The organism is Kurthia sp. YJT4 (genome assembly GCF_030219945.1).
Taxonomy (GTDB): Bacteria; Bacillota; Bacilli; order Bacillales_A; family Planococcaceae; genus Kurthia; species Kurthia gibsonii.
On record NZ_CP126689.1, the window covers coordinates 443,529 to 674,214 of the forward strand.

The window sequence follows — 230,686 nt, forward strand, 5'->3', positions numbered from 1 at the left end:
TTAAGTTCAGTGATTTCTTTCTTCAGTAAATCTGAAGCTTTAGTAAGATCAGCTGTTAAATTATTTTTTATTTGCGCATTTGTGATTTTTTCAACAAGTGTCTTCGCTTCATTAATTGTTGCTTCAGTTACTTCATTTTTAAGAGTCGCTTTCGAATCGTCAGTGAATAAAGCATCAACTTGATTTTTTACAGTGAAATCTGCATCTTTTATATCACTCTCAACAAATTTCGCTTCCACCTTATTATCAATAACTTGGAATAAGATTTTATAAGCTTTTGTTGAAGTTGATTTATCGTTTACAGTAATTAAATAAGCATTATTTTTATTGCCATCTAACTTGTCAAAGATTTCTTTTGAAAAGTTATTAGCATTTACAGTGAACACAGTATAACCATGTTTTTGACTTGGTACAATGTTTAAAGAAGGATCTTTCTCGTTTAGTGTCACTGGTTTAGCAGCGTTAATTCTTTCTAAAGTAAGACGAATGCCTTCGTTCATTTGAGCAGTAGTTAATGTTTTTGCTTCTTTTAGAGTATTACCAATAGCGTTTCTATCAAAAGCAGTGACTTTTTCAATTTCACTTTCCTTAACTAATGCGATACCTGCCATTTGGAATGTGAAACCAGCTTCGTCGATTGTGTTAAAGTTGCCTTTCACAGCAAGAGAACCGTCAGTTTGAAGACCTTTATTAGCATCGTATTTATCAGTAATAGCTTTTAATTTATCTTTAGCTAAAGTGATTGCATCTTTTAAAGCTTGAAAACCTTTTGCATCTGTAGGGAGTGCATTCACTAAAGCTTCTGCAGATTGAATTGTTTCTTGAGTTGTTGATGTAGCAATTTCTTTTTCTGGACTACTATCAGTAAATAATTCATGCACAGTATTTGTTGCAGTAGTGATTGCAGCGTCAAGTAACCTTTGAGCTTCTTTAACATGCTTTGTTAAAGTATCTTTTCCTTTAGCATCCTTAGGAAGGGCGTCAACTAAAGCTTTAGCATCATTAATCTTCTTTTGAGTAACTCCCTCAGCAAGTTTCATGTAATCGCGTTCTACTTTAGTAGGTTCTTCAACTGTAGGTGTAGTTTCGCCAGTTGAATTATTACCCTTAGTTGTAAGTGTATTTGTATTTGGTTCACTAATACTAGTGCCGCTTTCTTCAGAGCCAGTGCCGCCGCCAGTGTTACCGCTGTCAGTGTTACTGCCTTCTTCAGTGTCAGTAACATCGCCACCATTACCATCAGTTGGAGGTGTAGTCTCTTTTATAGCGAATAACTCATCAACAGCAGTTGTTGCAGTAGTGATCGCATCGTCAAGTAACTTTTGAGCTTTTTGAACCTTAGCAAGTAAGTCTGCTTTTGTAGTAGATTCTCCAGTATCTTTAGGAAGTGCATCAACTAAAGCTTTAGCATCAGTAATTTGTTTTTGAGTCACATCTTTAGCAAGCGCATTGTCCTCTTTATTTAATAAAGACTCAACAGCATTCTTTGCCACCTTAGTAATTAGTTCCTTGTAAGTGCTTAAAAGCGGATCATCTTCTTCAGAAGAAGATTCAACAATAGCTGTCACAGCAGCAACAGCAACAACAGTTGCTTGTTGAACTTGAGTTGCTTGTTCTTCTGTTAATGTTTCATTTTCAACTGCTTTAATAGCAGCGAATAGTTTTTCAGTAGCTGCTGCTAATTTAGCACGTGCAGCAGTAATTTTTTTGTCAAGTATTGATTCGGTGTTATCACGTGTCACTAGTTTCCCAGAAGCTGCTGCTTTTTGTGCTAATAATTCATCCAACTCTGCTTGTGCCGTTGCAACGTCTGCTTGAGCATCTTTAACAGCTTTTACTTTAGTTTCTGTTTCTTGCGCAGTTGAGCCACCGTTGTTGTTACCGCCACCGCCAGTTGAACCGCCACCGCCGCCAGTGCTACCACCGCCAGTGCTACCACCACCAGTGTTACCGCCGCCAGTACTTCCACCGCCAGTGTTAGAGCCACCGCCGTTATTGTTACCGCCGCCAGTTGAACCACCAGGTAGTTTGCTTAGGACATTTTCAAGTTGTACGGTGTCATAGCCAGCTGCTTTTAGAGAAGCCACAACCGTTGTAGCAGTTGCAACTGCTGTTTTGATGTGCGCTAGTAAGGCATCATCTGTTGTTGAAGCGATTACAGAGGCTGCTGCAACGAATGTGTTCACTGCGTTTGTTACATTTGTACTTGCTGTTTTTAAGTTCTCTGTTGCCAGTGTTAAGTTTGACGCAAGTGCTGATTTGAATTCTGTTAATTCAGCGCCTTCTAATTTAGATACGTCTACATCTTTATATTTCGCTAAGAATGCATCAATGTCAGCTGCATTTTTTGTTTGTAAATTAGCTTGTGTTGAAACACCTGCTTTTTTCGCTAAAGCATCCAATGCGTCTTTTTGTTCTTTTGCTTTTTTGAATGCATCGTTCGCTTTTTGAACTTCAGCTTCTGCTTTTTTGAAGTTCGCTACATTTGTTTGATCTTCATCTTTTTTCCCGTCTTTATAGAAGATCCCGTCTTTTTCACCTGTGAATGGTTTACCTGCTTCATATAAAATTCCGTCGAATTCGCCTGTCGCTAATTTACCTTTCACATAGTAATGACCTTCGTGTGAACCAGTGCCGAGCACACCGTTTTTGTAGTAAGTTTTGCCAGAAAGACCTGTGAATAACTTACCTTTTACATATTTTTTATTTTTGTAATTACCTGTACCGAGTACACCTGCTTTGTAGTAAGTTTTGCCAGAAAGACCTGTGAATAGCTTACCTTTTGCATATTTTTTGCCTTTGTAAGTACCAGTGCCAAGAGATCCTGCTTTGTAGTAATGGTTTTTATAAATACCCGTACCAAGAGCACCATTTTTGTAATATTTCGACTTGTAAAGGCCTGTCGCTTTCTTACCTTTTTTGTAATACGCTTTATTTAAAACACCCGTAAATACTTTACCATCTTTATAGATTACGCCTTTGTATGACACATAACCTTTGATGACTTTACCATTTGATTTTTTTACGAGTTTACCTTTTTTAATCTTTACATTTTTCACTTTTTGAACTTTCGTTGCAGCGTCTGCAGTTGTCGCGAACCCTGAAAGTGAAGAAACGATTAGTGCTGAACTAAGTGCAGCTGTTGCAAGTGGTTTGAGCTTGTACTTTACCAAATAAAACGCCTCCTAATGATTTTTTATGACAATTATATTACAGTAAATTAGTTCTATTTGACCTGTAAAAATAATCGCTTACTGAATACTTTACCTTATATTTTAGTAAAAAAGAAACATTTTTTCGACTTTTTATTATAAAATGGTCTTTTTTGAAAAAAGATAATATAAAAAAAGATATATAGTATATTTCGTTATAAAAGTTATTAAATAAATCAATTAAATATTAAAAATAACATTTTTATAACATGGGCATTTTCAGGGGAAGGAAAAAAATGCATGAAAAAACGCCCAATCTGAATCGATTGAGCGTTCAATTTATTTCTTGTGTACACATTCGCCTTGAACGAATACTTGTTGAATATGTTCAGGTCGTGTTAAGTAGAGAATCTTTTGGAAGATGTCTTCGAGTGGTTCTGTCGCATCGAAAATTGGCAGTGACGTTGTATCAATCACCTGTGCGTCAAAACAGTAGCCTTCTTCTAGGCGTCCAATCGGCAGGCTTAATGATTCGCCGCCACCAGCTGTCGCGAGGTAGAACGCTTCATTCACTGTAATGCGGCTATCTTGTCGTCCGCGTACATGCGGCGCAAGGTCAGGGTTCACACCGTCCTCTAGCATACGTGAAGCCATAACAGCTTGACGAATATTATCATATAAGCTCGGTGAGAAGCCACCTGACACATCTGTTCCAAGACCAATCTCCACATTCTTTTCATGAAGATGTGCAATAGGTAGAACAGAATTCGCAAAGTACGCATTTGAAATCGGACAGTGTGCAATCGCCGTCCCTGTCTCAGCAAATAGGTCTGCATCTGCATCCTCTAAAAAGTTACTATGTGCCATAACCGACTTGTCGCGCAGTAGACCGAAGTCGTGCAGCGCGGATGCATCATTTTTTTGGAAACGATCTTTTACAAAACCATGCGCCCAGTCACTCTCGCTACAGTGCGATTGTACATGTGTGTCGTATTTTTTTGCGAGTTCACCAAGTCCTTGAAGTGCCTCATCTGTACAGCTCGGAATAAAGCGAGGTGTCACAACAGGGTACACGCCTTGTTTGACTGATTTCGCTAATTCTTTCACCGCGACAATGAATTCCTCCGTATCTTGTAGTGCCTCAGCAGTGGAAGCGTCACGATAAAAATCAGGATTTTCCTGTGCATCATCCATGACCACTTTCCCAACCAATCCACGTTGACCACGCTTCGCACAAATTTCCGCTAATTTATAGCTCGCCTCTTTATGAATTGACGCAAAATAGAGAACGGTCGTTGTCCCATTCGCTAAAAGCGTATCGACAAGATGTGTATACACCTTTTCTGCAAAATCAACATCTGAAAACTTCGCTTCAAGCGGGAATGTATATGTATTCAACCAATCATAAAGCGGCAAATCGAGTGCTGTACCCGACTGTGCCCACTGCGGTGCATGCACATGCAAATCAATAAAGCCAGGAAGTAAAAATTGTCCTTCTGGTAATGTCGTAACAGGTGTACTTGCGTCTACTAGATGCGCGTCTTCAGGACGTAATACCTTCGCAATCATTCCTTGTTCATCAATGCAAAACAGATGATCTTTTAGTACCGCTACCTCCTTCAGTGAACGACTTGTAAATGCAGTCCCACGTACAATATGCGTATAATTCATTATAAAAACTCCTTAATGTTCGTAAATTAATAGATTTATTATATATTTTATTAGATAAGATGTCTATAGAATGTGAAAGACGGATGAAAAGAGGAGTGAGGTTGTGGGGGTGGTTTTGGGCCATTCGAGTGGTGATTCGGGCCATTCATCCGATCAAACGGTCCATTCGAGGACGAAAACGGTCCACTCGCCTCAAAGCCTAAATTGCTCGCTTTTCGCACCCTCTTCAAGTCATTAGAGTGATAGAAGGGAACTTGAATTGACTAGGTTTGGGTGAATTCGAACATTCGGTTGGCGAAACGGGACATTCGGAGAAGGAGTTGGGTCACTCGCTGTTTGATTCGGGCCATTCATCCGATCAAACGGTCCATTCGAGGACGAAAACGGGTCACTCGCCCTAGAACCTCTCTAAATCAAACACTTTTTGACAATTTTTAACGATTTCAATATACTAATAGGGGTATGTAACTTAGAGAAAAAGAAGGTGCTGCTTTGAATAGTCAACAATACATAGAACACCCTGAAAAAGTAGAGAAGTTATATAAACGGACACTTTGGATTGTCGTATGTTCACAAATTTTCGGTGGGGCAGGTCTTGCGGCGGGAATTACAGTCGGTGCATTGCTCGCGCAAGATTTACTACAGACGAACGCTTTTGCTGGTCTACCATCTGCTTTATTCACACTTGGTTCGGCGCTCGCAGCATTATGGGTGGGGCGTTTTTCAAATCGCTTCGGTCGTCGCATGGGGCTATCAACAGGCTTCACTGTCGGCGGACTTGGGGCAGTCGGCGTTGTCATTGCGGCGGTTTTTGCAAATGTTTGGCTCTTATTCGTCTCTTTATTCATTTACGGTGCAGGAACAGCGACGAATTTACAAGCGCGTTATGCGGGAACAGATTTAGCAACACCTAAGCAGCGAGGAACAGCAGTCAGTATCGCGATGGTATCGACAACGCTCGGTGCAGTAGCAGGACCAAACCTTGTTGAAGTGATGGGGGATTTTGCGACATCTATCGGTATTCCACCGCTCGCGGGTCCATTCATCTTATCGGCAGCAGCATTTTTAACAGCGGGGATTATCCTATTTATCTTTTTACGTCCAGATCCATTTGTTATTGCGCTCCATTTAAATAAGAACAAACAAAAAACACAGACGATGGATGCGACTGAGCGAACAGAGAATAATCGGAAAGGGATTCGAACGGGCGCAGCGATTATGGTCATTAGCCAAATTATCATGGTAGCCATCATGACGATGACGCCGGTTCATATGGGACATCATGGACATAGTTTGCGTGCGATTGGTCTCGTGATTGGTTTTCATGTAGGCTCGATGTATTTACCATCTCTTTTTACAGGAGTACTAGTCGATAAAATCGGGCGTCCAGCAATGGCTGTAGCATCTGGTATCACGCTATTAGCAGCAGGCATCATCGCCGCCACGACTTCAGGTGATTCCATCGTCATCTTAATTATTGCACTATCATTACTCGGTATTGGTTGGAACTTTGGTCTAATCAGTGGTACAGCGCTTATTGTTGATTCAACAGAACCGATGACGCGCGCGAAAGTACAGGGATCAGTCGATGTTTTAATCGCCTTATCTGGTGCAGCAGGAGGTATGTTGTCTGGAATGGTTGTTGCAGGTACAAGTTATACTGTCCTAGCATTAAGTGGTGGATTATTAGCATTACTACTCATCCCCATCGTTATCTCTACGCGTACTTTAAAAGCATAGATGATTTTAGACTGAACTCATTTTGATGGGTTCGGTTTTTTGAGTTTGAATTGACTAGTCTGGTGTGAATTCGAACATTTGGTTGGCAAAATGGGTCACTCGCTATTCGTTTTGGGCCATTCATCCGATCAAACGGGACATTCGTCTCAAAGCCTAAATTGCTCGCTTTTCGCACCTTCTTCAAGGCATTAGAGTAATAAAAAGGGACTTGAGTTGACTATGCTGGTGTGAAAACGAACATTCGGTTGGCAAAATGGGTCACTCGGAGAAGGAGTTGGGTCACTCGCTACTCGTTTTGGGCCATTCGCCCGATCAAACGGGCCATTCGAGGACGAAAACGGTTCATTCGCCCAAAAGCCTAAATTGCTCGCTTTTCGCACCTTCTTCAAGGCATTAGAGTAATAAAAGGGGACTTGAGTTGACTATGCTGGTGTGAATTCGAACATTCGGTTGGCAAAATGGGTCACTCGGAGAAGGAGTTGGGTCACTCGCTACTCGTTTTGGGCCATTCATCCGATCAAATGGGCCATTCGAGGGCGAAAACGGTTCATTCATCCAAAGAAACAGGTCATCTGCTAATTGAACATTTAGAGAAAGTTGTCTACCCATAGGATTCCATATATTTGATATAATAAATGAAAAAGGAGTGTGTAGATAATGGCGAGGTATCCTCAAAATACGTTTGTAGATTTAATTGAGCGCGATGTCATTCGGATTGATGGAGAACGGCATCTGCTTCGTTATGTTTTGACATTAGATAATATGGAGAGTGAGTCGGAAAAGACGGTGACTGTTATACACTTACATCCGATGGGAGCGGAGCAGCAATATTCCGATGCGATGACGAATCAGATGGTACGATTTTTAAGTAAAGAGGACTTTCAAAGTATATCGTTTGTGACGCTTTTTCCCTATCATGTGCCGACTGCTACGCAGCTACGAGAATTAATTGTTGATCCGAGATTGGAAGAAGTAATGGAGAAAAATCGACGCTTTATTCATGAGCGATTGATGAATAGCGATGTATTTGTACTTGCGTGGGGGGATCGTCCATATTACATCCCGAATCGCCAATTTGATGAGGCTTTTCAATATGTGATGCATCTCATTCAAATGTGGCAAAAAGAAAAGAATGTTTATGTTTTTCGCTATAGCCATGCACCTTCATTTACGAAAAACGGACAGCCCGATACACCGCAAAAAAAAGTAATTGAAGGTATATTACCTATTCATACATAAAAAAATCTATTAGTTTAATTGAGGTCTAATATCGAGAATTTTTACGCGATGTTCAAATCCGTTCTGTACAAAAATGAAACGCTCATTTATTTTTCGTTTTAAAATCGCCTGTGCAAGTTCTGTCGTATAGGAAAGATGATTCTTCTGTAAATCACCTTCACCATATCCGACGATTGTATATTGATATAATTCTTCTTCGTTAAATTGAAGTGTGACAATCGTGCCCACGTGGACTTCATTAGGTAGTCGCTTTTGATAGGCAGGAGAATCTTCGATGATTTTAGCTCGCTGTATGACTTCTTCAATTTGTTGAAGCGTTTTTTGAATTTCTTTATATTTTAAAAACTCCTCTGTTAAATTATCTGAACTATGATCCATTTGAATCGCTTGATTTAACAAATCATATTGCTCTTTTTTAGAAAATTGTAGGGTTTCATATTTTACTTGAAGTTGTTCAAATGTTTTTTTAGAAAACCAATACGTATCCATTTCGCCACATCCTTATTCGCTTTGTTACACTCATCATATAAAATAGCATGTGCATTTTTTTACACACTTGAAAGGAATTTAGAAAAATGTTACCAACTAAAAATAAATTATTTCTGACATACTATGTATTAAAGCAGTATTCTAATAAAGAAAATCCTATGAATGCAACGGAAGTAGCTAAAAAAGTGCAGGAAGTATTCGAACTTGAAAAAGCACCAAATCGACGTACAATTTACGATCATTTCGAGGATTTAGAGTTAATTTCAGAAGTATATGAACAGACTGTCTCTTTTCGTTTAGTACGAACGCCGAATCGAAAAGTGTATATAGAATCAACGATTTCATCTGGTGAGGCGCATTTACTGAGTGATGCCGTTGCGACTTCACGCTTTATCGATTTAGAGCAGAGTCGAAGTTTAATTCAAAAGCTTGGAGTCGTTGTCGGACAGAATTTGAAGAACTTTTTTGAACCGCGTCTTCATTTTAAAGCAACAGATAAAAAAGAGTATAATGAACAATTATTTCAAAATATCGACGTCTTAACAGAAGCGATTAAAAAAGGAAAAAAAGTGACGTTACAATATTTAAAATATGACGTGAATAAACAGCTTGTACCAAGTCGACCAGACGAAAATAATGGCTATAAAAAAATTCGTCCATACTATCTAATCTGGCAAATTAATAAATATTATCTCATGTACTATTATGATGATAGTACATCGCCGCGTTTCATGCGCGTGGATAAAATGCGTGATGTGACGATGATTGATGAAGCAGTTGGTGAGTTGAAAGATATTCCGAATTTATCAGACTACACGCGAAACCAAGCATATATGTTTGGTGGAATGCCTGAGTATATTCGATTCCGCTGCAAGATGTATAGCATCGGTCAAGTAATCGACTTCTTCGGTGAAGATGTCACAATCAAACCAATTGATGAAGAATATTTCCAAGTCGAAGTGTACACGTCATGCGAGAGTATTAAGTTTTGGCTCATGCAATATATTTCTTCAATCGATCAAATCGAACCATTAAAGTTAGCTGTGGAAATCGAAGAAATGTTAGAAGATGGGCTACGCCGCAACCGTGTAAAACAGAAAGAAACTTTTCTATAAAATAGAAGTCTATATAGAGGAATAACAAAATACATTGGAGCAATCTCTATATGAAAAAATATGCATTACCTTTTAGGTGCATTAAGTTTTTTAACTTTCAATTTAATCGGATCACGAGTAGCGACTGATGGACCATTACAAGAGCCGTTCTTTTTGATTCCAATCGGTTTCATGTATTTATTCATCGGCATTATTTGGACAGCATTGCGCTTCATTATGAGTAAAAATCAAAAAGTAAATATATAAATTTAAAATGAGACTTCGTATAAAAGGCGAGGTCTCATTTTTGATTAGTCTGGTTGAAAGGGACAAATGGTCGCGCGAAAGGGAATTCCAGTCGTTGAAAGGGACAAAACCACGTGCGAAAGGGAATCTCAGCAATTGAAAGGGACAAATGGTCGCGCGAAAGGGAATTCTCGCTGTTGAAAGGGACAAACTCACACGCGAAAGGGAATCTCAGCAATTGAAAGGGACAAACTCACGCGCGAAAGGGAATCCCGGAAATTGAAAGGGACAAACTCACGCGCGAAAGGGAATCCCGGAAATTGAAAGGGACAAATGGTCGTGCGAAAGGGAATCTCAGCAATTGAAAGGGACAAATGGTCGCGCGAAAGGGAATTCCGGTCGTTGAAAGGGACAAATCTGCGCGCGAAAGGGAATCTCAGCAATTGAAAGGGACAAACTCACGCGCGAAAGGGAATTCTCGCTGTTGAAAGGGAAACGGCGCCCTCGAATGTACCAACTTCCAATCTCACCTGTCATCTTGGAAAACTTTTACTTAACCGAAACTTAACTACAATGAAGTTTCGGTTAAGTTGGGTTGCTGTTCTTGGAAATCTTTCTTCAAGCGATAGGCAAATTCTTTCATCAACTGTGTTTCATGGCGGTTCGATTTTGTCACAATTCCGAATGAATGCGTTGTTGGAATCTCAGTTAAAAAGTCGATTTTCACAGAAGACATATCTTGCATGAATCGCTGTGAATGATTAAAGGTTAAGTCGAGTCCGATCGTGTATGCTTTATTTTCTTCCACATATTGTTGAACGATATGCGGATTGTTCACACTAATAACGATATCGTTTCGTCCGAAGACGCGTTTCATCTCATTCATCGTCGCAATCACGATTTTATCGTCGAATAGAATGACAGGCTGTTCACCAAGTTCTTCCGTCACAACCTTGCCTCCTTGAATGACAGGGGAATCTTTATGTGCGACAATGAACACCTCACAGTCTTGAATCTTCGTGAAGGCGAGGTCAGGGTATTTTTCTAAGTCTTCATGGTTGTAAACAGCGAGTGCAATATCGACTTTTTCGCTTTTCAATTCTTCCAACATCGTCTGTGAGTTTTGTTCACGAATTTGAATGTTGATGTCGGGATAGATGGATTTCATCTGCTGCGCTGTCGCAAAAAGTTGGAAGAACGGTCCTGGAATGGATGCGACCTTTAATGTGCCCGTCAATTTATTTTGTAACACTTCAGCAGATTCATATAAATCGTCGAGTGCGAATAAGATTTTTTTTGCCTGCGCCACAATAATGCGCCCTTCTTTTGTGATCGTCGAACCTGTACGATTGCGCTGAAATAATGTAAGTCCAAGTTCCGCTTCAATCTTGTTCAAACCTTGACTGAGTGCAGACAAGGTAATATGTAGATGTTCGGCTGCGTCCTTTAACGTTCCGAATTTTTCTACGGTTACAATGTATTTTAATTGTTCAAATGTCATTGAAAACCACCCCTTAGTTTAAGAATACTGAATTAATGTTAATTATAATGAAATTTACATTAACTAAAAAGTTATTTACAATAAATTGAGAGAAAACGTTTTCCATTTTCAAAAAAGGAGTGTTTCCACATGAAAAATAATCGATATCGCATTGCGAATCGAGAAGCATTAATGGGGATTGGGCTTGTGATCGTCAACTTCGCCATCTGGTACGGTTTTGCGTATGGGCTTGGTAGTGGCGATCCAGAAAAATATACATATGTTCTCGGTTTCCCAGCATGGTTCTTCTATAGTTGTATCGCAGGAACTGTGTTTATGATTATCCTAATTTATTTTGTAATCAAGTTCTTCTTTAAAGAGGTTGATTTTGAGGAGGAAGAAGAATAATGCAGTGGTCGGTCATTCTGCCATTAGCCATTTTTGTTGTCATTATTTTTGGAATTGGTTTTTGGTCAAATAAATTCGTTACAAAATCAGATTCGTTCCTATCTGAATATTTCTTAGGTGGACGTGAAATGGGTGGGTTCCTACTAGCCATGACGATGATGGCGACATACGGAAGTGCTTCATCTTTCATTAGTGGTCCAGGAGTTGCCTATAATACAGGGCTTGGTTGGGTTTTGCTTGCACTTGCACAGCTGCCAGCAGGTTATTTTGTTTTAATGATTTTAGGGAAAAAATTTGCGATTGTTACACGCAAATTCAAATCAATTACACTCATCGACTTTTTACGTGCACGCTACAACAGTAACGCCGTCGTTATTTTATCAGCAATCAGCATTATTATTTTCTTATTCGCTTCGATGGTCGCACAGTGGGTAGGGGGCGCACGTCTAATTGAGTCGCTAACTGGTATGAAATATACAACAGCGCTATTCATTTTCGCAGTTGTCGTGTTAGTCTATGTGGTCATCGGTGGTTTCCGAGCAGTTGCATTAACGGATGCATTACAAGGAACGATCATGGTCATTGGTACAATCATTCTATTAGTCGGCGTAGTCATCGCAGGCGGCGGGATTGACAATATTATGAGTGATTTAGTAAAAGAAAATGCGGAACTCGTATCGCCATTCGGTGTCGGTCATGCCTACTCACCAGCCTACGTGTCGTCCTTCTGGATACTTGTCGGTGTCGGTGTTATTGGTCTACCGCAAATCGCTGTACGTGCGATGAGTTATAAAAATTCACGCGGTATGCATCGTGCCATCTTAATTGGTACAATTGGAATCGCAACCATCATGTTCGGCATGCACTTAGTTGGGATTTTCGGTCGCGCTGTTTTACCAGGAATCGAGCTAGGCGATAAAGTGATGCCAGCTTTAACGATGAATGTCTTACCGCCATTCGTCGCAGGAATTGTACTTGCTGCACCGATGGCAGCGATTATGTCGACGGTCAATGCACTACTCATGATGGTGAGTTCGACAATCGTAAAAGATATTTACTTGCATTACATTAAGCCCGATTCAAGTGATGAACATGTGAAAAAGACGAGTTTCATCATTACAGCAGTTGTAGGGATTTTAGTCGTGATTATGTCACTAAATCCACCAGAAATTATTGTGTGGTTAAATCTATTCGCATTCGGTGGACTTGAAGCCGTATTCGTATGGCCAATCGTTCTCGGTCTCTATTGGAAGAAGGCGAATAAGTTTGGTGCGATGGCTTCCATGCTTGTCGGAGTAGTCCTCTACATCGCCATTACCCAATTCTCACCAAATATCTTTGGTGTACACAGTATTACATTCCCAATTGTATGTGGTCTGATTACATTCGTGATTGTTAGCCTACTTACACATCACAAAATCAAAGAAGCCCCACAATATATTTAATAGTTGAAGCAGTATGCGATTTTGCATGCTGCTTTTTTGTGCGAGTGCCCCGTTTTCGCCCTTGAATGTTCCGAATCAGGGGGCGAATGTACCGTTTCCGTCCTCGAATGTCCCGTTTGGACGGGCGAGTGACCCGAACTAGACAGCGAGTGCCCCATTTTCGCCCTCGAGTGACCCGTTTCGCCGGTCGAATGCCCCGTTTTCGCCCTTGAATGTCCCGTTTCGCCGGTCGAATGTTCGAATTCACACAAGCCTAGTCAATTGAAGTCCCCTTTTATTACTCAAAAGCCTTGAAGAAAGTACGGAGAGGGAGCAATTTAGTCTTTTTGCGCGAGTGCCCCATTTTCGCCCTTGAATGACCCGTTTCGCCGGTCGAATGCCCCGAACCGACGAGCGAGTGCCCCAACAGCTTCATCGAATGTCCCGTTTGGACGGGCGAGTGACCCAATTTCGCCCTCGAATGTCCCGTTTGGACGAGCGAATGCCCCGAACTAGACAGCGAGTGCCCCATTTTCGCCCTCGAGTGACCCGTTTCGCCGGTCGAATGCCCCGTTTTCGCCCTTGAATGTCCCGTTTCGCCGGTCGAATGTTCGAATTCACACAAGCCTAGTCAATTGAAGTCCCCTTTTATTACTCAAAAGCCTTGAAGAAAGTACGGAGAGGGAGCAATTTAGTCTTTTTGCGCGAGTGCCCCATTTTCGCCCTTGAATGACCCGTTTCGCCGGTCGAATGCCCCGAACCGACGAGCGAGTGCCCCAACAGCTTCATCGAATGTCCCGTTTGGACGGGCGAGTGACCCAATTTCGCCCTCGAATGTCCCGTTTGGACGAGCGAATGCCCCGAACTAGACAGCGAGTGCCCCATTTTCGCCCTCGAGTGACCCGTTTCGCCGGTCGAATGCCCCGTTTTCGCCCTTGAATGTCCCGTTTCGCCGGTCGAATGTTCGAATTCACACAAGCCTAGTCAATTGAAGTCCCCTTTTATTACTCAAAAGCCTTGAAGAAAGTACGGAGAGGGAGCAATTTAGTCTTTTTGCGCGAGTGACCCGTTTCCGTCCTCGAATGTCCCAAACCGAGTAGCGAATGTCCCAAACCGAGTAGCGAATGTCCCAAACCCCCCCAATCCACGCCCATCTCAAAAAAATAAATTTTTCCAAAAAACAGAATGATGTACAAAAAAATGCACACCTTATTTATTATACTCAGGATAATAAATGAAATGGAGTGAGGGAAATGGTAATGGATATTAATCAAATGTTAGAAAAAAATTTTACAGAGTGGATGTATGAGGAGACGCCGGATCATCTTTTGACAGTATTGGATTTGAAGAAACAAGTTGGTATGGTGAGAAAGAAAAATAGAGTGAAGCCACTGCATACAAGTGTACGAAAAAGAAAAATTAATACATTAGTAAAGAGTAATAAACTTCTTTTTACATTTTATCAAAATAAAGAAAAAGTAAAATTATTTGATTGGTTAGATGTACCAGAGCACCAAATGGAAGACATTACAGAACAACAGATTTTAGAAGCTTTTGAAGCAAGCGGGGGAAAAAATCATCGACAATTAGCACTGCAATATTACTTCTGTCAGTTTCATGAAGCAGCCTATCTGACATACGAAAATCGACCGGAAGAAGTGGTTGAAGTGATTGAAACGAAAAAAGAAGAAGTAGCAAAGCCAGTCGAAGAAAATCGACAAATGAAACAATGGAAAAAAGAAAAACAAAAATATCTTAAACAAATGCAGCAGTTGAAAAGCGAGCAGCATACATTAAAACAAAATTATCGTGAGTTGAAGACAGAACATGATGCACTGAAAAAAGAAAAATTTGAACTGGGAAAAGCACATCAGACATTGCAAGAAGCTTTTGACCAATTGACGCTGCAACATCAGCAACAAAGTGATGCACGCTATGAACGCGTTATGGCAGAAAAAGAGGAGCTTATGAAGCAGATTGAAAAACTTCAAATTGAACAGATGACGCCGCCGATAGTAATTGAAGTACCAACACCAGAACCTGAACCAACACCAATACCTGTTATGCATGAAGAAATTGATGTTCAAAGTATTCGTGAAAAAATGCGAGAAAACCAAGCAGGACAGGGAGAAGGGTGGTCTGTTTTAGATCCGGACAAACCTAGCAGTGTTGCGACGATGCAACAGAAAGTTGTAAAGTCGGTAGTCGAAACGAAGCAAAAAGAAGTCGCGATTTTAGGTAATCCACGTAGTAAGCTATTGAGTCGTTATGCATTAACATATCATTTTTATGAACAGCATGAAGCGAATGAATTTTTAAAACAAATTCCTTTCGTTGATGCAGCATTTGTATATGAAGAACGTTGTGACGTGATGCAGTTAACAGATATGTTGAACCAACCGAATGTGAAAGTGATTCAAAATTTCCAACAATTAAAACAATCTTTGGAGGCATTATAAGATGAGAGACGCACAAGTATATGTATTAGGAAAAATTAATGATTATAATATTTTTATTAATCAAATGAATATATTGCAATTAGAAGTAAAAGGGTTGTCTGGGAAGTCGATTGAGCAGCAAATTTTCACATACGGTACTGATTTAGAGGAAGTCGGACTATTTGATGCCCCTTTTGAAGTAGATGGCATGCGAATTCAAGAAGCGAAAGACTTTTTAGAAGGGAGCGTTGTGATTTTTAAATTAGAAGAAGCAGCGAAAGGTTATTATAAAGCGGTTAATTTAACATTGCGTCCTCAAAAAGAACAAATTCTTGCGACATCTTATACAGCAATTCCTGTATTTAGTGAAACACTGCATGGCTCTTTAGAAGATTTGATTGAAAAATTACAAAATCGTAAAATGGTTGGTCAACATGCTCATACGTCAAATGATGCGGCTGAGACACCAAGTCATATTTTATTTAAAAAATCTGATGGCTCGATTTATGCGATGGGACCAATTCAAAACCAGCGACATGCGCATGGCGGGAAAATGTATGAATTGGCAGGTGATTTACATGTAAGTCGATTAACAGCGGTGCAACTAGCCGACTATTACTTAATTGATGATGTCGCATTTATTTCTGCTGAAAAAGATCAACAGTTAGTCGCGCATTTATGTCAACAGGCACCTGTACAAGAAGCAGATCAGGAAGCACAGTTTATGGATATTTTTTATCATCAGTTGAAAAGCGAAAATATGCACTACCGTAAAGAGGATTTACATCATTTCCATACGGCGATGAAAGCTGGTGGATTAATCGTATTAGGCGGTATGAGCGGTACAGGAAAGTCACAGTTAGTAAATGCTTATACACGCACGCTCGGTCTATCAAAAGATCAAATGCGTATGATTCCGGTATCTCCTTCTTGGTTAGATGAAACAGATGTACTTGGATATGTTGATACAGTACAACAGCGTTATATGCCAGCGATGACAGGCATTGCCAAAACATTAGTAGAGGCGACGCATCATCCTGAAAAAACATATGTGATTTGTTTAGATGAGATGAATTTAGCAAAAATTGAACATTATTTCTCACAATTTTTATCTGTTTTAGAACTTGAAGTGGGTGATCCACATCGCGTTATTCAACTTTACTCAGAAGCATTTACAGTGAATAATGCACATGAATTCCCTGCACAAGTGCCGATTGGTCATAATATTGTATTCGTTGGAACGGTTAATTTTGATGAAAGTACGCACCGATTAAGCGACAAAGTGTTAGATCGTGCGAATTTGATTGAGCTAGATGTAGAGCCTTTTACAAAATTAATGGAGAAGGTTGAAGTAGATAATGTGGCTAAACCGACAGCTTATACATTGCAAAAATTGCAGCCTTCTGTAGATGATATGCAATTGAGTGAACAGGAATTAACGTTTTTATGGGAACTATCGCAACTGATGGGCGAGGCGATGAATACGGTATTATTCGGTCCGAGAACAGTGAAGCAGATGAATCAATATATGCGAAATGCTTATTTTGATGCGACATTTACACGAGAGGATGCACTTGATATGCAAATTGTATCACGTGTTTTACCAAAGTTACGTGGACCTAAGCCATTATTTGAAGCTTGTTTTTCACAAACTGAGAAACCTTCAAAATTCATGCAATTACTTGAAAATTATCGACACCTATCACATTTTGAACGAACAAAACAAAAGATGAAACAGAAAGAGAAGGAGCTGCTTCACTATGGATACGCCCTTTAAGTTATATTTTGAAGAGAATCAGCGCCGTATCGAAATCCCTTGTTATACGAGTATGGAACAATGCGTGACTGAAGCACCAATCCAACTCCTTGAAAATCGTAGACTCACCTGTATTTTTTCTGGTGAGGGGACGGTGCAATTTGATTGTTTAGAGGATACTTTTACATCAGGTGTCCATGTGTTGTATCAATATGAACGTAATCTAGCTTATCCTTTTTTACCAGGGGAGCAACTAGGTTGTGTGAAGATAGCGAGTGCGACGTATTATTTTCGCTTTATAATTCAACCACGTGTATCTGTCGCAGAACATGAACAGATGATGCAAGAAATTGAGGCTTTCTTAAAAGGTTATTCTACACAGCACACACAAGCTTTTACACATGCACTGCCAGAACAGTTTTTTCATATTTTGTATCAGATTCAGCAACATCCAATTCAGCAAATGGCACATATTTATGAATTGGAGGAGGTGGGGAGAGGAGGGCGCATCAATCAGCGAAGTCAGCTTTATGCGACGCGTCACCCTCAAGAACAGCGCCAACTCGTACAAAAAAAGAAGATGAATTGGAATTTACCAGCTAATCAAATGCTGAAGATTCAATTGCAAAATAGTTTAGCCATTGTGTCACCATATGAAGCAACACGTATTCGTCAATTTTTACAACAAGATTGGATGCAAACGGTAGACGTACCAAGCCATTATATTCATTCAAATGATGGAATGTACAATCCTCATTATCGTGAGATCAGTCAAATCTTACAAAATCGAATAAATCAACCGATTGTTCGAGGAACCGTCCAAAAATCTAAAAGTGGCGCTGAAATTTACGAAGTATGGGGTTATTTAAAAGTAATCGAATACTTGAAAGAACTAGGCTATACAAGTCGAAATGCAAAACTTACGCTAAAGAATAATTCAAAAGGAGACGTAACTTTTGACCATGATACTCAAAATTATGTCGAACTTGTAAAAGAAGATACAGTGCTTCGTGTATTCTGGGAAGATGCATTGCTACGAGATGCGCGCAAAGTTTCACCAATGCAACCTCTTTACACATGGCACAATCATACACCGGATTGTCGCATTGATTTTTGGCATAAAGGCATCTATAAAGGTACGCATATTATGGACTTTAAATATCGCCATCTTGAAAAAAGATGGACAGAACAAGTAGCATATAGTGATCCGGTAGATTCAATGTTTAAGCAATTATCGGCTTATGCATTAGCACGTTCAAACAGTCAGCAACTAAACAATGTAGCAGAACCCTTACTCGATGTAGCACCAGTCAAACAAGTATGGGCGGTAACACCTTATACAACAACTCATCAAGAAACTATCGAAGGTTACCCGCTTCAATTGCATACACTACAACCCGGTAGTCAAAATGAATCATTTAAATGCATGCTCGAATCCATCGTACAAACGATGTGAAACGAGCATGTTTTTTATGTTTGTGTGGAGTGAGTGCGTGAGTGACCCGTTTCACGAGTTGAGTGCCCCAATTTCGCCCTCGAATGTCCCGTTTCGACGAGTGAATGCCCCGAATCGAGCAGCGAGTGTCCCAACAGCTTCAGCGAATGTCCCGTTTCGCCGGTCGAATGACCCGAATCGATGGGCGAGTGCCCCAACAGCTTCCTCGAATGACCCGTTTGGACGGTCGAATGTTCGAATTCACACAAGCCTAGTCAATTCAAGTCCCCTTTTATTACTCAAAAGCCTTGAAGAAAGTACGGAGAGGGAGCAATTTAGGTTTTGTGGGCGAGTGCCCCAATTTCGCCCTCGAATGTCCCGTTTGGACGTGGGAATGTCCCGAATCAGGGAGCGAGTGCCCCGAACACTTTAGCGAATGACCCGTTTTGCGGACCGAATGTTCGAATTCACACTGACATAGTCAACTGAAGTCCCTCTGAATTACTCAAAATCCTTGAAGAAAGTGCGGAGAGGGAGCAATTTAGGTTTTGTGGGCGAGTGCCCCATTTTCGCCCTTGAATGTCCCGTTTGGACGGGTGAGTGTCCCGAATCAGATAGCGAGTGCCCTAATTTCATCACCGCTGAAAGGGAATCGCTGCCGTTGAAAAGGAATCACCGCTCTCCGAAAGGAGCATATTTCACGTTTTACCATGCTAAAACGTTATCAAACTAACAAGTGAACTACTTTTCTCAAATAGCGTTTTGCTCGAAAAATATATGGTATGATGATGAAAAAAATAGAAGGAGTGTTGGAAATGGCGATCCTTGGGACATTTTTATTGATGTCTTTTTTACTCATAATTTTGCCGGGACCAGACTCTAGTTTGGTCATTCAAAATTCGATTATGTATGGACAAAAAGCAGGTTTTAAGACCGTTATGGGATCAGTTTCGGGTTTACTTATTCATACAAGTGCTGCAGTTCTTGGATTATCGGCTCTACTAATGCAGTCGGCAACATTATTTACTATATTAAAATACATAGGTGCAGCTTATTTAATTTATATCGGTTTTAGTGCTCTACGCACATTAAAAAATCCGCCGACAGAGGAAGAAATCGTCGTAAAAGGGAAAGAAAAATCCTTTTTCTTACAAGGCTTCATTACATGTGCATCTAACCCGAAAGTAGCTGTATTCTTTTTAACGTTCTTGCCACAATTTGTGCAGCCAAATTATAACCATATGTTACAGTTTGCAGTGATGGGAATCATCTATGCGATGATGACGATTATTTGGTTTTTATTATATGTTTATTTAATTGATGTGTTTTCGAAATGGCTCAAAAGACCAACTGTACAAAAGTCAATTCAAGGCTGTACAGGCATCGTCTTATTACTATTTGGTCTTCGCTTAGCATTAGAAAAAACAAATTAAGTCCTCAAATAACTATTGAGGTCTTTTTTTATGGGTATAGGAAAGAGATGTAGTAAAAAAGTAAGTAGTGTTTTGGCGAATATTGTATAATTCATTTTATAAAGGGGGAATGCTCTATATGAAGAAAGTGGCGTTGAATGTGGGAGAATATCAAGGGGTTACGTATTATTCAGATAATGAAGAAGAACGATATCTTTTAAAAGCTATTCGTGATCCAGAAGTGGATAAGTCTGTTACAGTTATTATGTTAAATCCAACAACTACAGAAGAAGCATTAGCAGATCCTGTTGTACAAAAAGTTATCCACTATTTTCCTAATAAAGTAGGTGAAGTGAATATTGTTAATTTATTCCCTTTTCGAGAAAATCATATTCATCAACTAGATGAACACATGAAGGGGCAGAATATGCGCGATTTTAGTATTATTAAACAAAATTTGCATATGATTAAATTAGCAATTAAAGACGCCGATGAAATTATTTTAGCCTGGGGGAGCTTACCAGATGGTTTTTCTGAGGCACACTATCATACATGTATTCGTGATATTGTTCATCTAATTCGTGTGTTTCATAAGACGAATCACTGTTATGTTTTTGAGATTGAAGGACAGAAATCTTTACTGACATGGGACAACCATCCGCATCATCCAAGAGAAGGAAAAATTAAAGGTTTACAACATGTGTCTGAACTTTGGATAGAAGATGGTTGCTTAGTACTTCGTTTTCAATAGAATAGCTGTTTTTCGTGGTGAAAAATGTTAAAATGAATACATTAATTTAAGGAGGGGATCGTGTGACTATGTATAAAAATATTATTATCGCAATGGATGGCTCCGAAAATGCAAAGAAAGCACTAGATCGTGCAGTAGTAGTTGCCAAAATGAATAAAGCAAAACTGTATATCGTGAATATAATTGATACACGTACATGGGCGAACATTGAAGCGCATAATGCAGAGAAGCTTCAACAAGAGGCAGAGGTATTCTCAAAAAGTTTAATGGATAGTTATAATGAAGCAGAACTAGCAGACATTGAAGATGTAAATATTATTGTGGAAGCAGGTTCTCCAAGAACAATGATTACACATGAGATTTCTCGTCGTGTAAACGCAGATTTAATTATTTGTGGAGCATCTGGACTTAGCAAGACAGCTCGTTTTCTTTTAGGAAGCGTTTCAGAAAATATTGTTCGCACAGCAGAATGTGACGTATTAGTTATACGTCATCAGTGAAGAAAGAGGCCATTAATCAGCCTCTTTTTTTTGAACCTTAACGCTCATTTTATTCCATAAATTAGTTGTTTTAATATGAATTAAGTACTATAATATGGAAAAAGATCTATTCCGAAGGGGTGTTTAGATGAAGAAAACGTGGTTTATTGGTTTTGAATCGTATGATGTAATATTTCAAAAAGATTTGTATAAAAGAGAACTTGATTTATCGAATATACTATGTAGATTAGGTAATTTATTAGAAGTTTCATACATGAGTGAAAATTATACAGAGGAATATCAATTATATACGTATGAAAAAGAACAAGAATGTTTTCTAAAACTCTATACACAATTTAAACAAGGAATTATTCACATTGAGCAGAAGATTATAGATGAAAAGGAGAGACGAAAAAATTTTTTGATTCAACATCAAGTCCAAGAATGGATTACAATGTTACCAGATGCATTCGACATGCATAAACAGCTATCTACATTTGAACATGGCGAATGGAAGATGTGGCTAGGTTTTTGTCTAAAGCAACATCAAATTACACCTTTAAAAGCACATACATATCAAAAATTAGTTGAATTAGCCTGTCTTTTTTATGCATGGTATTTTCTTAATCATGTAATAGATTGGGAGCGATTTGATATAGATCCAATTTATCGTGCAAATCAACAATATTATTTAAAAAAACATTATGATGAAGCTACTTTTAATAAATTAGAACACCTGATGATTTTTCAAAAAATATATTTACTTTTTTAAAAGAAAACAATCTAAATTGGTTCGCTGTAAAGAAAAATGAAAGAACCTATTTAGATCGTTTTTTATGTTTTATTTCTTTTGTAATGTATAAGACACTTCGTCGCTAATAGTTCCATCCTCTTGAATTCGATAGAGTTCATATGTATTAGCATTTGTTTCAACAATTGTATAAGTCGGTTTGTCATTTAACAGAAGTTGTCCTTCTTTAATGGTGTATTCACTAATCGTTTCATGTTGTCCATCTTTTAATGTAAGAAGATTAGCATCTTCATTGAAGTCCATTTCAATTGAGTGGTCATCAGTTCTTGCTGTATACTTTCCATTTAAAGAAATAGAACCACAAGCAGCAAGTAGGGTTGTTAGGACAAAAATAGCCCCTAAATTTGAAAGTTTTCTCATCGATTCAAACCTTTCATACTAGCATTCTATACTATCATAGCATAGGAATAGCTATTACTAAGTAAATTTTTTGTCAAAATCGTTACATGAAAAGAGCGGAGGGATTGAATGAAAAAGAAATTTTTAACTAGCTTTACAACGGTATTCTTGGGGGTTGGGTTCATCATAACACCTACAGCACAGGCGGCTGAGCCACTTACAGAGGTCAAAAATATTGTCAAACAAGTCTACTATCCTGGTGTATCAGACAAAACGCTACAACAAGCAAAAACAATTAAACAATTAATGAGTAAACTCGATCCATACTCAGAATATTTAACATCTGCGCAAATGAAACAATTCATCAATAGTATCGAAATGAATTATGTCGGAGTAGGCGTTACAGTGCTAGCCCATACAAAAGGATTAAAAATTACAGAAGTCGTTGCTAATTCGCCAGCTAAAAAACAGGGGCTTCAAAAAGGGCATATTATCACAAAGGTAAATAACAAAAATTTAAAAGGAATGAAGTATGAACAAGCTATTGCCTTATTAACAGGTAAGGTGAACACGAATGTGACGATAACAGTTTTGAACCCAAAAACGAATCACACGAAGTCGTACACAATGAAACGCCAAAAACTAAATGTACCAAATGTTGAAACGAAGCGACTGGCAGGAGGTGTTGGTTACATTCGCCTCAATAGTTTTGCATCGAATAGTGCGCGTGACTTACAAAACCATATGGCGAAATTAAAAGATGTGAATAGCTGGATTCTCGATTTACGTGGTAATCCTGGAGGCGATGTAGAAGCAGCTGAAAAAGTAATTGGTATGTTTAAAAAGGCAAAGTGCGCATACTATATTAAATTCGCAAAGGACAAAACCTATTACTATCAGCCACCTGTTAAACAAAAAAAGCAATTTAATGGTTCTGTAGCGGTTCTTGTAAATCAGCATTCAGCAAGTGCTTCAGAAATGACGGCTGCAGCAGTAAAGGGACAAAAATTAGGGACAGTTTACGGACAAAAAACCTATGGAAAAGGCGTGCAACAAGGCTTATTTCCACTTAAAAATAATAAAGGCTATTTAAAATTAACAATGGCAGAATTTTTCGGCCCAACAACTGGAACAGGATTTACAAAGATTCATCGCGTGGGTGTTACACCAAATGTTAAAACAGTAGTTGGAGCAGAAGTACAGACGAGTCATAAAGCATTACTTCAAAAGGCTCTCGCGAAAAATAGTGTAAAAACGAATAGCTATGTCATGTCTTACAACAAGCAAACGATGACTGTTAAACCGTCTAAAACACTGTCATGGTCGAAATTGAAAAACGCCAAAGTCTATGTCATGCAAATTGGTGACACGACACAAAAAGTAACCATCAAAAAAGCCTCTCAACAACTTGTTATTCAACCGAAAACGACATTGAAAAAAGGCTCAACATATTATGTGAAAATAAAGCCAACAACAGGTAAATCGACGTACACCTATATGCGTGTGGGAAGTTAAGATGCTTCAATAAGCATCAGTGATGAAGTAATCGTCGCAATGACACGATTACGCTGATACACTTCGGATTCCACGTAGGCAATCGTCTTGCCTAACTTCTTAACGACTGTACGAATTTCTGCTTCGCCAACTGTTCCAGGGCGATGATAGGTTGATTGAATGGATATACTTGTGAAGGCGATATCGGGTTTTACGACACTGAGTAAAGCATAAGCCATACCAATATCGGCAGCTGCAGTAATAAAGCCGCCAAGCACTGTACCATTGCCGTTCAGTTGTTCAGGTGTAATGTGCCAATGACAGATTGACTGTCCTTCATTCGCTTCTTTAAATGTGACGTTCAGTAAACTTTCAGAAGGTGATGCTTTGATTCCTTGTTCTAATAAAAAGTCGAGTCGATTCATCTTTAAAACCTCCAATTTTTGTATAATTATATAGTAAAAGGAGAAATCTCGCTCAGATTTCTCCTTTTTTCATGGTATTTATTTTTCGATAATACCTTTGAATGTAGCTGTACAAAGTGCTACCAATTCACCAGCTGGATTGTGAATACGTCCTTCTACAATAACTGTTGAACGTGTTTTTTCAATGACATGACCTGTAATTTTTTGAACACCTTCGTCTCCTTGTCGAATAAAGCGCGTTTCCATCTGAATCGTTAGGACGTTATCAAAACCAACAGACATCGTTGCCATTCCCATTACATTATCGAGTGCCATCATGATAATACCACCATGTAATGTTCCGCTTGTATTTTCAATTTCTTTTTTAAATGGTAAATGAATCTCAGCGTAACCGTTTTCAGCTTTGACGAATTGAAAACCAACTTTATGCCAAAGATCAAGTGCTTCAAAACGTTGTTGAATTGAAAGTTTCGTTGTCAAAAGAATTCCTCCTGAATAGATAAGCTTACTATTAATCATAGTAAACAATGCATAAAATTGCTATATAAAAATGATTTTTTCCATTAAATTGGGATAAAAAGTGTTTTGACAAAATTTCGACAATTATTGAAAACGGAACCATACATATTATTTCGGAAAGTATATATTTCATGATATGATAGTGTTAAACATATTATAGGAGGTTTTTTTCAATTGAAAAAAATAATTGCAGCACTTTTTGTAGCGACATTAACATTCGCTGCGGTAGGACCAGTTCTATCATCAACTCAACCATTAACAGCAGATGCGCGTGGCTATAAATCAGGCAAAAGCGGCTTTAATGTCAGCAAAAGTCCATCAAATAACAACACAAACTCAAACGTACAAAATAAATCAAATACAACAAACAACAAAACAACAAACCAATCAGCAGCGCAAAAAAGTAACAAAGGCGGCCTAATGAAAGGCTTAATGCTTGGTGGTTTAGCAGGTTTACTATTCGGTGGTTTATTATCAGGTATGGGTGCTATGGGGAATATTTTAGGATTATTAGTAAACGTAATCGCGATTTTAGTTGTGATTATGTTAATCGCTAAAATCGTATCAATGTTCCGTAACAACAAACGTGATAAAGAAGAAGAGGATCGTAAAGCATGGAAATCGTAATCCCAGAACAAGACGTAATTAACTCAATTTGTTTATATCATGCACGCGAGAAAAATATCATTCCTGAAGATGTTGAAGTAGAGTTAATGTATGACGACGAATTAGGTTTTGAGGCAGAAGCATTCTCAAATGGCATGTCAACACTGTATAAAGAAGGTAATATGATTTCAGCGCTTCGTGTTTGGGTAGAAGATTACTTAAACATGAATCCATTCTCAACAAGTATTCGACTTGAACTGGATGACGAGCAAGGAATCATTGCATACGCAGCAGAATAGACAGTAAAGAACCTCAGATTTTAAAATCTGAGGTTCTTTTTTATACGGGAATAAGATCTTTTTTTAATTTACTTAACATTTTTTTAACTTTTGCAACTTGTTTACGTGAACTGAATTCTTCTAATACGCTAATGGCAGCCTCGCGATTCCCATTTGCTATATAAGCTTCTGCTAATAGAATCGCAAATTTATATTCTTTAGGGAATTTATCGTAAGCCTCTTTTGAAAATTTAATTGCTTCATTGAATCTTTTAAGAGCTACTAAAGCTTTACTGATTGATACATAAGGACGGTCGAAATCAGGCATCATCTCTTTTGCATGTTGCGCAAAATCAAGTGCCCATTTGGCATGATTTTTTTGTAAGCAATAATCAGAAACGACCCAATAGTACTCAGACGATTTTTTACGCAATGCGCCACGTTCGATTTCTTTTAACGGTTTCTTTTGTAAAAAGTTCATAACAAGTGGCTTTAATTGTTTCGTTTGTGCTAAAAAACGAGGTACGCGATGTCCAGCATACGGAATCTTTAAAATACGTGCTTTTGGATAAGACGGCAAAATTTCATGTTGGATATATGGTTCATCTACTAAATTTTGCGGATCATATACAATCGTAATATTTGGGTTATGTGAAACAGGATGTGGAGAAATATGTTTAAAAGGCTCTTTTACAACGATGGTACGCGCACCATAATCTGGATTTGCGGAGTTTCTAGGAGCCATCGCTAAAATACGAATATCTGATATAAGGGAACCAAAGTATAATGCAGCATAGCCACCTAAACTCGTTCCATAAGCAAATTTATCTTCATATGTAGAGAAAACAGGTGAAGTAGAGTCGATATAATCTTCTCGAGATAAATCTTGGTGAAAGTTACGCACGTGGTCGCGGCGTAAGGCAACTAAGTCCATGTCATTCTTTTTAATTAAGTTAAATGAGAACGGTATATCATGCCATGTTTTATCAATCGTATCAAATGTTGCGACAACACGTTCATTAGGTATTTGGTGTTTGTATAGTTCGATACGTGATTTACCATTATTAAAAATAATATATTTTCGGTAGGAGTCTTTAAATAACTTACTATATTCTTCAGGATTCTCATTTCTTATCGTTTCAACGAGTTGTTTTGATTCTTCCTTTTGTCCAAGTAATTGTAAACAAACGGAATAATCATATAGTGATGTGGTAGTTACTTCTTGATCATGTAACAAGGGGAATAATTGTGAAGCCCATTTCCAATCAAAGATTTGCATAGCTTTTTTCGTAACAAAACGAAGATAAGGGCTATTTTTTTTGTTCTGCTCAATTCCAAGCATGGCAATTTTTTTAGCTAATTCCTTTTCTTCTATATTTAACAAGTAATTGATACAGCTTTCATAGAAAAAACGAGACGCAGCTTTTTTACCAATCATTTTTTTTATCATTTTACGAAGTACAAAAGTCTTTTCATTTTTAGCCTTTAATAAGGAACGAATTTCATGGTTACACGGATAATGTTGTAAACCTTCCTTTAAAAGGCGTGAATAATTTTTTCCTTTTATTTGTTTAGCCAATTCTATGTATTGATGTGCAGATGGTTTTACAGGGTCTTGCTGAATCATGCTACATAATTCTGCTTGTAATGCTTTTGAATCCATGAAGGATTCACTCCTTTCAAAATACAGTCAATACAATTAAAACATAATTACCAGTAACATTTTTACATAATAGTGAATTGTAATAAATTTTAAAGAACCTGTAACCGATAGGTAATATTAAGCGTTTTTGTTAAAAGAATGTAATGGCATTTTTAATAAAATTCTGAAACAAAGTATTTATTTGTAATTAAATGGATAAATAGTGAAATCATTAAAAAACAACAGTTTGATTCATAAGTGAAAAAATACAACTTCAAGTCGAAGTTTGTCGAATATTGCCTAGTTTGTTAGTCCTTATTTGATTATTTTGTAAATAAAGCGCTTTATTTATCATAAATTTTAATAAAATATACCAATTATTAGATTCCAAAGTACTTGTTATAGGTAATAATTATGTCGAATGTTATTTTTTTGATAAAAAGTAGAAAAGTATCGTAATTTTATGATTATTTTTTAGAAAATAGTAAAATAAATTATAAAAAACAAATAAAATAGTATTTTAATGATATTTATCATTAAAATAATAGGTAAAATAAATTATTATTCTATATTTTAGTAATAAATTTAGAAAAAGGCTAAAAAAATAAGAAATGATATGATATAGTAGTCAATAAGTGATACATGAAGGACTTATGTAGGATATTGTTTAGTATTATTCTCATGCACTCGAGTGTATTACGAATAAATAACATTTGTAACTAAAAAGGAGATTTTCAATTATGGGTAACTTTAAATTAATTAAAACTGCAGCAGCCCTAGCATTAGGTGCTTCAGTTGTAACATCAGCAGTAGCAACTACGGATGCATCTGCAGCAAGCAAATACAAAATCAAGTCTGGTAAATTAGTCTACGCTAAATCAGGTAAAGTAGTTAAAGGTTATGTAACTTACAAATCAACTGTTTACAAAAACGGTAAAAAACTTACTGGTTTAAAAGGCAAAACTTACTACAAAGCTGGTAAAAAAGCGACTGGTACTTACAAAGGCGCTTACTACGTAAAAGGCGTTAAAAAAGTAACGACTGGTACTTATAACAAAGCTTACTACGTAAAAGGTGTTAAAAAAGTAACTACTGGGATCTATAACAAAAAATACTACAAATACGGTAAAGTAGCGACTGGTACTTACAAAGGCGCTTACTACGTAAAAGGCGTTAAAAAAGTAACGACTGGTACTTATAACAAAGCTTACTACGTAAACGGTGTTAAAAAAGTATCTACAGGACTTCTTGATGATAAATTATACGTAAATGGTAAATTAAACCAAGGTTACAAATTATACAACGAAAACCTTTACAAAGATGCAGTATTAAACACTGAATTAGCACTATTCGAAGGTAAATTATACGATGGCGCTAAACAAAACGATAAATTAGTAATCTTTGATGGTAAATTATACGATGGCGTTAAAGTAAACGAAGGCATCAAAAAATTCGAAGATAAATGGTACAACGATGCAGAACTTGCTAACGGTACATTCACTATCGAAGGTAAAGAAGTAGCAATCGAAAAAGGTATCGAAGTAGGCGCTAAAGTTGCTTCAGTTGAAGCAGTAAACGGTACAACATTTGTTGTAAAATTCAACAAAGCAGTAGATAAAAAATCTGCAGAAGCAGCAACAGTAAAAGTTGGCGCAACTAGCTTAACAGCTGGTAAATTATCTGAAGATGGTCGTACATTAACTTTCACAACAGTAGCAGCAATCGTAGCTGAAGATGCAACAGTTGAAGTACCTGCAATCGTAACAAAAGCAGACGAGAAAGTATCTACACCTAAATATGTAACAGTATTAAACTACAAAGATACAGTAGCACCAGTAATTGCTTCAGCATCATCAGCAATCGCTACAATCGATGCAACAACTACTAATAAAGTAACTGTTAAATTCTCAGAAGCAGTACAAACTGCAGGCATCGCTTACGTAAATGACGAAGCAGCAACAGTATCACAAGGTACTAACAAAGATGAGTTAATCTTAACTTTCACAAAAGCATTAAAAGCTGGTGAAGCAGTAGACGTTAAATTAACAAATGTAAAAGATATTGCTGGTAACACAATCGATCCAAACCCAGCTACAGTAACAACTCAAGTTGTAGCAGCAGATGCAGTAGCACCAGTCGTTACAAACGTAACAACAAAAGGTTTAACTGTAACAGTTGCATACGATAAAGAAGTAACTGCTGGTGATGTTAGCAAAACATATGTATCAGCAAATGGTACAAAAGTAGCTTCATTAACTTACTCTTCAATTTCTGAAGATAAAAAATCTGTAACATATACAGTAACTTTCACTGATGTAGCAGCTCAAGCAGCATACGAGAAAGATCACACATTCACAGGTGTGTTATATGCACAAGAAGGTTTAGTTTTAGATAACGCTAAAAACAAATCTGCAGCATTCACACAATCAGTGAAATTCGAAGCAGATACAACTGCACCAACACTTGTTTCTTCTGAATTCAAAGAAGGTAAATTAGTACTTTCATATGATGAAGAAGTAGTATTAGGCGCTGACGCGAAAGTAACTTACTTCGAGAAAAACGCATCAACTGGTTACATTGGTTCTACACAAGACATTACATTAAATACTACACAAAAAACTGGTAACACAGTAATCGATGGTAAAACAGTAACAGTAACAGTACCAGCTTTAGGTGCAGAGAAAACATACGAGTTTAATGCAGCAAAAGGTACATTCAAAGATGCATCAAACAACGAAGTAGCAGCATTCACAAAAACAATTACAACTCCGAAAGAAGAAGTAGTTGAAGCAGAAGATAAAGTAGCACCAGAAATTACTGATGCAGAAGGTGCTGTATCAGTAAAAGCAGAAAATAAAGGCGATTATGTTTTAACTTACACAGTAACAGATGCATTAAATAACTTAGACTTCGCAAGTATTTTAGATGTAGCGAACTACACATTTGCAGGTAAAGCATTACCAGCAGGTACAAAAATTACAACTGATGCAACTGGCGCAGCTAAAACAGCTAACGTAACAGTGACATTACCAAAATCAGCATTTGCTAAAGATGCTACAGGTGTATTCACAATTACAGGTATCAAAGATATTAAAGGTAACGCTGTAAAAGAAATCGTAACAACTGCAGAAGTAACATTTAAAGATGCGGTAGCTCCTGAATTAACAGCAGCTAAAATCAATGCAGACGGTACAATTACAATGACATTATCTGAAGAATTAAAAACAGCTTTAGTTGAGGATGATGTTAAAGTAACAGCTACTAAAGGCGGTACTCCAACAGTAATCGCAGGAACGGTAGCTGCAGGTAAAGGTGCAGACGCAGGTAAATATGTATTTACTGCAACTAATACATCAACTACAGGTGCAGAAGCAGCAATGATCTTAGCAGCAGATTCAGTAGTAGTTGAAACAGCAGCTGAAACTACAGGCGCAGATGCAGCAACTAACAAAGTTGTTGGCGGCACAAAAATTACTGCAACAAAATAATTAAAACGCAAGTTAATAACCCAAACTTTATGTGTTCACACATAACAACAGTAGGAATCGCCACGTGCGATTCCTACTTTTTGGTTATTGGAAAAAATGGCTTCAGAGCATGGGAGGAGCGAGTGACTCATTTTCGCCCTCGAATGGCCCGTTTGATCGGGTGAATGTCCCGAATTGAGTATCGAGTGACCCGAATCGAACAACGAATGACCCAACAACCAAATCGAATATCCCGTTTCGCCACCCGAATGTTCGAATTCACACTAATCTAGTCAATTCAAGTCCCTAACACCCAACTCAAATAAAAAACCAGAACAGTTCGGTCACTGTTCTGGTTCCAATTTACTTTCTTTTTTCACGTTGTATGGCGAGTAAAAATTGTGGGATTTTCAACATACGTTTAGCACGAGTTGGTTGTGTAATCAGGCGATAAAACCACTCTAAATTAAGGCGTATAAAGAGTTCTGGTGCACGATTGACTTGTCCTGATAGAACATCAAAGCTACCGCCTACACCCATCATAATGGCGTGTTGGAAGCGTTGAGCATGCTCTGCAATCCATTCTTCTTGTTTTGGTGCACCAAGCGCAACAAAAATGTGAGTTGGCTTTAATTCAGCAATTTTTTCAGCTACTTGAACGCCGTCACCATCGCCGCCATAACCGTCAGAAACACCGACAATTTTGGCATTTGGAAAACGTTTTTTTGCTTCATCAGCTGCTTTTTGAGCAATCCCTGGTTTGCCACCGTAAAAATAAAAACGGTGTTTTTCAGCATCTGCCAGCGATAAAAATTCAAGTAATAATTCGTAACCGGCAATGCGCTCTTGGAGAGGTGTGCCTAACATTTTTGAGCCAATAACAACGCCAATACCATCAGCTACAACATGATCGCTTGCACGTAAATAGCCTTCATATGTAGGATTTTCTTTAGCTAACATGATAATTTCTGGGTTGGCTGTGACAATTTGAATGGGACGTTTTTGTTTTTCTAACAAAATCATCATTTTTTTTGAAAATTGTGCTTTTGTTGTATTCGTAATGGGTATATTTAAAATGTTTACTTTATTCACGAGTTGTTCATTCCTTCGAGTTTAGTCCATTTCATTATATAAGAAAATGTAAAGAAAAGAATGTAAAAACCGATAAAATAATTAGGAATAATATGGATTTTAAGGAATGATTATTAAATTCACACTATAGACATAGTCCGTGTTAAAAATTTCATTACATTGTCACATTAATTTTCTAAAAAGAATGTGATATGATATGCTTTGTGAAAACAGCCATATATCGATGAAACTTTTTAATATGCTCATCCGTTAATATGGTAGACAATATAATAAGATTGGAAGTGGATGTTATGAGTGAAAACAGACGTTTTAAACCGAAGAAGGCTGCGTTTAAGCGTTTAGTAGTAGCTTTCATCCTCATTGCAGTTGTTGCAGCTGGCATCTATGCTTTAGTAACTAAGACAGATGACCAGGCGAAAGACAACAACATTCGTGTTCAAAATGAAGAAAAAGAAGCGAAAAAAGAGCCAAAAGATGAGGGCGAAAAAGATGCAAAAGGTACGGTAACGAAAGAAACCTCGAATGAAGAAACTTCTTCAAAAAACACAACAAACCAAGATGAAACACCAATCAACATGCCGACCTATAATAAAGATGCGATTATTGCTAATGCAAAAACGCAAATTTATACAGTTTATACTGATCTACAACAAGGTTCTGGCTTCTTAATTAATAATAAAGGTGACATTTTAACAAATGCGCACGTAGCAAAAGACGCAGGGTTTGTTGTGGTGAAAAATGAATTGGGTCAAGAATTCCAAGGGAAAGTCATTGGTATTTCTGATAAAACAGATGTTGCATTAATTCGAGTACCTGATTTAGAAGGAAAAAATCCACTTGTACTTGATACAGCTACTGCAAAAGTGGGGACGAAAGTTGTTGCAATTGGTAGTCCAAAAGATCAATACGGTACTACTACAGAAGGTGTTATCCAAAGTATCGGTGCTGAATTCGTGGACGATTATACATACAAAAACTTGTATGAGATTACGGCACGCTTAAATAAAGGTTCAAGTGGTGGGCCACTAATTAATGCTGAGACAGGTAATGTCATCGGTATTAACTCTATTATTTTAGAAGATCACCCGGAGATTGGTTATGCAATTCCTCTAGCCTCTGTGATGGGACTAGTGAATAAGTGGTCAGCGCAAGATATTAAAATTGATTTCAATGAAGATACAGAGTTTGATAATAACCATGCAGATGAAGCTTACTTTGATGAGAACTTCTTAAAAGAAAGTATGGAAAGTTATTATGTATTATTAATTCAATCTATTAAAAATGGAGAGCACAAATACTATGATACGTTCATCGGAAACCGTCCAGCAATGAAAGAAGCCGACGCGATGGTATCACGTTATACAAAAGATAAGCAGTTTAAATCACTTGATTACAATGTAACAGGTGTCACAATTAACAAAGATTATGCAACAGTAACAATGAATACTGTAGCGAAGTATGTAGATCCAAAAACGAAAAAGACACATACGATTACAGAAAATGTGGCGTATACAATTATTATCAATGATATTGGAGAGTATGAGATTTCAAGTATTATTGTAAACAGTTCTGTAGATACAGGTAAACAAGTAGAAGAAAAACCTGTAGAAAAACCGACAACTCCTGTTGAAAAACCAGAAGTAGATGAGCCAGAAACAGAAGAACCTCCAACTACAGATGGTAAAGATGATACAAAAACAGATACTGAAAAAGAAGATGTGCCAGCAGATACATCTAGCGTAGATAGTCCGGTAGATAGTACAACAGAAGAATAGTGAAACAGATTGGGGTATAAATGTAAAAACTACTATCCCACATAAGCATAAGAAAAACTGGAATCGCGCTGTGTCGTGGTTCCAGTTTTTCGTTGCAAACACTAAAAAGGAAAGTAGATTGTTTGTCTCTATACAAAAAAAGAGTAGCTTTACATGAGCTACTCTTTTATCACGAATTTAAATGGACAACTTAAAGTAATTTAAGAATTAGAAACGGCCGTAACCTACTACATAACGATCCCAATAACCAGAAAGAGATTGGTACTGAACACGGTTACCAGCAGCGTGTAATAATTGACCATTACCAGCATACATTGCTACGTGTGTAATACGGCTGCTACCTACAGAGAAGAATACTAAATCGCCAGCTTGTAATTGGCTGCGAGATACCTTCTTAGAAGCTGCGTATTGAGCGCCACTTGTACGTGGGATAGATTTGCCAACTTTATTTTTATAAACATAGCTAGTGAATCCAGAACAGTCGAAACCGCGTGGTGTTGTACCACCCCATACATATGGAGTACCTAAAAACTGAGAACCATAAGAAATTAATGCTGAACCGTTGTTAGATGCTTTTTTTACTTTTTTAGATGAAAGATACTTTGCATTCATCCAACCAGATTTACCAGTATATGTACCATAAACCCAAGTTGTACCGTTTACAACTTTTTTAGATGATAATTTAACTTTGTTACCGTTTTTAAGTGTTTTTACAACTTTAGAGTTTACTGTAGCATTAGAGCGCATATTTAGTGATCCGTCACCTGAGTAAACATATTTTGTAGCTGAGTATTGAACTGCTTTAGAAGTAGCAGCAGAAGCATCCGTAGTTGCTCCAAATAAAGATGATAGTGCGATTGCGCCCGTGGCGATTGTTGAGATAACTAATTTCTTAAACATGTGAGTCCTCCAATAAATTCGTTTTTTATGTAATCGTTTTGTTTAAATTCGTAAGTAAAAATTAACTACACTAACTTTATAAAAAATCAACACATCAAACAAGGTTAATTCAGTTACAGTTATATTACAGTTATATTACAAAAACTTAGTTTAAAGATATTAATATTCAGATAATATAAGTTTTATAGGGTGGTTTTCATGTTTTTTTGAGAATTTATGCTTTTTTTTATTATATGTATATAGAAATAGACAAAATACTACTGACGTATATTACACTATGTAATATATGTCGAAGAAAAACAGCCTAATACGAAAAAAGAGAAACCGCTTTTTAGCGATTCCTCAGCTTTTATTATAAGCGACCATAACCTGCAAAATGTTCTTTCCAATAACTTTGATAAATACTAGAAATTTCTACGCCGTTATCACCAGAATGAATGAATTGACCGTTACTCATATAGATGCCTAAATGCGTAATACCTGCTGCGTACGTATTTTTAAAGTACACGATATCTCCAACCTTTGGAGAACTTACTTTAGTGGACATATTATAATATCCTGCTGCACTGGTACGTACAATTTGTTTACCAGATTGGTTGAATGTGTAATAAATAAAACCAGAACAGTCGAAGCCTCTTGGAGTTGTTCCACCCCAAGCATATGGTGTTCCAATAAAACTTTTAGCAATGTTGATGAGGCCATTTTTGTTCGTTGGGTTGCTAACTGGTTTTGTATTACTATTCGAACCAGACCCCGTACTTGGTTTTGTTACAGTTACTTTGCCTTTGACTTTAAGTTTTTGTCCAACATAAATGATATTAGTTTTCAGATTATTCAGTTGACGGATATTTTCAACTGTTGTGTTATATTGTGCTGCAATCTTCGCAAGATAATCTCCATTTTTCACAATATATACAGATGTATTTGTAGAAGATGAAGGTTTCGAGTTCGATACAGGCTTTTTATTAGGTGTTGTAGTTGATGGTTTTGAAATAGTTGTTACTTTGCCTTTGACTTTAAGTTTTTGTCCAACGTAGATGATATTAGTCTTTAGATTATTCAGTTGACGAATTGAATCGACTGTTGTGTTATATTTCATGGCAATGGCGTATAAGTAATCTCCATTTTTCACAGTATAGACGCTACTAGAAGTACTTGATGTATTCAATTTTTTATTCGTAGTTGAACTTGATTTTTTTGGCGTTGTTACTTTTGATGAAGATGAAACTTTTAATTTTTGATTAACAAAGATTAAGTCAGACTTTAGATTATTTAGCTGTTTTAACTTTGCTACCGTTGTATTATGCTTCATTGCAATGACATATAAACTGTCTCCACTTTTAACTGTATAAGTTTTTGAACTGGCTTCTGCATCAGTGTGACCTGCGACCATAACGGCAGCTCCTACCGCTACAGTTGCATAGAGTGACTTTTTCATTCTAATTTCACGCTCCTTCGAATCAATACCATCTTTAGTCAATTACCTTTTAATAAAATTAACTAAACAAGTTTTTTATGTAATAAAGTATTAAAACATTCAAATGTTTGGTTCAATAGCCTTATATTTGTATTTATTCTAACATAGTCTAAAAGTATTGAGAATGCTATTTTTTTTAGGATAAATGAATTTTTCAAAAATATTTTAACTCAAATCAAGTTTGATAGTATGCATATTTGATAGTGAAGATGAAAATTAATAATTATAATAAAAATATATCAAGAATGAGGTCTTTTGAACCTACTTTTGAAATATTTGTCACGTACAGTATTTCACATAAAAGTCACATAAAATGGATGGGGAAATACTAGATGACTGTAGAGTTTCTTCTATATTAAATGTTATTAAGGTTATAAAGAGTAGGGCGAATTCAATGATTGATTTGGACACGCGCTTTGGTGGTTGGACCACTCGAAGTTCGATTCGGGACATTCACCCTTCTAAACGGGACATTCGAGAGCGAAAGTGGGTCACTCGCTCAAACGACTTTAATTGCTCCCTCTTCGTACTTTCTTCAAGGCTTTTGAGTAATCTAAAAGGACTTGAGTTGCCTATACATGTGTGAATTCGACCATTCGGTTGGCAAAACGGGACATTCGCTGAAGTGTTTGGGCCACTCAAAGTTCGATTCGGGACATTCACCCGTCTAAACGGGTCATTCGAGAGCGAAAGTGGGTCACTCGCCTAGACACTCGCTTCATTCACTCAAAATCATTCCACATAAAAATACCCTCTCAGAAATTTTCCGAGAGGGTATTTTCTTATTTATACAAGTGCGTGTTGCGCTACACCTTTCTTTTGTAGTTCATCAATTGAGTACACGCGTCCAAGTTCATCTTTATAAACGATATGTTCTTTTGAGAATTTAGTTGGTGAGTCAATACCTGCAGCAGCAGCAACACGGTATAAACCTTCACGTAAGTTTAGAATGTAGTTCGATACGCGATATTTTTTCTCGTCTACAATTAAACCATTTTGTAGTTTCGGATTTGTTGTTGCTACACCAGCTGGACACTCATTTGTATGACATTTTTGAGCCATGATACAACCTACTGAAATCATAAAGCCACGCGCAATGTTAATTAAATCAGCACCTAATGCTAGAATAATAGCTGCTTTATCAGCTGTAATGACTTTACCTGATGCGATAATTTTAACGCGATCGCGGACGCCATAACGTACAAGTGCATCTTGTAATAATGGTAAAGCTGTATGAAGTGGTAAACCAACGCTATCAGCTAGTTCTTGATATGTTGCACCTGTACCACCTTCACCACCATCAATTGTGATGAAGTCAGGACTTTGACCAGATTCAGCCATATAACGTGCTAACGAATCGGCATCTTCAGGACTACCTAGAACAATTTTAATACCAACTGGAAGACCACCAGCTTCACGAATATCATCAACAAAGTTGAATAGTGTAGGGAAGTCATCAAATTGACGGAAACGGTTTGGTGAGTTGATTGTTTTACCAACTTCTACACCACGAATTTCAGCAATCTCAGGTGTTACTTTTTCACCTTCAACGTGACCACCACGTGTTTTTGCGCCTTGTGCTAATTTTAATTCAAATGCTTTTACTTGTGGAATTGCAGCTTTTTCTTTCACTTTTTCAATGTTAAATTCGCCTTCAGGAGTACGGAAACCGAATAAACCTGAACCAATTTGAACGATTAAATCTGCGCCACCTTTTAAATGGTGGGGTGATACGCCACCTTCGCCTGTGTTCATCCAAGAACCAGGAACTTGACCGATACCAGTTGATAATGCGGTGATCGCATTTCGACCTAATGCACCGTAACTCATTGCTGATTGGCCGAACATTCCTTTTACATGGAATGGTTCGCGGCAGTTTGGACCTAACACAACTGCGTTTTCATCTGTTAATAACCAAGGTTTCGCATCTACAGGAACAGTATGTTCTTTACGAGAGAATAACTCGTCATGATCGATTACATATTTTTGCGTTTTAACAGGATTACTTTGATCTGCTTGCATCTCTTCAACTTGTTTTGTAAATGTGGCGTTACGAATATAAAAACCTGCTTCTTCAAAGTTACGTTTTGAACCGAAGCCAATTACACTACCTAAGTATTTCCCAGGTAATACGATGTGTAAGAATTCTTCACGAGAAAATGGTTTCCCTTTATTGTCATCATCGAAAAGGTACTGACGAAGCTCAGGTCCGATTTTTTCAGTTAAGTAACGTACACGTCCTAATACAGGGAAGTTACGTAAGATAGAGTGTTGTTTTTGTTTGCGGTCTAATAAATAGAAAGCGATTGCAAAAATGATTGGAATAAAAATTACCAAGCCAATAATAACTAATAATACAGTTGTCAACAGATTTTGCGAATCCATTGTGTCACGTCCTTTTCATGTTTTGATTATGTCTATTTTGTGAATGTATATCAATAATGGATTAAATATATCACAATTCGAGATAGATACAACCCCTTTTTCATAAAAACTATATAAAAAGAAAAGTCAGTTTATTTAAGTCTTTAATGTTTAAAGAAAAAGAGCGGAAAGTAGATTTCACGCTCTTTTCATTTATAGATTATTTTTTCTTCATTATAAGAGAAATAATATAACCGATAATGGCACCAATTAATGCTGGAATGAACCAACCAAGACCATATTCAGCTAGTGGAATTGCATTTACAAAGTCAGTGTATGCTTTAAATGTAATACCAGCAGCGCCTAAACCATCATATATACTGATGAAAGCAGTGAAGATCATCGCTGTAATATAGACAGGGCGTGCATCATTAAACCATTTTGAAGCAAGAACTAATAGCATTAAAACGATTGCTAATGGGTAAATCGCGAATAGAACGGGCAATGAAATTTTGATTAGTGATGCTAATCCAAAGTTTGCAATACCTGTACTGAAAACAGCAAATATAATCACCCATGTATTATAGCTAAATTGTGGGAAGATTTTATAGAAAAACTCAGATGAAGCTGTCATCAAGCCAATTGAAGTTGTTAAACAAGCTAAAATGATAACGATTGTTAATAGTACATTCCCGAATGAACCATATAATTCATAAGCCGACTTTGTAATAATCTCTGTACCTGAACCGATGAAACCGATTGTTTGAACAGAAGAAGAACCGATGAAACCAAGTGATACATATACAAGTGCTAAACCAATTGCCGCAACAAAAGCAGCGAAGATTGTGATTTTTACAACAGCAGGACGATGTGTAATATTCTTACCCTTTAATGCTTGAACAATAACAATACCGAAAATTAAAGCGGCTAAAAAGTCCATTGTTAAGTAACCTTGTTTAAAGCCTTCACCGAAAGGACTTGATACATAACCTTCAACAGCTTTACCAGGACCAGCCATTGGTGTAACGATTGCTTTAATAGCTAATGTCGCAATAACGATTAATAAAGCAGGTGTTAATACACGTCCAACCGAGTCAATTAATTTACTTGGCTTCAATGCAAAGAACATTGTAACAGTAAAGAAAACAATTGTGAAAATTAGTAATGGCCAATAAGCATTTGCTGTTGCTTCTGATAAATATGGTTTTACACCTAATTCGTAAGAAACTGTACCTGTACGCGGCATCGCGAAGAATGGGCCAATTGCTAAATAGACAATCGCTGTAAAGATGATACCGAATTTTGGACTGATACGGCTTGCCATATCTTGCAGCTCACCGCCTGATTTTGCAACCGTGATTACACCAAGTAATGGAAGACCTACACCTGTTACTAGAAAGGCAATCATCGCGATGACAAAGTGGTCACCCGATTTTTGACCTAATTCTGGTGGGAAGATGATATTACCCGCACCTAAGAATAGTGCGAATAACATGAAACCTACTGAGATTTTTCCCCATAGGGACAATGTTTGATTTTGCATATACAGAACTCCTTTTCCGAAAAAAACTTAAATAATTTATAATTACGAAATATTTGTTTTTATCTGAAAATTCAAATTACAGATGGAAAACTAACTTCAATATACTAACATGAAAATGACCTAAAAGAAATGAAAATTTTATCTTACAAACATATTTTATGTTTTAAAGAAGTAATTGTGTATGTTAAATAGAAAAAAGAAGCATTTTAAAGGCTTGTAACGTTGATGTAAAAGGTATGTTAAGGTCTTGTAATTCTCCACTTAATTCCAAATACCTATGGTAATGTAGTGAATATGGAGGTGTGCGAGATGCACGTGTGGAAAAAACTACCCATTTATAAAAAATATTTATTTGCAGTAAGTGTAACAATTCTTTTATTCGCGATTATGACGATTCTGTTAGTTGGTCAAATTATCGAAAATCGAAAATGGTCCAATGAGTTAAATGAATTATCAACAGAAGTGAATCATTTAGAAAGTCTCTCAAAAGGATATGCGACATTGTACATCGCCATCAATCATTATGTGGGTGATCCGTTACCAGGTTTTGAAGAAGATTATCAGAAAGCAAAAGAAAAAGTGCAGCAAAAAATCAAAAATGTACAGTCCATAAGACAAGAGGAGATGCAATCGGTGTTACAGACAATGGATGATTTATACGAAAATCGTTTAAAAAAATCCGTTGAGAAAAAAGATAACATTGCAAAAAGAAGACAATTAAATTCAGTGTATTATACATATAATCAGTTTGATGAAAAAATTATGAAGGAAACAGAAGCTTTATCGAAAGAACGTGTTTACATTGTAAAGCAAATGCAAACTTCCCAACAAAGTACGCTTGTATTATTAATCGGATCCTTTCTGATTGCAATTTGCGTATCATTCCTTCTTTTATTTATAACAAACCGACAAATTAAATTGCAATTAAAAAGTTTGTCAAATTCTGCTAAAAATGTAGCAGAAGGTAATTTACGTATTGCAGATGTACCTGTTGAAACACAGGATGAACTAGGTGATGTAACAGCGGCTATGAATCATATGAAAGAACAATTGAAGGATACACTTCGAATGATTCAATTCGGTGCTGTAGAAATTTCGCAACATACAAGAGAGTTAAAAGACACAACGCGAGCGTCTTATGATGGTTCTGAAAAGATGGAACTTCGTTTAAGTGAGGTACTTGCGGAATCGCAAGAACAGCAAGCGACTTCGGAGGCAATTATTCATTTTGTTACGCATTTTTCAGAGAGTTTAGAAGATATGATTGGACGTTTAGATGAATTGACGACAAGTGCGGTTACAACTGTGAAACATGCAAAAGTAAGTAATGATTCGATGCAACATTCTGTTCAGACGATGTTAAAGTTACAACATTTAGTCGGTGAGGCAGATGAAGAACGTCGCGTGTTAGAAGATAGAATGACAGATATCGTGCGTGTATCAAATAGTGTAAAAGAGATCTCACGTCAAACACATCTACTGGCATTAAATGCAGAGATTGAAGCAGCACGTGCTGGTGAAAGTGGGAAAGGTTTTGCTGTAGTGGCAACTGAAGTACGCAATTTAGCAGAGCAAGTGAATGTAGCAGCGCAACATATTCAAAATGTATCACAAGAAATTCATGCGCAAGGTGCACGCATGGCAGAAACATTCGAAAAAAGTTTAGAGTGTTCGCATGATACATTAGAAGCTGTAGAAAAAACATCTAATAATATGAAACAAATTATGGAAGGACTTGAGACATCACAATATCATTTCACTGCAATAGAAGAAAATGTTCAAACAATTGAGAGAGAAAAAGAACAGGCAGTCGAATTAATTGAGCAATTAGGTGATACGTTAAAACGTAGTACGCATCAAATTGAAGAAACAAATCAGCTCGTACAAGAGAATAAGCAACAACATTCAACCGTTCTATATGAAGTGGGACAAGTTTATGAAAAGGTACAGGAGATGCAAAAATCAACTGAACGTTTTTCAATATAAGGTTTCATTTTTAAAAAAAGTAGGTATTGAAAGGAAATAAGGGAATTTATGAGTGCTTCTAAGTAGTTTTTAGGCTTTATATAAAATGATGCGAAGAAGCACTTCTTTTATTGCAACCTCTTCAAAAATGTAAGCGTCTTATTAAATAGGACATACTATAGTTAGAAATAAATAGTAGACACTATTCTCTTTTTAAAATTTCATGCTATAATACAGTGTATTTAGAATTACATTAAAATGAACTGTTGGTATAGAACAGTTTTTCATTATATAAGGAGGAAGAGTATGAGCTACCTCGCGTTGATTGCAGCTTTTGTTGCATCTGTATTACTAACTCCACTCGTTAAAAAGCTTGCATATCGCGTTGGTGCCGTCGATCGACCAAACTATCGTAAAGTGCATGCTAAAATTATGCCACGATTGGGTGGTCTTGCAATATTCCTCGCGTTTTTAATAGGTGTATTAATTTATCGACCTGAAAATGATGCGATGATTGCAATCTTAATTGCAAGTTTCATTATCATTTTAACGGGTGTTTTAGATGATATGCTCGAGATTTCAGCGAAGTCAAAATTCTTAGGTCAGACGATTGCAGCAGCAATTGTCATTTTCTTTGGAGATATTCAACTCGCATCAATTAACTTGCCATTCGGTGGCGAATTAGATTTTGGTTATTTAAGTATTCCGTTAACATTAATTTGGATTGTTGGGATTACGAATGCGATTAACTTAATTGATGGGCTAGATGGTCTAGCAGCTGGTGTGTCAACGATTGCATTATTAACACTCGCTGCCATGGCATTCATAATGAATGATGTATTCGTTCTTATGATGGCGCTAATTTTAGCAGCTAGTTCATTCGGATTCTTATTTTATAATTTCCATCCAGCGAAGATTTTCATGGGGGACACAGGTGCATTATTCCTTGGTTTTATCATTTCTGTATTAGCCTTACTTGGATTTAAAAATGTTACATTCGTTTCATTAATTATTCCTATTATTATGTTAGGCGTACCGATTTCTGATACATTCTTTGCTATTGTGCGTCGTTTATTAAATAAACAACCGCCTTTCCAACCGGATAAATCACATTTACATCATCGATTATTAAGCATTGGTTTTACACATCGTCAAACGGTCTTAATTATCTATGGAATTGCTGCGATGTTCGGTTTAGCTGCAATCATCTTCTCAATGGCTAAATTATGGGGAGCCATTTTACTCGGTATTATTTTATTACTTGTAATTGAATTATTTGTAGAAGTAATTGGACTGGCAGGAGCGAAATATCGCCCGCTACTCAATCTCGTTAAAAAAAAATAAAAAAATGAGTAAACAAAGGTTTTCAGCAGAATAATTCTGTTGAAAGCCTTTTTTGGTGGCTTAAATTGACTCGACTAGTGTGAAAACGAGCATTCGTGTGGCGAAACGGGTCACTGGTAGAGGGAGTTGGGTCACTCGTCATTTGATTCGGGACATTCGAGGGAGAAAACGGATCACTCGCTATTGGATTCGGGACACTCGAGGGCGAAAACGGGACACTCGCCCGACCTTTAAAACCCATAAAAAAGCGTGTGTACAAAATGTACACACGCCAATCATTTCATTTAGTTGTTATCACTATAAGAGTTTGAGCTATAGTCTTGTCCACCATTACTATTCCCACTATAGTTTGAATAACTACCATCTGATGGATTTTCACTCTGTTCTTTCGTTCCGGCTACGCCGTTATCCGTAGTGGTAGATTCATCATCAGTCGCATTCGTTGTTGTTGAATTGCTTGCATTCCCACCTTTATTACTATGAGAATCTAAACTTTGATCAGGTGTTAAACCAAGTTGTTTTTGAAGTTGTTGACGTACATTTAATACGCTTTCGTCATTCAATTTAAAATAGTAAACACCAGTTGACATATCATTTGTTCCTTCTAATTTAAGTGATGTAATTTTAGGCATCCCATCTTTTAAATAAGAGAAGAATGACTTCATCTCATCGAATTTCATATTCGTTGTCATATTGTCACCAATTGCTGTTAGTAAAGCATCATATTTTGTGAAAGATGAAACAGAAGTTGCTTTTTTCGCAATTGCTTCTAAAATCATTTGTTGACGTTCACCACGCTTAAAATCATCGTCATAGTGACGTGTACGTGCTAAAGCAAGTGCTTCACGACCATTTAATGTTTGAACACCTGGTTGTAAATGAACTGTACGTTTATCATTTTCATCTAACTCGTCTAATTTGTAAGGTACATCGACTTCAATACCATCTAGTGCATCAACGATTTGAATAAATGCATCAAAATTCAATTCAAAATAATAATCGACAGGAATATTTAATAAATTCTCGACAGAATCAATCGTTGAAAGGATACCTGTTGAATCTGTATGCGCATGTGTAATTTTATCTTGGTATTTAAACGCAGGAATATACACATAAGAATCACGAGGAATGCTCAATAGTTTTACGCTATGATCCTTATTGTTGAGTGTAGCGAGCATCAATGAGTCTGAGCGTGAATGGGTATTTCCTTGCCCACGTTTTTCACTATCATCTACACCTGCAAATAGAATTGAAATATTATCTTCAAGCGGTTTTACTTGTTCTGTTCGTAATTCAGATTTCACGCGACCGTTATTATCATAAGCTTTATCTGCCGCTTTTTTACCTACATAATATAAATAGGCAAGGTAAGAGCCTGCAACGAGTAAGGCAATCAATAAAATAATTAAGGTTACTTTTAAAATACCGCCACTCTTTTTTTGTTTCTTTTTGACGTGACTTTTGTAAACCTGTCTTTTTCTTGGCATAAAAGTTCTCCTTTAAAAATAGTCTTCATCGTACTCATGTCTTCTAGGTTGTAAGACGCTATTGTTTTTTAAATGGTTGCTTGCCAAATAAAATCAGACAATGATTTTTATTATACTATGTTTTTGCTGAAAATTAAAATTCTAAAAAGCGCTCTTCTATAACGGAGATAGTACATTGTCCACTTGTTAAATTTGTCATCCATTCTCTAAATGTATCTTCTTGAAAACGATCAACGAATACAAAGAAATCGACGCCTTCCATATAGACAATATCATCTAATATATAATCAGATTGTCTAATTTCATTTTCGATTTTACCTAGTAATGTGTAATCAACTGATACCTTCATTTTTTTGTGTAATTTTCGTTCGACAATTTGAGCTGCTTCTAATCCTTGTGAAGTCGCTTTACCATATGCACGAACTAATCCACCAGCACCTAATTTTATACCACCATAGTATCTAGTCACTACAACAACACAATCTTTTAATCCTTGTTTTTTTAAAACATCGAGCATTGGAACACCGGCTGTACCACTCGGCTCACCATCATCGTTTGCTTTTTGAATTTGATCATGTTCACCAATTAAGTAAGCAGAACAGTTGTGTGTAGCACTACTATGCTCTTTTTTTATGTGTTGAATGAACGATAAAGCTTCTTCTTCTGTCTCAACTCTGGTACAATGTGCTATAAATCTTGACTTCGAAATGATAAGTTCTTTAGTCCCTAAAGACTTAAGTGTTCTATAATTTTCTCGCATTTTGTTTCCTCCTTGTTAAAAAAATAGTAGACCCCTTTAAAATTTCACTGATTTGAAAAATATTTTATATATAGTTTTGACACAAAAATGTTATAATTGAATAGACAGTGCGAATTATTATAAATATAATTAACTAATTCAACCTAAAGACTAAGAATTGTAATGTAGCATGATTTATAAGGAGTATGGATATGGCACAAGACAAATTCGATATAAAGTCACTTGATTTAGTATTTAATCGAATGGTAAAAACGATTGATGAATCAAAACACGATATTTTCACAATTAGCGAACAAAGCCGTCGCTCATTTGAAGAAATGAAACTCGAGCTAGATGATATTCGTCATAAAATAAAGAATATCATAGAAGAGAACGATTTATTAGAAGAAAGATCAAAACATGCGCGTCAATATTTAGCAGAAGTATCAAGAAACTTTAATTCCTATACGGAAGAACAAGTACGAGTTGCATATGAGGAAGCTAACAAGATTCAAATTCGTCATTCAGTGGTACAAGCTGAAGAAAAGACGTTACGTGAACGTCGAGATGACTTGGAACGACGTATGCGTAGTCTTCTTGACACAATTGAAAAAGCAGATCATCTAGTAAATCAAGTGAATGTTGTGTTAAATTACTTAACGTATGATTTAAAACACGTAGGTCCGGCTTTGGAAAATGCTAAGTTGAAAGAAAGCTTTTCCATTAAGATTATTGAAGCAACAGAAGAAGAACGTAAGCGAATTTCACGTGAAATTCATGATGGTCCCGCTCAAATGCTTGCAAATGTACTTTTACGAACAGATTTGATCAACCGTACATATGATGAAAAAGGTGTAGAAAAAGCGCTAGAAGAGATTCTCTCGTTAAAAGGAATGGTTCGCGATGCATTACACGAAGTAAGACGAATTATTTACGACTTACGCCCAATGGCATTAGATGATTTAGGCATCGTGCCAACACTAAAAAAATATTTGCACTCAGTAGAAGAATATAATCCAAGCACTAAAGTTCATTTTTCTTCAATTGGTGAGGCGATTCGTTTAAAAACCAATTATGAAGTGGCTGTATTCCGTCTTGTACAAGAATGTGTAAATAATGCAATGAAGCATGGTCAGGCTACAGAAATTTTAGTTACGTTTATTTGGAAAAAAGATCATGTTGTCATGTCAATTAAAGATAATGGCACAGGATTCAATCCAGAAGAAAGTAAAGAAGGTTCATTTGGAATTATCGGTATGCGTGAGCGTGTAGAGTTATTAAGTGGTAAAATGGAATTAAACTCCGCACCACAACAAGGAACCGTTGTATTAGTAACGATTCCACTTGACAAAAAGAAGTAAATATAAATATATGATTTCGTTTCTATAGGAGGAACAGTAACATGACAAAAATAGTTATTATAGACGATCACCAACTATTCCGTGAGGGAGTAAAAAGAATACTTGATTTCGAAAGTACTTTTGATGTGATTGCAGAAGGTGACGATGGTGTCGATGCACTTCGTTTATACGAAGAATATTCACCAGATGTCATTCTAATGGATATTAACATGCCTCAAATGAACGGTATTGAAGCAACAGAGCAACTAATTGCGAAATATCCAGAAGCAAAAGTAATTATGCTGTCTATTCATGATGATGAATCATACGTATCACACGCATTAAAATCAGGTGCATTGGGTTATATGTTAAAAGAAATGGATGCCGATGAGATTGTTGGTGCGATTAAAATCGTAGCTAAGGGTGGTTCATATCTACATCCAAAAGTAACACGTAACTTAGTAGCAGAATACCGTCGTTTAAGTGAACGTGAAAATAAAGGTAACTTCCATCAAACAGAAATTCGTCGTCCATTCCACTTACTAACAAAACGTGAGTGTGAAGTACTACAATTATTAACAGATGGTCAAAGTAACCGTGCAATCGGAGAATCATTATACATCTCTGAAAAAACAGTTAAAAACCACGTATCAAGTATCTTACAAAAAATGAACGTAAATGACCGTACACAAGCTGTTGTAACAGCAATCAAAAATGGTTGGGTAGAAGTGCGTTAATTATTAGATGAAAACTCGAAGCAGTGATTTGCTGTTTCGAGTTTTTTTATTTGCAGTTTAAAGGGCAACTTTTTTGACAAGAAATCGTTCTATAAAGTACATTAATCGGAGTGAAAAATATAAGATTGTGTATAAGTTCCATGCTACAATAACCTGGGGGGGTAGGAAATGTCATTTAAGCATATTACATTAGCGATATTTTGTGTCTTATTGCTCTCTGCATGCAGTAGCGAATCTTCAAAGCAGACAGAGTCGTCTTCAACAGCAGTAGATACAACACAAGAAAATCGTAATGAAGATATGACAGTTTCACAAAACGATCAAACGTCTGAAGAACAACAGTCACCTGTTGTTTCACATAAAGAACAAGCTAGTCAAAAACAAGAGCCTGTAAAAGAAAAAACAGAAACACCTGAAAATACATCACCAACACAAGAAGAAGTAAAGCAACCTGTTCAGCAAAAAGAACCTTCTAAAAAAGATGACACTGAAGGGCATGATGAAAATGTTGAACCTGTAGGATATTCGGTTGTAGAAGGTGATGTAGACGAAGCAGAAGATATTCCGAAGCAAGACCAGATGAATATCTTAGCAGCTTTTAATGAATATATTGATGCATTTAACGATCAAGATTTAAACCGTTATAAACGGGTGTTAGCACGAAATCCTGAAGGCTTTGACCTTCAAGAAGACTTAATGAATACAAACAATATTTTCGAAAACTTTGATATGAAGCGTACAGCATCAAATATTACAATTACCGATTACACTGGGAATCGTGCAAATGTGTATGCAGATATTTTAGTCGAAGTCACACAGAATGATAGTGAAGTAAGAGATGAAGGTAAGCAACTAACACAATTTGTAAAAGAGAGTTCAGGTTGGAAAATCACTTCATTACAAGCAATTGGAAGTGCAGCAAACCAAGGGCAATAATGGACTTTGGGACCATTTATTTCAATGATGGTCTCTTTTTTTTATTTCCATTTACGTCATAAATCTTATAAAATAGATTGAGTAGGAGAGTGAACGGAACTATGACAACAGCAATCGTAACAGATAGCACGGCCTATCTGACGAAGGAAGAACAAGAAGCATACAACATTCATATGGTGCCACTGAGTGTCATCATTGATGATACAAGTTATGAAGAAGAAGTAACGATTACGATGAGCGAGTTTTATGATCGTGTACGTAATGAAAAGAAATTACCAAAAACAACGCAACCACCAATCGGGAAATTTGTTGCTAAATTTGAAGAGCTTGCAAAAGACTATGATGAAGTCGTAACGATTCATCTATCAAGCGGGATTAGTGGTACATATCAAGGCGCGTTACAAGCAGGTGAAATGGTTGAAGGAATCGATGTTTACGGTTTTGATAGCGAAATCGCTTGTGCTGTGCAAGGATTCTTTGTTATTCATGCAGCAAAATTAGCGGCAGAAGGTAAAAATGCGAAAGAAATTATTGCTGAATTAGAGAAAATGCGTGCTTCTATGCAAGCATACTTCATTGTAGATGATTTAGCGCATTTGCAGCGCGGTGGTCGTTTATCAGCAGGAGCTGCTTTAATCGGCGGTTTACTACAAATTAAACCCGTATTACATTTTGAAAATAAAGTCATTGTGCCATTTGAAAAAATTCGTACGCGTAAAAAAGCCGTGAAACGTGCAGAAACGATGCTAGATGAAGCCATTCAAAAACATGGAGCTTTAGATGTAGCGATTATTCACGGGAATTGTGAAGAAGAGGCAACAGCGTGGATGCATGATTTAGCTGCACGTTATCCAGATTCTTCATTTAAGATGAGTTATTTCGGTCCTGTAATTGGGACCCATTTAGGTGAAGGGTCGATTGGTATCGGTTGGTTCAAAAAATAATGAATGGGTAAAAAATCACTTCATTTTTCCAAAATAATGGGTAAACGAGGGCATAAATATGGCTTTCCAAATATATTTGTCGAATGATACTATAGTATTCGACAATCATCCGTGTTAAGATTAACTTACTAAACAATATTCTACATGAAGCACCTAGACAACTCGTTCTAGGTGTTTTTTTAGTGCCATAAGGAGGCTAGCTATGCGTAAATTACGTCGCTGCCTACATACAAAAACCCCCCTTAAAACCCCTCTTTACGATTTGAAAATACAACAATTTTTACAAGGAAGAATTTGGATTGAAGAAGAACTACCTTTTTTACAAGATATAATTCGCTACCATAATACGCAACGATGGATCATCAAAACCCCTGGAATTCAACAAAAACAGTGTATGCGTTGTCATAGTAAAAGACTACACGAATTTTGGTGTAAACAGTGTAAAGGGCATTGCGCGTATTGTTTAAACTGCTTAAAAATGGGCAGAGTAAGTAATTGTACAAATTTAATAAGATGGTGTGGTCCAACTTATAAAAATTATATAGCTGAACTATGCATGACGTGGACTGGAACGCTAACAGATTCGCAACAACGAGTTGTGAAAGAATGTACAGTCCATGAAAAAGACCATTTAATTCACGCTGTCACAGGCGCGGGCAAAACAGAGATGCTTTTCCCGATTATAGAAGATGCACTAAAGAAGGGGAAGCGAGTTTGCATCGCGACACCTAGAACGGATGTCGTATTGGAACTTATGCCGCGAATACAACAAGCTTTTTTAACTATTCCTGTACAGGCTTTCTACGGTGGAAGTGGCTTTTCACTCATGTATAGTCCGTTAATCATCGCAACAACACATCAACTTTTACGCTTTCAACAAGCTTTTGATTTAATTTTAGTCGATGAAGCAGATGCGTTCCCTTACACCTATGATGAAGCGTTGCAATTCGCTGTCAAAAAGGCATTAAAGGATACGGGAAGAACGATTTTAGTAACGGCGACACCTACTAAAAATGAACGACAAAAATATGAAAAACAGCAAACCTATTCTTTTTTATCGCGACGTTTTCATGGTTTTGATTTACCTGTACCACGTTTTGTTGCTTTATTCTCGTATAAAAAGTCTTTTCGTAAGAACCACATTCCAAAACGATTGAGCGATTGGGTGGAGTCGTGTATTACTAAACAGCAACCATTCCTACTATTTTTTCCTACAATCGAATTAATGGAGAGAGCAGCACCACTCTTTCAACAACTACATGAGAATCTGCATGCTGTTCATGCGAGTGATGATCATCGAAAAGAACGTGTACAAGCGCTAAGAGATGGTAATGTACCAGGGCTTTTAACGACGACGATTTTAGAGAGAGGTATTACGATTGCGAATTTACAAGTAGCAGTGCTAGGAGCAGATGAGACTATTTTTAATGCGAGTGCGCTTATTCAAATTAGCGGTCGTGCAGGGCGGTCGAAAGAGTATCCTACAGGGGATGTCTGTTTTTTTCACGCAGGTATCACGCGACAGATGGATTTAGCTCGAAACGAAATCATCCGTTTGAATCGTGAGGAGGTAATTAAACAGTTAGAATAAATCTATAAATATCTATAAAAAACTATTTATTTTTCATACATTTCATGGTGTAATAGAATTATCCACTAATTCAAAGGAGAATGTAATGTATGAAAAAATACAGTATTGGTCAATTCGCTAAAGAAATCGGAGTAACAGTTCAGACTTTAAGAAATTGGGATAAGACAAATAAATTAAAACCTCAATATACTGCACCTTCTGGACACCGTTATTACTCTCAACAACAACTTGAATATTTTCTTGGTTTACATTCTCCTGAATCAGAATCGAGAATAACTATCGGCTACTGTCGAGTATCTTCTCATAAGCAAAAGGATGATTTGCAGAGACAAGTGGAAAACATGGAATCATACTTACTGTCTCAAGGTAATCCATTTAAGATTGTGAAAGATATAGGTAGTGGTATAAACTACAACAAAAAAGGGTTAAATGATGTTATTGATTTAGTCCTAAATTACAAAGTAGATCGAGTTGTAGTTTTATACAAAGATAGGTTATTACAATTCGGATTTGAACTCTTGGAAAATTTATTTGCTAAATACGGAACAAAGATTGAGGTTATCGACAATACTCCAAAGACAGATGATCAAGAGTTGGTCGAAGATTTAATTCAAATTGTTACTGTATTTAGTTGCAAATTACAAGGGAGACGGGCGAATAAGGCTAAGAAATTAATTAAGGAGTTGAAAGAGAATGATACTAGCAAAGAAGATACGAATTAAACCAACTAAAGAACAAGAAATTCAATTATGGAAATCTACTGGTGTGGCAAGATGGGTATACAATTGGACATTAGCTAGACAACAAGAAAATTATCAACGAGGGTTGAAATTCTTATCTGACAATGTTTTAAGAAAAGAAATCACACAAATAAAAAAACAAGAGGACTTCCAATGGTTGAGTGAAGTATCAAATAATGTGGCTAAACAAGCTGTTAAAGATGCTTGTGATGCGTATAAGAGATTCTTTAAAGGTTTGGCGAAACGTCCAAGATTCAAATCTAAAAAGAAATCTAAACCTTCTTTCTATAATGATAATGTGAAACTTAAAGTAAAAAAGAACACGGTGTTAATTGAGAAAGTAGGATGGGTTGCAACTTCTGAGCAAGTCCCAATGGGGGTGAAATATACTAATCCTAGAGTATCTTTTGACGGAAAGTATTGGTATATCTCTGTTGGAGTAGAGCAAGAACAAGTAAAACAAGAATTAACGAATGAAGTAATTGGCGTAGATTTAGGAGTTAAAGAATTAGCAATTTGCTCGAATGAAATGGTGTTCAAAAACATTAACAAAACAAAAGAAGTGAGAAAGATTGAGAAACGTTTACGTAGGTTACAGCGAAGCGTTTCTCGAAAATATGAGATGAATAAGGAGGGAAACTGATTTGTCAAAACATGTAACATTATAAAAATCGAAAAGCAAATACGAAATCTACACAGACGGTTAGCTAACATTAGAAACAACCACATTCATCAAGCAACAAATACAATAGTGAAAACCAAACCTTGTAAAGTTGTGATGGAAGATTTGAATGTAGTTGGAATGATGAAAAATCGTCATTTAGCTAAAGCAGTAGCCAAACAAAAGATGTATGAATTTCTCCGTCAAATGAAATACAAATGTGAAAAATACGGAATTGAATTTATACAAGTTGGACGTTTCTTCCCATCTTCTAAAACATGTTCGTGCTGTGGACAAATTAAATCAGATTTAAAATTATCTGATAGAGTTTACAAGTGTGACTGCGGATTAGAGATAGACAGAGATATGAATGCTGCGTTAAATTTAGCTAAATTTGGAGAATTAGTAGCTTAGTCACTTACAAGACACTACTAATGTGTAGGGTTCGTTGTACCCGAATTAACGCCTGTGGAGTATCATATCAAATGTGAGTAGCTTCGGTAAAAGCAGATACAAAGAAACAGGAAATAAACATTGCTTATAGATTTTTATAGGTTTTTGGCAACGGTGCGTGTATAATGCATTGTTTATTTTGTGATCAAATCATCCAGCAACCAAGTTCTTTCACGCAATTTTTGTTTGGAATACCTTCTGTGTACTGTTGCAAAAGGTGTGAAGAACAAATTGAATATACATCCGAGTCTCATGCTATCTATTTCTATAATTCATTTATGCAAGATGTTCTGCACCAATTTAAATTTTTAAAAGATATTCGTGTAGCGGACTTTTTTGCTAAGGCTTTAAAAAATAAAGTAAGGGGTATGGAATATGACTTAATTATTCCGATTCCGATGCATGTTGAGATGGAAAAAAAGCGAACCTTTTCACCCGTAGAAGTCGTCTTACAACAAGCGAAATTACCTTTTCAATCGGTTTTAGAAAAAACGACGATGTCACAACAGAGTAAAAAAACATATGAACAGCGTATTAATAGCTCCTCTTTTTTCAAAAGTTTACCTCAAGTAGATGTATCACAGCAAAAAATCCTATTAATTGATGATTTAATCACAACTGGAACGACGATTAAGCATGCTAAAACGATTTTACTCGAATTAGGGGCAAAATCCGTTGAAGAAGTCATTTTCATCTCAGGGAAGAAGTGAATTATGATAAACTACATGAAGAAATGGTCGACATTAATAGTAGATTGAAAATGTGGAGGTAATGGAGTATGGGTGAAATCAGAAATTGTCCAAGATGTGGAGAATTTTTTAATTATAATGGTGTACGCGATATTTGCGGGAAGTGTGCAATGGCTGAAGAAGAACAATATGAAATCGTATATCGTTTTTTAAGAAGACGTGAAAATCGTGCAGCAACAGTAGAACGCATTGTGGAAGTAACAGGCGTAGAAGAATACTTGCTACACAAATGGGTACGTAAAGGACGTTTACAGCCAGCATTGTTCCCGAATTTAGGTTATCCGTGTGACCAATGTGGACATTTAACGACGACTGGAAAGTTGTGTAGTTCATGCCAAGATGAATTAAAAGGTGAGTTACGTAAGTTTGAAGCAGGGCAAGAATTTAGAGAAGCTGTGAAGAAAGCAGAAAAAGGAACATATTTATCTGATAAAAGATAAAAGAAATCGTAAAAAAATAGTTTAAGAGATGTTTAGAAAACGATATAAGGGTATATTGAACTAATGAGTTATTTCTTGAATAGTCATAGTTACTCTATTATGCATTTATTACTAAAACAATGATGTTTACTGCCGAAATAAGGAGTACATCAACAATAAATGAAGGAGGTCGAATGAAAATGAAGATAAATAATTACGGCGTGAATCCAATCAATCCATACAAGAATCAGCAGTTGAAAACAGAAGCAACAAAAAACGCAAGTATGAAATTTGCGGATCAAATCGAAATTTCTTCTCAAGCAAAGGACCTTCAGGGGATAAAAGATTATTCAACTGAACGAGCTGATAAAGTTCAACGAATCAAACAGCAAATTGAAGCTGGTACGTATCAAGTAGATGCGAATCGATTAGCGAACGATGTAGCGACATTCTATCGCCTATAAGAAGGAGTTTTAGAACGATGTCAACTGAGCAAATTATTTCGATTATGGATAAATTGAACATGATGCATCGTAGTTTATTAAAATTGGCGTATCATAAGACCGAAATTTTAAAAACATCGAATGTAGAAGAATTAAGCGAAACGATGAAAAATGAGCAGTCACATATCGCAGCAATTAGTCAATTAGAGGAACAACGTCAAAAATTAGTTGTACAATTCTTTCAAGCGAATCAAATTGACTACAAAGAACCGACAATTAACGAGTTATTAAAATATGTAACAGGTGAAGAAGCAGCACAATTAGATACGAAGCGAAAAGAATTGCTTTTAACAATTGATACATTGCAAAAGCAAAATGACTTAAACCAAAAAATGTTGTTTCAGTCACTTCAATTCGTGAATCTTACATTAGACTTACTTCGCCCACAACCAGATCAGATTAATTATCAATCGAAAGCTGGTGGACGTTCTGCTATAAAAACAGGACAATTCGATTCACAAGCATAAAGAAATCATACAAATCGTATGGTTTCTTTTTTTGCTTTTTAAAAGCTAAAATACTCAAAAGACATGTATTTTAGATGAAATACTTTAAAAAATACGATTCTTGTCGATGAAAAGAACAGAATGAATATGCGTGATTTTTATTAAAAGGAGCGATTCGATGGGTTCAACATTTATGGGACTTGAGACAAGTAAACGTGGTTTAAGTGCTCAACAGTCTGGTTTATATACAACAGGTCATAATATTTCAAATGCCAACACAATCGGTTATTCGCGTCAAACAGTGAATTTAAAACCAACGAACGGATTCCCTGGTGCAGGGATGAATGCACCACAAATTCCAGGGTACTTGGGTACGGGAGCAACAGCAGGTTCTATCCAACGTGTACGCGATCAATTTGTGGACAATCAATTCCGCCAAGAGACGACAAAATTAGGTTATTGGGGCTCTCGTACAGAGGCAATTGGTCAATTAGAAGGTATTTTAAATGAGCCAAAAGCTTATGGTATTGATACAGCCTTCAATGATTTTTTCAAAGCATTACAAGATTTAAGTACATCACCTGAAAATAGTGCGGCGCGTCAAGTGGCAATCGAAAAAGCGAAAACACTTGCGGAAAGTTTTAACTATACGAATAAGCAATTAACAGAAGTACAAGAGAATTTAAAAAATCAAATTAACGTTGAAACGAAAAACGTCAATTCGATTTTAAAGCAGATTGCCCAATTGAATGAGCAAATTAGTACGGTTGAAATAAATGGGAGTTTACCGAATGATTTATATGATGAACGTGATATTTTAGTAGATCAATTATCGCAATACCTCCCAATCAAAATCGAAAAAGTTGGTAGTGGCGGTAATGCAAAAGACATTGCGGAAGGTTCTTATAAAATTACAATGGATGTCGGTGGCACAACGATTTCTTTAGTTGATAAAAACAAAGCAGCTGTTTTAACACCACAGACGGTTGATCCGACTACAGGAGCTGTAAGCGATTTTGATGCTTCCACAGACTTTACGGCATTCCATCAATTTAAAGTAAAAGACGCTACAGGTGCAGACCAAGTAATGGATGTTAATAGCATGGTTCAAGGAACAGGTATCTTAAAAAGTTTAACAGAGAGCTATGGCTATGTGACAAAAGATGCGGCAGGTAACTTTTCACAACCAACAGGTGTGATTCAAGATAAAATTGCTGAATTGGATAAATTAGCAGATGAGTTTGCAAAAGCATTTAATGAAGTTCATAAAAAAGGTCATACATCTGTTAAAGTTCCTGAATTAGATGTAAATGGTAATCCAGTAAAAGATGCAAATGGTGACTTTAACATGGATTATGCAACAGGTATCGAATTCTTTAAGGGACAAGGTGCAGCTGGTATGAAAGTATCAGATGAAATTTTAAAAGACTTTAACCGCTTTACAGTATCGGATACAGAAGGAGAAGTCGGGAATGGTAAAATTGCCATTGCGCTGTCTAATTTAAAAACACAATCATTATTAGGCTTAAATAATGCCTCAGCTCAAACATTCTATCAAGGAATGATTGGTGATGTTGGTGTATTAGGTGAGCAAGCAACACGTATTTTTAAAAATTCGTCTACATTACAACTAAGTATTTCTAATAATCGTGCGTCTGTAAGTTCGGTATCACTCGATGAAGAAATGACGAACATGATTATGTACCAACAAGCTTATAATGCTTCAGCACGTATGTTGACAGTAATGGATGAAACATTAGAAAAGATTATTAACGGCATGGGTCGTGTCGGTCTATAAATGAAGGAGGTTTTATGAATGCGTATTACACAAACAATGCTTTCAAATAATATGTTACGTAATTTAAGTAATAGTTATTTGAAAATGGGGAAATTACAAGAGCAGCTATCTTCTGGTTCTAAATTAACAAAGCCTTCAGATGATCCAGTAGCAGCTGTAAAAGGTATGAGTTATCGTACGACTTTAGCGAAGAATGAACAATATACACGAAACATGAACGAAGTGAACAGTTGGTTGGATACAACAGACTCAACACTTTCAGAAGTAAATAAAGCACTTCAACGCGTGAAAGATCTTGTGACGCAAGCAGCGAACGATACGAATACACCAGAAGACCGCGAAGCCATGCAAAAGGAAGTCGACCAATTACGCATGCAAATTCGTGATTTAGCGAATACACAACAAGGTAATAAATATTTATTTGCGGGTACTGCAACAGATCAGCCACTCTTTGCAGATTCATCTGCAAATGCTGGTGCAAATGATTCTTTACCTACTTTAGGTGGAAATGATAAGTCCGTTGATATTGAAATCTATGAAGGTATCACATTCCAAATTAATGAAAATGCACGTGGTTTATTTGAAGATATCGACAAAATGATGCAACAAGTACAACAAGATCTGACAAGAACAGGTTCAGATTTAAGTAATCTGATTGGTACGGTTTCAGCGCAAACAGATAAAGTACTTGAAATGCAAGCAGGTGTCGGTGCAAAACAAAATCGTATTGATGTTATGACAGACCGTTTAAGTTCTCAAAAAATCAATGTGACGAAACAAATCTCAAATAATGAAGACGTGGAATATGAGGATGCGATTACACAGTTGATTACAGAAGAATCAATTCATCGTGCAGCGTTATCAGTGGGTGCAAAGATTATTCAACCAACATTAGTTGATTTCTTATAAAAATATGAAAAGCGTTCAGCGAATGGTATCGTTTGAGCGCTTTTTTCGTAAGGAGGTTTTAATGTGAAACTCGATCAAATTAAATTGAATATACAAGATGCAAAAGTAGACTTAAATATTACAGAACCAAAGCAACATATTGAACAACCAAGAGCGCAACAACATATTGAACAACCTGCCGCAACATTAGAAATTCATCATACAGACGCTAAACTACTTGTCGATTCTTCACAGGCTTATCGCGATTTAGGTTTAATCTCGAATGCAGAATCAATCCAAAACTTTGCTGCAAAAGGTCAGTCAGCTGTTATGGAAGGTATGGCAAGACGTGCTTCAGAGGGCGATGCCATGATGGAGATACGAAAAGATAATGGACGAGCGACATTATCAAATATTGCGAAGCAGCATGATACATTTGAACAGCAGCGACTAGGGATTACATGGAAGCCATCTATTGGTTCCGTCAAAATTAAATACCAAGAAGGTAGTCTTGATATTCGCATTCAAGCGCAAAAACCAAAAATTGATGTACAATTAGGAAAAGTCGTACATGATTACCAACCTGGTGATGTAACAGGTACACTTGTTCAACGCGAAAAAGTCGAAACTACAGTAATTAAAGGAGAATAGTCTGTGAAAATTCAAACAAAATTTTTAGGTGAAGTTCAAATCGAATCAGCTTCAATTATTCAATTTCCACAAGGTATTCCAGCTTTTGAAGAAGAAAAAGAGTTTGTTGTGATTCCGTTAGGTGCTCAATCACCTTTTGTGACATTGCAGTCGGTTCAAACACCATCTGTTGGCTTCATGGCGGCCTATCCATACCATTTTAAACCAAATTATGCTTTTGATTTAGAACAAGAAGATTTACAACAACTGCAAATTGAGAAATCAGAAGATGTACTGGTATATGCCATTTTGACGTTAAAAGATACGTTAGAAAACTCAACAATGAATTTATTAGCTCCAGTCGCTATTAATGTAAAGAAACAAATTGGTAAACAAGTTGTTCTACACGAAAATGCCGAACACCCACTTCGTTATCCTTTAAAACCACTGGAAGGAAGTGTGCGCTAATGCTGGTACTTTCACGTAAAATTGGTGAATCGATTATGATTGGAGAAGGTATTGAGGTAAAAGTCATTAGCATTGACGGTGATCAAGTGAAGCTAGGAATTGAAGCACCCCGTCATATTAAAGTACATCGTCATGAAATATTTAAAGCGATTCAAGAGGAAAATAAGGCTGCGCTTGATGTAACAGAGCAGCTAATCAATCAATTGAAAAATTTTTAAAAGAAATGCTAAACATTTTAAAACCCACTTCGATATATACAGTGTAAGGTAGAAATACCGAACAACTCCACAGGGACGTGGAAGAAAACTATACAATTCAAGGAGGAATCTCACAATGAGAATTCAACACAATATCGCAGCTTTAAACACACACCGTAACTTAGGTGCTAACCAAGCTTCAGCAGGCAAAAACTTAGAAAAATTATCTTCAGGTTTCAAAATCAACCGTGCTGGTGATGACGCAGCTGGTCTTGCAATTTCAGAAAAAATGCGCGGCCAAATCTCTGGTTTAGACATGGCTTCTAAAAATGCTAGCGATTCAATCTCTTTAATTCAAACAGCTGAGGGTGCTCTTAACGAAACACACTCAATCTTACAACGTATGCGTGAATTAGCAGTACAATCTTCAAATGATACAAACGTATCAGAAGATCGTGAATCATTACAAAAAGAAATTGATCAGCTAAAAGCAGAAGTAACACGTATCTCAACAGATACAGAGTTCAATACACAAAAGCTTTTAAATGGTGATTTCGCAGATAAAACATTCCATATCGGTGCGAATGGCGGTCAAAATATCCAACTATCAGTTATTGATACAAGTGCATCTGCGTTAGGGATTTCTGGTAAAGCAGATGTAAAAGCACCTGGTACTATTACGGTAGATGGTAAAGATGCAACTTATAAAGAGAAAATCGAAGCACAAAAAGATGCAAAATTTACTACAACAGATAGTGGTACAACTTGGAAAGATGCTGATGGCAATACTGTAACAGATACACGTATTACTACTATTTTAGCTGGCGCAACTCCAAATGATGTAACAACATATGAAGCAGTAACAAACAAAGCAGGTGCAAATTCAACAGGTAGTGTAACATATACTACAGCAGATGATATTTATATGGATACAGATGGTAAGTTTTATAAAGGTACAAATAACAAAGGTACGTTAATTGATGATACAAATGATGTTGCGGCATTAAAAGCACAGTCTGGTTTTAAAGCTAAGATTGATGCTGCAACAACAACAAGTACTGTAAATGTTGATCTTAAAGAACAAGCAGCTGGTTACTATAATGCAACTGACAAATTACAAGTAGCTTCACTAACAGATGTTACAAAAGGTAAAACAGCAGGTGATAAAGTTGAAGTAGGCGGATTTGATATTACATCACAAAAAGGTGCGAACGATGCTATCAAAACAATTGATACAGCAATTAAAACTGTTTCAAGTCAACGTTCATCATTAGGTGCTGCGCAAAACCGTTTAGAGCACACAATTAACAACTTAGGTGCGTCTACAGAAAACTTAACAGCAGCAGAATCACGTATTCGTGATACAGATATGGCAGCTGAAATGATGGCGTTCACAAAGAACAACATCTTATCACAAGCAGCACAATCAATGCTTGCACAAGCAAACCAACAACCACAAGGCGTTCTTCAATTATTACAATAAGATTGAAGCACTCTTTCAACAATCGATTTGTTCTATTCGTATCTTAATGGGTAGGATGCAAACAATCGTTAAGCAGGAATCGTTTTACAGCGATTCCTGTTTTTTATGCTTATTTTTATAGGAGGTAGTTTATGAAGGATTTTTCAAACAAGATTTATACAGAAGGGCTTATTATTCCACTGATGGAAATTAGCTTGAAATTTTTAGAGAAAATCTCGATTTTTTATGTTATTCGTTTATTATTTGGTGAAAAACAACAAAATCCCCCTAAAGAAGAAATACCAGAATCCAAATCAGTAGACACCACATCACAGGAAACAAAGAAATTTGTTCAAACCGCGTTATTTGTTGATATTTGGATTCTTTTCAATTGTATCCTTTCCTTTAGTTTTATCTTTATCGCACTTTCTTCCATCTCAAATAGTTGGAAATACGTCTTCTTTATTTATGGAACATTACGCGTATTTGAAATTTTTATTTACCAATTGAATGTCATTTTCGTGCATCCCTATCAAGATCGTGAACAAGTCTATCAACTCACAAGTTACCGTCGCATGACAGTCTTACTTATTCATAATTTTTTTGAGATTCTTTTTTGGTTTGCGGGATCGTATTTATTTTTTCAATTACTGCAAGAACAAACACCTACTTTTGCGCTCACGCAAAGTTTTTTACAAATGATTACATATAATATTTTACTCGATGAAAATAAGACGACACTTCTTTCCGTTTGTTTACTACAAATTCAAGCTATCATCGGTGTTTTTATGACCATTCTCTCTCTTGCGCGTTTCGCCTCTTTACTGCCGAAACCAGAATCAAAAAATCATCGAGAGAAGTAGTCATACCACTTAAAAGAAACTAGATTCTCTATTAAAAAAAGTAGAATTTTGACGATATCTATAGATAAGAAGTAAAATCGTAAAGGGGAAACGAATATGAAAATTGATCATCTTTCAACGCAACATTCTTTTGATCGTCAAACATCAAAAACAATCACGTCACTTGAGCAAAATTCTTCAACAGTTTCACCCAGTCCTTCAACTGTTTCAGAAATGACAGATGCCAATGGACAACCAACAAAAGAGGCGTTCCAAGTCGCTGTCAATAAATTAAATGAGTTCATGGAATATACAAATAAAAGCTCGAAATTTGTTTTTCATGAAGGATTGGGTAAATATTATGTCGAAGTGGTCGATGCTAAAACAGAAGAAGTCATCAAAGAAATTCCACCAAAAGAATTACTCGATGCCTATTACGAAATGCAAAAAATGATTGGAAATATCGTTGATCAAACAATTTAGATTAAAGGAGATGAGTGTATGGTGAATAATATGAATAATACAAGTAACACATCAACATCCTCTTACTCGTATTTACAATATAAAAACAAAGTAACAGGTCTTGCATCTGGTATGGATATTGATTCATTAATGGAAAAATTAATGAAAGCTGAAAGTGCTCAAATGGAGAAACTTCAGCAACAAAAGCAAAAGTATGAGTGGAAGCGCGACGCATATCGCGAAGTAAACACATCATTATCCGCTTTTGAAAAAGGTATTTTTGATAACTATGGCTTATCGAAAAACTGGGCTGCCAAAAACGTAACAAGTACGTCTACAGCCATTTCAGCAACAGCGAATAGTAATGCGGCAGGTAATTTAACAATCACAGAAGCAACCGTCGCAACAGCAGGACAGAAAGTATCATCAGGTGCTACATTGGCAGATCTTGGTTTCTCAGCAACTAATGGCACATTCACATACAAAATAGATGGTCAGGAAAAGTCAATTGCCTATTCAAAAACAGATACGTTTGATAGCTTAGCAAAGAAGCTGAACGCAACAGGTGACTTTGAAGTAACTGTTACAAATGGCAGTAACGGTGCATCAATTAATACAAAGCTAGTAAAAAATATTGAAGCAACTGGGAATAACTTGGTATTCCTAAACAAATTAGGATTGACAGATGGTAAAACTACTACAGGTCCTGGTAATCCATCAGTTTCAGGAAAGCTTGCCTTTACAGAATCTACTACAATGAGTGAACTAGGTTTAACAGATGGTGGTGAATTCACCATTAAAGCAATCAATGACCAAGGCAAATACACAGAAAAAACGATTAAATATAGTGCGACAGATAAAATAAGCGATGTCATGTCGCGTATTAATGGTTCGGGTGTAGGTGTTACAGCACTTGCGGCGAACGGTAAACTTTCGCTGTCTGCCAACTCTACAGGTACAGGTGCAGAAGGTTCGATTAAAATTAGTGCAGATGGTAATAAATTATTCGAAAAGCTTGGTTTAGCAGATGCGACAGGTAAAGTAGCAGAAGGTACAAATGGTTCGATGGTTGTGAACGGTGTCAAAATGGAGAGTACATCGAATAAATATAATGTGTCAGGTTATACCGTAAATGTAACGAATAATATTGCGGCAACGGATGCACCAGCAAAAATATCTTCTACAACGGAAACGAAAACGATTGTCGATAAAGTAAAAGAATTTATCACAACGTATAATGGTTTAATTGAAGACTTAAATAAACGCGTTTCGCAAAAGAAAAATCTTTCATACCAACCCTTAACAGATGCACAAAAAGCAGAGTTAAAAGATGACGAAATTAAAAAGTGGGAAGATAAGGCAAAAGAAGGCTTACTAAAAAGTGATGCCACACTGAACAAAGTTCTTTCGGACATGCGTTCAACACTATCAAATTACGGTAGTGGGTCGGAAGATATGTTGGCTAAAATTGGTATTACAACGTCTAAAACATGGACAGATAATGGTAAATTAGAACTTGATGAAGATAAACTAACAAAAGCTTTGGAAGAAGATCCAAATATTGTTTCTCGTATCTTTGTTGGTGATAAAGAAAATAATCGTGAAGGTATTATCGCAAGTCTTCGTACAACTGCACAAAATGCAGTGAAAGATATTGAAAAAACTGCAGGTAAGGCATCTTCAGCAGAGGATTCTTATACTTTAGGTAAAAATTTAAAAGACGTTAATACGAAAATTGACGATTGGAAAGATCGTCTAAAAGGTATTGAAGAACGTTATTGGAAGCAGTTTGCAGCGATGGAAGCAGCGATTCAAAAAGCAAATTCACAGTCGTCTATTTTCATGCAATAATAGTTTTAGGATAATTCGATTTTAAAAAAGGAGTTGTTTGATTTGTCAGTACAAACTGCATATAATGCATATAAACAAAATAGTGTTACAACCGCGTCCCCGGGTGAACTGACATTAATGCTTTACAACGGTTGTCTTAAATTTTTAAATCAAAGTAAAAAAGCAATTGAAGCAAAACAATATGAAGCAAAGAATACCTATATTCAAAAAGCGCAGGCAATTATTGCCGAATTAATGGCCACATTGAATATGGATTTAGAGGTTTCTAAAAATATGATGCCTCTTTATGAGTATATGTACACGAGATTATCAGAAGCCAATATGAAGATGGATATTGAGATGATTACAGAGGTGGAAGGTTTAGTAACAGAGTTTCGTGATACATGGAAACAAGTCATTCAATTGAACCGTAAACAACAGCAATTCGTATCCGGAGATTCTATATAATGGACTTGATTCAACAACTACTTCTTCTCTCTGAAAAGTTATATCAAACTTTAGAGTTCGTAGAGGAAGATAAAGATGGAAAACGTGATCAGCAAATTGAGCTAATTAATAAATTGCTTGATGCGCGTGGACAAACCATCACAAAGTTAGAAGAATTAGGTGAACGACCATTACAAGGGCATGAAAAAGAAGCTTACTTACGTGACCTACATCATGGTATTATCGAACGTCTTCATAACTATAAAGGACGTATTCGCGAAGACATGCAACAACTTCAAGTTTCTATGAAATCAGAAACACGTTACGTTAATCCTTATAGTCATCTTCAAAATTTAGATGGCACATATTTTGATAAAAGAGAATAAAATAAAACAACGCTGTGATGTTTGACATCACAGCGTTGTTTTTATAATACAAGAATATGAATGGCTTGACTAATTTTTGAATAATCTGTAAGAGATATCAGCTCTAAAGATTTAGGGATATAATGTTTATTATGCATACCTGCTTTTGAAAATGCTTGAATCGTCGTAACTAAATCATGTTCATTCATTTGTAATTTATTCACATTTCCTATAATTAGTAAGCGTATCAATACAAATTGAACAGTTAGATAGCTGAAAAACGCTAATACATCTTGTGATTTTTTTTCATGGTAAGACGAAAAGATAAGGTTTACTAAATAGTTCTCTAATACGATTTGAATAGCTTCATTATCATTATAAATCGGACGATATTTTTTTATAAAATCTTCAAATGTTTGTGTATTCTCAAAGATATCTGTTTTTTGTAAATCTTTTTCTTCAAAAGCCAGCCCTGCTACTAAACGAAAACGTTCAGAATGTGCTACAAAACTTTTTAAAAAATATGTTGCTAATTGCTGGTGTTTTACATAATTCGGTTTGAATTCTTTAAACATCTCTGGTAATTCTAGATCAGACGCTAATGGTAAGTAAGTTGCCGCCAACTTTTCGGCTTGTTTATAGCGCGCTTTTAAAGGAAGACTCTCTAACTTTTTCATATATAAACCAATCAATAAAAGACGTAGCTCAATTGGATGCGTTCGATTTTGTAGCACTTGAATCATAAACATACGATTCACCCAGAAGTAGTCACGTACTTCATCCTGTTGCTCAATATAGTCGAATGAAAAAGAAGGGATAATTGCTTCATCTTCAATAAAGTCAATACCATCCTTATTTAATAAGATGAGTCGCGCTGCTTCTGGACAAGAAGTATCTAAACTCTTCTCAATTGTCTGGTTAATTTGGATGTTTTGTCTTGGATAAATCGTACAAGTATGACAAAGCGCTTTTTCACCCAATGTTTTTTGAATTGTACATAAATTTTCTTCATCAAGCATCGTACACTTTCCATCAGCATCTAATTTAAATTTTCCATATTGTAAGTCATTTTGGCTCTGACGATTCCGTTGAGTATTCTTTTTTAATTCCTCTCTTATAGTAGGATTTTTTTCATTTTTATATTTTTGATACGATTTTTTATCAATATCAATTCTCCATCCAGCACAACATGTATCCTCACATTTACTACCAATACATGCGAATTGATCATAGTAGCTTGGTTTTAATTCAGTTTTTTGCATAGTTAAAACGCCTCCTCATTCTCTTATAATATCGGTATGACTTTTAAAATGTTGCTTTTATTACAAAAGTTACAAAAATCTTTTTTCCTCAATAATGTATTCCTACGGACGATATAAAAATTATAGATTGATTCAATAATTATATAGTATGAACAACTTAGTTTAACAAAATACTTATAGGGAGGGTCCTTCATGAAAAAGCAATTAATCGCATTTGGTTTAGCTTCCATGCTGACAGTACCGACATGGCTTGCAGCAGCACAACCAATGGATGTAAGTGCCAAGAAAAAAGTGACCGTATCGAAAAAAACAAAAGCTGTCATCTCAAAAATTAAAGCACTCAACTCAAAAAAATCAAATTATGTTAAAAATACATTAGCTGCTCAAACAGCTTATAAAAAGTTATCGAAAACAGAGCGCAAAAAAGTTTCCAACTATAAAACACTTCAAAAGCATATGAAAGCTGTTCAACCAATGGTGAATCAAGTGAATTCGCTAAAAAAACAAGCAGCTAAACTATCTTCTAAAAACTATAAAACACAAGCCGCAAAAGTTTCGATTCAATATGGAAAATTAAAAAAAGCCGCAAAGGAATATGTTCCAAAATCAACCGTTAATAAGATTACATATTACGATAATCTGAACTCTGCAAATGTGAATATGCGCAAGTTAATGAAATCTGCTGCAGCAACAGGTATTTATTCATTAGGTGCTAAAAAAAGTAGCGATATTTTGAGTTTCATTGTAGCATATGAAAAATTAAGTGATAATCAAAAGCGTATTTTAGGTGGTTCTCAAGAAGAAATAGAATACTTATTACAGTTAAAGCCAATTGTTCAATTAGCTATTAATTATGATGCGCAGTACGAAAAATTAGACCAAACAAATAGTAGCTATTTAAAACAAGCATACGATTTGCATGGGAAGTATAAAACAGATTGTGAACAAAAAGTTGAAACATCACAAGGTACTCGTCAAGTAAGTCATTTTGTGAAGAAGAATAATGAATTGATAAATTTAAAAGATACAATTTTAACTGAAGTAAAATTAAAAGAGGATTTTGAAAAAGCAGTTAATGCTTTACCAGGTAAAACACCTTCAGTTAATGACTTACCAGATAAAACACCTTCAGTTAATGACTTACCAGGTAAAACACCTTCAGTTGGGACCAAACGTCTTGAATTAGTTGAAACAGCTGTCGGTTTTTATAAAAATATAACATCAACAACTCATAAGGGGGAAAAGCTAAAAGGTAAGCCAATTGATATCGTTGATAAAAAAGTACTTGCTGAGTATAAAAAGTATGAAACGATTCCATCCGTTGTTAAAGGTTTCGATGATGCGCCACCTTATGACTCTGACAATACCTTTGATCAAGCAAAGTTAGCCGCAGCAGGATTCGATCCACAATCAATTACTAATATTAGTAAACAAGGTCGCATTCCTTATGAGAAAAATATTACAACACTAGACACTGCTATTAAAAATTATACTAAGTTAGGCGCAGACCAAAAAGAGATTGTAGATGAGGCAGTGGGTACTACTAAAAAAAACTATGTAAATGACAGCGCGGCAATAAAAAAAGGTCAGGCAATGACAAAAGGTTTCAATGATGGTATTGCGAAAAATGATTTAGCTGCCATTATGAAACAATTCGACTTATATAAAAAAGCAGCACAAGAAAATGACCGTAGTATTCGATATGTTTCTGCTTCGGATTTATTAAGTGTTGCACCAGTTACGTATAAAACACAGTTAGACAATGTGGGGGAATTTGAAAAAGAAGCTGGAAAATATGCGACAAAAGCAGATATTCAAAAGTTAGTGACGCTTTATCAAACAATTGAAAAGGATAAGCCTTCAGGTCTGAAAATGATTGATGCAAAAGTAGCGAAAGATTATACGTTAGCAAAATCAGTTTTAGAGATTGATACATTGATGGCAAAATCAAAGCCAAGCTACACAACAGCTAAATTGAATAATATTTTAGCTGCTACAAAACTATATAGTAAATTGGATGCATCGAAAAAATTAATTGTGGACGGTCTAGGACACAATGTAGAGGGTTTTGTAGAGGATGAAGCAGCAATTAAACAAGCAATGGCTGTTGATAAAAAGTATCTGGCATTAAAGCCATCTCAAAAGTCTTATACAAAGGATGCAAAATCAGTCTTTAACAGTTATTTAGATGCGAATGATACGGTGAAAAAGTATATTTTAAATAGCACAAAGATTTCAAACTTGGTTTCTACTTTAAAAGAGCCACAAGATAAAGTCGATTTATTCGAAGAAAAGGTAAACACTGTATACGAAGAAGTATATTCAAATGATTTAGTCAATAAAACGACAATTGCGAAAATTAAAGATGAAATGAATAGGTATGAAAATACAATTAAGCCATATGCTAAATATAATAATTTGGTTGATAGCGATGTAATGAAGAAATATAAAAAACTAACACCGATTGTCGATGTCTACAATCAAATCTTCAACTTAAAACCAACACCGACAACAGAATTACAACGTGAAAATATTTTAACAGCTAAAAAAGCATTTAATAAGTTGGACACTTTTGGTAAGAAAGTTATTCAAATTGAAGATAAAGTACAGTCTAAACTACGTTTATTAGATGACGAAAAACAAATTCAAGAAGCTAAGAAGATTGATGGTATGTATAAATTATTAAATGTGAATGACACAAAATATGAAAGTAAGTTATATAATGTGTACAAAGAATATGTAAAAGCAACAGATGATGTAAAAAATTATGTTATTAACAAAGGGATTATTACTGCGGTTCCTGCAAAATACGATAAAGCAATCAAAGCAGCCATTGTATTTGAAGAAAGTGTACAATCAATTAATCGTACAAGTAAAATTATTAATGTACATCAGTTAAAGGCAATTTATGATCAGAATAAAAAAGTAGCGCCAGAATTTGTTCAATTTGTTGATCCAGCAATTGTGAAAAAATATGACGAATATATTCAATTATTATTCATTCAAGATGTTGCTCAAAATTTATATGAGTATCAACGTATTAACGGTAACTGGATAAAATATGACGCATGGTTCTATGCTTTTAGTCAAAGGGCAGATAATTTAAAAGATGTTCTCAATATGCGTAAAGCATTACTATACTTTAAAGATTTTAATCCAGTTCAAATGTCGATTTTAAATAACTCACCGAACTATACAAGCTATGAAGGTCTAGCAGAAGATCCGAATGGTAATAACATTCCGATTTACGATAATGACAAACAAATTATTGGTTATAAACCAGAACTTGATTATAAAGATAAGTTTGAACCAGATGAGGTAATCTATAATCCGATTGATTGGTTGAACTATACGCAAGTTCAAAATTTATTAGATGCGATGAAGTATGAAGAGCGCTATAAAGCATTAAATAATAGCGGTAAAAACAATGCACGCGATGCGATAAAATTAGTACGTGATTTTGAAAAAGAATCTTTAGGCGTACGCGGGTATTTCTTATATCGCCCAGAATTAGAACAATTAGAAAATACGTTTGCAATTCCTGTAGCATACGCAGATGCATTCGAAGCAGCAGTAAAAGCATATGATCCAAATACAGGCAATGTAACGGGTTTAGAACCGATGCGCTTAGCATATAATAAACTTGATTCAACTGCTTTAAGTATCGTGAGTGCATCATTATTAAAACAATATAAAGATTACATGCTGTTGAAAGATTTATATAGTCAGTATCAGGAAATTAATCTAACAGCTAACAAAATGAGTCGTATTGAAAATATGGAATTGTTTTTAACAGCCTATACAAAATTACCAGCAGGTTCTAAAAAAATTGTACGCAATTCGATTGCAGACCCGACTTTCTTCAATCTTCTATTAACGGATGAAAAAGATATACGTGCTGCACATGCGGTTGATAAAAAGTATGAAAAATTAGATACACAAGGCGACTCATATGAAGTAGAAGCTCTAAAATTATACAAAGAGTATGCAAAGTTAACAACGAATGCTCAAAATAATTACTCAGTATATGGTCAAATACTAGTTGATTTACATGCGAAATATGGTGATTCATTGAGCTTCGGAAAGAAAGAAGATAATGCAAAAGCGACAGCAGATGAATTCACACGTTTAGTAACAGCTTTAAATGCAGATTCGACATATGCAGATGTAGTTAAAGCAGCTAAATTTTATGATTTCTTATCTGTACCACAGCAATATACAGGCAGCAGTAAAAAAGTTATTGGACTGACATTTGTTGATAAACCAATTGTGACCAAATATAAATTGTATGAAGGACTTATCACAATTAAAGAACAACTTGATAAAGTAAAAGTCTATCCAAAAGCAGAAGCAGCAAAATATACAGTAACGGAAAAAGAAGCAATTAAAACAGCGACTGCAGCGTATAAAAAGTTAGCGAAAGATCCGAAAAATATTTTAGAGCAAGATGCAGAATTTGGTTTAGATCCAAACCCAAACCCAAACCCTGAAAATGAGAAGCGCTATTTATTGCTAATTGAAGAAGATATTAAAGTAGCTGAGGCGGCAGATGCGAACTTCTTGAAAATTAAAAAGGGTGATAAGTCGTTTGTGAAGAATGTGGTTATTGCAATGAAATCGTATAATGTATTAACAAATTTACAAAAGCAATTCTTTACACAAACAAAACTGTATACGACTTATAAAAAGTATGATAAAGCAGATACGATTAAAGGCGCAGTCGATACAATTCCAGAAGCGATTAAAGTGATTGTAGATTTTGAAATAGCAATTCAGGAAACACAAGAATTGCATGATGAAATCAATCAAACACCACCACCACACACTGTGCCGCAAGAGAAATACACAGCAATTCGAGATAAAATGGTTAAAGCGAATGAGGCATATAACTTCATTAACCGAGATTTCAATATTGAAGGACAGGTCATTCGCCCACTTTCATTAGCAGACAAAGTAGCTGTACAGCGTTATAAATACTTTATGGCTGTTTATAAAGTACAAGAATATTTGGATAATCTAAAAAAATAAGTGTAATTTTTAAAACACCTCATATGTTGAAGTATGGGGTGTTTTTTTATAGGCTACAAAAGTGTTTCGTTTATTAAAAAAACAGGAATTATTCAAAAAATCGACAAAAACATCGTTTATCCTATAACAATGGTCGTATTATATATAATCTATGTGGTATAAAAGTATTTTATATTTGGTATAATTAAAATAATATTAAAAAGATAGGAAGGTAGTAAAAATGGAATACAAACGTTCTGAATCTTTCAGGCATATTTTAATTAAGCCTGTCGATGTTCAATATAGTTGTAATGTGGACCAGCAAGTAGCCTTAACACGTACGGGTAAAATATTAGATATTAGTCCGAGTGGTATGAACTTGTTAGTGACAAAACAGCTAACAGATGAAGAGAAAGAATATCCACTCTTGCTATCTTTTTGTTTATATAAACAAACGATTGAATCGCAAGGAGCGATTAGGTGGGAGAGATTTCATCCAGAAGGTTATCAATATGGCATTGAGATGGTAGAAAGTACACAGTTAGAGAATATAATTGTTTCTGAGTTGAAACAACGTCGTCGACAAGAAGTATTAGATGCTAAAAAAGGCACTTTCTAAAATTTCTTTTATATTTCTATAATTTTTTCGTCGTTTAAAGAAGGAGTTACAGGGTAAATGTAGAATATAGTAGATATAGGTTCATGAAGGAGGAGTTAATATGCTAACATTTAACATTCGTGGTGAAAACATTGAAGTTACTCCAGCAATTCGAGAGTATGCTGAAAATAAGGTCCGAAAACTTGAAAAATACTTCAATGAGGAAATTGATGCTACAGCTCACATCAACCTAAAAGTTTATCAAGATCGTAGCTCTAAAGTGGAAGTTACAATTCCAATGAAGAAATTAATGCTTCGTGCTGAAGATCGAAATGATGATATGTATGTAGCGATTGACCAAGTAGTTGCAAAACTAGAGCGTCAAATTCGTAAGCATAAAACAAAAGTGAATCGTAAATTCCGTGAGCGTGAAGGCGTAGGCACTTATTTTGCACAAATTCAGCTTGAGCCAGAGAGAGTAGCGGATGATGCAGAAGAAAGTTTAGAAATCGTACGTACAAAACAATTCGATTTAAAACCAATGGATGATGAGGAAGCCATTCTTCAAATGAATTTGTTAGGTCATGACTTCTATATCTTCACAGATGCAGAAACAAACGAAACAAACATTGTTTATAAACGTAAAGACGGCAAGTACGGTTTAATTGAAACAAACCAATAATTTATTTTAGAATAGAAGGAGAACTAGTTCAGCTAGTTCTCTTTTTTGGTGTAAAAAATATGAAGAATGCTATCATATCGCACCTTTTTAATGATATAATCAAAAAGTCGTGTGAAAGTAAAAATTTAGGCTATTTCTAAGTCGAATGAAATAATTGACTCAAAAAAATAAACCGAGTAACTCGTACGAGAGAAATAAATATATCGTTCGTTTGCACTAAGAACTTTAAAAATGATAAAATGAAATATAAGACTATATAGGATGTGAAATGAAATGCTTGGCATATTTAATAAAGTTTTTGATCCGAATAAACGTGAACTGAAAAAAATCGAGAAGATTGCAGACGCGGTTGATTCGTATTCAAAAGAGATGGAAGCATTAACGGATGAACAATTACAACAAAAGACAACGGAATTTCGTGAGCGCTTAAATAATGGTGAAACACTTGATCAAATTCAACCAGAAGCTTTTGCGGTTGTACGTGAAGCTGCGAAGCGTGTACTTGGAATGTTCCCTTACCGCGTACAGGTAATGGGTGGTGCTGCATTACATGGTGGTAACATTGCAGAAATGAAAACAGGTGAAGGTAAAACATTAACAGGTACATTACCTGTTTATTTGAATGCCCTAACTGGTAAAGGTGTACACGTCGTAACAGTCAACGAATATTTATCAAGTCGTGACGCTGAGATTAACCGTCCTCTTTATGAATTTTTAGGTTTAACGGTAGGTTTAAACTTAAACAGTTTATCAAAAGAAGAAAAACGTGCTGCTTATGCATGTGACATCACATATAGTACAAATAACGAACTTGGGTTTGACTACTTACGTGATAATATGGTGCTTTATAAAGAAGAACGCGTACAACGTCCATTACACTTTGCTGTAATTGATGAGGTCGATTCCATCTTAATTGATGAAGCGAGAACACCATTAATTATCTCAGGTCAAGCAAACCAATCAGCTGCACTATACAAACAATCAAATGCGTTTGTACGTATGCTGAAAAAAGATGAAGATTATAACTATGATATTGAATCAAAAGGTGTAACGCTAACAGAACAAGGGATTGAAAAAGCTGAGCGTGCTTTCAATATTGAAAACCTATTTGATTTAACACATGTTGGCTTAAACCATGCAATTAACCAATCGTTACGTGCACATGTTGCGATGCACTTAGACGTTGACTATGTAGTACAAGACGGCGAAGTGATGATCGTTGATGGCTTTACAGGTCGTATTATGAACGGTCGTCGTTATTCTGAAGGGCTTCACCAAGCAATCGAAGCAAAAGAGGGCGTTGAGATTCAAAATGAATCGATGACGATGGCGACAATTACATTCCAAAACTACTTCCGTATGTATCAAAAGTTATCAGGTATGACAGGTACAGCAAAAACTGAGGAAGAGGAATTCCGTAACATTTATAACATGGATGTTATTGTGATTCCAACGAACCGTCCAATCGCACGTGAAGACCATGCAGATTTAATCTATGCAACAATGCAAGGGAAGTTTAATGCAGTTGCACAAGATATCGCAGAACGTCATAAAAAAGGTCAACCTGTATTGATTGGTACAGTAGCGATCGAAACATCTGAATTATTATCACAACTTTTAACAAAATTAAAAATCCCACATAAGATTTTAAATGCGAAAAACCATGAATTTGAAGCAGAGATTATTGCAGAAGCAGGTCATAAAGGTTCTGTAACAATCGCGACAAACATGGCTGGTCGTGGTACGGATATTAAATTAGGTGAGGGCGTTCTTGAATTAGGCGGTCTTGCTGTAATCGGTACAGAACGTCATGAATCACGTCGTATTGATAACCAGTTACGTGGTCGTGCTGGTCGTCAAGGTGACCCGGGTGTAACACAATTCTATCTATCATTAGAAGATGAATTGATGAAGCGTTTTGGTTCAGACAGTATGAAAGCGATGATGACACGTTTAGGTATGGATGATACGCAACCAATCCAATCGAAAATGGTATCGAGAGCTGTAGAATCAGCGCAAAAACGTGTAGAAGGTAATAACTTTGATGCACGTAAACGTCTTCTACAATATGATGATGTATTACGTAAACAACGTGAAATCATCTACAAAGAGCGTTATGAAGTGCTAGAAACAGATAATATGCGTGAATTAGTTGAGTCAATGATTGATGAAGAATTAACAGCTGCTGTAGCAACATATACACAAGGTGATACACCTTCTGAATGGAATTTACAAGGTTTAGAAGCGTATGTTGGTAGCACACTATTACCAGAAGGTGAAGTGCGTGTTGCAGACTTTGAGCATAAAGAGCCTGAAGCAATCATTGAGATGCTACGCGAAAAAATTAAAGCTGCATACGATGAAAAAGAGGCTGAGTTATCTGAAGAACGTATGCGTGAGTTCGAAAAAGTTATCTTACTTCGTGCAATCGATTCAAAATGGATTGACCATATTGATGCAATGGATCAATTACGTCAAGGTATTCATTTACGTGCCTATGCACAAATCGATCCATTACGTGAGTACGAGCAAGAAGGTTTCCGTATGTTTGAAGAAATGGTTGCAGCAATTCGTTCTGAAGTTGCCCGTTTTGCAATGAAAGCGGAAATTCGTTCGAACTTAGAACGTGAAGAAGTAGCAAAAGGACAAGCTGTGAACCCGAAAGAAGAAGGTTCAAAACCGAAGAAAAAACGTCCAATCCGTAAAGAAAAAGAAATCGGTCGTAATGACTTATGTCCTTGCGGCAGCGGTAAAAAATATAAAAACTGCCACGGTGCGACTGAATAAATCAGAAAAAGAGGGGTTGGCCTATTCTGTGGCTAACCTCTTTTCTGTTATAAATATCAAAATTATTTGGAGGAATATGTATGATTGAATTATCAGAAGTACGAAATGCATTAGATGACACAGCGAAGAAAATAAATGATTTTAGGGGGTCTCTTTGACTTAGAGAACAAAGAGGCACGTATTCAAGAGACAGATGAAATGATGCTTGACCCGAATTTTTGGAATGACCAAAATGCAGCGCAAGAAATTATTGCGGAATCAAAGGGTTTAAAAGAAATCGTCAATGAATTTCATCGTCTTGTAGAGGAACAAGAAAATCTTGAAATGACGTTAGAGCTTTTAAAAGAAGAGCCAGACGATGATTTGCATGAAGGTTTGGAAGAAGAACTCGCAACATTTAAAAAGAGCGTAGCCGATTATGAACTGCAATTATTATTAAGTGGTCCATATGATACGAATAATGCCATTTTAGAATTACATCCAGGTGCTGGCGGTACGGAATCACAAGATTGGGGCGAAATGCTGCTACGTATGTATACACGTTGGGCAGAAAAACATGGCTTCAAAGTGAAAACACTTGATTATCTACCGGGCGATGAAGCAGGGATTAAATCCGTTACATTATCAATCCAAGGACATAATGCATATGGTTATTTAAAAGCCGAAAAAGGTGTGCATCGTTTAGTGCGAATCTCACCATTCGACTCAGCTGGTCGTCGTCATACTTCTTTCGTATCATGTGACGTGATTCCAGAATTCAATAATGAAATTGCGGTTGAAGTACGTCAAGAAGACTTAAAAGTAGACACATACCGCGCAACAGGTGCTGGTGGTCAGCATATTAACACGACAGACTCAGCAATTCGTATTACGCATTTACCAACGGGAATTGTCGTAACATGTCAGGCTGAACGTTCACAGATTAAAAACCGTGAAAAAGCGATGAATATGCTTCAAGCAAAATTGTATCAATTAAAAGTTGAAGAACAACAGGCAGAAGTAGATGAAATTCGTGGTGAGCAAAAGGAAATTGGTTGGAGTAGCCAAATTCGTTCATATGTATTCCACCCGTATTCAATGGTAAAAGATCACCGTACAAATGCTGAGACAGGCAATGTACAAGCAGTAATGGACGGCGATTTAGATTTATTCATCAATGCATATTTACGTTCGTTAATTTAATAAATGAGAGATAAAGAATCCTGATGTCTATCGGCGATTCTTTATTTTTTAATCTAATCGTTTTAAGTTATTGGAATCGATGAATACCACATGATTTTCAGAAATCGGTTCAGGCATTAAATCTTTTAATAAACGATAATTTCTTTTTAAAAACATCGCACGTGTAAGTTGTGTTTGTAATGTAGCGGTTGAGACATTTGTTTTAAAGAATGGACGGATTTGATTATCTAAATGAACAACGCAGTCCACTTTAGAATTTACATCGCAATTTAAAATAGCATGATGTGCGAGCCACATGGTGTAGGGACGATCAGGAGAAAGGGTAGGAATTAAAATATAAGGTTGTTCAGTTGTTCCAAGTACGATAGGAAGTTTATTTGTAGCTTTAGTAATCGTACGTGAAAAACGCAATGCTTCATCTAATGATGTCCCAAAAAGAAAGCAACATTTTCGAATGACGCGTTTAATAGAAGATTGAATGAGATATTCACGTTGTTTTTCAAGTACATATGTAAATCGTTGTTGATTGTTTTTAGAAATGACTGGTTCAAGAACTTGGATTGCATCATTAAATCGAAAATCTTCTAAAAGAATAACAGGTTAAGTAGTTCAGTTTTGGAGTACAAAAAGTGAAAATGTAAACCTAAATGAGTATCAAATTGCAACTGAATTTGATACTCGTTTTTTATTGTTAAATCAACGTTTGTTGTTAATTTACACCACAAAATGTAAGTTAAAATGTATATAAAAATGCGAACGTGAAATAATTATTGTAGGAATGCAAATTGGTGTGTTAAAATGGTTACAATTTACTAAGCAAAAAGGGGTGCATTTTCCTATGCAATTTCTTGAGCCAAAAAATAAGAACGCTAAGTCTGTGGATTGGGAAATATCAGAGCAAGTAAGGGTGATAGTTAAGCAATACGCTGAATATGCAGAGCGTACTGAAAGCGAAGCAGTGGATGAATTCTTATTGAACATTTTAGACGATAAGAAGTTTATTGAATGGATTGCCAACAAGCGAAGTAATAAGCGGATTGTTGAAAAAATGGGTATCAAAGATAGAGTGGGTTGATAGACAATGACCAAGCTTAAAAGATTAGCCACGAAGGAAGATGAAATTGTAGATGTTAAAATTCCGATTTCAAACGAAGAATTAAAAGATAGGGCTAAACAATATGATTTATTAACTCCAAAACGATTTGCAACAAGGTATAACAAAATGTTGTTCTTGCCAACGTCTTTTAAATGGAACGGTTCTGAATATCCCATTCAATATAATTACTGCATCAATCCGTTTTGTTGTAATTTTGGGAAAGAACAGCACAAATTCAAAGATGTAAAAGGGAAACCAAGTCGATATAAAATGACTGGTAGTTCCAAAGATAAAGGTCATAAAGGTATGTACTGCAATGACAATCCTATTGGCAGAGGTGTATCGCAAAACTGTACAGTAACCCCTTTATCTAATTGGTCTGTTGTTGAAGAAATTAAACGCCTTATAGAAATCAATAGCATCCAAGATGTTGAGCCAGATTATCAATTTCATAAAGAAGGCTGCTCGGAAGAAGAATCAACCCCATTCAATGAGCCGAAGCAATTTTACAAAAGGGGGAAAAGTAGGGGCAAATCTCAACGCTATCAATGTAAGGCGTGTAAGAAGTTCACTAATGTTCTACCAAAAAGAGAAGAAACCACTACTTATCACCAACAAAAGAACACCATTCTTCCAATGTTCGCTAAGATGGTTGTTGGAAGGGTTTCAGTCAGTCGTACTTGTGATATTTTAGGAATTGGAGTTGGAACCTACTATCATAAGCTGGAGTGGCTGTATAGGCGTTGTTTGGAGTTTTTAGAACGATATGAGACACAACCCCTTCAAACAAAGAAATTTAACGAGATGTGGCTTAATACGGACAAGATGCACTACTACCTAAATAACGTCCGTAAGAAAGGACAAGGTTCAAAGAAATATACGGGGTTTGAAGACCTTAATATGCAAACGTATATAGTTGTATCTGCTGAGGTCTTATCAAGATATGTGTTCCGTTCTGATGTTGCCTATGATTGGAATATTTCAATGGATGAATTAAATGAAGATACAAGAAAATTCAAAGAAGACCATCTCAATACTTTTAGTCGTAAAAATGATAGGTTAGATTGGTCTTATTATCCACAAGAACCATCCGCTAACGATAGCGAAAATAGGAATGCTTATCTTCACGAATTAGGGAAAATTACTAATAGGAGTAGATTTGTCGATGGTTTAAATGTTGATGCTCCTTATACTACAACTGCTCACTATTGGTTAATTAAACAAATGGTTAATGCCGACGAATGGCGAATGATTAGTGATGATGACTTCTCTATTAGAAACGCCTTTTATAGAGTATTCACGAAAGAATTAAGGTTGAGCGATGCACATCATTTTATTTGCCAAGTTAACAAGACGAAAAGCAGAAAACAATGCTTAAAAGAATTCGGACAAGCAAAAGCAGAACTGCTCGATTGGGGAGATATCAGAGGATTCAAAACAAAGTTTCTACGGACTTTGGCATCTCATTATCTAACTGAATTACTAACAAGTCATCAATTCCACGAAGAGGCTATTAGTAAAGATGGAGAAAGATATCGCAAATATGCCGATAACCCTATCAAACATCCATTAGCCACTAAGGATAAAGGATTTTATTCAGTTGATTGTAGAACGGATTTATCTGCTCTGGAACCAAACGAAATCGCAAAGATGCTATTAAATGTTAATGACCATTCGACCAATAGCTTTATTCAACAGATAAGACGTTATATATCATCTCTTGAAAGACCATTAACAACAGCTCGTGGTGATAAGAAGAGCTATATTTACGCTAACTTCAATCCGAAGTATGCTCAATTTGCGATTACAATTCTAAGAACTTACTACAACTTTTGTCGCCCTTTTAAATCAGCGGATAAAAAGGTTTTGACACCTGCTCAAAGATTAGGGATTACAGATAAACAATTTGATTGGAAAGATATAATTTATTTCAAATGACAAAAAGAGCTTGGAGTAATCCCAAGCTCTTGTGCTTTATCTTTACTGTTCTTCTTCAATTAACGCACCCGTTAACTCAATAAGTTTTTTCTTTCATATACATGAAAATAGTAGTTATACGGATTTTTATCATTCTTTATCCCTTTTTGGGCAAATACCTCATTCCATTCCTCATAATTCACTTCTGGAAAAAAAGTATCTCCTTCGAATTCATGATGTATTTTTGTGATGTACATTTTCTCAACATAAGGGAAAAACAAATTATAAATCTGTTCTCCTCCGAAAATAAAAATTTCTTCTTCGTTTTTACATAACTCAAAAACATCTTCTATTGAATGAACAATTTCACAACCATTAAAGGTAAACCCCTTATCTCTCGTCAGAATAATATTTCTTCTGTCAGGTAAGGCTCTTCCGATTGATTCAAGGTTCTTCCTACCTAATATTATCGGATGTCCCTTTGTAGTATTTTTAACATATTCCCAGTCCTTGGGAATCCTCCAAGGAATGTCATTCTCTTTGCCAATCACTCTATTCTTATCCATCGCAGCAATCAAAGAAACTTTCATTTATAACACAGCCTTTTTAACTAATTTACCATCTAATTTCTTATTTCTATCAAAAAACCTTTTCTCATTATCCTGCCCGTTAGTTGAATAAGCAATTTTTTCTATAAGTTATATTATCATAATACCACAAAATCACAAATTTTCATTCAATTATCATTTTCAATTGCATTTTATAAATCATTTTGTATGTAATTTGGTATGTAAGTTAAAATGAAAAAAGTAGTCCATTTTGAAGTACATTTTGTCATTTTGTACTCCAAAACTGAACTACTTAATAACAGGTAGACGATCTTTTATCATATTTGACACTCCTTTTTCTTTTGTTTAACAAAAACCAATTAATGGAATTTATTAAAATGATTATATGTGATTTTGTAGCCATAAGCAATGGTATTTAGACAAAAGTGGCGTTTTTAGAAAACGGGCTATTTCTATAAAGTCAGATAATTTTGAAATAAATAGTTTCTTTTAGTTGCTTTCTTGAATCTTTTTCGCATATAATAGCAAAAAGGTATTCGAGGTGATGAAGATGGAATATCGTTACTCACAGCAGAACTCTCCAAACAATGAACAGCCACTTAGTCAAGGGTTACAAGGGCAAGACTTATTGAACGATTTGTACATGGATATGTTTTTACAACATCTTTTAGCAGACCAACAAATTCGCTTACTTCGTGAAGCAATTGATGTCGCGTTAGACGAAAGAGATAAAGAAGCCTTTAAACGATTTACAAAAGAATTAATTCAATTACAAGACACTTTGATTGATGAAGAATAAATGATGACATAGGATTTCTATTAGGGGTAACTTAATAGAAATCTTATTTTTGTTCCAATTAAGAAACGTATGTTCGTAAAAGGGTTTGAGATATGTTAAAATAGAAGAATGAGAAAATGAGGAGGCAGCCGCATGTCACATGATTTTGATTTACAAGCGCCCTATCAACCAGGTGGTGACCAGCCACAAGCGATTGCAGAATTAGTAGAGGGTGTTAAAGCAGGGAAAAAACATCAAACATTACTTGGTGCAACAGGTACAGGTAAAACGTTTACGATTTCAAATGTGATTCAAGAAGTGAAAAAACCAACGCTTGTTATTGCACATAATAAAACATTAGCAGGACAATTATATAGTGAATTTAAAGAGTTTTTCCCAAATAACGCGGTTGAATATTTTGTTAGTTACTACGACTATTATCAACCAGAAGCCTATGTACCACAGACGGATACATTCATTGAAAAAGATGCGAGTATTAATGATGAAATTGATAAATTACGTCACTCTGCTACTTCGGCTCTTTTTGAAAGACAAGATGTAATTATCATCGCTTCTGTATCATGTATTTATGGTTTAGGTAATCCGGAAGAATACGAAGAGATGGTCGTATCGCTTCGTACAGGCATGGAGATTGAGCGCAATCAATTACTGCGTAAATTAGTAGATATTCAATATGATCGCAATGATTTAAACTTCATTCGCGGTACTTTTCGTGTGCGCGGCGATGTAGTCGAAATTTTCCCAGCATCGCGTGATGAGCATTGTCTTCGTGTTGAATTTTTCGGTGACGAAATTGACCGTATTCGAGAGGTGGATGCATTAACAGGTGAAGTATTAGGTGACCGTGAACATGTTGCGATCTTCCCAGCATCCCACTTCGTTACACGAGAAGAAAAAATGAAAGTAGCGATTGAAAATATCGAAGCAGAATTAAAAGAACGCTTAGAAGTGCTTCGTGAAGAAGGAAAGTTACTTGAAGCGCAGCGCTTAGAACAGCGTACTAATTATGATTTAGAGATGATGCGTGAGATGGGCTTTACATCAGGAATCGAAAACTATTCACGTCATTTAACGCTTCGTGAAGCAGGTGCAACACCTTATACGTTGCTCGACTATTTACCAGAAGATTTCTTACTTGTAGTAGATGAGAGTCACGTAACATTGCCGCAAATTCGCGGGATGTATAATGGTGACCAAGCGCGTAAAGGGGTGTTAGTAGATCATGGTTTCCGTTTGCCATCAGCACTTGATAACCGTCCACTAACATTTGAGGAGTTTGAAAAACATATTCATAATGCGATTTTCGTTTCAGCAACGCCAGGACCATATGAATTAGAACATACACCTGAAATGGTAGAACAAATTATTCGTCCAACAGGATTGGTTGACCCAGTCATTGAAGTGCGTCCAATTGAAGGGCAAATTGATGACTTAATTGACGAGATTCAAGCGCGTATCGCGAAAAATGAGCGTGTATTAATTACGACACTTACGAAGAAAATGTCCGAAGATTTAACAGATTATTTAAAAGAGATGGGCATTAAAGTAAACTATCTACACTCTGAAATTAAAACGTTGGAGCGAATCGAGATTATTCGTGAATTGCGTATGGGTGTATTTGATGTTCTTGTCGGAATTAACTTATTACGAGAAGGTTTGGATATCCCAGAAGTCTCGCTTGTTGCGATTTTAGATGCTGACAAAGAAGGATTCTTACGTTCAGAACGTTCACTTGTTCAAACAATTGGACGTGCGGCACGTAATGCGAACGGGCATGTCATCATGTACGCAGACCATATGACCGATTCGATGCAAAAAGCCATCGATGAAACGGAACGTCGTCGTACCATTCAGCTTGCCTATAACGAAAAACATGGCATTGTACCACAAACGATTCGTAAAGAAATTCGCGATGTGATTCGTGCAACAACAGCGGCGGAAGAGCCAGAAGCGTATATTTCAAAGGTGACAGAAGGTAAGAAATTAACGAAGAACGAACGTATATCACTCATTGAATTACTAGAAGTCGAAATGAAAGAAGCGGCGAAAGCACTCGACTTTGAACGTGCAGCAGAACTACGTGATACGATTTTAGAACTGAAAGCAGAAGGGTGAGACCATTTTGAAGAATACTGAAATTATTGTACAGGGCGCACGCGCAAATAATTTAAAAAATATCGATGTGGCAATTCCGCGCGACCAACTCGTTGTCATGACAGGGTTATCAGGTTCAGGTAAATCTTCACTCGCATTCGATACAATCTATGCAGAAGGGCAGCGACGTTATGTCGAGTCTCTTTCTGCTTATGCACGTCAGTTTTTAGGACAAATGGATAAACCTGATGTGGATTTAATTGAAGGTTTATCACCAGCCATCTCTATCGACCAAAAAACAACAAGTAAAAACCCACGTTCCACTGTCGCGACTGTGACAGAGATTTACGACTACATGCGTCTTTTATATGCACGCGTGGGTAAGCCAATCTGTCCAAATCATGGCATTGAGATTGCATCACAAACCATTGAGCAAATGGTCGATCGTTTAAAGCAATATCCTGAACGTACAAAGATGCAAATTCTATCTCCAATCGTTTCTGGACGAAAAGGTACACATGTCAAATTACTAGAAGACTTGAAAAAACAAGGTTATGTGCGTGTGCGTATTGACGGTGAAATTCGTGATTTAGATGATGATTTAACATTAGAAAAGAACAAAAAACATTCAATCGAGGCAGTGATTGACCGCGTCGTATTAAAAGAAGGTGTGGAAGCACGTCTAAGTGATTCTCTCGAAACAGCATTACGCCTTGCTGAAGGTCGTGCAATGGTCGATGTAATGGAATATGAAGAGCTTTTATTCAGTGAACATTTCGCATGTCCAATCTGTGGCTTCTCAGTCGACGAATTAGAACCACGTATGTTCTCGTTTAATAACCCGTTCGGTGCTTGTCCAACATGTGATGGTTTAGGAACAAAGTTAGAAGTCGATGTAGATGCGGTTATTCCAAATCGCGATTTAACATTGAATGAAGGCGCAATTGAGCCGTGGATTCCAACAAGTTCACAGTATTATCCAACACTATTAAAAACAGTTTGTGATCATTTCAATATTGATATGGATACACCAATGAAAGACTTACCAAAAGAGCAATTAGATATCATTTTAAAAGGTTCAGGAGACGAAAAAATCTTCTTTAGTTATACAAATGAATTTGGAAAAACGCGTGAACAGGAGATTGAATTTGAAGGTGTATTACGCAATGTAGAACGCCGTTTTAAAGATACTTCGTCAGACTATGTACGCGATCAAATGGAAAAATACATGGCACAGTCGAACTGTCCATCATGTAAAGGCTATCGTTTAAAACCCGAATCACTTGCAGTAAAAGTCGATCATAAACATATTGGTGAGATTACGACATTTTCAATAAAAGAAGCACTTGCCTTCTTCCAAGAAATACAATTGAGTGAAAAAGATATGAAAATTGCGAAGCTCGTTCTTCGAGAAATTTCAGAACGTCTCTCTTTCTTAGATAATGTAGGGTTGGATTACTTAACGCTAAATCGTGCTTCTGGTTCACTTTCAGGCGGTGAAGCACAGCGTATTCGTCTAGCAACACAAATCGGTTCACGCTTAACAGGTGTCCTTTATATTCTAGATGAGCCATCTATTGGTTTACATCAACGTGATAATGATCGCTTAATTGAAACATTACAAAGTATGCGTGATTTAGGAAATACATTAATCGTTGTAGAGCATGATGAAGATACAATGCTTGCGGCAGATTATTTAATTGATGTTGGTCCGGGAGCAGGTGTTCATGGTGGCGAAATTATCGCTGCTGGTACGCCAAAAGAAGTTATGGAAAACGAAAAATCATTAACGGGTCAATATTTAAGCGGCAAAAAATATATCCCTGTACCTGTAGAACGACGTCAAAACGATGGACGCATGATTACGATTCAAAAAGCTTCAGAAAATAATTTAAAAAATGTTTCAGTTGATATTCCACTCGGCGTCTTCACAGCGGTTACAGGTGTATCGGGTTCGGGTAAGAGTACATTGATTAATGAAATTTTGTATAAAGCATTAGCACAAAAAATTAATCGAGCAAAAGCAAAGCCAGGTGCAGTGAAAGCAGTTGAAGGAATGGAACAAATCGAGAAAATTATCGACATCGACCAATCACCAATTGGACGAACACCACGTTCTAATCCAGCGACGTATACGGGCGTATTTGATGATATTCGTGATGTTTATGCAGCGACGAACGAAGCGAAAGTACGTGGTTATAAAAAAGGGCGCTTCAGTTTTAACGTAAAAGGCGGACGCTGTGAAGCTTGTCGTGGTGATGGGATTATTAAAATCGAGATGCACTTCTTACCAGACGTATATGTACCATGCGAAGTATGTCATGGTAAACGTTATAACCGTGAAACGTTAGAAGTGAAGTATAAAGACCGCTCGATTTCAGACGTGTTGGAGATGACAGTTGAAGATGGTCTGGAATTCTTCCAAAACATTCCGAAAATCGCACGTAAACTTCAAACACTTGTCGATGTAGGTCTAGGCTATGTGAAGATGGGGCAACCTGCAACAACTCTTTCTGGCGGTGAAGCGCAGCGTGTGAAGTTGGCTTCAGAGCTACACAAGCGCTCAACAGGTAAATCAATTTATATTTTAGATGAACCAACAACTGGACTGCATGTCGATGATATCGCACGCCTTTTAAAAGTTTTACAGCGTTTAGTAGACGGTGGTAATACAGTACTCGTTATTGAACATAATTTAGATGTTATCAAGACGGTGGATCATATTATTGATTTAGGTCCAGAAGGTGGCGACCGAGGTGGTCAAATTATTGCGACAGGTACACCGGAAGAAGTAGCGAGGGTGAAGGGTTCCTATACAGGGAAGTACCTACTGCCTATCTTAGAGCGTGACCGTAAACGCTTGGAAAAAGATTTACAAGAAGCAACCGGAAAATGAAACCTTCTGTCTGGTTCAAACGTATTAGTAAGTATTAAAGCACAAGGAGGCCACAACAATGCAAGATGAACGTAAGCGAATTTTACAGTTAGTTGAAAACGGCACCATTAGCGCACAAGAGGCAATTACATTACTAGAGAAGTTGGATCAAAAAGGTGTAAAGTCAGAAGACGCACCAAAAAAAGAAGAAGTTAAACAATCAACACATGAACAAGAGCAACTAAAAGAAGAACAAACCTATAAACATACACAGGAAGATGAAAAATCGAAAAAAGAAGATGAGTTTATTAATGATATAAAGCGTGATTTTAATGAATTCGGTACAAAATTCATGGACTTTATTGGTGCAGCAGTCAATAAAGTACGCGATATTGACTTCTCTTCGATGACATCAGGAAACAACAAATTTAGTTGGATTGAACCGATTGAAAATACATTATTTGATAACATCAGTGTGGATATGCCAAACGGTCAATTAACCATTCGTGATTCTGTAGATGGTTCGGCTTATTTAGAAGTATCAGCTACACCATTATTCCGAGTGGGCGCTCAAAAAGATTTATCAAATGAAGAAATTAAAAAGCAGTTTAACTGTGGAAACGATGCAGGAACATTACGCATTCATAACACAGCGAAAATGCTGAAAACAGATGTCATCATGTACGTACCGAAAGGCGATTATCGTCGTATTCGTGCTAATCTATTCAATGGTGGTTTTACATTACACAGCATTAATGCGGATCAAGTCAATGTAGAAACGAAAAATGGTTCGATTCATATTTCGGATGTCACATTTGATTCAGTAGATGTTGAATCAGCGAATGGAAGCATTGATATTCGCGATGTTGCAGGACGTGAAGTTGAAGCAGAGACGATGAATGGACGTGTATATATTGACGGTTCATTACGTTCGATTGAAGCGAAATCATTAAACGGACACGTTGTGGTTACATCGAAATCACAACAAACAGAACGCATTAAAGCCAATACAGCAGCAGGGACAATCGAGCTATATGTTCCTGAAAGCGTATCTTTAATCGGTGAATTATCTTCTACATTTGGTAAGATGGATGTTGTTTTGGGAGATGTTGAATTCTTACGTGAAGATAATCAAATGTTCAATAAGTCTGTTCGTTTCCGTAAAGTTGTACCTGACGCACATCAATTAACAATTGATGGCGAAACACAAACAGGCTCTGTCATTGTTCGTTATACTGTATAAATAGATGATGCTGAAACAAAGTGTTGTTTCGGATATACGAAAAAGCTAGGACATAACTGTAAAACACTTTCTCATATGAGCATAAAAACTGGAATCGCGCCGTGGTGCGGTTCCAGTTTTTCATTGTGAACGCTAAAAAATAGAAGAGAAGTGTTTTGTGCTAACCTATTATATATATTGAATCGATTTATGATAAAAAAATAAAAAGTGTCTGTTCTTTGAAAAAAAGAGTGCAAAAAACGTATAAAATCTATTTTTTTGTAACTTATTCCCTGTTATTTTAGTAAAATAGATACTATTAGTTATGTGAAAAAAAGCCTGCTTTTCTGTAGAATGGATGAAATTCGACGAAGTGTTACAAGCGAGGAGCAAATTGAAATGGAACTGTAATGGAGAAATGATTTTTAGATGATATACTATTGAAGTGCAGTTGAGTTCTTAGATACCTATGTGCTCAAATTCAGTAGTCACAAAGAGAAACGAACTACAATTTATAATAATAGGTGGTACGAACATGATCGAAATGAAAAATGTTGTAAAGAAGTACCCGAATAGTGTAGTAGCTGTTAAGGGACTGAACATACAAATTAAGCAAGGTGAGTTTGTTTATATTGTTGGACCGAGTGGTGCTGGTAAGTCGACATTCATCAAAATGATGTATAGAGAAGAAAAAGCAACTTCAGGTGAAATCAAAGTAAACGGAACAGACCTTACAACTTTAAAAGATAGAGAAATTCCGTTTTTGCGTCGTAATATGGGTGTTGTTTTCCAAGATTTTAAATTATTACCTCGTAAAAATGTATATGAAAATATTGCATTTGCTTTAGAAGTAATTGAAAAAGATCCAGAAGAAATAAAAAAACGTGTAATGGATGTTTTAAAATTAGTTGGTTTAACGAAAAAAGTAAAAATGTTCCCGGATGAATTATCAGGTGGTGAACAACAACGTGTGGCAATAGCACGTTCTATCGTTAATTCACCTAAAGTCGTGATTGCAGATGAGCCGACAGGTAACTTAGATCCTGAAACATCATGGGAAATTATGCGTTTATTTGATGAGATTAATGCTAGAGGAACAACGATTATTATGGCTACACATAACAAAGATATTGTAAATACAATGCGTAAACGAGTAATCGCCATTGAAAACGGACAAATTGTTCGAGATGAACGTGGGGGTGACTACGGTTATGAGTTTTAATACAATGAAGCGTCATTTTAAAGAGAGTTTCATCTCGATGGCACGAAATCGTTGGATGAGTTTTGCATCAATTAGTGCTGTAACAGTAACACTACTATTAGTTGGTGTATTTTTAACAATCATGATGAACTTGAATAAGATGTCTACAGATATTAAGAATGATGTTGAAATTAAAGTATTAATTGATTTAAGTGCAAACGAAACATCAGAAGCAGAATTACAGCAACAGGTAGAAAAAATGCCAGGTGTAGAATCTGTAAAGTATTCGTCGAAGAAACAAGAGCTTGATAAATTAGTCAAAGATTTTGGTAATGATGTTTCACTATTTAAACAAGAAAATCCACTTCATAATGTACTGTATGTGAAGGCAGATGATCCTGAACAAACAGAAAAAGTCGCAAAAGAGATTGAGAAAAATCCAGCTGTCGACACAGTGAAGTATGGTAAAGATAAAATTGAAAAATTATTTAATGTATTAAATATTAGTCAAAAAGTAGGCATTGTATTAATTATTGCGTTGTTATTAACAGCGACATTCTTAATTTCTAATACAATTAAAATTACGATTACAGCACGTCGTCGCGAAATCGAAATTATGAAATTGGTTGGAGCAACGAATTCATTTGTTCGTGTGCCATTTATTTTAGAAGGTATGTGGTTAGGAGCAATCGGTTCAATTCTGCCAATTATCGGTGTCACAACGCTTTATAGCATTGTGCATAGTTCGCTTGCGCCAAAACTTGAAAGCAGTGTTGTTCAAATTTTAGATGTCATGCCGTTCATTTTGGAAGTTGATATCATTCTACTTGTCATGGGTGTATTAATCGGTGTAGTCGGCAGTTTTATGTCTGTTCGAAAGTTTTTAAAAGTATAGGAGGATTTTGTTGTGTTACAAAAAAATAAAGTAATCGCAGCAGCACTTGCAACGACGCTCTTAGTACCTACTATGAGCGCGAGTGCTGAATCTGTTAGTGATTTGAAAAAAGAGAAAAATGCGTTGGATCAAAAGAAAAGTAAAATCAGCAAAGAACTTCAAGCTAAAAAAGAAAAAATTGCAAAAGCCCAAGCTGAAATTGAGAAGTCTGCAAAAGAAGTTTCGAAAATCACAGTGAAAATTCAAGAGACAGATAATAAAATCGAAGGTGTAGAGCAAAAGATTGCACAGACAAAGTACGAGATTGAAAAATTACAAAAATCAATTGAAGCACTTCAAAAGAAAATTGATGAGCGTAATGAAATCTTAAAAGAGCGTGCACGCGCAATGCAAGAAACAGGTGGACAAGTTGGCTATATCGATGTTCTTTTAGGTTCTAATAGCTTTTCTGATTTTATCGACCGCGTCTCAGCAGTGAATGAAATTGTCAATGCGGATGAACGCATTGTAGAAGAACAAAAAGCTGACCAAGCAAAAGTAGAAGAACAACAAAATCAAGTGAAAGAAAAACTTGCTGAACAAGAAGATCGTAAAAAAGAATTAGAAGACTTAAAAGCAAGCTTGAAAAAACAACAAGATAAGAAAAAAGCAGCTTTAACACAGATGGAACGCAAACAAGCAAAACTGAATAAAGAGCGTAAAGGATTAGAAAATCATTATTCAGAAGTTGCAAGTGTCAGCTCGAAAGTACAAAAGAAAATCGAAGCAGAGCAGCGTAAAGCAGCTGAAAAAGCACGTAAAATGGCTGAGGCAGCAGCAGCGAAAAAAGCTAGTGCAGCGATTTCAACAACATCCAATTCAATTTCAAGTGGCTCTTCATCAAGTGCAAGTGTAGGATCTGTACCAACAGCTTCATCGGGTACTTGGATGAAACCAGCACAAGGTCGATTCACTTCAGGTTTTGCAGGACGTGACATTGGTGCAGGAGCAGAATATCACTATGGTATTGATATTGCGAATAGTGAAGGGACACCAATTGTAGCAGCAGCAGACGGTGTTGTATTCCGAGCAAGTCCACTATCTACATATGGTAATGTCGTGATGATTACACATAATATTAATGGTCAAACATACACATCACTTTATGCACATATGAGTCGTTTTGGTACATCAGTTGGTAAAACAGTTAAAAAAGGTGAAGTTATTGGTTACATTGGGTCAACAGGACGTTCAACAGGACCTCATGTTCACTTTGAAATTCATATTGGTTCTTGGGTGAATCAAGCAACGGGTGCTGTAAACCCACTGCAATATATTTCACTATAATTCAATTCAAGAGGAGAGAATTGAATTGAAGCTGAGTCTGAAGAGAGAGAAAATCACTTCAGACTCGGCTTTTTTAGTTGTATTTCATATAAGAATATTATACCGTAACGGGTATAGGAGGATGTCTATGCAAAATAATATGTGGTACACCATATTCAATCTATCATTACCTGCAACATCGCTCGCCGTTTTAGGCTCAATGAGTATAACGATTCTTTTTCTCTTTATTTTAAAACGTAGAAAATGGATTGATTCATTTTTAAATTATTTCGTTCTTTTTATATTAGTTTGGAAATTTAGTTATGTTTTAACGAATTGGCAAGAAGTTATGAATTACCCACTTTCGATGCTTTATTTTGATGGTGGAACATTTGGTATTGCGTTGGCAGCGATCATTTTATTCATCTATAGTGTTTTACGGGTGAAAAGCGAAAAAGATACGATTCAACAACAGAGTTTCTATTGGCTTAGTATGTATAGTAGCTCGCAGTTTTTATACGCACTTTTAAATGATGGAGTGTTATGGCTAACGATTTTGATGGTTTTCTTTAACTTGGTTATTCTTATTTTAATCTTGTGGCAACGTTCTTTTGAAAAAATGGATCGTTTTGCGTTACGTATGACACTTATTTATTTATTGTTTACACTATTAGTTGAACCACTCGGTTTTCAACAACCTAAACTATGGATGATCTTAACATTTATTGTCTATACAGCATGGTATCAGTTTAAAATGAAAAGGAGCGAACTTTCGTGAAGTGGCAAAGAATTGCAAGTTTTGTTTTAGTAATTGCGCTAATTGGCATTGCGGTTACAACAATTATTCAAAAAAATACAGAACCAAAAGAACAAAAAAAAACAGTCGTTGAGGGGAAAAAACCAGAAGATATTCCTGGTATTGCAATCGGGCAAAAAGCACCTGATTTTACGCTTCGAACATTAGAAGGTGAAGAAGTTTCGTTATCGGATTTTAAAGGGAAGAAAGTTATGATTAATTTCTGGGCGACATGGTGTCCACCTTGTAAAGCTGAAACGCCCCACATGGTTACATACTATAATGAACATGCGAAAGATGAGAATTTTGTCATTTTATCTGTCAATGCGATGAGTACTGAACGTAAGAGTACGGATGTTGAGAAGTTTATTGACAAATATAATATGACGTATCCTGTTGTGATTGACCCACGCGGTGAAATTATTAAAAAATACGATGTATTAAACTTCCCTACATCATTCTTTGTGAATACAAAGGGAGTTATTCAACAAAAATTAAATTTAGTGAATGAACAGCAGCTTGCTGATGTTGTAAAGTCATTAGATTAATTCAATACCTTTTAAGGCTTTAGCAAACTGTTGCTGAAGTCTTATTTTATGTTAGCTCTTGTTTTACTTTGTATGAAAAGGGTAAAAATAGTCGATATGTAATAGAATATGCTACTCATTAAAACAGCCTTTTGGTACAATTATGATAAGCTACCATTTCTTAATATAATGGGGTATAAATAAATCTTTTAGAGGTGGGAACAACTGTGTTTTGGGACATTATCGTCGAATTATTAAAAGGCGTTTTACGTCTATTTATGAACCCCTTACTTTATATAACCATCATCTTCACCGTTTTATTAGGTTATCGTCGTGTCATTCGTGAACGTCAATCTTTTAAAATTCGTATTCATTGGGGACTATCTGAAACGATTCGTTTATTACGTGAAGGCTGGCTTGCGGCTTTCTGTGTATCCCTATTTAGTTTATTAGTTGGGATTGTCTTACCGATGGAATATATCATGCTAGTAACCGTGTTATCGATTCTTTTCGTCGTGAGCTTTTATTATCAACTAGCATCTGTCGTATATCCATTCGGAATTGCATTCTTAGTTCTATGGGTAACATTTACACAAAACTGGGGCTTCACATTATTTGGTTTTACAATTAATGCAAGTGATTTTAAGTTAAGTATGCTCTCAAGTATCCCTTTATTAATAGGGATTCTACTAATTGCTGAAGGTATGCTTGTGCAAAAGTACGGGGCAGACTTGGCTTCACCACGATTACAACGAACTGCTCGCGGCTTAAAGGCCGTTACATTCCTTTCAAAAAGATTGTGGATTCTTCCAGTTTTCCTTGTCATTCCAGGAGATACAATCACAAGCTTTGTGTCCTACTGGCCTGTCTTTTCATTAGGCGGTGAAACATATGGGTTTATTCTATTTCCCATCGTCATTGGTTTTCAACAGCGTGCACGTAAGATGTTACCGATGTACTTCTATCCACAAATGGGGCGTACCATCGTTTTACTAGGAGCTTTAGTGTTCGTTGAAGGGGTTATCTCTTATTTCTATCCAATTTTAGGATTAGCAAGTGTTCTTGTAGCAATCATTGGGCGTATCCTCATTTCAGTTATTTACGGGTTAAGTGAACGAAAAGGTAAGTTTGCAGTGACACCACAAAATGAAGGAGTTGTCATTGCTGCCATTTTACCGAATTCACCTGCTGAGGCGATGGGGTTACAAATTGGTGAAACGATTCGTAAAGTGAACGGGGAATCTGTGCATTCAGAAGAAGAGTTATATCGTGCACTTCAACAAAACGCAGCGCAATGTAAAATTGAAGTATTAGATACAGACGGAGAAGTTCGACTACGTCAACATATCGTGTTCCATCACGATCATTTCCGTATTGGTTTACTACTCGTACAGTAAACGTATGAGGTGAAGCGCTAATTTATGCGTTTCACCTCATTTTATTAACAATAGCTTGTCAGAAACTTTCTACTTAGTTACATCGTATACTAAGTAATGAGTTGTATGTTTTAGAGGGGGTAACAACTGTGCCAGATTGGTTGAGCATTGATCAATTTCAGCAATTAGCTGAACAACATCGCGTTATTGGAACATTCGGTGCAATTTTATTACCATTTATAGAAGCATTTTTACCATTTTTGCCACTAGCTGCATTCGTTGTTGCAAATGCTACTGCTTATGGCTTGTGGTTAGGCTTTTTATTTTCATGGGGAGGAGCTGTACTTGGCTCTTACTGCGTCTTTTTATTAATTCGTAAATTTGGTCACAGTCAATATTTTCGTTTTGTTACGGACCGAACAGGTGTAAAAAAATTAATTCAGTGGGTAGAAATTCAAGGATTCATGCCACTATTCATTTTACTTTGTTTTCCATTTACACCTTCTGCCATCGTCAATGTGGTAGCAGGACTTTCAAACTTGAAGAAAAAAAGTTATCTTATTACCATTATGTGTGCAAAATTCATTATGATTTTAGTTATTAGTTGGATTGGGGCTGACTTACAATCGCTAATTACAAAACCTTGGAAATCAGTCGTCGTTGTTCTTATCATTGTGCTAATGTGGGTTGGTGGAAAGTATGTAGAGAAACGAAATAATCGTAAAATGGAAGAGCATTTACGTTCACTTCAAAAAGATGATCATGAAAAATTATAAATATTATGAGGGCGAAATGATGAAATTCGTCCTCTTTTTTATTTCAAAATAAAAAAAAGGCGAATCTATGTTTTCATTGTGGATTTTTTGTACAATAAAGGAAGAAGAAAAGGAGGGAAATGAAATGGCTTTAACGATTGTACATGGTCGTGCAGGAAGTGGGAAAACCACGTATCTACAACAAGAGATTATTCGACAGTTGAAAGAAAATCCGACAGGTAATCCACTCTTTTTACTTGTGCCTGACCAAATGTCTTTCTCATCTGAACATCAATTAACAACAGCAGGTGGAATCAAAGGAATGATTCGTGCGCAAGCTACAACATTTAAACGACTTGCATGGCGCGTATTATCAGAAGTGGGTGGAATTAGCCGACAAGAAGTGAATGGCTTTGGTTATCGTATGTTGGTACGAAATGTATTGCAAACACTGCAACCAGATTTAAAACTATTTAAAAAATCTGCGAGTAAACGAGGATTCACTGAAGAAATTGAAGCAGTTTTAAAAGAATTTAGTCATTATCATATAGATCATGCGACTTTACTAGGATTGCAGCAGCAACTAGCTGAACAAGTAAATGCGCCTGTAACCTTACAAGATAAAATGCATGATTTACGACTTATTATGCAGGCAATTGATGAGCAATTAGGAGAGGCGTATATTGATTCGGAAGGGTATGTTCCACTATTAATTGAAGCGGTCGATCAAAGCCAACTCATTCAGCAATCGCATATTTATATTGATGGTTTTGAAACATTTACAAAGAGAGAATATGAACTTGTATTAAAGTTAATAGTTCATGCTAAAGATGTAACGATTGCCTTACCTTATGACTCAGAGTGGGATACACAAGATCCTCAAGCTTTATTCCACCGCCCAGCGTTGCTCGCTCAAAAATTACGTGATGATGCATCTTCATTAGGTGTTGTCATAAATCCAGCCATCTATTTACAAGAAGCGAAACGATTCCGATCGAATGTGCTTCGTTATATTGAGAAAAATCTACATCACTATCCATTAGAACAGATGACTGAACAGGCAGATCGTGGGCTTGAAGTATATGCGGCGACGACTAGAAAAGCTGAAATTCATGCTGTGGCACGTCATATTCGTGATTTTATTCAACAAGATGAAACACATCGTTATCGTGATGTAGCCATCTTATATCGACAAGCTGATGTATATGATCCGTTAATCGAAACAATTTTTAAAGAGTATGATTTACCGGTATTCCTCAGCCGAAAGAAACCGATGCTTCATCATCCATTAATCGAGTTAAGTCGCTCTGTTTTAGAAGTAATTGAAAAAGGGTGGATGTATGAACCTGTCTTTCGTGCAGTGAAAACCGATTTATTCTTCCCAGTTGGTGCAAATAAATCAATTTGGCGCGAGCGTGCAGATCGTATGGAGAACTACGTCATCGCAAATGGCATCTATCGTGAACGTTGGTTTGACGATGCACGTTGGATTTATAAAAAATATCGCGGCCTTGAATTTTATCAAAAAACACAAACAGATGAAGAACGAGCGATACAAGCAGAAATTGAAGCAGTGCGTCAGTTGTTATTAGAACCGATGAAACGTTTAAGTGATGCACTTACAAAAGCAAAAGTAGGACAAGATTACGCAGCAGCATTATTCAACTTCATGGAAGAGTTGCATGTATATACGAAGCTACAGACGCTTCAAACAGATGAACTAGAACATGGTAAATTATTTGAAGCAGCTGAGCATGAACAAGCTTGGAATGGCTTCATTCAATTACTCGACCAGTTTGTGACGATGTTTGGAGATCAAGAGATGACACTTGAAGAAGTCATTCCTTTATTAGATGAAGGCTTTGATACGTTAGAGTTTGCGCGTATTCCGCCTTCTGTTGATCAAGTAACTGTTGTTAATGCAGATTTAGCACGTCTTTCGAATATTAAAGTAGCCTATGTTGTCGGTATGAATGACGGTGTCTATCCAACACGTATTGATTTCGAAGGAATGATTGCAGATTCTGAGCGTGAATGGTTTACAAGACTGGGCGCTGAGATTGCACCTACTTCTAAAGAGCGTTTATTAGAAGAAGATTTAATCATTTATCGTACACTAACTGCTGCTTCTGAAAAGCTTGTGGTGAGTTATGCAATGAGTGATGAAGAAGGAAAATCATTACTTCCTTCTTTATATATAAAACGTCTGCAAGATTTAACAGGTGTCTCAGAAGAAATCATCTTTATGACACCAGATGAAGCACTGACATCTGAAGATGACTGGGCGTATATCTCACATCCAAGAACTGCACTTGCTTATTTAATGGCGCAGATTCGTCGAAGTGAGCATGATGGTGTTCCATTATCACCTGAATGGCAAGCATTACAGAGTTATTATGAACAAGATCCAACATGGCAAACGATTTATGAACGTCTTATGTATGCGACACATACACATAATAAAACGGAACCGTTGGAACAGCAGATTACAGAGGAGCTATATGGTCGTACGATTACATCTAGTGTATCGCGCGTTGAAAAATATTTTAAATGTCCCTTCTCTCATTTCGCCACATACGGTCTCCGTTTAGAAGAACGTGCGGAATATCGTTTAGAACCACCAACAATCGGTGACTTATTCCACGCGGCACTCAAATGGATTTCAGACGAAACAGCGAAAGAACATATTCAATGGCGTGAACTCTCCATCGAGCAGTGTAAACAACTCGCACGTGACGCGGTTCAAGTCGTCGTGCCACTACTCTACCATCAAATTTTACTAAGTACAGCACGCTATCAATACATCTTACGTAAACTCACAATGATTGTAGAACGCACGATGATTTCGATGCGTCACCATGCAAAAAATGCAGGATTCAAACCAATCGCTGTAGAGGCTGCTTTTGGACCGGGTGAAGCGATTCCGCCAATGGTTATCGAATTAACAAATCAGCATGAAATGAAGCTGCGCGGACGAATCGACCGCATTGACGCCACAAAAGTAGGGGACGAATCTTACCTACGTATTATTGATTACAAGTCTTCATCTCAGCGTCTCGACTTGAATGATGTCTATCATGGTTTATCGCTTCAAATGTTGACGTATTTAGATGTTGCAGTCGAAAATTCTACGCATTGGTTAGATGAAAAAGCAGAGCCAGGTGGCGTATTATACGTGCATATGCACAACCCGATGCTCAAGCAAGAGGCAGTACTGAATGAAGTTGAAACAGAAGCTGAAATGCTGAAGAAGTTTAAAATGAGTGGCTTACTACTGGAATCAGAAGATGTCATTTTGGAAATGGATGAAACATTAGAAGATGTCGGCGGACGCTCACAAATCGTTCCTGCCTATTTGAAAAAAGATGGTTCTGTTTCAAAAGGAATGTCCTCTGTTATTCAGCGTGAAGAATTAGAAGATTTACGCACATTCGTCCGTAAGAAACACCAAGAAGCAGGCGAAGGAATTTTAGCAGGCGACACAAAAATTAGCCCTTATCGCTTAAAACAAAAAACAGCATGTGACTACTGCCCGCAAAAAGCAGTTTGTCAGTTTGATACAACAGATACACAACAACAATATCGCACATTACGCGCTGAATCAGACGATACCGTGATTGAAAAAATTCGAAAGGAGTCGACAACGTATGATTCCAACTAAACCAGAGGGTGTTACGTGGACAGATGCTCAGTGGAAAGCCATTTGGGCAAAAGGTCAAGATACGCTTGTATCCGCAGCAGCAGGTTCAGGAAAAACAGCTGTCTTAATTAATCGTATGATTGAAAAAGTATTGGATACAACGAACCCAATCGACGTCGATCAATTACTCGTTGTAACCTTTACGAATGCTTCTGCCGCTGAAATGCGTCAGCGTATGTCGAAAGCTTTGGAAGAGGCGATTGATGAAGACCCATCATCTCAACATTTACGCCGCCAACTTTCTTTAATGAATAAGGCACAAATTTCGACACTTCATTCGTTCTGTTTAAATATTATTCGTCAATATAACTATCTCCTCGATATCGATCCAGGTTTCCGTATTGCGAATGATACAGAAGCTGCACTACTACGTGACGATACCATGGCAGAAGTATTAGAAGAAGCCTATGCAAAAGAAGATAAGCAAGAAATATATCGTCTTGTCGATGCTTTTACATCTGACCGCGATGATCAGGCGATGGAATTATTAATTGCGCAGTTATACGAGATGTCTCGCGTTAATCCGCAACCGTTTAACTGGCTCGACCGTTTACCAGAACAATATGATGTGACAGGAATTCAACACATTGATGACTTACCGATTGCTGCAATTATTAAGCAATCACTGTTATTACAAGTGGAAGCGGCGATTCAATTAGTGCAAGAAGTCCGTCAATTAGCGATTCAGCCGAATGGTCCAGATGCTTTTGGTAGTACGGCTGAAAAAGATTTAGAACAATTAATGATAGCACGCGCGCTTGTAACAGAAGGTACATGGTCAGAGATGCAAGCTTACTTCTCGCAATTCAAGTGGGGACGACTTGCTTCACAAAAGAAAGATACATGCGATGAAGGTATGAAAGAGCGTGCAAAAGCGAAACGTGAACAAGCTAAAAAAATCATCAACGATTCTGTAATGGTTTACTTCACACGTCCACCTGAAAAGCTACTAGAAGAAATGAGTGCGATGAAGCCACTCATTGAGACATTAGTTGATTTAACGAAGCAATTTAGTACACGCTATGCGGCTGTTAAAGCAGATAAGGGTTTGATTGACTTCTCAGATTTAGAGCATTTCGCATTGGCGATTTTAACGGATGGTGATTTACAACCTTCTGAAGTTGCGTTAGATTATCGTGCTCGTTTTGAAGAAGTCTTAGTCGATGAATATCAAGATACAAACCGACTGCAAGAGACCATCTTACAATTAGTTAAACGTGGCGAAGCAGCAGACGGTAATCTGTTCATGGTTGGGGACGTAAAACAGTCAATTGTGCGCCCATAAGGGTATTGTATATTTCACCATTTGGCGGTGAATAAACTACAGAAACGGTTTATATATCAGCCGACTTATCTTGGCGGGAAACCAAAAAGAGAGTGTAGCATGTCGGTACAAGTCATAAGTTAGCCTAAACGGAAAGGCTACGACTGAATGGCGAGATATAAAAGATTCATATAAGGAAGAAGGCTAAACTGCTTGAAGAATAGTCCGAGTGGGGTCATGTCTAACCGTCTAGGAAACCGTTTGAAACCTAGAATCTATTCTGTTCAGTGTACTAAATGGATGCAACTGAACATGGACGAACGCTATAAATTGAGGCTGAAATCTAGTTTCTGATTGATGAAAGAATAGACACACTTCAAGATTGAAGAAAAGGATGAACGTTCCTTCCGACAATGAATCGAGCCTGTATACAATATACTAAATGGGGATTACCTAAGTTGGAATGCCATTAGGCTATGTACAAAGGTACTGAATATCCAATATGGTAACGGAGCTCCCGTAGTAGTCCGAGATAGGGAAAACCTATTACACGGCGAAGGGGAGCAGCTTATAACGTATAAAACAATAAAGAAAGGAGCGAAATGCTCTATGCAAAGTTCAGAAATTGTCTTATACAATCTATCGAAACAAGCAATGAAGGACGGTTTTGAATTTGACCGTCTATACAGACATTTATACAACGAAGATTTTTATATAAAAGCCTATACAAAGATATACAAAAACAAAGGTAGTGCAACAAAAGGTATCGACGAAGAAACGGCAGATGGATTTGGTGAAGAAAAAATTCATGGGATTATAGAATCTTTAAAAGATGAAAGTTATCAACCCAAACCTGTACGTCGTATTCATATCCCAAAGAAAAATGGTGATACAAGACCACTTGGTATCCCTACATTTACAGACCGTTTAGTACAAGAAGTATGTCGTATGATTATAGAAGCAATTTATGAGCCGAAATTTTCAAATCATTCTCATGGTTTTAGACCGAAAAGAAGTTGTCATACAGCGTTAGTCGAAATAAAGAAAACCTTTACGGGCGTCAATTGGTTCATTGAAGGAGATATTAAAGGATTTTTCGATAACATCAATCATCAAGTACTAATCAATATTTTGCGAAAACATATTAAGGACGAGAAATTTATTCGTCTCATGTGGAAATTCTTAAAAGCAGGATTCGTGGAAGATTGGCGATTCCAAAAGACTTATAGCGGGACACCACAGGGCGGTATCATTAGTCCATTACTCGCAAATATTTATTTAAATGAATTTGATGAATATGTTGAAAATAAATTAAAACCTTCATTTGATTTAGGTGAGCCAAAAATAGGACGTAAACGAAATACGGAATATCGAAAATATGATATGCGTAATCAGCGTTTGCATAAAAAAATTAATACGACAGAAGACGAAAATTTACGACAACAGATGATTGAAGAATATAAGGCGAATAAGAAAATATTGCTTAATTTACCGTACTATGAACCAAATACCGATACGTATAAAGCAATGGAATACGTGCGTTATGCAGATGATTTTATAGTCGGTGTAAATGGTAGTAAAGAGGATTGTGAACGTTTAAAACAAGCAATGAAAGAGTTTTTGAAAGACCGTTTGCAATTAGAACTATCGGAAGAAAAAACACTCATTACACATAGTACAAAATTTGCAAGATTTTTAAGCTACGATATCTCAATTAGCCATGATTTAAGTGTGGCAAAGGATAAAAACGGTGTGAAAAAACGTAAATATAGAGGATATGTACAACTACGTATTCCAAAAGGGACGATTGAAAAAGTAATTGTCAAAAATAAAATGGTTAAAGATATTGATGCCAAGCAATGGGATATGTTGCATCGGCCAAGACTTGTCGGTTTATCTGATTTAGAAATCATCGAAACATATAATGCGGAATTACGAGGGATTTATAATTATTATGCTTTAGCTGAAAATGTAAATCGAAAAATGTGGCAACTGCGTTATGTAATGGAATATAGCTGTCTGAAAACACTTGCGAATAAATATAAATCCACAGTATCAAAAATGAAGGTTAAGTTTAAGCAAGGTAAGTACTGGGGCGTAAAGTATGAAACAAAGCAAGGTGAGAGAATAGCTTACTTTTATAAAGATGGTTTTGAAAAAAAGAAAGAAATCTTTCAATCAGAAATGGACCAACTACCAAATTTGTATGTATATCAAGGCAGAAATGATTTAGAAAAACGACTAAGTGCAAAACAATGCGAATTATGTGGAGATAACCACCCAGATACGAAGTTCGAAATTCATCATGTGAATAAAATTAAGAACTTAAAAGGTAAAGAATACTGGGAATGGACAATGCTCGCCAAGCAACGTAAAACACTAGTTGTATGTATAAAATGTCATAAAGAAATTCATAAACAACGATAGGTTTGTTATAAGTGGAGAGCCGTATACTCTGAGAGGAGTACGTACGGTTCGGGGAGGGGTTCTCTGGAAACCTACTACGGCAATGTAGCAAGGCGCTGGGTTCCTACTCTACTATCGATTCCGACTCGCTGAACCAACGCTATTTTTAAATAAGTATCTACAATATCAAGACGAACCGACGGATACAGGTATGAAAATTGATTTGAATGCGAACTTCCGAAGCCGGCATGAAGTGTTAGATGGTACGAACTATATCTTCAAGCAAATCATGGGTGAAAAGGTTGGCGAGATTGATTATGACGAAGCTGCGAGTTTAAAACCTGCAGCTCCTTATCCAGCACAAGATACGCCGATTACGGTCGCTGTACTGCATGCGACAGAAGAGGAAGAAGTGGATGAAGAGATTGAGGAATTACGTACTTCACAACGAGAAGCACGCTATATCATCTCGCAAATTCAACAATTAATGAATCGTGAACAGTTAGTTTATGATGCCTTCAAAAAAGACGAGCATGGTAATCCTGTCAGTCGTCCAATTGAATATAGTGACATAGTTATTTTAATGCGTTCAATGACATGGTCTGCCGATTTTGTGGAGGAATTTAAGTTAGCAGGAATACCGTTATATGCTGAATTATCACGTGGTTACTTCGATGCAATTGAAGTGATGGTCATGATGAATACTTTAAGAGTAATTGATAATCCATACCAAGATATTCCGCTAGCTTCTGTATTACGTGCGCCTTTTATCGGTCTAACTGAAAATGAACTAGCTGAAATCCGTCTAGCAGACCGTAAAGCGTCGTTTTATGATGCACTGAAGTCTTTTGTTGGGCAAGGGCAGGCGATGCGTACAGAGGCAGCAGAGAAGCTACAGCGCTTCTTATTATTACTTGAAGATTGGCGTAATTTAGCACGTCGAGGTTCGTTAGCGGACTTAATTTGGAAAGTATATCTTGATACGAATTATTATGAGATGGTTGGTGCGATGGCGAATGGTAAACAACGTCAAGCGAATCTTCGTGCCTTACATGATCGAGCAATTGCTTATGAAAAAACGGCATTTCGTGGGTTATTTCGTTTCCTTCGTTTTATCGACCGTATGCGCTTGAGAGGCGATGATTTAGGAACAGCGAAAGCGATTGGACAATCCGAAAATGTCGTACGTATTATGACCATTCACTCGTCAAAAGGTTTAGAGTTCCCATATGTATTCGCTGCAGGAATGGGACGACCATTCAACCGTATGGACTTCAATCAATCCTATCTATTTGACCCTGTGTTTGGATTAGCGGTTAAAATGATTGACCCTGAAAAAAGAATTGAATATACATCACTACCTTATTTAGCGATGAAAGAGAAAAAAATGCTAGAAATGAAAGCAGAGGAAATGCGTGTCCTATATGTAGCGATGACGCGTGCAAAAGAAAAACTCTATTTAGTAGGTTCAGTAAAAGAGTGGGCGAGTGCGCAAGAGAAGTGGCAAGATGCGCAGCTATTAGCACTTGGTGACCCACTCCCAGAACATCAGCGTGCAAAAGCGAGTAATTATTTTGATTGGATTGGTCCAGCGATTGCAAGGCATCCTGATTATTTAGCCGATGTCGAAGAAATGGAACGTACAGCATCACCCGACCATTCACGATTTAAAATAGAGATTGTCGATTGTCAGGATATGACGGTTGCAGTAGAAGAACATGAAGTATTGCCAAAACCTGTAACGGAAGAAAATCAATTTTTCTCTACGCTTATTCATCAACGTCTGGACTATCGCTATCCATTTGAAACATCGACGCGTAAAAAATCGAAAACATCTGTTTCAGAAATGAAGCGATTGAAGTTGTTAGAAGATCAGGCAGAACCAGAGATGATTTTTGAACCAGTGAAAGAGAAGGTGGAAGTGACGCAAGGTCCACGACTAAAATTCATGCAAGAACAGACGAATATGAGTGGAACTGAAAAAGGAACTGCTGTCCATGCAGTGATGGAACATGTACCACAACAAGGTTTTGAAACAGTAGAAGAAATTGAAGTCTTTTTGCAGACACTTGTAAAACGCCAGCTCTTAACAAAGGAAGAAGCACAAGTTGTTGAACCACAAGACCTGCTGACGTTCTTTGCGAGTCCAACTGGACAGGAGTTTAAGTCAGCGCCTATTTTAAAAAGGGAATTACCATTCACACGTGCGATTGTTGATGAAGACGGAGATGCACAGATTGTACAAGGGATTATTGACTGCTTATATCAAACGACTTCTGGTGAATGGGTACTGCTCGATTACAAGACGGACCGACTCACAGCGACAATGCAAACAACAGAAGGGTTAGAAGCTGAATTACGTCGACGCTATTCGATTCAGTTACACACATATAAGCAAGCTGTTGAAGAAATTTTAGATATTCAAATTACGCGTGCGATGATTTATGCATTCGCTGCACATCATGGGTTTGACGTATAGGAGGAGATAGAAGTTGATGCAACTTGCACCAACGAAACAGCGTATTGGCACATTAGATTTATTAAGAGGACTTAGCTTATTTGGGATTTTACTCGTCAATTTATTGGCGTTTAATTTCCCTGTAAACTATGTATCACTACGTGAGTTTTTAGAACATCCAACTGATTTACAGATAGAAAAATACTTAACGATTTTTGTACAAGGAAGTTTTTACCCTTTATTTGCAGGTTTATTCGGGTATGGTTTACAGATGCAAATGAACAAATCAAAGGAACTTGGTGAATCATTCATTGGTTATGGTTCTAAGCGGCTAAGCTTCCTATTATTGATTGGTTTATTACACGCTTTTTTCATCTGGTATGGTGATATTTTGACAACCTATGCTGTACTTGGTTTTGGTTTATTATTTTTATTAAAGTTAAGACCGATTTTCCAACTACTTATTGCGACTATTTTATTCGGTATTTGCAGTTTGACAGTAACCGTTCTATTTTATATTTCAAGTCAATTTATTACAGACCCATCTGAATACACAGATGTAGCAGGTGTGGCACAGTCGATTGAGGCTTATCGTTATGGTGGAGTTATCGAAATCTTTTTCCAACGTCTAAATGATTTATCTTTACAATATTCAATTATGATGTGGATTTCAGCATTCTTTACAATCCTCCCATTCATGCTTGTTGGTGCTGCCGCAAGCCAGTGGCGTTTAATTGAACGAGCAGGAGAACTTAAGAAGCTTTGGTTCGTCTTATGTATTATAGGGCTATCACTCGGACTCTATTTAAAAAATCTCATTTACCATGAACCTACTTCAATTTTTTATGAAGGTATTGGTCAAGTGATCGGGGCGCCGATTTTAACGGTAGGCTATGTATCATTAATTGTACTTCTTGGACTCATTCCGTGGGTGCAAATCATTACAAAACCGATTCAAGCAGCAGGTCGTATGTCATTAACAACTTACTTAATGCAATCTGTTATCCAAAGTATTTTATTTTATGGCTTTGGTTTTGGTTTGTATGGCAAGTTAAGTCTGTTACACTTATTCTATATTGCACTCGCAATTTATGCGATTCAGCTCGTTTTTTCAATGATTTGGTTCAAGTACTTTAAACAAGGTCCTGTAGAAGCGCTTTGGAAAAGTGTCACGTATGGAAAGAGATTTGAAAAATAGAGGAAATTTAATAGAAAATAAGGTATTATTGTAAAAAAAGAAGGAGTGCCACTATTCATGAAAATTTTATCATTTCGTTACAACAATGAAATCGGATTTGGTCCGAAAGTAAAAAGAGAAGAAGCAGTTTGGGATGTACTAGCAATTCAAAAATCGTTAAATGTCTTACCTTCGTTTTCTGAAACAATTGTTGAAGGTATGACTTATGGTTTTGAATTTGTAGAGCAAATGCGAAAATTAGTAGAGGCGGCTGAACAATCTCCAAATCCAGCTATTTTCAAACATGCATTTACAAACATCGAATGGCTTGCACCAATTCCACGTACGACAAAGAATATTATTTGCGTAGGGAAAAACTATGATGAGCATGCAAAAGAGATGGGCGCTGATCATGCACCAGAAGATTTAGTTGTATTCACAAAAGCACCAACAGCTATTGCTGCCGATGAGCAAACAATTTCTGTTCATGCAGATGTAACAGATTCACTTGATTACGAAGGTGAATTAGCAGTTGTAATCGGAAAAAAAGGGAAGAACATTCCAGCAGTTTTAGCATTTGACTACGTATTTGGTTATACGATTGCAAATGATATTACAGCACGTGATTTACAAGAACGTCATAAACAATTCTTCTTAGCAAAAAGTCTAGATGAGTCTTGCCCAATGGGACCTTATTTAGTAACGAAAGATGAAATTCCAAATCCACAAAATCTAACAGTAGTTACAAAAGTCAACGATGAAGTACGTCAAAATGGTACAACACGTGACATGATGCATACTGTTGAAGATTTGATTGTAAAAATCTCAAGCATGGTAACATTGGAACCAGGTGATGTGATTTTAACAGGTACGCCAGCAGGAGTTGGTAAAGGTATGACTCCACCAACGTATTTAAAAGCAGGCGATACAGTAAAAGTATCAATCGAAGGAATCGGTACATTAGTAAACCGTTTCGAATAAGATATTATTCAATCTCGACATGCCTCGGCTGTCGAGATTTTTTTGTTATTTGGTCGGGTGACCCATTTTCGCCCTCGAGTGACCCGATTGGACGAGCGAATGTCCCGAATCGAGGAACGAGTGGCCCGAACACTTCCATCAATGCCCCGTTTCGACAAGCGAATGTTCGAATTCACACTAGCGTAGTCAATTCAAGTCCTCTTCTATTACTCAAAAGCCTTGAAGAAAGTGCGGAGAGGGAGCAACTTAGGTTGTTTGGTCGAGTGACCCATTTTCGCCCTCGAGTGACCCGATTGGACGAGCGAATGCCCCGAACCAAGTAATGAGAGGCCCGAACACTTCCACCAATGGCCCGTTTCGCTGCCCGAATGTCCTAACCTAAGCAATAAGAATTCCTTTTTTACTCAGTTAACTTTTAGCTGAATAAGGGAACAGTAGAAGTAGCATTTGTGCATCTATGCTATTTAGAACGATGTTTTTGTATCTTCTTCCTATATTCGTTTTCTGTGGGTATTTTTGTTTGTATAGTCTGCATCTCTTTGGTAACATGAAAAAGAAATATGACAATTATACGAGGTGAAAAACATGCTTGAATTTTTAGGTTCACAAACTCATTTGCATATTACGACATGGGTTGTAGCACTAATTTTATTCTTTGTTGCAGTTAGTATGCAAAAAGGTTCAAAAGGGCGCAAAATTACACATATGATTTTACGTCTATTCTATATTTTGATTATCGCAACAGGTGTTGCTTTATTCATTACAGCGCTTGATTACGGTCAGGGTATGTTGTACGGATTTAAACTATTATTCGGTTTAGGTGTAATCGCCTTTATGGAATTAGTATTAGTTCGCAGCAATAAAGGTAAATCGACTGGTGGTATGTGGGCAGGTTTTATTATCTGCTTAATCGTTGTACTTGTACTAGGCTTCAAATTGCCAATGGGCTTCCAGTTCTTCTAAAAAACCATCTATAAAAAGTAGTACAGACCGAATTTATGGTTTGTACTACTTTTTTTCGTTAAAGGGGGTAAAGGATAAGAGTGAATAGACTATGAAAGGTGGCAAAGGATAGATGAAAAAAATAAGTTCTTTCATCTTGTCGTTATGTTTACTCTTTTTAATTTCGCCTACCTTTTTTGTAAAAGCTAAGCAGGACATGCACGATGAGAGTATTTATGACATTATTGTTGATCGTTTTGTGGATGGAAATCCAGCAAATAATGGACCGACAAACTTAAAAGAGCCTTTTATGGGTGGCGATTTTGAAGGAGTTCGAACGAAGGCAAGTTATTTTAAAAAATTGCGTTTTTCATATATTTCACTCGGAAGCCTAGCAAAAGCAGAAGACTATCGCGGAAAAAAGGTAGTGGATTATGGTCAACTACAGCCTTACTTTGGGACAGAAGCAGATTATCAAAAGATGCGTGAAGCCTTAAATAAAGAGCAAATCAAAGTGATTGCTGATTTTCCGATTAATGGTGTGAGTGAAAAGAATGTATTGATTCCAAAAGGTGAAAAAGCGAATTGGGCGAAGCCCGCGACTGAAAAGGGAACGGTTAATTGGAATTTAGAAAATAAACAAGTGAAAAAAGCTTTGATGAAAGCTGCAGCAGATTATGCTTATCATAATCAAGTGGATGGTATTCGACTTACAGGGATACAAGGTGTAGATCCAACTTTTTTAAATGATTTAATGCTGATTTTAAAAGCAAGTAATCCTGACTTAGTCGTCCTATCTGATGATGACTCAGATGCGAATTTTGATGTGGATTATGATGTAGGAAAGATGAAGGCTTTTCAGGAAGTCTTTAAAAAACCGAATGCAACTGCTACATCGGTTGTGAAAAATATTCGAGAAGATCGTGAAGTTAATCCACGTCTACTCATGATTGATGATGTGAATAATACACGTTTTTCAGAACATACCAAAATATCGAAAGGTGAATCGAGTCCACAGTTGAAATTGGCGCTAACGACCTTATTTACTTTACCAGGGACGCCCATTATGATGTATGGTACTGAAAATGAAATGAGTGGAAAAAATCCACCTGATACACTTGGTATGATGGAATTTAAAGAAAATAATGAGCTAACAGATTACATCAGAAAGCTTCAAAAAATTCGTTCAGATAATCCAGCCTTGCGAAATGGTTCATTCAAATTATTAAATCATCAAGATGGTTTTGTCGCTTACGAACGATATGATGATAAAAAGAAATGGCTCGTAGTTGTTAATAATACAGATCAGACACAGCAAATGAACCTTTCTGAAAAGGCGATTGGGAAGAATCGAGAATTGGTAAGTTTATTAGATGGAGAAAGAGTCTATGCGAGTCCTAATCAAAAGTATCGTGTCGCATTAGATCGTGAACAGGCAGAAATTTTTGAAATCCAGCCAAGAAAAAGTGTGGATTTTCCGTATCTATCACTGGCGGTTGTAGGGACACTATTTGTATTGCTTATGATTAAGATTGTGATTGGTGTTGTGCGAAAAAAGAAGGGGGAAGGAATATAGTGTACCTCTTTAAAAAAGGTTGAGATCTAATGTGTTTATAACACATAGGTCTCAACCGATTTTTGATTTATAGAGCTTCAGGATATAATTCGTTTAAGAAAAAGACAGCGATTGTTCCAGGGCCTGCATGACATGCGATAGTCGAACCAATCACATGTAACTCAACAGCGACAGGGTGGAAGCGTTCGATAATCATTTCCTTCATTTCCTGTGCAGCTGCTAGGTCGTCACCATGACTAATTGCAATGACTTGTTTAGATAGTGTTTCACCACGTTCTTCCATTACGTCTAAAATACGCTTAAACACTTTTTTACGACCACGCATTTTCTCGATTGGAATTAGTTTTCCATCTTCTACGTGAAGGAGTGGTTTAATGCTTAATAATCCACCGATGAAAGCACTTGTTTTAGAAACACGTCCGCCTTTAGCAAGAAAATCTAAGTCTTCTACAGTAAATAAATGTTCCATATGTTCTGCTTGGAATCGTGTACGTGCTACAACATCTTCAAATGAGTATGCGTGATCGCGTACACGAACCGCTTCTTTTACGACCATACCATAACCAAGTGATGCACATTTTGAATCAATAATTTCGAGTTTTAAATCAGGATAGTTTTCAAGCACCTGTTCACGCATCATGCGAGCAGTGTTGTATGTACCTGAAAGTTCAGAAGAGAATGCGATATATAAACCTTCCTCGCCTGATTTTGCAAGTTCTTCAAAAGCATGCAAAAATACTTCAGGTGATACTTGAGAGGTTTTTGGCGATTTGCCATTTCGAATTTCGTCATATACTTTTTGTACATCAATGCCAATGACATCGTCGAATTCTTTGCCATCTAGTTCAACACGTAGTGGAAATAGATGTACATTATTATCTACATAAAAAGATTGTGGTAAATCACATGCGCTATCTGCAAATAGTTTCATGTGCTTACACCTCCTATAATTCATTTAGAGTTTTAGACGTTCACGTAAAATACGCGCGATTCCGTCTTCGTTGTTACTGTCCGTAATCTCATTTGCAATATTTTTTACATCGCCAATCGCATTGCCCATTGCCACGCCAAGACCGGCATATTCAAGCATCTCTAAATCATTATCCTCATCACCAAATGCAATAATACGTTCTTTTGGAATTTGTAAATGCTTTGAAACGACCTCTAAACCAATGGCTTTATGAATACCGCTGCGCACGATTTCGATTACATGGTACGGGTCTCCCCAACGACGATGGTCGATTACTTCTGCTTTTGTATGTTCTAAAAATTCACGAATGATCGCAACTTCTTGGTCACTCGCATGAAGTAATAAACTTGTTGGATCATCTTTTAGATGCTCTTTAATTTTGCCATATGTCATACGTGGATTACCCATTCCTAAAATCGCAAGAAGTGGGTCGTCTTGCTGTTCAACATAAACATCATCCATCACTTCCGCAATGACATTGGCAAGACGGTATTCGTGAAGAGATTCCACAATATCCGTTGCAGTATGTAATTGAATCGGATTATGTTGTGTTTTAAACTGTGTGTGATGAGGTTGATGAATGTATGCACCGTTGAAATTAACGATTGGTGTATGTAGTCCTAGTTCTTCATAAATATGTTTGCTGGCGCGAAAAGGTCGTCCAGTTGCAATCATTACTTGATGTCCTACTGACTTTGCTTGCAAGATTGTTTCTTTTGTTGTAGGTGATATCACTTTTTCATCCGTTAATAATGTGCCGTCTAAATCAAGCACAATTAAATGAGGCTTCATGAATCGCAAAACTCCTCTCTATCCCGTAATTTTACCCTTATACACCGTATTCCGTCAAAACTTCCTTTCGAAAAGAGTGAATAAGTCATAATAAAAAAGAAAATACCAACGGCTAAAGCAAAAATCGCTTGGAACCCCATACAATAACCACTCAAATTGTCTAATGCTTTATAAAATGACCTTTTCCCAATTTTGTTCATTTTTATTCGTCACATAAAATAATTTCTGTTACGATAAGGATAAGAATGTAAAGGAGTGAACAGGAAATGGAGATTAAAAAAGAACAATGGGGTAATATCCCACTACTACACATCTATGATGAAACGATGGATGCATCAACACCAACCATTCTATTTTTACATGGTTTTGAAAGTGCAAAAGAGCATAATCTACACTATGCCTATAACTATGTGAATAAAGGAATGCGTGTCATCATGCCAGACGCCATGTTACATGGTGATCGTGATGAACATCTCGATCCTGTTCAATTAAGCTTACGATTTTGGGAGATTGTCTTAACGAATATCGAGGAAGTTGAGACGATTTATCACGCGTTACAAGAAAAAGGGATTATTCAAGAAGGTACAAAAATTGGTCTAAGTGGAACATCGATGGGAGCGATTACGACATTAGGGTGTCTAACTGTCTATCCATGGATTGATGTAGCAGCAGTGATGATGGGTACACCAAACTATGTTGATTTAGCAAAAGCACAAATCGAACAAGTGGAAGCGATGGGATTACCATTACCGCTTTCTGAAGAAGAATTGGCACATTTATACCGCACGCTAGCTTACTTCGAAATTAGTAGCCATCCTGAAAAATTAGCAGGACGACCTGTATTCTTCTGGCATGGTAAAAAAGATCAAATGGTTCCATATGCACCAGCACACGCTTTTTATGAAGCAATGAAAGAACAGTATGCAGATGCTCCTGAGAAGTGGCAACATATGACATCAAAAAGTTCAGGTCATAAAGTAAATCGTAAAGGTATGCTTGCAAACGTGGATTGGTTTGCAGAGTATTTGGCATAAGCCTTAAATTTTGTTATGATGAACTTAACACTATGTAGAAAGGGGTAAACTTTCATGGCAATCGATCAAGATATGAAAGACAGTATCCTAGGCGCACTTGAAAACGTTATTGACCCAGAATTAGGGATTGATATCGTTAATTTAGGTCTTGTTTATGACGTAGATATGAATGATGAAGGTGTCGCAATGGTTACAATGACATTAACATCAATGGGCTGCCCAATGGGACCAATGATTATCGACCAAATTCGTACAGCACTATTTGAATTACCAGAAGTAAAAGATGTAGACGTAAATATTGTTTGGAATCCACCATGGTCAAAAGATAATATGACACGCTATGCAAAAATGGCTCTAGGCGTACGTTAATAATAGAATGGCCTTTCACATTCGATACTTGAATCGTAAAGGTCATTTTTTTGTGAATAAATAAAGATAGGAGAATTAAATTTTTTTAAAATGGATAAACAATTGATTCAAATTGAACGTAAATTCCGACCCGAAATTGAGGGTTTACGTGTTGTTGCAGCACTTCTAGTCGCCACATACCATATTTGGTTTAACCGCGTTTCAGGTGGCGTAGATGTATTCTTCGTAGTCTCTGGATTTTTAATTACAACCTCTATTATTTCAACCATTAATCGTACAGGGACGTTTAAGTTCCTACCCTATATCTCTAAGCTATTGAAACGTTTATTGCCATCCGTATTTTTTATATTGGCAGTCGTTCTTTTACTTAGCTTCTTTTTATTACCGCAAACAATTCTAGATAAAACGATTAAAGAAATTATTGCTTCCATGTTCTATTTTGAAAACTGGCAATTAGCATTTTCAAATACGGATTATCTCGATTCACAACAAATGAAAACTCCTGTAGAACACTTTTGGGCGATGTCAATTCAAGGTCAATTTTACATAATTTGGTTTATGCTATTTGCATTTATTTTATGGGCGATTAAAAAATATCAAATCACGAATACCCGAAAATTAATTAATTTTATTTTAGGTAGTGTATTCATCGTATCACTTATTTATTCAATTTATTTAACTTCAGTGAATCAACCATTTGCTTATTTCATTACATTTACACGTGTATGGGAATTCTCGTTAGGTGGATTACTCTGTGTAAATCTAGCATACATTCGCATCAATAAAGTAGTCGCCATGATATTAGGATGGCTAGGCTTAATTGGCCTAATCTTAACAGGTATGTTATTTGATGTATCACAAATGTTTCCAGGATATATTGCACTATGGCCAATGGCTTGTGCGGTCTTTATTATTGTATCTGGAACAGTAACAACTCGTTTTGGTGTGCGTCGTATTTTAGCCTCACCTGTCATGATTAAATTAGGTGGTTTGTCATTCGGTGTTTACCTATGGCACTGGGTTATTCTTTCGTTCTATCACTATAATATTAGCCGAGAGAATCCGAACTTTTTAGAAGGTATGACAATTATTATTGCTTCATTCATCTTATCTTATTTAATGACGCGCTTCATTGAAAAACCGATTCGCGAATCTTCTACGACGCGTCGTGCATTCCGTAGAATCTCATGGATTGGAACGGTGAACCTCATTTTAATTGCTGTTTTAGTGAGTACAAATCTTTTTGCGCAAAATCAACAAGCTAAAAATAAAACTGTTGAAAATTATCCTGGAGCAGTAGCAGCTCTTGGAAAAGTTGAAGTACCAGATGTACCTGCCTATCCAACTTTAGCCAATGTATTTAATGATTTACCACAATCGCATATAGATGGTAGTAATCAAACTCAAAAAAAAGCGGATGTAAAAGTCGGTGTCTATGGTAAAAAAGAAGGGTACACAGCTACCATCGCAGTTGTCGGAAGTTCACATTCCGAACAATGGCTAGGTGGCGTATTAAAAGCAGTTGAAGGAACGGATTATCGTGTGCTCAATATTACACGTTCCGCTACTCGTTTTTCTACAGGTTATGATGAAGATGATATCAAGTCTAAGTGGGTGGAAAATACATTAGCCTATATTAAAGAACAGGATATCGATTTAGTAGTAGGGCATGCGACAGCTTCGAATACAGATAAAGAACGTATTCAAGAACATCTTTTAAATCCACTGCGTGAATTAAAGGAAGCGGGTGTTCAAGTTTTAGCATTACGTGATAATCCACGCTATAAATTCAATGTTGTAGAGTCTCTTGATCAAGATGGTGAACAAAAAACGATTGAGAAAATGAATCGTGAACAAAATCAATTAGACGGAGCAGCTTGGACTAAACTAGAACAAAGCCAAGAATTTCATACATTAGATTTAACACAGTATTTCAAAATAGGTGATGAATTCAGACCGATTATTGGAAATGTGGTCGTCTATCGTGATTACGATCATATTACAAATACGTATGCCGAATCTTTTGCACCGATTTTTGAAAAACAATTTAATGATATCTTAAAAAAATAAAATAGTTAGAATCTCATTGTGTGTATTACATGATGAGATTCTTTTTTTTATAAAAAATTTTCTTTGACACATTCTTGATACATTCGAGCGGCATACTCTTATTTGTAAGACAGACAAGCTTATCACATTCAAATAGGAGGAGTACAACATGAATTTTTTAAAACGAGCCTTTCATAGTATGAAAGTTAAAAAAGGAAGAACAGCATTATTAACGATTGTCTTTTCAGCAATCTTAATCTTTATTTTAGCAGGCTTAACGATACAGAGTGCCTCATTAAAGGCAATAGAGAATGCAAAGAAAAGCATGGGAGCAACGGTTACGGTGTCAGCGAATATGCAAAAAGCGATGGAGGAAATGCGTTCATCAGAAAAAGAAGGAGAGAAACCAGACCCAAGTGGATTTAAGTTAACGCCTATTGATGAAAAAACGATGAACAAGTTGAATGCATTAGATGGTATTGCAACGTCCAATGTGACAAGTTCAACTTCTGCTAACGCAAAATCCTTTGAAGCGATTACGTCAGACGATACCTCAACGGATGAAACCGATACGCAAACAGAAGGTCGAGGTGGCCCAGGCGGTGGTATGGGTGGCATGGCATCTGCAGGGGATTTAAGTATTGCAGGTACGAATACGACAGATACAGTTTCTTCATTTACAAGTGGTACATCGAAAATTGTAGAAGGTGTAGGAATTACAGAAGCAGATGAAAATACAAACCACGCAGTCATTGAGAAGAATCTTGCAGAAGCGAATGATTTAAAAGTCGGTGACAAAATTAAAGTAGAAGATACAGATGAAAAATCACATACATTAGAAGTTGTCGGGATTTATGAATCAACAGAAACAGCAGATGCACGTGCATTGCAAATCGCATCACTTAATCCGTATAACAAAATTTATACATCTTACACATTTGCGAATACATTAAAAGGTTCTGACTATAAAAATACAGCCGATTCAATCGTCTATACATTAGAAAATCCAGAACAAGTGGATGCATTTGTAAAAGCAGCTAAAAAAGCTGGTGTTGATACAGATACGTACACATTACAGACGAACGATCAAGTGTACCAACAAATGATTGAACCGCTTAAAAATGTAGAGAGTTTCGCACAGAAAATTGTGTTATTAGTATCGATTGCAGGAACGATTATTTTAGCGTTAATTGTTATTTTAACGATTCGTGAACGTAAATATGAAATTGGTGTTCTGTTATCGCTTGGTGAGAGTCGTGTGAAAATCATTGCGCAGTTCTTTTCAGAGATGTTAATTGTCTTAATTATGGCGATGGTGATTGCTGGTGTGAGCGGACAGTTTGTCGGAAATATGGTCGGACAACAACTGTTAGATCAACAAACAACAACACAAACTGCAACAACACAAGATGCAGGACAACAACGAGGCCCTGGTGGTCAAGGAGGTCCAGAACAAGGAGATGCTAATGGTGGTCCACGCGGTGGCGGTGGATTTGGTGGATTCGGAGCAAACAGTGTGGCAGAAGCTGAACAAATTAAAGAACTAGACATCACATTATCATTGCAAGAACTTGTAGAGCTTGGTGGTTTCGGTCTTGCGATTAGTTTCTTATCCGTTATTCTCGCATCTATTGGTATCATGCGCATGCAACCGAAAAAAATCTTAATTTCATAAGGAGGTAACAAACAGTTAGAATAAATATATAAATATCTATAAAAAACTATTGGTTTTTCATACATTTCATAATATAATAGAATTATCCACTAATTCAAAGGAGAATGTAATGTATGAAAAAATACAGTATTGGTCAATTCGCAAAAGAAATCGGAGTAACAGTTCAGACTTTAAGAAACTGGGATAAGACAAATAAATTAAATCCCCAATATACTGCACCTTCTGGACACCGTTATTACTCTCAACAACAACTTGAATATTTTCTTGGTTTACATTCTCCTGAATCAGAATCGAGAATAACTATCGGCTACTGTCGAGTATCTTCTCATAAGCAAAAGGATGATTTGCAGAGACAAGTGGAAAACATGGAATCATACTTACTGTCTCAAGGTAATCCATTTAAGATTGTGAAAGATATAGGTAGTGGTATAAATTACAACAAAAAAGGGTTAAATGATGTTATTGATTTAGTCCTAAATTACAAAGTAGATCGAGTTGTAGTTTTATACAAAGATAGGTTATTACGATTCGGATTTGAACTCTTGGAAAATTTATTTGCTAAATACGGAACAAAGATTGAGGTTATCGACAATACTCCAAAGACAGATGATCAAGAGTTGGTCGAAGATTTAATTCAGATTGTTACTGTATTTAGTTGCAAATTACAAGGGAGACGGGCGAATAAGGCTAAGAAATTAATTAAGGAGTTGAAAGAGAATGATACTAACAAAGAAGATACGAATTAAACCAACTAAAGAACAAGAAATTCAATTATGGAAATCTACTGGTGTGGCAAGATGGGTATACAATTGGACATTAGCTAGACAACAAGAAAATTATCAACGAGGGTTGAAATTCTTATCTGACAATGTTTTAAGAAAAGAAATCACACAAATTAAAAAGCAAGAGGACTTCCAATGGTTGAGTGAAGTATCAAATAATGTGGCTAAACAAGCTGTTAAAGATGCTTGTAATGCGTATAAGAGATTCTTTAAAGGTTTGGCGAAACGTCCAAGATTCAAATCTAAAAAGAAATCTAAACCTTCTTTCTATAATGATAATGTGAAACTTAAAGTAAAAAAGAACACGGTGTTAATTGAGAAAGTAGGATGGGTTGCAACTTCTGAGCAAGTCCCAATGGGGGTGAAATATACTAATCCTAGAGTATCTTTTGACGGAAAGTATTGGTATATCTCTGTTGGAGTAGAGCAAGAACAAGTAAAACAAGAATTAACGAATGAAGTAATTGGCGTAGATTTAGGAGTTAAAGAATTAGCAATTTGCTCGAATGAAATGGTGTTCAAAAACATTAACAAAACAAAAGAAGTGAGAAAGATTGAGAAACGTTTACGTAGGTTACAGCGAAGTGTTTCTCGAAAATACGAGATGAATAAGGAGGGAAACCAATTTGTCAAAACATGTAACGTTATAAAAATCGAAAAGCAAATACGAAATCTACACAGACGGTTAGCTAACATTAGAAACAACCACATTCATCAAGCAACAAATACAATAGTGAAAACCAAACCTTGTAAAGTTGTGATGGAAGATTTGAATGTAGTTGGAATGATGAAAAATCGTCATTTAGCTAAAGTAGTAGCCAAACAAAAGATGTATGAATTTCTCCGTCAAATGAAATACAAATGTGAAAAATACGGAATTGAATTTATACAAGTTGGACGTTTCTTCCCATCTTCTAAAACATGTTCGTGCTGTGGACAAATTAAATCAGATTTAAAATTATCTGATAGAGTTTACAAGTGTGACTGCGGATTAGAGATAGACAGAGATATGAATGCTGCGTTAAATTTAGCTAAATTTGGAGAATTAGTAGCTTAGTCACTTACAAGACACTACTAATGTGTAGGGTTCGTTGTACCCGAATTAACGCCTGTGGAGTATCATATCAAATGTGAGTAGCTTCGGCAAAAGCAGATACAAAGAAACAGGAAATAAACATTGCTTATAGATTTTTATAGGTTTTTGGCAACGGAATAGTAGATGTTACAAGTAGAAAATTTAAATTATTGGTATCAATCGAAGTCAGAACCACTTTATGAAGACTTAAATCTGACATTTGATGAAGGAAAATTATACGGTATTTTAGGATCGAGTGGCTCGGGTAAAACGACTTTTTTATCGCTAATTGCAGGACTGGATACACCAAAATCAGGTGATATTTATTACGAAGGGAAGTCATTAAAAAAGATTGGGTTAACATGTTATCGTAATGCATGTGTATCGATTGTCTTTCAGTCGTATAATCTACTACCTTATTTATCGGCACTGGATAATATAACAGCAGCACTTGAAATTACGCATTCAAAAAAAGCGAATCGTAAAGAATATGCACTCGAGATGTTGCAAAAAGTAGGAATTGACACTGAAATGGCGAAGAAGAATGTCCAACATTTATCAGGTGGACAGCAACAGCGTGTTGCGATTGTGCGCGCCATGTGTTGTGATGCGCGACTTGTTGTAGCAGATGAACCGACAGGTAATTTAGACGAACAAAACTCACTCGAAATCATTCGCCTGTTTAAACAACTAGCACATGAACAAAATAAATGTGTCATTGTCATTACACATGAAAAAGAGATTGCAGAACAATGTGATACGGTTCTAGAGTTAAAATCTAAGAAAATGCATGTGATTAAAAGTAGTTAATTTATGAAACATATAATTAGAATATAGCTAATCGAAATATAGTAAATAAAGAAGACCATGCAAAAAAAAGCAGTGGTCTTCTTTTCATGTCTAATTAATACGACATAAAAATTCGACACACTGCTCACATTCACAAAACTGCTGTAAATAATCTAAACGATGGATTGTAAGGTAGCCATTTTCTTCTGATATGACTTTTTCTTTTTTGAATTCTTGTAATAAGCGGTTTACAACTTCACGACTTGTTGCACAAAGACTTGCTAGTTCACTATGTGTAAATTTTTCGCTAATTTGAATCGATTTGTCTGTTTTCTTTTCGCCATATGAATTCGCTAAACGAATGAGTGTAGAGGAGAGTGCGCCTTTTTTTCCATATAGCAGTAAATCGCGTAATTTAGTTTGTTCACGCATTCTTTGGATTTGAATCCATGTGAGACATTCTCGTAGTGCTGCAAGGTTTTCGGATAATTCATGTTCTAATTGTTCTTTCGAAATTGCAAAAACGGTACAACAGTCTAAAACTTTTGCTGAAAGTGGGTATGTAATAAGTGGGGTGAATAAAATACTTTCACCAATACAATCATTTTTCGTCGCAATGCAAAGTGTTAATTCTTTACCACCAACGCTCTCTTTTGTAATGGCAATACGACCTTTTTCCACAAAATAAAGATGTGTTGCCGCTTCACCTGTAGTACAAATATGTTGATGACGAACGAAATGATGTTTTGTACCATGTGCTTTAAAAATCTGCTGGACGATTTGGGGGACTGCATCAAACAAGATTAAAACACCTCCATAATTAACTGGTTTTTATTTTAACATAAATAGTAAATGGTACAAAAAATATGAAAGTCAAAAAAGGTCAAACATATTACTTGAGTTTTTGAAATAAAGTCGATATAATAAAATTAATCAATAGTCAAAGATGGTCAAACAGGAGGGAAAAATAATGCAAATGAATCAAATGAACCAAGAAGAAGAAAATCCGCTAGAGAAGTACGGACGTAATCTAGTAGAGGCTGTTAAAGAAGGTAAGATGGACCCTGTTATTGGACGTGACCAAGAAATTCGTGATGTCATTCGTATTTTATCTCGAAAAACAAAAAATAATCCCGTTCTAATCGGTGAACCAGGTGTAGGTAAAACAGCGATTGTTGAAGGTCTAGCACAACGTATTGTAAAAAAAGACGTACCTGAAGGTTTAAAAGATAAACAAATATATGAACTGGATATGAGCGCATTAATTGCAGGCGCAAGTTATCGCGGACAGTTTGAAGAACGTCTACAAGGTGTTTTAAAACAAGTACGTGAAGCAGAAGGAAATATTATCTTATTCATCGACGAAATTCATACCATTGTCGGTGCAGGTAAAACAGAAGGTTCGATGGATGCAGGGAATATGTTAAAACCAATGTTAGCACGCGGTGAACTACATTGTATCGGTGCGACAACATTAGATGAATATCGTACAAATATCGAAAAAGACCCTGCACTTGAACGACGCTTCCAACAAGTGCTTGTACGCGAACCATCTGTAGAGGATACAATTTCCATTCTACGTGGTTTACGTGAACGTTTTGAATTACACCATGGTGTACGTATCCATGACCGTGCGATTGTGGCCGCGGCAGAATTATCAAACCGCTATATTACAGATCGTTTCCTACCAGATAAAGCGATTGACTTAGTCGATGAGGCGTGTGCGATGATTCGTACAGAAATCGACTCGATGCCATCTGAATTAGATGAGGTTACACGTCGACAAATGCAGTTGGAAATTGAAGAACAAGCATTGATGAAAGAAGACGACAATGCGAGTAAAAAACGTTTAGAGGCACTACGTGAAGAATTACAAGAATTAAAAGATTCATCACAATCGATGCGTGAACAATGGGAACGTGAAAAAAATGCGCTTCAAATTGTGCAAGAAAAACGTGAAAAACTCGACCAATATCGCCATGAATTAGAAGAAGCAGAGAATCAATATGATTTGAATAAAGCAGCGATTCTACGACATGGTAAAATTCCAGAGCTTGAAAAAGAGTTAGCGAATTTAGAAGAGGAAGTAGAAAGTACAGATAAGTTATTACGTGAAGATGTAACAGCGGAAGAAATTGCGAGTATTGTATCTCGCTGGACAGGTATTCCTGTAACGAAAATGTTAGAGGGAGAGCGTGAAAAATTACTTCGTTTAAAAGATACACTACATGAGCGTGTAGTCGGACAAGATGATGCAGTTCGTCTTGTTTCAGAAGCTGTATGGCGCGCACGTGCAGGTATCCAAGATCCGAATAAACCAATCGGTTCGTTCCTATTCTTAGGACCAACTGGTGTAGGTAAAACAGAACTTGCGAAAGCACTCGCAGCACAACTATTCGACTCAGAAGACCATTTTGTACGTATTGATATGTCGGAATATATGGAAAAACATAGTGTATCTCGACTTGTGGGTGCACCTCCAGGTTATATCGGTTATGAAGAAGGCGGTCAATTAACAGAGGCTGTTCGTCGTAATCCGTATTCGGTCATTCTATTAGATGAAATTGAAAAAGCACATCCAGATGTCGCAAACATTCTCCTTCAAATTTTAGATGATGGTCGTATTACAGATAGTCAAGGACGTATGGTGAACTTTACGAATACAGTTGTCATTATGACATCGAATATCGGTTCACACTATCTACTTGATTTACACAATACGGAAGGACATGCGGTGGAAGATTTAGTGATGGCAGAGTTGAAAAATCATTTCAAACCAGAACTATTAAACCGTCTAGATGATATCATCATGTTTCACGCATTAACAGATGAACACTTCTACGAAATTACACGTAAGTATGTGAACCATCTCGTACAACGTGTAGCAGAACAAGAGATTAAATTAGTAGTTGGCGATGATGTTATTCATTGGATTGCGAAAGAAGGAGCAGATCCTGCATTCGGCGCAAGACCACTTCGTCGCTTCATCCAACGCCATGTAGAAACACCAGTCGCAAAAGAATTATTAAAAGGTGAAAAAGTACCTGGCGACACACTAACAGTTTATGTAGAAGATAATGAGATTAAAGTGAAATAAGATTTATTTTAGGAAGAGGAATCACATTTGATGTGGTTCCTTTTTATTTGCCCTATTTTTGATGAATGTAAGTAAAAAATAAAATTTTACTAATAAAATAAGCATTTCTTTAAATAACCCTTTTATCTATTTGTATTTTATGTTAATCTTTTACATGTTACATTTTTAACAAAAATATATTATTTGTATTAAAAATATTGCGGGTAAGTAAATGAGCGTTTTACGTACACGGTTAAATTTAAGAGGACAAGTTCATAATGTTCGAAAACCAATTGCTAAGTTATTTGGTAACTCTAAATATAAATATTAAAAGGAGGTATATGGATGAAATATATTAGACTGACATTAATTAATATTGTAGCGATTGGCATATTACATCTAGGTGGTTTTTTGTTCAGTATTTTAACTGATGGTGTATATGAAGGTATAGCTTACTTATTAGTACTCATTACACCAATCACTTTGTTTATTGGAAACTATTTATTAAAAGAAAAGTTACAGCCAGAGTCACAAAGCAATTTGATTTTTATTTTAATTGGAAGTATAGGAAGCCTGTTTTTACATTTTCTTTTTAGTAATGTCCAGTTTGAAAATGGCTTACCTTATGATTCATCAAGAGATAATATGTCAACGGCGCTTGTATTATTTTTATATAAGGCGGTATTTGTTCAATGTTTCATAGGAGCTGTCCTTTATGAGTGGCGACTTTATAAAAAGAAAAACAGTAATACATAGAATGAATGATACGAATTTACTTGGTTCATTGACATACACAACAAAAGCGCAACAAACATTTAACGAAAGATAGAAATGTGAGAGAAGAGAATGAATAAAAAAATCGCTGTTTTTCTTATAATAGAATTATTTTTAATTGCTTGTTTAGTATTATCAATATTTACTGAGATGCATTTTTTAATATTGCTGATTTTTATATTATCACCAGCTACTTTAATAATAATGCTACTTGTTTCAGATCATAAAAGAGGGAATAAAGGCTCAAGAATTACTTTTTTCGTTATTGTATTTTCCTTTTATCTTCAAATGAATTTATTAGCAATAATTGATGATAGTTATACTTGGAGAGGTCTATTCAGGTTACCTGAATATGAAGAGCTTGATGAAGTTTTATTTCCGTTAATTATTTTAGTAGGAGTGAGTCTATTAGTGGCATTTATCGCTATCTATGAGCTAATTGCTATGTACGAGAGAAATAATAAAAAACGAAGTGTTAATGAGATGGATGAAAAATAAATAGGTTCAAATAGAAATAATTAAAAGAGAATCAATTATGTAAATAACTCTGCACCCTATGCTCATGATTTTTATTATGTATAAGTGTTTTAATTGATGCATTATCGTCATCTGAGTTAAAGGAAAATAGAAAAAATGAGATTTAATAAAAGGGTGAGTTATTTGAAAGATGTTTTTGATTCTCCAAAATATAAAAGATAAAAATATGAGGGTAATTAAATGAAGATGAAAAAATATTTGTTTGTATTAATAGAAATTATTTTATTAATCTGTTTAGCTTTATTCACGACAAGAAAAATGTACGATGCAGCATTTATCATTTTGATATTTTCACCAATAATTTTAATGAGTATTTTAATTTTAGGGAAATTGTTAAAAAGTAAGGGAAAGCCATAATATCTGATATTTAGTATCATAATACATACTTACATTGGACTAAATTTGTTTAGTATTTTTGATTCGCAACTTGATTGGAGAGGGCCTTTCAGATTCCCCAAAGCTCTAACTAATGATCAAGGTGTCTTTGAATTGATTGTTATTTTAACTGGAGTTAGTTTACTAATTTCTGTTTTAATAAGTGGAGCGATTTTATATAGTCAAAAGAAAAAATCTAATAAATAGGTTAGAGACTTCTTTTTTGAAACATACATTAATGAGATGGATGAAAAATAAATAAACCTAAATTTGAAAAGACCTCATTTCATCTGTAAATGTGGTCTTTTCAATTCATTACGAACCACCGTGGTGACGTATTAATTAAGGAACATCAACTAAATTCCGCAAAAAATTTTCAAGGAACATCGACTAAATGCTGCACGTCCTGTGCAAACGTCGATGGATCTCACATCCTGTGAGGCCTACATCTAGGTGATAATGATGGACTGTTATCATAGAATGGTTATACGTACGGTAATTAAGCAGAATAAAGAGGTGAGAAAATGGATTTAATCGTACCGGAAAGTGATTACTTCGAAAATAAAAAAGAGTGGATGCGTGCTTTTGAGGTGTTACAACAGCTCGTTAAGGAACATCCAAATGAACCGAAATATCTTTGTAAATTAGCATTTCTTTGTTGGTATCATACTTCTGAATCGGACGGGGATCGAGAAAATTTGAATGAGAGTTTATTAGACAGTACTTTACTGGCGTGTTTTGTAGAAGGAAAAAAGAAATTTAGTGAAGATGTTAATTTCCTCGTTGTATTTGGACAAATGATGCACCTTACCCCGTATCTTTTTGAACATGAGAATTTTGATTATTTCGCTATTGAAAAGCTGGCGTTGGATTATATTGAGAAAGCATTTATGATGGCTCCTAATAGCCTTTTTATAAAAAAATTATTTATAGAGACTCGATATATCCCAGAAAATATTTCATCTAATAGACTTTTAAATCGTTTTAAAAAATTATTGAATATAGAGACAGAGACAGAATATAATAAGTTAAAAGAAGAAGTAGCGCATGACATCTCGAATTTTGGTTTTTCAGGGCTGATGTTAGAGTTTTTCAAGGATATGAATCCCCCAAATAGTTTGTGAATGATTAATTATAGAAAAAGATATTTAGCCCATCACTGAATAAAATTTTAGACTTTGCCGTATCAGTGGCATTTCTTTAAAAAGAATACTCATGATAATGCTTTTTCTGTAGTTAATTAAATAATTTATTTGGTTCACTGACGTACACAACAAAAGTACAACTTCTTGCTATAAAGAAAGAGGCATAGTCATTAATGAATTTTAAACAAATATTTTATTTTTTTGTCGGAATGTTAATTCTATTATTAGCAGGTGATATAACTTATAATACGGAGCATATTATTCCGATTTTCATAGTAATGGTATCAGTTTTTTATTTACTATATACGGAGATTTTTAAGAATAAATTTTCAATAAAGAGCATGTTAATAGGTATAATGATTGCATGGTTCATATATCATTTTGTAAATATTTAGTTTTTACAAAGTGCATCTTTAAAATAATACAGGATGTCGCACCTCAAAAGTAAAACTGAATTTTGAGGTGTTTTTTTATACCAAAATATACGGCGAAGTTTATATTATATATACCAAATAATGACTTATGATATATAATAGGGTGAGAACAAAAGTTCGTAATTTTATTATAGAGAGAAGTGAGGATAAATGAATGTATATGTAGATGATTTACGAGATTGTCCTGAAGGGTTCACAATTGCTAGAACCTTTGAAGAAGCGGTGACTTTATTGGAACAGCATGAGGTGGATATTTTGTCATTGGATCATGATTTAGGTGAGGATGCAGAGGGGAATCTACTGCCGACAGGGTATGATTTGGTCAAGTACTTTTGTGAACATGGTTTACGAGCAAATAAAATTTATTTGCATACAGATAATCCGGTAGGACGAGAAAATATGTATGAAACGTTGAAGGGGGCAAAGCGTAGAGGTTTTATTGATCAAGATATTGAAATTTATCATTATTCCATCACATCCAACCGTTATAGTGGTCCAACTGAATAAATAAAAAAAAAGACATGTACGTAGGTACGTGTCTCTTTTTGGTTTATTGTCTGTGTGAATCGATATCTTGTGCTTCACCTTTTGGAAGGATTGCGCCCACGATTACGACGAATACTGCAAATACAACTGAGAAGATTAAACCTTGCTTCACTTGTTCCATTTCGAATGGTGTGTTACCGATAGCAGAAGTTACATAATTTAAAAGTGTAAATAATACAGCACTCCAGAATAATAAAACGATGTATTTCATTGATTTTCACCTCTGATTTTACATTTGTACTCTATTAATAATAGCATAATGAAGAAGTAAATTGAAATACTCTTTTCATTCGCACAGTAGATTTTGTCAAAGTTTTGTCAATAGTGTTGAAAACTGAAAACGGTTCGATTATAATTAGTACCAGGTATTAATAATTGGTATTTGAAAAGGGGCGCTATAGATGGCAGCTGGTTTAATTGGTATTGGACGTTATGTACCAGAAAATATCGTGACAAATGCAGATTTAGAGAAAATTATGGATACATCAGATGAATGGATTCGCACACGTACGGGAATTGAAGAACGTCGTATTGCGGGAGACGATGAAAATACATCTGATTTAGCTTTTAAAGCAGCGGAAGCAGCAATTAAAGACGCAGGAATTACAGCGGATCAAATCGGTTTAATTCTTGTGAATACAGTAACACCTGATCAACCATTCCCAACAGTCGCATGTATGATTCAAGAACGTTTAGGTGCAACGAAGGCAGCGGCGATGGATCAATCGGCAGCTTGTGCAGGTTATATGTATGGATTAGTAACAGCAAAGCACTTCGTTGAAGCAGGTACATATGATTATGTATTAGTTGTAGGTGCAGAAAAGCTATCAAAAATTACAGATTGGACAGATCGTAACACAGCTGTATTATTCGGTGATGGTGCTTGTGCAGCTGTAGTTGGAAAGGTATCAGAAGGTCGTGGTATATTAGCTTATGAACTAGGAGCAGATGGTTCTGGTGGTAAATTCTTATATCAAGATGAACATGACCACATCGCAATGAATGGTCGCGAAGTATTCAAATTTGCGGTACGTCAAATGGGCGAATCTGCGATGAATGTAATCGAAAAAGCAGGTTACCAAAAAGAAGACGTTGATTTCTTAATTCCACACCAAGCAAATATTCGTATCATTGATGCAGCACGTAAACGTTTAGACTTACCAGAAGACAAAGTAGCAGCAGTGATTAGTAAATACGGTAATACTTCTGCCGCTTCAATCGGTAATGCGATGGTTGAATGTGTAGAAAATGGTAAAATCAAAGATGATGATTTAATCGTATTAGTTGGTTTCGGTGGCGGTCTAACATGGGGCGCAATCGCATTACGATACGGTAAATAAAATTTAACGAGCTAGAAAGAAGGGGTTTTAGACATGACGAAAAAAAGAGTAGTAGTGACAGGTATTGGTGCAGTTACACCTTTAGCAAATGATGCACATGCAACATGGGAAGCCATCAAAAAGGGTCAATCAGGTATTGGGCCACTTACACGTATTGATGCAGAAAAATTTCCTGTAAGTGTAGCAGCAGAAGTAAAAGATTTCGATATCGAAGAATACGTAGTGAAAAAAGAAGCGCGTAAGATGGATCGCTTCACACACTATGCACTTGCGGCAGCAACAATGGCTGTAAAAGATGCAGACTTAACAATCGACGATTCAAACGCACCGCGCGTGGGTGTATGGTTAGGTTCAGGTATTGGCGGTATGGAAACATTTGAACAACAATACACAAACTTAATTACAAAAGGTCCACGTCGTGTGAGCCCGTTCTTCGTACCAATGATGATTCCAGATATGGCAGCAGGTCAAGTTTCGATTCACTTAGGTGCAAAAGGTATTAACACATGTACGGTAACAGCTTGTGCTACAGGTACAAACTCAATCGGTGATGCGTTCAAAGTAATCGAACGTGGCGATGCAGATGTGATGATTACAGGTGGAACAGAAGCACCAATCACTGAGTTATCAGTAGCTGGTTTCTGTGCAAATACGGCACTATCATTAAATCCAGATCCAAAAACAGCTTCACGTCCATTCGATAAAGAGCGTGACGGTTTCGTTATGGGTGAAGGTGCAGGGATTGTCGTATTAGAAAGTTTAGAACATGCTTTAGCACGCGGCGCGAAAATCTACGGTGAAGTTGTAGGTTACGGTGCTTCAGGTGATGCATATCATATTACAGCTCCAGCTCCAGGCGGAGAAGGTGCAGCACGTGCGATGACACAAGCGATTGAAGATGCAGGAATTGACCCATCTCAAATTGATTACATTAATGCACATGGTACATCAACTTACTACAATGATATGCTTGAAACAGAAGCAATCAAAAAAGTATTAGGCGACCATGCACAAAAAGTAGCAATCAGCTCAACAAAATCAATGACTGGTCATATGTTAGGTGCAGCTGGTGGCGTAGAAGCTATCTTCTCAGTATTAGCACTGAAAGAAGGAATTGTTCCACCAACAATGAATCTTCAAAACCAAGCTGAAGAGTGTGATCTAAACTACACACCAAATGCAGCGGTAGAGAAAACAATGGAGTACGCATTAAGTAACTCATTCGGCTTTGGTGGACATAACGCAACACTTGTATTCAAAAAATACGAAGCATAATAATACAAAGGCATTACATCTTTTTGATGTAGTGTCTTTTTTTATTCCATTTATTGTTATTTGAAGTTATAATGTAAAGTAAGCTTTACAATCATCGGAGGAAAATATGAAAAATCATGTAAGAGATTTGCGAATGCAGTATGATTTATCGCAAGATGCATTAGCAGAAAAAGTAGGGGTATCACGACAGACGATTATTTCACTTGAAAAAGGAAAATATAATCCATCCATCATATTAGCTTTTAAATTAGCACGTGTGTTTCGATGTCAGATTGAGGATCTTTTTATTTATGAGGAGGAGAATAGTTGAAGAACAAACAGCTGTTATTTTATATATTAGGTGCTGTTTTATTCATTTATGCACTTGTACTGAATCTACCGTCGATTTTAGCCTTTGAATTTCCGAATGCAATTATGGCATTTGGTCTAGTCATTATGGCGTTTTGCCTCGCCTATTTAACACCGCATTTTGTAGAGAAAGATGAACGTGCGCAGAAGATTCGAGAACGCGCAATATATATGAGTTATTTCTGGGGTATGGGCTTCTTATTGGTTCTTTTAATCGTATTCAATCCATTATCTACGTTCGAGTTAGCTGCTTTTCAATTATTATCATTATTCATCGCACTCTATTTATCCATCGTCTTTTTAAATATGGTTTACTACGCAAGAAAATATTAAAACAGGCTACATAAAACATAGCATTCGCAACAAAAAGAAGTACACCTCCTTTCCTTTTTTTGTTGGTGTTCGCAACAAAAAGAAGCACAACCCCTTCCTTCTTTTATTGATGTTCGCAACAAAAAACTGGAACCGCGTCACAGCGCGATTCCAGTTTTTCTTATGCTCATATGAGATGATGGCTTTTATAGCGTATTATTTTTTCTTCTTTACTTTACGACCTAAGCCCATCGCTGCTTCCATACGGTCAATTGTTGCTGAAGCAATCGCATTCGCTTTATCGCGACCTTCATCTAAGATGTGGTCTAATTCAGGTGAATCGATTAATTCTTTGTAGCGCGCTTGAATTGGTGCTAAATGATTGATTACAGCCTCTGCAACACCTGCTTTAAAGTCACCATATCCTTTACCTTCATACTTCGCTACAACTTCATCAACTGTTTTACCTGTAAGTGATGATTCAATAATGAGTAAGTTTGATACGCCTGGTTTGTTTTCAACATCAAAGCGTACAACACCTTCTGAATCCGTCACAGCCGATTTGATTTTCTTCTCGATTTGTTTTGGCTCATCTAAAATACGAATGGTTGCTTTTGCATTCGCATCTGATTTACTCATCTTCTTCGTAGGGTCTTGTAGTGATTTAATGCGCGCACCGTTCTTCGGTAATTGAATATCTGGTACAACGAATGTTTTACCAAAACGTTTATTGAAGCGCTCTGCTAAATCGCGTGTTAATTCGATATGTTGTTTTTGGTCATCACCTACAGGAACAAGGTGTGTATTATATAGAAGAATGTCACCAGCCATTAGCGGTGGATATGTTAAAAGACCAGCTGATACAGATACATTTTCTTTTGATGATTTATCTTTGAATTGTGTCATGCGCTCTAATTCACCAATTGAAGCGATACATTGTAACATCCATCCAGCTTGTGCATGTGCTGGTACTTCAGATTGAATGAATAGAGTTGATTTGTTTGGGTCAATCCCAGCTGCTAAGTAAGTGGCTGCGAGTTTACGGATATTTTCATGTAACTCTTTTGGATCTTGTGGCATTGTAATCGCATGTTGATCAACAATACAGAAGATGCTATCATATTCGTCTTGTACCTCTACGAATTGACGAAATGCACCGATATAGTTTCCGAGTGTGATGACGCCTGTTGGCTGAACGCCTGAAAAGATTCTTTTTTTCATTTTTTCTTCCTCCTTCAAATAAAAAACATCATGCTTCCCTAAAAAAAGGGACGAATGATGTTTTGAATCCGCGGTACCACCCAAGCTTGTCATAAAAATATGACCACTCTACCTCGTAACGTGAGGTAATGCGAGCTAAGTTACTTTTTGTCTGTTCACAAAGCTGGCTCCGAAGTCCATTCGACCAAGTGTATCATCTGTTCTCACCAACCACAGATTCTCTGAATATACAAAACTTGATGTACTACTCTTCATCTTCGCCTACTATTTCATTGTTTTGATTATATGATAAACATTCTGCAAATGCAAGCGTGTCAAGGGGTGAACGTATTTTCGGTTTTTATTTTCAGTCGTTGTATGCTAAATGAGAAAAAATATTTTGAAAACTAGGTTTATGTTTATGAGAATAAGGGAATAAATATATGTAGCGAAAACTAGATATAGATGAAGAAGTGTTAGTAGATACAATATGTACACATTGTAAAACTTTTAAAAAACTATATTCAAACGAATGATTGTATTGTATAATAAGTTTATAATTCTTTATTAGATTTATTCTAATTTAAAAATAACAATCGTTTAGCTCTATACATTTGAAAGGATGTGCTAGATATGATGGTAACATTATTTACATCTCCGAGCTGTACTTCTTGTCGTAAGGCAAAGGCTTGGTTAGAGGAACATGATATTGCATATAAAGAACGTAATATTTTTGCGGAACCACTAACAATCTCTGAAATCAAAGAAATTTTACGTATGACAGAAGATGGGACAGATGAAATCATCTCGACACGTTCTAAAACTTTCCAAAAATTAAAAGTGGATGTAGAAACACTACCTCTACAAAAGTTATATGAATTAATTCAAGATAACCCAGGTTTATTACGTCGTCCGATTATTTTAGATGAAAAGCGTTTGCAAGTAGGTTATAACGAAGATGAAATTCGTCGTTTCTTACCACGTAAAGTACGTGCTTATCAACTTCAAGAAGCACAGCGTATGGTAAATTAGCAAACTAGCGTACAGTGAATACATTGTGCGCTAGTTTTTTTATGTTAAAGTGCGTCGTTTTTAAAAGACGTACTAAAATATAAAAATCAAGTCAAAACGATTGCATTTCATGTGAGACTTTTCTACAATTCATATACAATAGCTAATAGAATCTTTTTCTTTTCTTTTTTTCTGTTGAACACTTACAATAGAAGTAGTAGAGTTAGTTATTCACGTAAGCAATTTGCAGTAAGTCATAACTAACTGAAGGGAGTTGTTTAGTATGGATATAGAACGCATTAATGACAATACTCTAAAACTTGTGATTTCATATAAAGATATAGAAGAACGTGGCTTTACAAAAGATGAAATTTGGTTTAATCGAGATAAAGGCGAAGAACTATTCTGGGTCATGATGGATGAAATTGACGATGATCAATTTGAAGTGAACGGTCCACTCTGGATTCAAGTAGTTGCGAAAGAAGTCGGTCTTGAATTAACAGTGACAGTTGTAAATGCACCACATGAATTATTTAATGAAGGTATGTTAGATGTACAAAACAAGGGAAGTCAGTTTGCAAATATGTTTGAATCCGATCCATTCACAACCAATGCACAAGATTTTGAAACAGATACCTTCCAGTTGTTAGAGGACGCTGTTTTTGAATTAGAGAGCTTTGATGATTTGATTCCGCTAGCAAAATCAATGCCAAGTGGTTTTGATGAAGTGAATGAGTTATATGTATATGAAGGTCGATATTACTTGTACATTGACTTCACACGAGTGGTAGATGTTGAATTACAACAAGATTTCCTAAGTCCGATTTTAGAGTATGCAAAACTTTCAAGTCAGACAATTCACGTACTACGTGAATACGGAAAAGCGGTTATGGAAGGCGATTGTTTCGCCATCACACGCGAACATTTTTAAAAACAAGTAAAATTAGAGAACTTTATCATTTTATATGGTGAAGTTCTTTTTTTGCGTTAGATTTAGTCTGTTATTTTTTAAAAAGCACCCTTTTTTAACAGTTGAGTAAGAGGAATACTTCTTTTATAGTGAGTAAAATCACGATAAGGGGGTCATGTATTGCTGAGTGCATTAACTGAAAAACAAGAGATGGTTTATTTAACGCATGAATTATCCAAAGAGCGCTTGCTTGAAATACGTCAAACACAACATTTTTATTGTCCAGCATGTCATGAACAATTGGTTTTAAAAATTGGACAAGTCATGATTCCGCATTTTGCGCATCGAAAAAATGAACATTGTCAGGTTTTTTCAGAAGGAGAATCAGCACTTCATTTACAGGGGAAGTACGCATTATATCGCTGGTTACAATTTCAACATATTCCGGTATTAGTGGAACCTTATCTAAAAGCGATTCAGCAACGCCCTGATTTATTAATTCAACAACAAGATAAATACATAGCTGTTGAATTTCAATGTAGTGCTTTAACACCCAAACGTCTTACAAAAAGGAATAAAGGTTATCAACAACTAGGAATTGAACCACTCTGGATTGTCAAAGCGAAGCCGTCTTTTTATGAAGGGATTCAGTGTGTTCAATTAGCTCCTTTTTATCAACAGTTCATATTAAACCGACAACTTCTTACATTTGATGTAGAAAGAGAGCAGCTTCAAATGTATGACCATCTGATTCATATTGCAGGTCGTCGCTATCTCACCACAGCGAAAAGAACACCCATTCATCATCAGCCTTTTCCGCTGGAGTTAGTGATTCCGTTTGAACAAGAAAAAATAGCAGAACAGTGGTTGCAAGAACGTGAGCGTTATTTAGTAAATCGCTTACGCTTTAACCGTCGTGGTATTCAAGATTCCTTTTTTAAGTTGTGTTACGAGCATAAAATTATGTTGCAAGCACTACCGAATTGGATTGGTATCCCAAGTAGTGTCCAGTTATCTGTTCATCCTGTTGAATGGCAATTAGCACTGACTTGCTTCATCCGCTCAGGAGTGACACAAGATTTATCATCGCAATTGTATCATCATAATCGTACATGGCGTATTCCTGAACGAGCAATTAGGACGTATATTGACTTCGTTCAACGTGAAAATCCTACCTTATCATGGCAAGATTTAGAAATTAGTTCGATTTCCGAAGAAATTTATCGCCAATATGTTGCATTAAAGTTTGATAATTGAGAAAATGGAAAAGAACAAATAAACCAAGTATAAAGTAGGGGGTTACGCAGATGACAGAAGTGAAAAAAATGCCATTACGTCATGAAGTACCAGAAGAATTAACATGGCGTTTAGAGGATATTTTTGCGACAGTAGAAGATTGGAATACGGAATATGCAGAGGTAGAAAACTTATTAACACAAGCACCTGCATTTCAAGGTACATTAAAAGACGGTGCTGAAGCAATGTTAGCTGTTCTTCAATATCGTGATGAAGTATATACACGTTTAGGTAAGTTAAATGCGTACTCGCATATGCGTGCAGATCAAGATACAACAAATAGTGAATTCCAAGCGCTAGATAGTCGCTGTAGCTCATTAGTAGCGAAAGCAGTAACAGCACTTTCATTCTTAACACCAGAAATTCTTTCATTATCAGAAGAACAAATCGCAGACTACTTAGCAAATAATGAAGCATTACGCTTATATAAACAAGAGTTAGATGAAATTAATGAACAGCGTGCTCATGTCTTACCAGCAGAGCAAGAAGCGATTTTAGCGCAAATGGGTGAAGTGACACAATCATCTTCTAATACATTCGGTATGTTGAATAATGCTGATTTAGAGTTCCCAGTCATTAAAGACGAGAACGGGCATGATGTGCAGTTAACACATGGTAACTATGTACACTTTTTAGAGAGTGCAGATCGTTCTGTACGTGAAGCAGGATTTAAGGCGATGTACGAGACATTCGGTAAATTCAAAAATACATTCGCTTCAACACTTGCAGGGAATGTTAAAGCACATACGGTATCTGCTCGTATTCGTAAATATGATTCAGCTCGCCAAGCAGCTATGTCGAATAATCATATTCCAGAAAAAGTGTATGATCAATTAATCGAGACAGTACACAAAAATATTCATTTAATGCACCGTTATTTAAAATTACGTAAAGAAGTACTTGGCGTCGATGAACTGCACATGTGGGATGTTTATACACCACTTGTAAAAGAGACAAAGATGGACATGCCATACGAAAAAGCAACAGAGCATATGTTAAACAGCTTTGAAGCGATGGGCGATGAAATATGTAGGGATTGTTAAAGAGGCACTTGAGAATCGCTGGGTAGACGTTGTAGAGAACAAAGGGAAGCGCAGTGGAGCTTATTCTTCAGGTTCATATGGAACGAATCCGTATATTTTAATGAACTGGCAAAATAATTTAGATAATCTATATACATTGGTGCATGAATTTGGTCACTCTGTTCATAGTTACTATACACGTAACAACCAACCGGCTGTGTATGGGGATTATTCAATTTTCGTAGCAGAAGTTGCTTCAACGTGTAATGAAGAGTTACTAACAGATTATTTACTGAAAAATGTAGAAGATGAGAAATTAAAAATCTATATTTTAAATCACTGGCTAGATTCGTTCCGCGGTACAATTATTCGTCAAACAATGTTTGCGGAGTTTGAACATTTGATTCATGAAATGGACCGTAATGGTGAACCATTAACAGCAGATGCGCTATCTGAAAAATATCATGAACTGAATAAATTCTACTTCGGTGAGGATATGATTAGTGATGAAGAAATTGCATTAGAGTGGGCACGTATTCCTCACTTCTACTATAATTACTATGTATATCAATATGCGACTGGTAAATCGGCTGCGATTGCATTAAGCACACAAATTTTAAATGAAGGTCAACCAGCAGTTGAGCGTTATACAAACAACTTCTTAAAAGCAGGTTGCTCGGATACACCGATTAATGTATTACGCGCAGCAGGTGTTGATATGGAGTCTGCTGAACCAATTCAATTAGCTTTCAATCAATTTGAACGTAACTTAGAAAAATTAGAAGCATTACTTTTAGAAAAATAATGTATACTCAGTTGGTTTCACGAAGAAGTGGAACCAACTTTTTTTGATATGTATTCAAAAAACAAAGAAGTTTGAATAATACAGTCTTAAAATTACATGAACACAGAAGAAAAAAGTAGAATGAAAGATACTCTAAATAGATCATGATAAATTTTTATCTAAAAGGAAATGAAGTTATGATAAATTTCATAGAAAATAAATATACTTATTTTGGTATTTGTGAAATAAAAAGGAAGTTTATTTTGTCGGATTTTATCGGTTTTTATAAGTGTAATTTTGGTATCGCTTTCAATGTGTCTAAAATGTGAAAATAAAATAAAACCATTGCTATATAGCGATATAAGTGATAAAGTAACTAGTGTGAAATAAATCACAAACAAACATACACCCCTTTGTTTGAACGTGAACATTTCTCCCATCCCCTTTGTGAAAATGAGCGCTCTCGTAGAGTCGCTCATTTTATTTTTTTGTAATTTTTATAGATGACAAAAATTCCCTAACAAAAATTTTATTTATTTATTAATAACAAATACAGATCATAAAATATTTAATCAATCACTTAATTAGATGTTTTATGATCTGTATTATTTTTTTAAGAAAAGTAAAATAGTACAGATATGAGTAGAGTAATACAGTTTTATATAGAAACGAACGATGAATATCAACATGAAAAGAAAAAGTGTCCAAATCTTAACAGTAATCATTTGAAAACGTTTTATAAATATGTATATTCGCTTTTGAATGGTGAAAACTGTTATGAAACACATTAGGTAGAAAGAATATTTATTTAAATCCTATAAAAATAATAGCGAAAATAAAAATTGTTCATAGGAGAGTTCCTTTTTATCAACAGAAGTATTTTGGATAAATAAAAAAGAACTTCGACGTTTTGATACGTCAAAGTTCTTTTTATAATTAATATGCAGTTTTTAAGCGGAATAGCGAATGATGTTTACAATGAATGCGTTCAATCTTTTGTTGGAGTAATCGTTTTTTTAATTCACGATCAGCTGCATTTTCTGAAATGTCATAAAAACTTGCCACTTCTTCAGCCGATAATACGTGGAATTTTTTAAATAATTCTTCTAATGGTGGTGGTGGTGCTTGCACTAGTTCTTCTTCGAGTAATTCTGATAAAATTTGCTCGTAAATTTCATAAGAATAGGTTCCAGAAACTTTTAGTCCTTCATCTTCAATATTGCCATTGAAAAATACAAAGCTTGGTACTTCTTGTACATCCATCTCATGTGTAATACATAAATCACTTTGGAATGAACGCGCTGCTTCTAGCGAGCGGAAGTCTGCTTCAAATTCTTCAACATCTAATGAAACAGCTTTAGCAATTTCCGTTAAGGTATTGCATGAACGAATATTTTTTTCTTCCGTAATCTGATATTCAAAGAGTTTCATTAAAAAACGGTGCCCTACTTTTTTACCTTGCAATTCAGCTGCTTTCACAGCAATTGAAGGTAATACAGGATGTGATAAATCAACAAGTTCTTCATGGCTTGTACAGTTGTTAATACGATGACAAGCAACATTTAATGAAGACAGCTCAGTACTTAAAATAAAACGAATTGAAAAGTAATGGCCATAGTTTACTTGTAATTTACGAATAATCGCATGTAAGTCTCTGCTTTTCGGCTGAAGTAAATCAATAAATACATATAATTCGATTGGCTTACTGTAGGATGCCGGTGGTGAGACAGGGTCCGTCACTAATTGTAAATGAGTCACTCCTCCATTACCTCCTCATCTTCATCAGGTGCATTAATCATATGGTGGGCTGTTAAAACAAGGCGTTTATAATAAACTTCTCTAAATTTACCCTCTAACCCTACTTCGTCCATAGCCTCAGACATACACTCTAACCACGCTTGAGCGCGCGTAGGTGTAATTTTGAATGGCATATGGCGTGCTTTTAACATGGGATGTCCATGTTCTTCTGTATATATATTTGGACCACCTAAATACTGTGTTTGAAATTGTATTTGTTTACGAGTAGTCTCAGTAAAATCATCTGGAAAAATTGGTTTTAATATTGGATTTTGCGCTACTTTAGCATAAAAAATATGTAACATCTTATCTAAAGTCTCTGCTCCAATTTCCTCGTAAGGAATAATCGGTCTTTGAGTCATGAATCATACTCCTTTACTTGAACTATATATCTATCATATCAACTGACTTCGGATTTCTCAAACAAATGGTTTCTGAAATACGAAAAAAGGGAAAAGATTTCATTAGAACTATGTGAAAAAAGAACGAAAAATATATACTTTTTAACTGTCAGCACTCTTTTAAAAGAACACTGAATAGTCTTTTATGACTAATGGTGTAAGATTAATTTGATATTTGTCCCGTAAATAAGACAAAGTATGTAAAAAGAAAAAGAGTGTCTGAAAAAACAACACTTACATAGTATAAAACAAATAGAGAATAAGTAAATATAGGATTTTATAGAAATAAAATAGGAAGGTATGTAGAGAAGTTTATTCGCACAAAAAAAGAGACATTTTATAATGGGCATGTCTCTTTTTGTTTTAATATGTGATTATGCTTGGTAATTATTCATCACTTTTTTTACATAATTCTGTGTCTCGTTAAATGGTGGTATTCCGTTATACTTCATAACGTTCCCAGGTCCTGCATTATATGCGGCAAGCATCATTTTATAATCGCCACCGAATTTATCGAGCATCATACGTAAATATTTTGTACCGCCCATAATGTTTTGTTCAGGGTTATAAACGTCCGTTACACCTACATGAGCTGCGGTTGCAGGCATTAACTGCATCAAACCTGCTGCACCTGCATAACTTTTAACAGTTGGGTTAAAGTCAGACTCTTGCTTGATTACGGCTTTAATCATCTTTTCGGGAATGCCATAAGTTTCAGAAGCTTTCTTGATGATGTCATCATATTTTGTCTTAGGTGAGCTGCTTGATGTTGGTGCGATTGTGTCAGTCTTCGCTGCATTCGTTTGATAAGTATTCACATATTGTTGATACATATTAGCAGGATTCGTTCCGACATTATTTGCTACGCCTGATGTACCACCAAGTAAATTAGATGCAAGTGAAGCGCTCAGTGAGCTAATTAACATCGCTGTCATAGCAGATGCGTTATTTTGACTTAATGAATTTAGCCCGTTTGTTAAACCAAGTGATTGCGTTAAATTAGGTGTCGATAAACCACTCTGTGTTTGACCGCCTAAAGCTTGACTAAATAATGCTTGGAAAGAAGCATCCCCTGTAGCAGGTGAAGAACTTGCATTTGCTTGAGTACCAGATGTCATTTGAGAAAGTGCTTGTAATTGAACCATTTGCTGTAAAGCAGATACATTCATGTGACCTTACTCCTTTTTGTTTTGAATGGCTTGCATAAATCGTGCAAGCTTCTTTTTTGCTGGGCGAATTGGAATGTGAAGTGATTGTAATAGTTCTTGGAATATGAATCGACCACTTACTTCGTCTTGTACTTCATATTCTAACTCGTAGTCTTCTTGGTCGGCATATTGTGAATGATCAAACACCAATAAACCGCCTTTATACTTTATTTCGGCACGATTTGTTGAAAGTGTACCGATTTTTTGTAATTCTTTGCTGTCAATGTGTAGAGATTGTAGTCTATTTTTTACGTCACCTTCAGGGAAATCTTGAGTTCCTTGTAAAATAGCCTCTGCTTCATCTAATGTGAGAGAATCAGTCGTTTCTGTTAGTGCAATACCATTCGTTGGTTCTTTTAATGTTACTTCGTTTTTCGTCGGTGTTTGACGAATGCGAAGTCCGGATTTTAAGTGGCGAAGTGCTTGTTCTTTTGTATCAAAATAATGATTGTGTTGTAAGTGAAAAGCTTCTGGTTTTACATGGAAATGTGCGATTAATTGTTCAAATTCAGATGGTGTAAGTAAATTTTTAAATTCAATTTCTAATTCTTGCGACATAGTGGAATCATCCTTTCAAATCAGTTGTCTACGAAAAATGGAATGTTACTGTAATAATACTACTGTCTTATGATAAAATATACGAGAGATAATCGGAAGGGAAGATGACAGTGAGAAAAACGTATTTAATTCATGAAGGCTCAAATAATGAAGGAGCTATTCAGTTCACATTAACAACTGCACCAGAAGGACAGTGGCAGCCAGCGAATCGCGTCATTACAGATTCAGATGAGATGGCTTTTATTTATGTCATTGATGAAAATGATGCATTTAGTTATTTCGTATTTCAACAATCTTCGTGGGATGCATTAGTCCAAATGATTCAACAAGAACAAGATCCAGCTGTTGTCATTGGAGAAGAAGCAATCACATTAACAGGAATGTTTGAAGAATTGCAAGCATTGTTATTTAATATAGAAGGAAATTCAAATTATGGAGAAGCTTTTGTCACAGCTGTTGAAGAAGCATTCTCAGCAATTTTAGCAGAAGCCTAAGACGTTAAGGGGGTCTTGTCATGGGACAATGGGATCGATTTTTGCAGCCCTATAAACAAGCCGTAGACGAATTAAAAATTAAACTAAAAGGCATTCGTACACAATTTCAAAAGACGAATCAAACGTCACCAATCGAGTTTGTGACAGGACGTGTGAAGCCGCTCGCAAGTATTTACGATAAAACGTTAGAAAAAGGACTTGTTTTTGAGCCATCTACAAAATTAGCACATGAACTACAAGATATCGCAGGTGTTCGCATCATGTGCCAATTTGTCGATGATATTCATACGGTCATTGAGCTACTTCGTCAGCGAAATGATTTAAAGATTATAGAAGAAAAAGATTACATTACTAATGTAAAAGCAAGTGGATATCGTTCTTATCATGTAATTATTGAATATCCTGTTGCAACGATTAAAGGCGAAATGAAAATTTTAGCTGAAATTCAAATTCGTACATTGGCGATGAACTTTTGGGCATCAATTGAGCATTCATTAAATTATAAATATAAAGGTGAGTTTCCTGAAGAAATTATGAAGCGCTTGCAGTTTGCAGCAGAAGCCGCATTTCGTTTAGATGAAGAAATGTCGCTTATTCGAAATGAAATTCATGAAGCACAGCAATATTTTACAGAGTATAAAGAGTTAACGAAGCCGAACGTAGAATCTGATGAGGAGAAAGGGGATCAATCGTCATGATGAGATTCGCTATTCAATCTAGAAACGACCAAACATCAAACGAACTAGCAGAGCGAGCGATTACGCATTTAACTGATTTTGGTTTAGAATTAAATGAAGAAAAGCCGGATATTGTGTTATCAATTGGTGGAGATGGGACATTACTTCATGCATTCCATCGTTACACACATATGTTATCTGAAGTTGCTTTTGTAGGCATTCATACAGGACATTTAGGTTTTTATGCAGATTGGCAACCAGAAGAATTAGAAAAGCTAGTCATTGCGATTTCGAAAAAGGAGTTTCGTGCGATTGAATATCCGCTTCTTGAAGTGACGATTAACTATCAAAATTCAGACGAGAATTTTACATACCTTGCGCTGAATGAATCGACGGTTAAATCACCTGAAGTCACACTTGTGATGGACGTCGAATTAAATGGACGACGTTTCGAACGTTTCCGCGGAGATGGTCTTTGTGTATCAACACCGTCGGGTAGTACAGCGTATAACAAGGCGCTAGGCGGTGCGATTTTGCACCCATCATTAGAAGGTTTCCAAATTACAGAGATGGCTTCGATTAACAATCGTGTATTCCGTACAGTTGGTTCATCGCTTATTTTGCCGGCACATCATACATGTGTTTTAAAGCCCGTTCAGGCGGAAGACTTTATGGTAACGGTAGACCATGTACAATTACTACACAAAAATGTAAAATCAATACAATATCGTGTCGCAGAAGAAAAAGTACGTTTTGCTCGATTTAAAGCATTCCCATTCTGGCAACGTGTACATGATTCATTCATCGATAGCGATTTAAAGGATTAATATGACAGAACAACGATATTCGATTCAATTTCAAGCAACAAAAGAAGAGCTTCTACGCGAGGCTCTTTCTTCTTTTGGAATTTCTAAAAAAGGATTAACAGCGATTAAACATCGCGGTGGACAATTACTTGTCAATAACGAAGAAAAGACAGTGCGACATATGCTATCGGTAGGCGACCTTGTGACGATTTATTTTCCGTTAGAACAGCCGAGTGAACATATTCAACCGAGTTCAAAGTCACTCGATATTGTGTATGAAGATGCAGAAATTATCGTCTTAAATAAGCCAGAGGGACTTGCGACCATCCCTTCTTATTTACATCAGGAGGATAGTGTCGCAAGTCGTTTAGTGCATTATTTTCAGAAGAAGAACATTGCGTCAACGGTACATATTGTAAACCGTTTAGACCGTGATACTTCAGGATTAATGTGTGTTGCAAAGCACAGCTACATTCATTACATTCTATCGGAACGTCAAAAAAAGCATGAGATTCATCGTGAATATGAAGCAATTGTGGAAGGACATGTCGAGCAAGATCAGGCAGAAATTATTGCACCAATTGCTCGAAAAGAGGCGAGCATGGTGGAACGTACAGTTTCAGAGCATGGTCAATACGCACATACGGCTTATACTGTTCTAAAACGATTTACAAAAGAGGGACAGCCGATGACGCACGTTCGATTAAAGCTTTATACAGGACGTACACATCAAATTCGTGTCCATATGGCATCGATCGGTCATCCACTTGTTGGGGATGAATTATATGGTGGAAGCACAGTCTTTTTATCGCGTCAGGCGCTGCATTGTGTCTATGTATCACTTGCGCATCCGATTACGAACGAGCCGATTATATTTGAAGCTGTATTACCAGCTGAAATCGCTCAACTAAAAGGAGAGTAAATGATGAAAAAGAAAATAAGTTTACTAATTGTTAGTTTATGTCTTGTTGGGGGTGCTTTCTTCATCGCACAAAACAAGACAGCTGCTGAACCTGAAAAGAATGGCTATGAACCAGAATCCCAAGGTGACTTGATCTTTTCAATTTTGAAGTAACCAAAGAGAAGCAGAGGAATTTCCTCCGCATCTCTTTTTTTATTGATTTTTAACAGAACCGTAAGCTGTTTTGGCTTCGAATAATAAGTGAATAAAGCTTTCAAAATAAGGTACAAATTGTTCTGTTCGTAGCAATTGTAATACTTCCTCTTTTGTCGCAAAATGTGCTTCTTGCACTTCATCTTCTTGTAGTTGTAATGTGTGAACATCTACAAATGATTCAATAATATAGTAATCATCAAAACCACGTGTGAAGTTCATCGTTAATTGAGGACGCATCTCTGAAAAATCATACATAATACCAAGCTCCTCATACAATTCACGCTCCGCTGCTTGTTGGCTTGTTTCGCCTACAAGTGCTGCGCCACCGCAACTTACATCATACAGATTAGCCCAACTATTTTTAGTTTTGTGTCGTTGTTGAATAAGTAATTCACCACGTTCGTTAAAAATACAGACATGAATGACCATGTGTAAATCTTCCGGTGGAAGTGGGTCACCGCGCCTTACTTGTCGGTGTTGCTTTATACGATCTCGATTATAAATATCAAAAAATTCTTCCATGATGTTCCACCTCTCGTATTCGCACTTCTATTTTGAAATGATTACAATAATGAAAAGGGTATAACATGTAGTATAGAGGTTTCACGGTGATTTTCATAAGAAAAGGAGTTGGCACACATGGGGAATCCATTCCAGTGGGAGCATGACAAAGCCATGCAGTACAACGAAACAATTCGAAAACGTATTTTAAACTATGCATCGATTTTTGAAGTGATGCAAGATATTGTTGTAACCGATTGTCGAGAAGTTCATTCCGTCGCCATTGTTGGTGCTGGTGGAGGACAGGAACTGAGTACACTCATTGATGTTTTACCGAAAGCATGTTATTTCGCAATTGATCCATCAGAAAAAATGCTTGAACTTGCGAAATATCGTCTAATACAAGAAGGGAAAGAAGCAGATATTCAGTACATTGCAAAACCTTTCCATGAAGTAGAGGTGGATGCAGTCGATCTTATCACCTGTCATCTCGTTCTCCACTTTTTACAGACAGACGATGAAAAACGCCAATTGATTCAAGCGATTTCCGCGCGTTTAAAAGTAGGGGGTACACTATTCTTATCGAGTATAAATGGGAAGATTGGTCGTGCAGATTTTGAACAACAACTCGATGTTTGGCGTGTAGGCATGTTACGAAAAGGCGCAGCGGAGAAAGAGTGGGAGAAGTTTCGTGCGTCAATTGGCGAGCAGTTAGTGCCTATTACAGATGAAGAAGTTGTAGCATTACTCCAGCAGTACGGCTTATCACTCCTTTATCATTATGAAAAAACACATGTTATCACTGCTTCTTACTATGTGAAAATTCGATAACCATTTGAGTAAAAAATCTTATTTTATTGTGAACATAAAGTAAAGGTTCTTTTTTTATTGGCTTAACAGTTGAGAAGTAGTAGAGAGCAGTGATAGTATAGATAGTTGTGGATGTTTGAAAAAAAGGTTCACATTTTCTATTTAAAGCACTATTATTAGTAAGTGCTTTAAAAAAGGCACATTTATGAAGATTGGTTCTGATACATTTAGACTTCCTCGAAATCTAAATGAATCTTCATAAACAAATAACAAGAGCCCGAGAGGAGGGGACATGCATGATGGACGAAAAAATGGAAAAAGATGAAGTGCAATACGATGAAGAACATTTACGTGACTTGTTGCAAACAGGTGAGACAGATGCTTTTCGTGAGGAGTATTTAGCGCTGCATCCATATGATCAGGCACAGTTTTATGAGAAGGTGGGCCCAGATATACGACAGATCATCTATCAATACTTGTCCCCGAAAGAGATGTCAACGGTGTTCGAGGCTTTAGAGTTAGATGATGAAAACTACTTACCTTTCATTGATGAGATGGAAAGTACGTATGCAGCTCAGATGATTTCAGAGATGTATACGGATGACGCGGTAGACGTATTAAATGAATTAGGACAAGATCGTGTTAGCCATTTCTTAAAAATAATGGACCAAAAATCAGCGGAAGACATTCGCGATTTATTATACTACGAAGAACATACAGCAGGTTCGATTATGACGACGGAATATGTAAGTATTCCAGCGAATTCAACAGTTCGCTCTGCGATGAATATTTTGCGTAATGCAGCACCAGATGCCGAAACCATCTACTATATTTTCGTTGTGGATGATGCTAATCATTTAGTAGGCGTTATTTCTTTACGAGATTTAATTATTGCAACAGAAGATACACTCATTCACGATATTATGAATGAGCGTGTCGTAAGTGTGAATGTAACGGATGACCAAGAAGATGTTGCACAAGTAATGAAAGACTATAACTTCTTAGCAGTTCCCGTTATTAATTCACAAGGTGAAATGCTTGGAATTATTACAGTCGATGATATTATCGACGTTATCGATGAAGAGGCGAGTGAAGACTACTCAAAACTGGCCGGTGTTTCGGATATGGATACATTCGATACGAATCCATTCCAAGCGGCTAAAAAGCGTTTACCATGGCTTGTAATTTTACTATTATTAGGTATGTTAACAGCGAATTTAATTGATTTATTCACCGTTACATTAGAAAAAGTAGCTTTACTGGCTGCTTTCATTCCACTAATTGGCGGTACTTCAGGTAATAGTGGTACACAAGCATTAGCGGTAGCTGTACGCGGTATTGCGACAGGTGATGTAGAAGAAGAAAGTAAGATGAAGTTATTAGTGCGTGAAGGTTTAACAGGTGTCATTATGGGAATTGTTTGTGGGATTGTAGCCTTTTTAATCGTCTATTTATGGCAAAGTGAAGCGCTACTTGGTTTATTAGTTGCAACAGCGATTGCTTGTTCAATCTTTGTCGCAACAGTAGCAGGTTCGATTATTCCATTATTAATGCATCGTTTAAAAATTGACCCAGCAGTAGCTTCTGGTCCATTCATTACAACATTAAATGATATTACATCCATCTTAATTTATTTAGGTATTGCGACTGTATTTATCGATAGATTAATGTAATCAAAAAAGTGGAGAGTCGCAATAGCTTGCGATTCTTCACTTTTTTATATTAAAGGTTGAAAACACAGAAAATTTAATTCTTCATGTGTTAAAAATATAATAATCGGGTATTAGTTTGTAAGAAGGAGGAGATAGGTATGGGCTATATTCTACCAATTACACCGTATCAGTCTATACAATATGCGAACATTCAAAGGGCTAGTTTGTCAGAACCTTATGGACAAATTATGGCTGTAGAGATAGTTCGAAAGCAAACACGTTCTGAAAAAAGTCGTGAGCGAACTATGGATCGTATTTTTGAAGAGACGGAAAGAGAGACGGAACGTGAACAGGATGTATTACCGTTTCCGCCTATGAAACCTGTGCTTATTAAAAAACCTGAAGAAAAAACAATTGCTGAAATTACAGGGAAGGGATACATTGTGAGTACCTATGCTTAATATAAATGAATATGCGAAAAAATAAGCATGCCGTGGACACTGAAAAGTGTACATGACATGCTTATTTGTTTTATAAACGTTTTTCCATTGCGCGATATGGAATACCACCATCAATAAATTCAGGTGATGTCACATGATAGTCCATTTTCTCATAAAAAGGAACTGCATGTGTCTGTGCGAAGATTTTAATCGTTTGGATATGGACTGACTCTGGAAGTTGTGTGACGTAACCTTCTAATTTTTGCATCATACGTACACCCACTTGTTGTCTTCTGAAAGCAGGTAATACGCAAATGCGGTCGACTTTTGCGATTGATGAATCAATCAGACGGACGCGACCAGCAGCAATCGGTTGTCCTTCGTGGTAGGCAACAATGTGCTGAGATTCATCATCATATTCATCGCGTTCTAAAGGAAGAGGAATTCCCTGTTCCTTTACAAATACTTCTTGTCGAACAAAGAACGCATCTTCCAATTCTTTATCTGTATGAACCAGTGTAACGGTAATGTTTGTTACCATGAATTAGTCCTTTTGTAGACGGAATGTTTCGTACACAGTCCAAGAGCCATTTTCAAGTTGATAAAGTAAGTGAATGCGATCAATTTCTTCAGAGAAATTGATTTGTGTCATACGTAATTGTCCATAAATATCTTCTAATTCATCTGCTGTAATACCTTGTGCTAACGTAATATGAGGTACATATTGATACTGTGCAGGTCCACCGAAGTCTTCAACATGTAGTGCTTTGTTTAAATCATAAAGTGCTTCATCTGCATCTACTTTTAAATAGATGACATTATTAATCGGTTTAAACGTACCCACTTTTGGAACGGATATATGAAATGCCTTTGCATCTTTTGTTACATCAAATAAACGATTCGCTACTTCTTTTAGTCCTGCTTCATCCGTCTCTACTTCCCCGCGAAGCGTAATGTGAGGTGGAATTTGAGCGTAGTGTGAATCGTAACGCATGCGATAACCATTTGCAAAATCTTGAACTTCCTTAGAAGGAAAAGCAACAATACCATATTTCATAATAACTACCTCCATTAACATATTTATATAGTTAGTATAGCAAATGATGAAGGAAAATAGCTGAAATGCGACACACTATTTATGAAAAATTCGCATAATCGCATTTGGAAGGTCTGGTTTCCACGTTTTCCAGGTATGATTTCCTTCTAATTCGACATAATTATAATCAATTTTTCGTTGATGAAGTGCATTTTTTAATGTACGGTTTGGAGTTAAAAAGTCTTTAATCTGTCCATCTTTTGTATGTACTTCATATTCTCCTGTACCAATTGCATGATAAATATGATAATCAATACCTTCTGGAATATTTTGAACATAATGAAGCACTTCATCTGTAATCTGAGGTGAATGTAAAATGGCTTGTTGGAAAACTTCTGGGTAACGAATTAAACCAAGTAATGATACAGTTGCAGCTTGAGAGTCACCCATTAAAATATGTTCATCTGCTACATCGGATACAGCGTAATGTTCTTGTAAATAAGGTATCAATTCATGTGCTAAAAAAGTAAGGTAAGCTTCATGTTTTTTACCGCTTGGCATATATTTTTCACGTCTGTCTTCTACACTTTTATAAGGAATACCCACAACGACATGTTCATCAATATCACCATCTTCAATTTTTTCGTCTAAAATACGCGAAAGACTACCTAGTTGAAAATAATCATTGCCATCTGAAGCAATAGCTACAGGATATGACAACATTGGTGTGAAATCAGCTGGTGTATAAATTAATAACTTTAATTCCTCTTGTAAAGCGTCACTAAAAAATAATTCGGTCGTAATAGAACCCATATCCTAAAAAGCACTCCTTTAATAATTTGTAGGGAAATTGTATCATAGAAGAAGATGACTTTCATCAAGTTCAGATTAACAAGAGAGAAGGTAATAGAAATGAACCGAAAACAACCTGTTTTATCGGCAGACGTATCCATCGCTGCACGTGCAGCACTAGAACGTCGTGGTGTTACACTAATGGATATCGCAGAAATTGTATATGAGATGCAATATACATATAATGAAGGATTAACATTAGAACGCTGTGTAGAGGCAGTAGATAAAGTACTTCGAAAACGTGAAATTCAATATGCATTATTAGTAGGTATTGAATTAGATGAACTAGCTGAGAAAAAGCAATTATCACAACCACTACAACAAATTATTGAAACAGACGAAGGGTTGTTTGGTGTAGATGAAACTATCGCACTTGGCGCTGTTTTAACATATGGTAGTATTGGTGTAACAACGTATGGACATTTGGATAAACATAAAATTGGTGTTATTAAAAAATTAGATACAAAAGCAGGAGAAGGCGTGCATACATTTTTAGATGATTTAGTTGGTGCCATTGCAGCAGCTGCTTCATCTCGTTTAGCGCATCGTATTCGCGATGAAGAAGAAGCCGCTCTTCTTATTATGGAGTAACGTTCGTGTTGTTCATTGTGATTAGTATTATTATTCTACTCATGATTGTTGTGGTGTATATGCGTAAGCTAGCACCACAGCAAGAACAATACATCATTGGTGAAAAAGTAGAAGTCGTTAGCGTGATGGATGGCGATACAATGAAAGTGCGTTATAACGGACAAATAAAAAAAGTGCGTTTTTTATTAATTGATACACCAGAAATGTACCACAAGCGTATTGGAGAGCAGCCTTTTGCAAGAGAAGCACAACAGTTAAGTCGTATACTCATACAAAATGCACAAGTTGTCTCTATTATGTTTGATCGGAATGAAGAGAGAGAAGATCGCTATGGTCGTTTACTTGCATATGTCTATGCGGATGGACAGTCCATACAAGAATTATTACTTCGTTCAGGTTATGCTAGAGTGGGGTATGTTTATACCAAACAAGCACAATATGTCGATGAATTTTATGCCTTTCAAGAAGAAGCAAAACAGGCGAAAAGGGGAATTTGGCGATATGCAGGTTATGTAACAAAGAAGGGATTTCATGCAGAGGCGATTCCGCATTGGCAACCTGGGAAACAGGTAGAATCCGTTCAATTAGTAACAGAACCTAATTTATTAGCACATCAGATTAAAGGAAATATTAATCCGAAGGGCGAAAAGAGATATTATAAGCCAGGCGATCCAAATTATGATCAGGTGAACCCTGAACAATTATTTATGTCTGAAGAAGAGGCGAAGGCGGCAGGGTTTATTCGCGTTTTTCGTCCTTAATCAAGGGAATGGACAAAGGGGTGAAAGAATGACGAAAATTTATATTGCAAGACATGGTGAGACAGATTGGAATCGAGCTGGAAAATTACAAGGTGCAACCGATGTACCTTTAAATGAAGAGGGGCGTAAACAAGCAGTAGCATGCGGTAAGTTTTTTGAAGACATTGCCATTCAAGCAATTTTTACAAGCCCACTACAACGTGCAAGTGAAACAGCGAAAATCATTAATGAACAATTACATCTTCCATTAATCCAAATTGATGCTTTTCGTGAGCGAACATTTGGAGCGGCAGAAGGGATGACTTATGAAGAACGCTCTAAAGTGTACCCGCGAAAAAATTATCCGAATCAAGAAAGTTTTAAAGCGTTTCGAAAAAGATTAGTACGTGGATTACAAGAAATTTATGAAGCTTATCCAGATGAAGATGTCGCATTAATTGCACATGGTGCAGTCATTCATACATTATTTCAAATTGTTCAAAATGCGGATTTCTTTCCACAACATGCGCGTTTATCGAATGGTGGCGTAAGTACGATTTATTCAAAAGGTGGCGAATGGTGGTTAGAAGCTTATAATGATACACATCATTTACCTGAAAATACTATATAGTTATAAAGAGTTCAAATGTTCTTGAAATATAATATTTGAACTCTTTTTTAACGATATAAAGCCAATTTTTAATGTAAATTATGAATATTTTGTAAATTTTAAAATTGATAAAATCATGTACTTAAAAAGAAAAAATGCTATTTTAATAAAAAAAAATCATTTTTGTGAACGCTTTTGTTACAGTAATGTAAATATTCCATTAAGTAATGTAAATTTCAGCGTTTTTTATCTAAAAAATTGTTAATATGATGGAGAAATACAAGCAAGACTAAACACATATATGTTTTCAGGAGGAATTTATGTTTAATCGTAAAAAAGATGATCCGTTTTTCAATATTTTGTTAAAGATTGCTGAGAATGTGCAAGTAGCCATGCACTATGCAAATGATTTCCGAATCAACTCGTTAGAAGATTTAGCAGAAATCAGCGTACAAATGAAAAAATATGAAACAGACGGAGATAAATTAATTCACGAATTAATCGTTATGTTAAATAAATCGTTCATGACACCTATTGAACGTGAAGATATTTTAGCTCTAGCTAATAGTATGGATGATGTGTTAGATGGAATGGAAGAATGTATCGCACACTTTGATATGTTCTCGTTAGTAGACATTGACGATTCAATGAATACATTCATGAGTTATATTATGTTATCATCTGATGAAATCGTAAAAGCAATGCAAAAACTACAAATGAAAAAATTAGTAGATATGCGTGAAAATGCGATTCTAATTAAAGATTACGAAAGCAAATGTGATGATGTACTACGTGTATCAATCAAACAACTATTCTTACACGAACAAGATCCAATTCGAATTATTATGTTCAAAGATATTTACGAACAATTAGAAGATATCGCGGATGATTGCCAAACCGTTGCAAACACGATGGAAACAATCATTATGCGAAATGCATAGGTAGGACGGTAAACTATGGATACAATTGTTATTTTAACCATACTCGTTGTCATCTTTGCATTAGCATTTGATTTTATTAATGGTTTCCATGATACAGCGAATGCGATTGCGACATCTGTCTCGACGCGTGCTTTAAAACCAAAAACAGCTGTATTAATGGCTGCAATTATGAACTTTGTTGGTGCGATTACTTTCGTAGGGGTAGCCAAAGCGATTACCAAAGATATTGTCGATCCATTTACTTTAGGGAATGGTACACTTGTTATTTTAGCAGCGCTTATCTCAGCGATTGCTTGGAACTTAATTACATGGTACTTCGGTATCCCATCAAGTTCTTCACATGCAATTATCGGTTCGATTGCAGGGGCAGCAGTTGCAGCTGGTGGTTGGGCAATTTTAAACTATGAAGGATTTATTAAAATCCTTCAAGCATTAATTCTATCACCATTCATTGCAATTACAGTCGGTTTCCTTGTGATGAGTCTATTTAAAATTTTGTTTAAAAACTTTAATCTGTATAAAACAAATAAAGGCTTCCGTTCTGTTCAAATTGGTACAGCGGCTTTACAAGCATTCACACATGGTACGAATGATGCGCAAAAAGCAATGGGTATTATCACAATGGCTTTAATTGCAGCTGGTTGGCAAACAACAGATGAAGTACAAGGTTGGGTTCGTTTTGCCTGTGCTTTAGCAATGGGTCTAGGTACATCAATTGGTGGTTATAAAATTATTAAAACAGTTGGTGGTAAGATCATGAAAATTCGTCCAGTAAATGGTGTAGCAGCTGACTTATCTTCTGCTTCAATCATCTTTGGTGCGACATTAATTCACTTACCAGTATCAACAACACATGTTATTTCTTCTGCAATCATGGGTGTTGGTGCAGCGCAACGTGTAAAAGGTGTTAAATGGGGTGTAGCACGTAAAATTGTTTTAACGTGGATTATTACGTTACCAATTTCAGCACTATTTGCAGGCGTAGTTTATTTTATATTAGACATGTTCTTCTAAATTTATATGATATGAGGCTAGGAATTTTCCTAAGCCTCTTTTTTATTTTAGACATCTGATTGACACATTCACGTTATAAAGTATGAATTGTACAGGTCATGTACAATGTATAAAGAAAGGGGTTCGTTATGTCCATTTTACTTGATTCGATTCAATCGAATGCATTTTTAAGTCAGTTGTTACAAACGTCATCTACGTCAACTGCTGATTCAACATCGTTTTCTGTTTCAACAGAAGGAACTACAGACTTTGCTGAGTTGTTATTAAAGCAATTAAGTAGCGTGACAACTTCTAATGATTCAAGTGCCCTCCAACAACAACTTGTCCAATTAGAAGAACAACTTGGTCAAACAACACAAACACAAAGTACAACAACAAATGCAACAAAAGAATTGATTCAGTTAATGACAGCTACAGCACAACTTGCGATGATACAGACGCTTGCATCGCAAACAGATTCATCTTCTTCGTCCAAAGAAGATGAGGCAGTTGAAAATACTGCACAGTCTAATCCAGTAGCCACTCAGTCGGCTGCTCTAAACCAAACATCGCTTTTTTAATTCATTTTAGATTTCTCCCAATCTAAATAAAAAAACGAATTGTACATTCAATTGTACAGTTCGTTTTTTCATGTAGACAAAATAAAAAGAGCGGGGGCTCATCAAACTTTCCCCGCTCATCTTGAAGTCTTTTTCCAGCAATCCGTGCTGTTATGAAAAAGACTTTTGTTATTCTACAAGAGAATAACGATAGGTTTGGCACCTAGTAATTCATTATACGTGTTTTTAATAAATTGTCTAGCATTCATTTTGCTAATGGAATAAACCAGATTCTTTTGACTTTTTGAGTAGATGTGCAGTTCCACGATTAACAGGATTTTTGAACAGAGCACCAATGATTAAGAATGCAACTGCAATCCCAATAAGAACAGTCATATCTAATGCGACCTTTGACCAAATAATACCTGCCACAGCTTCACGTACCATTTCAATTGCATAGGTGAAAGGAAGGAAAGGATTAATGATTTGGAAGAATTTTGGTAGTAATACAACTGGATATGTTCCGCCAGCACCTGCTAATTGTAGAACGAGTAATACAATGGAAAGTGCCTTTCCGACATTATTAAATAGTGATACAAGTGTATAAACAATTGTCATGAATACCATACTAATGAATACACAGAACAAGATAAAGAATAATGGTGAAACAGGTTGAACACCGATAATTAAAATTGTACCGCTCGACATAACGAGCGCTTGACAAATACCAATCACCCAGAAAATTAATAATTTACCGAAGTAAATCTCGCTATATTTATAGTTTTCTGGTTTTTTTACATTGACACTTAGGAGGGACATGAGTAAGAGTCCACCTACCCAAAGTGAAAGAACACCGTAGAATGGCGTCATACCAGTTCCATAATTCTTAACAGGGAATACAGCATTTTCTTTTAATTTAATTGGTTCTTCAAAGAAAGATTTTTCTTTATTTGGATTGTTTAATAATAGTTTAATTAATTTATTTATATCCACTTTGTCATCGAACTGACGAAGCTTCCCTGCGAGTTCATCCACTTTCGATTTTAAAAATGGATATTTTCCAAGTGCATCGTTTAAAGCAGTCTGTCCAGTATTAACATAACCACTTGTTTCATCTAAAACAGATTGTGCTTTTGGTAATGATACTTGTAATTCTGTCAACATACTTTGTGCTTGTGTTAATGTTTGCTTTGCATTTGCAAGTTCTTTTTTGATATCCGGAGAAATCGTATTTTGATAAGAACGAATAAATTGATTCATTTCGGAAGTAATACGTTGTGCTAAAGCATCTAATTCTTTTTGAGCAGTTTGAATGTTATTTTTAGCTGTGCTTACATCTGCATCAAGTGTACGAATATTACGTTGTGTACTTTGTAAACTTGCTTTTGTCGCGCGAATGTCCTTAATAGCAGGTGTTAAAGTAGCATTTGCTTCGTTTAACTTGTTCGCTTGGTTGAATCGTTTGATGGTCAAAAGTGCGCTCTCGATTGAAGTTAACCGATTAATGGATTGTGTTGTTTGTTCCATAATTGCATTTTGCTTTTGGACAAGTCCAGATGTATCAATAGACCTTTGTTCAATCGTCTTTCGAATATTACGTATTTCTTGCATGGCGCTTTGTAATGTTTTTAAATCCTGTTCAATACGAGGCTCTAAAGTATCCATCGCTTTTTGAGCAGTTGTTACATATGTCATGGCCGTAGTAACTGTATTTAAGCCCTCAGTTGTTGTTTGTGCAGCCTCAGGTATTTTCGCTTTGGCTTCTTTTAACATTTGATCAGCAGTATTGGCAGTCTTTTTAGCACCTAATAATTCTTTATGAATACCTGGTAAGTCTTTTTCAAGTTGAAAAATGAATTTTTCAAAGTTTTGAATATCAGGTAAGTTTTTTTGAATGTCAATTCCTAATTTGTTATAAAGTTCGAAAATAGTCCCATTAACTGTTCCAACGAATTTGCTACTCATGGTCGTAACAAGCATAGAAGCTCCACGATCTGTAATTTTAGGTGCGATGGAATTAATTTTTTCATTCACATAGTACTCCATTTGAGCTTTTTGAGGAGAGTCATTTGTGATGGTACTTAACTTTTTCGAAAAGTCTTTAGGAACGACGATAACAGCAAATAAATCCCCATTTCTTAATTCGTCCATAGCCTTATCTTTATTTAAAAATTGCCAATCCATTTCTTTATTTTTCTTTAGGTTGGCTACAAGGTCATCCCCTGCTCTGACAGATTGATTCTCAATCTTGCCTCCTTCATCCTCATTGACAATACCTACAGGGATATTCTTAGTATTGCCATAAGGGTCCCAGGATGCAGCAATGTTTAACCATGCATATAGCGATGGAAGAACGATTAAACCGACAATAATAGCGGCTGAAACCCAATTAGTTAGTAAGTGGTGCATATCATTTTTAAAGATTCCCCAAATTTTTTTCATACGAATCCCCCTTTGTAAAAATTTACCCAAATTCGTGAACATTGAAGCAATAACTTATACAATGATATACTAAAACCACATATTTTAGGAAATTAAAGGAGGAAATGAGAATGACCAATGTAACAGCAGAAGAAATCCATCAAATCATTCAAAAGCAAAATACTTATTATAGTTCAGGAGAAACTAGAACGCTGGCTTTTCGAAAACAGCAATTAAAGGCATTAAAAGCGAGTATTTCAAAATACGAAAAAGAAATCAAACAAGCGTTGTATAAGGATTTACGTAAGAGTGAATTTGAAGCTTTTACAACAGAGATTGGCATTATTTATTCGAGTATTAGTCATGCTTTGAAGTATTTAGAAGAATGGATGCATCCAGTTAGTGTTCCAACACCTGTTCAATTTCAGCCAGGTAAAAGTATGATTGTTCATGATCCATATGGTGTTACATTAATTATTGGTCCATTCAACTATCCGTTCCAACTTGTAATGGAACCACTAATTGGTGCAATCATTGGTGGGAATACAGCTGTTGTGAAGCCATCGGAATCAGCAGTAGAGACATGTAAGATTATTCGCACGATTTTAGAAGAAACATTTAGACCAGAATATATCGCGGTTGTAGAAGGGGAAAAAGAGGAGACGAATGCACTGATTCATGCACCGTTTGATTTTATCTTCTTTACAGGAAGTGTAGCTGTTGGGAAAATTGTAGCGAAGGCAGCTGCGAATCGTTTAACACCACATGTTCTTGAACTTGGCGGTAAGAGCCCTGTAATTGTTGATCAAACAGCAAATTTAGAAGTGGCAGCAAAACGTGTCGTATGGGGTAAATTCGTCAATGCAGGTCAGACATGTATCGCACCAGATTATGTTTTTGTTCATGAGTCCGTAAAAGCGCCTTTCATTCGTCAAATTAAAAAAGTATTAAGTAAATTTTATGGTTCAAATCCACAACAAAGTAAAGATTTTGGTCGTATTATTAATACACGTCAGTTTGACCGATTAAATGGTTTATTACAACAACATCGTAGTGACATTTTATTCGGCGGTGAAACAGATCGCGAAGATTTATATATGGCACCAACAATTTTACAAGATATCACATGGGATTCTCCAATTATGCAAGACGAAATTTTCGGCCCGATTTTGCCAATTCTTGTTTATACAGATTTAACACATCTCATACATCAAATTAATCGTCGACCTAAACCATTAGCTGCTTATTTCTTCTCTGAAACTGAAAAAGCGATTCAATATTTCTTAGATGAATTAGCATTTGGTGGTGGCTGTATTAATGAAACCATTATGCACGTTGCATCGTGGCACCTTCCGTTCGGTGGTGTTGGCGAATCAGGTGTTGGGAATTATCATGGTAAGGCTAGTTTTGAAGCATTTACCCATCAAAAATCAGTACTAAAACGTTCATCTAAATTAGCAAATAACTTGTTGTATCCACCATATAAACAAAAAGCAACACTCGTAAAAACTATTTTAAGATAAAAAATCGAGCCTGGGACAGAACAAAATAATATGTTTCAAATACGAATAATCAAATCAATTGAACGCGTAGAAAACGACTCCTGCGAGAATAGCGTGAGCTAAAAACCCCACAGGAATGAAGTGACGAGGAGTTTGAAGCCGTGCCCGAACGCTACGTAATGTAGTGGGGCAGGGTTTGCAACAGGACGTTGCGTTCTTTTCTTACCTACCTCTATTCATTTTTCGAAGCGAAAATTGATCTGAATGAACAAATCCCGTATGATTTTTCGAATCATACGGGATTTGTTATGTTGAAAATACTTTTGTCTCAGGCTCTTTTTTATACTTCGTTTTGTTGTGCGAGCGGTAATGTAATCGTAATGGTCGTTCCGAAATCTGGTTCACTGGTTACATGAATCTTTCCCTTATGTTCTTGAATAATATCATAAGTTACCATCATGCCAATACCATTCCCTTGATCTTTTGTTGTAAAGAAGGGTTCGAACATTTTTTCAACGGTTTCTTTGGACATACCACAACCGCTATCAGAGATGACAAGTTGTACAGATTGTTCTTCAATGATGCTGCTTGAAACGATTATATTCCCATTTGTACCAATAGCCTCTAAAGCATTTTTAAAAATATTAATAAATACTTGACGCAATTTATTTGGATAGCCATGGATAACAGCAGGTTGATCGTTCAAGTGAGATTCTAAATCAATTTCATTGGCATGCATATTTGGTTTAAAGAATAATAGCATAGCTCTTAAAATTTCTTGTACGTCAAAAACTTCTTTTTCAGTATCTGTTTTTTCACGAGCTAAAATTAAGAATTCATTAATGATTAAATCAATTCGCTTAATTTCTTCGTCAATTAAGCCATAAAAGTAGGCATGTGGAGAATCTTTATCTTGTTGCATCATCTGCGTAAAGCCTGAAATAACCGTTAATGGATTTCTGATTTCATGTGCTACAGTTGCAGCCATGCCTTGAGCAAAATCGAGCTTTTCAGATTGTACGAGCAATCTCTCAGCTTCTTTACGATAAGAAATATCACGCGTAATAACAGATGTAGCGATAATTTCACCATCATGGTTGAAAATCGGAGATAATGTCACTTCCGCATCAAATAATGTACCATCTCGACGCATATCAACAGTTTCGAGTAAATCAAAACTTTCACCATTCAGCATGCGTGCCATTCGATCGCGTGATTCTTCAAATTGTCCTGTTGGTACCATTGGCAGTTGTTTACCAATACACTCATTCATATCCCAACCGTATAACTTTTCAAAAGCAGGATTAACTGCAATAACGTCATTATTCAAATCAAATACAGCCATACTATCTTTTGCATTTTCAAAAAATAGTTTTAAATACCCTTCTTTTGATAAGAATTCCTGTTCTATTTGATCGTTTTTTGTTTCGATATTTCGGTAAGAAATACTAAAATAGTACCCTTGAATAAGGCTTGTCGCACATAAAAATGCGAGTATAATCAATAATACAACTAAATTCGTTTGTCCGAATGTTTCCATTAGTGTTGGATATTGTGCATATATCAACCAACCTATTTCAGCTGCAAAGACGACCATAATCGCCGCATTCAAGTAGGCTGATTGATAAATTGAGACAATAAAAAGTCCTAAAACTGGTAGAATACATGAGTAAATATTTTGAGATTCATAAATTGTATGTACGAGTAGAACATTAATTGTCATAACAATAAAGCCGCAAACGACTAAATCGTTCACGCGAAGTTGATAAAGTAAATACGCTGTGGCGCAAAGCATGAGAGAGAGCCAGGGAAAGCTATGAAGCCCCTTAGCAAATCCAGTTGCCATTAGAACCGTATATAGAAAAATACTTGTCATAATAATAAATAACACAATTTTATTCCGTTTACGTAAACTAGAAGTAGTGTGCTTCATATGAAAAAACACCTCGAATCGATTAATACATCTATCATACAGTATTTGACGGTGTCGGAAAATGTCATATTCTGATATTATGGAATAAATATAAGAGGGGGCTTTCTAAATTGAGTATTTTTAATGAGACTGAAACAATTGCTTTACTAGAAAAACTAACGAACACACCGAGCCCTACTGGGTACACGAAAAAAATCATGCAAGTGATGGCGACAATTTTCGACGAAATCGGTGTTCCTTATACACGAACGAATAAAGGCGCATTAATTGTGACACTGAAAGGTGAGAACGATGAACGTCATCGTTTATTAACAGCACATACAGATACACTAGGTGCTATGGTAAAAGAAGTGAAGTCTTCAGGTCGCTTATCTTTATCGATGATTGGCGGATTTAATTGGAATGCAGTAGAAGGTGAGTATTGTACAATTCATACAGCGTCTGGCGAAGAAATTCGTGGAACGATTTTAATGCACGAAACATCTGTACACGTATATCGCGGTGCAAGTAGTTTACCACGCGATGAAAAACATATCGAAGTACGTGTAGATGCTAGAGTGAAAAATGCAGACGATACGCGCACACTTGGAATTGAAGTAGGTGACTTTGTCTCATTCGACAATCGTTTTGAACAAACAGATACAGGCTTCATTAAAACACGTCATTTAGATGATAAAGCGAGTACGACATTATTAATTGAACTGGTAAAGTATGTACATCAAAAACAAATCACATTACCTTATACAACACATATTTATATTTCAAATAATGAAGAAATTGGTTATGGTGGTAATTCAAATATTCCAGAAAAAACAGTCGAGTACATTGCAGTTGATATGGGGGCAATTGGTGACGGGCAACAAACAGATGAATACACAGTATCCATCTGCGCAAAAGACTCGAGTGGCCCTTATCACTATGAATTAACACAACAACTTGTGCGACTTGCAAAAGCAAATCAAATTGATTATAAGCTAGACATTTACCCTTATTATGGATCAGATGCCTCGGCTGCGATTAAAGCAGGGGCAGATGTTCGTCATGCTTTATTCGGTGCAGGTATTGAATCTTCTCATGCCTATGAGCGAACGCATATGGATTCTTTACGTCATACAGCAGATTTACTTTATGCATATGTGATGTCGCCAATGGTAGATGAAGAGGAGGAAGCATAATATGCAAGCAACACAATTATTACAATGTTTACCGATTAAAAAAATTATCGGAACATTACCAGAAAATATTAAAGATATTGCCATCGATTCACGCAATGTACAAGATAAAACCATTTTTATCTGTATTAAAGGTTACACAGTCGATGCACATGATTTTGCACAACAAGCAGTGGATCAAGGTGCAACAATTGTTGTAGTCGATCATGTACTTGATTTAACAGGGGATGTCGCACAAGTCGTTGTAGAAGACACAAGTCGCGCACTTGGTTTACTCGCAGCAAAATTCTTCGATTATCCTTCAAAAGATTTAACGATGTTTGGTGTAACAGGTACAAATGGTAAAACGTCTGTTGCGACAATGATTCAAAATGTTTTACAAGGACTAGGTGTACGTTCAGCACTATCTGGCACAATCGGTTTTAACTTGAATGGTGTTATGTACGATTCAGCGAATACAACAAGTGATGCATTGACAACACAACAAATGATTTTCCGTGCTAAAGCAGAAGGTTGTCGTGGCATGATTATGGAAGTATCTTCACATGGACTTGTATTAGGTCGTTTAGCAGGCGTTGAATTCGACGTTGCAATCTTTACAAATTTAACGCATGATCATCTAGATTTCCACGGTACAATGGAAAACTACGGTAACGCCAAAGGAATGTTATTCTCTCAACTTGGACAAGACCTTGAAAAAGATAAACATGCCGTATTAAATTCAGATGATCCATGGTCTAAAACATATGCTGGGTTAACACCTTATCCAATCTGGACATATGCGATTCATGATGACAACGCTGTATTCCAAGGATTAAATATTAAATACCATGATGAACATACAGAGTTCGATATGAAAACACCAGAAGGTACAAAACACGTCGAATTGAAGTTACTTGGTGAATTCAATGTTTACAATATGTTAGCCGCAACAGCAGCTCTTTATTGTAAAGGTTACGCATTAGATGATATTATTCAACAATTTGAACATATGATGCCGATTAAAGGACGCATGCAAAAAATTGAGACAGGCAAACTACCAATTTCAATTTTTGTCGATTATGCACATACGCCAGATGCAATTGAAAAAGCGATTACAGCAGCTATGCCATACAAAGAGAAAAAATTAATTTTTGTCATCGGTACAGGCGGTAATCGTGATAAATCAAAACGTCCAGACATGGCACGCATGGCTTCAATGGCTGATTACGTTATTTTAACAACGGATGATCCACGCTATGAAGCATATGATTCAATTGTAGGTGATTTAGAAAAAGGTATGACACATGATAACTATGCATGTATTGGTGACCGCGCAGAAGCAGTTCGCCATGCAGTAGAAATTGCGGAACCAGGTGATTTAATTTTATTCGCTGGTAAAGGTCATGAAGATTATCAAATTATTGAAGATACAAAGTATCCACATAGCGATGCAGAAATTGCGCTGATTGCAGCAAAAGAAAAATTCGGTATGTAAGATTCAAAAGAAGTTGTGGTTGAAATAAGCCACAACTTCTTTTTTAACCTAATTGTGCGAAATTCTCCCACTTCTAAAGTGGGAGATGGATAGCACTTGACGACAGTCAACGATAGAAGTACAGTATAATCAGTAGTAAAGGATAGAAAGTAGGAATATCAATGGATTTAGACACTAATAACCATTCAGTATTCAAGTTATCATATCACTTAGTATTGGTTATAAAATATCGTAGAAAAGTAATTGATGATGATATATCCAATAGATTAAAGGAAATATTTGAGTATATTTCACCTAAGTATAATGTAACTTTAGAAGAATGGAATCACGATAAAGACCATGTTCACTTACTATTCAGAGGTACACCAAATACAGAAATATCTAAATTCCTTAATGCTTATAAGTCTGCAAGTAGTAGACTTATAAAAAAGGAATATCCATCTATAAGAAAACAGTTATGGAAAGAATATTTTTGGAGTAGAAGTTATTGCTTACTAACTGCTGGTGGAGCACCTATTGAAGTAGTAAGAAAATATATTGAAAAACAGGGGGTGAGATAATGCTTAAAGCCTATAAGTATAGGATATATCCAACAAGTGAACAAAGATTATATCTTGCTAAAGTCTTTGGTTGTACTAGATTTATCTATAATAAAATGTTAGCAGATAGAATTAAATCTTATGAAGAAAATAAAGATTTAGATAATAAAGCTATGAAATACCCTACACCTGCTCAATACAAGAAAGAATATGAGTGGTTAAAAGAAGTAGATAGTTTAGCTTTAGCTAATGCACAAATGAATTTAGATAAAGCATATAAAAACTTCTTTAGAGATAAGTCCATAGGATTTCCTAAATTCAAGTCTAAAAAAACGAATAGATTTAGTTATACAACTAATAATCAAAAGGGAACTATTCGGATAGATGGGAGATATGTAAAAATACCTAAGTTAAAATCTAAGATAAAAATAGTTTTGCATAGGCAATTCAAAGGATTGATTAAATCTGCAACTATATCTAAAACACCAAGCAATCAATACTATATTTCAATATTAGTAGATACTGAAAATAGTCAACTACCAAAGAATGATAATAAAATAGGCATTGACCTTGGGTTAAAGGAATTTGCTATATGTTCCAATGGCGATAGATATGACAACCCTAAAAATCTTAGAAAATCTGAAAAGAAATTAGCTAAATTACAAAAGGATTTGAGCAGAAAAACTAAAGGAAGTAATAACAGATATAAAGCAAGATTAAAGGTTGCTAAACTACATCAAAAAATAGCCAATCAACGTAAAGACTTTCTACACAAATTATCAACTAAAATTATTAGCGATAACCAAGTAATAGTTTTAGAAGATTTGAGAGTTAAAAATATGCTAAAAAATCATAAATTAGCTAAGGCAATAAGTGAAGTTAGTTGGGCTGAATTTAGGATAATGTTAGAATATAAAGCATCTTGGCAAGGTAGAAAAATAGTTATTGCTCCATCTAACTATGCTAGTAGTCAACTTTGTTCAGAATGTGGTTATAAAAATAGTGATGTAAAAAATCTAGCACTTAGAAAATGGACTTGTCCCGAATGTGGCGCAATCCACGACAGAGATATAAATGCGAGCATAAATCTACTGAAATTAGCCCTATAATTTTGGTAATAACTTGAGGTAGGGACTACCTTATTAGCTTGGGTAAACTTGTACCATTGGGTATATTGACCAAGAAGCTCCCACTTCTATAAGTGGAGAGTAGTTCACTTCGATGTGCTTTTACTTTAGGGGTTTTTCTCATATGATAATTTTGATATAATTGTAAGGTTAGAAACGTAAATAATGAACGAATCATATACAAACTCATAGGTAAGGAACGGTGATACCCGATGTAGACAAACCTTCAACCAACCATTTATGAAAATATATGATAGTAGAAGGAGCAAAATAATGAGCACAACATTAGAACAAGAAATTTTATCACGTCGTACCTTTGCGATTATCTCCCACCCCGATGCTGGTAAAACAACAATTACAGAAAAACTTTTATACTTTGGTGGTGCGATTCGCGATGCCGGTACAGTAAAAGGTAAAAAATCAGGTAAATTCGCAACATCTGACTGGATGGAAATCGAAAAACAACGTGGTATTTCGGTTACATCATCTGTTATGCAATTTGATTATGCAGATTGCCGTATCAACATCTTAGATACACCTGGACACCAAGATTTCTCAGAAGATACGTATCGTACATTAATGGCTGTAGATAGTGCGGTCATGGTTGTCGATGCTGCAAAAGGGATTGAGGAACAAACGAAGAAGTTATTCCAAGTATGTCGTATGCGTGGTATTCCAATCTTCACATTCATTAATAAATTAGACCGTCAAGGTAAAGAACCACTAGAATTAATGGAAGAATTAGAAGAAGTATTAGGCATTCAAACATATGCGATGAATTGGCCAATCGGTATGGGTAAAGAGTTCTTAGGGATTTATGACCGCTACAATAATCGTATTGAACAATTCCGTACGGAAGAAGAAGATCGCTTCATTCCTTTAAATGCAGAAGGTGGAATAGATGTTGAGAACGATATGACAAAAACATCTTACTACACACAAGCTTTAGACGATATTTTACTTTTAGATGAAGCTGGTAATGACTTCTCTGAAGAAGCGATTGCAAAAGGTCAATTAACACCTGTATTCTTCGGTTCAGCTTTAACAAACTTCGGAGTGCAAACATTCCTTGAAACGTACTTAAAGTTTGCGCCAGGTCCACAACCACGTTTGACAGAACAAGAAACAATTGTAGAACCAACAGATGAAGAATTCTCAGGATTCGTATTCAAAATCCAAGCAAATATGAACCCAGCTCACCGCGACCGTATCGCATTCGTTCGTATCGTATCAGGTAAATTTACGCGTGGTATGAACGTAATGATGACACGTACAGCAAAATCATTCAAAGTGACACAGGCGACAACGTTCTTAGCAGACGACCGTGAAACAGCGGATGAAGCTGTAGCGGGTGATATTATCGGTTTATATGATACAGGTAACTACCAAATTGGGGATACAATTGTCGGCGGAAAAAAGAAATTCCAGTTTGAAAAACTACCACAATTCACACCTGAATTATTCGTACGTGTAACGGCGAAAAACGTTATGAAGCAAAAGCACTTCCATAAAGGTATTGAGCAATTAGTACAAGAAGGTGCGATTCAATACTACAAAACATTACACACAGAAGATACAATTCTTGGTGCAGTTGGTCAATTACAATTTGAAGTATTTGAAAATCGTATGAAGAATGAGTATAACGTAGATGTGGTTATGCAACCAATCGGTTCGAAAATTGCCCGTTGGATTGAAAATGAAGAAGACGTAAAAGACTCAATGACAGGTCCACGTAGTATGCTTGTAAATGATCGTTTTGGTAATAAGGTATTCTTATTCGAAAATGAATTTGCAATGCGTTGGTTCAATGATAAATATCCAGAAATTCGTTTATATAGCTTACTATAAGATGAAACAGGCTGGGACAAAACAAGTCACCTCCCTTTTTTAGCGTTCGCAACGAAAAACTGGAATCGCGCTATAGCGCGGTTCCAGTTTTTCTTATGCTCATGTGGGATGTGTTTTTTTGCACTTATGTCCCAACCTGTTTTTTGATTGAATCTCTTTTAAAAAGTAGATTTTTCATATAATATATAAGTTGATGCTTATATAAGGAGGGGTTAGATGAATCAAGACCAACTCATTCAACAGCTAAAGGCAGTAAGCGATGCCAATCGTTTAAAATTACTCGCCGCTTTAAAAAATGGAGAATGTTGTGTTTGTGATTTTGTACCATTACTACAAATTTCACAACCTGCTGTCAGTCAGCAATTGAAAAAACTAAAAGACGCATCTATTATTCAAGAGCGAAAAGAAGGAGCATGGCGCTACTATCGTTTAGTAGATTCATTATCACCTGTCATACAAGCTGTACTAGATGAATTAGAACCTATTACGATTCCATCATCGTGTTCAAAATAGGTAGGAGGAAATTATGTTTGATTTTTGGATTGCTTTACTATTATTTATCGTGACATTATTTTTTGTCATTGTTCAACCACGTAATATAGGGATTGGCTGGTCAGCTTGTGCCGGTGCAGCAATTGCTTTTTTATTAGGCATTGTGAATATGGAGGACTTTAAGTCGGTTGTCGGTATTACGTGGAATGCAACACTTGCATTTATCGGTATTATTATGATTTCAATCATTCTTGACGAAATCGGTGTTTTTGAATGGTCAGCGCGTCATATGGCAAAGCTGGCTCGTGGTCATGGTATTCGCATGTATATCTACATTTGTTTACTTGGTGCAGTTGTTGCCGCATTTTTTGCGAATGACGGAGCAGCTCTTATTTTGACACCAATCGTTTTAGCGATGGTGCGTAATTTGAATTTTAAAGAAAAAATGATTTTCCCGTTTATTATCGCAAGTGGTTTTATTGCAGATATGACGTCATTACCCTTTGTTATTAGTAACTTAGTAAACATTGTTGCCGCAGATTATTTTTCAATTGGTTTTGCAGAATATGCACTTCATATGATTATTCCGAACCTTTTTTCACTACTTGCAACAATCATCATTTTACTATGGTATTTTAAAAAGGCGATTCCGCGTACATATGATGCAACGCAAATTTCAGAACCAAAAGATGCGATTCGTCATCAATCCCTTTTTAAACAATCATGGTGGATGTCACTATTATTATTAATTGGTTACTTCTCGAGTGAATGGACAGGTATTCCTGTGTCATTTATTGTTTTAGCAGTTGCATTCATTATGTTGGTTCAAATGAAGATGTATCGATTCTCAAGTCCAACAAAAGTAATTAAAATGGCTCCTTGGAATATTGTATTCTTTTCGATTGGAATGTATTTAGTCGTGTATGGACTAGGGAGCGCAGGAATGACACATGGCGTTGCAACATGGATTCAGTGGTTAGCAGATCAAGGATTATTCGTCGCAACAATTGGTATGGGATTCTTATCGGCTATTTTATCAGCAATTATGAATAATTTACCAACTGTTATGATTCAGTCATTAGCAATTCAAGAAGTGAATACGACACCTGTTATTCGAGATACACTCATTTATGCGAATGTAATTGGCTCAGACTTAGGCCCAAAAATGACACCAATCGGTTCACTTGCAACATTGGTTTGGCTTCATGTTTTGTCACTTAAAGGGATTCAAATCTCTTGGATTCGTTACATAAAGATTGGGTTTATTTGTACAATCCCAATTCTACTTGTAACATTACTGGGACTGTATATTACAATGAAGTTATTTTAAAAATCATCCTTTTCAAGGGTGGTTTTTTTGTTTTATTTTTAATACATAAAAATGAAAAATATTACCGTATAATTGAAGAAAATAGTGATAAAATACTTAATAAACGAAAAAAAATTTCAAAATGAACTGAAAAAATACACTTTTCAACCGATGTATGTTTCGTAGGGGATTATTAACATATTAATAAAAATAAATAGATATGAACTGGAGGGCACTGCGTGAATTACAGATGGCTATATGCTATTTTTTTAATCTGTTTCATATTCTTAATCGATCCTTCATCTGCCAGTAGTTCTGAAAAAGAAGTACACGATTTAAATTTGAATACATATTTGGCACAACAAAATAAGGCATCTTTGGAAGGTGATTGGAGGTATATAGAAGGTATTCGTACGCCAAATGAGATGGAACAGGCGTATATGGTATTGCCAACTACAAAAATTCCAATTGAATTCAGTCGATTATTTAATCGAGACGATGCTTCTGCAACATTTTCTACATATATCAAGATTCCAAGCCGTTTTGTAGGACAACTAATGGCAATCGAAATTCCTTATGAATATAGTGCATATCGTTTATTCATCGGAAATCAAGAAATCGCTAAAAAAGGTAAAGTAGCAACAGATTTACGTTATCACGAAAGTCAAATTGTACCAGCAATCGGTTATTTCACACCGCAGAGTACAACCATTTTTGTGACAATGCAAGTTTCAAATGATGGTTTAATAAGAGGCGGATTTGTTGAAAATCTTTCGCTAGGAACAGCTAAAGCAATTTCGACAGGTATTACAACAAAAGTATTCATCCATACATTATTAATTGGTTGTATTCTAATTGTTGGGATTTTTATGATTTTCATCGGAGCATATCATGTTTATACACATAGTTTATACATATTTGGGGTGTTTTGCATATCCATCGCATTACGTGCATTATTTGGTGTACCATTCATCTATGCTATTTTATGGCCGAATTTTGATTGGTTATGGGCGATTAAAGCAGAGTATGCATTGACCTGTTTATCTACTTTCTTCTTTGTATGGTTAGTTTATAATATTTCTAATAAATTATTTAATCCGCTTATTTTTTATATGACACAATCCGTTGTTGTAATCGTCTTAATATGTGTATTGTTTTTATCTCCTGTTATTTTCCAAAAAACTTTTTTCTATGCTTTTTTAATTACCATTCCACTTTTCGCATATATGGGATGGATTTTGATTCAATCTACACGTATGAAAAATGATTTAGCGATGAATAACTTAATCGGTATTGTCCTTGTGTGTCTTGCTGTATTAATTGATTTTTTCAATGGATTAGGTGTTTTGCATCTTCCGCCGCTCAGTTTTGCTGCAACAGCTTTTTATGTCATCATTCAAATGTTCTTTTTAAGTAAACAATTTTCGGTTGAAGTCACAGGTCGTTTGCAACTAAACGAGCAACTTCAGCAGTTGAATCATTTGTTAGACGAAAAGATTTATGAACGTACAAAAGAGTTAGAAGAAGCAAATGAACGTTTACGTGAACTAGCAAATCGTGATGGGCTAACGCAAGTGTATAATCGACATTATTTTAATGAATATATGAAAAAAACATTTGCGGAAGTAATTAAAGAACATGCTTCGCTCTCCATGTTAATTTTGGATGTGGATGATTTTAAAAAGTACAATGATTTTTACGGACACATTGAAGGCGATCAATTATTGCAATATCTTGCAAGTGAAATGTCTAAAGTCGTACCCAAAGAAGGCGTCCTAGCACGCTATGGAGGAGAAGAATTCGCCATCGTGCTACCGAACTATTCAAACGAACAAGCTACAGCGATTGCAGAAAAGTTAAAATCTCGTATTGAGCATCAGCATTTACAACATGCTGCGAGTGACTATGGATTTATTACAGTGAGTATTGGGGTCGCAACACATGAATGTAAAACACAATATGCAACTGTGAACGAATTAATTAACGCAGCCGATCAAAATTTATATATCGGTAAAAATACAGGTAAAAATAAAGTAGTCTATTAAAAAAATCCAAATGGATGATGTGTCGGTATTTTACCGATTACTCAAACATTTGGATTTTTTATTAGATTGAAAAGTCTTCAGGCACAAATACTTTTAATTGTTTTGGATGGATGTAGACTGTATCACCTTTTTCAATGGCAAGTTGATTGAAGAATTCTTTTGTAATTTCTGCTTCTAAATAGTCATTCGTATCAGGTCGATGTAATTCAATATGAATTGTCGCACCAATTGGATGAATATGTAGGACAGTTGCTTTTACTGTATTCGGTCTTACTTCTTTTTCAATTGCGACATCATGTGGACGAACATAACCAACTGTTTCTTGTTCGGAATCAAGGTTAGCCCCTGGAACTTTGAATGAGAAGTCGCCATTAATGAGTTCGCCTTTTCGTAATCTTCCTTTAAAGAGGTTCACATTTCCCAGGAAATCATAAACGAACGGTGAAGCAGGATTTTCATATACTTCAACAGGGGAACCGATTTGTTCAATACGACCTTCATTCATAATAACAATCCGATCGGCTACATCAAGTGCTTCCTCTTGGTCATGTGTTACAAAAATAGAGGTAATATGATAGTCATTGTGCAGTTTTCGTAGCCATCTACGCAAATCTTTTCTTACTTTCGCATCGAGTGCGCCAAATGGTTCATCGAGTAGTAACACTTTTGGTTCGACTGCAAGTGCGCGTGCAAGAGCGACACGTTGGCGCTGACCTCCTGACAATTGTGAGGGGTAGCGTTTAGCAAAATGTTCTAATTTAACAAGCGAGAGTAACTCGATTACCTTATCCTCGATTTCTTTTTTAGATGGACGTAGTTTTTTCGGTCTTACTTTTAAACCATATGCGACATTATCAAAAACAGTCATATGGTTAAATAAAGCATAATGTTGGAATACAAAACCGATATTTCGTTCTTTCGCGCTAAGATGTACAACTTCTTTTTGGTCGAATAGAATCGTTCCTTCATCTAACGTTTCAAGCCCAGCGATAATTCGAAGAAGGCTTGTTTTCCCAGAACCAGATGGACCTAATAAAGCGACTAATTCACCAGGTTGAATCGATAGTGAAATTTTTTGTAGTGCATGGTACTGTCCGAAATGTTTATCAATTTCTCTTAACTCAATACTCATTTAGAAACCTCCTTCGTACGCCATTCGATGATATTTTTTGCGATGATTGTTGCGAGTGCGAGTAGCGACATGAGTGATGCCACCGCAAATGCTGCTGTAAATTGGTATTCGTTATATAAAACTTCGATGTGTAGGGGCATCGTATTCGTTAAGCCGCGAATGTGACCAGATACAACGGATACTGCACCAAATTCACCAATGACACGCGCGTTACATAGAATCACACCATATAATAAGCCCCACTTAATTTTCGGAAGTGTAATACGCATAAAGGTTTGAAAACCATTTGCACCAAGTGAATGTGAAGCTTCTTCTTCTGACTGCCCTTGTGCCTGCATAAGTGGAATGAGTTCACGCGCAACAAAAGGAACCGTCACGAACAATGTCGCTAAAATAATGCCAGGTAGTGCGAAAATAATAAAGATATCTCGCTCAAGCAACCATTCACCGAATAATCCTTGTGCGCCGAATAATAAGACGAAAATTAAACCGGCGATCACAGGTGACACAGCAAAGGGTAAATCGATGAGCGTTAAAAGCATATTTTTACCTTTAAAATGATATTTTGAAATAAGCCATGCACTCAGTACACCGAATAATGTATTCAATGGTACAACAATTAATACGACAAGGAATGTCAGTCGAATAGCAGAAAGCGCCTCGCTATTCGTAATGGATGCTAAATAGACATCTACACCTTTTTGAAAAGCTGTCATAAAAATCGTGACAAGCGGTAATAATAAGAAAAGAGATAAAAAAAGTACACTAATCGTAATTAATGAGCGGCGAATCCACTTCGGTTCACTCGTAGGTGAATCTATCTTCACTTTTGGTAAAGTATGTGGTTGTTCGAGTACGTTCTCTGTCATATTATGCACCTACTCTCTTTGTATATTTACGTTGAATGAGCCATTGAATGATATTCATCGTGAGTAAAAAGAAGAATGAACCAATTAGCATAACCGAAGCAATGGCAGTCGCTCCTACATAATCATATTGTTCTAATTTTGTCATGATGAATAATGGTGTAATCTCTGTATTCATCGGCATATTACCAGCGATAAAAACAACCGAACCATATTCACCTAATGCACGCGCAAAAGCCAAAGTAAAGCCTGTCATAATTGCTGGAATAAGTGTAGGGAAGATGACGTGACGAATCGTCTGCATACGATTTGCACCAAGACTAGCTGAAGCTTCTTCTTCCTCAATACGAAAGCTTTCAAGTACAGGCTGAACTGTACGAACAACAAAAGGCAGTCCAATAAACGTAAGAGCAATCATAATACCAAGTGGTGTGAAAGCAATTTTGAAATCGAAAAATTGACCAATCCATCCATTGGGTGCATAAAGAGCTGTTAGCGCAATCCCCGCAACAGCTGTTGGTAATGCGAAAGGTAAATCAACAAGCCCGTCCATTAAAGACTTAAGCGGAAATGTATAGCGAACAAGAACCCATGCAATAATCGTACCGAAAACGACATTGATAAGCGCTGCCACAAGTGATGCACCAATCGTTAACTTATAGGAGGCGACGGCACGCGGATCTGAAATAATCGTCCAAAATTCTCCCCATGTCAATTGAAGCGAATGCAGAAGAATCATCGATAACGGTAATAAAATTAATAAACTAACATAAAAGATTGTGAAGCCGAATGAGAGTTTAAAACCCGGAAGTCGAAAAGCTTTTTGTTTTTTTGCTGTAAGTGAAGCCATTTAATCACCACTTTCTTATTGATAAATTTTGTCGAATAAACCACCGTCTTGGAAATGTGTTTTTTGTGCTTTTTGCCAACCACCAAAGTCTTCAATCGTAACAAGTTGAAGTGGTGGGAATTGTTTTTCATATTGCTTTAAAATTTCTGGGTCACGAGGTCGATAGAAATTTTTTGCTGCAATTTCTTGACCTTCTTTTGTATACAAGAATTTTAAATAAGCAGTTGCGACTTTTTCCGTACCACGCTTTTTCGCATTTTTTGTGACAACTGTAACAGGTGGTTCCGCCAAAATACTAAGAGAAGGAGTAATGATTTCGAATTCATCTGCACCTAACTCTTTTAATGACAAGTAGGCTTCATTTTCCCACGTGATGAGTACATCACCGATGCCACGCTCTACAAAAGTCGTAGTGGACCCGCGTGCTCCTGAATCAAGTACGTCGACATTCCCATACAGTTTTTGCATGAACTCAAATGGTGTTAATTTTGTTTCTTGCTCATGTTTTTCTGCGTATGCATAAGCTGCTAAGTAATTCCAACGCGCCCCACCCGATGTTTTAGGGTTCGGTGTGACAACGGAAACGTCTGGGCGAATTAAATCAGACCAGTCTTGAATTTTTTTTGGATTATCTTTTCGGACTAAGAAGACAATCGTCGATGTGTAAGGAGCCGAATGGTCAGGGAGCGCACTTTGCCAATTTGGTGAAATGAGTTCGCGATGTTTTGTCAGTTCATCAATATCATAAGCAAGTGCAAGCGTGACAACATCTGCTCGAATCCCGTCGATAACTGCCCGTCCTTGTTTACCAGAACCTCCATGCGATTGCTGAATAGTTACAGTTTGTCCTGTTTTTTCTTTCCATTCTTTCGCAAATGCTGTATTGATTCCTTGATATAGTTCGCGTGTTGGATCGTAGGAAACGTTTAACAATTGAATTTCTTTTTCCGAAGCTTTTGAAGAACAACCTGCTAATAAGAGGATTGTAAGAATCAAAAGCAAACTCTTTCTTTTCATGTATAAATCCCTCCTTCAAAAAAAAACTGAAAACTGCACACGAATACCACCGTGTACAGCCTTCAGTTTGTCTGATCAGCTAACTTTGTTAGTTATACGATAAACACATATTCCCTATAAGTCAACTAAGAATTTACAAAAACCTATTTTATTTATCGGAATTACATGATATACTCCAATTAAGAAAAGCTAACCAGAAAACTGGAGGCGATTCAACCTAACTAGCACATAGTAGGTTGAATCGCCTTTTTGTTTACTAGAAAGGAGTGTTCTACATGACACAAGCCGAAATAACACCGCCCCTATTTTCAAAAGATACAGATACAAAAGGGGCATTGGAAGTTTTAGAGTGGGCATACGAAACATATGGTGACAAATTAGTTTATGCATGTAGTTTTGGTATTGAAGGGATTGTCCTCATTCATTTAATTGCACAAGTAAAACCAGATGCAAAAATTGTTTTCCTTGATACAGACCTTCATTTCAAAGAAACATATGAAACGATTGAACGTACAAAAGAACGTTATCCAACATTACAAATTGAATTGAAAAAACCAACACTGACATTGGAACAACAAGCGAATGAGTATGGGGATGAATTATGGAAAACTGCACCAAATCAATGCTGCAATATCCGTAAAATTGAACCATTACAAGAAGTATTACAAGCTTCTGATGCATGGATTTCAGGTTTGCGCCGCGAACAATCTGAAACGCGTGCTAAAACAGAGTTTGTAAATGATGATCCTCGTTTTAAATCAACCAAAATTTGTCCGCTTATTCATTGGACATGGAAAGATGTTTGGCGCTATGTATCCAAATATGATTTACCATACAACATACTGCATGACCAAGGTTATCCATCAATTGGTTGTGAAAAGTGTACAGTTCCAGCCTTTACAATGGATGATTTACGTTCAGGAAGATGGCAGGGCAAAGGAAAAACAGAGTGTGGATTACACGGATAGGGGAGAAAAAATATGACTTTAGTAAATCGTTATAATGAAAAATATCAAACAGCACATACACAACATACAATTGAATTAGATGCCATCGCGTTAAGTGATTTAGAATTAATCGGCATTGGTGGCTATAGCCCAATTGAAGGTTTTTTAAATGAAGAAGACTACCAATCGGTTGTGAAGAATATTCGTTTAGCAGATGGTACAGTATGGAGTATTCCAATTACACTACCAATTTCAGATGAGCAAGCGAAAACATTACAAGTTGGTGATGAGGCGAAACTGGTATATCAAGGTGAAACATATGGCGCGATTGAGATTGCTTCGATTTATGTACCGAATAAAGAAGAAGAAGCGCGTCATGTATATGGAACAGATGATCAAAACCACCCTGGTGTTCGTAAGTTATTTGAACGTCCAGCTGTATATGTAGGAGGACCTGTCGTTTTAACGAAGCGTCAGCAACCTGCTTTTGCAGATTATACGTTTACACCAGCTGAGACACGTGCAATTTTTGCAGAGAAAGGCTGGAAGACAGTCGTTGGATTCCAAACGCGTAATCCTGTCCACCGTGCGCATGAATATATTCAAAAAGCAGCACTTGAAACAATCGACGGTCTGTTTTTAAATCCACTTGTCGGTGAAACAAAATCAGATGATGTTTCCGCTACGATTCGTATGGAGAGTTATGAAGTATTGTTAGAGAAATACTATCCAGCAAATCGTGTACAATTAGGTATTTTCCCAGCTGCGATGCGTTATGCTGGACCACGTGAAGCAATTTTCCATGCGCTTGTACGTAAAAATTATGGTTGTACACATTTCATTGTAGGACGCGATCATGCGGGTGTAGGTGATTATTATGGCACGTATGATGCACAAATTATCTTTGAACAATTTACAAATGATGAATTAGGTATTACACCGCTGAAATTTGAACATAGCTTCTACTGCTCGGCATGTGAAGGAATGGCAACAACAAAAACATGTCCTCATGATGCAAAAGACCATATTATTTTATCAGGAACAAAAGTACGTGAGATGTTGCGCAATGGCATTACACCACCACCGACATTTAGTCGTAAAGAAGTTGTCGAAGTGTTAATTCGTGGTATGAAGCAGGAGGTAGCCGAATGAGCACAAATTTAACATGGCATGAAGCAGCCATTCAAAAAGAAGAACGTCAACAGAAGAACGGATACGAAGGGAAAATTGTATGGTTTACAGGCTTATCAGCTTCAGGTAAATCAACGATTGCCAATGCTTTTTCTCGTCGTTTATTTGATTTGAATCGCCAAGTGTATGTACTTGATGGTGATAATATTCGCCAAGGTTTAAATAGTGATTTAGGTTTTGGTGATGAAGCGCGAAAAGAGAATATTCGTCGTATTGGAGAAGTGGCAAAATTATTTATTGATAGCGGTCAATATGTATTAACTGCATTCATCTCCCCATTTCGAGAAGATCGCCAAACTGTTCGCGACTTAGTAGGTGAAGGCGAGTTTATCGAAGTATATGTCAAGTGTTCAATTGAAGCGTGTGAAGAACGTGACCCGAAAGGACTATATAAGAAGGCACGTAAAAAAGAGATTCCATCATTTACAGGCATCTCATCTCCATACGAAGAACCATTGAATCCTGAGATTGTTCTTAATTCTGAGAAGTATAGTGTAGAGGAATGTGTGGAACAATTGTTAAAAGAGTTAAACATTCGTTAAAAGAAAAATGAGTTTACAGCAAACTTGAAATCCGTTATACTATTCCTATAAACAAACGAATAAGACTTTGACAGTTGTCAAAGGGGAGTAGCTATAGAACGATTTTTGTTCTACACTTGTAGTCGTCAATACATGGTCAAAAGCCATCGGTTACAAGGGCATCTAAATTTGCTAAGTGAGACCTTTGCCTATTTTTTAGGCATGGGTCTTTTTTGTTTGTAGCAAAAGGAGGAACCTATATGGAAATATTATTAGAGTACGGTTGGGTATTACTTGTACTTGTCGGTTTAGAAGGATTACTTGCGGCTGATAACGCGGTTGTTATGGCAGTTATGGTAAAACACTTACCGCTAGCTCAGAGAAAGAAAGCTTTATTCTACGGATTACTTGGAGCATTCGTATTCCGTTTCTTAGCGTTATTCATGATTACATTAATTGTCGACTGGTGGTTCGTACAAGCAGCAGGTGCAGCTTACTTACTATTTATCTCAATTAAGCACATTTATGACTCGAAGAAGAAAAAAGATCCAGAAGATGAAGCGGCTAAGAAGCCGAAAAAACAATCTGGTTTCTGGATGACCGTTGTAAAAGTTGAAGCAGCAGATATCGCGTTCGCAATTGATTCGATGTTAGCAGCAGTTGCTTTAGCTGTTACATTACCAGCTTTAGGTGATTTCACAATTGGTGGAATCAACGGTGGTCAGTTCATCGTCATGTTCCTTGGTGGTGTAATCGGTCTTGTCATCATGCGATTTGCAGCACAATGGTTCGTTAAAATTCTTGAAAAATATCCACAACTTGAAACAGCAGCGTTTGTTATCGTTGGTTGGGTTGGTGTAAAATTAACAGTTATGACACTTGCACATCCAAACGTACAAATTTTAGATGAGCACTTCCCACACTCTACTGCTTGGAAATTAATTTTCTGGACAGTATTAGTCGGAATCGCAGTTGTTGGTTACATTACAGGTGTACGTGGTGCGAAAAAGCAAGACCACACATCGTAATACAGAAATACTGGATAAGAGGTTGGGTGCATTCCTAGCCTCTTTTCTTTTTGATAGGATATAAACGATATATAAAAGGGTATAAGATGTTAAAATACGGAAAAATAGGATAAATAAAAAAGTTTTCTAACCAAATAAAGTGCGTTACAATAGGTAGTTGTAAAATTGATTTAAAATATAGAGGATTATGAATAGAGAGGATCGATGAAAATGGGCACTGCGAAAGACATTAGTAAACGCTCAACACCGTTCCAAGCAATCGTGTCATATTATTTTATTGCTATTGCAATATCATTCGTATTACTTATTTTGCCTGGCGTACATAAAGAAGGCGTACATGTTTCCTTATTAGATAGCTTATTTACAGCGGTGAGTGCTGTAAGTGTAACAGGTCTGACAGTATTCAATATTAGTGAGACTTACACAACGTTTGGAATCGTCATGCTACTCGTCGTACTACAATTAGGCGCAATCGGTATTATGTCGCTTGGTACATTCGTTTGGTTAATTGTCGGTAAGAAAATTGGTCTGCGCGAACGTCAATTAATTATGGTTGACCACAACCAATATAATTTATCAGGCGTTGTTAATTTAATTAAAGAGATTATTAAAAACTTATTTGTCATCGAATTAGTAGGAGCACTTATTTTAACACTGTATTTTTTACAGTATTATGATACTTTTTTAAAAGCGTTATTACACGGGGTCTTTGCTGCTGTATCAGCTACAACAAATGGTGGATTTGATATTACGGGAGAGTCACTAGCACCGTATGCAGATGACTATTTTGTACAAACGATTAATATGATTTTAATTACACTTGGTGCGATTGGTTTCCCTGTACTAATCGAAGTGAAATATTTCTTAATGAATAAAGACCCGAAAAAATTCCGTTTTTCTTTATTCACAAAAATTACAACAACAACGTATGCTATTTTATTTTTAGTCGGTACATTTGTCATTTTAATTGTCGAGGCATTTAATTCATTTAAAGATATGTCATGGCATAAAATGCTGTTCTCAAGTATGTTCCATTCCGTATCCACGCGTTCAGCTGGTTTAACAACGCTCGATGTTGCGCAGTTTACGGATACAACGAATATCTTTTTAAGTTTGATGATGTTCATTGGTGCGTCCCCAAGCTCTGTTGGTGGGGGGATTCGAACAACGACTTTTGCTATCGCTGTACTATTCCTCATTAACTTTGCACGTGGAAAAGACGACATTCAAGTATTTGGGCGTGAGATTTATACAATTGATGTATTTCGCTCCTATGTTGTTATTATTTTAGCGACAACGATGGTGCTTGTATCTACGATGATTTTATTATTAACAGAGAAAAATGCGACATTACTGCAAATCATTTTTGAAATTACATCTGCGTTCGGTACGTGTGGTATGTCTCTAGGCATTACGAGCGACCTCTCTTCACCAGGTAAAGTCATTATTATGATTCTCATGTTCGTTGGACGTGTCGGCTTAATTTCATTCCTATACTCATTAGGTGGTAAGAGTGAAAAACCGAAATATCACTATCCAAAAGAACGCGTTATTATCGGTTAATGAAAAAAGCATAAAAAAGACAATCTACACATTAAACTGTGGATTGTCTTTTTTTGTTACATTGAATGGATAGCATCTTTCACAACTTTAGAAAATAGTGGTGTACCATCTTTTTGGAATGTTGTTACTAAGTAGCCTTTTTCTTTTGTTACATGTGCTTGTTCAAGCGAATCGATTGAAATATTAAATGGCAAAATGAAGGTATGTTTAAACAATTCCTTTTCATTTAAACCGAGTGCAACAAAGGCATCTCCTGCAATTTCAGGTCGTTCTTTTAGTTGCGCATAAATCATTTTTAATTCATCTTTTTCAATCGCTTGTTCCCACCAAGGTTTACGAGGTTGGAATTTTTGTGTTGATAAATAATCATATTGCATAATTTGCTTCACAATCGGTAGTTTCGGCTCATTACGTGATTCTAAGAACTGTAATAAACGTTTAAATAAATCTTCTAACTGATGACCGATTTTCGACCAGCCCTGTTCATCCCAATACGTACCGAATTGTTGGAAGAAGTCGAATGGTGTTTCGAATACATGTGTGACTAAATATTCGAGTGTACGATCCATACGATGATCATTCCAATACTTCTCTAAAATATCCTCGGTCTGTTTGATTCGTAAAATATCATCGAAGTCGAGTACATTATTCGCGAAGATTTCGTATGGAGCCATATCGACATATTCGTAGCCGTATTGTTCAGCCTGTAAACGAAGACCAGTCCCACGAAGTAACTTTAAGAAGCCAAGTTGTAATTCTTCAGGACGCATCGCAAATACATCATTGAATGTTTTACGGAAACTATTGTAATCTTCTTCAGGTAAGCCAGCGATTAAATCTAAATGTTGGTCGATTTTTCCGCCTTCTTTTACCATTGTGACAGTACGCGCTAACTTTTCAAAGTTTTGGCGACGTTTTACTAAATCATTCGTTTCATCATTCGTCGATTGTACACCAATCTCAAAACGGAATAATCCAGCTGGTGCATTTTCGTTTAAGAATTGAATGACTTCAGGGCGCATAATGTCCGCTGTAATCTCAAACTGGAATACAACACCTGGTTGATGTTCATCAATTAAGAACTGGAAAATATCCATTGCATAACTACGACTAATGTTAAATGTACGGTCAACGAATTTAATCGTACGAACGCCTTGGTCCATTAAATAGCGAATATCGTCTTTGATTTTTTCGCGATTAAAATAACGAACGCCTACTTCAATAGAAGAAAGACAAAATTGACAGCTAAAAGGACAGCCACGAGATGTCTCAACATAAGCAATTCGTTTTGGAATTTCTGCGCGGTCTTCTTCAAAGCGGAAAATACTTGGTAGCTCACGTAAATCAATCTTTGGAGGCTGTGCGTGGATTTTCATTTTGCCATCTTGTAAATAACAAATACCCGGTACATCTTCTAATGGAATGTCACCGTTTAGATAATGTAGTAACTGTTTAAAGGAATGTTCACCTTCGCCCATAATAATGAAGTCCACAAGTCCATCTAAGCGATGTAACCAGTCATGAACATCATAGGATACTTCAGGTCCACCTAAAATAATTTTTGTATGTGGACTCACTTTACGCAACATACGGATGACACGTATTGTTTCTTCAATGTTCCAAATGTAACAACTGAAGCCGACAACGTCAGGTTTTTTTTGAAAAATATCAGATACGATATTGAACGATGGATCTTTAATTGTAAATTCAGCAAGAGCAGGATCAAACTCAGGCTGTGCATACGCTTTTAAATAGCGGATTGCGGTGTTAGTATGAATGTACTTTGCATTCAATGTTGCTAATAGAATATTCAATTAGAACTCCCCTTCTAAAAAGAATATGTTAATTGTAACAGTGAAAAGGTCATACAACAAATGAATCTTTTAAGAAATAAATTGTGTGAAAATATCGTATTTTGACAATCAAATCGCTAAACAGATATAATGAATGAAATGAAATGTAAGAAAAGGATGAGAGACGATGGCTTCTGAGGAAATAAAGCAGTCTTTAAAGTTATATATTGTGCTATCGCGCGCACATAAGGCAATTAACGAAGTAACGAATCAATTTTTTCAAGAGAATAAATTAAATCCGACAGAATTCGCAGTGTTAGAGCTGTTATATCATAAAGGACGTCAACCACTCCAAGTGATTGGACAGAAAATTTTACTTGCAAGTGGCTCAATTACATATGTTGTCGACAAGTTAGAGAAGCGTGGCTACATTACACGAACTGCTTGTCCATCCGATCGTCGCATTACATATGCAGACATTACAAGTGAGGGCGAAGTATTCATGGCAGAATTATTCCCACGCCATGAACAGCAGCTACATGAGTTGACGAATGGCTTATCAAGCGAGGAAAAAGAACAAGCGATTCAACTATTGAAAAAATTAGGATTGTCGATTAAAGATTTATCTTATTAATCATAAAAAGCTGATGAGTCATAAGAATAGACTCTCAGCTTTTTATTTTAAATAATGTTTAAAGAAATTAAGTGAGTGGGAATAAAAGGAAAAGGAAGATTACCATTGTTATATGTGCAATGAAAACTATCGGTAAACTTTTCAGCCATTCATATAATCCTCCGAAAATAATACCCGATAAGAATGCCGCAATGGCTCCTATATAAAAACCACAAATGAGTAAAGGTAATCCAAAATGAATTGTTGATATCAGAACAGCCCATTTTTTTGAGACCATCTTTTTTAATTCTTGCTGTAAATATACACGCCAAATCATTTCTTCCCCTAAAACAATGACAATAAGTAATGCAGCATATTGCCAGATGGCAGTAGGAGAATAGATTTCAAGTAGCTCCTTCACATTTTGAAAAGCAACTGGTGAAATGTATGAGAGTATGTTATAAATACTTATTGCAGTAAAATAGCCAATTACACCAATCGGAATCCCAATGAATAGTGAGCGAAGTAAAGATTGTTTGTTCATCAGATTGCCAAAGAAAAAAGCAAAAATAATTCCAATTCCAAGCAAATTAGTATAACTAAACCAAAAAATGGGTGTATACTGAAAAGAAATAATCATAATGATTAATACAATAAGGGCAAAAAGCGAAAGTGTCGTTTTGTCTGCACGTTGTATCATCTAATCACCTCCAAATAAAAAAACCATTCTTCATGTTAAAAAGAACGGCTTTAGTGTATCATGTAGTTCATTAAAGCGGAACACCTGAGTTTACAATTTTGTAGCGTTTATGATTAATTACTGTTTTTTCTTCTAAATCAAGGTGGCGAAAGTTTTCCATAATCGTTAAATCTACTATAACAGAGTTCTCGTTTACTTTTTCAACTCGTCCTCTTAAACCGTCGTGGAATTCGATGATATTGCCGATATCTGCGATTTTCATTATGCAACATTCCCTTCAATTTCTAATTACTTACATTTTGCATGAAAAGGCTCGAAATGTAAAATAATTTACTAAGAAATAAAAAAAATTTAAAAAAGGAAGTTTTTACAATGGAAAATATACCAGAAATGATAAATAAATTAGTTAATGGTGAAATAAAGAAAATAGAAGTCAGTAAAAATGATTTTTATGAATTTAGAGAATTAATCGTAGAAAGAGAAGATTTTAAGCGTTTTCGAGGGATAGCGCAACAAGGTGGAAAAGTCGTCTATGAATATTTAGAAAAAGAAAGAAGTTAAAATGTCGAATGGTGTCGAAAATTTCATTTCCGAAAAGTTGGGAATACTAGTATAATAATGAACGTGGTTACGAGAGGTGGAGTGAAGATAATGTCGGAAGTAGTATTAAAAAAGTTAGAACAAACACGCGAAAAAATGATTCAATGTGGACTGGAAAAAGGTTTTTTGAATGCAGAAACAATTCGTTTAAGTCGAAAACTAGATGATCTACTTAATCTTTATCAGCTCCAACAAGTAGGCACAGAGTACGAAATGAAAATTAAATCAATTGATTATGATATCCATTAATGAAGAAATTTTAAAAATGTGGGTTTAAAATATTCAAAAGGGTGGAACTATATTTAAGAACACAGCAACAATCTCATTTCCCCCTTTCTTTAGCAGATAACTCTATCTGCTATTTTTTTTTGCTTAGATTCGGTATACTAAAGAAATCAAAGGTGAAAGGATGTTCAAATATGACAAAGAAAAATGTAGCTTTTATTGGTACGGGTGTAATGGGCGCAAGTATCGTACATCACTTATTACAAGCAGGTTATGCAGTCCACATCTTTACAAGAACAGCTTCAAAAGCACAAACTTTAATCGAAGAAGGTGCTGTTTGGCATAAAACAGCTGCAGATGCTACAAAAAATGCAGAAGTTGTATTCACGATGGTTGGCGATCCGATTGATGTAGAAGAAGTTTACTTCGGTGATGCAGGAATTTTTAAAACAGCAAAAGAAGGGACACTCGTGATTGACTTAACTACTTCTCAACCAACACTTGCTAAAAAGATTGCAACATTTGCAGCAGAACGTCATATTGACGCACTTGATGCGCCCGTATCTGGTGGAGACGTCGGTGCGAAGAACGGTACATTATCTATTATGGTTGGTGGAAAAAAAGAAGCATTTGAACGTGCGCTCTCAATTTTCGAAGTATTCGGTCAAAATGTCGTCTATCAAGGTTTAGCAGGAGCAGGACAACATACGAAGATGTGTAATCAAATTGCCATTGCGACAAATATGATTGGTGTAGCAGAATCGCTTGTATATGGTAAACGTGCAGGATTAGATTTAGATACAGTGCTTCAATCTATTTCAGCAGGAGCAGCAGGTTCATGGTCTCTAAGTAACTTGGCACCGCGCATGATTAAAGGTGATCTAGAGCCAGGTTTTTATATTAAGCACTTTTTAAAAGATATGCGTATTGCTTTAGAAGAAGCCGAGCAAATGGATTTACAACTACCAGGTTTACAACTAGCGAAGAAAATGTATGATGAATTGGCAGAGCAAGGACTTCAAGAAAAAGGAACACAGGCTATTATCAAATACTACAATCGTAGAAAAACTTCGGAGAAGAAAATGAAAAAAAGTAACTCAACACCATCTCTTATGGGATTTGCAGTGTTATTTATTGTAATCCCTCTCCTATATGTAGGAAGTTTCATCATCTACACGCAATTTAATGAGCAATGGGTTCATGTAGAAACAGCGATGCTCTCCATGTTTTGTTACTATATAGCCTGTTCTGTATGGTGGTTCGTCTATTCATGGCGAAAGAGAAAAAAACTGATGAATAATTAAAGAATACTATATAGGAAGAAAATCAAAAAAATGAACTCCATTTGTTAGGTGTTCATTTTTTTGTAAATAAAATGTGAATATATTGTAAATAATAGACATAAATAAACAAAAATATGAAATAATATGAAATAATATGAAAGAGGAGGCGGAGAGTATCGAAGCAAAACAACGTAAAAGAAGCTCTTCATGGGCGATTTATGCTTCATTACCCATTATTTCATGGGCTCTGTATGACTTTGCAAATACCATTTTTTCATCGAATATTAACACCGTATTTTTCCCTTTTTATATGGATGAAGTGTTAGGAACGAATGAAGAAAAACAGCAACTAGCAAGTACTTTTATCTCATATGCAAACGCAGTAGCGAGTTTATTACTCGTTATTTTTTCACCACTGTTTGGCGTATGGATTGACCAAACGGGCTATAAGAAAAAAGTCATTGTCTGGTTCGCCTCTACATCCATCTTCTTTACATTTATGATGGGGATTTTTGGTGAAATGAACTTACAATCGACGATTGGTGGCGTTCCGCTAAGCCTATTTATTGTCGTCATCTGTTTTGTCATTGCAAAATTCTTTTATAATTCGAGTCTTGTTTTTTATGATGCAATGATGCCCGACTTAGGAAAATCGGAAGATATGCCGCTTATCTCTGGTTTTGGTGTTGCAGTCGGTTATCTTGGCACCATCTTCGGTCTACTCGTGTACTTACTTGTGAATGATGGCAACTATGCACGTGCCTTTATTCCAACAGCTATTTTATACTTATTATTTTCATTACCGCTATTCTTTATTAATCGTGATCAACCGATACCAAAGGAAAATAGAAAAAAAGTTCGTTTTTTAACAGGATATAAAGAAATCATTCAAACATTTAAAGAAATGCGCCAACATCGTACAATCTTTAAATTTATGATTGCATACTTTTTCATTAATGATGCACTTGCTACAACGATTGCAATGATGGCAGTATATGCTGCAGCAGTTTTAGCATTCACATCAGGGCAGTTTATTCTACTTTATTTAGTTTCCACAGTCGCAGCAATTATCGGTTCATTTGCCTTTGGATATATTACAAAAAAATCAGGTGCTAATCGAGCAGTGACGTATGTTGCTCTCTTAATGGTTATTGCATTAATCATCGCAGCCGCCGCAACAGAACAATGGATGTTTTGGATTGCAGGTAGTCTTTTTGGTATCTCTCTCGGTGCGATTTGGGTGACGTCACGAACGTATATTATTGAACTATCACCAAAAGAAAAACAAGGTCAATTTTTCGGCTTATTTGCATTCTCAGGAAAAGTTTCTTCTATTATTGGACCAGCCATCTATGGTTCCATTACCTTTATGCTACGTTCTCAAGGTGCTGTTGCCAGTAGGATTGCTTTATTATCATTAGTGGTTATGACGCTTATTGGTCTAATTATCCATATGAAAAAACTTAAAACTGTCTAATTCAAGTCTATTTGACTATCGTTCGATATGGTACAATGGTTTTAATATTAACGCATATGGAGGACGACAAAGCATGAACTCAAAAGGAATTTTATTAGAAAGTGGTACAAATGAACTGGAAATTGTTGAGTTTGAGGTCGGTTCAAATAAATTTGGAATCAATGTAATTAAAGTAAAAGAGATTATTCAGCCAATACCTGTCACATTCATTCCACATGCACATGAATATGTAGAAGGAATTATTCAATTGCGTGGGGAAGTGCTACCAGTTGTTGATATGAAGCGTGTACTGGGTCTAACGCACTCTGAGCGCAGCAATCAGCATAAATATATCGTCGCTGAATTTAATAAACAGCGTGTAGTATTCCATGTCGACAATGTTTCAATGATTCACCGTATTTCATGGGAACATATCGAGAAGCCATCAGATATGTATCAAAATGGTACCTCACAAGTCATTGGTGTGATCAAACGTGATGATGCAATGCTATTACTACTCGACTTTGAACGAATCATTTTAGAAATTAATCCTGAAACAGGTATTAATGTGAATTCGGTTAAAAAGTTAGGTGAGCGCAATCGCTCAGAAAAACGCATTCTAATTGCTGAAGATTCACCATTACTTCGTAAACTATTAAATGATACGATGCATGAAGCTGGATACGTAAATTTAGAATTCTTTGAAAATGGTAAAGATGCCTATGCATTTTTAGAAGCAACATCTGAAGCAGGAAATATTGAAGATACAATTCAGCTCGTTGTAACAGATATTGAAATGCCTCAAATGGATGGTCATCATTTAACGAAGAAAATCAAAGAAAATGCTAAATTAGCGCATGTACCTGTTATTATTTTCTCAAGTTTAATTACAGACGACTTGAAGCATAAAGGGGAACGAGTAGGTGCGAATGCACAAATTAGTAAACCTGAAATTGCAGAACTAATTCAATTTGTTGATCAATTTGTACTCTAATTAAAGAAAAGCGGACAATTCTTACGAAACATACATCTTAGTAGATGAATAAACGTAGGAACAGTCTGCTTTTTTAATGACCATAAAAGTAACTTGTACGATGCACATGTAAATTATTTTTCTTTTTAGCTGGTATGGTCGGCTTTGGATTTTCTATTTTCATATCCGTAAAAAGAATCAATATACTTTTTGCCTGCTTTAAACTCATACGGCAAGGTGGATTTCGGTATGTACGATCTAAATGTCCTAAATGAGGAAGTTCTTTAAAGTCATCTTTTTCGGGTAAAGTATGGAAGTAGTAATCCCCACATGCAATTAATACAGAAGATTGTTGTTGGCTATTGCGTGGACGTTCCACAAAGTGAAGTCCAATCTTCTTTGCTTGTTTTTGTTCGATTAGTTTTTGAATTGCTTGTTTTTTTAGCATATATAAAAAACGATTATCGGGTGCTGTTTTAGCATGTTTATTAATGGTGAAAATGGCCTGAGCAATTTGCATTGTATTATATTTTTCAACCATATATTGTCACCTTTCTTTCAAATAAAATGAATTCATCATGATATTGGTGGAATATTCTGACCATTCAAATTTATAATAAATATAAGTTATCATACCAACTATTAATCTATAAGTATAGAGGAAACGAAAAAATAAAAGGATGTGCTTCATATGACAAAACGAAAAAGAGCTGTAATTGATATTGGATCGAACACCATTCGCCTTGTTATTTATCAATATTCCAAAATAAGTGGTTTAAAAGAATTAATGAACATCAAATCTGTAGCGCGATTACGAAATGATATTACAGAAGAAGGTTATTTGAATGAACAAGGAATTCAAAAGTTACTGAATTTACTACATTCTTTTAAAGAAATGCTTATAGATTACGGAATTGAACATTATCGCGCGGTTGCTACTGCTTCTTTGCGTCAGTCTAAAAATAATCAAGAAATTATAAAAAAGATGTACGAGGAAACAGGGATACAAATCGAGTTACTATCTGAACGAGATGAAGCGTATTATGGCTATTTTGCAGTTGCCAATACGATTTCTACACCTTCAGCAGTCACGATTGATATAGGTGGGGGTAGTACAGAAATTACGTACTATGAACAAAAAGAATTAAAACATGCGATTAGTTTACCATTCGGTTCGGTTTCGTTAAAAAGACAGTTTATGCAAAGCGATACAATGACGAAAAGAGAACATGATGAAGTGTATCATTTTGCAAAACAACAATTCAAAGAAGTGACATGGTTGAACGATTTAAAAGTACCTGTTGTCGGCATTAGTGGAAGTGCGAGAAGTATGGCGAAAATGGATCAAAGTCGTAAGAACTATCCCCTAACAGGTGTTCACCAATATCGTATGTCGTTAGCTGATTTTAATGAGATTAATGATGAGATTTCATCGTTAACATATAACGAGTTAAAAAAGATGGATGAATTATCGGCAGATCGAGCTGATATTATTGGACCAGTAGCAGAAGTATTCCGTGCGCTTATGCATGTTGTCGATAGTCAAAAATTCCAACTAAGTCGAAAAGGTTTACGAGAAGGAATTGTTATTTCAGACATTTTAAAAGAATATCCTTTAGCATTTGACCGTACAGATGTCTTTCGTTCGAATGCTCGATACTTAGCATCAGAGTTTGGAAAGTCAGAAAATCAAATTTTACATCATGCGCGTATTGCTGAACTTATGTATCGAGAATTATGTCGTCATGAATTGTGGGATTATTCTGAAGAAGAAATTTATATCTTAAATCAAGGTGCGAAAGTTTATATGATTGGTGAATATTTAGAACAAGATGCAGCAAGTCAGCATACCTTCTATTTATTATCAAACCGCTCAATTAATGGACTTAATCATAAAGAACGAGTTCGTTTAGCATTGCTTGCGTCGTATAAAAATAAAGACTCTTTTTATACGTATTTAAAACCGTTTGAAGACTGGTTTACAAAAGAAGAAGTGCAAATGCTCATTCGTTTAGGCGCTTTATTAAAGCTAATTTATGCACTCGATGCCTCTAAAAGAAGCATTGTTACAGATATTGTTATTGAAATTAATGAAGAAACACCTGAGGTATTAGATTTAGAAATTCAAACTAGAGGTTATCCATTAGCAGAAAAATATCAAGGAAATAAGCAAAAAAAGCATTTTGAACGTATCGTCAAAAAAGATGTTGTTTTACATTTTGTGTAGGAGGGATTTTAGATGACAGAAGAACAGTATAAAAAAATTGCTTCACCAGAATATTATAACAATCGTGAATTGAGCTGGCTTGCGTTTAACGAGCGGGTACTACAAGAGGCGGAAGACGAACGTAATCCGTTACTTGAACGTTTACGTTTTATCGCTATTTTTAGTTCAAATCTCGATGAATTTTATATGGTGCGTGTAGCGGGATTACAAGATCAAGTACGCGCAGGTTTTAATAAGCCAGAAAACAAAGCTGGATTGACACCGAAAGAACAGTTAGCAGCAATTGAACAAAAAACAAAAGAGTTAGTCGATCGTCAAATGGAAGTCTATCATCAACTAACAAAAGAACTATTACCAAAAGAGAAAGTTTTTATTCATGAGATGAAAGATTTAGACGAAGAACAGTTGAGCTATGTAAAAGAATACTTTGAAGAAATTATTTTCCCAGTATTAACACCCATTGCAGTAGATGCATATCGACCATTCCCAACTTTACTAAGCAAAACACATAATTTACTTGTTATGTTAGAAGATCAACATGGCGGAAAAGAACAGCAGAAAAAAGTAGCAATTGTTCAGGTGCCTGCAGTGCTGGATCGTTTTATCTGTTTACCAAAACGCAATGGTAAAATGGAGGTTATCTTAATTGAAGAAGTGATTATGCACAATATTGATATTTTATTTAAAGGGTTTAAAGTACAATCTGTGCAATCATTCCGGTTAACACGTAATGCTGATTTGACGATTCACGAAGAAGGTGCACGCGACCTATTGACGGAAATCGAAAAAGAATTAAAAAAGCGTAAGTGGGGAAGTGTTTCTCGTGTTGAAGTGCGCAAAGGAGAAATGCAAGAGAATGTATTACAATTCTTAATACGCGAATTGGATGACTGGGATGCACAAGTTTTTAATATTAAGGGACCTTTAGATTTAACGTATCTATTTTCGTTTTGTAAAGTAGTGGGTGATTTACGAGAAGATTTACAATATGAAAGTTTTATCCCACAACCACCACAGGATGTAAGTTCAGACGATAATATTTTTGAAAAAGCATTAAAGCAAGATTTATTTTTCCATCATCCATACGAATCGTTTTCACCAATCGTTGATTTCGTAACAGAGGCAGCAAAAGACCCAAATGTGTTAGCTATTAAACAAACATTGTATCGTGTAAGTGGCAATTCACCTGTCATCCAAGCATTAAAGTTAGCCGCTGAGAATGGTAAGCAAGTGACTGTATTAGTTGAGTTAAAAGCGCGCTTTGATGAAGAAAATAACGTACTTTGGGCGAAACAATTAGAACAAGCAGGATGTTTAGTTATTTATGGTATGCATAATTTAAAAACACATTCGAAAATAACACTCGTTGTTCGAAAACGTCAAGGACGAATTGAACGTTTTATTCATTTAGGTACAGGTAATTACAATGATGCAACAGCTAAAATCTACACGGATATGGGAATTATTACGACGAAGAAAAAACTTGGTATTGATGCGACAAACTTCTTTAACTATTTAAGTGGTTATACAGAAAAACCACATTATCATCATTTGGTCGTATCACCATTCGATATTCGAGAAGAATTCATTCGTTTGATTGATTTAGAAATTGAATATCATAAAAAACATGGAAATGGACGCATCTACGCAAAGATGAATTCATTAACCGATAAAGATTTAATTATGAAAATGTATGAAGCGTCAATTGCAGGTGTTCAAGTACATCTCATCATTCGTGGTATTTGCTGCTTACAACCAGGAATTAAAGGTGTAAGTGAAAATATTACAGTGATTAGTATTGTAGGACGTTTCTTAGAACATTCTCGTATTTATTGGTTCCATCATAATGGTGAAAATAAAATCTATTTATCTTCAGCAGATATGATGACACGTAATATGATTAAGCGTGTTGAAATTCTGTTCCCAATATTTGATACAGGGATTAAAAAGCGGATTATGCACGTGGTAAAACTCCAATTGCAAGATAATAGTAAGGCACGTGTATTAGAAGCTGATGGACAATATCGTTACAAAAAGATAGATGAAAAAACGGAGATTATTGACAGTCAGTTAATTCAAGAGCGAGATGCTAATAAAGTATTAAGTGATGAAGAATAGAAAAAAAGCGTATGAAAGAAGGAGATTCCTCTTATCATACGCTTTTTCTTTGTGTGAAAAGTATATGATATGTTAAAATAAGTAAAAATGAATGGTTATTCACTTTTAAATCAGAAGGGGGAAAATAATATGTTAGCAGGTCAGGTAATTATTGTTACAGGCGGGTCAAATGGGATGGGGAAATACATGGCGAAGAATTTTGCCGAGCAAGGTGCACATGTAGTGATTACAGGACGTGATCAAGAAAGATTATATGCTGCACAGCGCGAACTACAGCAAACAGCAATGGGAGAAATTGCGGTATTTCAAATGGACGTTCGTGTAGTAGAGCATGTAGATGCAATGGTGAAATATGTTCATGATAAATTTGGTACCATCACACGACTTGTAAATAATGCAGCTGGAAATTTTATTGTACGTGCAGAAGACCTATCTCCAAATGGTTGGAAATCTGTCATTGATATTGTTTTAAATGGAACTTTTTATTGTTCTCAAGCTGTAGGGAAGTATTGGATTGAACATCAAATTAAAGGAGCCATTTTAAATATGGTGGCAACTTACGCTTGGCAAGCAGGAGCTGGTGTTGTCCATTCAGCAGCTGCAAAAGCAGGGGTACTGTCTTTAACACGCACATTAGCAGTTGAATGGGGAAGTGCTTATGGTATTCGTGTGAATGCTATTGCACCTGGTCCGATCGACCGAACAGGAGGAGCAGAGAAATTATGGGAATCGGAAGAAGCAGCTAAACGTACATTACAGTCTGTACCACTTCATCGCTTAGGGCAACCAGAAGAAATTGCAGATTTAGCGGCATTTATTTTATCGGACAAAGCCGCGTATATGAATGGTGAATGTGTGACACTAGATGGTGGACAGTGGTTAAACTCACATCCATTTTAAAAGGTTGATACCGCTTACATCCTTGTCATGTTGAGTATTTTCGAGTTATGCATAGTATTCTCAATTCATTTTATGTTATGATAAAAAGAGGTGAAGTACTCTATTTTTTAAATAGAAAAGGAGTAGAATTCTATGATTTCCACGAACAGCAAAGAATTGCTCGAAATGCCAATTCATGATTTTATTATACCAGCTGAGAAAGTAGCGCACGTTCAAATTGGTAATAATGCAGAGCATGCTTTATTAGTATTAACAAAAACAGGATATTCTTCGATTCCTGTGCTCGACTCAAGCTATCGTTTTCATGGTCTAATTAGTATTCGTATGATCATGGATTCAGTCTTAGGCTTAGAACGAATTGAATATGAAAATTTAGAAGTGTCGAATGTCACAGAGATTATGGATCGAGACATTGCTACATTGAATATTAATGATAATTTTAAGCGAGCTTTAGATTTAGTAATTAATCATGCCTTCTTGTGTGTAATTGATGATGAAGGTACATTTGTTGGGATTATGACACGTCGTGTAATTTTAAAACAGTTAAAAAAATATGTATATCAACCAAAATCATAATCATTTTGGCTGAATTAAAAGGAACTGTCTTAAGAGAACGGATGAGACAGGTCCTTTTATTATTTTGAACTACATACATTTTGAATACGTATATGGAGGTGTTCGCATGACAACATCTGAAGCACAAATTTTAAAGATTTTAGCTGAAGAAGGAAATATGAGAAAAGCAGCAGAACGCCTATTTTTATCGCAACCAGCACTTTCACAACGCTTACAATCAATTGAAAAAGATTGGGGAACGCAGCTTTTTTTACGTTCACAAAAAGGTTTAACACCTACCCCGTCTGGTGAACTTGTTATTCAATATGCGAATGAGATGGCTACTAGACGAGAAGAAGTGTATGAACAACTACAGTCGTTAACACAAAAAGTACATGGAACATTGAAAATTGCATGTGCTTCAATTGTTGGGCACACATGGTTGCCACAAGTATTAAAAGAGTTCGTACAAAAATATCCAGATGCGAAAATTTCGCTCATGACAGGCTGGTCATCTGAAATTGTCAAAGCGCTATATGATGGTGAAGCACATATTGGGATTGTACGTGGGCATTCTGATTGGAAAGGCCGAAAAACACATTTATTTAGAGATACAATGTACTTAGTAGATAAAGAAATTAAATCACTGGATGAGGTATTTGAGACTGAACGACCTTTTATTCAATTCAAAAGTGATTCGAATTATTATCAAGAAATTCAACAATGGTGGCAACGACAATTTTCTTCAAGTCCAAAGCATCAAATCACAGTTGACCAAATCGAAACGTGTAAGCAGATGGCACTGAATGGTATTGGCTATGCGATTTTACCGTCTATTACATTGACAGGCGAAGAAGATGTCAATCGAATCAACCTCGTCAGTGATGATGAAAAATTTGCACTAACACGTGATACATGGTTGATTGGATATGATTCGAGTTTTGAGCTCCGTCAAGTAGCAGCTTTTGTTGAAATTGTGCAACAACATGCAGAATGTTTGTATGATTATTCAAAAAATAAGTGAAATTTTTTGAATAATCGGTTACAATTAGTGCATCTTTTTTTCAATAGGAGGAAATGCACAATGAAAAAGTTAAACGCACAAGAAATTATCGCTTACTTAGCAAATGCCAAAAAAACAACACCAGTTAAAGTTTATGTAAAAGGTACAAATGTGTCTTCATTAGACTTTGGTACAGATAGTAAAGTATTTGGTGAAGGTAATTCCATAGTTGTATTTGGTGACTGGTCACAAATTGAACAAGCAATCAACGCACATGAGGCACAGATTGAAGATTACGTAATCGAGCAAGACCGACGTAACTCAGCTGTGCCTTTATTAGATACAAAAGCGATTAATGCACGTATCGAACCAGGCGCACTTATTCGAGATCAAGTTACAATTGGTGATAACGCAGTAATCATGATGGGTAGTGTTATTAATATTGGTGCGGAAATTGGCGCACGTACGATGATTGATATGAATGTTGTATTGGGTGGTCGTGCAACAGTGGGAGAAGATTGCCATATTGGAGCAGGTGCCGTTTTAGCAGGTGTGATTGAACCCCCAAGTGCTGACCCTGTAGTAGTTGAAAATAATGTAATGATTGGTGCAAATGCAGTTCTTCTAGAAGGAGTACGAGTAGGAGAAGGTGCAGTAATTGCAGCAGGTGCTGTCGTAACAAAAGATGTTGAACCTTATACAGTAGTTGCAGGTATTCCAGCACGTGAAATTAAAAAAATTGATGAAAAAACAAAATCAAAAACAGAAATTATGCAAGATTTAAGAAAAATATAAGAGGTGAATGGTGTGAAGTCTTTTATGGAAGTTCGAAGGGATTTACATAGAATTCCGGAGATTGGTTTTCAAGAGTTTAAGACGCAACAATATTTACTCGATACAATTACATCGTTTATAAAGCCCTATATGCGTATCATAAAATGGCGAACGGGTTTTATTTTAGTTATTGAAGGTATTAATCCTCGTTTGCAATTAGGATGGAGAACAGATTTAGATGGTTTGCCCGTTCAAGAACAAACGGATTTGTCATATGCTTCTGAACATGAGGGATTTATGCATGCCTGTGGACATGATTTCCATATGACGATTGCGCTAGGGCTTGCGAAACGATTTGCGGATGTTCAACCAGAGCATACGATTTTATTGTACTTCCAACCTGCTGAAGAAGGCCCTGGAGGCGCAGAGCCTATGTTAGAGTGGGTGAAGGCAAAACATCCAGAACTACTTCCGGATTATATGTTTGCATGTCACATCGCACCAGAGTATCCTGTTGGAACTGTTGCAACACGACCTGGTATGTTATTTGCAAATACATCTGAACTTTTTATTGATTTAAAAGGACTAGGTGGACACGCAGCATTTCCGCACCATACAAAAGATATGACTGTTGCAGCTGCATCGCTTATTATGCAACTACAGACGATTGTCAGTCGTAATATCAATCCATTAGAAGGTTCTGTTATTACAGTTGGTAAAATGACTTCTGGCACCGTACAAAACGTTATTTCAGATGCTGCACGTTTGGAAGGAACAATCCGTACAGTAACAGCTGAGAGTATGGCGCAAATAAAAAAACGTATTCAAACATTGTGTGAGGCGACTGCTCTTGCATTTGAATGTGATGTGACGGTTGACTATGGTTCAATGTATTATCAAGTGTACAATGATGCACACTGTGCGACATCGCTTCTTCAATATGCAGATTCTGTAGAAGGTATGACAGCGTACGAATGCCCACCAGCGATGACTGGGGAGGACTTTGGTTTCTTTTTAAAAGAGATTCCGGGCGCGATGTTTTGGGCTGGGGCGAATACCCCTTATGGACTACACCATGCGAAAATATCACCCGATGAAAATCTCATCGAACAAAATATTTTATTTGTAGAAGGATTTCTTCGACAATTCCACTTGAAATAAATAAAACACTTGTTCTCTTTTGCTACTTTCTGTATGATAAAACAGATTACGTAAATAAAGGAGTACACAGATGAACCAATTAATTGAATATATCGTATGGGGTGCCATCGCGGTTGGGATTCTTTTATTCCTTTCGATATTGATTCGCTTTATTCAAGAAAGAAAAAGAAGAAAATCCTATGAACGATTAATGCAGACGACACAAATTCGTGATGTCGATGAAATGGACGGATATGTTTTTGAGGACTTTTTAGCACATGTATTTGAAGACTTAGGTTACGAAGCAGTTGCAACGCAGCGCTCTAATGATTTTGGGGCAGATGTCATGTTACAACATGATGAAGGGAAAATTGTGATTCAAGCAAAGCGTTATCAAGATAAAGTTGGTTTAAAAGCAGTACAAGAAATTTATGCAGCACAGGCTTTTTATGAAGCAAATGAAGCATGGGTGATTACGAATAATTATTACACACAGGCCGCAAAGCAATTAGCTACTGCTTGTCATGTGACACTCATGAATCGAGAAGATCTCATTGATTTATTAAAAGAACGTAAAAAAGTTATGAAGTCTTCAAGGCGTGCATCTTGATTTACACAACACAATATAAGTACGAAAAAAGAATCGCGTGATAAGTTACGCGATTCTTTTTTGTTTATGCTTTTGTATCCAAGTCGATATTCGGTTGTTGATGTACAGGTCTTTGAATGGGATTTCGCTTTTGCCATACATAGGTGATCACGAAGCAAATCATGAGAACGGCACCACCTACGATGAATGGAATCGACATATTAATATCGAATAATGTACCTGCAATTGCGGGTCCAATCATATTCCCAAGAGACATATAGGAGTTGTTCATACCAGAAGCAAAACCTTGTTCTTTCCCAGCAGCATAGGAAATGAGTGTATTGACTGCTGGACGAATAAGAATAGCCGCTGTTTGGAAAATTGTTGCAACAACTAGGATAAGGAAGAATCCACTAATGTAAATCATACAAACTGTAAAGATTGATGCGATAACGAGACTGAACAGAATAATGCGCATCTCACCAAAACGTTTGAACAGCTTGTCTAATAATAGTCCCTGAACAATCACACCGATGAAGCCACCAACAGTTAAGACAATGGCAATTTGATTCGGTGTGAAGTCAAATTTATACGTTAAAAATAGTGACATAGAAGATTGGAAGTTTGCGATACCAAATGTGAAGATGAAAACAACTAATAGTAGAACAAAATAAGGTGTAGTGAAAGAAGTTTTCATGTCTTTTAAAATATTACCACTACCTGTACTTTTCGCACCTTTTGCTACGACTGGTTTTGTTGCAGGAAGCAAGAACATCGTTAAAATACCTGCTAAAATAGCTGCAGCACCAGCGAAATAGAATGGGAAGTGTAAATTAATATTGGACAATAAACCACCTAGACCGGGTCCAATTGTAAAACCAAGCGAAATAGCTGCGCCAATTAGTCCCATCGCTTTCCCACGTTGTTTCCCAGTTGTAATGTCTGCTACATATGCCATGATGGGTGGTGTGATGAAGGCAGAACCCACACCTGTTAAAAAGCGGAAGATATAGAGTTCGTAAAGATGGCTCGCGACACCGAATAAAGTCATGAACGTACCATTAATCAGTAGCCCGATTACGATGAGTTTTTTTCGACCAAAACGGTCAGAGAGAGATCCAGCGAGTGGAGAGAAGATGAATTGTGCAAGTGCGATACTGGCGATTAAAAAACCAAGTACAGCGCCTTGTCCTCCAAAGCCTTGTAAATAATGTGGCATGATGGGAATAATTAATCCGATACCACTCATGGAAATAAACATGTTGAACATTAAGAGTGCGAGTGCTAATTTTACTTTCTTTTCCATAAAAGGCTCCTTTGTTGAGTATTTCGTATAGCTAAATAATAACGGCTATAGTATAGAATCGCAATGAAAAAAATCTACTTCTTTTGACTGAAACAACCTTACTTGTAGTATTCCTTTTTATAAGGAGAACAACCATGTTGAAACATCAAAAAAACTGTAGATGAAACGAATTCATCTACAGTCCATTTATTCATTAATTGCCATTTTAAATTTCAGGAATAATTCATTGTATTCCCCGATTTTTTCAAGGCCAAGGTTTTTATAAACATGTAAGTTTTCGCGTGTTTCTTTCGAAGGGTAGTAACGTTCGTCGTTTACTACTTCTTCATCAAGCAGAGAAAGAGCCGCTTTATTTGGTGTTGAGTAACCGACATAATCTGCATTTTGGGCTGCATTTTCAGGTTCTAACATGAAGTTAATGAATTTATGTGCGCCCTCTACGTTTTTAGACGTTTTTGGAATGACCATATTATCAAACCATAAGTTTGAACCTTCGCTTGGCACTGTGTATGTTAAATCTTCGTTCTCATACATCATATCTGCTGCTTGTCCAGACCATGTTAGCGCGACCATCGCATCTTCATTAATCATCAGCTGTGTTACTTCATCACCGATAATTGCTTTGACGTTCGGTCCCATCTTAATTAGCTTGTCTGTTGCAGCATTTAACTCTTTTGAATCTGTTGAGTTCAGTGACTTACCCATACTGTTCAATCCCATACCAAGCACTTCACGCGCACTATCTACTAAGACTACTTTACCTTTTAAAGAAGGATCCCATAAATCATCCCAACGTTCGAATTTATATTTGTCGCCTAATAATTTAGGGTTATAAACAATCCCAACTGTTCCCCAGAAATAAGGAATTGAATATTGGTTTTTTGGATCGAATGGTAAATCTAAAAAGTCTTTATCAATATTTTTTAAATTCGGAATGTCTTTATGATTAACAGGTAATAATAGATTTTTTTCTTTCATTTGTTCGATTGTGTATTCAGATGGAACGGCGATATCGTAGTTTGTTCCGCCTTGTTCAATCTTTGTCATCATCGCTTCATTTGAATCGAATGTTTCATAAACGACGTGAATACCTGTCTCTTTTTCAAACTTTTTAAGTAGGGCAGGGTCGATATATTCGCCCCAGTTATAAACTGTTAAAACTTTTTTGCCTGATACACCAGATGATTGGCTCAGCGAATGTACCGCATAGAATAAGATACCGCAAACAGCGAGTAGGGCAATACTAATGCGTATAAGTGATTTCATTAATTACGCACCCCCGTTTTTTTACGTGTCGTAATAAAGTGATAGCCAAGTACAAGAATAATTGTGACAAAGAATACTAAACCTGAAATCGCATTAACTGTTAGTGATACACCAGCACGTGCCATTGAATAAATCTCAACAGATAATGTACTGAAACCATTACCCGTAACGAAGAACGTAACAGCGAAATCATCTAATGAGTAAGTTAAAGCCATGAAGAAACCAGCAAAAATACCTGGTTTAATAAATGGAATGATGACACGCGTTAAAATATCACGTTGTGAAGCACCTAAATCACGTGCAGCATCAATTAATGAACTGCTCATCTCTTGTAGTTTTGGTAATACCATAATAACAACGATTGGAATACTAAAGGCAATATGACTTAATACTACCGACATAAAGCCGAGTTTCACACCCACAATTGTAAAGAGAATTAAGAATGAAGCACCGATAATAACGTCAGGGCTTACGATTAATACATTATTCATTGATAAGACTGTATTACGTAATTTACGATTACGCATGGATGAAATACCGATTGCACCAAGTGTTCCGATGAATGTCGAAATGAGTGCTGAGAGTAAAGCTACAATGATTGTATTCATTAAAATAATGAGTAGACGATCATCTTCAAAAACCGCTTTATAATGTTCCAATGTGAATGATTTGAAGTTTACCATCGAACCACCACTGTTGAAAGAGTAGAAGATTAGGAAAAAGATGGGTGCGTATAAAACGACCATGACAAGTGCTAAATAGACTTTAGAACCTTTACTTAGTCTTTCCATTTTGTGTCTCTCCCTTCTCTTTAGAACCTGTTAGGAACATGATGATAAACATAACGATGATTAGGAATACAGCAATGGTTGAACCCATTCCCCAGTTTTGCGCAACTAAGAATTGTTGTTCAATCGCTGTACCAAGTGTAATGACTTTGTTACCTGCGATTAAGCGAGTAATCATGAATAGTGATAGCGCTGGGATAAATACAGCTTGAACACCTGCTTTAATACCATTCATTGTTAATGGAATAATGACGCGACGGAATGTTGTAATGCGTGAAGCACCTAAGTCACGTGCAGCATCAATTAATGCAGGATTTAATTTATCCAGTGCATTAAAAATAGGTAAAATCATAAATGGAATAAAGATATAAACAGATACAAAGATGAAACTGAAATTCGTGAATAGAATTTGCTGTTCACCAATACCAATTGCAGCTAAGAAAGCATTAATCGGACCTTTGTTACCAAAAATACCAATGAATGCATATGTTTTTAATAATAAGTTCACCCATGAAGGGATAATAATTAAGATTAACCATAACTGTTTATGTTTTAATTTTGTAATTAAATAAGCAGCAGGGTATGAAACGAGTAATGAGAATAAAGTAATTAAGAACGCATACCAGAACGAACTTAATGTCATCTCAAAATAGACACTCGTAAAGAAGTTTTTATAGTTTTCAAGTGTAAAATGACCATCTAAATCGAGCATTGAGTAGTACAGTACGAGTAAGATTGGTGCGACAACGAATAGTACAACCCATGCATAGTAAGGGATAAGAGAGAAAACTCCGCCCTTATTTTTCATCGTGGTCATCTCCGTATGATTCTAAACGTTTATCGAAATCTTCTTCAGATTCATTTAAACGCATGATGTGAATTGATTCTGGATCGAAATCTAAACCGATTTTTGCACCAACATCGGCTTTTTTCAGTGAATGAACAAGCCATTCATTACCAGCTTCATCAAATGTAGAAAGTTCATAGTGTACGCCGCGGAATAATTGCGAATCGACTGTTACAACAAGTTTTCCTTGTTCGACAGTTGTTAATTCTAAATCTTCCGGACGAATAACCACATCTACTTTTTCATTTGGGTTTAAACCTTGGTCAACACATTCAAATTCTTGACCGTTCATATTAACAACAAAATCGCGTACCATGATGCCAGAAATAATATTTGATTCGCCGATAAAGTCAGCTACAAAGCGATTAATTGGTTCATCATAAATATCAACTGGTGTCCCGCTTTGTTGAATATTTCCTTCATTTAAAACAAAGATTTCATCACTCATCGCAAGTGCTTCCTCTTGGTCATGTGTTACAAAGATGAATGTCTTGCCTAAACGTTGTTGTAATTCGCGTAATTCGTATTGCATCTCAGTACGAAGCTTTAAATCAAGAGCAGATAGTGGTTCATCTAATAAGATAATTTCAGGATCATTAACAATCGCGCGTGCAATCGCAACACGTTGACGTTGACCCCCTGACATCTCTTGAATTTCGCGTTTACCGTACCCTGCAAGGTTGACGAATTTTAATGCTTCTTCAACGCGGCGTGTAATTTCAGCGTTATTTACCTTTTGAATACGTAAACCAAAAGCAACATTCTCAAAAACATTTAAATGTGGAAATAGTGCATAGTCTTGAAAGACCGTATTTACTTGGCGTTCATTAGCAGGCACTTTATTAATGTTCTTTCCATTAAATAAAATTTCACCTTGTGATGGTTCCATAAAACCAGCGATTAAACGTAAAATCGTCGTTTTACCACAACCTGATGGTCCAAGTAAAGTGTAGAATTTTCCTCTTTCAAGTTCAAAGTTGACGCCCTTTAACACCTGTGTACCGTCGCTGTACGACTTTGACACGTTGTTAAACGAGATAATAATATTTTCTGACATGATGTACTAGGCCTCCTAAGCTACAAATAAGATTCTGTTGCGACTAACAGTAGTTGAGTTCTCCCTGCAAATGCATTTAAGATTTGATGTGAGTCAATTGCTTCATAATAAACAGAATCACCTGCAGTAGCAATAAATTCCTCTGTTCCTAATACGATACGGACACGTCCCTCTAATACATAGATAAAGGTTTCAGACGGGGAAGGTTCAAATTGTTTGAACTCCCCTTTTTCCTCGAAGGTTAGGATGACAGGTTCAATTTCTTTTTCATTTGATGTGGGGATTAACCACTGAAGTTTGTATTTTTTTTCTTCGTCTGTATAGACGGTTTGGTCTTCAGTTGTATAAACAACTTTTTGATCATCGGTTTCATCGTCGAAAAATTCTTTTGGTGTAGAACCAAGAACTTCTAATAAATTGAATAAAGTTTCAATGGAAGGGGAGTTGAGATCACGCTCTAATTGTGAAATATAGCCTTTTGTTAAATCGGTACGTTCACCTAGTTCCTCTTGAGTGAGTTCCTTCCTTAAACGTAATCGTTTAATTTTTTTGCCGATTTGCATAAATATTCTCCTCGATCAAGTTTACTTTTGGTAAACTTACAGATTTGAAAGTATTGTTAAAGTAAACTTCAAGTTTACTCAAACGATATCCATTATTACAAAAATACGTTGATATTTCAAGTCATTTTTATAAAAAAGTATCTTCTTTCTATATAAATTAGAAAAGCTAGTCACAACGCTATTTCAAATACAATTAGGTACTGTCAATAATTTTGTGTAAATGACCATTCACCCATTCAAGGTAGCTCATCACCTGTGTATTCAATTGTACTTGTTCGAAGTGTTGATTTGAGTGTGTAGGAAAGGGCTAGCCCTTTCCTACACACTCAAATTTCGCGCTGGCGCGTTCCGGTTTAGTTTGCCGGTTCGTGCAGCTGCTCAAACATCTCTTCTAGCTCCGCACGGGCCTGATTGAAGCCAATGTGGCAGCGTGTGGCGAAACGTTGATTATAGTCCTCGAACTGCGTCACTAAAAAGCGTTCCAACGATTCTTCACTCGGGAACTGTTCCTTGCGCTTCGTGTATTTCTTGATTTGTTTATTAAACGACTCGATTAAATTCGTCGAGTAGATACTTCGCCAAATCGCCTTTGGAAAGCTGTAAAACGTCAGTAAATACGGGTTTTCTCGTACGCCTTGTGCGACCTTTATATACGATTTGCCCCATTTTTCGCAGAACGTCTCGAGCGCTTCTTTCGCTGCTTCGGCGTCCTTTGCTTGGTGAATCGTTTTAAAATCCTCGCATACTTCCTTGCGATCTTCTACGCGTACTTTATGCATGATATTGCGCGCCACATGGACAAGGCACACCTGATATTTTGCCTTTGGAAACACGTTGAACACAGCGTCTGCCATGCCTTTTAAGCCGTCTGATACGAATAACAGCACGTCTTTTACACCACGGTCCGTCAGCTCTTCTAATAGCTCCTGCCAGTTGTAAGCAGATTCCGTTGGGGCAATCGTATAACCAAGCACTTCTTTCGAGCCGTCTTCACGAATGCCGACCGCAATATAGACCGCCTCTTTTGACACCGTATCACGACGCACGGCAATATAGGTCGCGTCTAAATACACGACTACGTAACGATTGTGCAACGGACGGTTATTAAAGGCTTCTACCGTTTCTGAAACAGCCTTTGTCATATTCGAAATCGTTTGAGGCGTATAGTGATGCCCATACATTTTCTCGATTAATTGCGCAATTTCCGCCATCGTAATTCCTTTTTTGAACAGGTGAATCACGGTTTCTTCCAGCGTATCGTTCGAGCGCTTATACGGTGCCACTGTCTGTTGCTTGAACTCACCGTTGCGATCACGCGGGATTTGAAGCGTTAAATCGCCGTACTCCGTGTGAAGTGTACGCGAATAAGACCCATTGCGAGAATTGCCTGAGTTGAACCCGATACGATCGTATTTTTCATAATCCAAAAATTCCGTCAGCTCTGTCGCCAGTAGCGAGTTGATCGCCATTTCCAAGTGCGAACGAAAAACCTCGGTAATATCTTGTTTTTTGACTAGTGCATCGACAATTTCTGTTGTAAACTGATTCATAGGGAAGACCTCTTTTCTAGGATTGGTTGTGGTGACTTAATTCTACCAAGAAAGGGTCTTCCTTTTTACATGGAATTTTCTATTTACACAAAATATTTTATACTCTCTACAATTAGCGTTATGGCTAGCTCTTTTTATTCAAATTCATTTAAATAACTTCCTATTAATATATTTAAAATTCTAAAGCCTTTCTTAAATCCGTTACATAAGACTGTGAGACAGGTAATTGTTTTCCATCTTTCATAACAATTAATAAGTTCGAGGCAAAGTCACGTGTGATTTTTGAGATATTTCGAATATTGATAATGTACGATCGATGAATACGAATAAAATATTCAGGTAGGCGATTCGCTAAATCTTTCATAGTTAATGAAATTTGAAATAGTTCATTTTGCTGGTAACACCAATTTTTCTTATTTAAGCTTTCAAAGAATGAAACGTCTTCGATTGGAATTGGCTGCCATTCGTCTTCATTTCGACCTGTAATAAAGTAAAGTGGTTTTTCTTTCTTTCGACTTGGTAGAACGATGAGAAGCACGCCCTTTTTCTCGTGCACGGTAATAGGATAACCAATGCCATGATAGCTCCCACTTCCATAAGGATTATCAATCGTTTGTTCCACTTTGCGACCGCTTTCATAAACGAGCTGTGCAATACTCGTTGGTGCAATGGATTGTCCGATTGAAATTTGAATATCGACTTGTTGAGGTGCATAATAAACGTAGTTATTTTCTACAGCAATGGCAATTGTTGCCTCTTGCGGGGTCCAATCTTGTAATAAGGATGTGTACTGTACTATAACATCCTCTGCTAAATCCCTGTAAATTGACTCAATCATTCAAATCATCCTCCTAGTTTAACCTTGCTTTATCCAGCTATATCTTGTTCTATCCTAGAAAAACCATCTTTCGTCTGAAAATCAATACAAGTAAATCATGTTGTTATATAGTAGTCTATAACAACGGTAGCTGTTATGCAACAAATGAATTGGAAAAAACAGGGGTGTATTTTCTGATAGCGTCAAATGTTATCGTTTTACTACTACTTAAATAAAGGGAGATGGATGAAATGACACAACAAGAACAAATTAAAGCTTTAGAAGAAAAATGGGCACAAGATGGCCGCTGGTTAGGAATCGAACGTCCTTATTCAGCAGAAGAAGTTTTAAAGTTACGTGGATCAATTGAAATCGAACATACACTTGCTAAACGCGGTGCTGCTCGCCTTTGGAAATCTTTACACGAAGAAGATTTCATTAACGCACTAGGTGCATTAACAGGTAACCAAGCAATGCAACAAGTGAAAGCAGGTTTAAAAGCAATCTATTTAAGTGGTTGGCAAGTAGCGGCAGACGCAAATATCGCTGGACAAATGTACCCAGACCAATCTTTATACCCAGCAAACTCTGTACCGCAAGTAGTAAAACGCATTAATCAAGCACTACAACGTGCTGACCAAATCGACCATGCAGAAGGTCGTAACGACGGTTTCGACTGGTTCGCACCAATCGTAGCTGACGCTGAAGCAGGTTTCGGTGGTCCGTTAAACGTATTCGAATTAATCAAAGGTATGATTGAAGCGGGTGCTGCAGGCGTTCACTTAGAAGACCAATTAGCTTCTGAGAAAAAATGTGGTCACTTAGGTGGTAAAGTATTACTTCCAACTCAAAATGCAATCCGTAACTTAATCGCAGCTCGTTTAGCAGCAGACGTACAAGGTGTTGATACAATCATCATCGCTCGTACAGATGCAGACGCAGCAGATATGGTAACAAGCGATATCGACCCACGTGATGCAGACTTCATCACTGGCGAACGTACACCAGAAGGTTTCTTCCGTACAAAACCAGGTATCGATCAAGCAATCGCTCGTGGTTTAGCTTACGCACCGTATGCTGATCTTGTATGGTGTGAAACATCTAAACCAGACCTAGAGGAAGCGCGTAAATTCGCAGATGCAATTCACGCAAAATTCCCTGGTAAAATGCTTGCTTATAACTGTTCACCATCATTCAACTGGGAAGCGAACCTTGATGAAGAGACAATCGCTCAATACCAAGTTGAATTAGGTAAAATGGGTTACAAATTCCAATTCGTAACATTAGCTGGTTTCCATGCATTAAACCACAGCATGTTCAAATTAGCGCATGACTACCGCGATAACGGTATGGCTGCATACTCTAAATTACAACAAGCTGAGTTCGCTGATGAAACTTTAGGCTACACAGCTACAAAACACCAACGTGAAGTAGGTACAGGTTACTTCGATGAAGTATCACAAGTAATCTCTGGTGGTACATCTTCTACAACAGCTATGAAGGGCTCAACTGAAACAGCTCAATTCATTTAATAAACAACTCAAAAGAGCTATGGGATTTATGACAATAGTAAATCGCTTACAACCATAGCTCTTTTCTAAAATTAATGAAAAACTGGGAGGAAGAGAATATGCAACAGACATCCGCAAACATTCGTGTTTTAGGGCCACAAGACGAAGTAACAAAAGAAATCTTAACACCTGAAGCACTGCAATTTATTGCATCACTTCAAGTGAAATTCAATGACCGTCGTTTAGCCCTATTAGAAGCACGTCAAGAACGTCAACGTGAGTTAGATAACGGTGGCACATTAGATTTCTTAGAAGAAACAAAAGAAATTCGTGAATCGGATTGGACAATTGCACCTTTACCAGCTGATTTACAAGACCGTCGTGTTGAAATTACAGGCCCTGTTGATCGTAAAATGGTCATCAATGCTTTGAATTCAGGCGCAAAAATGTTCATGGCTTGTTTTGAAGATGCTACTTCACCAACATGGGAGAACATGATTCATGGACAAAAGAATATGAAAGATGCTATCGCTAAAACAATCTCATTTGAGAATCCAGCGAATGGTAAAAAATATGCTTTAAAAGAAGAAACAGCTACATTACTTGTACGTCCACGTGGTTTACACATGAACGAAAAGCATGTAGAAGTGGATGGTTCACCAATGTCTGCTAGCTTCTTTGACTTCGGTCTATATTTCTTCCACAATGCAAAAGCTGCATTAGAGCGTGGAACAGGTCCATATTTCTACTTACCAAAGTTAGAAAGTTACTTAGAAGCACGATTATGGAATGATGTATTCAACTATGCAGAAGAAACATTTGATTTACCGCATGGCACAATCAAAGCAACTGTATTAATTGAAACAATTACAGCAGCATTCCAAATGGATGAAATTCTTTATGAACTACGTGACCACTCTGCTGGTTTAAACTGTGGACGTTGGGATTACATCTTTAGTTATATCAAGCGTCTACGCAATAAAGGTGAAGTGATTTTACCAGACCGCGGTCAGGTAACGATGACATCACCATTTATGAGAGCGTATTCAACGCTATGTATTAAAACATGTCATAAGCGTAATGCACCTGCAATGGGTGGTATGGCTGCACAAATTCCAATTAAAAATGATCCAGAAGCTAACGAAGCTGCATTCCAAAAAGTGCGTGAAGATAAGCGTCGTGAAGCAACAGATGGTCATGATGGTACATGGGTAGCGCATCCTGATTTAGTTGCTGTTGCGATGGAACAATTTGATGAGCATATGCCAACACCGAACCAAATCGACCGTAAACGTGACGATGTTCATGTAACAGCGGCTGATTTATTAGAAGTGCCAATTGGAACGATTACAGAAGAAGGTCTGCGCATGAACTGTAGCGTAGGTGTTCAGTACATCGCCTCTTGGTTACGTGGAAACGGTGCTGCACCAATCAACCACCTGATGGAAGATGCAGCAACAGCAGAAATTTCACGTACACAAATTTGGCAATGGATTCGCCATGCAGACGGTAAGCTTGTAACTGGCGAAGATATTACAGCTGAATTATTCAAACAGATCTTAGCTGAGGAACTAGATGTTTTAAAAGAGCAATTTGGCGAAGAACAATATAATGCTGGTAAATTTAATGAAGCAGCAGAAATTTTTACAGACTTAATCTTACAAGATGAGTTTGAAGAGTTCCTAACAACTTCAAGTTATAAAAAAATAGCTTAATTCATACATTAATCTAACACTAAAAAACAGCTGACCCTGAAATGATTCTTATATAGCGTGTTCTTTTAGATTAATGTCACCCTAACAACACGCTATATGTATATAATGATTGCGATGAAAAAACTACGAATTTTTTGAGCTACGCCTCACCAACGTGGTCCATTAACAAACAAACTCCTATAAAGATAAAGAGAGAGACTGCTACAGACATGGCAGTCTCTTTTCGTATGGGCTATTGTATTGTGGTTTTAAAGATTTTTGATAGAATAAGATGAGATAGGTAGTTTCGAGAAATCGGAGGAATAAACATGAAAAAAGAGTTCGTAGTCATTGGACTAGGACGTTTTGGTGGTAGTATCGTAAATGAACTAGTGAACCAGGGCGCAGATGTGATGGCGATTGATAAGTTTGCAGAGCGTGTAAATGAATTCTCAAAAATTGCGACGCAAGCTGTCATGGCAGATACAACAGATGAAACGGTACTAAAACAACTCGGTATTCGAAATTTCGAGCATGTGATTGTGGCAATTGGTGATGACATTCAATCGAGTATTTTAACGACTTTAATGTTAAAAGAAATCGGTGTGCAGAAAATTACGGTAAAAGCACAAAATGACTATCATGAAAAAGTGTTACGAAAAATTGGCGCAGATCATGTTGTGCATCCAGAACGCGATATGGGTATTCGAATCGCCAATAATATGATGTCAAATAACGTTTTAGACTATCTAGAACTATCAGACGAACACTCAATTATGGAGATTAAGGCCAATCGTTTACTCGCTGGACATACGATTATTGGATTAGATATTCGTGTACGCTATGGCATTAACATTGTAGCGATTAAGCGCGACCAAGATATTATTGTGTCACCTGCAGCAGATGAAAAAATCATTGAAGGCGATATTTTAATCGTTATTGGTGCAGATGCGGATATTAGTCGTTTTGAGAAAAAGATGTTGAACTAAAGGAGAAGCTAGGACAAAGCCCTAGTTAAAAGCAAGACAGGCTGGGACATAAGGACAAAAAACACATCTTATATGAGCATAAAAAAACTGGAATCGCGCTGTAGCACGGTTCCGGTTTTTCGTTGCGAACGCTAAAAAAGGAAAATGACATGTTTTGTCCCAGCCTGTTTTTGGTCTGTCTGCGGATATTCTGCTCGTGCTGTTCCCACAGAAGTAACACACGCCCAGCCAAAACAACGTACCAATACGATTCAACACGTACGGATAAGACAGGATTTACACGCCATTTTAAAATATATACATGTGAATACGCATTGGGAAGAACAGAAGAAAATAATTCAAGCGATGCTTTCAGAGGTAAAGATAGGCACCATTTATCGAAAACGAAAAATCGATGTGGAACCAGTTTTTGGATTTTTGAAGGCGAATTTAGGTTTCACTCGATTTTCACTTCGTGGAAAATCGAAGGTCCGAAATGAAATTGGACGTACCTTAATGGCGACCAATCTAAGAAAGTATGCGATGAGAGGGTAAAACACTACATCACGTATGAAAAAAATCACACAAAAAAGGAGATTGTGTAGGCAATCTCCTTTTTGTGTGACTGAAAGCGATTTATGTCCCAGCCTCTTTTCTATTTAGACTTCCATAATGATTGGTAAAACCATTGGACGACGTTTTGTTTTTTCGTATAGGTAAGGTGTTAACACATCAGTAATCTCATTTTTCAAATCTGACCACTGTGTTGTTTTTTCCTTAACTGATTCTTGTAGATGACGATTTAGCATTTGTTGTGCTTCATTAATCATCATACCTGACTCACGCATGTAAACGAAGCCACGTGAAATGATATCTGGACCTGATACGATACGTTGGTTTTCCATATCAACACTTACAACAACAATCACAAGACCTTCTTCTGAAAGAATACGACGATCACGTAATACGATGTTACCAATATCACCGATTCCGTTACCATCGATGTACACATCACCAGAAGGAATGCGACCAGCAACATGTGCCTCATCAGAACTTAATGCAAGAACATCACCGTTCTCCATAATGAAGATATTCTCTTCAGGTACGTCACAATCAACAGCAAGGCTTGCATGCATACGAAGCATACGGTACTCACCGTGGATTGGCATGAAGAATTTAGGCTTCATTAAACGTAACATTAATTTTTGTTCTTGTTGAGAACCGTGACCAGATGTATGAATGTTATTCAATGAACCGTGAATAACATCTGCACCTGCGCGATAAAGTAAGTTGATAATCTTATTCACGCTTGTAGTATTACCTGGAATTGGTGAAGAAGAGAAAATCACTGTATCATCAGGTTGAATTTGAATTTGACGGTGTGTACCATTTGCAATACGAGATAGTGCTGCCATTGGTTCACCTTGAGAACCCGTACATAAAATCATCACTTCATTCGCTGGAAGGCGATTTAAAGTTTGTGCGTCAACAAATGTTTCTTTTGGAGCTGTAATGTAGCCAAGTTCACGACCAATCGTGATGGCATTATCCATACTACGTCCGAATACAGCTACTTTACGACCGAATTTAGCCGCAGCATCTGTTACTTGTTGTAAACGATGAATATTTGATGCAAATGTTGCAAAAATAATACGACCATCTACTTTACGCATGATCTCATCAATGCTTTCGCCGACTTTACGTTCAGACATTGTAAAGTTAGGAACCTCAGCATTTGTACTATCAGATAGTAGGCATAGTACGCCTTCTTTACCGATTTCAGCCATTTTCGTTAGGTTGGCTGGTTCTCCAACAGGTGTGAAATCAAATTTGAAGTCACCTGTATGCACGATATTACCAGGAGGTGTTTTAACGACTACACCTAAAGCATCTGGAATACTGTGAGTTGTTCTAAAGAAACTAACAGATGTTTTTCTGAATTTGATAACATCTTCTTCTTTAATTTCGATTAATTTTGTTGTGCGTAGTAAACCATGTTCGTCTAATTTATTACGTAATAAACCAAGTGCTAGTTTACCACCATAGACAGGAACATTAATTTGGCGTAATAAGTAAGGAATACCGCCAATATGATCTTCATGACCATGCGTAATAAAGAGACCTTTAATTTTATCAACATTTCTAACAAGATAAGTGTAATCAGGGATTACATAGTCGATGCCTAGTAGGTCATCTTCTGGAAACTTAATTCCTGCGTCAATCAGAATGATTTCATCCTGAAATTGAACCGCATACGTATTTTTGCCGATTTCGCCCAGTCCGCCAAGTGCGAAAACAGCTGTTTGGTCATTTTTGACGAATTTCATCTACTTAGAATTGCTCCAAGTGGAAGTTTTCGCTTGCTTGTTCATACTCTAGGTAATTACCCTCAAGCAATTGAATTAATTCGATGTTGTAGCCACGATCAGCTAGCAGTGCACGTACTTCACGTGGATCTGCTGCTTCAAGATATAGGCTTTTAGTATTTTCGCGAACTGGAACTTGAAGCTGGCTTTCTTGATAATAAACTTTGTAGATCATTTTATTTGCTCTCCTTTAACACGTTCAAAATATGTTGCATTTCTTATATATTATCATGACACCAATATAAAATAAAGAAAACCCCGATAAAAATTGCATTTCAGGTTTGGATGTCAAAAGGAAGAGAGATCAGACTCGAAGTACATCAAGTCCCATCTCTCTTCATCACTAAGCTACCGTTTTCTTTTCGAGTAAGCCACGAAGCCTTTTCAACAGTCGTTTTTTAAGACGTTTAAACATGGCGTATCACTCCCTAGTTATAGTATAAGTGATAACGACATGAGAGTAAAGTTATTTAACTTGACATATAATAAGGAAGAAAGAGTGAGAACAACAAAAAAGCTTAGAGTGTGTTAGAATTAAGAACATATAAAAGTATGAGTAGTTAGGGAGGAGTTTAGGAATTGAAGAAAAAGTTATTATTTTTTGATATAGACGGTACACTCTATAACACATCAAAAAAAATTCCTGAAGCAACAAAGAAAGCAATTGAAGAGACAAGAGCAAATGGGCATGAAGTAGCCATCGCAACAGGGCGCTCTCCGTTCTTTTTAAAAGAAGTAAGTGAAGAGCTAGACATTGACAGCTACGTTAGTTTTAATGGTCAATTTGTCGTTTATCAGGGGAAAACAATTTCTAAACGTCCAATCCCAGCAGATGTACTTGAACGACTTGCAACAGAAGCAGAAAAAGATGGGTATCCAGTTGTTTATTTAGACGAGCAACGTATGACATCGACAACAGAATATGATGATCACGTAAAAGCAAGTATGGATTCATTATTCTACCCAATGCCTGAATACGATTTGAATCACTGGAAAGAAGCGGATATTTATCAAGCGCTTCTGTATGTTCCAGAAGAAGAAAAACCACGTTATTTAAAGGCTTTTCCAGAGTTAGCATTTATTCGTTGGCATAAGTATTCAGATGATGTAATCAATCATGATGTGTCTAAAGCATATGGCATTGAACAATTTATTCAACATACTGATTTTACGTTAGCAGATACAATGGTCTTTGGTGATGGGTTAAATGATATTGAAATGCTTGAACTTGTTGCAAAAGAAGGTACGAGTGTTGCAATGGGGAATAGCCCTGAGCGTGTAAAAGAAGCAGCGAGCATTGTAACAGAACATGTAGATGAAGATGGCTTATCAAAAGCAATGCGTCGTCTAGGTCTTTGCAAATAATGAAGAAAAGAGGAATCGCACGATTGAAACGAGCGATTCCTCTTCTTTTATAATTATGCTTCCTCTAAAGGATGTGAGTTAGGTGTCTCATAAAAAGGATTTTCCTTATTGATTCGATCATAGAACATAACACCATTTAGGTGGTCTAGCTCATGTTGGAAAGCAATTGCAGGAAGATTTTTCAAACGCACTTTTTTCTCTACGCCATCTAAGTCTTTATATTTTACAGTAATGCGTTGTGGGCGTGGAACGTATCCAGGTACATCACGATCAACTGATAGACAACCTTCGCCGCCAGGAAGATATGTTTCTTCTACAGAATGACTGACGATTTTCGGATTGACGATGATTTCGCTTAACATCTCACCATTGTCTTTTGGTACATGTAGGGCAAACATGCGAATTGAACGATTTACTTGTGGTGCTGCAATGCCGATTCCTGAACGCAGCTCATACTTTTCAGCCATTTCAGGATCTTGGCTATTGATTAAGAATTCAAGTAATTCTTCACCGAATTCACGTAATTCGTCTGTCAGAGGAAATGGTACTTCCTCTGCTTTCATGCGAAGTGTCTCATGCCCTTCGCGAATAATATCTTTCATTAAAATCATGGTAATCTCCCTTTCCAAACAATATCTATTCATAAGTATATAACAATACGCCAAATCAGCAATAAAAAAAGCCCGACAATCCAATATTCTCCATTGTTTCACTCGTATGTGGGGTGGGAATAATCAAACGTATAGGCTCGTATCTGTGCTACATTAAAACCAGAAAAAACCATCTGTATTATAATACAGGTGTATTAAAATATATAATACAGTACCTAAAAGAAAATAATATGACAAAACAGTGAATTAAGTGATTGACGTATGAAAACGAATTCAGTATACTGAGAACAGATATAGTTGTACTAATGATTTTGGAATTTTAAATAATACAGTTACAAAGGAGATGTAAGAGGATGACTTCAAACAATAACCTTTTTGATCCAGTAAAAAACTTACAAGAAATTGAAGAGAAGTTTGAAATGGTTCAAATTTTAAATGAAAATGGCGAAATCGTAAATGACGCTTTAGATCCTAAATTATCAGATGAAGAGTTAGTTGAATTAATGTCACGTATGGTATTTACACGTATTTTAGACCAACGTTCAATCTCTTTAAATAGACAAGGACGCTTAGGTTTCTATGCACCTACAGCTGGACAAGAGGCATCACAAATTGCATCACACTTTGCACTTGAAAAAGAAGATTATATTCTTCCTGGTTACCGTGATGTGCCACAAATTGTATTACATGGTTTACCTTTATGGAAAGCGTTCCTATGGTCACGCGGCCATTTCGTAGGTGGTCAAATTCCTGAGGACGTAAACGTATTACCACCACAAATTATTATCGGTGCACAATACATTCAAACTGCTGGTGTAGCACTTGGTATGCAAAAACGCGGTAAAAAATCAGTTGCTGTCACATACACTGGTGATGGTGGTTCATCACAAGGTGATTTCTACGAAGGTATTAACTTTGCTGGTGCATTCAAATCACCTGCAATTTTCATCGTACAAAATAACCAATTCGCGATTTCAACACCACGTGCTTTACAAACATCTGCAACAACAATTGCACAAAAAGGTGTAGCAGCTGGTATTCCAAGTATTCAAGTAGATGGTATGGACCCATTAGCAGTATATGTAGCAACACGTGATGCGCGTGAACGTGCAGTAGCTGGAGAAGGCCCATCATTCATCGAAACTGTATGTTACCGTTACGGCCCACATACAATGGCTGGTGATGATCCAACACGTTACCGTTCATCAGAAACAGATAGCGAGTGGGAGAAAAAAGATCCTGTTGTTCGTTTCCGTAAATACCTTGAAGCAAAAGGCATTTGGAGCGAAGAAAAAGAAACTGAAGTAATCGAAAAAGCAAAAGAAGAAATCAAAGCAGCGATTAAACAAGCAGATGGCGTACAAAAACAAAAAGTAACAGATTTAATTTCAATCATGCATAAAGATGAACTTCCATATAACTTAAAAGAGCAATATGAAATCTACAAAGAGAAGGAGTCGAAATAACCGATGGCACAAATGACAATGGTTCAAGCAATTACAGACGCTTTAAGATGTGAGTTAAAAGACAATGAAAACGTGCTCGTTTTTGGTGAGGACGTTGGTGTAAACGGTGGGGTATTCCGTGCCACTGAAGGTCTTCAAAAAGAATTCGGTGTCGATCGCGTATTCGATACACCACTTGCAGAATCAGGAATTGGTGGTTTAGCAATCGGTTTAGCACTTCAAGGTTTCCGACCAGTGCCAGAGATTCAATTCTTCGGCTTTGTATATGAAGTAATGGATTCAATTTCAGGTCAATTAGCACGTATGAGCTACCGTTCAGGCGGCGCATTAAATGCACCTGTAACAATTCGTTCACCATTCGGCGGTGGTGTACACACACCTGAAATGCACTCAGATAGTTTAGAAGGTTTAATGGCTTCACAACCAGGTTTAAAAGTAGTTATTCCTTCAACACCATACGATGCAAAAGGATTATTAATCTCATCTATTCGTGATAATGACCCTGTTATTTTCTTAGAGCATTTAAAATTATACCGCTCATTCCGTGAAGAAGTTCCAGAAGAGTCATACACAATTCCACTTGGAAAAGCGGATGTAAAACGTGAAGGTACAGATTTATCAATCTTTGCATACGGTGCAATGGTTCAAGAATCATTAAAAGCAGCTGAAGCATTAGAAAAAGATGGTTACTCAGTAGAAGTAGTAGACTTACGTACAGTTCAACCACTTGATATTGAAACAATTATTGCATCTGTTGAGAAAACAAATCGTGCAATCGTTGTACAAGAAGCACAAAAACAAGCAGGTATTGCAGCAAATGTTGTAACTGAAATTACAGAACGTGCAATTCTAAGTTTAGAAGCACCTGTATTACGTGTAACAGCACCAGATACAATTTATTCTTATCCGCAAGCAGAAGCAGCTTGGTTACCAAATTATAAAGATGTTATGGCAACAGCGAAAAAAGTTTTAACATTCTAATCATAAAAAAGGAAGGGTGAAGCAACATGGCATTTGAATTCCGATTACCAGATATTGGAGAGGGAATCCACGAAGGTGAAATCGTTCAGTGGTTTGTCAAACCAGGTCAAGAAGTAAAAGAAGACGATATTTTAGCAGAGGTTCAAAACGATAAAGCGGTTGTTGAAATTCCATCTCCTGTGGACGGTACGATTTTAGAAGTTTTAGTAGAAGAAGGTACATTAACAACTGTAGGTACAGTTCTACTGAAAATTGATGCACCTGGATATGAAGATCTTCAATTAAAAGGTCATCATGATGAAGAAGAGGAAGAAGAAGAAACACCAGCAAAAGAAGAGGCTCCAGTAAAAGAAGAAACTGTAGAAAATTCAAAAGCACCAGAGATTGTTGAACCTTCAAATACTTCAAAACGTGTCATTGCTTTACCATCTGTTCGTAAGTTTGCACGTGAACAAGGTGTAGATATCTCTGTAGTAGAGGGAACAGGTAAGAACGGACGCGTAACAAAAGAAGATATTCTAAATCATGGTAAACAACCAGCAGAAACAGCTGTCGCTTCTGAAAATACAGAAGAAACTACTCAAGCACCTGAAGTAGCTTCAACTCCTGTAAACTTAGAAGGTGAATTCCCAGAAACACGTGAAAAAATGTCTGGAATTCGTCGTGCGATTGCAAAAGCAATGGTAAATTCAAAACATACTGCACCACATGTAACATTGATGGATGAAGTAGATGTTACGAATCTTGTTACACATCGTAAAAAGTTCAAAAATATTGCAGCTGAAGAGGGTATTAAGCTAACATATTTACCATACGTGGTAAAAGCTCTAGTAAGTACCCTACGCAAATTCAAAGAATTCAATCGTTCGTTGGATGACGCAACAAACGAAATCATTCAAAAACATTATTACAACATTGGAATTGCAGCAGATACAGAACGCGGATTGCTAGTTCCTGTAATTAAACATGCTGATCGTAAATCAGTGTTTGCGATTTCGGATGAAATAAATACACTTGCAGAAAAAGCGAGAGATGGTAAACTAGCACCTAATGAGATGCAAGGTGCTTCATGTTCAATCTCAAATATTGGTTCAGCTGGTGGTCAATGGTTTACACCTGTTATTAATCATCCAGAGGTTGCAATTTTAGGTATTGGACGTATTGCAGAAAAACCTGTAATAAAAAATGGTGAAATTGTAGCCGCACCTGTGTTAGCATTATCATTGAGCTTTGATCATCGTATGATCGATGGTGCCACTGCGCAAAACGCTATGAATCATTTAAAACGTTTGTTAAGTGAGCCAGAATTATTATTAATGGAGGCGTAATATCATGGTAGTAGGAGATTTCCCAATCGAGACAGATACAATAGTAATTGGAGCAGGCCCTGGTGGATACGTTGCAGCAATTCGTGCAGCACAATTAGGACAAAAAGTAACAGTAATCGAAAAAGAATACGTAGGTGGCGTTTGTCTAAACGTTGGTTGTATTCCATCAAAAGCTATGATCTCTGTAGGTCATCGTTTTGTTCAAGCAAAAGAATCTGATGACATGGGTGTAATCGCTTCAGAAGTTAAATTAGACTTCGCTAAAGCGCAAGCATTCAAAGAAAGCGTTGTTAAAAAATTAACTGGCGGTGTTTCTGGTTTATTAAAAGGTAACGGTATTGAAGTGGTTATGGGTGAAGCATACCTAAACGACACAAATTCTTTAACTGTTGCAACTGAATCAGGTTCTCAACACTACAACTTCAAAAACTTAATTATCGCTACTGGTTCACGTCCAGTTGAGATTCCAAGCTTCAAATTTACAAAGCGTGTAATCAACTCAACAGGTGCTCTAAACCTAACTGAATTACCTAAGAAATTAGTTGTAATCGGCGGTGGATACATCGGTACTGAATTAGGTTCTGCTTACGCAAACTTAGGTTCTGAAGTAACAATTCTTGAAGGCGGTAAAGATATTCTTGCTGGTTTCGAAAAACAAATGACACAAATCGTTAAAAAAGGTCTTAAGAAAAAAGGCGTTACTGTAGAAGTTGAAGCTTTAGCACAAGGTGTTGAAGAATCAGAAGATGGCGTTAAAGTTACTTATGAAGTAAAAGGCGAAACAAAAACAGTTGAAGCTGATTACGTATTAGTAACAGTAGGGCGTCGTCCAAATACAGACGAAATGGGTCTTGAATCTGTAGGTATCGAATTTGCAGAACGTGGTCTAATCAAAGTTGATAAACAATGCCGTACAAGCGTATCAAACATCTATGCAATTGGTGACGTTGTACCAGGTTTACAATTAGCACACAAAGCTTCTTACGAAGGTAAAGTAGCGGCTGAAGCAATCGCAGGTGAAACGTCAATCGTTGATTACCTTGCAATTCCAGCAGTATGCTTCACAGATCCAGAAATGGCTTCTGTAGGTCTTAACGAAGAACAAGCAAAAGCTGAGGGCTATGAAGTATCAGTAGGTAAATTTGCATTTGGTGCAAATGGTCGTGCATTAGCTCTTAACGAAACAGACGGTTTTGCTAAAATTGTTGCTCGTAAAGAAGACGGTTTAATCCTTGGTGGTCAAATCGTAGGTGTTGGTGCTTCTGATACAATCGCTGAACTTGCATTAGCAATCGAAGGCGGTATGACATTAGAAGACGTAGCAATGACAATTCATGCTCACCCAACATTAGGTGAAATTATCATGGAAGCTGCAGAAGTTGCTTTAGGAACTCCTATTCACATGGTAGCTAAAAAATAAATAGAACATCTTATTTCTAAAAAAATATGTATGTCAAAACACTCACTTTTATTTAGGTAAAGGTGAGTGTTTTTTTTCGTTATTTTAATAAACTGTTGTCTATTTAAAGTAATTATGTAAAATAATGAGTAAAGAGTTTGTTGCGTTTTAGAATTGGGAGGTTCATACGTATGAATTTAGGATTACTTGGAAAGACGGCAATTGTAACTGGAGGGTCGAGAGGAATTGGTTTTGCAACAGCTAAGCAACTTGTAATCGAAGGTGCAAATGTTGTTATTTGTGGTCGTCAAGAAGATACATTAATGGAAGCTGCAAATAAGATTGAAAAAGAAACGGGTCAGCGTGTCCTCGCGATTGTGGCTGATGTTACAAGAAAGTCTGACTGTGAAAAATTAATAATGAGTGCTGTAACTAAATTTAAGCGCATTGATGTATTAGTAAATAACGCAGGCATTTCATCTACGAATGCCTTTATGGATATTTCTGCAGAACAGTGGGAGCAAGACTTAAATTTAAAACTATTTGGTGCCATCAATTGTTCTCAAGCAGCAGTTCCACATATGAAAGAAAGAGGTGTAGGAGCAATTGTCAATGTGACAGCTATTTCTGGAAAAGCAGGTTGGAAACATTCAATGCCTACATCTGTTAGTCGAGCTGCAGGACTTGCTTTAACAAATACAATGAGTAAAGATTTAGGTGAATATGGTATTCGTGTAAATGCGGTCTGCATTGGGTTAATACGTAGTGCGCAAGTAGAACGAAAATGGAAGAAAGAAGCGCCGAATTTAACATGGGAAGAATATAGTAATGAAATGGGACGTGACATCCCACTTGGTCGAATTGGAGAAGCTGAAGAAGCAGCAAAAGCGATTCTATTTTTATTATCTGACGCGGCATCGTATATAACGGGAACATCTTTGAATATTGATGGAGGTAGCTCTCCAGTTCTATAATATTACCATTATATACCTGTTAAAATAATTCTTTAATAGTAATAATATCCATACAAATAAAACAAATTTCCTGTTTTTAGGTTATGATGTTTATTCTTATGTGAGTAGGATAAACATTGGATACAGGGAGGAATTAATATGATGAAATTATTATGGATACCTATTGCTCTATATGTAATCGCAGTTGGGCTGTTTGCTATGGGATTGATTAATCGCCACTCAGATGAGGGTGTTATAGCAAGAGCCTTAGCAGGACAAGGGGTAGCGATTCCAATCTTTTTCTTCGCTCTTCTATTTACTTGGTTCTTTAGTAAAAAAAAGAAGCGTAACGAAGATATGTAAATACATTTAAATTAGTTTAAATATCAAACGAGAAATCAAATGATTTCTCGTTTTTTGGTTCTATTTTTTGAAAATCAAGTAGTGGGTTTTGGGTATAACCTTCTTACTAAAGTAGCTAGCCAACGCAACTCTTTTTCAGACATAAGGTTTGTAGCAAGTGCATTTAAAATAACAAGCTGTGGATTATCTTTAATCATTTCTTTTTCTATGGCATGAATAGTCTGTCCATAAAAATGATCCGCACTATATAATTTTTTACAACGCTTAATCTCATCTGAAATAATTTGCTGAATTGCTTGAGGTTCTGGTGCACATGAAAACTGTGAGGCGAAAACAGACGCGTCTAATGTTGGTTCGAACTGTTGTTCAACAAGTGCATCCATATACTGCATAATCATATGCGAAATTTTTTTGAATTCTAAGTCGTTTTTATGATGAATAATAAAGTCAATATAACTTTGCACAATGCCTTTAAAACACAATTGTAAGTCATATTTATTTTTTTCAATTTTTGCACCATACGTATTTTCGAGTAAGAAAAGGGTAATATCATTAAGACTACGATTAAAAATTTGAATACGTTCAAGCAATTCTGTTTTTAAGCTTTTACTACTCTCTGTGATAAGCATCTCAAGTAAAGGAAAACGTTCATTAAAAACGCGTAAAGTAGAATCACAAAACTTTTCTAATTTTTGTCTCGGTGGACGTGGGTCATTCATTAAGAGTTCAAAAGAAACTGTTAGTTCTTTAATAAATTGATCGATAATTTCAATCAACAAGTCATCTTTAGAACGAAAAGATAAATAAAACGCACCTTTTGAAATTCCACAAGCATCTGTAATGTCTTGAATGGAAGTATTGGCGATTGAATTTTTTGAGAAGAGTTCGATAGCTTTTTCAATAATTATTTCTTTTTTAGTCAATGTAAATCGCCTCCTTTTATTTGACATGTGACCAAATAGTCACTTAATATTAACATTAATGACTGTTTAGTCAAAACTTGCTAAAAGAATGTCCATCAGTCAGTATTATAAGTAAAGATTAAAGAAAAAGTCAAAAGGCGGTGCAAGTGTGAAAAAGTTTATTCAATTTGTTCTGAAAAACAAATTAGCAGTTTGGCTCATGACCTTAATATTAGCTGCTGCTGGTGTATATTCAGGATTAAAAATGAAGATGGAGACAATCCCAGATATTTCTGTACCAATTATTACAATGAATACAGCATATCCAGGAGCGAGTCCACAACAAGTCGAAGAAAAAGTATCCACCCCGTTTGAAAAAGCAGTTCAAAATTTAAAAAATGTTGAAAATGTTTATTCAAATTCATATGAAAATGCCTCAAGTATTCAAATCGAGTTTAAATATGGCACAGATATGAAAGAAGCACGTGCAGATATTAAAGAAGCAATTGAAAAAGTAAAATTACCTGACGCTGCGACAACACCTGTTATCGATCGCGTAAGTATCAATGCTTTCCCTGTTTTAGCACTTAGTGTAAGTGACAAAGACCAAACAATTGATCAATTAACAAAAACAGTCGAAGATTACTTTGTTCCAAAGGTTGAAGGTGTAGATGGTGTTTCTTCTGTATCTGTATCGGGTCAACAAGTTAAGAAAGTACTCGTTACATACAACAACGATAAGCTAAAAGAATATGGCTTAACAGAAGATTCTATTAAACAATTCGTTCAAGATATGGATGTCGAATCGCCACTAGGTATTTTCCAATTTAAAGATTCGGAACAAGTTGTATTAGTAGATGGTAAATTAACATCATTAAAACAATTAGAAAATTTAGAGATTCCTGTTCAAAATCAGGCATCAGCACAGCAACAAGCTGCATTAGCAGCAAATCCAGCTGCAGCAGCTGCGACACAACAGCAACAAACAAAGTCAGTTGTTAAATTGAAAGAGTTAGCAAAAATTCAATTAAAAGGTGAAGTGGAATCCATTTCACGTACAAATGGTAAAGATGCAATCGCTGTTCAAGTTGTGAAATCACAAGAAGCAAATACAGTGGATGTGGTTAATGACGTAAAGAAAACAGCAGATCAGTTTGAAAAAGATAATAAAGGTATGGCAATTGATGTCACACTTGATCAAGGAAAACCGATTGAAGATTCAGTAAGTACGATGTTAGATAAAGCATTATTCGGTGCTATTTTTGCTGTTATTATCATCATGTTATTCTTACGTGATATTCGTTCTACAATCATTTCAATCATTTCGATTCCAATGTCATTATTAATTGCAGTCATTGTCTTACGATACTTAGATATCTCACTGAATGTTATGACACTTGGTGCGATGACAGTTGCGATTGGACGTGTAATTGATGACTCCATTGTCGTCGTCGAAAATATTTATCGCCGAATTCATTTAGAAAATGAAAAGTTACGCGGACGTGCTTTAATTAGTTCAGCAACACTTGAAATGTTCCGACCAATTCTATCTTCTACAGTCGTAACAATTGCCGTATTCTTACCTGTAGGATTAGTTGGAGGACTTGTAGGTGAGCTATTCTTACCATTCGGTATTACAATGGCTGTCGCATTAATTGCTTCACTTGTCATTGCGATTACAATTGTTCCAGCACTTGCCCATACACTCTTTAAAAAGAAGATTTATGGAGACAAGATTGTTAAAAAAGAACATCATGGTAAAGTAGCGACAGGCTATAAAAAGCTATTAAATTGGGTGTTAAACCATAAGCTTGTAACATTTGGTGGCTCAATTGTTGTGCTTGTAGCTAGTCTATTCTTAGCACCTGTCGTAGGGTTCAGTTTCTTACCAGATGACGAACAAAAACTAGTGTATTTAACGTACACACCAAAAGCTGGTCAAACACGTGATCAAGTAGTTGAAAACGTAGATGAAATCGAGCAAATCGTTTCAAAAAATAAAGAAGTTGAAACCATCCAGACATCAATCGGTGGGCAAAATCCTTTAAACCCTGGTTCATCAAATAGTGCTTTAATGTTTATTATTTATGACCCAGATACAAAAGACTTCGCAACGAAGAGCGAAAAGCTTGTAAAAGACGTGCGCGCAATTAAACAACCAGGTGAATGGAAACAACAAAACTTCGCTGGTGGTGCTTCAAATAATGAATTATCATATTCAGTCTATGGTAATACAATCGAAGATATCCGCCCTGTTGTAGCAAAAGTCGAAAAAATCTTACAAGATAATAAAAATGTAAAAGATGCAAAATCTTCATTACAAGAAGCATTCGATGAGAAAAACTTAGTTGTAAAAGAAGATGAGTTGAATAAATATGGTTTAACAACGAACCAAGTAGCTTTAATGATTAATCCAAACATCCCAGCAACAGTTTTAACAACGGTTATGGATGAAGGCAAAGAGATCAACGTAGAAGTGTATTCTTCTGTAAAAGAACCAGATACATTTGATCGTGTATTAGAGCAAAAAATTAAAACACCTACAGGACAAGAAGTGAAACTGAAAAATCTTGTTACTGTAAAAGAAGATCGTGCACAGACACAAATTAGCCGTAGTGAAGGTAAGTACTACGCAACAGTTACAGCAACTGTAACAAGTAAAGACGTTACAAAAGCTTCATCTGTAGCACAAGAAAAAATTGATAAATTAGATCTTCCAAATAACGTAGAAATTAAAACAGGCGGTGTAACAGAAGATATTCGTGATTCATTCACGAAATTAGCGCTTGCTATTATTGCAGCAATTGCGATTGTTTACTTCACTTTAGTTGTTACATTTGGAGAAGGTCTTGCACCATTCTCAATTTTATTCTCACTACCATTCACCGTTATTGGTGCACTTGTTGCACTATGGATTGGTGGCGAAACAATTTCTGTATCTTCTCTCATTGGGGTACTGATGCTCGTCGGTATTGTTGTCACGAATGCGATTGTATTGGTTGACCGAATCATTCATATGGAACATGATGGGTTACCAATGCGTGAAGCAATTTTAGAAGCAGGTGCAACACGTTTACGCCCAATTCTAATGACAGCCATCGCAACAATTGGTGCACTAATTCCACTTGCTATTGGCGCTGAAGGTGGCGGTCTAATTTCGAAAGGTTTAGGAATTACCGTAATTGGTGGTTTAATTAGTTCAACTGCTTTAACGCTCGTTGTCGTACCACTTGTTTATGAATTCTTATCAAAAGTATTGAAAAAAGATCGTGCACATGAAGATCGCGAATCTTAATTAATAGGAAGGACATGCTCGTACTATATGAGTATGTCCTTTTCATATGGAAAAAATTGTTTTCTTTAAATAGACAGAATTATCTAAAAAGCGTTACAATGTAAAAAACAACAAGGGGGAAACGGGGATGCGAAAACTAGTGAAGCTATTAAACATAACACTTCAAATTGCTTTTCTTTATGTATTGTCCTTACTTGGTGGCATCATTGTCGAATTTTTACATGTACCACTTCCGGGCAGTATCATAGGTTTAATTATTTTATTACTATTACTTCATATGAAGATTGTAAAGAAAGAATATGTAGCAGACGGAGCTGGCTTTTTACTGCCGATTTTAACGCTACTCTTTATTCCAGCTACTGTAGGTGTCGTGAATTATCCGGAATTATTATCATGGTTAGGGGTATCACTTTTAATCATTACAATTATCAGTACGATTTTTTCTTTAGGGGTGACTGCAAAATTCGCACAAAAGCTAGAGCAAACAGAACGAGAGAAAGAGGAGGTAGAAGTCTATGCTCCAAACGATTAGTTACATGCTTTTAACAATTGTCATTTTCTTCTTTATGACGTGGCTATACAAGAGAACAGGAATCTCTTTTTTATTTCCAATCCTAACATCAACAATCGTTCTCTTACTTATTTTAATCTTTGCTAAAATTCCATATGATACATATATGCAAGGTGGACGTGTGATTAATTTCTTCTTAGGACCAGCTGTTGTAGGTATGGCGTATCCTTTATATACGCAGTGGGATGTTATTATGCGTTTTAAAAAGACCATTCTATCCAGTGTCGTCGTCGCGATGTTTGCGGGTATGGTCAGTGTTATCGTTTTAGGATTACTCTTTCAGTTAGATGAGCAAATGTTACGTTCATTTTTACCAAAGTCGATTACATCACCGGTTGCCATCCAAATTAGTGACGCGATTGGTGGAATTCCTCAGATGACCGTACTATTCGTTATTATCGCAGGTATTACAGGTGCAATTGGAGGGCCAGGAATTTATCGATTATTAAAAATTGATACACCTGTTAGCAAGGGTGTAGCGATGGGAAGTGCCGCACATGGTATTGGTGTGAGTAAGTTAACTGAATACGGTGAGCTAACTCTGTCTATCGGTTCAGTAGCGATGACATTGAGTGCGATTTTAGGGTCATTCCTTTGCCCAGTTGTCATTTATTTATTTTTCTAGAATGTTTGCAACGATATCAATCATTCATTAGAATAAGAGCAGCAACTAATAAAGGCAGGTTATAAAAATGGATTATTCATACCCGTTCTCACCCGATTGGTCAACAACTGAAATTGTCGATGCCATTGCATTTTTTCAAATGATTGAAAAAGCTTATGAAACAGGCGTGAAGCGAGAAGATGTACTGACAACGTATCGTCGCTTTAATGAGATTGTTCCAGCGAAATCAGAAGAAAAGACATACTTTAAAGAGTTTGAAGAAGTAAGTGGTTATGCAAGCTTCCCTGTTATTCGTGATGCGAAGAAAGCAGCGAATGGTGAGGTCATTAAAGCAAGTAAAAATGAACGAAGAAAAAAATAAACAGAAGCTGGGACATAAGTGCAAAAAACACATCCCACATGAGCATAAGAAAAACTGGAATCGCGCTGTGGCGCGGTTCCAGTTTTTCGTTTAGAACCCTAAAAAAGGAGATAACATGTTTTGTTCTAGTCTTGTTTATTTTGGTGCACTAACCATTGCACGATAAATGGGAAGTAATGTTTCAAATGTTTGTTCAATTAATGCTAACAATTCTTTTTCAGACAATTGAATCGCGTCATCACGCAATACTTTGACGCCGATTAATACTTCACCTTTTTTCACATCACGAAAGCGCATTAAAATTTTTTCAGCTGATTCAACTGAAATTTCATCTGTTTTCGGTGACATATGATCACCAGAAATATAGAAAGAAGCAGGTAATGCAGTAATTAAATCTTCATGCTCTAATAAATGATTAGCAATCGCAACCTTATTCGGTGCTTCATAAATAACTGCTAAGTTAATAAATAAATGTGATTCGAATAAGCCGATTTGAAAATGTGGCATCGCTTTATAGCCGCGTTTATAAGGAGCAAAAGCAACCCAACTATCATTTGGCGGGTTTGTTTTTCGACGTGCATGTTTAGCAACATGTGGGAAGAATTCTTCACCTAATTGTGTTGTAAAATAATTCGAGAAAATCGCACCAAGTTCTTCAAATTTAGGACGGATTCGCTCTTTTAAAGCGTCCATACGTGGTTCTAATCCATCAATTGTAAAAACATCAAAATCTTGATTGGTCCATGTTAAGTTGGTCATAATTTATATCCTCCAAATAGTGATTATTAGGTTTATTCATTTCGATATAAGGGAAAAAATCTTTTAACATAGATGAAATGATAAGCTAATCATAACATAGCAAAGTTCATTCATCTAAATACCTTTTAGAGGAGTTGATTGGAATGAAACAGGTTGTCCATATCCTTCAAAAAGTTGAATTTGAGAAGCAATACATTAAAGGATTGCAGCTAGAATTAGACTACGAATTAGCGACATTATATGATGCTTTAAATACAAATGACGAGCAACAAATTGAAGCTAGTAAACGCAGACTAAAAGAAATCCATATGGAACTGGAGGCATTCCATGTATTCTCATAAGGATTTAAAAAAACTTTGAAGAAACACTTGCTAATCCATACGAGTAGCAAGTGTTTTTTTGTGATATTTGTTATACTAGTACAAATAAGTAGATAATGGGGAATGGGGGAATAAAATGTGGATGTAATTTCAATACATGAATACACGATGGAGATGATACAAGAAGCAGCTACGCGTATTCGTCAATCTTTTACAGAGAAGATGGAAATTGAAACGAAAGCGAACGCTAATGATCTTGTAACGAATATAGATAAAGAAACAGAACAATTTATTGTAGAAAAAATTCAAGCATACGACGCGTCACATCGAATTTTTGGTGAAGAAGGTATGAGTGAAGAACAGTTTGCTGATTTAAAAGGTGTCGTATGGATTGTAGATCCAATAGATGGGACGATGAATTTTATTCGCCAGCAACGCAACTTTACAATTTCAATTGCGATTTATGAAGATGGCATAGGAAAGTTAGGCTACATTTATGATGTAGTGCGTGATGAACTATATTATGCAATTGCTGGGCAGGGTGCTTATGTAAATGAAAAACGCATTCAACCACTTGAACCAATTGAATTAGATAAAGCAATTATCGGAATTAATGCTTCGTGGGTAGCGAAAAATAATCGTTTAAATACCGAAAAAATTGCAAAATTGATTCATACAGTTCGCGGTACACGCTCATATGGTTCTGCGACAATTGAAATGATGTATGTCGCAACAGGTCGCTTAGAGTCGTATATGTCGATGCGCCTATCTCCATGGGACATTGCAGCTGGAGCTGTTATTGCACACGAAGTTGGAGCGAAATGTACAACGCTAAAAGGAGAACCGATGAATTTATTAGCGCAAGATACATTTATTATTGCCAATCCTTCGATTCATGAACAATTAATTAGCGAATACATTGAATTAATCTAAGATTAGGAGAGGAATTTACACAATTGTGAATTCTTCTTTTTTCTTTTTGAGACAAATTCTTCGATTATTTGCAAATAAAAATATTGTGTTTCAAAGACAATCAGTGATACTATGAATTTTGTGCAAGAGATGATGAATAAAGTGAAAAAAGTGTTTTTAGTGGATTTTACGATAAAAAAATTACCCATTCCGAAGAATGAGCAATCTTTTTATCGAAGGATTAGAGAAGTCCTCGCTCGCGGAATTTACGCTTCATTGTGAACGCGTATCCAAAAACGGCGATGACTAATACAATTCCACCTAAAATCCCTAAAACATTACCAACTGCAATTGCATAGCCAATTGAGCACATTGCTAAAATGCCAGCTAAAGCCATGATTGCCATAACAACTTTTGCTATATTCATAATCAATCGAAACCTCCATTAGTGGTTTTACATCCTCTATTGTCATGCGAAACGCATTTTTTCGCAAGGGTTTTTACTTGCCAATTTTTGAAAAAGAACATCGAGTACGAAAAAAATATCTTTTTGAAGAAAATTGTGCTATAATAACACAGTTATGGACTCGAAATAAGAAAAGTGGAGTGGAACAATGACGAACTTACGTGAAGATTTAAGAAACATTGCAATTATTGCCCACGTTGACCATGGTAAAACAACATTGGTTGACCAATTATTAAAACAATCAGGTACATTCCGTTCAAACGAACAAGTTGAAGAACGCGCAATGGACTCTAACGATATTGAACGCGAACGTGGTATCACGATTTTAGCGAAAAATACAGCAGTAAATTACGAAGGTACACGCATCAACATTTTAGATACACCTGGACACGCCGATTTTGGTGGAGAAGTAGAACGTATTTTAAAAATGGTTGACGGTGTATTATTAGTTGTCGATGCATACGAAGGTTGTATGCCACAAACTCGTTTCGTACTGAAAAAAGCTTTAGAACAAGGTTTAACACCAATCGTAGTCGTGAACAAAGTCGACAAAGATTCAGCACGTCCTGAAGAAGTTGTAGATGAAGTATTAGACTTATTAATCGAACTTGGTGCAGATGAAGAACAACTTGATTTCCCTGTTGTATATGCTTCAGGTGTAAACGGTACAGCTTCATTAGATCCAGACCCATCAAAACAAGAAGAAAACATGAAATGTTTATTCGAAAAAATTATCGAACATATTCCAGCACCAGCAGATACACGCGATGAGCCATTACAATTCCAAGTAGCATTACTTGACTATAATGACTTCTTAGGTCGTATCGGTATTGGACGTGTATTCCGCGGTAAAATCCACGTAGGCCAATCAGTAGCACTTTCTAAATTAGATGGTACTGTGAAAAACTTCCGTGTAACAAAAATCTTCGGTTTCTTCGGTTTAAAACGTGAAGAAATTCAAGAAGCATACTCAGGCGACTTAATCGCTGTTTCTGGTATGGAAGAAATCAATGTTGGTGAGACAGTTTGTCCACAAGATAACATCGATCCACTACCACCAATGCGTATCGATGAACCAACATTACAAATGACATTCTTAGTAAACAACTCACCATTCGCAGGTCGCGAAGGTAAATGGGTAACTTCTCGTAAAATTGAAGAACGTTTACTTGCACAATTACAAACGGACGTATCATTACGTGTAGATCCAACAGATTCTCCAGATGCATGGACTGTATCTGGTCGTGGTGAGCTTCACTTATCAATCTTAGTTGAAAACATGCGTCGTGAAGGTTATGAATTACAAGTATCAAAACCAAAAGTAATCATCCGCGAAATCGATGGTGTTAAATGTGAGCCAGTAGAGCGTGTTCAAATCGATGTTCCTGAAGAATCTTTAGGTTCAATCATCGAATCATTAAATGAACGTAAAGGTGAAATGGTTGATATGATCAATGATGGTACTGGTCAAATTCGTTTAATTTTCATGGTTCCAGCACGTGGCTTAATCGGTTACACTACTGAATTCATGTCATTAACAAAAGGTTTCGGTATTATCAACCACACATTCGATTCTTACAAACCAGCAGTATCTGGTCGTGTAGGTGGTCGTCGTAACGGTGCTTTAGTTTCTATGGAAACAGGTAAAGCAACTACTTACGGTATGATGCAAATTGAAGACCGTGGTGTTCTATTCTTAGAACCAGGTGTTGAAATTTACGAAGGTATGGTTGTTGGTCAAAACAACCGTGATGCAGACATTACTGTAAACATCACAAAAATGAAAGCTAAAACAAACGTACGTTCAGCAAACAAAGACCAAACAAACGTAATCAAAGCACCTAAAATTTTAACGCTTGAAGAAGCATTAGAATTCTTAGATGAAGATGAGTACTTAGAAGTAACACCTGAGTCAATCCGTTTACGTAAACAAATCTTAAACAAAAACGAACGTGAAAAAGCAGCAAAAAAATCACGTAGCGCTGAACAATAATAGATAAAGTTTAAAAAAGAAGTCACAGGTAAATGTGGCTTCTTTTTTTGTATACAAAAAGAAGAATGGAAAAACCCATTCTCCTTTTACAATAAATAAAAGCGTCGTATTAAAATTCTTCATCTTCTGTTGTATGACCTTTGAAAAAACGAAACTCACCTGTTGCTAAGCGCGCATATGTTTTCATTGCGATTCGCTCATCACATGGTTCACACATATATGTATGAATCGGACGGTTTCGAAGACGTTTAGCTAATGGTGAAAAGTCTGGAATATCATTGACTGTTTCACAAATTACGCATTTTACTTTCATGAGGAGGTCCTCCTAGCTAATTTTAATACCTACAATATTTTTAATTGGATTTTTGTAATTTGAACCATCTGCATGTAATAAATACACAGGACCACCATCAGTTAACATTTTACCTTCAACACTGAATTGGAATAAAAGTGTTTTTGCTTCTTCCATTGAGTACGTATATTCGTTATTCTCACGATCGATAAATGTTACTTGTGTTGCTTCTGGTGCTGGAGATGCGTTGTTGATGAAAGGTTCTAAAACCATACCAAATGTACCAGTCTGCATCTTTTGGCGATCAAATTTCTTTTCTGTTTCTAAAGTTGGTGGGTAAGCAGCACCCTCCATGATTTCACGAGACCAGAATTTTCCTGCATCTTCTAGATACACTTCATCTTGATCGACTGCCACTTTGTCTGACGTAAAGTATGTATCTAAGTCTACTTTACGGTCATCAAAGATCCAGATTGTTGGATCGAGTGTGATGTTAAAGTTAACAGCACCTTTAATTTGAATAATAGAATCCATCATTCATTCCTCCTAGATATAGATGTTTCACTCCTATAGTATAACGTCTTTTAAGACATTTGAGAAAACAAAATGACTTAAGTTAGAAGAATGACGTATAGATACTTGCATTTTTCTATATGAAAAGCTAAAATTTAGAATGATAGAACTCAAGAAATATCAGGTAATGGGGGCGTCCTCATGGATACTACATCTCAAAATTCGTATCAGGAAAAGGCATTGGAACTCCTATTTGCTGATGCTGACAAAATTGCTCAATTAATTAGAGTACAAATGGAAAACTTAACAATGCCACAATGTCCATTGTATGAAGAAGTTTTAGATACACAAATGTTTGGTCTTTCACGTGAAATCGATTTTGCTGTTAAGCTAGGCCTATTAAATCGCGATAAAGGTCGTGAAATTTTAGATTCCCTTGAGAAAGAATTATCAGCATTGCACGATGCATTCACGAAAAAATGATAAAAAAACTCAAACACCTACCGATGTTTGAGTTTTTTTGTAGTTAGGAGTAATAAATTGAAGAAATTTTTAAAAGAGTTCGACTACTTGCTATTTGTTACATATTTTTTACTCTGCGTATTCGGGGTTGTGATGGTATATAGCGCAAGTGCTATGGTATCAGTTAATCGTTATAACGCACCAGCAGACAATTTTTATAAGAAACAACTACTTGCTGTTATCGTTGGTTTTGGCGCTTTCGTTCTTGGAATGTTGATTCCATACAAACGTTATCGTGAAAAATGGATGTTGAAATTAATAGCAGTTGTAAATATCGCTTTATTAACATTGGTATTAGTAGCAGGTTATAGCCCACCAGGGTCAGGTGCACAGTCTTGGTTACGTATTGGAGGATTTAATTTTCAACCGTCTGAATTGTTGAAAATTTCATTGATAATTTATGTCTCAGCGGTACTTGCCAAGAAGTATTCTAATGGTACAATAGATTCGATAAAGGAATCTTTAATACCTATAAGTATAATTATAATTATACCCTTAATCTTTTTGTATAAAGAACCGGATAATGGCGCAATTGCTTTAATTACAGCGATTATGTCAACAATTATCTTAGCTAGTGGCATGTCTTTTAAACGTATATTCAAAAAAACAAATAAGGTATTCTGGATTGGAATTGTACTTTTATTATCAATTGTGTATATATATAGAGATAAGCTACTTAGTAAAATATTAACTGAAAAGATGGCGAATCGTATTCAAGCGACATGGGATCCTTATGCTTTTGTGAAAGAAGAAGGACTGCAAATAATCAATGGTTATTATGCGATTGCGCTTGGAGGAGTTTCAGGTTCAGGGTTGGGTGAGTCTGTTCAAAAGTTAGGGTATATACCCGAACCACACACAGATTTCATTCTAGCAATTATTATTGAAGAGTTGGGGACTCTTGGTTTACTTATAGTAGTTGGGGGATTGGGCTTTATCGTTATGCGAGCATTTGTCACAGCTTTAAGAGCGAAAGATCCAATGATCCGTATGATGGCGGTAGGGATTGGTTCTTGGATTGGCTTCCAAACATTTTTGAATATAGGTGGTTTATCGGGCATTATCCCGTTAACAGGTGTCACACTTCCATTCATTAGTTATGGAGGTACCTCTCTCGTGATCCTTTCTTTCGCACTCGGTATTTTAATGAACATTACGATGTACGTTAAAAGAGACCAAAACAAAAGATAGAAGACTTTATAGGGGGTAGTGTTTTAATGGCAATTCAAAAAATTCTTGTAGCGAATCGTGGCGAAATCGCGATTCGTGTGTTCCGCGCATGTACAGAAATGAAAATTCGTACAGTCGCAATTTATTCTCGAGAGGATAGCGGTTCATATCATCGTTATAAAGCAGATGAAGCTTATCTTGTTGGGGACGGCAAAAAGCCAATTGATGCTTATTTAGATATCGAAGGAATTTTAGACATTGCAAAAGAGTCTGGTGTAGATGCGATTCACCCAGGCTACGGTTTTTTATCTGAAAACTTAGAATTTGCAAAACGTTGTGAAGAAGAAGGTATCATTTTCATTGGCCCAACTTCAAAACATCTTGATATGTTTGGGGACAAAGTAAAAGCACGTGAACAAGCTGTTTTAGCTGATATTCCAGTTATTCCAGGTTCAGGTGGTCCTGTGGATTCAATTAATGATGTTCTTGCTTTTGGTGAAAAGCATGAATATCCGATTATGATTAAAGCGGCACTTGGCGGTGGCGGTCGTGGTATGCGTGTTGTACATAGTGCAGATGAAGCGCAAGAAGCATATGACCGTGCTAAGTCAGAAGCAAAAGCAGCATTCGGTTCTGATGAAGTATATGTTGAGAAGTACGTTGACCGTCCAAAACACATTGAAGTTCAAATTCTAGGTGATAAAAACGGAAATATCGTACATTTATATGAGCGTGATTGTTCAATTCAACGTCGTCATCAAAAAGTAGTTGAAATTGCGCCTTCAAACTCATTATCAGATGAATTACGTCAGGATATTTGTAACGCAGCTGTGAAGTTAATGAAAAATGTCGATTACTTAAATGCAGGAACAGTAGAATTTTTAGTATCGGGCGACAAGTTTTACTTCATCGAAGTAAATCCACGTGTGCAAGTAGAGCATACGATTACGGAGATGGTAACAGGAATTGATATTGTCCATGCGCAAATTTTAATTGCAGATGGTCACGATTTACATGACGATGTATTACAAATTCCAGCGCAAAAAGATATTCCTTTATTTGGTTATGCAATTCAATCACGTATTACAACGGAAGATCCACAAAATAACTTTATGCCAGATACAGGAAAATTAACTGTATATCGTTCAAGTGGCGGTTTTGGTGTTCGTTTAGATGCAGGTAATGGTTTCCAAGGTGCAGTCATCTCACCACATTATGATTCATTACTTGTAAAATTATCAACGTGGGGTAATACATTTAAAGAAGCAGCAGAGAAAATGGATCGTAACTTACAAGAGTTCCGTATTCGTGGTGTAAAAACGAATATTCCATTCCTTGAAAATGTAGTACGTCATGAAAACTTTATCAATGGAGATTTCAATACGAGCTTTATTGATACAACACCAGAATTATTAAACTATAAGTCAGCGCGTGACCGTGGTAATAAGTTATTGAGTTACATTGGCAATGTTACTGTAAACGGTTTCCCAGGGATTGCAGATGGTCAAAAACCAATTCTACCACAACCGCATAAGCCAAAAATTCAACTATTAAATGAGATTCCAACAGGTACAAAGCAAATTCTAGACGAAAAAGGTCCAGAAGGTTTAGTTCAGTGGATTAAAGAACAAAATGATGTGTTATTAACAGATACAACGATGCGTGATGCCCACCAATCATTACTTGCAACACGTGTACGTTCAAAAGACTTATATGAGATTGCAGATTATACAGCGCAAATTATGCATAACTTCTTCTCACTAGAAATGTGGGGCGGTGCGACATTTGATGTAGCTTATCGTTTCCTAAAAGAAAATCCATGGGAAAGATTACGTGTATTAAGAGAAAAAATGCCAAACGTATTATTCCAAATGTTACTTCGTGGTGCGAATGCAGTTGGCTATAAAAACTATCCAGATAACGTCATTCGTGAATTCATTAAAGAATCAGCTAAAGAAGGAATCGATGTATTCCGCGTATTCGATAGCTTAAACTGGTTACCAGGTATGCAAACAGCAATCGATGCAGTACGTGATAGCGGTAAAGTGGCAGAAGCAACAATGTGTTATACAGGCGATATCTTAGATGATACACGTACAAAATACACAGTAAATTACTACAAACAATTAGCGAAAGATTTAGAATCAGCAGGTGCACATATCATCGCAATTAAAGATATGGCAGGTTTATTAAAACCAGAAGCAGCATACCAATTGATTACAGAGCTAAAAGAATCAACAGATTTACCAATTCACTTACACACGCATGATACAAGTGGTAACGGTATTTACTTATATGCGAAAGCGATTGAAGCA

General features: G+C 36.3%; 202 protein-coding genes, 6 pseudogenes and 1 other annotated feature (2 of these 209 only partly in view). Of the genes and pseudogenes, 151 read left to right on the top strand and 57 right to left on the bottom strand.

Features of this window, described 5'->3' with window-relative positions:
• Together QN089_RS02160 and guaD are read right to left on the bottom strand one after the other, a co-directional pair.
• On the bottom strand, nucleotides 1–3,173 hold the 5' portion of the coding sequence (locus tag QN089_RS02160; RefSeq protein ID WP_285215856.1) for a toxin Cry1Ac domain D-VI-related protein. Its footprint begins 457 nt before the window's first position; the window shows 3,173 of its 3,630 coding nt (coding positions 1–3,173); it begins with the start codon at nucleotides 3,171–3,173; its stop codon lies beyond the left edge, outside the window.
• Between the two features lie 318 nt (nucleotides 3,174–3,491).
• The gene (gene guaD, locus QN089_RS02165; protein ID WP_481810422.1) at nucleotides 3,492–4,823 is read right to left on the bottom strand and encodes a guanine deaminase; all 1,332 of its coding nucleotides are present in this window, start codon (nucleotides 4,821–4,823) and stop codon (nucleotides 3,492–3,494) included.
• 492 nt (nucleotides 4,824–5,315) lie between these two features.
• On the opposite strand from guaD, the gene QN089_RS02170 reads away from it, so the two are divergent.
• Together QN089_RS02170 and QN089_RS02175 are read left to right on the top strand one after the other, a co-directional pair.
• Entirely contained in the window at nucleotides 5,316–6,563 is a 1,248-nt protein-coding gene (locus QN089_RS02170; RefSeq protein ID WP_285215857.1) for an MFS transporter, read from the top strand.
• Between the two features lie 657 nt (nucleotides 6,564–7,220).
• Entirely contained in the window at nucleotides 7,221–7,802 is a 582-nt protein-coding gene (locus QN089_RS02175; protein WP_285215858.1) for a DUF1643 domain-containing protein, read from the top strand.
• 9 nt (nucleotides 7,803–7,811) lie between these two features.
• Here the strand turns inward: QN089_RS02175 and QN089_RS02180 are convergent, their stop codons facing one another.
• Nucleotides 7,812–8,291, bottom strand: a complete 480-nt coding sequence (locus QN089_RS02180; protein ID WP_068455702.1) for a GreA/GreB family elongation factor — start codon at nucleotides 8,289–8,291, stop codon at nucleotides 7,812–7,814.
• 86 nt (nucleotides 8,292–8,377) lie between these two features.
• On the opposite strand from QN089_RS02180, the gene QN089_RS02185 reads away from it, so the two are divergent.
• Both QN089_RS02185 and QN089_RS02190 read left to right on the top strand, forming a co-directional pair.
• Nucleotides 8,378–9,406, top strand: coding sequence for a helix-turn-helix transcriptional regulator (locus tag QN089_RS02185; protein ID WP_068455699.1), 1,029 nt, complete (start codon nucleotides 8,378–8,380; stop codon nucleotides 9,404–9,406).
• A 60-nt stretch (nucleotides 9,407–9,466) separates the two neighbouring features.
• A complete protein-coding gene (locus QN089_RS02190; RefSeq protein ID WP_285215859.1) occupies nucleotides 9,467–9,652 on the top strand; it encodes a DUF3955 domain-containing protein in 186 nt (61 codons plus the stop codon).
• Between the two features lie 547 nt (nucleotides 9,653–10,199).
• On the opposite strand, the gene QN089_RS02195 is transcribed toward QN089_RS02190, so the two are convergent.
• Nucleotides 10,200–11,132 carry a LysR family transcriptional regulator gene (locus tag QN089_RS02195; RefSeq protein WP_068455692.1) on the bottom strand — a complete coding sequence of 311 codons (933 nt, stop codon included), beginning with the start codon at nucleotides 11,130–11,132 and terminating at the stop codon, nucleotides 10,200–10,202.
• A gap of 129 nt (nucleotides 11,133–11,261) precedes the next feature.
• On the opposite strand from QN089_RS02195, the gene QN089_RS02200 reads away from it, so the two are divergent.
• The 9 genes from QN089_RS02200 to QN089_RS02240 all read left to right on the top strand — a co-directional run bounded on the left by QN089_RS02200 (nucleotide 11,262) and on the right by QN089_RS02240 (nucleotide 21,986).
• On the top strand, nucleotides 11,262–11,519 hold the full coding sequence (locus QN089_RS02200; protein WP_068455689.1) for a YhdT family protein: 258 nt from the start codon (nucleotides 11,262–11,264) through the stop codon (nucleotides 11,517–11,519).
• Nucleotides 11,519–12,964: a sodium/pantothenate symporter gene (gene panF, locus QN089_RS02205; RefSeq protein ID WP_285215860.1), complete on the top strand. Its 1,446-nt coding sequence runs from the start codon at nucleotides 11,519–11,521 to the stop codon at nucleotides 12,962–12,964. The genes QN089_RS02200 and panF overlap by 1 nt, the downstream gene beginning before the upstream one ends.
• Before the next feature lie 1,238 nt (nucleotides 12,965–14,202).
• On the top strand, nucleotides 14,203–15,402 hold the full coding sequence (locus QN089_RS02210) for a hypothetical protein (RefSeq protein ID WP_285215861.1): 1,200 nt from the start codon (nucleotides 14,203–14,205) through the stop codon (nucleotides 15,400–15,402).
• 1 nt (nucleotide 15,403) lies between these two features.
• Nucleotides 15,404–17,158 (top strand): McrB family protein, encoded by a 1,755-nt coding sequence (locus QN089_RS02215; RefSeq protein WP_141275000.1) that lies wholly within the window; start codon nucleotides 15,404–15,406, stop codon nucleotides 17,156–17,158.
• Entirely contained in the window at nucleotides 17,142–18,593 is a 1,452-nt protein-coding gene (locus QN089_RS02220; protein WP_285215862.1) for a nuclease domain-containing protein, read from the top strand. Before QN089_RS02215 ends, QN089_RS02220 begins: the two co-directional genes overlap by 17 nt.
• A 794-nt stretch (nucleotides 18,594–19,387) precedes the next feature.
• Entirely contained in the window at nucleotides 19,388–20,005 is a 618-nt protein-coding gene (locus QN089_RS02225) for a LysE family translocator (protein WP_068455683.1), read from the top strand.
• A 118-nt stretch (nucleotides 20,006–20,123) separates the two neighbouring features.
• Nucleotides 20,124–20,735 (top strand): DUF1643 domain-containing protein, encoded by a 612-nt coding sequence (locus QN089_RS02230; protein WP_285215863.1) that lies wholly within the window; start codon nucleotides 20,124–20,126, stop codon nucleotides 20,733–20,735.
• Nucleotides 20,736–20,803: 68 nt separating this feature from the next.
• On the top strand, nucleotides 20,804–21,235 hold the full coding sequence (locus QN089_RS02235; protein ID WP_350310916.1) for a universal stress protein: 432 nt from the start codon (nucleotides 20,804–20,806) through the stop codon (nucleotides 21,233–21,235).
• 127 nt (nucleotides 21,236–21,362) lie between these two features.
• Nucleotides 21,363–21,986 carry a hypothetical protein gene (locus tag QN089_RS02240; protein ID WP_285215865.1) on the top strand — a complete coding sequence of 208 codons (624 nt, stop codon included), beginning with the start codon at nucleotides 21,363–21,365 and terminating at the stop codon, nucleotides 21,984–21,986.
• 69 nt (nucleotides 21,987–22,055) lie between these two features.
• On the opposite strand, the gene QN089_RS02245 is transcribed toward QN089_RS02240, so the two are convergent.
• Entirely contained in the window at nucleotides 22,056–22,385 is a 330-nt protein-coding gene (locus QN089_RS02245) for a hypothetical protein (protein ID WP_068455671.1), read from the bottom strand.
• Between the two features lie 108 nt (nucleotides 22,386–22,493).
• Here QN089_RS02245 and QN089_RS02250 point away from each other — a divergent pair, with 108 nt between their 5' ends.
• Entirely contained in the window at nucleotides 22,494–23,879 is a 1,386-nt protein-coding gene (locus QN089_RS02250) for a S41 family peptidase (protein ID WP_285215866.1), read from the top strand.
• On the opposite strand, the gene QN089_RS02255 is transcribed toward QN089_RS02250, so the two are convergent.
• Together QN089_RS02255 and QN089_RS02260 are read right to left on the bottom strand one after the other, a co-directional pair.
• Complete coding sequence (locus QN089_RS02255) at nucleotides 23,876–24,283, bottom strand: PaaI family thioesterase (protein ID WP_285215867.1); 408 nt, start codon at nucleotides 24,281–24,283, stop codon at nucleotides 23,876–23,878. The genes QN089_RS02250 and QN089_RS02255 overlap by 4 nt on opposite strands.
• A 78-nt stretch (nucleotides 24,284–24,361) precedes the next feature.
• A complete protein-coding gene (locus QN089_RS02260) occupies nucleotides 24,362–24,763 on the bottom strand; it encodes a PaaI family thioesterase (protein WP_068455663.1) in 402 nt (133 codons plus the stop codon).
• 213 nt (nucleotides 24,764–24,976) lie between these two features.
• On the opposite strand from QN089_RS02260, the gene QN089_RS02265 reads away from it, so the two are divergent.
• Entirely contained in the window at nucleotides 24,977–25,429 is a 453-nt protein-coding gene (locus tag QN089_RS02265) for a hypothetical protein (RefSeq protein WP_068455661.1), read from the top strand.
• Nucleotides 25,417–25,707 carry a DUF2653 family protein gene (locus QN089_RS02270; protein WP_068455658.1) on the top strand — a complete coding sequence of 97 codons (291 nt, stop codon included), beginning with the start codon at nucleotides 25,417–25,419 and terminating at the stop codon, nucleotides 25,705–25,707. Before QN089_RS02265 ends, QN089_RS02270 begins: the two co-directional genes overlap by 13 nt.
• A gap of 40 nt (nucleotides 25,708–25,747) precedes the next feature.
• Here the strand turns inward: QN089_RS02270 and QN089_RS02275 are convergent, their stop codons facing one another.
• Nucleotides 25,748–27,349: a tetratricopeptide repeat protein gene (locus QN089_RS02275; protein WP_285215868.1), complete on the bottom strand. Its 1,602-nt coding sequence runs from the start codon at nucleotides 27,347–27,349 to the stop codon at nucleotides 25,748–25,750.
• A 719-nt stretch (nucleotides 27,350–28,068) separates the two neighbouring features.
• On the opposite strand from QN089_RS02275, the gene QN089_RS02280 reads away from it, so the two are divergent.
• Nucleotides 28,069–30,816, top strand: coding sequence for an Ig-like domain-containing domain (locus QN089_RS02280; RefSeq protein WP_285215869.1), 2,748 nt, complete (start codon nucleotides 28,069–28,071; stop codon nucleotides 30,814–30,816).
• A gap of 342 nt (nucleotides 30,817–31,158) precedes the next feature.
• On the opposite strand, the gene QN089_RS02285 is transcribed toward QN089_RS02280, so the two are convergent.
• A complete protein-coding gene (locus QN089_RS02285; RefSeq protein ID WP_285215870.1) occupies nucleotides 31,159–31,887 on the bottom strand; it encodes a WecB/TagA/CpsF family glycosyltransferase in 729 nt (242 codons plus the stop codon).
• 290 nt (nucleotides 31,888–32,177) lie between these two features.
• On the opposite strand from QN089_RS02285, the gene QN089_RS02290 reads away from it, so the two are divergent.
• Nucleotides 32,178–33,662 carry a S1C family serine protease gene (locus QN089_RS02290; protein ID WP_285215871.1) on the top strand — a complete coding sequence of 495 codons (1,485 nt, stop codon included), beginning with the start codon at nucleotides 32,178–32,180 and terminating at the stop codon, nucleotides 33,660–33,662.
• Between the two features lie 207 nt (nucleotides 33,663–33,869).
• Here the strand turns inward: QN089_RS02290 and QN089_RS02295 are convergent, their stop codons facing one another.
• The 4 genes from QN089_RS02295 to brnQ form a co-directional block, all read right to left on the bottom strand.
• Nucleotides 33,870–34,562, bottom strand: coding sequence for a C40 family peptidase (locus QN089_RS02295; protein WP_285215872.1), 693 nt, complete (start codon nucleotides 34,560–34,562; stop codon nucleotides 33,870–33,872).
• Nucleotides 34,563–34,914: 352 nt separating this feature from the next.
• Nucleotides 34,915–36,000 (bottom strand): C40 family peptidase, encoded by a 1,086-nt coding sequence (locus QN089_RS02300; protein ID WP_285215873.1) that lies wholly within the window; start codon nucleotides 35,998–36,000, stop codon nucleotides 34,915–34,917.
• An 825-nt stretch (nucleotides 36,001–36,825) separates the two neighbouring features.
• A complete protein-coding gene (locus QN089_RS02305; protein ID WP_285215874.1) occupies nucleotides 36,826–38,424 on the bottom strand; it encodes an FMN-binding glutamate synthase family protein in 1,599 nt (532 codons plus the stop codon).
• Nucleotides 38,425–38,623: 199 nt separating this feature from the next.
• Nucleotides 38,624–39,946: a branched-chain amino acid transport system II carrier protein gene (gene brnQ, locus QN089_RS02310; RefSeq protein ID WP_087682305.1), complete on the bottom strand. Its 1,323-nt coding sequence runs from the start codon at nucleotides 39,944–39,946 to the stop codon at nucleotides 38,624–38,626.
• 309 nt (nucleotides 39,947–40,255) lie between these two features.
• Between brnQ and QN089_RS02315 the strand changes: the two genes are divergently transcribed.
• Together QN089_RS02315 and QN089_RS02320 are read left to right on the top strand one after the other, a co-directional pair.
• On the top strand, nucleotides 40,256–41,932 hold the full coding sequence (locus QN089_RS02315; protein WP_285215875.1) for a methyl-accepting chemotaxis protein: 1,677 nt from the start codon (nucleotides 40,256–40,258) through the stop codon (nucleotides 41,930–41,932).
• A gap of 285 nt (nucleotides 41,933–42,217) precedes the next feature.
• Entirely contained in the window at nucleotides 42,218–43,255 is a 1,038-nt protein-coding gene (locus QN089_RS02320; protein ID WP_285215876.1) for a glycosyltransferase family 4 protein, read from the top strand.
• 284 nt (nucleotides 43,256–43,539) lie between these two features.
• Here the strand turns inward: QN089_RS02320 and QN089_RS02325 are convergent, their stop codons facing one another.
• Together QN089_RS02325 and QN089_RS02330 are read right to left on the bottom strand one after the other, a co-directional pair.
• Nucleotides 43,540–44,742, bottom strand: coding sequence for an LCP family protein (locus QN089_RS02325; protein WP_082701474.1), 1,203 nt, complete (start codon nucleotides 44,740–44,742; stop codon nucleotides 43,540–43,542).
• A gap of 133 nt (nucleotides 44,743–44,875) precedes the next feature.
• Nucleotides 44,876–45,502, bottom strand: a complete 627-nt coding sequence (locus tag QN089_RS02330; RefSeq protein ID WP_068455624.1) for a YigZ family protein — start codon at nucleotides 45,500–45,502, stop codon at nucleotides 44,876–44,878.
• A 191-nt stretch (nucleotides 45,503–45,693) separates the two neighbouring features.
• Between QN089_RS02330 and QN089_RS02335 the strand changes: the two genes are divergently transcribed.
• From QN089_RS02335 to fliT, 22 genes and pseudogenes are all read left to right on the top strand, one after another.
• Nucleotides 45,694–46,842 carry a sensor histidine kinase gene (locus QN089_RS02335; RefSeq protein ID WP_285215877.1) on the top strand — a complete coding sequence of 383 codons (1,149 nt, stop codon included), beginning with the start codon at nucleotides 45,694–45,696 and terminating at the stop codon, nucleotides 46,840–46,842.
• Between the two features lie 41 nt (nucleotides 46,843–46,883).
• Nucleotides 46,884–47,558 carry a response regulator gene (locus QN089_RS02340; protein WP_068455618.1) on the top strand — a complete coding sequence of 225 codons (675 nt, stop codon included), beginning with the start codon at nucleotides 46,884–46,886 and terminating at the stop codon, nucleotides 47,556–47,558.
• A 168-nt stretch (nucleotides 47,559–47,726) separates the two neighbouring features.
• Nucleotides 47,727–48,494 (top strand): nuclear transport factor 2 family protein, encoded by a 768-nt coding sequence (locus QN089_RS02345; protein ID WP_285215878.1) that lies wholly within the window; start codon nucleotides 47,727–47,729, stop codon nucleotides 48,492–48,494.
• Nucleotides 48,495–48,595: 101 nt separating this feature from the next.
• A complete protein-coding gene (locus tag QN089_RS02350) occupies nucleotides 48,596–49,438 on the top strand; it encodes a DegV family protein (protein ID WP_285215879.1) in 843 nt (280 codons plus the stop codon).
• 202 nt (nucleotides 49,439–49,640) lie between these two features.
• Complete coding sequence (locus QN089_RS02355) at nucleotides 49,641–51,029, top strand: ATP-dependent helicase ComFA (RefSeq protein WP_285215880.1); 1,389 nt, start codon at nucleotides 49,641–49,643, stop codon at nucleotides 51,027–51,029.
• Between the two features lie 89 nt (nucleotides 51,030–51,118).
• The gene (locus QN089_RS02360; RefSeq protein ID WP_285215881.1) at nucleotides 51,119–51,751 is read left to right on the top strand and encodes an IS607 family transposase; all 633 of its coding nucleotides are present in this window, start codon (nucleotides 51,119–51,121) and stop codon (nucleotides 51,749–51,751) included.
• Nucleotides 51,723–52,844: pseudogene (locus tag QN089_RS02365) on the top strand (RNA-guided endonuclease InsQ/TnpB family protein). The gene QN089_RS02360 and the pseudogene QN089_RS02365 overlap by 29 nt, the downstream one beginning before the upstream one ends.
• A gap of 407 nt (nucleotides 52,845–53,251) precedes the next feature.
• Nucleotides 53,252–53,593 (top strand): ComF family protein, encoded by a 342-nt coding sequence (locus QN089_RS02370; RefSeq protein WP_285215882.1) that lies wholly within the window; start codon nucleotides 53,252–53,254, stop codon nucleotides 53,591–53,593.
• A 68-nt stretch (nucleotides 53,594–53,661) separates the two neighbouring features.
• Nucleotides 53,662–54,072 (top strand): TIGR03826 family flagellar region protein, encoded by a 411-nt coding sequence (locus QN089_RS02375; RefSeq protein WP_285215883.1) that lies wholly within the window; start codon nucleotides 53,662–53,664, stop codon nucleotides 54,070–54,072.
• A 179-nt stretch (nucleotides 54,073–54,251) separates the two neighbouring features.
• Nucleotides 54,252–54,515: a flagellar biosynthesis anti-sigma factor FlgM gene (gene flgM / locus QN089_RS02380; RefSeq protein ID WP_141274918.1), complete on the top strand. Its 264-nt coding sequence runs from the start codon at nucleotides 54,252–54,254 to the stop codon at nucleotides 54,513–54,515.
• A gap of 17 nt (nucleotides 54,516–54,532) precedes the next feature.
• Nucleotides 54,533–55,021: a flagellar protein FlgN gene (locus tag QN089_RS02385; RefSeq protein ID WP_068455595.1), complete on the top strand. Its 489-nt coding sequence runs from the start codon at nucleotides 54,533–54,535 to the stop codon at nucleotides 55,019–55,021.
• A 157-nt stretch (nucleotides 55,022–55,178) separates the two neighbouring features.
• Nucleotides 55,179–56,798 carry a flagellar hook-associated protein FlgK gene (gene flgK, locus QN089_RS02390; RefSeq protein WP_285215884.1) on the top strand — a complete coding sequence of 540 codons (1,620 nt, stop codon included), beginning with the start codon at nucleotides 55,179–55,181 and terminating at the stop codon, nucleotides 56,796–56,798.
• 18 nt (nucleotides 56,799–56,816) lie between these two features.
• A complete protein-coding gene (gene flgL, locus QN089_RS02395; RefSeq protein WP_285215885.1) occupies nucleotides 56,817–57,707 on the top strand; it encodes a flagellar hook-associated protein FlgL in 891 nt (296 codons plus the stop codon).
• Nucleotides 57,708–57,770: 63 nt separating this feature from the next.
• Nucleotides 57,771–58,337: a DUF6470 family protein gene (locus tag QN089_RS02400; protein WP_285215886.1), complete on the top strand. Its 567-nt coding sequence runs from the start codon at nucleotides 57,771–57,773 to the stop codon at nucleotides 58,335–58,337.
• A 3-nt stretch (nucleotides 58,338–58,340) separates the two neighbouring features.
• Complete coding sequence (gene fliW / locus QN089_RS02405) at nucleotides 58,341–58,784, top strand: flagellar assembly protein FliW (protein WP_285215887.1); 444 nt, start codon at nucleotides 58,341–58,343, stop codon at nucleotides 58,782–58,784.
• Nucleotides 58,784–59,002, top strand: coding sequence for a carbon storage regulator CsrA (csrA, locus tag QN089_RS02410; protein ID WP_285215888.1), 219 nt, complete (start codon nucleotides 58,784–58,786; stop codon nucleotides 59,000–59,002). Before fliW ends, csrA begins: the two co-directional genes overlap by 1 nt.
• 115 nt (nucleotides 59,003–59,117) lie before the next feature.
• Entirely contained in the window at nucleotides 59,118–60,464 is a 1,347-nt protein-coding gene (locus QN089_RS02415) for a flagellin N-terminal helical domain-containing protein (RefSeq protein ID WP_285215889.1), read from the top strand.
• Nucleotides 60,465–60,595: 131 nt separating this feature from the next.
• On the top strand, nucleotides 60,596–61,306 hold the full coding sequence (locus tag QN089_RS02420) for a hypothetical protein (RefSeq protein ID WP_285215890.1): 711 nt from the start codon (nucleotides 60,596–60,598) through the stop codon (nucleotides 61,304–61,306).
• Between the two features lie 96 nt (nucleotides 61,307–61,402).
• On the top strand, nucleotides 61,403–61,768 hold the full coding sequence (locus QN089_RS02425) for a flagellar protein FlaG (protein ID WP_285215891.1): 366 nt from the start codon (nucleotides 61,403–61,405) through the stop codon (nucleotides 61,766–61,768).
• An 18-nt stretch (nucleotides 61,769–61,786) separates the two neighbouring features.
• Entirely contained in the window at nucleotides 61,787–63,598 is a 1,812-nt protein-coding gene (fliD, locus tag QN089_RS02430) for a flagellar filament capping protein FliD (protein ID WP_285215892.1), read from the top strand.
• Between the two features lie 42 nt (nucleotides 63,599–63,640).
• Nucleotides 63,641–64,045: a flagellar export chaperone FliS gene (gene fliS, locus QN089_RS02435; RefSeq protein ID WP_285215893.1), complete on the top strand. Its 405-nt coding sequence runs from the start codon at nucleotides 63,641–63,643 to the stop codon at nucleotides 64,043–64,045.
• Complete coding sequence (gene fliT, locus QN089_RS02440; protein WP_285215894.1) at nucleotides 64,045–64,410, top strand: flagellar protein FliT; 366 nt, start codon at nucleotides 64,045–64,047, stop codon at nucleotides 64,408–64,410. Before fliS ends, fliT begins: the two co-directional genes overlap by 1 nt.
• 41 nt (nucleotides 64,411–64,451) lie before the next feature.
• On the opposite strand, the gene fliB is transcribed toward fliT, so the two are convergent.
• Nucleotides 64,452–65,651, bottom strand: a complete 1,200-nt coding sequence (gene fliB / locus QN089_RS02445; protein ID WP_285215895.1) for a flagellin lysine-N-methylase — start codon at nucleotides 65,649–65,651, stop codon at nucleotides 64,452–64,454.
• A gap of 192 nt (nucleotides 65,652–65,843) precedes the next feature.
• Here fliB and QN089_RS02450 point away from each other — a divergent pair, with 192 nt between their 5' ends.
• The 5 genes from QN089_RS02450 to prfB all read left to right on the top strand — a co-directional run bounded on the left by QN089_RS02450 (nucleotide 65,844) and on the right by prfB (nucleotide 75,907).
• Complete coding sequence (locus tag QN089_RS02450; RefSeq protein WP_285215896.1) at nucleotides 65,844–70,679, top strand: hypothetical protein; 4,836 nt, start codon at nucleotides 65,844–65,846, stop codon at nucleotides 70,677–70,679.
• Nucleotides 70,680–70,899: 220 nt separating this feature from the next.
• A complete protein-coding gene (locus tag QN089_RS02455; protein ID WP_285215897.1) occupies nucleotides 70,900–71,277 on the top strand; it encodes a PilZ domain-containing protein in 378 nt (125 codons plus the stop codon).
• 100 nt (nucleotides 71,278–71,377) lie between these two features.
• Nucleotides 71,378–71,938: a ribosome hibernation-promoting factor, HPF/YfiA family gene (gene hpf / locus QN089_RS02460; RefSeq protein WP_068455529.1), complete on the top strand. Its 561-nt coding sequence runs from the start codon at nucleotides 71,378–71,380 to the stop codon at nucleotides 71,936–71,938.
• Between the two features lie 273 nt (nucleotides 71,939–72,211).
• Complete coding sequence (secA, locus tag QN089_RS02465; protein ID WP_285215898.1) at nucleotides 72,212–74,725, top strand: preprotein translocase subunit SecA; 2,514 nt, start codon at nucleotides 72,212–72,214, stop codon at nucleotides 74,723–74,725.
• Between the two features lie 83 nt (nucleotides 74,726–74,808).
• A protein-coding gene (prfB, locus tag QN089_RS02470; RefSeq protein ID WP_285216406.1) for a peptide chain release factor 2 occupies nucleotides 74,809–75,907 on the top strand; the annotation gives its coding sequence in 2 pieces (ribosomal slippage) (nucleotides 74,809–74,871 and nucleotides 74,873–75,907; 1,098 coding nt in all).
• A 48-nt stretch (nucleotides 75,908–75,955) separates the two neighbouring features.
• Here the strand turns inward: prfB and QN089_RS02475 are convergent.
• Complete coding sequence (locus QN089_RS02475) at nucleotides 75,956–76,501, bottom strand: competence protein ComK (RefSeq protein WP_350310917.1); 546 nt, start codon at nucleotides 76,499–76,501, stop codon at nucleotides 75,956–75,958.
• 196 nt (nucleotides 76,502–76,697) lie between these two features.
• Here QN089_RS02475 and QN089_RS02480 point away from each other — a divergent pair, with 196 nt between their 5' ends.
• Complete coding sequence (locus tag QN089_RS02480) at nucleotides 76,698–76,982, top strand: hypothetical protein (protein ID WP_000922261.1); 285 nt, start codon at nucleotides 76,698–76,700, stop codon at nucleotides 76,980–76,982.
• 6 nt (nucleotides 76,983–76,988) lie between these two features.
• Nucleotides 76,989–78,941, top strand: coding sequence for a hypothetical protein (locus tag QN089_RS02485; RefSeq protein ID WP_000163792.1), 1,953 nt, complete (start codon nucleotides 76,989–76,991; stop codon nucleotides 78,939–78,941).
• A 71-nt stretch (nucleotides 78,942–79,012) separates the two neighbouring features.
• On the opposite strand, the gene dfrG is transcribed toward QN089_RS02485, so the two are convergent.
• On the bottom strand, nucleotides 79,013–79,510 hold the full coding sequence (dfrG, locus tag QN089_RS02490) for a trimethoprim-resistant dihydrofolate reductase DfrG (RefSeq protein WP_000868795.1): 498 nt from the start codon (nucleotides 79,508–79,510) through the stop codon (nucleotides 79,013–79,015).
• Nucleotides 79,511–80,039: 529 nt separating this feature from the next.
• Here dfrG and QN089_RS02495 point away from each other — a divergent pair.
• From QN089_RS02495 to QN089_RS02585, 19 genes and pseudogenes are all read left to right on the top strand, one after another.
• Nucleotides 80,040–80,288: an IDEAL domain-containing protein gene (locus QN089_RS02495; RefSeq protein ID WP_068455520.1), complete on the top strand. Its 249-nt coding sequence runs from the start codon at nucleotides 80,040–80,042 to the stop codon at nucleotides 80,286–80,288.
• Between the two features lie 132 nt (nucleotides 80,289–80,420).
• Nucleotides 80,421–82,403 carry an excinuclease ABC subunit UvrB gene (gene uvrB / locus QN089_RS02500; protein ID WP_285215899.1) on the top strand — a complete coding sequence of 661 codons (1,983 nt, stop codon included), beginning with the start codon at nucleotides 80,421–80,423 and terminating at the stop codon, nucleotides 82,401–82,403.
• A 7-nt stretch (nucleotides 82,404–82,410) separates the two neighbouring features.
• Nucleotides 82,411–85,278 (top strand): excinuclease ABC subunit UvrA, encoded by a 2,868-nt coding sequence (gene uvrA, locus QN089_RS02505; RefSeq protein WP_285215900.1) that lies wholly within the window; start codon nucleotides 82,411–82,413, stop codon nucleotides 85,276–85,278.
• A 58-nt stretch (nucleotides 85,279–85,336) separates the two neighbouring features.
• Nucleotides 85,337–86,500, top strand: a complete 1,164-nt coding sequence (locus QN089_RS02510; protein WP_285215901.1) for a DUF4097 family beta strand repeat-containing protein — start codon at nucleotides 85,337–85,339, stop codon at nucleotides 86,498–86,500.
• Between the two features lie 514 nt (nucleotides 86,501–87,014).
• Nucleotides 87,015–87,701, top strand: a complete 687-nt coding sequence (ftsE, locus tag QN089_RS02515) for a cell division ATP-binding protein FtsE (protein ID WP_068455508.1) — start codon at nucleotides 87,015–87,017, stop codon at nucleotides 87,699–87,701.
• A complete protein-coding gene (gene ftsX / locus QN089_RS02520) occupies nucleotides 87,691–88,575 on the top strand; it encodes a permease-like cell division protein FtsX (RefSeq protein ID WP_068455505.1) in 885 nt (294 codons plus the stop codon). Before ftsE ends, ftsX begins: the two co-directional genes overlap by 11 nt.
• 12 nt (nucleotides 88,576–88,587) lie before the next feature.
• Nucleotides 88,588–89,901: a murein hydrolase activator EnvC family protein gene (locus QN089_RS02525; protein ID WP_285215902.1), complete on the top strand. Its 1,314-nt coding sequence runs from the start codon at nucleotides 88,588–88,590 to the stop codon at nucleotides 89,899–89,901.
• A 127-nt stretch (nucleotides 89,902–90,028) separates the two neighbouring features.
• A complete protein-coding gene (locus QN089_RS02530; protein ID WP_285215903.1) occupies nucleotides 90,029–90,658 on the top strand; it encodes a hypothetical protein in 630 nt (209 codons plus the stop codon).
• A complete protein-coding gene (locus QN089_RS02535; RefSeq protein ID WP_068455495.1) occupies nucleotides 90,655–91,224 on the top strand; it encodes a peroxiredoxin family protein in 570 nt (189 codons plus the stop codon). The genes QN089_RS02530 and QN089_RS02535 overlap by 4 nt, the downstream gene beginning before the upstream one ends.
• Before the next feature lie 206 nt (nucleotides 91,225–91,430).
• Nucleotides 91,431–92,600 (top strand): PDZ domain-containing protein, encoded by a 1,170-nt coding sequence (locus tag QN089_RS02540; protein WP_285215904.1) that lies wholly within the window; start codon nucleotides 91,431–91,433, stop codon nucleotides 92,598–92,600.
• Nucleotides 92,601–92,728: 128 nt separating this feature from the next.
• The gene (locus tag QN089_RS02545; RefSeq protein ID WP_068455492.1) at nucleotides 92,729–93,355 is read left to right on the top strand and encodes a TVP38/TMEM64 family protein; all 627 of its coding nucleotides are present in this window, start codon (nucleotides 92,729–92,731) and stop codon (nucleotides 93,353–93,355) included.
• Nucleotides 93,356–93,479: 124 nt separating this feature from the next.
• A complete protein-coding gene (addB, locus tag QN089_RS02550) occupies nucleotides 93,480–96,995 on the top strand; it encodes a helicase-exonuclease AddAB subunit AddB (protein ID WP_285215905.1) in 3,516 nt (1,171 codons plus the stop codon).
• Nucleotides 96,982–98,313: pseudogene (locus QN089_RS02555) on the top strand (UvrD-helicase domain-containing protein); the annotation flags it as partial. The gene addB and the pseudogene QN089_RS02555, both read left to right, overlap by 14 nt.
• A gap of 594 nt (nucleotides 98,314–98,907) precedes the next feature.
• Entirely contained in the window at nucleotides 98,908–100,725 is a 1,818-nt protein-coding gene (ltrA, locus tag QN089_RS02560) for a group II intron reverse transcriptase/maturase (protein ID WP_068455483.1), read from the top strand.
• Between the two features lie 112 nt (nucleotides 100,726–100,837).
• Nucleotides 100,838–103,183 (top strand): annotated as a pseudogene (addA, locus tag QN089_RS02565) (helicase-exonuclease AddAB subunit AddA); the annotation flags it as partial.
• 16 nt (nucleotides 103,184–103,199) lie between these two features.
• Nucleotides 103,200–104,360, top strand: a complete 1,161-nt coding sequence (locus QN089_RS02570) for a DUF418 domain-containing protein (RefSeq protein WP_285216408.1) — start codon at nucleotides 103,200–103,202, stop codon at nucleotides 104,358–104,360.
• A 57-nt stretch (nucleotides 104,361–104,417) separates the two neighbouring features.
• On the top strand, nucleotides 104,418–105,320 hold the full coding sequence (locus QN089_RS02575; protein ID WP_068455475.1) for a fumarylacetoacetate hydrolase family protein: 903 nt from the start codon (nucleotides 104,418–104,420) through the stop codon (nucleotides 105,318–105,320).
• A gap of 585 nt (nucleotides 105,321–105,905) precedes the next feature.
• On the top strand, nucleotides 105,906–106,283 hold the full coding sequence (locus tag QN089_RS02580) for a YisL family protein (protein WP_068455470.1): 378 nt from the start codon (nucleotides 105,906–105,908) through the stop codon (nucleotides 106,281–106,283).
• Between the two features lie 112 nt (nucleotides 106,284–106,395).
• Nucleotides 106,396–107,838 carry an alpha-amylase family glycosyl hydrolase gene (locus tag QN089_RS02585; protein ID WP_285215907.1) on the top strand — a complete coding sequence of 481 codons (1,443 nt, stop codon included), beginning with the start codon at nucleotides 106,396–106,398 and terminating at the stop codon, nucleotides 107,836–107,838.
• 67 nt (nucleotides 107,839–107,905) lie between these two features.
• Here the strand turns inward: QN089_RS02585 and QN089_RS02590 are convergent, their stop codons facing one another.
• Together QN089_RS02590 and QN089_RS02595 are read right to left on the bottom strand one after the other, a co-directional pair.
• A complete protein-coding gene (locus QN089_RS02590) occupies nucleotides 107,906–108,769 on the bottom strand; it encodes a DegV family protein (RefSeq protein WP_285215908.1) in 864 nt (287 codons plus the stop codon).
• A 24-nt stretch (nucleotides 108,770–108,793) separates the two neighbouring features.
• The gene (locus QN089_RS02595; protein WP_087682338.1) at nucleotides 108,794–109,600 is read right to left on the bottom strand and encodes a Cof-type HAD-IIB family hydrolase; all 807 of its coding nucleotides are present in this window, start codon (nucleotides 109,598–109,600) and stop codon (nucleotides 108,794–108,796) included.
• A gap of 266 nt (nucleotides 109,601–109,866) precedes the next feature.
• Here QN089_RS02595 and QN089_RS02600 point away from each other — a divergent pair, with 266 nt between their 5' ends.
• From QN089_RS02600 to QN089_RS02630, 7 genes are all read left to right on the top strand, one after another.
• The gene (locus QN089_RS02600; RefSeq protein ID WP_285215909.1) at nucleotides 109,867–110,634 is read left to right on the top strand and encodes a prolyl oligopeptidase family serine peptidase; all 768 of its coding nucleotides are present in this window, start codon (nucleotides 109,867–109,869) and stop codon (nucleotides 110,632–110,634) included.
• Between the two features lie 60 nt (nucleotides 110,635–110,694).
• On the top strand, nucleotides 110,695–111,003 hold the full coding sequence (locus QN089_RS02605; protein WP_068457542.1) for a metal-sulfur cluster assembly factor: 309 nt from the start codon (nucleotides 110,695–110,697) through the stop codon (nucleotides 111,001–111,003).
• Between the two features lie 102 nt (nucleotides 111,004–111,105).
• Nucleotides 111,106–113,073, top strand: a complete 1,968-nt coding sequence (locus tag QN089_RS02610; RefSeq protein ID WP_350310903.1) for an acyltransferase family protein — start codon at nucleotides 111,106–111,108, stop codon at nucleotides 113,071–113,073.
• A 148-nt stretch (nucleotides 113,074–113,221) separates the two neighbouring features.
• Nucleotides 113,222–114,727 carry an ABC transporter permease gene (locus QN089_RS02615; RefSeq protein WP_285215911.1) on the top strand — a complete coding sequence of 502 codons (1,506 nt, stop codon included), beginning with the start codon at nucleotides 113,222–113,224 and terminating at the stop codon, nucleotides 114,725–114,727.
• Between the two features lie 113 nt (nucleotides 114,728–114,840).
• Nucleotides 114,841–115,473 carry an IS607 family transposase gene (locus tag QN089_RS02620; protein WP_285215912.1) on the top strand — a complete coding sequence of 211 codons (633 nt, stop codon included), beginning with the start codon at nucleotides 114,841–114,843 and terminating at the stop codon, nucleotides 115,471–115,473.
• Nucleotides 115,445–116,566 (top strand): RNA-guided endonuclease InsQ/TnpB family protein, encoded by a 1,122-nt coding sequence (locus QN089_RS02625; RefSeq protein ID WP_285215913.1) that lies wholly within the window; start codon nucleotides 115,445–115,447, stop codon nucleotides 116,564–116,566. Before QN089_RS02620 ends, QN089_RS02625 begins: the two co-directional genes overlap by 29 nt.
• Nucleotides 116,567–116,728: 162 nt before the next feature.
• Nucleotides 116,729–117,394: an ABC transporter ATP-binding protein gene (locus QN089_RS02630; protein WP_285215914.1), complete on the top strand. Its 666-nt coding sequence runs from the start codon at nucleotides 116,729–116,731 to the stop codon at nucleotides 117,392–117,394.
• Between the two features lie 90 nt (nucleotides 117,395–117,484).
• Here the strand turns inward: QN089_RS02630 and QN089_RS02635 are convergent, their stop codons facing one another.
• On the bottom strand, nucleotides 117,485–118,174 hold the full coding sequence (locus QN089_RS02635) for a Crp/Fnr family transcriptional regulator (protein ID WP_087682343.1): 690 nt from the start codon (nucleotides 118,172–118,174) through the stop codon (nucleotides 117,485–117,487).
• A 175-nt stretch (nucleotides 118,175–118,349) separates the two neighbouring features.
• Between QN089_RS02635 and QN089_RS02640 the strand changes: the two genes are divergently transcribed.
• The 5 genes from QN089_RS02640 to QN089_RS02660 all read left to right on the top strand — a co-directional run bounded on the left by QN089_RS02640 (nucleotide 118,350) and on the right by QN089_RS02660 (nucleotide 124,221).
• Nucleotides 118,350–120,470, top strand: coding sequence for an ATP-dependent Clp protease ATP-binding subunit (locus tag QN089_RS02640; RefSeq protein WP_481810433.1), 2,121 nt, complete (start codon nucleotides 118,350–118,352; stop codon nucleotides 120,468–120,470).
• A 324-nt stretch (nucleotides 120,471–120,794) separates the two neighbouring features.
• Entirely contained in the window at nucleotides 120,795–121,205 is a 411-nt protein-coding gene (locus QN089_RS02645) for a hypothetical protein (RefSeq protein WP_087682344.1), read from the top strand.
• Nucleotides 121,206–121,295: 90 nt separating this feature from the next.
• Nucleotides 121,296–121,721: a hypothetical protein gene (locus QN089_RS02650; protein WP_285215916.1), complete on the top strand. Its 426-nt coding sequence runs from the start codon at nucleotides 121,296–121,298 to the stop codon at nucleotides 121,719–121,721.
• Between the two features lie 938 nt (nucleotides 121,722–122,659).
• A complete protein-coding gene (locus QN089_RS02655) occupies nucleotides 122,660–123,259 on the top strand; it encodes a hypothetical protein (protein ID WP_285215917.1) in 600 nt (199 codons plus the stop codon).
• Nucleotides 123,260–123,864: 605 nt separating this feature from the next.
• Nucleotides 123,865–124,221, top strand: a complete 357-nt coding sequence (locus tag QN089_RS02660) for a cyclic-phosphate processing receiver domain-containing protein (RefSeq protein WP_068455427.1) — start codon at nucleotides 123,865–123,867, stop codon at nucleotides 124,219–124,221.
• A gap of 43 nt (nucleotides 124,222–124,264) precedes the next feature.
• Here the strand turns inward: QN089_RS02660 and QN089_RS02665 are convergent, their stop codons facing one another.
• Complete coding sequence (locus tag QN089_RS02665; protein ID WP_068455425.1) at nucleotides 124,265–124,471, bottom strand: DUF2929 family protein; 207 nt, start codon at nucleotides 124,469–124,471, stop codon at nucleotides 124,265–124,267.
• A gap of 190 nt (nucleotides 124,472–124,661) precedes the next feature.
• Here QN089_RS02665 and QN089_RS02670 point away from each other — a divergent pair, with 190 nt between their 5' ends.
• The 4 genes from QN089_RS02670 to QN089_RS02685 all read left to right on the top strand — a co-directional run bounded on the left by QN089_RS02670 (nucleotide 124,662) and on the right by QN089_RS02685 (nucleotide 127,556).
• Nucleotides 124,662–125,600 carry a beta-ketoacyl-ACP synthase III gene (locus tag QN089_RS02670; RefSeq protein WP_068455422.1) on the top strand — a complete coding sequence of 313 codons (939 nt, stop codon included), beginning with the start codon at nucleotides 124,662–124,664 and terminating at the stop codon, nucleotides 125,598–125,600.
• A gap of 33 nt (nucleotides 125,601–125,633) precedes the next feature.
• Nucleotides 125,634–126,875 carry a beta-ketoacyl-ACP synthase II gene (gene fabF / locus QN089_RS02675; protein WP_068455419.1) on the top strand — a complete coding sequence of 414 codons (1,242 nt, stop codon included), beginning with the start codon at nucleotides 125,634–125,636 and terminating at the stop codon, nucleotides 126,873–126,875.
• A gap of 106 nt (nucleotides 126,876–126,981) precedes the next feature.
• The gene (locus QN089_RS02680) at nucleotides 126,982–127,185 is read left to right on the top strand and encodes a helix-turn-helix transcriptional regulator (RefSeq protein WP_068455417.1); all 204 of its coding nucleotides are present in this window, start codon (nucleotides 126,982–126,984) and stop codon (nucleotides 127,183–127,185) included.
• On the top strand, nucleotides 127,182–127,556 hold the full coding sequence (locus tag QN089_RS02685) for a DUF2178 domain-containing protein (protein ID WP_285215918.1): 375 nt from the start codon (nucleotides 127,182–127,184) through the stop codon (nucleotides 127,554–127,556). The genes QN089_RS02680 and QN089_RS02685 overlap by 4 nt, the downstream gene beginning before the upstream one ends.
• 195 nt (nucleotides 127,557–127,751) lie before the next feature.
• On the opposite strand, the gene trpS is transcribed toward QN089_RS02685, so the two are convergent.
• Nucleotides 127,752–128,756 (bottom strand): tryptophan--tRNA ligase, encoded by a 1,005-nt coding sequence (gene trpS / locus QN089_RS02690; protein WP_087682357.1) that lies wholly within the window; start codon nucleotides 128,754–128,756, stop codon nucleotides 127,752–127,754.
• A 43-nt stretch (nucleotides 128,757–128,799) separates the two neighbouring features.
• Nucleotides 128,800–129,023, bottom strand: a binding site (T-box leader).
• A gap of 348 nt (nucleotides 129,024–129,371) precedes the next feature.
• Between trpS and spxA the strand changes: the two genes are divergently transcribed.
• From spxA to pepF, 4 genes and pseudogenes are all read left to right on the top strand, one after another.
• Nucleotides 129,372–129,767, top strand: coding sequence for a transcriptional regulator SpxA (gene spxA / locus QN089_RS02695; protein ID WP_068457536.1), 396 nt, complete (start codon nucleotides 129,372–129,374; stop codon nucleotides 129,765–129,767).
• Nucleotides 129,768–130,029: 262 nt separating this feature from the next.
• Complete coding sequence (locus QN089_RS02700; protein WP_285215919.1) at nucleotides 130,030–130,677, top strand: adaptor protein MecA; 648 nt, start codon at nucleotides 130,030–130,032, stop codon at nucleotides 130,675–130,677.
• Nucleotides 130,678–130,836: 159 nt separating this feature from the next.
• Nucleotides 130,837–131,913, top strand: coding sequence for a competence protein CoiA (locus tag QN089_RS02705; RefSeq protein WP_285215920.1), 1,077 nt, complete (start codon nucleotides 130,837–130,839; stop codon nucleotides 131,911–131,913).
• A gap of 50 nt (nucleotides 131,914–131,963) precedes the next feature.
• Nucleotides 131,964–133,779: pseudogene (pepF, locus tag QN089_RS02710) on the top strand (oligoendopeptidase F).
• 915 nt (nucleotides 133,780–134,694) lie between these two features.
• Here the strand turns inward: pepF and QN089_RS02715 are convergent.
• The 4 genes from QN089_RS02715 to QN089_RS02730 form a co-directional block, all read right to left on the bottom strand.
• On the bottom strand, nucleotides 134,695–135,516 hold the full coding sequence (locus tag QN089_RS02715) for a DsbA family protein (RefSeq protein WP_121175811.1): 822 nt from the start codon (nucleotides 135,514–135,516) through the stop codon (nucleotides 134,695–134,697).
• Nucleotides 135,513–135,917 (bottom strand): globin domain-containing protein, encoded by a 405-nt coding sequence (locus QN089_RS02720; RefSeq protein WP_068455398.1) that lies wholly within the window; start codon nucleotides 135,915–135,917, stop codon nucleotides 135,513–135,515. Before QN089_RS02720 ends, QN089_RS02715 begins: the two co-directional genes overlap by 4 nt.
• Nucleotides 135,918–136,330: 413 nt before the next feature.
• Nucleotides 136,331–137,125 carry a lytic transglycosylase domain-containing protein gene (locus QN089_RS02725; protein ID WP_285215921.1) on the bottom strand — a complete coding sequence of 265 codons (795 nt, stop codon included), beginning with the start codon at nucleotides 137,123–137,125 and terminating at the stop codon, nucleotides 136,331–136,333.
• Nucleotides 137,126–137,131: 6 nt separating this feature from the next.
• Nucleotides 137,132–137,722 carry a CYTH domain-containing protein gene (locus QN089_RS02730; RefSeq protein ID WP_068455392.1) on the bottom strand — a complete coding sequence of 197 codons (591 nt, stop codon included), beginning with the start codon at nucleotides 137,720–137,722 and terminating at the stop codon, nucleotides 137,132–137,134.
• Nucleotides 137,723–137,826: 104 nt separating this feature from the next.
• Between QN089_RS02730 and QN089_RS02735 the strand changes: the two genes are divergently transcribed.
• The 5 genes from QN089_RS02735 to QN089_RS02755 are packed head-to-tail and all read left to right on the top strand — an operon-like array spanning nucleotide 137,827 to nucleotide 140,774.
• Nucleotides 137,827–138,216, top strand: a complete 390-nt coding sequence (locus QN089_RS02735; protein ID WP_068455389.1) for a UPF0738 family protein — start codon at nucleotides 137,827–137,829, stop codon at nucleotides 138,214–138,216.
• Between the two features lie 20 nt (nucleotides 138,217–138,236).
• Nucleotides 138,237–138,914, top strand: coding sequence for a GTP diphosphokinase (gene yjbM, locus QN089_RS02740; RefSeq protein WP_068455387.1), 678 nt, complete (start codon nucleotides 138,237–138,239; stop codon nucleotides 138,912–138,914).
• A complete protein-coding gene (locus QN089_RS02745; RefSeq protein ID WP_068457533.1) occupies nucleotides 138,914–139,720 on the top strand; it encodes an NAD kinase in 807 nt (268 codons plus the stop codon). Before yjbM ends, QN089_RS02745 begins: the two co-directional genes overlap by 1 nt.
• A 1-nt stretch (nucleotide 139,721) precedes the next feature.
• Entirely contained in the window at nucleotides 139,722–140,621 is a 900-nt protein-coding gene (locus QN089_RS02750) for an RluA family pseudouridine synthase (protein WP_068455385.1), read from the top strand.
• Nucleotides 140,622–140,624: 3 nt separating this feature from the next.
• A complete protein-coding gene (locus QN089_RS02755; RefSeq protein WP_285215922.1) occupies nucleotides 140,625–140,774 on the top strand; it encodes a hypothetical protein in 150 nt (49 codons plus the stop codon).
• Nucleotides 140,775–140,813: 39 nt separating this feature from the next.
• Here the strand turns inward: QN089_RS02755 and QN089_RS02760 are convergent, their stop codons facing one another.
• Complete coding sequence (locus QN089_RS02760) at nucleotides 140,814–141,338, bottom strand: NUDIX hydrolase (RefSeq protein ID WP_068455383.1); 525 nt, start codon at nucleotides 141,336–141,338, stop codon at nucleotides 140,814–140,816.
• 117 nt (nucleotides 141,339–141,455) lie between these two features.
• Here QN089_RS02760 and QN089_RS02765 point away from each other — a divergent pair, with 117 nt between their 5' ends.
• The 3 genes from QN089_RS02765 (at nucleotide 141,456) to QN089_RS02775 (ending at nucleotide 144,240) form a co-directional block, all read left to right on the top strand.
• Nucleotides 141,456–142,148 (top strand): class I SAM-dependent methyltransferase, encoded by a 693-nt coding sequence (locus tag QN089_RS02765; protein ID WP_285215923.1) that lies wholly within the window; start codon nucleotides 141,456–141,458, stop codon nucleotides 142,146–142,148.
• A gap of 275 nt (nucleotides 142,149–142,423) precedes the next feature.
• The gene (gene mgtE, locus QN089_RS02770) at nucleotides 142,424–143,800 is read left to right on the top strand and encodes a magnesium transporter (RefSeq protein WP_068455379.1); all 1,377 of its coding nucleotides are present in this window, start codon (nucleotides 142,424–142,426) and stop codon (nucleotides 143,798–143,800) included.
• 137 nt (nucleotides 143,801–143,937) lie between these two features.
• Nucleotides 143,938–144,240 (top strand): hypothetical protein, encoded by a 303-nt coding sequence (locus QN089_RS02775; protein ID WP_068455376.1) that lies wholly within the window; start codon nucleotides 143,938–143,940, stop codon nucleotides 144,238–144,240.
• A 70-nt stretch (nucleotides 144,241–144,310) separates the two neighbouring features.
• Here the strand turns inward: QN089_RS02775 and QN089_RS02780 are convergent, their stop codons facing one another.
• From QN089_RS02780 to QN089_RS02790, 3 genes are all read right to left on the bottom strand, one after another.
• Entirely contained in the window at nucleotides 144,311–144,760 is a 450-nt protein-coding gene (locus QN089_RS02780) for a GNAT family N-acetyltransferase (protein WP_068455373.1), read from the bottom strand.
• A 3-nt stretch (nucleotides 144,761–144,763) separates the two neighbouring features.
• Nucleotides 144,764–145,276 carry a 2'-5' RNA ligase family protein gene (locus QN089_RS02785; protein ID WP_068455371.1) on the bottom strand — a complete coding sequence of 171 codons (513 nt, stop codon included), beginning with the start codon at nucleotides 145,274–145,276 and terminating at the stop codon, nucleotides 144,764–144,766.
• A 75-nt stretch (nucleotides 145,277–145,351) separates the two neighbouring features.
• A complete protein-coding gene (locus tag QN089_RS02790; protein WP_068455368.1) occupies nucleotides 145,352–146,068 on the bottom strand; it encodes an alpha/beta hydrolase in 717 nt (238 codons plus the stop codon).
• Between the two features lie 99 nt (nucleotides 146,069–146,167).
• Between QN089_RS02790 and QN089_RS02795 the strand changes: the two genes are divergently transcribed.
• The 6 genes from QN089_RS02795 (at nucleotide 146,168) to QN089_RS02820 (ending at nucleotide 150,563) form a co-directional block, all read left to right on the top strand.
• Complete coding sequence (locus QN089_RS02795) at nucleotides 146,168–146,698, top strand: phosphatidylglycerophosphatase A family protein (protein WP_068455365.1); 531 nt, start codon at nucleotides 146,168–146,170, stop codon at nucleotides 146,696–146,698.
• Between the two features lie 5 nt (nucleotides 146,699–146,703).
• Nucleotides 146,704–147,459 carry a thermonuclease family protein gene (locus QN089_RS02800; RefSeq protein ID WP_068455362.1) on the top strand — a complete coding sequence of 252 codons (756 nt, stop codon included), beginning with the start codon at nucleotides 146,704–146,706 and terminating at the stop codon, nucleotides 147,457–147,459.
• A 28-nt stretch (nucleotides 147,460–147,487) separates the two neighbouring features.
• On the top strand, nucleotides 147,488–148,069 hold the full coding sequence (locus tag QN089_RS02805; RefSeq protein WP_068455359.1) for a histidine phosphatase family protein: 582 nt from the start codon (nucleotides 147,488–147,490) through the stop codon (nucleotides 148,067–148,069).
• 299 nt (nucleotides 148,070–148,368) lie between these two features.
• On the top strand, nucleotides 148,369–148,989 hold the full coding sequence (locus QN089_RS02810) for a DUF47 domain-containing protein (RefSeq protein WP_068455357.1): 621 nt from the start codon (nucleotides 148,369–148,371) through the stop codon (nucleotides 148,987–148,989).
• A 15-nt stretch (nucleotides 148,990–149,004) separates the two neighbouring features.
• Nucleotides 149,005–150,003 carry an inorganic phosphate transporter gene (locus tag QN089_RS02815; protein ID WP_068455354.1) on the top strand — a complete coding sequence of 333 codons (999 nt, stop codon included), beginning with the start codon at nucleotides 149,005–149,007 and terminating at the stop codon, nucleotides 150,001–150,003.
• Nucleotides 150,004–150,131: 128 nt separating this feature from the next.
• Nucleotides 150,132–150,563, top strand: a complete 432-nt coding sequence (locus tag QN089_RS02820) for a hypothetical protein (protein ID WP_068455351.1) — start codon at nucleotides 150,132–150,134, stop codon at nucleotides 150,561–150,563.
• 252 nt (nucleotides 150,564–150,815) lie between these two features.
• Here QN089_RS02820 and QN089_RS02825 read toward each other — a convergent pair whose 3' ends face one another.
• Nucleotides 150,816–152,984, bottom strand: a complete 2,169-nt coding sequence (locus QN089_RS02825; RefSeq protein WP_068455348.1) for a YhgE/Pip domain-containing protein — start codon at nucleotides 152,982–152,984, stop codon at nucleotides 150,816–150,818.
• Nucleotides 152,985–153,094: 110 nt separating this feature from the next.
• On the opposite strand from QN089_RS02825, the gene QN089_RS02830 reads away from it, so the two are divergent.
• Complete coding sequence (locus tag QN089_RS02830; protein ID WP_068455345.1) at nucleotides 153,095–154,486, top strand: aldehyde dehydrogenase; 1,392 nt, start codon at nucleotides 153,095–153,097, stop codon at nucleotides 154,484–154,486.
• Between the two features lie 319 nt (nucleotides 154,487–154,805).
• On the opposite strand, the gene QN089_RS02835 is transcribed toward QN089_RS02830, so the two are convergent.
• On the bottom strand, nucleotides 154,806–156,398 hold the full coding sequence (locus QN089_RS02835) for a two-component system sensor histidine kinase NtrB (RefSeq protein WP_082701466.1): 1,593 nt from the start codon (nucleotides 156,396–156,398) through the stop codon (nucleotides 154,806–154,808).
• A gap of 110 nt (nucleotides 156,399–156,508) precedes the next feature.
• Between QN089_RS02835 and QN089_RS02840 the strand changes: the two genes are divergently transcribed.
• The 8 genes from QN089_RS02840 (at nucleotide 156,509) to QN089_RS02875 (ending at nucleotide 166,407) form a co-directional block, all read left to right on the top strand.
• The gene (locus QN089_RS02840; RefSeq protein WP_285215924.1) at nucleotides 156,509–157,573 is read left to right on the top strand and encodes a M42 family metallopeptidase; all 1,065 of its coding nucleotides are present in this window, start codon (nucleotides 156,509–156,511) and stop codon (nucleotides 157,571–157,573) included.
• 1 nt (nucleotide 157,574) lies between these two features.
• Nucleotides 157,575–159,047, top strand: coding sequence for a UDP-N-acetylmuramoyl-L-alanyl-D-glutamate--2,6-diaminopimelate ligase (locus QN089_RS02845; RefSeq protein WP_068455339.1), 1,473 nt, complete (start codon nucleotides 157,575–157,577; stop codon nucleotides 159,045–159,047).
• Between the two features lie 161 nt (nucleotides 159,048–159,208).
• The gene (gene tnpA / locus QN089_RS02850) at nucleotides 159,209–159,607 is read left to right on the top strand and encodes an IS200/IS605 family transposase (protein ID WP_141274422.1); all 399 of its coding nucleotides are present in this window, start codon (nucleotides 159,209–159,211) and stop codon (nucleotides 159,605–159,607) included.
• Nucleotides 159,607–160,695: an IS200/IS605 family element RNA-guided endonuclease TnpB gene (gene tnpB, locus QN089_RS02855; RefSeq protein WP_141274421.1), complete on the top strand. Its 1,089-nt coding sequence runs from the start codon at nucleotides 159,607–159,609 to the stop codon at nucleotides 160,693–160,695. Before tnpA ends, tnpB begins: the two co-directional genes overlap by 1 nt.
• Before the next feature lie 291 nt (nucleotides 160,696–160,986).
• Nucleotides 160,987–162,561, top strand: a complete 1,575-nt coding sequence (locus tag QN089_RS02860) for a peptide chain release factor 3 (protein WP_068455336.1) — start codon at nucleotides 160,987–160,989, stop codon at nucleotides 162,559–162,561.
• Between the two features lie 216 nt (nucleotides 162,562–162,777).
• Nucleotides 162,778–163,074 carry an ArsR/SmtB family transcription factor gene (locus tag QN089_RS02865; protein WP_068455333.1) on the top strand — a complete coding sequence of 99 codons (297 nt, stop codon included), beginning with the start codon at nucleotides 162,778–162,780 and terminating at the stop codon, nucleotides 163,072–163,074.
• 13 nt (nucleotides 163,075–163,087) lie between these two features.
• Nucleotides 163,088–164,383 (top strand): arsenic transporter, encoded by a 1,296-nt coding sequence (locus QN089_RS02870; RefSeq protein ID WP_285215925.1) that lies wholly within the window; start codon nucleotides 163,088–163,090, stop codon nucleotides 164,381–164,383.
• Nucleotides 164,384–164,601: 218 nt separating this feature from the next.
• Nucleotides 164,602–166,407 carry a sensor domain-containing diguanylate cyclase gene (locus QN089_RS02875; RefSeq protein ID WP_285215926.1) on the top strand — a complete coding sequence of 602 codons (1,806 nt, stop codon included), beginning with the start codon at nucleotides 164,602–164,604 and terminating at the stop codon, nucleotides 166,405–166,407.
• Nucleotides 166,408–166,468: 61 nt separating this feature from the next.
• Here QN089_RS02875 and QN089_RS02880 read toward each other — a convergent pair whose 3' ends face one another.
• The 4 genes from QN089_RS02880 to QN089_RS02895 are packed head-to-tail and all read right to left on the bottom strand — an operon-like array spanning nucleotide 166,469 to nucleotide 170,272.
• Nucleotides 166,469–167,539, bottom strand: coding sequence for a sulfate/molybdate ABC transporter ATP-binding protein (locus tag QN089_RS02880; RefSeq protein ID WP_285215927.1), 1,071 nt, complete (start codon nucleotides 167,537–167,539; stop codon nucleotides 166,469–166,471).
• On the bottom strand, nucleotides 167,536–168,408 hold the full coding sequence (gene cysW / locus QN089_RS02885; protein ID WP_285215928.1) for a sulfate ABC transporter permease subunit CysW: 873 nt from the start codon (nucleotides 168,406–168,408) through the stop codon (nucleotides 167,536–167,538). The genes QN089_RS02880 and cysW overlap by 4 nt, the downstream gene beginning before the upstream one ends.
• 1 nt (nucleotide 168,409) lies before the next feature.
• The gene (gene cysT / locus QN089_RS02890; protein ID WP_285215929.1) at nucleotides 168,410–169,255 is read right to left on the bottom strand and encodes a sulfate ABC transporter permease subunit CysT; all 846 of its coding nucleotides are present in this window, start codon (nucleotides 169,253–169,255) and stop codon (nucleotides 168,410–168,412) included.
• Nucleotides 169,256–169,270: 15 nt separating this feature from the next.
• Nucleotides 169,271–170,272: a sulfate ABC transporter substrate-binding protein gene (locus QN089_RS02895; RefSeq protein WP_068455317.1), complete on the bottom strand. Its 1,002-nt coding sequence runs from the start codon at nucleotides 170,270–170,272 to the stop codon at nucleotides 169,271–169,273.
• A 275-nt stretch (nucleotides 170,273–170,547) separates the two neighbouring features.
• On the opposite strand from QN089_RS02895, the gene QN089_RS02900 reads away from it, so the two are divergent.
• The 5 genes from QN089_RS02900 (at nucleotide 170,548) to QN089_RS02920 (ending at nucleotide 175,522) form a co-directional block, all read left to right on the top strand.
• Complete coding sequence (locus QN089_RS02900; protein ID WP_068455315.1) at nucleotides 170,548–171,240, top strand: phosphoadenylyl-sulfate reductase; 693 nt, start codon at nucleotides 170,548–170,550, stop codon at nucleotides 171,238–171,240.
• A 12-nt stretch (nucleotides 171,241–171,252) separates the two neighbouring features.
• Nucleotides 171,253–172,371, top strand: coding sequence for a sulfate adenylyltransferase (sat, locus tag QN089_RS02905; protein ID WP_285215930.1), 1,119 nt, complete (start codon nucleotides 171,253–171,255; stop codon nucleotides 172,369–172,371).
• The gene (cysC, locus tag QN089_RS02910; protein ID WP_068455309.1) at nucleotides 172,368–172,952 is read left to right on the top strand and encodes an adenylyl-sulfate kinase; all 585 of its coding nucleotides are present in this window, start codon (nucleotides 172,368–172,370) and stop codon (nucleotides 172,950–172,952) included. Before sat ends, cysC begins: the two co-directional genes overlap by 4 nt.
• Nucleotides 172,953–173,191: 239 nt before the next feature.
• Nucleotides 173,192–173,959 carry a TerC family protein gene (locus tag QN089_RS02915; protein ID WP_068455306.1) on the top strand — a complete coding sequence of 256 codons (768 nt, stop codon included), beginning with the start codon at nucleotides 173,192–173,194 and terminating at the stop codon, nucleotides 173,957–173,959.
• A gap of 210 nt (nucleotides 173,960–174,169) precedes the next feature.
• Complete coding sequence (locus QN089_RS02920; RefSeq protein WP_285216409.1) at nucleotides 174,170–175,522, top strand: TrkH family potassium uptake protein; 1,353 nt, start codon at nucleotides 174,170–174,172, stop codon at nucleotides 175,520–175,522.
• Nucleotides 175,523–175,578: 56 nt separating this feature from the next.
• Here QN089_RS02920 and QN089_RS02925 read toward each other — a convergent pair whose 3' ends face one another.
• On the bottom strand, nucleotides 175,579–177,336 hold the full coding sequence (locus QN089_RS02925) for a B12-binding domain-containing radical SAM protein (protein WP_068455300.1): 1,758 nt from the start codon (nucleotides 177,334–177,336) through the stop codon (nucleotides 175,579–175,581).
• Nucleotides 177,337–177,502: 166 nt separating this feature from the next.
• Here QN089_RS02925 and QN089_RS02930 point away from each other — a divergent pair, with 166 nt between their 5' ends.
• Nucleotides 177,503–177,949: a MarR family winged helix-turn-helix transcriptional regulator gene (locus QN089_RS02930; protein ID WP_068455297.1), complete on the top strand. Its 447-nt coding sequence runs from the start codon at nucleotides 177,503–177,505 to the stop codon at nucleotides 177,947–177,949.
• Between the two features lie 67 nt (nucleotides 177,950–178,016).
• Here the strand turns inward: QN089_RS02930 and QN089_RS02935 are convergent, their stop codons facing one another.
• Together QN089_RS02935 and QN089_RS02940 are read right to left on the bottom strand one after the other, a co-directional pair.
• Nucleotides 178,017–178,628: a CPBP family intramembrane glutamic endopeptidase gene (locus tag QN089_RS02935; RefSeq protein ID WP_285215931.1), complete on the bottom strand. Its 612-nt coding sequence runs from the start codon at nucleotides 178,626–178,628 to the stop codon at nucleotides 178,017–178,019.
• A 70-nt stretch (nucleotides 178,629–178,698) separates the two neighbouring features.
• A complete protein-coding gene (locus QN089_RS02940; protein WP_068455291.1) occupies nucleotides 178,699–178,890 on the bottom strand; it encodes a YkvS family protein in 192 nt (63 codons plus the stop codon).
• A gap of 110 nt (nucleotides 178,891–179,000) precedes the next feature.
• Between QN089_RS02940 and QN089_RS02945 the strand changes: the two genes are divergently transcribed.
• The 5 genes and pseudogenes from QN089_RS02945 (at nucleotide 179,001) to QN089_RS02965 (ending at nucleotide 183,186) form a co-directional block, all read left to right on the top strand.
• The gene (locus tag QN089_RS02945; protein ID WP_087682387.1) at nucleotides 179,001–179,189 is read left to right on the top strand and encodes a hypothetical protein; all 189 of its coding nucleotides are present in this window, start codon (nucleotides 179,001–179,003) and stop codon (nucleotides 179,187–179,189) included.
• 90 nt (nucleotides 179,190–179,279) lie between these two features.
• A complete protein-coding gene (locus QN089_RS02950) occupies nucleotides 179,280–179,477 on the top strand; it encodes an aspartyl-phosphate phosphatase Spo0E family protein (RefSeq protein WP_068455285.1) in 198 nt (65 codons plus the stop codon).
• Nucleotides 179,478–179,647: 170 nt separating this feature from the next.
• Nucleotides 179,648–180,508: pseudogene (locus tag QN089_RS02955) on the top strand (NAD(P)-dependent oxidoreductase); the annotation flags it as partial.
• A 382-nt stretch (nucleotides 180,509–180,890) separates the two neighbouring features.
• Nucleotides 180,891–182,213: an MFS transporter gene (locus tag QN089_RS02960; RefSeq protein ID WP_087682388.1), complete on the top strand. Its 1,323-nt coding sequence runs from the start codon at nucleotides 180,891–180,893 to the stop codon at nucleotides 182,211–182,213.
• Nucleotides 182,214–182,286: 73 nt separating this feature from the next.
• The gene (locus tag QN089_RS02965) at nucleotides 182,287–183,186 is read left to right on the top strand and encodes a chemotaxis protein (protein ID WP_068455276.1); all 900 of its coding nucleotides are present in this window, start codon (nucleotides 182,287–182,289) and stop codon (nucleotides 183,184–183,186) included.
• Nucleotides 183,187–183,259: 73 nt separating this feature from the next.
• Here the strand turns inward: QN089_RS02965 and QN089_RS02970 are convergent, their stop codons facing one another.
• The gene (locus tag QN089_RS02970) at nucleotides 183,260–183,706 is read right to left on the bottom strand and encodes a YkyB family protein (protein ID WP_068455273.1); all 447 of its coding nucleotides are present in this window, start codon (nucleotides 183,704–183,706) and stop codon (nucleotides 183,260–183,262) included.
• Between the two features lie 150 nt (nucleotides 183,707–183,856).
• Between QN089_RS02970 and QN089_RS02975 the strand changes: the two genes are divergently transcribed.
• From QN089_RS02975 to QN089_RS03010, 8 genes are all read left to right on the top strand, one after another.
• Complete coding sequence (locus QN089_RS02975; RefSeq protein WP_285215932.1) at nucleotides 183,857–185,392, top strand: Ppx/GppA phosphatase family protein; 1,536 nt, start codon at nucleotides 183,857–183,859, stop codon at nucleotides 185,390–185,392.
• Nucleotides 185,393–185,404: 12 nt separating this feature from the next.
• On the top strand, nucleotides 185,405–187,510 hold the full coding sequence (locus tag QN089_RS02980) for an RNA degradosome polyphosphate kinase (protein WP_068455267.1): 2,106 nt from the start codon (nucleotides 185,405–185,407) through the stop codon (nucleotides 187,508–187,510).
• A 129-nt stretch (nucleotides 187,511–187,639) separates the two neighbouring features.
• A complete protein-coding gene (gene fadH, locus QN089_RS02985; protein ID WP_068455264.1) occupies nucleotides 187,640–188,410 on the top strand; it encodes a 2,4-dienoyl-CoA reductase in 771 nt (256 codons plus the stop codon).
• 132 nt (nucleotides 188,411–188,542) lie between these two features.
• Complete coding sequence (cbpB, locus tag QN089_RS02990) at nucleotides 188,543–188,986, top strand: cyclic-di-AMP-binding protein CbpB (protein ID WP_068455261.1); 444 nt, start codon at nucleotides 188,543–188,545, stop codon at nucleotides 188,984–188,986.
• Between the two features lie 106 nt (nucleotides 188,987–189,092).
• A complete protein-coding gene (locus QN089_RS02995) occupies nucleotides 189,093–189,989 on the top strand; it encodes a transcriptional regulator CcpC (protein WP_068455258.1) in 897 nt (298 codons plus the stop codon).
• 60 nt (nucleotides 189,990–190,049) lie between these two features.
• A complete protein-coding gene (dapD, locus tag QN089_RS03000) occupies nucleotides 190,050–190,763 on the top strand; it encodes a 2,3,4,5-tetrahydropyridine-2,6-dicarboxylate N-acetyltransferase (RefSeq protein ID WP_285215933.1) in 714 nt (237 codons plus the stop codon).
• A 12-nt stretch (nucleotides 190,764–190,775) separates the two neighbouring features.
• A complete protein-coding gene (locus QN089_RS03005; protein WP_285215934.1) occupies nucleotides 190,776–191,903 on the top strand; it encodes an N-acetyldiaminopimelate deacetylase in 1,128 nt (375 codons plus the stop codon).
• A gap of 70 nt (nucleotides 191,904–191,973) precedes the next feature.
• Nucleotides 191,974–192,492, top strand: coding sequence for a restriction endonuclease (locus QN089_RS03010; protein WP_121175774.1), 519 nt, complete (start codon nucleotides 191,974–191,976; stop codon nucleotides 192,490–192,492).
• Nucleotides 192,493–192,556: 64 nt separating this feature from the next.
• On the opposite strand, the gene QN089_RS03015 is transcribed toward QN089_RS03010, so the two are convergent.
• The 8 genes from QN089_RS03015 to QN089_RS03050 all read right to left on the bottom strand — a co-directional run bounded on the left by QN089_RS03015 (nucleotide 192,557) and on the right by QN089_RS03050 (nucleotide 200,686).
• Nucleotides 192,557–193,777, bottom strand: coding sequence for an MFS transporter (locus tag QN089_RS03015; protein ID WP_068455247.1), 1,221 nt, complete (start codon nucleotides 193,775–193,777; stop codon nucleotides 192,557–192,559).
• 186 nt (nucleotides 193,778–193,963) lie between these two features.
• Nucleotides 193,964–195,043: an ABC transporter substrate-binding protein gene (locus QN089_RS03020; RefSeq protein WP_068455244.1), complete on the bottom strand. Its 1,080-nt coding sequence runs from the start codon at nucleotides 195,041–195,043 to the stop codon at nucleotides 193,964–193,966.
• Complete coding sequence (locus tag QN089_RS03025; protein ID WP_068455242.1) at nucleotides 195,043–195,834, bottom strand: ABC transporter permease; 792 nt, start codon at nucleotides 195,832–195,834, stop codon at nucleotides 195,043–195,045. The genes QN089_RS03020 and QN089_RS03025 overlap by 1 nt, the downstream gene beginning before the upstream one ends.
• On the bottom strand, nucleotides 195,818–196,639 hold the full coding sequence (locus QN089_RS03030) for an ABC transporter permease (protein WP_068455239.1): 822 nt from the start codon (nucleotides 196,637–196,639) through the stop codon (nucleotides 195,818–195,820). The genes QN089_RS03025 and QN089_RS03030 overlap by 17 nt, the downstream gene beginning before the upstream one ends.
• Nucleotides 196,629–197,735, bottom strand: a complete 1,107-nt coding sequence (locus QN089_RS03035) for an ABC transporter ATP-binding protein (RefSeq protein ID WP_068455237.1) — start codon at nucleotides 197,733–197,735, stop codon at nucleotides 196,629–196,631. Before QN089_RS03035 ends, QN089_RS03030 begins: the two co-directional genes overlap by 11 nt.
• A 20-nt stretch (nucleotides 197,736–197,755) precedes the next feature.
• On the bottom strand, nucleotides 197,756–198,298 hold the full coding sequence (locus QN089_RS03040; protein ID WP_068455234.1) for a helix-turn-helix domain-containing protein: 543 nt from the start codon (nucleotides 198,296–198,298) through the stop codon (nucleotides 197,756–197,758).
• A 353-nt stretch (nucleotides 198,299–198,651) separates the two neighbouring features.
• The gene (locus QN089_RS03045; RefSeq protein ID WP_285215039.1) at nucleotides 198,652–199,848 is read right to left on the bottom strand and encodes an IS256 family transposase; all 1,197 of its coding nucleotides are present in this window, start codon (nucleotides 199,846–199,848) and stop codon (nucleotides 198,652–198,654) included.
• A 172-nt stretch (nucleotides 199,849–200,020) separates the two neighbouring features.
• On the bottom strand, nucleotides 200,021–200,686 hold the full coding sequence (locus QN089_RS03050) for a LytTR family DNA-binding domain-containing protein (protein WP_285215935.1): 666 nt from the start codon (nucleotides 200,684–200,686) through the stop codon (nucleotides 200,021–200,023).
• Nucleotides 200,687–200,916: 230 nt separating this feature from the next.
• On the opposite strand from QN089_RS03050, the gene aceA reads away from it, so the two are divergent.
• The 4 genes and pseudogenes from aceA to QN089_RS03070 form a co-directional block, all read left to right on the top strand.
• Nucleotides 200,917–202,197 (top strand): isocitrate lyase, encoded by a 1,281-nt coding sequence (aceA, locus tag QN089_RS03055; protein WP_087682393.1) that lies wholly within the window; start codon nucleotides 200,917–200,919, stop codon nucleotides 202,195–202,197.
• 98 nt (nucleotides 202,198–202,295) lie between these two features.
• Nucleotides 202,296–203,891, top strand: coding sequence for a malate synthase A (gene aceB, locus QN089_RS03060; protein WP_068455229.1), 1,596 nt, complete (start codon nucleotides 202,296–202,298; stop codon nucleotides 203,889–203,891).
• A 308-nt stretch (nucleotides 203,892–204,199) separates the two neighbouring features.
• A complete protein-coding gene (locus QN089_RS03065) occupies nucleotides 204,200–204,859 on the top strand; it encodes a potassium channel family protein (RefSeq protein ID WP_068455227.1) in 660 nt (219 codons plus the stop codon).
• A gap of 306 nt (nucleotides 204,860–205,165) precedes the next feature.
• Nucleotides 205,166–205,378 (top strand): annotated as a pseudogene (locus QN089_RS03070) (transposase); the annotation flags it as partial.
• Nucleotides 205,379–205,497: 119 nt separating this feature from the next.
• On the opposite strand, the gene rnjA reads toward QN089_RS03070, so the two are convergent.
• On the bottom strand, nucleotides 205,498–207,165 hold the full coding sequence (rnjA, locus tag QN089_RS03075) for a ribonuclease J1 (RefSeq protein WP_087682400.1): 1,668 nt from the start codon (nucleotides 207,163–207,165) through the stop codon (nucleotides 205,498–205,500).
• 4 nt (nucleotides 207,166–207,169) lie between these two features.
• A complete protein-coding gene (locus QN089_RS03080; RefSeq protein ID WP_068455218.1) occupies nucleotides 207,170–207,379 on the bottom strand; it encodes a DNA-dependent RNA polymerase subunit epsilon in 210 nt (69 codons plus the stop codon).
• A gap of 404 nt (nucleotides 207,380–207,783) precedes the next feature.
• Between QN089_RS03080 and QN089_RS03085 the strand changes: the two genes are divergently transcribed.
• Entirely contained in the window at nucleotides 207,784–208,569 is a 786-nt protein-coding gene (locus tag QN089_RS03085; RefSeq protein WP_285215936.1) for a Cof-type HAD-IIB family hydrolase, read from the top strand.
• Nucleotides 208,570–208,622: 53 nt separating this feature from the next.
• On the opposite strand, the gene def is transcribed toward QN089_RS03085, so the two are convergent.
• Entirely contained in the window at nucleotides 208,623–209,180 is a 558-nt protein-coding gene (def, locus tag QN089_RS03090) for a peptide deformylase (RefSeq protein ID WP_285215937.1), read from the bottom strand.
• Between the two features lie 353 nt (nucleotides 209,181–209,533).
• Between def and pdhA the strand changes: the two genes are divergently transcribed.
• The 6 genes from pdhA to QN089_RS03120 all read left to right on the top strand — a co-directional run bounded on the left by pdhA (nucleotide 209,534) and on the right by QN089_RS03120 (nucleotide 215,670).
• Nucleotides 209,534–210,646, top strand: coding sequence for a pyruvate dehydrogenase (acetyl-transferring) E1 component subunit alpha (gene pdhA / locus QN089_RS03095; protein ID WP_068455209.1), 1,113 nt, complete (start codon nucleotides 209,534–209,536; stop codon nucleotides 210,644–210,646).
• Nucleotides 210,647–210,649: 3 nt separating this feature from the next.
• Nucleotides 210,650–211,627: an alpha-ketoacid dehydrogenase subunit beta gene (locus QN089_RS03100; RefSeq protein ID WP_068455206.1), complete on the top strand. Its 978-nt coding sequence runs from the start codon at nucleotides 210,650–210,652 to the stop codon at nucleotides 211,625–211,627.
• Between the two features lie 26 nt (nucleotides 211,628–211,653).
• Complete coding sequence (locus tag QN089_RS03105; protein ID WP_285215938.1) at nucleotides 211,654–212,955, top strand: dihydrolipoamide acetyltransferase family protein; 1,302 nt, start codon at nucleotides 211,654–211,656, stop codon at nucleotides 212,953–212,955.
• Between the two features lie 4 nt (nucleotides 212,956–212,959).
• The gene (lpdA, locus tag QN089_RS03110; protein ID WP_068455198.1) at nucleotides 212,960–214,375 is read left to right on the top strand and encodes a dihydrolipoyl dehydrogenase; all 1,416 of its coding nucleotides are present in this window, start codon (nucleotides 212,960–212,962) and stop codon (nucleotides 214,373–214,375) included.
• A 170-nt stretch (nucleotides 214,376–214,545) separates the two neighbouring features.
• Nucleotides 214,546–215,328, top strand: a complete 783-nt coding sequence (locus QN089_RS03115) for an SDR family NAD(P)-dependent oxidoreductase (protein WP_068455195.1) — start codon at nucleotides 214,546–214,548, stop codon at nucleotides 215,326–215,328.
• Nucleotides 215,329–215,466: 138 nt separating this feature from the next.
• The gene (locus QN089_RS03120; protein WP_087682403.1) at nucleotides 215,467–215,670 is read left to right on the top strand and encodes a hypothetical protein; all 204 of its coding nucleotides are present in this window, start codon (nucleotides 215,467–215,469) and stop codon (nucleotides 215,668–215,670) included.
• A 74-nt stretch (nucleotides 215,671–215,744) separates the two neighbouring features.
• Here QN089_RS03120 and QN089_RS16055 read toward each other — a convergent pair whose 3' ends face one another.
• Entirely contained in the window at nucleotides 215,745–216,593 is an 849-nt protein-coding gene (locus tag QN089_RS16055) for a TetR/AcrR family transcriptional regulator (protein WP_285215939.1), read from the bottom strand.
• Between the two features lie 148 nt (nucleotides 216,594–216,741).
• Between QN089_RS16055 and QN089_RS03130 the strand changes: the two genes are divergently transcribed.
• The 4 genes from QN089_RS03130 to QN089_RS03145 all read left to right on the top strand — a co-directional run bounded on the left by QN089_RS03130 (nucleotide 216,742) and on the right by QN089_RS03145 (nucleotide 221,424).
• A complete protein-coding gene (locus QN089_RS03130) occupies nucleotides 216,742–219,867 on the top strand; it encodes an efflux RND transporter permease subunit (RefSeq protein ID WP_285215940.1) in 3,126 nt (1,041 codons plus the stop codon).
• 127 nt (nucleotides 219,868–219,994) lie between these two features.
• A complete protein-coding gene (locus QN089_RS03135) occupies nucleotides 219,995–220,399 on the top strand; it encodes a CidA/LrgA family protein (RefSeq protein ID WP_285215941.1) in 405 nt (134 codons plus the stop codon).
• Nucleotides 220,383–221,063 carry an LrgB family protein gene (locus QN089_RS03140; RefSeq protein WP_121175742.1) on the top strand — a complete coding sequence of 227 codons (681 nt, stop codon included), beginning with the start codon at nucleotides 220,383–220,385 and terminating at the stop codon, nucleotides 221,061–221,063. Before QN089_RS03135 ends, QN089_RS03140 begins: the two co-directional genes overlap by 17 nt.
• A gap of 67 nt (nucleotides 221,064–221,130) precedes the next feature.
• Entirely contained in the window at nucleotides 221,131–221,424 is a 294-nt protein-coding gene (locus QN089_RS03145) for a UPF0223 family protein (RefSeq protein WP_285215942.1), read from the top strand.
• A gap of 135 nt (nucleotides 221,425–221,559) precedes the next feature.
• Here the strand turns inward: QN089_RS03145 and QN089_RS03150 are convergent, their stop codons facing one another.
• On the bottom strand, nucleotides 221,560–222,183 hold the full coding sequence (locus tag QN089_RS03150) for a YktB family protein (RefSeq protein WP_285215943.1): 624 nt from the start codon (nucleotides 222,181–222,183) through the stop codon (nucleotides 221,560–221,562).
• 143 nt (nucleotides 222,184–222,326) lie between these two features.
• Between QN089_RS03150 and QN089_RS03155 the strand changes: the two genes are divergently transcribed.
• The gene (locus QN089_RS03155; RefSeq protein WP_068455177.1) at nucleotides 222,327–222,524 is read left to right on the top strand and encodes a hypothetical protein; all 198 of its coding nucleotides are present in this window, start codon (nucleotides 222,327–222,329) and stop codon (nucleotides 222,522–222,524) included.
• Nucleotides 222,525–222,641: 117 nt separating this feature from the next.
• Nucleotides 222,642–223,436, top strand: coding sequence for an inositol monophosphatase family protein (locus QN089_RS03160; RefSeq protein ID WP_068455174.1), 795 nt, complete (start codon nucleotides 222,642–222,644; stop codon nucleotides 223,434–223,436).
• 220 nt (nucleotides 223,437–223,656) lie between these two features.
• Here the strand turns inward: QN089_RS03160 and QN089_RS03165 are convergent, their stop codons facing one another.
• The gene (locus QN089_RS03165; RefSeq protein WP_068457524.1) at nucleotides 223,657–223,842 is read right to left on the bottom strand and encodes a DUF5325 family protein; all 186 of its coding nucleotides are present in this window, start codon (nucleotides 223,840–223,842) and stop codon (nucleotides 223,657–223,659) included.
• Nucleotides 223,843–224,029: 187 nt separating this feature from the next.
• Here QN089_RS03165 and typA point away from each other — a divergent pair, with 187 nt between their 5' ends.
• Nucleotides 224,030–225,874: a translational GTPase TypA gene (gene typA / locus QN089_RS03170; RefSeq protein ID WP_068455171.1), complete on the top strand. Its 1,845-nt coding sequence runs from the start codon at nucleotides 224,030–224,032 to the stop codon at nucleotides 225,872–225,874.
• 109 nt (nucleotides 225,875–225,983) lie between these two features.
• On the opposite strand, the gene QN089_RS03175 is transcribed toward typA, so the two are convergent.
• Both QN089_RS03175 and QN089_RS03180 read right to left on the bottom strand, forming a co-directional pair.
• Complete coding sequence (locus tag QN089_RS03175) at nucleotides 225,984–226,187, bottom strand: YlaI family protein (RefSeq protein ID WP_068455165.1); 204 nt, start codon at nucleotides 226,185–226,187, stop codon at nucleotides 225,984–225,986.
• A 12-nt stretch (nucleotides 226,188–226,199) separates the two neighbouring features.
• The gene (locus QN089_RS03180; RefSeq protein ID WP_174795783.1) at nucleotides 226,200–226,700 is read right to left on the bottom strand and encodes a peptidyl-prolyl cis-trans isomerase; all 501 of its coding nucleotides are present in this window, start codon (nucleotides 226,698–226,700) and stop codon (nucleotides 226,200–226,202) included.
• A gap of 180 nt (nucleotides 226,701–226,880) precedes the next feature.
• Here QN089_RS03180 and QN089_RS03185 point away from each other — a divergent pair, with 180 nt between their 5' ends.
• From QN089_RS03185 to pyc, 3 genes are all read left to right on the top strand, one after another.
• Nucleotides 226,881–227,162: an Fpa/YlaN family protein gene (locus tag QN089_RS03185; RefSeq protein WP_068455160.1), complete on the top strand. Its 282-nt coding sequence runs from the start codon at nucleotides 226,881–226,883 to the stop codon at nucleotides 227,160–227,162.
• An 87-nt stretch (nucleotides 227,163–227,249) separates the two neighbouring features.
• Entirely contained in the window at nucleotides 227,250–228,392 is a 1,143-nt protein-coding gene (locus QN089_RS03190) for an FtsW/RodA/SpoVE family cell cycle protein (protein ID WP_231726953.1), read from the top strand.
• 26 nt (nucleotides 228,393–228,418) lie between these two features.
• Nucleotides 228,419–230,686, top strand: the 5' portion of a protein-coding gene (gene pyc, locus QN089_RS03195) for a pyruvate carboxylase (RefSeq protein WP_285215944.1). The gene runs 1,167 nt beyond the window's last position; only the first 2,268 of its 3,435 coding nucleotides appear in the window; its start codon is at nucleotides 228,419–228,421; its stop codon lies off the right edge, out of view.

Bases quoted from the DNA above. Each gene is read 5' to 3' on its own strand.
- QN089_RS02590 (WP_285215908.1), bottom strand. From the start codon at position 108,769: ATGAAACTATTTGCAGATAGCGCATGTGATTTACCACAATCTTTTTAT.
- QN089_RS02765 (WP_285215923.1), top strand. From the start codon at position 141,456: ATGGGGAATCCATTCCAGTGGGAGCATGACAAAGCCATGCAGTACAAC.
- flgM (WP_141274918.1), top strand. From the start codon at position 54,252: ATGAAGATAAATAATTACGGCGTGAATCCAATCAATCCATACAAGAAT.
- QN089_RS02425 (WP_285215891.1), top strand. From the start codon at position 61,403: ATGAAAATTGATCATCTTTCAACGCAACATTCTTTTGATCGTCAAACA.
- QN089_RS02625 (WP_285215913.1), top strand. From the start codon at position 115,445: ATGATACTAACAAAGAAGATACGAATTAAACCAACTAAAGAACAAGAA.
- addB (WP_285215905.1), top strand. From the start codon at position 93,480: ATGGCTTTAACGATTGTACATGGTCGTGCAGGAAGTGGGAAAACCACG.
- QN089_RS02335 (WP_285215877.1), top strand. From the start codon at position 45,694: ATGGCACAAGACAAATTCGATATAAAGTCACTTGATTTAGTATTTAAT.
- QN089_RS02595 (WP_087682338.1), bottom strand. From the start codon at position 109,600: ATGAAGCCTCATTTAATTGTGCTTGATTTAGACGGCACATTATTAACG.
- csrA (WP_285215888.1), top strand. From the start codon at position 58,784: ATGCTGGTACTTTCACGTAAAATTGGTGAATCGATTATGATTGGAGAA.
- QN089_RS02665 (WP_068455425.1), bottom strand. From the start codon at position 124,471: ATGAAATACATCGTTTTATTATTCTGGAGTGCTGTATTATTTACACTT.
- cbpB (WP_068455261.1), top strand. From the start codon at position 188,543: ATGATTTCCACGAACAGCAAAGAATTGCTCGAAATGCCAATTCATGAT.
- hpf (WP_068455529.1), top strand. From the start codon at position 71,378: ATGCTAACATTTAACATTCGTGGTGAAAACATTGAAGTTACTCCAGCA.
- QN089_RS02495 (WP_068455520.1), top strand. From the start codon at position 80,040: ATGGAATATCGTTACTCACAGCAGAACTCTCCAAACAATGAACAGCCA.
- QN089_RS02615 (WP_285215911.1), top strand. From the start codon at position 113,222: ATGAATTTTTTAAAACGAGCCTTTCATAGTATGAAAGTTAAAAAAGGA.
- fliB (WP_285215895.1), bottom strand. From the start codon at position 65,651: ATGCAAAAAACTGAATTAAAACCAAGCTACTATGATCAATTCGCATGT.
- QN089_RS02180 (WP_068455702.1), bottom strand. From the start codon at position 8,291: ATGGATACGTATTGGTTTTCTAAAAAAACATTTGAACAACTTCAAGTA.
- QN089_RS02580 (WP_068455470.1), top strand. From the start codon at position 105,906: ATGCTTGAATTTTTAGGTTCACAAACTCATTTGCATATTACGACATGG.
- QN089_RS02810 (WP_068455357.1), top strand. From the start codon at position 148,369: ATGTTTAATCGTAAAAAAGATGATCCGTTTTTCAATATTTTGTTAAAG.
- QN089_RS02895 (WP_068455317.1), bottom strand. From the start codon at position 170,272: ATGAAAAGAAAGAGTTTGCTTTTGATTCTTACAATCCTCTTATTAGCA.
- QN089_RS02835 (WP_082701466.1), bottom strand. From the start codon at position 156,398: ATGAAGCACACTACTTCTAGTTTACGTAAACGGAATAAAATTGTGTTA.
- fabF (WP_068455419.1), top strand. From the start codon at position 125,634: ATGACGAAAAAAAGAGTAGTAGTGACAGGTATTGGTGCAGTTACACCT.
- ftsX (WP_068455505.1), top strand. From the start codon at position 87,691: ATGAGTTTTAATACAATGAAGCGTCATTTTAAAGAGAGTTTCATCTCG.
- QN089_RS02950 (WP_068455285.1), top strand. From the start codon at position 179,280: ATGTCGGAAGTAGTATTAAAAAAGTTAGAACAAACACGCGAAAAAATG.
- cysC (WP_068455309.1), top strand. From the start codon at position 172,368: ATGAGCACAAATTTAACATGGCATGAAGCAGCCATTCAAAAAGAAGAA.
- yjbM (WP_068455387.1), top strand. From the start codon at position 138,237: ATGGGACAATGGGATCGATTTTTGCAGCCCTATAAACAAGCCGTAGAC.
- QN089_RS02345 (WP_285215878.1), top strand. From the start codon at position 47,727: ATGTCATTTAAGCATATTACATTAGCGATATTTTGTGTCTTATTGCTC.
- QN089_RS02725 (WP_285215921.1), bottom strand. From the start codon at position 137,125: ATGAATGTATCTGCTTTACAGCAAATGGTTCAATTACAAGCACTTTCT.
- QN089_RS03165 (WP_068457524.1), bottom strand. From the start codon at position 223,842: ATGAATATAGCAAAAGTTGTTATGGCAATCATGGCTTTAGCTGGCATT.
- QN089_RS03040 (WP_068455234.1), bottom strand. From the start codon at position 198,298: ATGCAAATCGGCAAAAAAATTAAACGATTACGTTTAAGGAAGGAACTC.
- rnjA (WP_087682400.1), bottom strand. From the start codon at position 207,165: ATGAAATTCGTCAAAAATGACCAAACAGCTGTTTTCGCACTTGGCGGA.
- QN089_RS02245 (WP_068455671.1), bottom strand. From the start codon at position 22,385: ATGAGAAAACTTTCAAATTTAGGGGCTATTTTTGTCCTAACAACCCTA.
- QN089_RS02360 (WP_285215881.1), top strand. From the start codon at position 51,119: ATGAAAAAATACAGTATTGGTCAATTCGCTAAAGAAATCGGAGTAACA.
- QN089_RS02965 (WP_068455276.1), top strand. From the start codon at position 182,287: ATGAACTCAAAAGGAATTTTATTAGAAAGTGGTACAAATGAACTGGAA.
- QN089_RS02235 (WP_350310916.1), top strand. From the start codon at position 20,804: ATGTATAAAAATATTATTATCGCAATGGATGGCTCCGAAAATGCAAAG.
- QN089_RS02815 (WP_068455354.1), top strand. From the start codon at position 149,005: ATGGATACAATTGTTATTTTAACCATACTCGTTGTCATCTTTGCATTA.
- QN089_RS02825 (WP_068455348.1), bottom strand. From the start codon at position 152,984: ATGAAAAAAATTTGGGGAATCTTTAAAAATGATATGCACCACTTACTA.
- QN089_RS02530 (WP_285215903.1), top strand. From the start codon at position 90,029: ATGCAAAATAATATGTGGTACACCATATTCAATCTATCATTACCTGCA.
- QN089_RS02755 (WP_285215922.1), top strand. From the start codon at position 140,625: ATGAAAAAGAAAATAAGTTTACTAATTGTTAGTTTATGTCTTGTTGGG.
- QN089_RS02185 (WP_068455699.1), top strand. From the start codon at position 8,378: ATGTTACCAACTAAAAATAAATTATTTCTGACATACTATGTATTAAAG.
- QN089_RS02700 (WP_285215919.1), top strand. From the start codon at position 130,030: ATGGATATAGAACGCATTAATGACAATACTCTAAAACTTGTGATTTCA.
- QN089_RS02230 (WP_285215863.1), top strand. From the start codon at position 20,124: ATGAAGAAAGTGGCGTTGAATGTGGGAGAATATCAAGGGGTTACGTAT.
- QN089_RS02760 (WP_068455383.1), bottom strand. From the start codon at position 141,338: ATGGAAGAATTTTTTGATATTTATAATCGAGATCGTATAAAGCAACAC.
- QN089_RS02330 (WP_068455624.1), bottom strand. From the start codon at position 45,502: ATGCGAGAAAATTATAGAACACTTAAGTCTTTAGGGACTAAAGAACTT.
- QN089_RS02220 (WP_285215862.1), top strand. From the start codon at position 17,142: ATGGATACGCCCTTTAAGTTATATTTTGAAGAGAATCAGCGCCGTATC.
- QN089_RS02420 (WP_285215890.1), top strand. From the start codon at position 60,596: ATGAAGGATTTTTCAAACAAGATTTATACAGAAGGGCTTATTATTCCA.
- QN089_RS03045 (WP_285215039.1), bottom strand. From the start codon at position 199,848: ATGAATCAGTTTACAACAGAAATTGTCGATGCACTAGTCAAAAAACAA.
- QN089_RS02210 (WP_285215861.1), top strand. From the start codon at position 14,203: ATGGATATTAATCAAATGTTAGAAAAAAATTTTACAGAGTGGATGTAT.
- QN089_RS02350 (WP_285215879.1), top strand. From the start codon at position 48,596: ATGACAACAGCAATCGTAACAGATAGCACGGCCTATCTGACGAAGGAA.
- QN089_RS02570 (WP_285216408.1), top strand. From the start codon at position 103,200: ATGCAACTTGCACCAACGAAACAGCGTATTGGCACATTAGATTTATTA.
- QN089_RS02900 (WP_068455315.1), top strand. From the start codon at position 170,548: ATGACACAAGCCGAAATAACACCGCCCCTATTTTCAAAAGATACAGAT.
- QN089_RS02865 (WP_068455333.1), top strand. From the start codon at position 162,778: ATGAATCAAGACCAACTCATTCAACAGCTAAAGGCAGTAAGCGATGCC.
- flgK (WP_285215884.1), top strand. From the start codon at position 55,179: ATGGGTTCAACATTTATGGGACTTGAGACAAGTAAACGTGGTTTAAGT.
- QN089_RS02995 (WP_068455258.1), top strand. From the start codon at position 189,093: ATGACAACATCTGAAGCACAAATTTTAAAGATTTTAGCTGAAGAAGGA.
- QN089_RS02455 (WP_285215897.1), top strand. From the start codon at position 70,900: ATGGAATACAAACGTTCTGAATCTTTCAGGCATATTTTAATTAAGCCT.
- QN089_RS02630 (WP_285215914.1), top strand. From the start codon at position 116,729: ATGTTACAAGTAGAAAATTTAAATTATTGGTATCAATCGAAGTCAGAA.
- QN089_RS03020 (WP_068455244.1), bottom strand. From the start codon at position 195,043: ATGAAATCACTTATACGCATTAGTATTGCCCTACTCGCTGTTTGCGGT.
- QN089_RS02585 (WP_285215907.1), top strand. From the start codon at position 106,396: ATGAAAAAAATAAGTTCTTTCATCTTGTCGTTATGTTTACTCTTTTTA.
- QN089_RS02195 (WP_068455692.1), bottom strand. From the start codon at position 11,132: ATGACATTTGAACAATTAAAATACATTGTAACCGTAGAAAAATTCGGA.
- QN089_RS03035 (WP_068455237.1), bottom strand. From the start codon at position 197,735: ATGTCAGAAAATATTATTATCTCGTTTAACAACGTGTCAAAGTCGTAC.
- QN089_RS02780 (WP_068455373.1), bottom strand. From the start codon at position 144,760: ATGGTAACAAACATTACCGTTACACTGGTTCATACAGATAAAGAATTG.
- QN089_RS02650 (WP_285215916.1), top strand. From the start codon at position 121,296: ATGAATAAAAAAATCGCTGTTTTTCTTATAATAGAATTATTTTTAATT.
- QN089_RS02915 (WP_068455306.1), top strand. From the start codon at position 173,192: ATGGAAATATTATTAGAGTACGGTTGGGTATTACTTGTACTTGTCGGT.
- QN089_RS02375 (WP_285215883.1), top strand. From the start codon at position 53,662: ATGGGTGAAATCAGAAATTGTCCAAGATGTGGAGAATTTTTTAATTAT.
- QN089_RS02845 (WP_068455339.1), top strand. From the start codon at position 157,575: ATGCAAGCAACACAATTATTACAATGTTTACCGATTAAAAAAATTATC.
- dfrG (WP_000868795.1), bottom strand. From the start codon at position 79,510: ATGAAAGTTTCTTTGATTGCTGCGATGGATAAGAATAGAGTGATTGGC.
- brnQ (WP_087682305.1), bottom strand. From the start codon at position 39,946: ATGCAAAATCAAACATTGTCCCTATGGGGAAAAATCTCAGTAGGTTTC.
- QN089_RS02250 (WP_285215866.1), top strand. From the start codon at position 22,494: ATGAAAAAGAAATTTTTAACTAGCTTTACAACGGTATTCTTGGGGGTT.
- def (WP_285215937.1), bottom strand. From the start codon at position 209,180: ATGATTTTAATGAAAGATATTATTCGCGAAGGGCATGAGACACTTCGC.
- QN089_RS02315 (WP_285215875.1), top strand. From the start codon at position 40,256: ATGCACGTGTGGAAAAAACTACCCATTTATAAAAAATATTTATTTGCA.
- QN089_RS03010 (WP_121175774.1), top strand. From the start codon at position 191,974: ATGAACCAATTAATTGAATATATCGTATGGGGTGCCATCGCGGTTGGG.
- QN089_RS02200 (WP_068455689.1), top strand. From the start codon at position 11,262: ATGAAAAATAATCGATATCGCATTGCGAATCGAGAAGCATTAATGGGG.
- QN089_RS02240 (WP_285215865.1), top strand. From the start codon at position 21,363: ATGAAGAAAACGTGGTTTATTGGTTTTGAATCGTATGATGTAATATTT.
- QN089_RS02305 (WP_285215874.1), bottom strand. From the start codon at position 38,424: ATGGATTCGCAAAATCTGTTGACAACTGTATTATTAGTTATTATTGGC.
- QN089_RS02175 (WP_285215858.1), top strand. From the start codon at position 7,221: ATGGCGAGGTATCCTCAAAATACGTTTGTAGATTTAATTGAGCGCGAT.
- QN089_RS02255 (WP_285215867.1), bottom strand. From the start codon at position 24,283: ATGAATCGACTCGACTTTTTATTAGAACAAGGAATCAAAGCATCACCT.
- QN089_RS02945 (WP_087682387.1), top strand. From the start codon at position 179,001: ATGGAAAATATACCAGAAATGATAAATAAATTAGTTAATGGTGAAATA.
- mgtE (WP_068455379.1), top strand. From the start codon at position 142,424: ATGATGGACGAAAAAATGGAAAAAGATGAAGTGCAATACGATGAAGAA.
- QN089_RS02355 (WP_285215880.1), top strand. From the start codon at position 49,641: ATGCGTAAATTACGTCGCTGCCTACATACAAAAACCCCCCTTAAAACC.
- QN089_RS02870 (WP_285215925.1), top strand. From the start codon at position 163,088: ATGTTTGATTTTTGGATTGCTTTACTATTATTTATCGTGACATTATTT.
- aceA (WP_087682393.1), top strand. From the start codon at position 200,917: ATGACACAACAAGAACAAATTAAAGCTTTAGAAGAAAAATGGGCACAA.
- QN089_RS02575 (WP_068455475.1), top strand. From the start codon at position 104,418: ATGAAAATTTTATCATTTCGTTACAACAATGAAATCGGATTTGGTCCG.
- lpdA (WP_068455198.1), top strand. From the start codon at position 212,960: ATGGTAGTAGGAGATTTCCCAATCGAGACAGATACAATAGTAATTGGA.
- pdhA (WP_068455209.1), top strand. From the start codon at position 209,534: ATGACTTCAAACAATAACCTTTTTGATCCAGTAAAAAACTTACAAGAA.
- QN089_RS02215 (WP_141275000.1), top strand. From the start codon at position 15,404: ATGAGAGACGCACAAGTATATGTATTAGGAAAAATTAATGATTATAAT.
- QN089_RS02730 (WP_068455392.1), bottom strand. From the start codon at position 137,722: ATGTCGCAAGAATTAGAAATTGAATTTAAAAATTTACTTACACCATCT.
- QN089_RS03155 (WP_068455177.1), top strand. From the start codon at position 222,327: ATGAAACAGGTTGTCCATATCCTTCAAAAAGTTGAATTTGAGAAGCAA.
- QN089_RS02385 (WP_068455595.1), top strand. From the start codon at position 54,533: ATGTCAACTGAGCAAATTATTTCGATTATGGATAAATTGAACATGATG.
- QN089_RS02970 (WP_068455273.1), bottom strand. From the start codon at position 183,706: ATGGTTGAAAAATATAATACAATGCAAATTGCTCAGGCCATTTTCACC.
- QN089_RS02660 (WP_068455427.1), top strand. From the start codon at position 123,865: ATGAATGTATATGTAGATGATTTACGAGATTGTCCTGAAGGGTTCACA.
- QN089_RS02325 (WP_082701474.1), bottom strand. From the start codon at position 44,742: ATGCCAAGAAAAAGACAGGTTTACAAAAGTCACGTCAAAAAGAAACAA.
- secA (WP_285215898.1), top strand. From the start codon at position 72,212: ATGCTTGGCATATTTAATAAAGTTTTTGATCCGAATAAACGTGAACTG.
- QN089_RS02275 (WP_285215868.1), bottom strand. From the start codon at position 27,349: ATGGATTCAAAAGCATTACAAGCAGAATTATGTAGCATGATTCAGCAA.
- QN089_RS02295 (WP_285215872.1), bottom strand. From the start codon at position 34,562: ATGTTTAAGAAATTAGTTATCTCAACAATCGCCACGGGCGCAATCGCA.
- ltrA (WP_068455483.1), top strand. From the start codon at position 98,908: ATGCAAAGTTCAGAAATTGTCTTATACAATCTATCGAAACAAGCAATG.
- sat (WP_285215930.1), top strand. From the start codon at position 171,253: ATGACTTTAGTAAATCGTTATAATGAAAAATATCAAACAGCACATACA.
- QN089_RS02720 (WP_068455398.1), bottom strand. From the start codon at position 135,917: ATGACTCAAAGACCGATTATTCCTTACGAGGAAATTGGAGCAGAGACT.
- fliD (WP_285215892.1), top strand. From the start codon at position 61,787: ATGGTGAATAATATGAATAATACAAGTAACACATCAACATCCTCTTAC.
- QN089_RS03105 (WP_285215938.1), top strand. From the start codon at position 211,654: ATGGCATTTGAATTCCGATTACCAGATATTGGAGAGGGAATCCACGAA.
- QN089_RS03015 (WP_068455247.1), bottom strand. From the start codon at position 193,777: ATGGAAAAGAAAGTAAAATTAGCACTCGCACTCTTAATGTTCAACATG.
- typA (WP_068455171.1), top strand. From the start codon at position 224,030: ATGACGAACTTACGTGAAGATTTAAGAAACATTGCAATTATTGCCCAC.
- QN089_RS02600 (WP_285215909.1), top strand. From the start codon at position 109,867: ATGGAGATTAAAAAAGAACAATGGGGTAATATCCCACTACTACACATC.
- QN089_RS03185 (WP_068455160.1), top strand. From the start codon at position 226,881: ATGGATACTACATCTCAAAATTCGTATCAGGAAAAGGCATTGGAACTC.
- QN089_RS02290 (WP_285215871.1), top strand. From the start codon at position 32,178: ATGAGTGAAAACAGACGTTTTAAACCGAAGAAGGCTGCGTTTAAGCGT.
- QN089_RS02785 (WP_068455371.1), bottom strand. From the start codon at position 145,276: ATGAAATATGGTATTGTTGCTTTTCCTTCTAAGGAAGTTCAAGATTTT.
- QN089_RS02485 (WP_000163792.1), top strand. From the start codon at position 76,989: ATGACCAAGCTTAAAAGATTAGCCACGAAGGAAGATGAAATTGTAGAT.
- QN089_RS02655 (WP_285215917.1), top strand. From the start codon at position 122,660: ATGGATTTAATCGTACCGGAAAGTGATTACTTCGAAAATAAAAAAGAG.
- QN089_RS03175 (WP_068455165.1), bottom strand. From the start codon at position 226,187: ATGAAAGTAAAATGCGTAATTTGTGAAACAGTCAATGATATTCCAGAC.
- QN089_RS02300 (WP_285215873.1), bottom strand. From the start codon at position 36,000: ATGAAAAAGTCACTCTATGCAACTGTAGCGGTAGGAGCTGCCGTTATG.
- spxA (WP_068457536.1), top strand. From the start codon at position 129,372: ATGGTAACATTATTTACATCTCCGAGCTGTACTTCTTGTCGTAAGGCA.
- QN089_RS02830 (WP_068455345.1), top strand. From the start codon at position 153,095: ATGACCAATGTAACAGCAGAAGAAATCCATCAAATCATTCAAAAGCAA.
- QN089_RS02975 (WP_285215932.1), top strand. From the start codon at position 183,857: ATGACAAAACGAAAAAGAGCTGTAATTGATATTGGATCGAACACCATT.
- QN089_RS02820 (WP_068455351.1), top strand. From the start codon at position 150,132: ATGTCCATTTTACTTGATTCGATTCAATCGAATGCATTTTTAAGTCAG.
- QN089_RS02340 (WP_068455618.1), top strand. From the start codon at position 46,884: ATGACAAAAATAGTTATTATAGACGATCACCAACTATTCCGTGAGGGA.
- fadH (WP_068455264.1), top strand. From the start codon at position 187,640: ATGTTAGCAGGTCAGGTAATTATTGTTACAGGCGGGTCAAATGGGATG.
- QN089_RS02860 (WP_068455336.1), top strand. From the start codon at position 160,987: ATGAGCACAACATTAGAACAAGAAATTTTATCACGTCGTACCTTTGCG.
- dapD (WP_285215933.1), top strand. From the start codon at position 190,050: ATGAAAAAGTTAAACGCACAAGAAATTATCGCTTACTTAGCAAATGCC.
- QN089_RS02745 (WP_068457533.1), top strand. From the start codon at position 138,914: ATGAGATTCGCTATTCAATCTAGAAACGACCAAACATCAAACGAACTA.
- QN089_RS02670 (WP_068455422.1), top strand. From the start codon at position 124,662: ATGGCAGCTGGTTTAATTGGTATTGGACGTTATGTACCAGAAAATATC.
- QN089_RS02775 (WP_068455376.1), top strand. From the start codon at position 143,938: ATGGGCTATATTCTACCAATTACACCGTATCAGTCTATACAATATGCG.
- guaD (WP_481810422.1), bottom strand. From the start codon at position 4,823: ATGAATTATACGCATATTGTACGTGGGACTGCATTTACAAGTCGTTCA.
- QN089_RS03025 (WP_068455242.1), bottom strand. From the start codon at position 195,834: ATGGAAAGACTAAGTAAAGGTTCTAAAGTCTATTTAGCACTTGTCATG.
- QN089_RS03030 (WP_068455239.1), bottom strand. From the start codon at position 196,639: ATGAAAAATAAGGGCGGAGTTTTCTCTCTTATCCCTTACTATGCATGG.
- cysT (WP_285215929.1), bottom strand. From the start codon at position 169,255: ATGGCTTCACTTACAGCAAAAAAACAAAAAGCTTTTCGACTTCCGGGT.
- QN089_RS02370 (WP_285215882.1), top strand. From the start codon at position 53,252: ATGGAATATGACTTAATTATTCCGATTCCGATGCATGTTGAGATGGAA.
- cysW (WP_285215928.1), bottom strand. From the start codon at position 168,408: ATGACAGAGAACGTACTCGAACAACCACATACTTTACCAAAAGTGAAG.
- ftsE (WP_068455508.1), top strand. From the start codon at position 87,015: ATGATCGAAATGAAAAATGTTGTAAAGAAGTACCCGAATAGTGTAGTA.
- QN089_RS03080 (WP_068455218.1), bottom strand. From the start codon at position 207,379: ATGATCTACAAAGTTTATTATCAAGAAAGCCAGCTTCAAGTTCCAGTT.
- QN089_RS02805 (WP_068455359.1), top strand. From the start codon at position 147,488: ATGACGAAAATTTATATTGCAAGACATGGTGAGACAGATTGGAATCGA.
- QN089_RS02190 (WP_285215859.1), top strand. From the start codon at position 9,467: ATGCATTACCTTTTAGGTGCATTAAGTTTTTTAACTTTCAATTTAATC.
- QN089_RS02680 (WP_068455417.1), top strand. From the start codon at position 126,982: ATGAAAAATCATGTAAGAGATTTGCGAATGCAGTATGATTTATCGCAA.
- QN089_RS02880 (WP_285215927.1), bottom strand. From the start codon at position 167,539: ATGAGTATTGAGTTAAGAGAAATTGATAAACATTTCGGACAGTACCAT.
- QN089_RS03120 (WP_087682403.1), top strand. From the start codon at position 215,467: ATGATGAAATTATTATGGATACCTATTGCTCTATATGTAATCGCAGTT.
- QN089_RS02790 (WP_068455368.1), bottom strand. From the start codon at position 146,068: ATGGGTTCTATTACGACCGAATTATTTTTTAGTGACGCTTTACAAGAG.
- QN089_RS02510 (WP_285215901.1), top strand. From the start codon at position 85,337: ATGCAAGATGAACGTAAGCGAATTTTACAGTTAGTTGAAAACGGCACC.
- aceB (WP_068455229.1), top strand. From the start codon at position 202,296: ATGCAACAGACATCCGCAAACATTCGTGTTTTAGGGCCACAAGACGAA.
- fliT (WP_285215894.1), top strand. From the start codon at position 64,045: ATGGACTTGATTCAACAACTACTTCTTCTCTCTGAAAAGTTATATCAA.
- QN089_RS03135 (WP_285215941.1), top strand. From the start codon at position 219,995: ATGCGAAAACTAGTGAAGCTATTAAACATAACACTTCAAATTGCTTTT.
- QN089_RS02960 (WP_087682388.1), top strand. From the start codon at position 180,891: ATGAAAGAGGAGGCGGAGAGTATCGAAGCAAAACAACGTAAAAGAAGC.
- QN089_RS02280 (WP_285215869.1), top strand. From the start codon at position 28,069: ATGGGTAACTTTAAATTAATTAAAACTGCAGCAGCCCTAGCATTAGGT.
- panF (WP_285215860.1), top strand. From the start codon at position 11,519: ATGCAGTGGTCGGTCATTCTGCCATTAGCCATTTTTGTTGTCATTATT.
- QN089_RS02935 (WP_285215931.1), bottom strand. From the start codon at position 178,628: ATGATACAACGTGCAGACAAAACGACACTTTCGCTTTTTGCCCTTATT.
- QN089_RS03115 (WP_068455195.1), top strand. From the start codon at position 214,546: ATGAATTTAGGATTACTTGGAAAGACGGCAATTGTAACTGGAGGGTCG.
- trpS (WP_087682357.1), bottom strand. From the start codon at position 128,756: ATGAAAAAAAGAATCTTTTCAGGCGTTCAGCCAACAGGCGTCATCACA.
- QN089_RS02735 (WP_068455389.1), top strand. From the start codon at position 137,827: ATGACAGTGAGAAAAACGTATTTAATTCATGAAGGCTCAAATAATGAA.
- QN089_RS02415 (WP_285215889.1), top strand. From the start codon at position 59,118: ATGAGAATTCAACACAATATCGCAGCTTTAAACACACACCGTAACTTA.
- QN089_RS03150 (WP_285215943.1), bottom strand. From the start codon at position 222,183: ATGACCAACTTAACATGGACCAATCAAGATTTTGATGTTTTTACAATT.
- uvrB (WP_285215899.1), top strand. From the start codon at position 80,421: ATGTCACATGATTTTGATTTACAAGCGCCCTATCAACCAGGTGGTGAC.
- QN089_RS02980 (WP_068455267.1), top strand. From the start codon at position 185,405: ATGACAGAAGAACAGTATAAAAAAATTGCTTCACCAGAATATTATAAC.
- QN089_RS03180 (WP_174795783.1), bottom strand. From the start codon at position 226,700: ATGGATTCTATTATTCAAATTAAAGGTGCTGTTAACTTTAACATCACA.
- QN089_RS02930 (WP_068455297.1), top strand. From the start codon at position 177,503: ATGGCTTCTGAGGAAATAAAGCAGTCTTTAAAGTTATATATTGTGCTA.
- QN089_RS02645 (WP_087682344.1), top strand. From the start codon at position 120,795: ATGAAATATATTAGACTGACATTAATTAATATTGTAGCGATTGGCATA.
- QN089_RS02940 (WP_068455291.1), bottom strand. From the start codon at position 178,890: ATGAAAATCGCAGATATCGGCAATATCATCGAATTCCACGACGGTTTA.
- QN089_RS02750 (WP_068455385.1), top strand. From the start codon at position 139,722: ATGACAGAACAACGATATTCGATTCAATTTCAAGCAACAAAAGAAGAG.
- tnpB (WP_141274421.1), top strand. From the start codon at position 159,607: ATGCTTAAAGCCTATAAGTATAGGATATATCCAACAAGTGAACAAAGA.
- QN089_RS03050 (WP_285215935.1), bottom strand. From the start codon at position 200,686: ATGATTGAGTCAATTTACAGGGATTTAGCAGAGGATGTTATAGTACAG.
- QN089_RS02225 (WP_068455683.1), top strand. From the start codon at position 19,388: ATGGCGATCCTTGGGACATTTTTATTGATGTCTTTTTTACTCATAATT.
- flgL (WP_285215885.1), top strand. From the start codon at position 56,817: ATGCGTATTACACAAACAATGCTTTCAAATAATATGTTACGTAATTTA.
- QN089_RS02920 (WP_285216409.1), top strand. From the start codon at position 174,170: ATGGGCACTGCGAAAGACATTAGTAAACGCTCAACACCGTTCCAAGCA.
- QN089_RS03145 (WP_285215942.1), top strand. From the start codon at position 221,131: ATGGATTATTCATACCCGTTCTCACCCGATTGGTCAACAACTGAAATT.
- QN089_RS03140 (WP_121175742.1), top strand. From the start codon at position 220,383: ATGCTCCAAACGATTAGTTACATGCTTTTAACAATTGTCATTTTCTTC.
- QN089_RS02795 (WP_068455365.1), top strand. From the start codon at position 146,168: ATGAACCGAAAACAACCTGTTTTATCGGCAGACGTATCCATCGCTGCA.
- QN089_RS02320 (WP_285215876.1), top strand. From the start codon at position 42,218: ATGAGCTACCTCGCGTTGATTGCAGCTTTTGTTGCATCTGTATTACTA.
- QN089_RS02450 (WP_285215896.1), top strand. From the start codon at position 65,844: ATGAAAAAGCAATTAATCGCATTTGGTTTAGCTTCCATGCTGACAGTA.
- QN089_RS02620 (WP_285215912.1), top strand. From the start codon at position 114,841: ATGAAAAAATACAGTATTGGTCAATTCGCAAAAGAAATCGGAGTAACA.
- QN089_RS02270 (WP_068455658.1), top strand. From the start codon at position 25,417: ATGGAAATCGTAATCCCAGAACAAGACGTAATTAACTCAATTTGTTTA.
- QN089_RS03100 (WP_068455206.1), top strand. From the start codon at position 210,650: ATGGCACAAATGACAATGGTTCAAGCAATTACAGACGCTTTAAGATGT.
- QN089_RS02640 (WP_481810433.1), top strand. From the start codon at position 118,350: ATGAATCAAATGAACCAAGAAGAAGAAAATCCGCTAGAGAAGTACGGA.
- QN089_RS03065 (WP_068455227.1), top strand. From the start codon at position 204,200: ATGAAAAAAGAGTTCGTAGTCATTGGACTAGGACGTTTTGGTGGTAGT.
- tnpA (WP_141274422.1), top strand. From the start codon at position 159,209: ATGGATTTAGACACTAATAACCATTCAGTATTCAAGTTATCATATCAC.